The following is a 177,474-nucleotide window of genomic DNA, read 5'->3' on the forward strand; positions in this document are numbered from 1 at the left end:
ACCAGTGGTGATGCTTATGCCTCCATTGAGTTCAAGGTAACCGATAACAATGGGTTGGAGAGTTCTGTCCAGACGTTGACCATGAATGTCACGCCGGTCGCGGATGCGCCCACCATTACCCTGAACAATGAGGTCTACAGTGACCTGATGCTGGATACTGAGCTGGTGACTAACAATGAATTTACCAGCTCCTCTGACTGGACCATGACGGGTACGGTTGATACGACTTCAGGTTTCCTGAGGTTCAGTGCCGGGGACGGTCCGAATGATGGTGTGGCGGAACAGACAATTACGTTGCATCCGGACGTGAATTACAACCTGTCACTGGATTACCGGACGAGTGGTTTGACGGCACTGCAATCAGGGCTGGTGGAAGTGGTGGATGTCACGACCGGCGAGGTGATTGCCAGTCAACCATTTTTAACGCTCTCGGGCGACACAACCCAGACGTTGAACCTGGATTTCACCGGTGTATCTGCGGGCAATGCGACGCTGCGCATCTCCGATACGTCAATAATAACCGGCGGTGTGGATCTCTATATTGATACGATATCAATCCAGGCTGCCAGTGCAGAAAACAGCCACATTCCCACTGGTGAGGGTGTCTATGTCCAGGGAGACCAGGCAATAGAGGTTGATCTGGACGTGGCAACACCCGACAGTGACGGCTCGGAAACCCTGGCGGTTGAACTGACCGGTATTCCGACAGATATCGTCCTGACTGATGGCACCAATACCCTGACCTCAACCGGTGGGGCACTGGATGTGTCCGGATGGGATCTGGGTAGCCTGTCGATGACATCGCACCAAGGGGTTGATTTTGCGATGACCGTTACCGCCACCACTACGGAGACGGCAACCGGCGCAACGGCTGTGACGACCCAGGCGATTAATGTGCATTTTGACCAGGATCCCTTCATTGACGCGGCGCTCAATATTGTTGCTCCGGATGACCTGGTGACCCATACCGTGAGCGAAGCCTACCTGCTGGCCAATGCCAGTGATGCCCAGGGGGATACTCTCAGTGTGCAGGATGTCAGCATCAATGGCGTCAGTGCTCACCGGTATGATTTCCAGACCAGCTTCTCGGCAGGTACAGGCGGCAGTGTGGCGGTCAACGGCGATACGCTGACATTGACGTCTGGCGATGAAGAAAACGTGGTGCTCATTGATACCACCGGCGGTGGAACCCGCGGTACCGACCTGCATCTGGATTTCACGGTAGCGCCCACCGATGGCCATGCCACCCGCAATAATTTCATTGTCTTCGATTACGTGGATGCCAATAACTACAAGACGATTGGTAGCTATGATAGTGATGATTCACCCGAATGGATCGTAGAACAGTGGACTAATGGCACGAGTACGGTCTTGAACAGCTTTGATGAAAGCGCCGCAAGTTCCAATGTCAATGTAGATCGCCACTATGAAGTGGATATTGTTGATAACCGGGTCAGCCTGACGGTGGATGGTGTGGAGAAGATTGCGCATCAGTTCACTGAGAATATCAGTGACGGCGAACTGGGGGTGATGAACCGGGGGAATTCCGTTTCTACGTATACGATTAATGGCGCAGAGTGGGATACCTATCCTGATAATGTCCACACCGTGTATGACAACAATGATGGCACCTGGACGATCCGCACCGGTGATGACCTCAGTGGCGACCTGACCCTGGACTACAACGTCAGTGATGGCACCAATACAGCGGCTGCCACTGCAACCGTAGAAATAGACCACGCGGTGGATGCCAGCATCGAACTCTCTGATACTGCGGGTATCAATGATGATGTGCTGCCGGTGGAAACCACAGCAGCGGGGGCTACCCTGGCGGTTTCCAGCGTGAACGGTCAGGCTGTGGCCGCCTCCGGTACCACCAGTATTGACGGGGAGTTCGGCACCCTGGATATCGCCGCTGACGGCAGCTGGACCTACAACCTTGATCCCGCCTACGACGGCATGAATCTCGATGATGGCCTGGTCGCTCGCTGGACCTTTGATGAAGGGACCGGAACGACGGCGGCGGATACCGCGCCGGACAACGCTAACGTATCCAATGGCACCCTGGGATCGAATGCCAGCTTTATCGCGCAGGGGATTAGTGGTGGAGGGGTCCACACAGATGGCGGTAACAATGTTGTTGATATGGCCAACTCTGCTGACATCAATACCTATAGCAATAGCAGTATTCCACCAGGGCGAAGCATCAGCCTGTTTTTCAGGGTGGACGAAAACAATGATCTGTCGGGTACCCAGGTGTTGTACGAAGAAGGGGGTGGTGTAAATGGATTCGTGATCTACATTGACGATGGTTTGTTGTATGTCGGTGCCTGGAGTGAGGGCAGTAGCTGGAACGGCAACTGGATCAGCACGGATATTTCCACTGCTGGCGATGGCTGGCACAGTGTAGCCCTGACGCTGGACATGACCACTGACGGCGACACTGCACTTACCGGATACCTTGATGGCAATCAGTTTGCCAGCGGTTATGGTGAGTCCGTGATGGCACACAGTGGTGGTATTGGTTTCGGCGGGAAAAATAGCGCGACAAAACTCCATACCGGTGACAGTGGTAGTGACGGTTTGGGCTTTAATGGCGATATTGATGAAGCGCGGATCTACAACCGGGAGTTGTCGGCTGAGGAGGTTCGGGTTCTGGGGCAGACCGATCAGACAGAAACGTTTACCTATGAAGTCACCGCGGATGATGGCAGTTCCACGAGTGTGGCCACCCTGGATATTGATGTCTTACATGCGATGGATGCAACCGGCTCCCTGGAAGGAACAGCGGGTGGGGACACTCTGAATGGTACAGCATTCAGTGAACGGATCGACGGCATGGCTGGCGATGATACCCTGCTGGGGCTGGATGGGGATGACTTTATGGTCGGCGGTGCCGGCAATGATACCCTGACCGGCGGCGCGGGTTCCGATACCTTCGTCTGGATTGTCGGTGATGAAGGGACAGCCTCAAACATTGCGGTGGATACCATTACCGATTTCGACGCCAGTGTCAGTGGCGATGCCATCGACCTGAGCCAGCTGTTGTCCGGGGGAACACCGGAAACCATTGACCAGTTCCTGGATGTGGAGGTGGTCAATGGCAGCACCGAGATCAGCATTCATCCGACAGGCGAGGGTGGGGATGTAACCCAGATGATTGTTCTGCAGGATGTCGACCTCTCCAGCCTGGGGGATAACAACGCTATCCTCAATACACTCTTGCAGAACGGCAACCTGCATCTGGATGGGTAAAGCGGCTCAACGGCCGGTTTGTCAAAAAATGACAAACCGGCGGATGGGCTTCAGGCCGGGACTTCCTCCGGACTGCTCGCTTGAGTTGATACTTTTCTTGCTGCGGCGCGTTCGCGCTTTTTGCTGCGCCGGTACTCTATGGGCGTCAGCCCTGTCCAGCGTTTGAAGGCCCGGTAGAAGGTGCTGGGTTCGGAGAAACCGGTCAGGTAGACAATCTCGTCAATGGACTCATCGGTCCGCGCCAGTAAACGCCGGGCCAGGTTGCTGCGGTAATTGGCCAGCAGCTGGTTGAAACTGGTTTCCGCTTCCGCCAGTCGGCTGCGCAGGGTTCTGGCGGTGATATCCAGCCGTTCAGCAACAGACTCCAGGCTGACCTGGCCGGAGTCCAGCAGCTCCCCGATCACCCGGCTGACCGCCATGACCACGTCCTGCTTTTCCAGGCGCGCCATCTGTTCAGAGGCGACCTGTTCGTGGGCGCGCATGAGTTCCGGCTCGGCATGGAGGGACCGGTAATTCAGGACGGTGGGATCAAAGACCAGTTCATCCGTGTCACCCTCGAACGATACCGGGCAGCCAAATACCCGCTGGTATTCGCTGTCATCCCCGACACCGGCATGGGAGAAGGTGATGGCCAGCGGCTTGAACGTGCCATCCGTGACATGCTGGAAAAAACGGATCACACCCAGCATGATACTGTCGCTCAGGTGCCGGATGCTCATGGAGTCCCCGGTGGCCGGTGCAACGACAAGGGCGCAGCGATCCCCGGATTGTTCCAGCCGGCCACTGATGGCATCGCTCAGTAGCCGTTGGTAGCGCAGGGCGCGCTGCAGGCCTTCTTCAAAGGTGTGGCTGCTCAGGAACAGGTATTCCAGTACCTGCCCGCGGAACAGCGGGGTATGTTCCCCCAGGTGCAGGCCAATCAACGGATCCCCCGTGACGTCTTCGCAGGCCTGCCAGAAAAGGGTTTGTGCATGATGGGGGGTACGGGTGCGCTGGTCTGCGAGCAATTGTGCCGTGATATTACAGCGTCGGTAGATGGCGGAAGGATCTATTCCGGCATTCATGAATCCCAGGTGTGCCATCCGTACCAGGATTCCTGCGTCTTTTAATTCGCTCATGTTACTGCCCGGCTTCTGTTGTTATTCCGTCAGTCCATTGCGGCTGTTATTCGCAGCACCCTGGCTGTACGGGTTGTTATTGCCTGATCGTGCCGTGTCAATGTCGCTATCTTAGAGAGGATTGCCGGTGATGACAATCGGTTAAATCAGGCGTCATTGGCAATGCGGCGAGCAGCCGGTGGTGAATCAGCCAATGCGGCACCGTGGGGGAATGCAAGAATCAGGGAGTTATTAACCTCGACGTGCGGTTGACCATTATGCAGGCCGAAACCTTATCTTCCCTTCCTTCCCTGTGGCGACTCTATGCCGGTGCCGCGGTCAAACGGGGGCGTTCTGCGCCCGGGCAGTTGCCGGCGTTGTCCGTCAATGTGTCCGGTGTCCGGGTCGATCACGATCAGGCGCGGGCCTATAACCGGGTGTGCGGGTTTCAAAACCTGCCGGGGTTGTCGCCGACGTTTTTACATATCCTGGCTTTTCCGCTGCACATGCATTTGCTGGTGCATCACGCCATGCCGCTGGCACCCATGGGATTGGTGCATGTTCGCAACAGCATCCGGCAGATCCGTCCGATTGGTCCGGATGAGCTGTTATGGATTGACTGTGCCGTGGGTGAAACCCGCCAGGTGGGTGCAGGGCTGGAGTTCGATCTGACCACCCGTATCGAGGCCAGTGGCGAACGGGTGTGGGAGAGTGTCAGTACGAACCTGTCACGCATGCCCGGGAAGGGGAATGGCAAACCCAAAAAAGCGAGCGCCCCTGTGCCCGAACCTGACGAGACCTGGTCCTTGCCACCGAACCTGGGGCGCCGGTATGGGGCGGTTTCCGGGGATCGAAATCCCATCCATCTGTATCCTGTCACGTCCAGACTGTTTGGTTTCAGGCAGCCAATCGCCCATGGTATGTGGTCCAAGGCCCGCTGCCTGGCGGCATTGATGGATACGATTGGACAAAGGCCCTTTGCGGTTGATGTCCGTTTCAAAACCCCTGCCTTTTTGCCGTCGGATGTCCACTTCAGCCAGCAGTTGACCGGTGAGGGGGGCGCTTTTCAATTGTACTCGACAGCCGGAAAACCTCACCTGACAGGGGATGTTGCCTGGCTCTGACATTGTCTCACCGGGCTGTCCCGCTATAATCCCGCCCTTTTGGATTGGAATGCAGGCGATGCAGGAAACAGATCAGCACTGGATGCAGGAAGCCCTGCGCCTGGCACGGCTGGGAGCAGCCCTGAATGAGGTGCCGGTGGGGGCCATTGTGGTGCATGGTAATCGTATCGTCGGGCGTGGTTATAACAGCCCGATCAGCCGGGTGGACCCGGTTGCCCATGCCGAAATACAGGCCCTTCGGGATGCGGCGGTGAACCTCAGGAACTACCGGCTGGTGGACTGTGACCTCTACGTTACCCTGGAGCCCTGCACCATGTGTGCCGGTGCCATCGTCCACAGCCGGATTCGCCGTCTGGTGTATGGTGCCCGCGAACCCAAGGCCGGGGCGGTTGCCAGCCAGGCCCAGTTGCTGGACATGCCATGGCTGAATCACGCGGTAACGCTAACCGGCGGCATTCTGGAAGAGGCATGCTCACGGTTGCTGTCAGATTTTTTCCGGCGGCGTCGTCAGGAAAAGAAACAGGCTCGGCAGCAGATGCAGCAAACCTGCTGCTGAATTAGTCGGACTGCGCGAGCACCTGTGGTTGTTTCAGGTGTTGGTAGAACAGGCGGATATTTTCCACATAACGCACAGGCTCGGAGCCACGGGCATAGCCGTAGCGGGTCTGGCGATACCACCAGGATTGCTCCAGCAGGAGCAGATGGAGCCGCAGGTCGTCCCATTTGTCGGGATTGCCGCCGGCCTGCAGCGTCAGGTCCAGGGCATCATAGACGTGTCCCATGCCGACGTTATAGGCTGCCAGGGCTATCCAGGTGCGATCCGGTTCCCGGATGGTTCCGGGTAGCCGGTCGTAGATCCGGTTCAGGTACAGGGCCCCCCCCAGCAGACTCTGCTCGACATCAAGGCGATTGCGTACACCCACTTCCCTGGCTGTCGTCAGTGTCAGCATCATCATTCCCCTGACGCCGGTGGGAGAGCGGGCCCTGGGCGACCAGTGCGACTCCTGGTAGCTGATGGCAGCCAGCAGGCGCCAGTCGATCTGGTGTGATTCGCCAATGCGGCGAAACAATGCCTCATACCGTGGCAAACGTTGTGCAATATGGATGTTGATACTGGCACTTTCAGCCGCAGACAGGGTATCGGGAATCAGATTCAGGGGGGGATCAAGGAGCGGGGTTGCGAGGCTGTTTCCCAGGTAGTAAACCCAGCTTAGTTGTCGGTAGTAGCGATTACTGTCGCGACTGGTCAGTGGGGATCCGGTCTGCCGGTAGGCAGCCATGTCAGGCAGGGTGTCGTGGCAAATGATGCCGGCGTCGGGGGGGCTGTCGCACCCGATCAGGAGCATGACCCCGAGCAGCAGACGACACTGGCCGACGTGACGATGCCGGGTGATTACGGAAAGGAGGGGCATTCTCAGCAATGGGATGTGCGCTCCCTGTATGACGATGATCGGCCATTTCTCAGCCGTGTGTGGGCAGGCATGTGAACGAATGTCAGGCAATGGCATCCAAGAGAGTAAAACAGGGGGTTCGCTGGCTGGTTCAGCCAGACAGCTTTCTGTATTATACGCGCACCCTGAGTACCCGCGCAGACTATTTGCGGTTTACGGTGCTTACAACCTCTCCCGGATTTCGAGGGTTCGTCTGACCATGGAGATTTTACGCGGCAATCCCGCGCTTTCTTCTTTCCGTTCTGAGAGATTGCTGAAGGTGCTTCAGCAGCAGGTGACAGGCGTCACCGGTGTGTACGCGGACTTCATGCATTTTGCGCGACTGACCGCCCCGCTGACCAGCGAGGAGCAGGGCATCCTGCAACGGTTGCTGCGCTACGGTCCGGGCATTGAGGCCCGTGACCCTGTCGGACAACTCTTCCTCGTCGTGCCACGGCCCGGCACCATCTCCCCCTGGTCCAGCAAAGCGACCGATATTGCCCATAACTGCAGCCTTGGCCAGGTTCAGCGTCTGGAACGTGGCATTGCCTATTACGTCCAGATGGAAGGTGAGCCCGGTGCTGAAGCGCTGGACAGAATGGGGGATATCCTTCACGACCCGATGACCGAGACCGTACTCCACAGCCTGGAAGCGGCCGAATGCCTCTTCCGTGAAGCGGAGCCACGGCCGCTGGCCACGGTGCCGGTGATCGCTGAGGGACGGGCTGCACTGGAGGTGGCCAATACCGACCTGGGCCTGGCGCTTGCGGAAGATGAAATTGACTACCTGGTGGACAATTTCACCCGACTCCAGCGTGATCCCAGCGATGTTGAGTTGATGATGTTCGCCCAGGCCAACTCGGAACATTGCCGGCACAAGATCTTCAATGCTTCCTGGGACATTGACGGTGAAGCCCAGGAGAAATCCCTGTTTGGCATGATCCGTAATACCTGGGAGATGCATTCCGAGGGTGTGCTGTCTGCCTACAAGGACAACGCTGCTGTCATCACCGGCTCCCGGGCCGGCCGCTTTTTCCCCGATCCCGACTCCTGCGAATACGGCTTTCATGAGGAAGATGTTCATATCCTGATGAAAGTGGAAACCCACAACCATCCTACTGCCATTGCTCCCTATCCCGGCGCATCCACCGGTTCCGGTGGTGAGATCCGTGACGAAGGCGCAACCGGTCGTGGCGCCAAGCCCAAGGCTGGCCTGACCGGGTTCTCCGTTTCCAACCTGCGGATTCCGGGCTATGAGCAGCCCTGGGAAGGGGATTTCGGCAAGCCGGATCGTATTGTCTCCGCCCTGGATATCATGATTGAAGGCCCGCTGGGCGGCGCCGGGTTCAACAATGAATTCGGTCGTCCCAATCTCTGCGGTTATTTCCGGACCTATGAAGAGCAGGTCAACGGCCCGGCTGGCGAAGAAGTGCGTGGTTACCACAAGCCGATCATGATTGCCGGCGGTCTGGGCAATATTCGTGCTGACCATGTGCAGAAAGCCGATTTTGCGGCGGGTGCCAAACTGATTGTTCTGGGCGGCCCGGCCATGCAGATCGGTCTGGGCGGCGGTGCAGCCTCGTCCATGAGTACCGGTGAAGGCCAGGAAGACCTGGATTTCGCCTCTGTGCAGCGGGACAACCCCGAGATGGAGCGCCGTTGCCAGGAAGTCATCGACCGCTGCTGGCAGCTGGGCGACAAGAATCCGATTCGCTTTATCCACGATGTCGGCGCAGGCGGTCTGTCCAACGCCTTCCCTGAACTGGTAAGTGATGGTGGACGTGGCGGCGATTTCGAACTGCGCAATATTCCCAATGATGAACCGGGTATGTCCCCGCTGGCGGTCTGGTGCAACGAGTCCCAGGAGCGCTATGTTCTGGCGGTTGAACCGGAGGATATGGAACGCTTTGAAGTGATCTGCCGTCGGGAGCGCTGTCCGTACGCGGTAGTGGGTACAGCCACTGAAGAAGAACATCTGCGCCTGTCGGATAGCCATTTTGACAACAATCCGGTTGATCTGCCGCTAGAGATTCTGCTGGGCAAGGCGCCCCGTATGCACCGCTCAGTGGAACGCACCGACTTTGAGCGCAAGGCACTGAAGCTGGCCGGTATTGATCTGGCCGAGGCGACAGAGCGGGTACTGCGACTGCCGACCGTCGCTGGCAAGAGCTTCCTGATTACCATCGGTGACCGTTCCATCACCGGTCTGGTCAGTCGCGACCAGATGGTGGGGCCGTGGCAGGTGCCCGTGGCGGACTGTGCCGTCACTGCGACCAGTTTTGATGTCTACACCGGTGAAGCCATGTCCATGGGCGAGCGTACGCCGGTGGCCCTGCTGGATGGCCCCGCGTCCGGCCGGATGGCGATCGGTGAGGCGATCACCAATATTGCCAGTGCCAGGATTGGCAGCCTGTCCGATATTCGTTTGTCGGCCAACTGGATGTCTGCAGCGTCTCACCCCGGTGAAGGGGAGCGCCTGTATGATACGGTGAAAGCCGTCGGTATGGCGTTGTGTCCTGAGCTGGGTATCACCATTCCCGTGGGCAAGGACTCCATGTCCATGCGGACGGCCTGGAACGAGGATGGTACCGAGAAATCCGTTACCTCGCCGCTCTCCCTGATTATTTCCGCGTTCGCGCCGGTTCAGGATATTCGCAAGACGGTCACGCCGCAGCTGCGGACAGATCAGGGCGACACTGAACTGGTACTGATCGACCTGGGCCGTGGCCGGAACCGCCTGGGTGGTTCTGCGTTGGCACAGGTTTATCGTCAGTTGGGTGATGTGCCGGCGGACCTGGACAGCCCGGAAGACCTGAAAGCGTTCTTTAATGCGCTCCAGCAGTTGATGGATGAGCAAAAGATTGTTGCTTACCACGACCGTTCTGACGGCGGCCTGCTGGCTACGTTGCTGGAAATGGCCTTTGCCGGTCATACCGGTATCCGGGTGGAGTTGGATAAGCTCGCGGAAACCCAGTCTGACCTGCTGCCGGCCCTGTTCAACGAAGAGCTGGGTGCGGTGATACAGGTACGTCGCGAAGACAAGGGCTATGTGATGGACTGTCTGGCCGAGTTCGGTCTGTCAGGCTGTGTCCATAGCATCGGTACACTGGCGGATGAACAGAATATCGAGTTCGTCTTCCGTGGGCATGAGGTGTTGACCGGTAACCGGATTCGTTACCACCGCATCTGGTCAGAGACCAGCTACCGGATCCAGGCACTGCGTGATAATGCCGAGTGTGCCCGTCAGGAGTTTGATAACCTGCTCGATGACCGGGATCCCGGCCTGCACGCCGTGGTTGCCTGGGATCATAACCGGGATATCGCGGCGCCCTATATTGCCACGGGAGCCCGGCCCAGGATTGCCATCCTGCGCGAGCAGGGCGTCAACGGCCAGGTGGAGATGGCCGCCGCATTTGATCGTGCCGGTTTCGCTGCGGTTGATGTGCACATGAGTGACCTGATGAGCGGTGATCGCTCGCTGGCTGATTTCACGGGGCTGGCGGCGTGTGGCGGTTTCTCCTACGGGGATGTGCTCGGTGCGGGTGAGGGGTGGGCGAAGTCTATCCTGTTTAACAGCCGCACGCGTGAGCAGTTTGCCGCCTTCTTTGATCGCCGGGATACCTTCACACTGGGTGTCTGTAACGGTTGCCAGATGCTGTCCAACCTGCGAGAGCTGATTCCCGGTGCATCGTTGTGGCCGCATTTTGTCCGTAACCGCTCCGAGCAGTTTGAAGCGCGGGTGGCCATGGTGCAGATTGAGAAAAGCCCGTCGATCTTCCTGTCCGGTATGGTCGGTGACCGTCTGCCGATCGCCATTGCCCACGGTGAAGGGCATGCGGAGTTTGCCCATGCGGATGCCCTGCGTCGTGCCAGCGGCAGCGGGCTGGTGGCGCTGCGCTATGTCGATAACCACGGTACGGTGACGGAACGCTATCCGTTCAACCCGAATGGTTCTCCGGAGGGGATTACCGGCCTGACCACGGATGATGGCCGTGTCACTATCATGATGCCGCACCCTGAACGGGTATTCCGGGCTGTCCAGAACTCCTGGCACCCGGATGACTGGCAGGAAGATGGTCCCTGGATGCGGATGTTCCGTAATGCCAGGGTGTGGACACGCTGAGTCTGACACCTGTCTGAAAAACCCCGCGCAAGCGGGGTTTTTTTATGGCGTTCCCGGCAGGTGCAATCATACCGTCGGCACGAGTGGGTGATGGGGGTTGAGGCCGAATTGACCTGGTTCAGGTTGCTTGCCGGATTCGCTGGTTTTTCTTGTTCGGGCGATACTTTGTCTGTTTACTGCAGGGCGTTAGCCAGCAGCAGAATTGTGGTTGCAAGCGTGGCCAGTGAGATTGTCAGCAGGCAGCATTCCTTGACGGTCAGTCTGTCATCCATGAGATTTCCTTGGTCTTGCTCAGTTGGTTATGATTTGAGTGGCAAGAACCTTTTACGCATTGCGACACTGGTTGTTGTGGAACTTGCCCGTCTGTACAGGGAACGCGAATTATAGTCGGAGTGTGGGTTCTTCAACAATACGTAAACACAGTGTGTTTGGCTGGCTCAGGCTGCAACGTTCAGGGAGATGAAAGGGTGTATGGCGGAACGTATTTAGGTATTGGGATTGGTCTGCTGGTTTTATTGGGAGGGTGTATGCCTGACCTTACCGGCTACAGCTATAGTCGTGGAGAAGTCGCAGGTCAGGCATGGACTGATGTCGGTACTGTGGTGGCAGTAGAGGTTATCCGCAAACCTGCAGAATCATTCATGCCGCATGAAGAAGACAACAAGGCAGAGGCCCGTGCCGACAGCCGTCGGGTTGTCATGGCGGTTAAACTTGATACCGGTGCGAATATCACTGTTGAACAGAGGTTAGATCTGATGGATCCCATTCAAAAGGGGGACAGGGTAACCCTGGTCTCGGAAGGTGGTGTGACACGTGTTGTAACAGCAGCCCCCTTGATGAATCAGTCAGTCAACCATTAGACTCCAAGGTTTCTTGTTCCCGGTAACCACCATGAAAAAAGATACGCTGGTTGCAGTCGGTATTGTTGGCTGCATTGTGATTCTTGGCGGTCTGTGGCTCTGGCATGATCATGCCACGATGCAGTCGTTGCCTGCTGAGCCTGAGGCGTCGGCGACCTTTGATCCTGTACCCGTTTATACCGAGGATGACGTTGTTGATCCGCACAGTGATGCGGCGGATGTCACGCGCATTATTGTCAGTGATAGCCTCAAGGGGAGTGATGTGGATATTGACCAGGTGTTGTCTGACAAGGTGATTGTCAACGACAAGGTGGTGAATCTCCCTCATAAAGGTCATCAGTAAATCCATCAGGTTGAATGGCCTGATGTCATACGAGCAACTGTTTTATGAGCCTGTTAATTGAAGTGGATGGGCTGGCGACGATACTGAATGATGAATCGTTAAGGCTGATTGATACCCGTTTCTCACTGCAGGATACCAGCCTGGGAAAACAGCAGTATCTTGCCGGTCATATTCCCGGCGCCATTTATGCGGACCTGGAGCAGGATCTCTCCGGCACTATTGTCCCGGGCGTCACAGGCCGACATCCGTTGCCGGATCCGGCAGTTTTTTCAGGTTGGCTGCAATCGCTGGGCATCACTGAAACGACACGGGTTGTTATCTATGATGATGGCAGTCATGCCATGGCGGCGCGTTGCTGGTGGTTGCTGGAATGGGCGGGCCATTCACGGGTGAGTCTGTTGCATGGTGGCTTCAATGCATGGGTCGATGCGGGCTTGCCCGTCACACAAGAGATCAGGGCGCCTGATTGGAGTGACTACCGTTTTTCACCCTGTGATGAACGGATTGTGTCAGCGGATGAACTCCTGATGTTTTCAAGTCAGTTCTCAGCCCTGCTGGATGCACGAGGGAAAGAACGCTTTGCGGGTCGGGAAGAGCCGATTGATCCGGTGGCAGGACATATTCCGGGCGCAACCTGTATGCCTTTTACGGAAAACATGGATGAAAACGGTCGGTTCCTGTCACCTGACCTGTTGGCGGAGCGCTTCGGTGTTTTTTACCCGCAACCCGGTGCAGGTGAGGATGCCCTGCCAGTGTGTTATTGTGGCTCGGGCGTGACGGCCTGCCATAATATTCTGGCCATGCGTCTTGCCGGTTTGCCCTGGCCGAAGTTGTATCCGGGGTCCTGGAGTGAATGGATTACGGATGCATCCCGCCCTGTTGAAACCGGCGACTAGGTCAGCGCCGGCAGGGAACCAGGGAACGTATATCTTCCTCTTTTAGCAATTGCATGATCAGTTTGTCCTGGCTTTGTTCACCCTGAACCCGGAGCCTGACTTCATAATGATCCCGCTCAGGTTTGAATTCAGCGATGAAATTGCTGACTTCAAACCCGCCGCCCCGGCTGGTCGACAGGATTTTTTCCAGGCTGCCGGGGTTGTTGGCTGTGATCAGTTTAAGTTGAATGCTGGTCATGCTGTGTTTCCGTCGTCGTTGTGTGCCGCCAGTAATAAAAAACCCCCGGACCGGTTAGGTGCGGGGGTTTTTTGTGTCTGCTGCCTTCAGTCAAAAACGCTTCCCCGCCGGATGATCATGGTCATGATCCCGGTCATTTTAATCAGTTTAGTGGAAGTCGCTGTAAATGCTGTCAAGGTTAATTCACGCGTTTTTTGTCAAGGCGGCGTAAGTATAACACGCATATTTGTGTTGAAAACCCGTGAATGTATGCGTTTTATCTACGCGCTGATGATGGTCTGACTACACTGGCGGAGGGTGTTTTTCTGCGGAGATCTGCAATGCTGCGTGACAAGCACAACCTGGTTGATGATTTTCCCGAGTACCAGGAACGAATCCAGACCCTGAAAGAGACGGATGAAAACTTCAGGAACCTTGCCAGGGAATACCACGAGGTCGAGCACCAGGTGCGAGGTCTGGAAATGCAGAGTGTACCGACAACGGATGAAAATTATGAGGCGTTGAAAATGAAGCGGGTTCAGCTTAAAGATGCCATTTTCAATCAGTTGAATAAGGGGACGGGATGACGCAGGCTGAGATAGCCCTGATTCATGGTCCGATGGGTGTTATTCCGATTGTCTGATGGTATCGTTAGCTTCCACCTGGTATGTGCAGCAGGGGGCTTGTTTCTCTGCTGCATGGCGGATTACTCGCAGGATAAAGATCCATCCAGCAGGGGTTGAATGTCAGCGTTGTTGGTTTTGGTTTAGTCACATCGTGTTTTGCGGGCCAATCGTGTGTGCCAGGTTTATGTTGAATGACAACCCGGTATGGGGCAAAGAGAAACATGCAAGAGTGGAAGCCAGATAGCTGGAGACAGAAAACGGCCCTGCAGCAGCCGGAATACCGTGATCCCGGTAAAGTCAGGCAGGTAGAATCAGAATTAAGCCGTATGCCGCCACTGGTGTTCGCCGGTGAAGTGAGGGCATTGTATCAGCAGCTGGCCGACGTATCAGAAGGGCGTGCTTTCCTGCTTCAGGGCGGCGACTGCGCCGAGAGCTTTGCCGAATTCACGGCGGATAATATTCGTGACACCTTCAAGGTGCTGATGCAGATGGCCGTGGTGTTGACCTTTGGCGCCAGCTGTCCGGTCGTTAAAGTGGGGCGTTTGGCGGGTCAGTTTGCCAAGCCCCGTTCCCAGGGCACGGAATCCCGCGATGGTGTTGAATTGCCATCTTATCGCGGCGACATCATAAACAGTAATGAATTCACTGAGGCAGCCCGTGAACCCAATCCCGAGCGGCTGCTGGCGGCGTATCATCAATCCGCTTCAACGCTGAACCTGATTCGTGCTTTTGCGCAGGGTGGCCTTGCTTCGCTGGAGCAGGTGCACGAGTGGAACCTGAGTTTTGTCAAGGCAACGCCGCAGTCTGAGAAGTACCTGCGCCTGGCTGAGCGTATTGATGAAGCGCTGGCTTTTATGAAAGCCTGTGGGATTACCGGCGCCAATACGGCGGCGATCAGGGAAACCAGTTTTTATACGTCGCATGAAGCGCTGTTGTTGCCTTATGAACAGGCGCTGACCCGTCGTGACAGCCTGACCGGCGACTGGTATGACTGTTCTGCCCATATGCTCTGGATTGGTGACCGTACCCGCCAGCCGGACGGCGCCCATGTTGAGTTTATGCGTGGTATCCATAACCCGATAGGTATCAAGGCGGGTCCGACGACTGACCCTGATGAGCTGTTGCGTCTCCTGGATACGCTGAACCCCGACAACCAGCCAGGCCGTATTAACCTGATTGTGCGTATGGGGTCCGATAAAATAGGGGAATGCTTACCGCCGCTGATTCAGGCGATACAGCGAGAAGGACGCAAGGTGGTCTGGAGTTCAGACCCCATGCATGGCAATACCATCAAGGCTGCCAATGGTTACAAGACCCGGGAAGTGACCCGGGTGTTGCAGGAAGTGCGCCGGTTCTTTGCTGTTCATCGGGCGGAAGGAACCTATGCCGGCGGTGTTCATTTTGAAATGACCGGTCAGAATGTGACGGAGTGCGTGGGTGGTTCCCATTGTGTGACGGTTGAGGGGCTGGCTGATCGCTACCATACCCACTGTGATCCCAGGCTGAATGCCAGCCAGTCGTTGGAGATGGCATTCCTGATTGCAGAGACGTTGAAAGATTGCAGAAAGGATCATCTTGCTACGCAGGGGGATATGACTGCAGAGAAAGTGGTAGCTTGATGAGATAGTGTCCGGATACTTGCCTGTGGGGTGTCCGGCAGTTCTGGATGAGATAAATCTATGAATTTCAGGTAATAAAAAAGGGTTGCATCACTGCAACCCTTTTTCTGTCTGGTCGGTGTGAGAGGATTCGAACCTCCGACCCCTTCCTCCCGAAGTCGATGATCAATAAAAGATAAATATTTTTTTATCATTTCAATCTTTCTGCAAGCCCCGTAGTTGCTGGTTTTTGTTCACAATAGAAGATACTCGTCTGATTAAATCTTAAACTAAGGTACTGTATACTTATGAAGTAAATCCAATATAAAAATTCAAGATAGTCCCGGATTGGTCCCGATAATCGTATAAACTTTATGCATATTTGGTGATTCCTAGTCATTTTCTTCAAAGATGGTAGCGTAACGATTCAATTAGGCAATCATGCATTTCACTATAATTCATGCCAGTTAAATGAAGATGAATTTCAATATCTTTCATGTCATGGCAAACAATATAATCATGATTGACTAATGCCTGAAAATCATCATGATGGAATTCAATACGGTATATTGGAATTTCAATTCCAGTATTCATTAGTGATTCAAGATGATGTACATATTTGAATTGCATCATTGATTCACTTTGAGGTTTTAAATTTATAAATTCGTTTTCCTTTTCTATCCTGTAAATATCTGCCAATGCCATTATCTCCTAATAAGATAATGGCAGCTTATTCTGCTGCCATATTGATTTGAATGTACTGTTTTAATGATCCTGTCAGTTTGTGGCCAGGTAGCGTTAAGCCATTATTGCAGGAACTAAAAACTATTCGATTATACCACTCTGAACCCTGTAAGTGTTCAATGTAGATAGTACGTTTTGGATTAAGGGCGTACATGCTGTTGACGCAGCTAATTACATCACTCGGATACTTGTTCAAAATCTTGTCTGGGAAAGTATCTTTATGGACGAATAAAACAATGCTATGCAACTGGGTTTGAATCAGTTGTACACCAAAGTTTAAACGCGTAGGACACTCTGCTATCACTTCAATTTCTTCAAACATCATATTTCCCATCGGTGACGTAAATTGTTCGGAGATTGCTATATAAGATGTAATCATAACTATGGTCACGAGAAGAGATCATCCAGTCTCTAGTGCCGCACTTTCTACATTTTGTCGTCAAAATATACAGTTTGTCTTCTGCAAGGTAGCGGTAGACGGCCAGCATAGGGACGTCTAAAGGAGATTTTTGAAAGTGATTCTGGCAAATGTTTCCGCAACGGCATACAACGTCATTGCCTATATGAATGATTGGGTGTTCATTTAGTGCATCCAAGATTTTGATAATGCCTTTCATTATGTCAGGGTTGTCAGTGTATATCCGGTCATTTTTTTCAAGTGATCGACACAATGCTTCTTTGTCGATGGCATTACCGTCTAGAACCACGCACCACTTTTCATTATCCAGAGTAAAAGGATATTGCAGAAAGTGGTTTCCCATAACAATATGTGGGTAATACTTTATCACTTCTTACCCCCCTGCAATGCGGCATAACGCGCCTCATGGGATATATGGGCGTAACGATCCACCATGGCCACATCTTGCCATCCTTGTTGTGTCATGATGATATGTTTGTCAGTACCCTGGTTGATCATATCTGTTGCCCAGGTATGTCGTAAGTCATGCCAGCGAAAGGAGGCCGGAATGCCAGATCGTTTTTTAGCTGTCGTCCAGCGTCTGCGAAAATCGCCCCAGTATTTACCTTCAGCATTAGGGAAAACAATATCGCAACCTTCAATACGGCGAAACCATAGTTCCCTTAGTAAACTCTCAATTCTATCGGTCATGATAGTTTCAAGTCGTTTTTTGTTTTTTGTGCGGATGCGGCGGGATGCATGGTTTTTATTGTCAACTGCCTGATCACGTTCATATACGTAAACATATCCCGGAATTTTCACTGTTGATCCATCAGTTCTGGTTTTGGTCTGAGGCCATACGACACGATCCCAGGTCAGCCCTATCAGGTTTGAGCGGCGCCAGCCTATCAGGGCCGCGCCTTTGATAAGATAGGCAAAATGTTCATCAACATTATCCAGCAGATGCTTTATTTCATCTTCAGAAAGAAAGGCTATCCGACTGTTGCCTTTGCCAACGGAGGCCACCAGGTCAGATAAATCTTTGTCCAGCCAGCGCCATTCACGATAGCTTTTCTTCAGCATCCCTGTAATCAGATTCCGCCTTTTTATGAATGTTCCATTGCTAAATGCTTTGCGTCCTTTGGCTGCATCCAGACTCTGAATCAGCTGTCTGTCAGTCACTTCTTTTCTGCAAGCCGGTTTGTTGTCATTTACCGCAGTTGGTTGGTGATACCAGGTATAACGCCCACCTTCATCACGAAGATGATATAGACTTTTGTTGATATATGAGCGTTTAACCACTCGCCGTAGGTCTTCAAAATACAGGTTTGCTCCCCATACAATACCGCCCTCGTTAGCGTTCATGGGTAAATCTTCAAGCCAATACCACTTGTTGCGATATAGAAAAGGCCAGCGTAAAGAGGCTGTTTCGTCCAGGTCTGTCTGGTAGCTGTCTTTTCCAGGACTGACGCGCGTCAGGTATTCCACCATGGCATGACCAAATAAACGTTCCGGCGACTCACCCAGGTAACGCAGCTGGGCATTACGCAACCGGCCCTCATGAAAAACCTTGGCTTCATTCAGGCTGTCAAACGTCCTTTTAGCACGTTTTATACCCCATTTGGCATCCTGAAAATCATATTTATACTTTGTCCCTTCAGGTGTTTTGACCGCTTCCCATGGGTGTTTTTTTAATTTAGGCATGACGTCCTTTCCTCATGATCCTGTTCAGTAGCAGACTGACATTCTGCTGAGGAATAATATCTACCTGTTTTTCATTGTGTGGGGATGCTTTGTCTGCTGTATGTTCAACCAGGTTGTCATTCACAAAGGAATAAAGCCCCGCTTCTGATATGCGAATGCTTCCCCGGCGGGATGAGCTACCACCAAAGACATAATGTTGTAGTTTACCTGCATTGATCAGGTCATATACAAAGCGGTCACTCAGGTTTAACCGTTCAGCCACGTCCCGCACCGAAAGATGCGGAATTTCATCATTCTGCATTGTCATATCTACCCCGTTCTTCTCTGTATAAAAGGATTGAGAATCCTTTATAATGGGGATATAGTATCCCTAAATGGTGGTGATAGCAAATCGCCAAGACGAAAAAAAACGCCCTGAAGGCGTTTTTATGAATTACAGAGATAAAGGTTATGCAGTCCCTTTTTTTACGCTTTCCGCCAGGTTCCAACCGATATCGCATAAGGATTTTTTCATTTCTGGCGTCAAGTACCGCCAGAATCCAAGTTCGTCTGGCAGAAAGAAGTCCTCAACGTTGCATTCAAGTACTTCCGCTATACGGCGCAATGATTCGCCGGTATAGCCAAAGCCGCGTTCTATTCGCCCTACGCCGGTGTAATCCATGGGAGGATTGCATGCGTCAGCTACTTCTCGCTGCGTTAGTCCTTTTTCTTTGCGTATCTTCTGAATCCTTTGGCCAGGTGTTGCCATGAATACTACCCCGATTCGTATGTATATATGGGATCATATTATGCCATAAGAGAATTAAAAGTAACGGGTAATAGAAACCTATTTATGTTGAATGAAAAACGATAAGGAATCCCTAAAATGACTCAGACTACACTTCAGAAGCTCCTTTCAGACAAGGCTATTCCATTTCCGGTTATCTCAGAGGCAACCGGGGCGGAAATCAACAGTATTCACAAGTGGAAACGCGGTGTGAACTTTCCCCACAAGCAGCATGCTGACAAGCTCATTCGTCTGTTCAGGGAGAACGGTTATCGCCTGGATTACAACGGTATCTATGATCAGCTGGAAGTTGTGGCATGAAGCAGCCGGGAACCGTTGCCGTACTTCCGTCGCTGGATGGCATACCGGCAGAGTTGAAAGGCTATCCGCAATGGATCGTCTGGAAGCTGGAAACAAAGGCAGGTGGAAAACTTACTAAAGTACCGTATTCGCCTCGCAGTGGGATGCGGACAGGCACCCAGCTGAAAGACCGCCATACCTGGGGAATGATTGAGGATGCTGTCAATGCGTTCAGTCAGGGCGGTTATTCCGGTATTGGTTTTGTGTTCACGTCAGAAGACCCTTTTGTCGGTATTGATCTGGACCATTGCCAGGTGGATGGAAGCCCGAATGAATGGGCGGAGGAAATTATTACTCAGCTGGATAGCTATACAGAATCCAGCCCGAGCGGAACCGGCTATCACATTATTGTTAAAGGTAAGAAGCCTGGCCGTCGGTGCAAGCGTAGCCATGACGAGTCAGCCATAGAAATCTATGACAGGGGGCGTTACTTCACCATTACGGGAAAGTTTCCGGGGTGTGAAACGCGGTCCCTGATAAATACCAATCAAATGGGGCTGGAACAGGTTTATTATGATTACCTGGCGGATGCTGTTGAAGATGCACCGCCAGCCAGACCAACGCGAACAACGGATGTTGTCACCGATCTGGATTTACTGGCCAAGATCAAGGAGTCAAAAAACGCCCAGGATTTTATCCGCTTGTTTGGTGGCGATATGTCCGCCTATGACAATGACCATTCAAAAGCGGATTTTGCCCTATGCCAAAAGCTGGCGTTCTGGACGGATTGCAACCCGGAGCAGATAGACCGTCTGTTCAGGATGAGCCAGCTTATGCGCCCGAAGTGGGACGAAAAGCGGGGAGAGCAGACCTATTCCCAGCGTACCATTATCCGCGCTATCGACAGGACGACAGAAACCTATACACCCGGAAAGGGAAGGCCAGCTGCCAAAAAATCACGTCAGCCCCCTGAAAATGGGCAGATGGAAAGTGAAAAGGAAAATGTTGTCCAGTTTCCTGAAAAAAAGAAAAGTGGCGGTAAAAAGCTACGCAGCTGTCATATTTATGAAAGCGGGTTTACACCACCGGCCCCAAGATATAACCCTGATAATCCGCCATGGCCGGATACTGGCACTTATTACAAAATCAATCCGGTAACAGGGAACCTGCATGTTGGCGGAACAGCAGATGAGCCTGGTGAAATCATAGCGCAGGCGCCTATCTGGATTCATGCCGTTACCCAGGACATTTATCATTCCTGGGGAATCGTCATTAAATTTTACGATTATGACAGGCAGTTGATACAGGTTTGCTGTCAAACGGAATTGTTGTCAGATAGTAGCGGAACCATCGGCAAACTGTTACGCCGGAACGGCATGGCGTTAATATCCGGCAAAGAGAAAATGGTAAACCGTTATCTTGACCAGATGGCTAACTGGTGTCAGCGACGCGCCTGGGCAGCCAGTAAGCTGGGCTGGTTTGAGAAGACGAAACGCCCGGTTTTTGTCATGCCGGAAACCGTTGTTGGTATTCAGAAGGATGACCGGGAAGTATTTTATCAGCCCCAGCTTGAGCAGGACGTCAGAACGCTGCATAACAAAGGGACCCTGGAAAATTGGAAGCTGCATATTGCTGACAGGGCCAAAGGAAACCGTTTGATGATGCTGGCGATTATGGCGTCATTGTCTGCACCCCTTAATAAGCTGGCCAGTGTGGAAGCTGGCGGGTTTCACTTTTGCGGCGATACCACCAAGGGAAAAACAGCATGCCTTCAGGCTGGCGCCAGTGTATGGGGTAATGCTTCAGACCCACAGCACAATGCGGACCTGACCAGCATACACAAATGGTATTCCACGGTAAACGGCATGGAAGCATTCGCCCAGATGCATAACGATATTGTGATGTGTCTGGATGAAATTGGTGAAGCTGATCCCGCCCATGTTGGTAAGGCAATCTATCACCTGACGGGAGGAACGCCCAAAGGCCGAAGCCAGGAAACCGGCGGTGTCCGTAAACAGCCCACCTGGCACACTGTTATTTTATCGTCTGGCGAAAAAACGATAGAAGCCACCATGAAAGAAGCAGGCCAGCAGCAGAAAGGCGGTCAACGTCACAGGATGCCTGACATCCGTTGTGATGCATTGGAGAACGGTATTGTTGAAAACAGTTTTGGCATGGAGCCGGATAATTTTGTGCGCGAGTTCAAAATCAATTGCAGTAAGTATTATGGCGAGGCTGGCCCCCGTTTTGTCAATTGGCTGATACAGCAGATTGATATGAACGGCTATGAAAAGTTCTGTAATGACACCAAGTTACTGGTTGATGACACTGAGCAGAACCTTAAAAAAGATTTGGGCAAAGTAGGGGATGAAATTCGCCGGTTTTTGCGGCGGCTTGCTTGCGCTGGTATTGCCGCTTATTACGCGAAGCAGGCGGGTATCCTGGACTGGTCCCTTGATGAAGTTTACACGGTTTTGAATTTCATTCGGGATTTGTGGATGACTGAAATGGGGGATGATATTCGGGAGACTGACAGAGCCTTAGCGTATTTCAGGCAGCAATTAATATCGAAGTCCAGTTGCTTTATGGAGTTGGATAGTGAAAGGCGTCCGTTAGTGCTTCATGGTTTCCGTAATTACAGTTTTATTATGGTGTTACCTAGCGCCATGGATGAATTGTGTGGGCAGTTTTCCAAGCGTACCGTTATTGCGGAATTGATTAAGCGTAATTATTTGCAGCAATCGGAAGAAAAAGGAAAGGTCAGTAAGAAAACACCGCAGATAGTCAATACGCAGGAACGGCCACGCTGTTACTGGATTCATTCATTGTTCCTTGAAGATTAATTGTTAGGATTGAATTAAATGACAACTTCAATGTCAGTATTTAACCGTTATTGTTTGAATGCGGCGGCGCTGGTTTTATCTGGCGTTAGTATCACGTTCACCGTTTTATTATGGTCCAGCCTACCGGCAGAACGCTGGGCCGGAATTATGACCGGCATTGCCGGGTTTGCTTTGGAAGTCTGCAAGTTTGTATTGATACCCACCAGTTTTATTTTGCTGAAGCAGAAACGGTTTACTTTAGGATTCCTGTCATTGATATTCGGGAGTCTTTTATTTGTGGTGTCTATTGGCGCGTCAGTGGGGTTTCTTGAAAACAGTGAGCAGAAACAGCAGAAACAGTCTGCCGTATGGGTTCAACGGCAAGCAAGCATAACATCTATTGATGAGCAAATAGCAACACTGCAACAGAATGCGGATAACGATACCAGAAACGGTTTTCGAGCCAGGGCGCTGGAAACTATGGACCGCATAGATGCATTGCGGGAAGACAAGAAACAATTGATGAATGCGCCACAGCATTCAGGTTCCTCATTCGGCGCACTGGCAAGTATCACCGGGATGGATGGTCAGCATAACCGCGCCTGGGCATGGTTGATCCTGGCGCTGTTAATCGACGGATGCGCGGTTATTGCCTGGACGATCCTGACGGATGACACTTCAGATATGCCCGAAAACGGTACAGAAACGGTCAGAAACGTACCGGAGAGAAGCGGAATGATGGTTTCAGTCACCCGTACAGACAGTACAACAGAAACAACGTCAATCCAGTTTGAGCAGTTGGACAGGGAACAGTTTGAAACCATACGGAAACGATTGCTGGCGGGGAAATACGGTAACAATCCCAGTATCCGGGGAGTGATGAAAGCGGAAAGCATTGGTTATCCCAAGGCGGCGGAAGCATTCAGCATTTTGGAGGATGAGCAGCTGATTGTTAAAGCCGCTAAAGGTTATCGTTTAATTGAATAGGAGAGGGGCTATTATGCCCCTTGTATGGTGGTATTTATGTTTGTTGTTAATCAAGAGTTGTTTGATAAATTGTCCAGTCTTGATGATGAGACTATTAGTTGTGTAAAGAAGGTTAGTAATAGGACGCCAATGCCGTGTTTTCATATATATGGTAATAAGGATATGCGTTTGTTTATTGATGATAAAACTATCGTTGAACATGCTAAAAATATTTATAATTTAATTATGTCTATAAAAAGCAAAGATGATGATTTAATCAGGAGTGCTGTTGTTCAGTTGAAAATGACTATTGATAGTAATCCTGATTTAAAGACTTTTATGGAAAATTGTTAAGACCGGGGTGCTTCAAACGCATGTTAGGATGCGCGGGACTATTTCGGTAAACCGTATTCTATTCATCCCCACCCCGGCGTCACTATAGTATTGCGTTTGAGGCATTTGTCAATTGTGCTATACCTGTTCGGGCAGCATCTACATTTGCCTGACAGGCAAGTTGGAAGCGGGCCATATGGCCCGTTTTTTTATGGAGGGATATTTCTATGCGGTCAATCCTGTTATGCCTGCTGGCGCTACTGTCAGCCTGTCAGCACATGAAAGGAATGACGGCTTCCGATATTCGCGCCGCCATGGACAACTGCCAGGATAATAACCTTGATGTTCTACTCTATAAACGCCCGGATAATTCTGTGGTCACGATACGCTGCTATCCGAAATCTGAGCAGATCGGTAAGACGGTGACGCTGGTTCCCAGAATGCCAGCCAGTATGTTGAAATTTCTTTATGAAAAGCTGGATGCGCCACCGGAAGCATTAATGAAGTTTTCGAACTGATTTACATATCATCATAAGAATAATCACATTCTAAACAGGTTGTTCTATATATTGAATCACCGTTCATATAAAAGCTGATGTCAGCTTGAGAGCATGTTTCTTCATTGGGTGGAATGTTGGCATCTCTAATGCATTCCACTGTATGTTCAGTGACTTTGTCGCATGCCTCACAGAATTGTTTGGTAGTTCTCATGATTCATTAACCTTTGTTACATTGGTTGAATAGCGATTGCCAAATGGTTGATACATACGTTGCCTGATGTATTGCGTCATCTAATGCTTTATGTTTTACACCTTTGAACGGTAATTTATGTTTTGGATCAATGTCTAGAATTGATCTGCCAATTTCTACCATTGTTCTGACGTCGCGGTTATTCCAGTGTTTCCATGGTGCAGGCATCCCGCAAATATCAAAGGCACTTTTCAGAATGACATTATCGAAAGTTGCACCATTACCCCACACCTGGACGGTATCAATGATATCTAGCGGGATGAAGTTTTTAAAATCGTATAGGGCTGTTGTTAATTGTTCCCCTTCTTCAGTAAACAATGTTCTGGCATCGCTAGACTGGCGTAACCACCAGGCAACTGTAGCGGCATCCATTTCAAGGCCAGCATTTATGCTGGATTCAAGGGAGATTTTCCGGGAGAAAGTTTCACCGATCTTGCCGTTGCTGGGATCAAAGTAACATGCGCCAATTTCAACGATGGCAGCCATGTTTCCTTTTCCCATTGTTTCCAGATCAATCATTAAGTTATGCATACTTATAGTCTCATCTAAAAATGAATGATGCCTAGTTGCTTATTCCTAAAGCTGTTATTAATTCGTCAATAATGTTTTTTGCAATCGCGCTATCACACTTAAATATTTCTTTGCATGTGGCATTGCTGTCATCATTGAATAAGAAATCCACACCGTTGAGTTCATCAAGTGGTTTCATTGCACCGCACCAAGAGCATTTATAAAGTTGCTTTTGCTGTTGTTTCATAGTTTCACCGTTTTGTTATCAACTGATGCCCATGTCGTCTAACATCATTTCAGTGGTGTAATCGCCAGGTTTCTTTGCAAGTTCGCCATTCCATCCTGTCAGCATCAAGATAACTTCCCTTTCCCATGAGCCTGGCCGACGGACGCCAGTGGATAGTGAGTTACAAATGTCTGTTAAGAAGTTGGCCAGTAACGGGCTGAAATTTTTATTCTGCCTACACCAGCCGTCAGCTATATCGTTATCAGCTTCAAGGGTTTCTTCATGCCGCTTCAGGGAGTAGGCCAATGCTTCCAGTAATTTGTACGTTTCTGGATGCAGTGTTAGTTCGAGAGTAATGGGCTGTTCTTTCTGTTCCATGATCCGTTACCTAATGCAGAAGCGGGCATTAAGCCCGCTTTGTTAGTTTGCTGCCCTGTTTTGGTGGGCTGGTTCTGTTTGCAAAACATCCTCAGCCGCAAGCCATGTATCCCCGACCAGCACCCGTCTGATTACGCCAGCTTGTTTCTGGACGCCGCGAATCACACCGGCTGGGCATTCATGACCGATCATGGAAACCTGTTCATGCTCATCCGAGAAAAGTACGTTGGCCACTCTGGCCACTTGCTTGAGCAGGTTTTCCTTGTTGTCTCCGATAATTGTGTTCATTACACGGAGGTCTTTGTCGCTAACTGAAGACAGCATTTCTAGCGCGGTGATGCACTCACCAAGTACAGCCAGGTTCATGGGTAAAGCTCCTAACAAAACATTGAAGTAGGGGATTCGCAATCCCTTGATGCGGATACTAATAGCAATTGATTTGCAAGGCAAGAAAAAACGATTACAAATCCCTTTATGCAGGTGGTGTCCCCGCACCGGGGGGCATGGGGATAGGTTGTCCCCGTACCGATGATTAATTAAAGCATTGATAAATAAGGGATAAATATATATTTGTCCCCTTGTCCCCAATGCCCCCATAAATTTAACCCCTATATAAAGAGATACCATATATCAATGCCGATTATTGATTCCCAAACCACTCGCGCGTATAGGCTATTTATGAAGGGGACAAAGGGGACAGGGGGACAAAATGAACACAATAACTGGCGTAATCCCTTTATATGTTGAGTTTTCGTATGGGATTGCTTGTCTTATGGTTATTTTTCTATGGGGACAGAATGGGGTCATGATGGGGGCAGTCCAGAATTCAGGGGGGCAGAAGGTAGAAAACTGTATAACCGTCCGAATGTAGCTATGATATGTACATTGATGAGGCTGGCAGGCGCTGTCAGCCAGGTATTCAAGAGGTTTCAAAATGGCTGCGACCCACGGCGGCGCCCGGATGGGCGCCGGACGCCCGAAGGGCGGTGTCAGCCAGACGCGCCGCCTTATAACATCCGCTATAACACGCGGGCTGGCGGAAGCTGGCCGTCGGCGGTATCCCCAGTTGATCAGCAATAGCGACACGGAAGAAGCTGCGACACAGACAGCCGCCATGATTGTTTCCGATATGGTGGATGCCGGGCAGGGTAATGACGTCCTGAAATTACTTGTGACTACGGCTACCAAAGAGGCAACCGGGAACGATTCCGCCAGCACTGAAAACACCCTGGCGATGGCATTATCACGGTTGCCATCGGGTAGTTCAGTCCCGTTTCAGTCCCATGATGATGAGGCAGAAGCGGAAACCCGCGCCAGCACTGGCACAGAGGATGGGGGCGCACTTCCTGTACAATTAGAGGCGCTACCCAATGACACCAAAACAGGCACCTGGTTCAGCCCCCAACAATCGTTATTGAATGACGCCGATCCCGCCGGGCATCCTTCATCGTGCCCACCTGGCGAACCGGCAAGCGCGACAGATGCAAGCGGCGCGACCGCGCCAGCCCGGACGCCCGCCGCCGCGCCGCCCCCCTGCCCCCCCCCCTCCCCATCACCCCCATACTTATCAGATGGGCGCGGAAAATTTTGAAAAAATCCGATAGCCATGAACGTCCCCCAATTGGCAGTAGTACCCAATATCTGCCGACAAATGACACAAGATGAATCACTGGCCTGGTACTGGAAGGAAGGCGCAGGTGCATTGTTGTGTGGTTATAGTGAAACGGACCGGCCACTGGTGCATATGGGCTGGATGCTGGTTCGTTGGCGGTTGGATATCGTTTGTTTTGCCGTCGAAGCATTGCGGACAAAACTCACCCCCTATCAGGCCGCCATCCTGCTGGATATGTCAGATGCCCCCATAGAGTTGTATCAATTCTATGGTCAGGATGCGGACAAACCTAAACGACAATGTTTAATTCCATCCGGTCACGGATTAGGGAAAACCCGTTTGCTGGCTGTTGCCATCCTATGGATGTTAATCACGCGGATGTACAGTTTCACACTTTGCACTGGTCCCAGCGCCGCCCAGCTTACCGGACGACTATGGTCAGAGGTCAGGAAATTATATCGACGCTTGAAAACCTACTGGCCGGATATTGCCAGGGATTGGGAAATACAGGGAGAGAAGATTACCCACGTCAACCCGGATTATGGTGACTGGACCGCTGTTGCCAGGACCGCCCGCCCTGAAAAACCGGAAGCCCTGCAAGGCGCCCATGCACTGGATGAAGACGACGCAGATGGTCAACTGGCCGCCATATTCGGGGATGAGTTCATCCCCCAGGCAACCGGCGGCATATTGGTCATCATTGAGGAAGCAAGCGGGGTAGATGACAGCATACGCCAGACGCTTGAAGGCGCATTATCGGAAGAAGGCGCCAGACTGCTGGCCCCCGGAAACCCGACCCGCCCGGATGGCTGGTTTGCCAATGACCTGGAAAAAACCAACCGTTACGCAGTCCACAAACTGGACTGCCGGGATTCCGACCGAAGCCGCACCTATTCACTACCCTGGCGCGATACCGCCGGGAATATTCATCACCTGACCATAAACGGCTTTGTATCACCTACCTACTGGAACAATATTCTTGAGGAATGCGACGGGGATGAAGACGCAGATTATTTCCGAGTACGGGTAAAAGGAGAGGCGCCCAGAAGCGCCTTTGAAGCCTGCATTAAAACCCACTGGATAGAAGCGGCCCAGAACCGACAGTCAGACAACGACAGCCAATATCAACCCGTTGTCATAAGTCTTGATTTCGGTCTGACATCGGACAAGCATGGATTGGCCGTAATCCAGGGGTTCAACATGCTGGACGGACAGGAATGGTTATGCAAGCAAGACCCGGAACAGATCACCCTTGAAGCCGCACACAAAGGCATTGACGCCCAGAACCTGTTTAACGCCCGCTACATCATAGGCGACAGTAACGGAGTAGGGCGCGGTGCTATGGAATACCTGACCAGCTATTACCGACAGAACAATCCGTCAGTCAAGGTTATCCATTTCAATGCCGGTGCTGGCGCAATGGATCGCAAGCGATATTACCGCCGCCGGGATGAAATGTGGCACAAGTACGGACGGGAATGGCTCGCTAATCCGCGATGCAGTTTGTTGAACGTTCCCGGACTAAAGACCCAGCTGACAGCCCCCGGCTATCACGAAGACACCAGCAACCGGATATTCGTTGAATCCAAGAAAGATTTGAAAAAGAGGGGCATACCGTCCACCAACCTGGCCGATGCTTTGCTGCAAGCCCTGATGGTGCATATCCCGTCTGAACCCGTAGAGAAACAACCGAAAGAAACCAGCACACTGCCCGCTATTTTCGCCAAACACTTTAAACGACTGCGCCGCTACAGGGAAAACCGGAGTTACATTCAATGACCAACTACCATATGACCAGTTTTGAAACGACCGATGGTATCAACGTCAGCTATTGCTATACACGGCAAGCTGTTACGGATATGAAAAAAAACAAAATGCCGGATGAAGATCACCTGTTTGTCAGAAGTGCGAAAACCAATAGCAGCTTACAGCTGGAAGAAAACGACTTTGAGGTAGAAGCCATTGAAGATTTCAAATCCAAGATCAAAGAAGGGGTTTTGAAATGAAAATCACTGATGATACCTGGCGTAAACGCATCCAGAGCGCCCGCGCCCGGCGGGAACCTTTTGAATCCGTATGGCGCGAATATGCCCGGCTGCATTCGGAAAGCGAGACGGCGATCATGGTCAACAAAGGTGATACCCCGATAGAACTTCCGTCCGGCGATATCGTCAAACTGGGACTGGTTTTCCGCAATATTGAACAGACCATGGGCTACCTGGAAATGGACGATATCGGCATCACTGCCCGCGCCACCAGTTACACCCGACCACTGGATAACATAGACACCAATAACGAAGCAGTAGTTGAACAGGCGATATATGACAGCATGACAAACAGCGGGTTGACCGGCGGCCCGGAAAAAATTGACCGCATGAAGCTGGACGCCCTGCTAACCGGCCATGCCATTAATTTCAGTTGGTGGAAAGTGGTAGAAGAAGATGTCGAAACGGATTTCATCCCGGAACTGAAGGAAACCGATACCGGCACATTGGAACCGATCCTGGACAAAAACGGGGAACCGAAAGGCAAAACCATTTATGAAACCCTGCCTGTATGGGAAGGTATTTCCGATGAGCGAATCAGCCCACTGGATTTTCTGGTATCCAGTACCGCCAGCAGTATGGATGAATCCCATTGGCTTGGCTTTGAACGCATTGTCAGGCTCAAGGAGCTAAGGCAAGACCCGCGTTATGAGGATCGTTTACCGAAAAACCTGAAAGGCGGTACGTTTGTCGTCAAGACCCTGAATGGTGAACGCGGCCCCGGCGGTACAGATTTTTATATGGAAAAATCCATCCGGGTAATTACCGTCTGGGATCGTGCCAACCGTGAACTTCTGACGTTCATTGAAACTGATGATCACCAGGGCAAAAGCAATACTGAAGACAGCGCCGCATTCACCCGCATTAGCCAGGCGCCATTCCCTGTACGTTTTGATAATCCGGCAGACAGCCCCTTTGCTTTTTTCATACCGATCCCGGCGGCAGACCATCCTTTTGGTATCAGCCAGGTTGAACATATCCGCAATCCTGCACTGGAGTCAGATATTTTAAGAACCCGATTTGCTAACCAGACCGGCAAACAAAAACGTTTTCTGGCATACGATAAAAACAAGGTTGATCCTGATAGTGTGGACCAGGCATTGACCAGCAAAAACACGCTGGAAGCCATCGGGCTGGATGTGCAAGACGGCATGGACCTGTCACGATTATTCAAGGATATGCAAACCGGCAATCTGCCCGATACTATCCTGACGGCGGCGGCACAGGCTGAGGATACTGTCAGAAAAAACAGCGGTGTAGCGGAAACGCCTTTTGGCGGCACAGAAACCGCCACCGAATCCGAAAACCAGATGATGATAGGCCAGGCCCGCGTCAACCGGAAACGTAACAAGCTGTTTTCGTTCCTTCAAACCATTGCCCAGAATCACCTGGCGTTTTTACGCACTTTTGCCCCGTCCGGCTCACAAATACGCATTACCCTGGCCGATGGCGCCGACGCTGTTTTCAACTATGGCCGCGAAGCCTTCCAGGGAACCTTTAACCTGAAAGTGGAGCCGGGCGGCGGACCATCCGCAATCAGCCCGGTACGTCAGAAAATGCTGATAGAAGCCATATCCATTGTTGGCCAGAACATGGGACCGAAGGCCAGCCTTATGCTTTATCGTGAAGTATTGACCCAGCTGGATATCCGCAACGTCAACGGTATTCTACAGGCGGCGCGGGAACATTTACTCGGCGGTCCGCAACCCGGCCCCGGCGCCCCCGGACAGTTGCCAGGCATACCGGAACCCGGCGGCATTACGGATATGCAGCAATTGAGCAACGCCACCAACGTCATGCAGTAGGGACATGGTTATCAACCTGAAAGAACACGCCACGTTGATCCTGTTCTTGCTGCAATTCATCGTATTAACGCCATTGGCTTTCTACGTTTCCAGTTTTCTGCATGACTACCGGGAATTCAAGAAATATACACAAAGACGGCTTGAGCAATGCGCTACCTATGAGCAGTTGAACAGCCGCATAGAACCAATCTGGCAATTACTGATCGAGAAAGAGAAAAGTGACTGACAACAGCATGAAGACGACAGAACAAACCAGGGCGGAAATGCTGAGTGCCATTCAGCATCTTGAACGTCAAACGCGGTATATATGTGTCCAGTTAAGTCGTGATCCCGTTTTCAACCCCCGTTGTGTCGCTATCGGACGAACCAATTTACAACAGGGGCTGTTATGGCTGAAGGAATCCTTGTTTGCGAATGATGACCCGTTTGATCATACGCCACCATCCTAATTGCATAGGATACCTGTTTCAGTACATTGCCCCTGTACAGCGCCCATTAATCATTTGTCCATAGCAGGTTTTATGGCGTCCTGATTTTGGAATGATTGTGCCATGACAAACACCATTGATCACAGAACCTACACATTCGTCAGCGGTGTAAACCTTGCCGGATTTATCCCCTTGTAACGTCACAGGCCGGGATTTTCGGCTGCTGTTCATTTCCTGCTGAATACGCTGCTGGATGCATTGTTCAGCTTCAACACCCGAATAGGCAGCCTCACAGGCAGAGCGAATCATTGTCAGGTGTTTTTCGGCAGCCCATTGACCCATGGAATGGCATCCATAAACCGGACTGATAGCAACAGCCAGAATAAGCCAGCGCATAACAACTACCCCGAACTACGCATAACATCCGCGCACTTTACAGCCAGAATCACTTGTATACAAAGTCAACGCCTTGACTTACAGCAAAACCCCCATACATTTGGTGACATGAAATCTACAAATGATCTAAACTCCGAAAGTGTGGATTCTCTGGATTCCACGGCTACGCAGAACGACAGGGAAACGAAGACTTCCGCCCCGAATGATTCTCAGAACCCCGATCAATCAGGAGCGGAACCTTCCGAATCCGTCAGTCTGGCCGAACTGGTCAGCGCCGCCATGGACAAGGCGACTGGTAGCAATGACAGCTCACAAGGGGATGCTGAATCACCGGAAGGGCAAGCGCCCGCCGATCAGGGCGGGGACAGCACCCAACAGGCGGACAGCGACAGTAACGGCGGGGCAAGCGGCAACAGTGACAGCACCCTGAATGTCGATACACCTCCAGAGAACTGGCCGGAAGAACGGCGCGGCGACTTTGACAAGCTGCCCACCGAAGGACGCAAGCTGCTGCTGAATATCTATGGCGATATGGAGCGCGGTTTGCACGACAGTTTTCAAAAACTGGCAACTCAGCGTAAGGAGCTGGAAAACCGTTTTGGTTTAAGCGTTGACGACATGCAGACCCTGGCCAACCGAGTCAGGGAATTCCGGGACGATCCCGCCAGGGTGCTGGCGGAACTGGCGGATGAAGCTGGCATAGATATTTTTTTCAACAGGCCGGATGACGCCATCCCGGAGTTTGACACCCAGGAAGACATGCTGAAATGGCTGCGGGAAGACACCCAGCGACAGGCCCGGCAAACCGCCATGGACCAATTCAAGGCCCAGCGCGAGGAGCAGGGCAGGGCGGACACCCGCCGCAAGCTGGAACAGGAGTTTACCCAGTGTCATGAACAGCATCCCGATATGGTCAATCATCGGGAAGCCATCATCGAAAACATAGCCGCCTATAACCTGCCCGTTGAACAGGCGTATAAGCTGGCTACCTGGGAAGGCATGACGAAGCTGGTCAGCGACGCGCAACAGCTGAAGCAGGAACGGGACAAGGCTCAAGCCGAACTGGAGCGTTACCGCAAAACCCTGACCATGCCGCCGGGCAAAAGCGAAGGTTACACCGGCAAGTCTAACGGCCAGGGCGGTGATATGTTTGAAAACGCCTGGAACCGCGCCCAGCTGAAACGCCAGTCACAGTAATGGTGTAAACAATGGCAACCGTTGACGGGCATCCACGCCGCCATGACCTGCCGCTATTCGGCGGCACCCAGGATACCGAGGATATGTTCCTCGCCACAATGTCAGAACTGGATAAAGACATTGTGAACCAGCTGAAAGTTGATCACCCGTTATGGGAATACCTGCAAACCAATAACCTGATTAAATACCAGAGTGATATTTCCACGGATATCACCATCCCGCTACTGGACAAGCCCAACGCCACGGTCAAAGATTTCACCGGCTACGATGACGCCAACCTGACCCCTACGGACGCCACCAGTGAAGCCCGTTACCTATGGGGCCATATCGCTGGCACCCAGATGTACAACCGGGAAGAAATGGTAAAGAACTCGGGTAAAAGCCGTCTGCTGGACCTGATTGAAATCAAGACATTGCAGCTAAAGGAAAGTGTCAACAACCACTTTTCAGAAAAGCTGATGGGCGACCAGGACAGTGACGGACGATCCATCATGGGTATCAAACGGATTCTGACCGTTGATGTCGCATGTGGCGGAATTGATCCGACGAAAACCGGATTCACCTATTGGAATCCGCAAGTCGCCCTGAAGGATGAGGACGCAGAAACCAAATATTCACTGGCGGAAACGAATGATCTACGCGCCGGATTGCGTAAACTCCGCCGACTCTGCACCAAGAACAAAATGTCACCGGATGTTTTCTTTATGGGCGAGGATGTATGGGACGCCCATTGCCACTTTGTCGAAGGCAAAAGCCAGGTGCAGCTGACACCAGAGCAGGCCCAGAAGTTTGGCGGCTTTGAAATGCTGATAGATAACGGAAAAGTGTATATCTATGACGAGGAACTACCGGCAAAAACTGCCTGGGCATTGAACTTCAAGAATGGCGCGGTGCAGCTGCGGATTCACAAGGATACCAATTTCGCGTTCCAACCCTGGGAGAATACCAGCGGAAAAATTCAGACCAAGCACCGGCATTGTCTGTTATATGCAGCCACCGTCTGCCGGAAACGGAACCTGAATGGTTCTATTGAATTTTCGTAGTGTTTTTAGTCACTTTACGCTACGAAATTGGCCGTTATTTATCGGGTAAGTGAAGCACTGTTTCTACCCCGTAGTGCGGAGCGATTCAACGGCAGGCGCTACTACCCCCCCATGTAGCACCGTTTTTTCATAACAGGAACCGGCGGCATGATCGAACCCGACTACCCCAAGCCAGACCCGGACCGCCCGAAACGGATAGTGACAGACGTCATTAGTCTCCTGAAGCTCAACGACAACGAGCGCAACCGCACCATGGCCGCCGCCTGGCTCAAGCATGTACTGGTAAAGGCCCGCCAGACCAGCAAGTTGCCATGGTGGTTTCAGCGCCGACTGTTCTGCTGTCTGGCGTATCCGGGCCAGGATGTATTCGATTTACAGGGGGATAAACTGGAAGCCATCCTTGCCGTTTATTGCCCCATGAAGTTAAATCAGAAACCTGCCAGTTATATCATTGAACACCGGGCAGCCTCCGCCATGGATAACCTGGCCAATTGCGGCGAACCCGCCTGTTATGCCCAGCATGGAGGACGTTTGCATTTGTGGCCAGCGCCGGAAAAACCTTATCCTTGTCAGATAACCTATACCGCGCCAATTACGCCGGAATGCATCCCGTCCAGTTGGGAAACCATAGTGATAGACGGCATCATTGGCATGTATGGCCGACATTTTGATTCCAGTGGTCTGCTGGAAGACGCCGCCGCTTTTGTTGAGCGTTTCTATTCGGCATTGAAACAGGATCGTGATTGTAACAACCTGGATGTCATCAAGTGCGATAAAGATCCCGCATTGCCCGCCATGGCAGGTGACAGTATTTCCAGCGCCTGGCTACAGATAAACTCAAGCGCCTACGAATCGGAAATTATCCGCCCCGCTTACATAGATGAACCCGGCGCCATGCAAATCCGACCGGACAGGGATAATACCCACCTGGCGCAACACGGTACGCCATTCGCCCAGATTCCGGGGGAACGTCAGCCATGACAGATAAAAGCACTTTCCCCATAGACAAGGATGAAATGCTGGCTGCATTTGCCGATGGCCGGATACCCAGCGCCTATTACTGGCAATCACTGATCAATGGCATGTACAACACCGCCACGGATGTAGCGGACCTTGAACAGAAACACCAGGAAGTCATCCAGTATTACAACTACATACTGGAGATAAACGATACAATCACGGCCAACTATAACCAGGTCGAAATCTGGCATGGTGAAGTGGATGCCTGGCAACAAACAGTCAGCCAGAACACCGCCATTACCGAGGCCAACAAAAACGCCTCTGAAACCCTGAAAGCGGATACGGAAGCTGCCGCCGCCAGTGCCGCACAATCGGAACGCAATGCCGGACAACAGGCAACAACAGCCACGTCAGAAGCAACCAAGGCAACCAAGGCAAAAACCGATGCTGAAACTGCCGCCGCCAACGCCGCCGCCAGCCAGCGGGCATCGGCTGAATCGGCGGGGCAGTCATCGGCATCCGCCAAGACTGCCTCTACCGCATCCATCACAGCAAATCAGGCAAAGGATAGTGCCGAAACTGCCGCCGCAGACGCGCAAGCCAGTAAAATCAACGCCCAATCATCTGCCAGCGCAGCAAGCTCCAGCAAGGATGCAGCCAAAAATTCCGAAACCCGAGCCAGCAACGAAGCAGACCGTAGCAAGCTGGAAGCGGATCGTAGTCATGATGAAGCCGATCGTGCTGAACATGCAGCCAATAGTATTACGGATATACCTGATCAAACCGGCCACAAGGGACAGTTCCTGGCAACCGACGGCACCACAGCTGACTGGCAACCGATCCCGGAAGAATTGCCGTCACAGGCTGGTAATGCTGGCAAGGTATTATTCACCGATGGCGAGAATACCGGATGGCATGGGGTCAGTAATCCGAACCTGTTGATTAACGGGGATTTTAGTGTCTGGCAGCGTGGTATTACACGTTCAGATAATTCAGGTGATCATTATCTGGCGGACCGATGGAAAACATGGATGTCTGGCACCATGCAGACAGTTAGCCAGCAATCCTCTACAAATAATACACCTACAAGCTCAAACTATTATTTTCATGTTTCTGGAGGGGCTTCGGATTCAGTTATAGGTATATGCCAGCTCATAGAAAACGGTATAAAACGGCTTGCAGGCAGAACGCTTACTGTTAGTTTCAATATCTCGAATGGCGGATTTGGAATGGATTGTAGTTTGCGTGGAGGTTTTGGAGGAGAAAATTACTCTGTACTTTACGCCATTACACATATTCCGGGGAGAGAAAATTGGTTTCGACACTCGGTTACTTTCACTGCGCCTAATGCAAACTCAATACCTGATTCAAAAATTGGGATTTATCTTGTTATCGCTAATGGCGCAAACCCTTTTTCACTTTCAGATGTAAAACTAGAATATGGGTCTATCGCCACTCCTTTCATTTCTGATGATTCCGCGACGAACCTGTTGAAGTGTAATCGATATTATTACAGCAGGGAAATTAAAAATTATAGTTTAGCTATATGGGCAAATGGTACTGCATTTACAACTATACCCCATATCGTTACGATGCGAACCATCCCTTCTATCATGGCACTTAGCGGTGGGGATAATTGTTATGTTTTTCCTAATATTGGTACGTCATATACCAAAGGAATTACTTCGTATTCTTCTACCGATGAAAATTCATTTATGGTTAATACCGATACACATTCTGGCAAGTTAATTAATTTGAGCATATACGGTGTGTATGCTTTTGATGCCGAACTTTAAGGGGAAATTATGTACCAATTAACCGAGTCTGGCGTCCGGAGAATAGAAGACAACACTTTCATCCCTGAATGCGAAGACAATCGCGATTGGCAGGAATACCAACAATGGCTATCTGAAGGCAATACGCCACTACCCATGGACAATCCAGATAATTATTTAACCCTTGTTGTTAACAATGGCATTGCCCGCAAGCAACGCGAATTAAACCGGCTTGCAGATACTGATCCACAAGCCGCACTGAAACAACTGATAGCACAGACAGGCTGAACCAATGGCACGATATATCTATGACGCAAGCACGCCCATAGGCCAGATTCTGGCGGAAGGCATCAACAGCTGCAACGAAGCGGTTTACAAAATGGAACGCGCATCCAGGGCAGTGACTGAGATGGGCGACAATGCCCAGACCGAAATGGGCATAGTGCCAGAGGAATACGCCAATTTCCGCAATCGCCTGAATGACTTGAACAAGGCATTGCAGGGTGAACCGTTTACAACCCAGCTGCCACGATTTGACCAGGGCTGAACCATGCCAAAAGCACTTGATGAACTGGTCAGTAAACTGAAGTCACAGGGTTATGACAATGATTCCGCCTGGGCTATCGCCACAGCCCAACTGAAAAAGTCGGGCAAGCTGAAATCATCGTCATCCGGGAAAAAAGGCAACCCGGCCAGGAAAAAATCCCGTTGACCTATGTTTACCCTGACCTATACACCGGATGCCTTCAGGGAAAGCCTGAATTTCATCCCTGTCACCAATGACCGGCTGGAAACCCGTCCCGGCGCCATGCAGCTATTGGACGGCAATATCAACCGCGCCATAGGCTGGAATAACGCCGTTGTATTCCAGCGTTACGGACAGCTGACCATCTGGCATGTTCTGGAAAACGAATTTACCAATGTTGAACCCAGCACCCAGCTAAACGGGACGGTTTACCAGGCACTGACCGGCTATGGTGATCGCCAGGAACGCATGTACGTCGCCAGTGGCAAGGATGTTTTTTATATCTGGCGCAAGCCGACCGAGGAAGGGGAAACCCAATTGTATGAGGCGGTTTATTTTGAAAATGAAATTCTGAATGAGTCGGAAGAACCTTTTTCCTTGCCCCGCGCCCGCCAGGTTGTCACCTGGCGTTCCCGTTTATGGGCATCGGACGGCAGCCATATTATTTACCATACCGAGAACGACAAGCCCCATGCCTGGGACCCAATCAACGCCATGCAATTCCAGTCCGGCAAATTATCAGACGTTACCGCGCTATGCCCCCACGGCAATCAGCTGATAGTGGCGACACCGGGCAGTTTATGGACTGTTACCGGCACATCGAAATATAACTGGCAGCTACAACAGATTGTCACCGGCCATGGCGCAGTATCCGCCCAGGCATTGGCCAGCGACGGGAGCCGCCTGTTCTACCTGGATCGTTATGGTTTGTTTGAATTGGGCAACCCGAAACCCCTGTCAGCCCCCATTGAGAATATTTTTTATACCCCGGACAGCGGCGCCGAAATCCTGCTGGACCCTGGCGGCGAACTGCTATACCTGCTGATTGATAAACGATTGTTTGTCTATAACACCACAGTCAAAGACTGGGGCGAAATCGACGCCCGTCCGAAAGGGCTGGTGATTGTGGGCAATCGTGCAGGATGGTATGGCGAGAATGGTTTATGGCTGATGACTACCCGTTACGCCCCGGATACTGACCTGAAGGGAAACCGTACCAGAGTAACCGGTAAGCTACGCACCTGGCCAAGCCAGCCTAATCCCTTTGGTATGGCCAGCCTGAACCGGGTTTTCATGAGTCTGGAAGGCATGGAAAACAATACCATCGACTTCAGTGTGTATGCCGATGAGAACAGCCCTGCCGGTATATCGGACCAGTACCCGACATGGCGCACCGAACCGCGCAAGCTGCAAGTCGGCCCGGATACGTTGATTTATGAAAAATCAGAACGTGTAGCCGTTGAGGCGCCGGTCAATTTGTCAGATTACCAGTTTGAACAGGAAATCAGGACGGAAGGCTACCTGAAAATTCATACTGTCAAACCGGATTACTACTTTACCGAGAGGACATAGAACATGGCTGGTATTGTCCTGGACCCCGTAAACAGCGTAGAGGATATAGAACGCAATCTGAAACGGCTGAATGAGGCCATTGTCGCCATGCAAGGCGGCAGTATCGCCATGGAAAATATTGTGGGCTATGAAAATCTGGCAACCAAAGATGACCTGTCCGACGAAGTAAAAAGCCTGCAAGAGCGCCATGATTACCAGATAGGAGACTTATATTTATCGCTGGACAAGGAAAATCCGAAAGAAAAACTCGGTTATGGCGAATGGGAACTGGTAGCCAATGGTAAAACGCTGGTTGGTGTAGATACTAAATTCTTATCGGATGGCGCGATTGACCCCGATTATGAGGCTGATGAAGATTTTAAAGCCCCTGAAAAAAGTGGCGGCGCTAAAGAAGTTACATTGACCATTGAACAAATACCACCCCATTCCCATGAATGGGAAACGTATGCATATCGCCCCGATGGTAGTGGTGGATGGCAGGCATATTCACCAACAGCACAAGCCGGAAATATAACTGGAAATGCTACAAAAGAAACAGGCGGTGGAAAACCATTCAACAATATGCCCCCATACTACTGCACTTACATCTGGAGACGCACCGCATGAGCGAACAACTGCCGGAATTTTCCACTCGCCGGATAGATATCAGCATCCGCGCCAATACTCCGTTCATCATCGAACATGCCCTGAACCGGCTGGCCAATGGCTGGCTGATTGTGGATACTGACGCCCCGGTGACAGTCTGGCGTAGCGGCGAGAATACGACAGACCTGCTGGAACTCACCGCTGACAGTGACGCCAATATCGGGATAGTGATTTTGTAACCTGTACGTTTTAAGTGCCTATACAGGCATCGAATACATGCCCTCACTAATACGTTGTTTCAACAGATAACCTTCCAGCATCCAAATTTTCTCGCGGGCATTTTCTCTAGAGATTTTGCGCCCAAGTTCTTCATCGAAATTTTCAGGGCTGGCGCAAGCACTGTAGCCAATGGTAGTAAAACCGTTTTTAAGCGTCAGACAACACACTGTCAGGCAGGAGTCATCAAATACATGGTATTGCGCTTTGACAATAACATCATCAATCATGGCTGGCGAAAGACGCGGAGCCGTTAGCCCCTTTTCCTGTATTTCTTGTTCAATGGCTTGTTCATTCATTATCTGTACCTTGATTCGTCGATTTCTGCAAAAAGCACCGTATAAACTAGACTAAACATCGCAAAAAAAGGATACCATATCACCAGAGAGCGTTGTCTATGGCCACCCAGACTGCACAAGTCAAACCGGAACCCGAACCGGATTTTGCACCGGACCCGTCTGAATCCGTCCCAAAAAGTCCTGAATCTGAAAAGCAACCCCCCCGCATAGCAGACTTGACCGGCATAACCCCCATTTGCTGGCCGGGCAACGCCCCGGTATCCATCGCCACGCAATACTGCAACGTCCACAAACTGAACCTGGAGCCGGGCCAGTCCGGTTTGTTTTTGGCCACGCCCGATGGATTTGTGTTTGAACGTATTGATGTTCATGCGGTCCGCGCCGTCGAACATCCGCTGGAGATTCAGTTGCATCTTGGAGATGACACGGAACTCGGCACATTTTCCCTCAAGGGTGAAAAATCGGTCTGCAAGACGATCAGCAAGCTGAAGCCAGGCAGCCTGTTAAGCAAGATGAATATCTTTATCCGCAACCTGGGCAAGAAAAAACCGGAAGGCGGCGGACGCCTTGCCATTACCTTTCACGGCTACCTGATAGAACCCTGGCGTTAATATGAGACGTTACCGCCATGAGAAATCGTGCAGATGAAATTATCTACCTGATCCGAACCCATCCCGGCTATGGTTTCCGCAATGTTCCCGTCAATATCCTGATTCCGTTTATCCGTTATGAATGGGAGACGGAACGCTGGGTAATGATCACGGAGAAAAACGGCAGGATTCTGGGCTGGGTAAGCTGGTATCACTTTGACAAGCCCAGCTTGAAGAAAGTGAAGGATATCGGCCTGATTCAATGCTTCATGCAAAAAATCCCCCTCAAGCCAGGCCCGCATGTTTACCTGGCGAATTGCATTATCCAACAAGACGCCCCGCCGGACGTTTGCCGCAGACTCTACCAGATGGCCAGCAATGCAACCGCCGGATTCGCGGAAACCATTAACGCCCATATGTGTAACCGGCAAGACGGCCATTCCCGCTGGATGAGCCACCCGATACGACAGACAACCGCGAGGATGTACGCATGAGCATAGGCGGCGGCAGTAGCAGCAGTGAAAGCAGTAGCAGTAGTTCCAGCCGACCCACGACGCCGGGGGAATTGGAAGATTATTTTAACAAGCTGAATCAGATATCAGGCGGAAAACTGGGCAGCTGGGCAACCGGCGGTACACAGCAAACCCATTACAATCCATTGACGCAAGGCCAGCTTCAGGCATTGGGCGGCGCTGGCGCTACCCAGAAAGCCACCATTACCACCAACCTGGAAGACCAGATGAACCAGATCGGCGCTGACAGCAGCCTGACTTATGCCCAGAGACAGCGATCCGGTCAACTGGCCAACCAGGAAGCCACAAAGCAATTGAATGCCGTTGATAAGGAAGTCGAGGCGGCAATGTCAGCATTAGCCAGTCAGGAAGCCATGCGGCAATACCAGAGCCAGGCTGCCAATGCCCAACTGACACGGGAAGACCTGGCGTTACTGTCTCAAATATTCTTTGGCGGCAAAGGGCAATTCTCTGAATCATCATCCAGCAGTGGCAGCGACAGCTGGAATGCAAGTGTTGGATTAGGGTGAATAAATATGTTTTTTAACCTCAATCCCGGCAAACAAAATGTTACTGGTCAGCCTTCCGGCAATAACTGGTATCAAAATACTGCCCTGGGACAATTTGCCCAACAAAATCAGGACAAAGCGACCCAATGGTTTAACAACACGCCTATCGGCCAGGACATTGGCAAGCTAAGGGATTATGGCAGGGGACTGGTTAAACAGGGAGAAGACTGGTTTTTAAAAAACACTTTGCCAGGACAGGCGGTAAATGATTATCGGCAAGGCATACAACAATCTTTGCAGAGTGGGCTGGACCAGAGCCGCCAGCGATATATGACGGAACTGAATGGTATTTATGACAGTACGATGAAAAAACTGGGGCTAATGTAAATGGGCTTTATGAATGCTTTAGGCCGAACCGTTGGTGAATTGCGCTCCGGTTTGAGAATGCCCTACCAGGAAGATATAGCGCAGCTGGAACTGGAAAAATTACGCCAGGCAGCTGAGGAAGCCGCCGATCTGGTCATGAAGCGTTCCCAGGCGGAAAATCCACAAATCCCATTACGCAAACAGACCTGGACGCTTGGCGATGAGATCAAGCGTATCCAGGCATTCAAACGCGCCGGTATTGATCCAGATGCTTTAACAACGGGTAAAAAAACTCGTGCTGAAGCGGATATTGCGGAACGGCAGGCTAAAGCATTCAGCGAGGGAGTCAGCAAGATAACCAGCCCTTACGCACTGGCGGCACTGGGATTAGGCAAGGATGTTAAACCCATAGCGGAATCCGGCGGCGCTTTTTTCCGCCAGTATGATCCCGATAATTTCATGACCGGCCAGATGACACCGGAAAGCCAGGCCAAAATCGGGAAATACAAAGCGGAAACCGAAACAGAGCAGTTTGAAACCAAAAAAGCGCAGACAGACCTGGCCGATAAAATTATCCGGCTGGGAGTTGCCAAAAACTTTTTTGAAACGGCCACAGACCCGCTGTTATTAATGGATGCCGCCCAGGATAAAGCGGTATCTGATACCAAGGAAATCGAATATACCGGCAAGGATGGCAAGACACACCAAGGAATGATGACCCGGACACCATCCGGCGGTTATGTTGTGACCGATGTCACCAAAGGCGGCGAACCGGTCATTGTACCGGCGGGAACGTCGGATGACGCTACCTTACGAAAAGCTACTCTATTGGTTCAAAGTGGCAGGGCAAAGGATATGAAAGAAGCCCTGACCATCCTTACCAGCAAGCTGACGGAAACACCGGAACAGGCATGGTCAACGATAGTCAGGGGCAATGTTAAAAATCCATTCACAGGCGACCGCTATAGTCCTAATGAAATTATGACCAATGCCTTACAGCAATGGGCCATGGAACGCCCCGGCGAACCGCTGCCACCCAACATTATGGAAACAATCAATAACCTGGATTTAAAAGATAAAGAAAAGACAGTCTTATTAACTCAATTAGAAAAATACAATGCCATGGTAAAACAGCTGCCGCCGCCAACCCCGGCGCCAGCCGCTATGCCGTCGCCAACCCCCGCGCCATCCGTTATGCCGCCGCCAGCCCCCGCGCCATCCGTTATGCCGCCGCCAGCCCCCGCGCCATCCGTTATGCCGCCGCCAGCCCCCGCGCCAGCCGCTATGCCGTCGCCAGTCCCGGTGCCAGAACCAGCCATAACACTACGCAAACCAACGCCGGAAATCATGAACAGCGCATTGGCCGCCATTGATACAGGTTCTGATCCGCTGGAAATTCGCAACGCCCTGATACAGAGCGGTTACGACATGACGCCTCATAGTGTGATACAGGATGCCATTCTGGCCATAAACATGGGTGTTCCCAGGGAAGCCATTACCCAGCGCCTGACCAAACTGGGCTATGATCCCGCCGCGTTAGCGCAGCAAGGCGGCGCATGATGCAACAGCGCCAGCATGATCCCGCCAGATTATTCGACCGGCTGCAATACGACCAGAGCGACACGCCGCAAGGCCGGACGGTGATAGATCAGCTGAAGCAGCGCCCGGTACGCCCGCCGCCCCCGGTCAATGTTCCACCGATGGAACCGGCCCCGTCGGCAGCAAGTCAGGAACCGGCGCCGGAACCCGTTGGTGTGTTTTCGGATATGCTGGCGTCAGCACCGACACAGCCATCATCGCCACAGCCATCACCGCCCACTGAACCGACCCAACCCACTGGCGGGATTTTTTCGGATTTACTGGCTAATACGCAGGGACAACCGGAAGCCCCTAACCCTACACCGGAACCGACCGGCGGGGTATTCTCTGACCTGATACCGCAACAACCAACAACAGCACAGCCAGACTTATCCCGTTACATGCCCTGGGATCAGCCTGACATTCTGCCGGAACTGTCCGCCATCGATCCCCGCGCCATTACTGCCGGATTGATAGCCGAAGAATCCGACTACGAGCAGCAATTACAGAATCGTGCTTTAGCGGAAAAAGCCCGTTTCTATGAACGCCGCATGGCTGGCCCCAAGACACCATTACCGGAACCCAAACTGCCGGAACGGGATTTTGAGACATTAGTCAGCCATTACCGTAATGGCGTTAGTTATATCCGGCCCAATGAATACAGCAAGATTCTTAACGCCATTGAAGAAGGCAACAGCACACCGGAACAGGAAGGCCAGTTTACCCAATTCATAGAACCCGGTCTGGACGCCGACCAGAAACAGGAACTTAACATTGCCCGTCTGACACGGGACAAGTACCTGGAGAAACAAGCCCGTCTGGATGAATTTTATGCCGAACAGGAACCGCCGAAATCTGCCCTGGAATGGGAAGAACGCCGCCCACAGATAAAGACTACCGCCGCCGATGACGCCGTTCTGACAGCATTGATTAAAGGCGCATCTTTCAATTACCTGCTGGGACCGGATGAAGACCGGCTGAATTCAGATAACCCGGATATTGTCGCAGATGAACGCGCCAACCAGCTGATTATTCGTAAACAGGCAGAGAAATATCCCGGCTCAACCTTATGGGGCGGCATGATGGGAGCCATGGCCCCTGTCGGCGCAATGACCGGCGCACTCCGCACCGGAAGACTGGCATGGGCAGGCCGGGGATTACAGGCCGGACCGCCCACCGCGCAGACTGCCGGAATACTTGCCAGGGGAGGCGCACCCGCCACAACCGGCGGCATGATCGGCGAAAACCTGCTGACCGGCGCCGCTTATGATATTGCCAGCCGACCGGAAGGCAGCGAGAAAATGACTTCGCTGGAAAACCTGCAAGCCCGGCTGAATGTCACCGGATTCGGCGCGATGGCGGGAATACTGGGTGATCTGGCATTAGGCGGACTGGCAAAAGGTTATGACTTTGCCAAAGTCCGCGCGGATACCATCAAGAACAAACGCGCCCGCCAGGAACTGGATAGTTTCGCCACGCAAAACGGATTCAAAGATTTTGATGACATGGCGGAAAACGTCATGGAAATCGTTGATACCCCGGATGGCCCGGTTATGCGGTTGAAAAAATCCGTACTGGAAGGCGGCGCAGTCAGTCCCGAGCCATCACCGGCAGCCGCACCAACGCCACCGGTACGCCAGCCCGCTGACATTAACCAGTATCGGAAACTGATGGCGCAGCAAGCTGAACAGGCCAGGTTACTGACCACAAGACCGGAGACCGCCCATGCTAAGGAACCTGCCACCGCTACCCCCACAGGAACCGTTGAAACGGGAATTCCACCCACGCAACCGGAAGAAACGCCAGTCCCGCCCGCAGCTGGACGAACTGACACGATACCGGCTGAACCGCTTACTCCACAACGCCCGGCCCCGATAAGGGATGAACGATTAAGCAACCCGAACTATCAGGACCATTTACTACAGTACCCTGAATACCGGGATTACCTGGAGTCTGCCCTATGGGAAGCCAGGGAAGCACAAAAGCCGGTTACGAAAAAGAATCGTGTTACCAAACTGGTCGATGATGACGATACATTACTGACCGCCGCCATGAAGCTGGGAGGGATCGACAAAACCACCCTTGACGACACCATTGTTGAAAGCATAAACGCCCACCTGAGCAACAAGTTCAAATTCAACAAAACCATGCGGGCGACCGGCAAGGGCAGCACACTGGATGATATGGCCCGCAAACTGGGCGAACTGGGATATACAAAAGATGGCCGGGAAATGACAGCCAATGAACTGGCTGACGCCATCGACCAGGAGACACGCGGACGCCCGTATTTTTCGGACGCCATGGAAGATTTTTCCGCCCACTATGAACAGGGCAGCAATATCACGCCGAACAACGCCACCATTCCCGCGCTGGAGGCCGCGCTAAGGGGCGAGCCATTAACGCCAGCCTATCGGAAAGAAATGGCCAGGCTATTAGCGGATACGGAAGCGGACCCCAATTTCACGCAGCCCATTGATGTACAGTATGAACAGGCGGGCATGAGAACCGGCGAACCCTTGCCCCCAACCGGACCTGTCTATGATCCTGATATTTTTGATGTACTGGATTATCACCATGACCTGATAGCCAGGGACACCGGCATTGACCTGAAGACCCTGGACGCGGAAGACCTGGCTGATATCCGCGAAATGGAACGCCAGCTACAGTTGAAAGACGCTGAAACCTTCGAGCGTGAACTATATGATATAGCTGACGATAGTACAGAAAGTATCTTTGGTGGATTGATCTATGGGCACCCTGACCAAACAGCAAAAATTGCAAGTGGCGAAATACCTGAACAGCTTGCGCCGCGAAACCGGCAAGCCGATCTGGAAAGACGAACTGAAGCAGCAGAACCAGCAGGAACCGCAGAACCCGCAACAACCGGAAGGCCAGGCGCCGACATATCCGAATACCGGCGAATAATTGCCGATGAGCGGGAACGTGCCGCGCAGATTGCGCCACGTAAACCGGAACCTGCTACTTCAACAACCGCAGAAAAACCGCCAGACTTTGACCTTTCTACTCATACCGAAGCAGAACTGACAGCCCGCGCCAGGGAACAGGAAACCGCGCAACAGGCGCAGCAACGGGCAGAACAACAGGCCCGCGCCAAAGCAGAAGCTGACCGGGAAGTAGCGGGATTCGAGTTATCCGTTCAAGGCAGTGGCAGGCATGTTCCCGCCAGCCAGGGAGATTTGCTGGGAACCGGCAGAACCCGTCCCTCAAAACCGGAGCCAAAACCGGAAACGGCTAATGACCTGATAGACGTAAGCCCGGATGATATTGATTATGATCGTGCTTACAAAGCCTATGAACACACCAGCCATTCACCAAAGCAGAGAGCCGCCTACGAACAGGAAGAATATGTTCAGGTTATGCAGGATTTGGCGGATGAACTGGGCAAGCTGGCCACAACCCCAGAACAGCGAACCCTGTTAAAACAGGAACTGACGCAATATAAAGAAGGTTATCTGAAACGTAAACATGATTTACTGGATGCCAAAGCCCGAACAACCAGCCCGATGGTAACAGGCGGCGCTAATTACAATGTACGTCGGCAAGGCAAGCGCATGGATGCCGCTGACAAATTGCGGGATGACTTTCTTAACTGGCAGGAAAAAGAGAAACGCCGGATAAGAAAGGCGATACAGACACCACAGGCAGGCATGGCAAAAACTGTCAAGCCAAAAGAACCTGTAAGGGCAACCACGTTACCCGGGGAAATCGAACCCGCTTATGTTTTTGATGGCGGGCATATTGTCCGCAATACAGAAGCTGACCGTCTGCAAATCCTGTTTTATGACAAGCCGGATGCCGATCTGCGGGACCGGCTGAAAGAATCGGGATGGCGATGGAGTCCCACAAACAATACCTGGCAACGCAAGATTACCGGCAATGCGGAAGCATCCGCGCAACGTATTCTGAACGCCAGACCACCGGAAGCACCACCGCCAGAACCTGTTACGCCGAAGGCTGAAGTCAGACCGGAAACGCCAAAATCATCCGTTGAAGAAAATGATCAACGTTTGTTGAAGCTACTGGAAACGGATGACTATATAGGCAATGAACATTTGGCTGTAGGGCTAAACGACCGTAATAGCATGGATGAAATTTCCCCAGTCATACAACGCTTGTTTGGTATAGATGAGTCAGATGTTAGCCGGGCCATAGGGGATGCAAAAGAGATTAATGCTTATGGTGAACCTGTCATATTCACCATATCGGCTTTACGCAATGCGGCAGATTTTGCCAGACGGCAGCAAAAGCCTGTTACCTACAAAACGATTACCAACACACCGGACACCAGTAAGAAAGACCTGAAAGGCGGCCCCTACACTGTCAGCTATCACAATGCACTGGGTAACGCGCTGACCGCCGGGGAATTGAGCCTGGCGGATTTTCAGGCCGGTTTCCGCGCATTGATCGACAACAAGGATGAAATACTGGCCCGCCTGAACAAATACAAGAAAGCCAACCTGATAGGCATGGCGAACAAAATATATGTTTATGCCAGGGATGTTACCAAGGCGGATGTCGTAAATGATGTATGGGATCGGCTGTTACGCCGTTATGTGCTGGATAAGGAAGTGCCAGCCTTGCACCATGATCCCTTTGCCGATGCTGGCGCCGAATCCTCACTGGCGGCAGCCAAAGTCAAACGGGAAAAAGGCATCATAGATACGGTCAACAAACTGACCCAGCAAGACCTGGAAGATTACGCCGCGAAATTTGCCAAACGTCGCGCCGAACTGGACCAGATGAAAGCAGAACAGCAAACCAGGATGGAAACGCCTGAAACGCTGGATGATTATGAACTGATCGTAAAAAACAAGGGAGAAGGCGCACTGACCCAGGCGCAGAAAGCCGAGTATGAACGCTTGCAGGCAGAACGGGACTGGCAAGCCAGGGAACAGAAAGCCAAACAAACCAATGTAAAAGAAGGACTGAAAACCGAACAGGAAATCATCGTCAACCCCATTACCGAAGGAACACAGGAAAAGTCGGGTAAAACGATTTACAACGTCAATCTGAAAACCCGCCTGGGGAAAGAGAAATTCAAGGAAGCCGCCAACATGGCTAAAAGCATGAAGGGCGGTTACTGGAAAGGCAATTTCTACTTCAAAACCATGGAGGATGCCGAACAGTTTACCCATTGGCTGAAAGGGGAAACCATTGACCGATCCGGCCCCAAAATGGAGCAGGAAGCCGCGAAAGCAACCAGCCGCGCCGACAAGTTACGCGCCATGGCTGACAAGCTGGAGAAATCCGGCACTGATGAATTGAACGCCCCACGCACTACCAACACTGCCCGGCAAATGGATATGGCCAGCCACGCCAGGAGCAAAGCCAGCAAGCAGATACGTTTTGCCCAAACCTTGCGAAATATCGCCAACGGCATGGACGATGGTTCTGTAAAATTCCTGTCAAAGCTGAACAGCCAGACCCAGCTGGAATTACTGGAAAGCCTGCAACGCCGAAGTATTCCCGAAGACATGATAGAGTCCGATTACAACGGCTACAGCATGAGCCGCACCGTCAGGGATGGCATTACGCTGGATGATTATGTTGACCACATCCACTATCCCAAGGCCAGTTTGCACCGGGATTTTCTCAAGACGTTGATCACTGATATGAAGGGAAAGCGGGGCTATGCCGGAACCCGCAATGAACTGGAAACCCTTTACAGTATTGCCGTCCGCAATGACAAGCACCTGATAGACCTTTCCCCGGAACTGACTGACAGCGTAAGCGCATTCAACAAGAAATATGGTACTGATCCCGGCTGGCAATTTACGGATAACCTGGCGGATATCAAACGGCTGCAAAAGATGGGCATTACCAATGATGCCCAGCTACGTACCGCCATCCGGGAACTGGATGGTGTCAAAAGCCGGGAGGGTATAGAAACGTCGGCAGAACGGAAGCTGGACGATATGCGGATGAAGATCAAACGCAATGCCCGTAACTATAACGACTTTTTCCCAACGCCTGACCATGTAACCGCCAGGGTAATGGAACTGGCTGACGTCCAGCCCGGACACCGGACACTGGAACCGAATGCAGGCATGGGCCATATGGCGGGAAAATTGCGGGAACTGGCTGGCGCTGACCATGTAGATATGGTTGAAATATCGTCAGAACTGGCGGATTACCTGAAGCAGCTGGGCTATACCGTTGATCGGTCTGACTTCATGACGCTGGACAGACCGGATACCTATGACCGTATCGTAATGAATCCGCCGTTTTCAAAGAACCAGGACATTGACCACGTACAACACGCCTATTCCATGCTGAAACCTGGCGGACGGCTGACCGCGATTGTTTCCAATATGGCCGGTATCCGGTCCGACAGCAAGAACCGCGCTTTTTCCACCTGGCTGGATAATGTCGGCGCCCATGTAGAGGATGTGGAAGCCGGAGCGTTTAAATCCAGTTTCAACCCGACAGGTGTTAATACAAAATTTCTTGTGATCGACAAACCACTGGTGGAAGTGGAATCCGGCAGGCTGAGGGAACAGGCCGTCAACGCGGATGAATACCATATGATGGATGCCGAGCAGGCATTCCAGCACAGTAACCGATCTGCCGCCAAAGCCTACCGGGATCGTTTTGTTACGGATGTACAGGAAGTGTATGACGCTGCCGCAGCTAAAGCTGAAACCCCGGAACAGATAAATGCCCTGAATGATGCCATTGACCAGTACAAGAAAGATTACATGGCGGCAGAGATAGATTATTTTCGCGTCAGGGAGGGCGTAGCTTCACACCATATAGCTGGGCGTAATAAGTTCGATAGCAGACAGGCAGAACGCCGGGGGCGCGCGGATGATCTGGCCCATGACCGCATGACCAGCCGCATAGAATCCGCCAGGTACAAAGTTGAGCAAGCAGTCAGCGACGCCAGGACGCCAGAGCAAAAAACCAGAGACCTGGCCGGACAACAGCAGACAGCAAGGGAAACAGCCCGATTCAATCACCTGAAAGAAGTAGCCGGTTATATTGGCGAAATAGCTGATCATATTCGTAATAATCGTGTGGAATCCGCGAAAGATGCCCGCAAGTGGGCCATGCCAAAAGCCTATGAAGCTATACAACGGGGATTGAATGAAGACCGGGCATGGACCATAGATACCCTGAAAAAAATGGATGAACAGTTAAGTGATGTTGGCGGATTGCTCAAGGTAGCCGGTCCACGGTCAAAAATGGGGAAACTGTATAAGGAACTGAGTGCGGAAACCGTACAACCGGCAGCAAAAGAAACGACTACAGGTACAGTGTACGGTAATCCATTCTTTGCTTATCAGAAAATACTGGGACTGAACCCTATGGCCAGCCAGGCGGGCGGCGCACTTGGAGCCATTACCGCATCCGGCCCCGTCGATACGGAAGATGAAAAATGGTACACCCGTTTAATGATGGGCTATCTTGCCGGAAGCCTGGTGGGCGGAGGACTGCACAAGATATTGACCGGCAGCCGATTCAAGGTAAAAGGCGCGACAGTACTGGGCAAGGGCGACAGCTGGGGCGGCAGAACGCTGGACTGGCTTGGCAAACAATGGCGCAAAGTGCCGGGGATGAGTACCGGCGACCCGGATATTATTCCCCTGAAGAAACAGCAGGAGTTGATGAAACTGGTGATTGAACGCCAGGCAGAGAAGGCGGGTGAATATTTGCTGAAAAACTTTACCCCCAGCCAGCGGGCAAAAATGGCGGACCTGATAGAAATGCGCGGGATCGTCAAGGATGGCGGACTACTGCACCGCCAGGCGGAAGAACTGGACGAATTTATCAGTTATACCGCCAAGAAATTGCAGGAACTGGGCATGTTGTCAGAAGACATTGAACCCGGCGGATACCTGCACCGTTACTATGAAAAGGATTTAGGGCTGGGCAATATGCTGAAAGGGCTGACACCCAGGGGAAAAACCCTGTCAGGCAGCTGGAGCCGCCGCCGGGGAACCCAGGAAGTATTCGCGCAGGAATACCTGTCACAATCTGTACGGGATACGATGGAGCAGATTGATACCCTGAACAGTGAAGCCCAGGCGCTACGGAAAAAATCCGGGGATATGCTGGATTCCGATACTTCGGAACGACTGGCGGACATTAACAAGGAACTGAAGCAGCTGCAAAGTATAGAGTTTGTGGAATACCTGGCGCCACAGAACGGAAAGATTCAATCATTCTTTTTCGCCAAAGATGAAGTACCCCATATTCCCGGCATGGAAAAGCCGGGAACTGGCGCACCGGCAACCGCCAGCCAGCTGGCGGGCATGAAACGCGCACCGGGAGAAGCACCGCTAGTCGGCACGACAGGAAGCATGAGCAAAACGGATAGAGTATGGACCATCGACGGCAGGGAACCCGCTGGCGCCGCCATTCTCCACAGGGACTGGACCAAAGCCGAGCGGGAGAAATGGGGCGAGATCAATGACGCCGCTTATCGTATGGTGCGCGGACAGGCGGAAGTAGCGCACGATTTGAGCCTGGGCAATTTCTTCAAAACCGTTTATGACCGCTTCAATGGAACCAAAGTTTCAGACAAGGAAACTGCCGGATGGATACAAGTACCGGATACCACAATCGGTAAAGGCAGCCGGATGAAACGCTATGGCGCACTGGCGGGAAAATATGTCACCCAGGACGTATGGGACGCCATCCGCAATCATGGCCGTAATCCGTTGTTGACGCTGACGAATAACCATCCGGCGGTTAAGACCTACCTGAATGCGCTGGGAAAATGGAAGGCTTACAAGACTGTATACAACCCAGTCAGCCACATGAACAACGCTATCAGCAATCTGCAAATGTATTACCTGTCAGACAATGACAGAAAATACATTGGGGAAGCCGCTAAGGCGCTCTGGCAGAAAGACCGCAATGCTTTGTATCGTGAAGCGGAAGCCGCCGGGCTATTTGGCCAGGGATGGACCAGTACACTGGCGCAATCCGGAAATATCAGAGAGATAGACAACCTGTTGGAAAAATTGCGGACCCAGCCGGAAACAGAAGATTTTACCGAGTCCGTTGATCTGATCATGGAACTGAAACGGCATTTCATCGAATCCGGCGCCAGTATCAGAGAGGCAAAAGGGCCATGGGCAACCGGCGCTGCACTGGCTAAGGCCATCGGCAAGCCATTGGTCATGCCCCTGAAAAAACCGATCGACGCCGCCGCCAGTGCAGCAGAATCCGCCTATAGACTGGAAGAAGAACTGTTTAAGCTGGCAGTATTTGCCAGTGAGCGGGCCAAAGGCAAAAGCGGATTTGATGCGGTACGTGAGTCTGAAAAATACTTTTTCAACTACAACGATATGCCGGACACCATGAAAATGGTGCGAGATTTACCTATTGGCAGTCCGTTTATCAGTTACACCTATTTCGCCATACCGGCCATAGCCAGGACAATAGTCGAGAAACCCGAACGTATACTGGCCCTGATGGCCGGACTGGAAGCCTTCAACTATGCCGCCCAGGCAACCAATGGAGAATTGCAAGAGTCAGGTTACTGGGATCGTTATGCGGCAGAAAATGAGTTGGTCCCCAGCTGGATGCAGGGCAGAACGATGTGGGGCGGATTGAACAATGTATCCATCCCATTTGTGGAAAGTTACAAATTGAGCCTGGCAAATATGAATGTTGGCGGTAATCCGTTTGTTGGGCAGTCAGAACGCCCCGGAGCCTGGCCGGGTTTCCTGCAAGCCTGGGGGCCAGGCTGGGAAGGTTCCAACCCGATGATACGGCTGCTATCCGACATTACCCGTAATGAGGACTGGCGCGGGAACCCGATCTGGAAGGAAGCCGCGCCAACGTCGGAGAAAATCCGCAAGGCCACCAATTACATTTACCAGAACATTACTCCCAGCAATGTATTGATACCGGGAAGCTATCACCAGCAAAAAGTCCTGGAAGGGCTGGCCAACCAGGTACGTAAGGCGGAAGAAGAAGGTGAAGAACAGAATGTACTGGTAGAGTCCATTGTCGATCTGGCCAATACAACCAGTAACCTGCTGGGCGGCGGACAGTTTACCGGGCTGAACCGGGCAGAGAATGAAATCCTGACGCGGGATGCTCTGCTGGGTAGCCTGGGGCTGAAGTTGAGGCCCATGCATGTAGAACAATTCTATAAGTCAAAAGCCTGGGATATCCGTCAGGACATAGAGGCACAGAAAAAATATTTGCGCGGACAAGGCAGGCTGATGTACGAAAAACGGATCACCCCGGAACAGATGGAACGTTATGAACGCATTGCCAAAGACCGGATTGATGATCTGTCAGAGCAATTCAGAAGATTGAAAAAGGCTAAAAATGTCGTCAATCAGTAGTCGCTTTGTTTGTTTGACGCACCAAAATAAACTATTTTGAACGTCTATCAGGTGTAATAGACTATTGGCCAGCCAGCCAGCCAGCCAGCCAGCCAGCCAGCCAGCCAGCCAGCCAGCCAGCCATCAAAGTCTAGCTGAATAGGAAAAACCTATGAAAGTTAATAAAGATGGCGGGATTGTGTTGAGCAATGAGGAATTGATCGGATGCTGCGAAGTTCAAAACGATGCACTATCCGGCGAATATTCACCTTTCAAGCAACGCTTCATACTGGAAATGAATTACATAAAGACTGACAATCTTTACACAAAATTACTAGGTGAGAGTGACGAATCAACCAATGTAAAAAAGTTGATGCCAGGCGTTTAGCAAGAGTCCATAAGCACTCCCCCACCTATTTACCCGTAAGGGCTGTTATATTCAGCAGGACACCCGGCGCGGCGTGTTCCTGACCTGAATGGAATGGCTCCCATCTTATAGACCTTTGCTAGAGGCGTCAGATAGGAATGGGAGCCAGTTTATCAGAGCTGATAAACATTTGTCATATTATTCACTAATAACCCATCAATAAATTTTTTGTTGGGTGATGATGTTGAGAAGTTTGTGTGATGAGACTGAAAAGTTGCCTGAAAATGTCGCAAATTTGCCTGAAAAAAAATTTCAGTTGACAGATGCAGAAAAACCGGCGTTTGCCGGTTTTCTGGTGATGGTGAGTCCCATGCCTGAAGTTGGGAATCCTAAATCGTTAGTCCCATTTTGGTCCCGCCCTATTTTTTCGGTTTGGGCGATTCCGCTGGAACCCTTGATTTTGTTGGTCGGTGTGAGAGGATTCGAACCTCCGACCCCTTCCTCCCGAAGGAAGTGCGCTACCAGGCTGCGCTACACACCGTTTTTCACTCGGGGTGACCCCTGAATGCGGAGCGAATAGTACTTCCAGAGCGGAGGTGTTGCAAGCCCATTTCCCCGGCTATGTCAGTATATTTCGGTAAAAACGTACCTGTAGGTGTTGTTTGTTGAAAGGGGGTTGGTCAAAGCAATTCTGACAGGTGTTGAGCATGGCTTGTTTGTTTTAGAAAACAGGATGCCGACAAGTTAAGGCCGCTTCATGTATGACCTTGTCTACCACGGCTCAAGGGTATGGGAAATAATATAAATTTTATTAATCAAAGTTATCCGGCTTCAGTGGCATATGGCCAGAATGATAAATGTTGCGGGTGGTTTGTTTTATAGGTTTTATTTTAACGTTATCCGTCCGGTATCTATGGGATGAAAGCATCTGTACTACTTGTTGAGAGAGTGATCTATTCCCAGGCTGAGGTTGGGTCATCTTCAAGATGCTTTTAATGATGGATTGTTTTCTGATAGTCGTTACATCGACTTGCGCAGACAGTCGGTGGTGGTCTTTGGATTTTGCTGTCTATTAGTGAAAGGGAAGGTTTTATAGTGGGTTGAAGCAGGTTTTATTCGTAGCTGCCCGGTTACAGGGGTGTTCAGTTAAGTATTGTTAGATTGAGGCTGGAATCGAGTAAATCTCAATAATGTTCGGATTCACCTGATTGTTCCATGTTAAGCATAGACAGGTATTGTAAATAGATGACACCTTTACGCTGTAATCTATTTTCGCTGCGGTGGTCATTGAAGGCTGGGGTGCCGGGCCGGGACTACAGAAGCGACGCTATGTCATTGACGTTTGTATTCTCAAACAGTTATTAAGCCATTGATATAGCGATTTAATTGTTGGTGGAAATGATGTAAATGCTTTTATCAGGTTGAGAAACTGCCATCATGTGCCGTTTAAAAGTGTTTCGTCGGGTGAGTGGATATCTGACAGGTAAAAAGAGTGCCCATGAAGTGACGACAACATCATGGGCACATCAGGAGCAATTATTCTACGACACAGTCCAGACGTTTTTTGCCAGTACGCTCCAGGTAAGCAGCAAAGTCTGCAGGGATGCGACCAGCGTTGCTGCCTTCCCAGATAATTTCATTGCCTGCATCGCTCTCATAACGGAAAGTCATGCGTTGTACGTCACGACGCTTGCGGGTGGTTGACTTGCCTGCCAGTGCGTCGTTGAGGTCTTCCAGGCTGATGCTGTGATCTTTCATCAGCTGGATGACAGTTTGCAGTTGCTCCTGCTTTTCTTGCAGAACAGCAGCCTGCTGTTCAACTTCATCTTTCTTTTCTTCCAGGACTGCCTGGACTCTGGAGAGGACGTTCTCTACATCTTCGATGTGGACATTCTTGAACAGGGTGCGAAGCTTGGTTTTGGATTTGAGGACGGCGAGAGATTCTTCGAATATATTCATAGGTACGTTATCTTCGTAGTGATGTTGTGTATTTAACGGCTCACGCGAGCGCCATTGACCATTCGGAATTTCTGGCGCATCTCTTTTATGCAGACAGGTGATTAGCAGCGTTTGTGCATGCCATTGAAGTCATAACATGCTGCGCCATTCACCTCTCTGAACATGAACATCTTATGCGCAGAAGTTAAGTTTGCCAGAAAATTGAACGCTTGTAATCAATTCGGGTTTATTTACTATAAAATCCGCAACCGTTTTCGTTGCGGCACGTATTCATTCACGTATTATCCAGCCCATCTGCTCTACACTTGTCGCTTATTGAACGACGCGTAGTTGGCCAATAAATTCTCGATTGTCGCAGGTGCTTCCTGTCAATTTTCTTTGTTGTTTGCGATAGAGAGCCATTTCTGCGCCAACTGCTTCACGCAGTGTAACGCGACCCGCACGCTTGCCATTACTGTCAATGCGTATGGCGCCTTCTTTTAATGCTTCGAGATAACGTTCCTGTTCTACAAAATAGCGCAAAGCAATTTTTATTAACATGGGAGGCACCAGGTCTTTAGCGATCATCTCCTTGTGTATGCCAATCTTCAGGGGGGCCGGTTCAGAGATTCGAAATAAGTGCGGCCATACTTCCCTGACAATGCGCAGTGCTTCTGACTTGGGTATTTCGGCTTTTGAGCTGTCAGACAGCTTTTCAATATCTTGTTTCAGTGTCTCGCTAATGCGTGAGTCCATCGTCTTGTGTTCCGGTGATGGTGTCTTCTGCATGAAAACGTATTCTGTTCATTTCATTATGATGTGTGCAGCATAAACCAGACTGTTATGGACGACTAGAGCCGACCAGCTAAAACAGACATTTTTCTTTTGCCTGGATGACAGTGGTATACCATTGAGTCTGAGTTGCATTGATGCATGTCGTGATTTCGGCCTTTCAGTGGATGAAATACGATGTTTTATGGAACAATTTTCTGATTGGCTAAAATCATAAAGTAACCGTCGTTTAGGGGCGGGCTAAGGACAGCCTTAAGAACAGGTTAAATCATGCGTGTATGTCATGGATGTCGGAAATCGGTACGCGAGAATGCCATTTATGTGATGGGCCAATATTGGCATACGCATTGTTTTGTTTGTGCCGGGTGCGGCAAGTCACTTAAGTCAGACCGGTTTGTGGTATTTGGCGATAAGCCATGGCATCCGCACTGTTTGCGTTGTCCAGGCTGTAATAAGCCTGTCGTTGGCCAGTATATAGAGAAAGATAATACGCCCTGGCATGTAGCCTGTTTCCATCAGAAATTCACCCCTGCCTGTGCGGTCTGTGGTGACCCCTTGCAGGGGCGCTATTTAGAGGATTTCTGGGGCAATCGCTATTGTGTAAAACATCGAAACTATGACCGCTGCACCAGTTGTGGCCGTGTAGTCTGCGGGCCGCTGACCGGAGGAGGTATGCGTTTTCCGGATGGTCTGGTCATCTGCAACCTGTGTTGTGACAGTGGTATTGTCACGCAAGCGCGCGCTGAAATCTTGCTACAGGAAATGCGTCAGGCGTTGAGCCGGATAGGACTGAATCTTGCGAATGCCTCGACGCCTGTTCATTTGGCTGGGCGCGATGAATTGCACAGGTTCAGTCGTCACAAGCATCATCAAGAGCACCCGTTGCTGGGGCTTGCCCGCTGGCAGGTGACCCGCGCCAGTGGTCGGGTTGTAAATCGTTCCTTTCAGGACATTATTATCCAGCAGAACCTTCCGGAGCTGCATTTTAGAACGGTAGCCATTCATGAACTCTGCCATGCCTGGTTTTTTTATAATCAGTATGAAGGGCTCCCGCTAGAGGTTGAGGAGGGCATGTGTGTGTTGATGGAATATCTTTGGTTGCGACGTCAGAAAACCCGGGAAGCGACTTATTTTATCCGGCAGATTACGCAGTCACCTGATCCGGTATACGGCGATGGTTTCAGACAGGCCCGTCAGGCGCTGAAACGTTTGCCCATGAAAGTCCTGCTACAGTATCTGAAGGAGAAGCGCCGTTTCCCGGGCGCTATTGCCGCGTTTTTTTATCATTAACAGTGCTACTGGGCGAGAAGGAGAATGGCATGGATGCCAATGCTTTCGGTGATGAAATTATTACCGTCAGGCCGCAGGAAGCGACCGAAACCCTGCAGAAGTTGCCTTATTTTATTGGTATTTCCGAGCAGACTGCCGGGAGCAAGGGACTATCGCTCAGTTTTATCGTGATACCGCCGGGAGCTGTGTCTGAAGCCCATGAGCATGATGGTTATGAATCCGCCATCTATGTGCTGGAGGGCGAGGTAGAGACACGCTATGGCGAATACCTTGAAAAGCGGGTGATTAACCGGGCGGGTGATTTTATTTATATTCCTCCGGGGCTGACTCACCAGGCATTCAATATGAGTGAAACACAGCCTGCCCGTGCCCTGGTGGCCCGTAATGATGCCAATGATGTGGAAAAGGTGATCTTGAGTCAGCCGTCGGCCTGACTCTTGCTATTCGTTACCGTTGGTTCAGTTCTGATGGCATGTCGAGTGGGTATGAGGCAGAATCTGCCCACTGTTTTCACTGACCGTTCGGGGCTGTTATGGAACTATCGCTGTCTTTTCCAGAAACCCGTGTATTGGGCGCGTTGATTGAAAAAGCTATCACGACGCCGGACCAATACCCTCTCACGCTGAACAGCCTGACCAATGCCTGTAATCAGAAAAGTAATCGGGAGCCAGTGGTTTCCTACGAGGAATCCGAGATTCAGCAGGCGGCAGACAGTCTGATTGCCAAGCGACTGGTCACTGAGCAATCCGGATTTGGTAGCCGGGTCCAGAAGTACCAGCACCGTTTCTGTAATACTGAGTTTTCGAACCTCCGGTTTTCTGAGCAGGAACTGGGTATTCTCTGTGTTCTCTTTCTGCGTGGCGCCCAGACGCCGGGTGAATTACGCAGCAGAACTAATCGACTGTGTTCCTTTTCCGACGTGAAAGAGGTTGAAGCTGTTCTGGATAACCTGGCTGTCCGGGCAGACGGGCCTTTTGTCCGGAAATTGCCCCGTGAGGCGGGCAGGCGTGAGTCCCGTTATGTTCACTTGTTCAGTGATGAGCAGGAAGCGGTGGCAGATGTCTCTGGCAGTGGTGAGAACCCGGCAAGAGAGAGCCTGGAAATCCGGGTCGACGTCCTGGAAGAGCAGGTAAGACAGCTCCGGGCGCAGATTGCAGCCATGGCAGAGAAACTGTCTTTATAAACAAATGCTTGTAACCTGCCCGGGCTCTCAGGCGTTATCGTCCTCTTCGATCATGTCCAGGGCCATGCGCAGGCCCTGCTGGATACCCTCCAGGTAGATTTCCCTTTCCTCGTTAGGTATGGCTTCATCCCTGGAGGGTGGGGATTTCTTTTCTAGGTCGGCTTGCAGCTTCAGGTAACATTCCAGACGTTTTTCAATTCTGAATACGCTCTTTTGCGTGCTCATGGGCTGATCCCTTGGGTGTCTGAAAAGTGAATCGGCATGGTGTTGGGCAATTTTAGGAAAAAATGCCGATACTCTGGCTGTTTTGTTCTTTTGCCGGGCGCGTTAGTATCGAACCCGATGGAAATGATGCCAGCGCGTCATTGGTTAATTCCGTTATCACGTGGATATGTATGGCAGTGGTTAAGACCCGAACTTCAGGAAAGCAGGCTGTTTCACAGGAAACCCGGGATGAAGCGATGAAAATCGCTCGTGGCACCCAGCGTCCAGGTCAGGCCAAGGAACAGACACGCTTGATTGCCCAGGGAATTCAGAAGGGAATTGATCAATATAAGAAGCAGCAGAAAGCCAGGGCCCGTGAGTTTGATAAACAGCGCAAGAAAAACCCGTCTCGTCAGCCGGAAACCGTTGCAGTTCAAGAAATCAAAGAGGTGGTGACCTATCGCCAGCATCCACTCCCATGGGTATTGCTGGTTATGACATGGGTGGGGATTGCAGCTTATGCCGGGTTGTTATTGCAGGGATGATGCCGATTTTGGGCATAAAAAAAGCCGGACAAGCCGGCTTTTTTTTATGGGGTTGAACTATCGCTTAGTAGCGACGCTCGAAACCACCACGGTTGTTGTCGCGACGACCACCGTTGCCACCGGTACGCTCGGTAGCGAAGTTGACGCGCAGATCGCGACCGCCAACGTTCTGGCCGTTAGCAGCCAGGGCTGCTTCAGCGTCAGACGCGTCTACGAAGGATACGAAACCGAAACCACGAGAGCGGCCAGTTTCGCGATCCATGATGATTTTAACTTCCTGCAGTTCACCAAACTGACCGAAAACGGCTTCCAGGTCCTGCTCAGAGCTGGAAAATGCCAGGTTACCTACAAACAGTTTATTCTGTTGCATGTTGATTCATCTCCGATGACGTTATCACTACTACTTTACTGTTACCTTAAAAACATCGAACGCCACAAAGAGACTCTGCGTTTTCGGGCATCAGTTAAGGGATACTTAATTGAGTGGCGAGTCTAAACTGTTTTGTGTCTGGCGTACAATACATTAATCGTCAAATTCCGGAAAAGAGTGTAAGGAAATCTGCGCATTAATTGTGGGGTTTTACGGCGGATTTCCCTGTCTATGCAAGAATTAAACTCTTTTTGATTGAAGTGAATAAAATCAGGCCTCAGCGGGATATAAAGCCGGTTGAATAAACGGAATTAATGCCAGAATAAGTGCCTGTTCATAAACACTGCTACGGGTTAAGCGATGGTCAGTCAACAGCCCGATGGCGCCACCTTTCTGTTTAATATTGTGCTCATTGAACATGGCGTCCATGGCGTCTCCCAGCTCGGCGCCTTCAGCAATCCGTTGTAGCGCTTCGGGTGGTAGCGGCAGGCTGGCGGAACGGGCCTCGCCGCGCTGATCAGCGCTTTCGATCACCATCCAGGCAAAGGTCAGCGGGGCTTCAATACCGGCTTCCAGTCCAACCCAGAAATCGGCGTCGGGTTGTTGTTGGCGGGCATGTTTGACACGGTTACGTGCACCGGTCAGGGTTTCTTCGCCGGACAGGGGTTGATCGGCAACGCCACTATCGACGGTGATGCCTTCAAACATCATCTCTTCATGCGAAAAGACCCGGGTGAAGGCCTGTTGAACGGCATTGATTTTGGCCGGATTGGTAGAAGCAACAATTACCTTGCGCATAATTAACGGGCGATTTTCCTTTATATGATAGGTGGTCAGAGCCAGTCATTTAGCATGACGCCGATACTGAGACGGTTAACACTGGCGTTATAGTCGATCAGGCTCTCACCGTAGCCATTGAAATATTGCACATATCCCCTGATCCGCGGCGTTAGCGGGAAAGACCAGCCCAGCTCTACGGCGCCCTTGTTATCGCTACGCAGATTGTTTCTCACCATGACGCTGAGCTTGTGCACGCCGAGGGTGTAGAACATCTGAACATCGCCATAGCCGAGGTATTTCTCTATATCAGGATTGTCGTCCCCACGGGGATCATCCGGGGAGTCCTTACTGCTTTCGGGAATCCGCCACCAGGGGTTAACCGAGAAATAGAAGTCATCGTGTTCAAAGACAAAGTTGGCAAACAACCGGTTCCAGCTACGAGACAGGCTGCCGCTGCGGCCATTCGACTGGTGATTGATGCCGGTCTGAATCATGCTGAGCTTCAGGCCAAAGACATCGTAATCGGTATTGAAACTGAAGAATGCCTCGGGCTCATGGTTGGTTTCCCGGAACGGGCTGGAATGATCCTTGTTATAGGCCTGCCACCAGGAAACCCCGGTATAGGCAAAATACAGATCACCCTGTCCATTAAATAGGTCCTGGGCGACAGGCACCTTGAGGCTGAGCTGGAATTTGACCTCGGTACTGTCGAAATCATCTTCGCTGGCATCAAAGGGCTTGCTGTTCGGATTGTTGTTATAGGAAATCGGCAGGAAATAGTTTTGCCGATGAGGTGTCAGGACAAACAGCTTGTTCTGGGTGCGCTCCTCCTGCAGGACACGTTGCTCCAGCAGTGACTCTGTTTCCTTGTTGCTGGCCGCAGAAGTAATGTCTGAGCCGGCTGCCGTTGCGTCCAGATCGGGCAGGGTATCCAGCGTTTGTGGTCGGCAGCGAGCCTGAAGTTGTGCCACGGTTGTGTCCGGTGATGCCTCATGGAGGGCTTCCAGCAGACAGGCCTGATACGCCGATGCCCAGAGCGATTGAGGGATAAACGCAGACAAAAGACCTGCCGTCACGATGGCTGGCAATGAAGCCGGTTGGTGACAAGGAAAATCAGGCATACGGCTATGACCTCCTGAGGCTGTGTTATTGGGGGGTAATGGTATATTTCCCGCTGCCTTCCTGCTACGGAAAATGCCTGTTTTTATGGACATTTTGGGGAATTCTGAACGTTCGACCAAGACCTTGGTCTAATAGATTGCAGCGTATTTGGGCCGTATCGACGAAGGTCAAATGGTGATTGTTGACCATTTCGGTATCCTGATAATCAAGGAAAACCGGAAGGAGGTGACTGCCATGACATGCCATTGCAATCTGTATGTGATGAATAATACGGCTCCCTGTGTCAACCGGTTGATGAATACCGTTCAGGTTCAGCCGTTTCTGGAAGAGTTTCCCGGCTTTATGAGTGGCCGTGCCGTTCTGGCGATGGCACTTGCTGCGACCTTTGTGATCAATAGCCGCTTTTCTCGTAAAAAATACCGGGCAGTTGCTTTGAGTCGCCGGGTGTGCAGGCCCGGTGAGTCTGAAGCGCCATGGTTCAGGCGTAGAAAACCCTTCGAGGGAATGTCACTGAGATCACTGCTGTCTGGTTAACGGTCAGTGCCAGGGTCAAGGGCGAAATAGAGCTTGAGCAGTCTTAGCCGGACAGTCGTGTGGTGTCAGATAAAACTACCGGCCTGAGCCGGTAGTTTGTGGGTTTTTCACTGGCCTCTCTGGCGCATATACTCTTCCAGCTCACGTCTATGGCGATCCAGGTTTTGCCAGGCAGTATTACAGTCATCGTAAACGAAGTCTGAATTCCTGGCACCATATTCCCTGGTGCTATAAAGGCGTCCCACATACAGCCTTTTATTTTTGGCTATGTGATAGCAGGCTCTTGTTTCAGTTGCTGAGAAGTCTTCCGACGGGCTAACGCAGTGATGAAACTCAGAAATAATTTCGCCATCGACATTTTTTTCATTAACCGTACAAATTTTTAACGTTCTACTATCGGCAGTGCTGTTGACTGTCAAAGCGTAGTTACCATGGAAGTTCCGACTCCAACTGTCCTGACTGTTGCTTTTGATAACGTGAATGCGAGGCGCGAAAATCGGTTCATTTCGAGGTTTTACCAAGCGTACTGTCGAGGGGCCAATGTTGCCGGGTTCTTCCGGTTTCTGTACGTTGGTCTCGTCAACATTATCGGGTTCTTCCGATGGTTGTGAACCGGTATTGCATTTGATAGTGTTGCTACCTTGCTCTTTATCGTGGGAATAGCGACCCTTAATGAGTTGCTTGTCAGGGGTTACTAAATAGCAGGCGTCTTGATCGGATGGGGAGAAGTCATCTGACGGGATGACACAGTGGTAATAATCATGGACATTGTAATTATTAACCTGTCTTGTGCTTTTCACCGTACAGATTCTTTTCAGTCGACTGTCTGGCGTACTCCTGTCTGTGAGGACAGACATCATTATTTTTCCAGTATAAAAGTTGTGGTGCCAACCCTCATTTCGCGAATTTTTGTTTTCTTTTTCAAAGAAAATATTGGGTCTAAAATTCGGATCGCTTAAACTCCTGACGACGCGTACTGTCAGGGACTCATCATTGTTGGTTGCCGATGGTTGTGAACCGGTATTGCAGTTGATAGTGTGGCTACCTTGCTCTTTATCGTGGGAATAGCGACCCTTAATGAGTTGCTTGTCAGCAGTTACTAAATAGCAGGCGTCTTGATCGGATGGGGAGAAGTCATCTGACGGGATGACACAGTGGTGATAATCATAGACATTGTAATTATCAACCTGTCTTGTGCTTTTCACGGTGCAGATTCTTTTCAGTCGACTGTCTGGCGTACTCCTGTCTGTGAGGACAGACATCATTATTTTTCCAGTATAAAAGTTGTGGTGCCAACCCCCATTTCGCGAATTTTTGATTTCTTTTTCAAAGAAAATATGGGGTTTAAAATTCGGGTCGCTTAAACCCCTGACGACGCGAACTGTCAAAACACTATTATCTTCTGGTTTTTCTGCAACTTGAGGGGGATTGTTGCAGCCTTCAGACTTGCCTTCATGATTTCGAATCAGACGTGACTTTATTAATTTCAAGTCTTCAGTGATGAGATAGCAGGGATCTTTATCATTTTGGGTAAAGTCATTTGCAGGTTGGGCACATTGTCCATAGTCATAGACTGTAAGATTGCCAATCTTTTTCTTACCTTTTACGGTACAAATTCTTGTTACTTCATTGTCGGGTTTACTATCAACATCCATAACGGTTAATGTGATTTTTCCTGTATGAAAATTATGCAGCCATCCTCCCCTGGTTTGACTTACTTCAAATGTTGGTCGAAATGAATCATCCCTTACTGCCCTGGCAAGGTAAATGGTACCAAGAAATTGCGTGACAACAGGTGTTGGAGGCTCTGGTGGATTGACCGGCGGATTGGTCGGCGGATTGGTCGGCGGATTGGTCGGCGGATTGGTCGGCGGATTGACCGGCGGATTGACCGGCGGATTGGCCTGTGGATTAACCGGCGGATTGGCCGGCGGGTTGGCCTGTGGATTGACCGGCGGATTAACCGGCGGATTGACCGGTGGATTGACCGGTGGATTGACCGGTGGATTGACCGGTGGATTGACCGGCGGTGTAGGATAACTCGGGGGGGTTGATGGATCGACAGCGACAGTAATGCCAGTTAATTGGGGCGTAGTTTTCTGGCCTGGTGGCAAGGCTGGCGGCAAACTTGAAACATCCACTAGACAATCTGATTCACAGTCATTCCACACCATATCGCCTTCGACTAAATTACCAAGCAGCGAATAAACTTGTTGTTCTTTCCGATCCGGGAATGCCTCTTTCTTGAAATAAACATTAATCCGGTATTCATCAGGGCCAGTCTGAACGGTTTCAAGTTTTTCAGCGGCTACAGTATGTGTTGCTTGATAGCTACGTGATATTTCAGGCGGCATGTTACGCTTGGCTGCCACATGACGCTCAGCCATTATTTTGGCATCGTGAGCAAGGTTGGCGGCCTCTACAATGTTGGTTTTTTCGACGCTTGGCCGAAAATAATAGCTGGCAGCTAGAAATAGAATGCTTAATACGCATATGATCGTAAGGAGTTCCAGCGCGCTATGTCCTTTGAATCCCTTCATGCTTGTGCCTGTTTTGAATTTAGGAATTTTCATCTTAAAAATTATAGTTGCACCGAATGACGTGCTGTTATTAGAATGCCTTTTCTGGCATCGATGATGAAATAATATAAATATACTTTTTTATATAGCGAAGATGTTTTTTGTGTGGGTGCAGAATATATTTGTTTTAGTGCTAATTTATTGTCGCTTATTATTTAAGTTTTCTTTCTTTTGGTTAAAAATAAATCAAGTGGATTTAGATTTTCTCTCTGCTTGATTTGGCTTGTCTTTTTATGAACATTGTTTTGGAAACTGTCTCGGTTTCTTTCTATAAACAAGGTTATACGGTTATATAGGCTCGGACAGCTGCTTTCTCCATAGTCTTTCCTTGGTCACTGAGTACTATCTCACCTCTATCCAAAACAGCGAATCGATATGCCAGATCCCGGGCACACTCAAAAAACTGTTCAACGAGCAGAATCGCCATATTGCCCCGGTCCCTTAATAGTGCAATAGCTGTTTGAATATCCTTGATGGTTGAATGCCCTCTTTAGGCTCATCCAGAATCAGCAGTTCCGGTCTGCAGATCAGGTTTCTGTAACAGCAACATGCCGATTTCCTTCCGAATAAGGCTTATGGCCTCTTCAATACAGGTTTGCGGGTATGTTGGCTGGTACATTTGCACCAGTAATATTGTACTTTTTATAGCTTGAACTGTGGCCTGGAGAGCATTGGGTCGGGTGCTGTCTACGGGTATGAATCAGGGCATAATCAGGGGGAGTGGGCTGATGATGGCCGCTGACGGATTGTCTTTCCTGTAATGACGATAAATCTCAACACAGAAGCTGTCCATTGAATGGGTCGGCTTTTTATCGATCGAAGAAAGAGGGTATTGTCCTGGAATCTGCCGGTTATATGTGAGGTGATTACGTTATCTCCGAGGGTGGAGTGCTGATTCTGGCACATCAACAGGGCATGAAACCGTATAAATTCCCCCGTTTTTGATTGCAATAGCCCCCGTGTCATGGATATCATGTGCGCGAGTCTTGATAATTCGTGAGATAAATGAAACACGCAGAACTGGATTTTCGTTTTGTCAGACATCTTCTATCCAGCTTGAACGAAATCGGTCCTTATCAGTTTTATATTGATGCCCGGGATAAAAAGAGTTTCGAAATTAATCTCGCCGGATCGATTATTGTTGTTGAAGATGCTGAATCCGCTTTGATTTCCCTGATGTTCGCCACCAAGCGACTGGGGCTGGCTGATGATGTCAAACGCATCATGAATGGTTACCGAAACCGTCAGGGGCACTCGTTGTCACTTTCGGATATCAGTGGCCTGGAGCGCTTGTTGCGCATTGCGCAGGCTGGGGAACAGACTGAAACAGCCCCGGTATGGGAGCAGCCGCAGCAACGCCGCCGATCTCAGCATCATGGCAAGCGTCAGCCGTATCGTGGCAATAAGCCCGCGGAAGAGAAAAAGAGTAATCCGAAATTTAATGATGTCGATAAACAACTGGCCGATGCATTAAGCCAATTCGGTTAATGAAAATTAACATCGATTGTCAAAATCAATGCATTTGATTTTGAAAAGCCATTCTCCGGGGTAATCAAAGGCACACGTTTCTTTTTCGCCGGGCAGCTATATTTCAGGGTGAACCTTGATTGATTGCTGCAGGTGCGAAAGAATGCAATGGCCCGATGATTATAACCTATGGGGCAGTCTCAGTGAGCAGACCTTCTGGATAGGACAGATTGTTGCTGTCCTGTTGTTAATGGGGTTTTCCGGTTGGTACATCCATCGTCTGTTCGGAGCCCTTGAAAAGCGTTTTGCCCGCTCACGGGTGGGCTGGGACAGTGCCATGCTGCTGGCAGCCCGTTTGCCGGCCCGCTGGTTAATCTGGATTATCGGTATTACCTGGATACTTCAGATTATCAATCATGCCTGGCCGATCCCGTTGCTGGATGCAGTCAGAACATTCCGCCGAACTGTTGTGATTCTGTTGGTTGCCTGGTTTTTACTGAGTTTTGTCAAACAACTCAGGATCAGCGCCCCGGTGGATAGTCAGTTGGCCAGGAGCGGTGTGATTGAAGCCGGTGTTCGCATGGCGCAGCTGGCGATTGTTATTATCACCTTCTTAGTGATTCTCCAGACCCACGGTTACAGTATTGCCAGTATTCTTGCCTTTGGAGGTATTGGTGGTATTGCGATTGGTCTGGCTGCCAAAGATATGCTGGCCAATGTATTTGGCGGGTTGATGCTCCATCTGGATCGGCCTTTTCATATTGGAGAGCGTATTCGGTTTGTTAACGGTTCCATAGAAGGCGCCGTTGAGGCGATTGGCTGGCGCCAGACCCGGATTCGAACGCCTGACCGTAAGCCGGTATATGTTCCGAACTCACTGTTTACCAGTCATGCTGTTGAGAACTATTCGCGGATGGATAACCGGCGTATCCAGATTACAGTGGGTCTTCGTTACGATGACTTGAACAAGCTGGAAAGGATAGCCGCTGATATTGAGGACTATCTGAAAGAACATCCCGGTATTGATGATCGTAGAATTCTTCAGGTGACATTCAGTCAATATGGTGAGTCAACCATCGATTTACTCATCGACTGTTTTACCCGAACGATTGCATTGGTTGAATACCGTGCGATAAAACAGCAGATTTTGCTAAAAGCCGGACAACTGATTCACCAGGCAGGTGCTGATTTTGCCTTTCCTACGCGAACGATTGAGGGCTTTGTATCTGACAAGGCACTGCTTTCTGAAAAATAGAATCGGCAGGTTGTTATCTTTGAAATAAAATCGCCGCAGTTAACGCTGCGGCGATTTTATTATTGATCACTGCAAACTTTCGAGGAAAGTAACTGAAGGGGCAAAAAAGGCACAACCGGTCACTGCCTGGGTGTAGTTCATCAGGTGGTCGTAATGACCATGGCCGTCCGCGTGGATCATCTGCTCCAGCATCAGGTCAAACGGTCTTGGGCTTTTGCCATAGGCAATAAAGAACAGGCCGCATTCACTGCTGTCACCGTAGGGCAAACTGTGGCGCAGGATTTCCAGGCTCTTACCATTTTCCTTGATGCTGACCCGCTTGATATGGGCAGTCGGTGCTTTCTGCTCACTGGTGAACTCGATGTTATCGGTCTTGGTGCGACCGATGATCTGTTCCTGCTGCTCGACCGGTGTGGCTTCCCAGTCGCCCATGTTATGGATATAGCGCTGACAGTTGATATAGCTGCCGCAGGTAAATGCCTGGTCTTCATTGCCGACCAGTGCCACTTCCGCACGATCCTCCCCCTGGGGGTTTTCGGTGCCATCAACAAAGCCGGTCATATCCCGTGAATCCCGGTAGCGAAAACCGTGGACTTCTTCCTCAACCAATACGCTGTCGCCCAGCTCGCCCATGATCTGACGGCCCAGGTCAAAGTTGACATCCTTGCCCTCGGAACGGATATGCACGAGGATATCGCCCGGTGTGGACGGCGCCTGGCGCAGGCCGTGCTTATGGGCCTTGAACGGTGCCAGGTGTTCCGGGCGAGGGGTTTCAGGAAACAGGGTATCCCAGGCATGGGCGCCGAAGCTTACCGTGCTGACCAGCAGGCTGTCAGGCTGCTGCTGTGCCATCTCGGCAGTCATCGCGGGGATGGCCGCTACCGTGCGACGGATGGTCTCGATGCTGTCAGCATCATTGTTAATCAGCAGGGTGATGAAGGTAGCGTTGGTGTTGGCTTCCGGCAAAATGCCTGATTGGGGTGTTGTCATTCGCGCATCCGTAACGTTAAGAGACGAAAGTTCGATACTTTACCTGATTCCTCCGGTCATTGAATTGTCGCGGCTCAACAGGAGTTCAAAAAAGTGAAAAAAACAGACTGGATCTGGAATGGCGAGGCGGATGGCCAGTCACCGATCCTGATTCTTGCCCATGGTGCCGGCGCCGCGATGGACAGTGACTTTATGAATACCATGGCGGAACGTCTGGCCGGGCAGGGGATTTGTGTCGTCCGGTTTGAGTTTCCCTATATGCAGGAGCGTCGTAACACCGGGAAAAAACGACCGCCTGATCGCCAGCCGGTGCTGTTGCAGGCCTGGCGGGATGTGGTTGCCCGGGTCAGGGAAACGACGGGTGTCGAAAATGTCTTTATCGGTGGCAAGTCCATGGGCGGACGCATGGCAACGCTGCTGGCCGCAGAGGCGTCGGAAACAGGTTTATCCGGTGTCGTTTGCCTGGGTTACCCGTTTCATGCACCGGGCAAAATGGATAAACCGCGTATTGAACATTTGATGGCATTTCCCGTACCGCTTTGCATTATCCAGGGTGATCGCGACGCCATGGGTAATCGGGAAACGGTTGAGGGTTATGGGTTACCCCGTCAGCTGGATATTCAATGGCTGCCCGATGGGAACCACGACCTGAAACCACGCAAGGCGTCCGGCCATACCCATGATGAACACCTGGCAACAGCCGTGGAAAAGGTTGCCGAATTTATTCGAAGCCAGTAGTCTGGGGCGCCTTTTCTGGATGCTAAAACCGCTGTGCCTGACATGTCGCTGAATCATCTTCTGCTTTACTGCCGCCCGGGTTTCGAGTCTGACTGTGCGAATGAGATCCAGTCGGTCTCCGCCCGGCTGGGTGTTTATGGTTATGTGAAAACCCGTGAGAATGCCGGGTATGCCACCTTTATATCCCACGAGCCTGGCGGTGCCTTGCAGATTCAGAAGAAACAACGTTTCTCCGGACTGGTGTTTGCCCGGCAGTGGGTTGCGGCAGGTGAGATGATTGCGGATCTTCCAGTGAAGGATCGGGTGGGCGCGTTGACAGCGGCACTGGCTGATTTGCCACAATGCGGTGAAGTCCGTTTGGAGACGGCGGATACCAATGAAGCCAAGGAACTTTCGGTATTCTGTCGCAAGTTTGCCCATCCCCTGCGGCAGGGATTGCGCAAGGCGGGTCTGCTGACCAAGACAGAGGATCCCCGTAAACCCTGCCTGCATCTCTTTTTTATTGATTCCTGCAACCTCTATGCAGGGATCTCCCGACCCGGAAATAACAGTCCATGGCCCATGGGCATTCCACGGTTGAAGTTTCCGAAAGAGGCCCCCAGTCGTTCGACTCTGAAGCTGGAAGAAGCATTTCATGCTTTTGTACCACGGGACGAATGGGATACCCGTCTGGCGCCGAGTATGAAAGCTGTTGACCTGGGAGCGGCGCCCGGTGGCTGGACATGGCAGCTGGTCAATCGCCATATGTTTGTGACGGCAGTCGATAATGGCCCGATGAATCGTGATCTGATGGAATCCGGATTGGTCACCCATCTGCAGGAAGACGGCTTCCTGTTCGAGCCGGCCAAACCAGTTGACTGGATGGTCTGCGATATCGTCGATAAACCTTCGCGCACGGCTGGACGTATGGCTGATTGGCTGGTAAACGGTTGGTGTCGTGAAGCGATCTTTAACCTGAAGCTCCCCATGAAGCAGCGCTTTAGTGCGGTGGAAGCGGCAATTGACAAAATCCAGTCGCGCATGGCCGAGGCTGAGCGGCATTGTTTGCTTAATATCAAGCAGCTTTATCACGATCGTGAAGAAGTCACAGTACACGCAAAGTTAGAACTATGGTACTTGTACTATAGTTCTAACTTTATGATAATAAAGGCTTTGTTCTGTTTCTGATGATTGCGAAACTGTGATGGAGTCGTTATTGTGAGCGGAAAGTTAACAATAATAATAAGAACGGCAAGCAATCATCATGAAACCACAGAACGCGTTCCCTGCGATCTGGTTCCTTCTGCTATCTATGCACGCGGCGGTATTGCACGCGGGACTGGAGCCTGTTCAGGATGATGAACTGTCTGAGATTACCGGACAGGCGTTCATCAAGATGGAAACTGACCAGATTGGCAGCACGGAGTATACCCGGGTCAACCTCGGGGTCAGTGTTGCCACCCAGACCAATATCGATAAATTAACCCTCGGGCAGTATGACCGTGCCGGTGAAGTGGCCGGGTCTGCGGATATCGATATTGATCACTTCTCCCTTGGCACTGTCGACGACGATGGCAATGTAACACCTTTCTATATCAAGGATCCCTATCTCGAGTTTGCCTATGAAGGCGACAAAATGGTGGGTTTCCGTATTGGTTTCAATGAAGCCAAAGGGGATCTGGGCGGCACCATTAATACATTGACGGGTAATGTGCCGGTTTTGATCGAAGGTACGGCTGAACCCATCCTGGATAAAGCCAATTTAGGACAGAGAATCCTTCTGGGGCTGGCCGGTGTGACGGATAGTACCGTGTTGCGCGCCAATGCGCAGCTGGTGACTGAAAGTGGTGCAGCAGATCCTGTCAGGGCAACGCATGTGGGTATGGTCAATGGTCAGACACTGGAGCATGTCTCTGGCGGTGGCGGCGGCTGGACAGGGGCGCTGCTGAGCCTCTTTGGTTCCGATAACTGCGAAGTGACCGGTCTGGAAACCTGTTTTGCCCTGTCGGATTACAAGGCCCTTTATATTGGCGATGAAAATGTCGCCAACCCGACAGAGGCCCAGTTGCCGGACCTGGCTTCCATAGACGGCGCTGCCAAGGGAATGTTCATCTCGGTGCAGCTTGAGGACAACGTGAAATGGCGCGACCTGGAAGACCCAACCAAAACCATCAATACGGTGCTGGGCGCCTTCATGAATATCCCGGAAACCGATGGCGTGCCTTCCATCATTGTTGATTTCAACGAAGCGTTTAATGGAACGGCGGCCAAGGATACCTGTGCCGGTTCGGCCACGGTGGGATGCTAATGGACGACGGGATGTTCTCAATCATGAAAATGAAGCTGATACTGCCAGGATTGGCTGCTGCCCTGTTATGGCCGGTCCATGCCATGGCGGATGTGCAGCCACTGGACGACGATGACCTGGCGGCTGTGGATGCGAGGGGAATCGGGATTGCGCTGGAAGATTTTATCTACGATGCCTCCAGTGCCACGGTGACCATTACCGATATTGGCGGCACCGATAAGATTGAAGTGAAGGAACTCTATATCAAGGGGGCTGGCAGTGACCATGGGGCCAATGATGTGTCGGCCAATATTGGCTCACTGGATAACCCCATCAGCCTGGATGTTGAAAAGCTGGGGCCTTACCAGGCGCTGGCGCTGCGTTTTCCCGAGAGTACATTGCCATCATCGTCTGCGGATATCGGGGTGAAATACCAGTTCACGGTGGCGGGAGGACGGGTGGATACCCTCGATATTGACGCCACCGGTTTCACTATGGACGACAGCTCCCTGCGGTTATGGGGCGATGGTAATGAAACGATCGGGGATGCGCGTATCAAGGTGTCGGCACAGACGCTGGATATCAATACCTGCGATAACACGACTAACTGTCCTGACCAGGCGACCCGTGATAACCACACTGTCTACATCACCGGTATCCAGTCGGATCTGAACCTGGGGTACAGTGAGGTGCAGCCGGTTAACTTCAGCGTCACGCCGGATGGACAGTTCCAGGTCAGCGCCCCGCCCGTCGGTGAAGGCATCAACAAGGCGGTGAATGAAAACCGCTATAACCTGGATACGTCGTCCGCCGATTACCGTCAGCAGACCATTGACCGTTATTACCAGGAATTGCCCAAATCCAGTCTCACCATTGATAACCTGATGGCCGGCGGCAGTCGTCCTTCAGCGGGCGCGTTGCCGACCGGTGGCGTCAACCTCGGGTCTTCGTCCCTTGAAGGCATTCGTATCCAATACCTGCAGATGACATCCCATGACCTTCCCTGACTGGTTAAAGCCACTGCCTGGTGTAATGGCGATCATGGCAGCATTGCCATCCTATGCTGAAATGCTGCCACTGTCCGAAGACGCGCTTAGTGAACTGAATGCGCAGAGCGGACTGGCATTGTCGGGTTCCTTTGACCTGAATACTTCCGGCGGACCGCTTTGGGATGTTGAGCGTAATCCGGATGGCTCGGTCATCCTGGAAAATGGTGAAGCGAAATGCGCAGTGAACGACGGCCGTTGTGGCGCACGCTTTACCCTGCAGGCCACCGAGGATGGCGGCTGGTTTGTGCTGGATAACCTGAAAGGCGGCATTGAGTTCGGGGAATCCGTGCCCGGTGGCCAGCCGCTGGAAATTCGTGTCGAAGAACGTGATAACAATGCCGGTGAGACCCAATCGGTGATTGCCGTCAAAATGAGCAATGTGCTGCGGTACAGCGATCTGAATTTTACGGTGGCAACGGCCGATGGCCCGGATTCCACGGCGAACCAGGCCAATATTTTTTCGCTGCAGATTGATGGGGATGTGGTTGGCAGGGGCAATATCCTGATATTCCCAACCGATTAGTCATCAGCCTGAACGTTGAATCGAACAATAACAAAAGAACATGCAAGCATGACACAACGACAGGACGTGTTATTCACAGGATACATACTGTTGCTGCTGACTCTCGGCGGTATCCAACCCGTTTCGGCAGAACTCCGGGCGCTGGACGACGATGGCATGTCGGCGGTAACCGGGCAGTCGGGCATTACGATTGAGATCTCCCGGACGGATAGTGTGACATCTGCGCCAGCGGTCAGTATTGACCAGCTAACATGGAGCGCTGCTGATCAAGTAGCGGGCAGCAGCCTTTCACTGGATGGTATCACTGTCGACAAAGCCAGTGTGGCGGATCCTGATCTGAATACGGTGGTCAAGATTGATGTCACTGAAGAGACTGGGCTGAACATAGGGATTCGCCAAAACCATCGACGTTTGACGGTTGATGAGGTCAGGCTGGCTTCGTCGTATGAAGCTGGCCAATCCTATACCGGCAAAGGATTCGGCGGTTGGCAATTTGACTATGCCCTGAACGCCGATTTGGCACTTTCTGCGACAGGCCCTGGTCTTCGTTTGAAAGGCGGTCTGCAGTTCAACGATGGCACTGTGATTTACAGGGATACCGGGGGAGGTGAACTGCATCTGGAAGGCGTTGCCATGGCGCTTAATGCCAGAGGAAGTGATGCCGGGCTTGATTTTGTAGTGCTGGAAGATGGTGACGGTGATTTTATCCGTTTAACCATGAATGATCTGTATTCGACATTTTCGGTTGAGGGCCTCCGGCATACCACAAGTAGTGGCGCTGTCAGTGAAAGTATGGGTGCACTGTCCGGTGTATTTGGTTTGGCCGGTGCTCTGGATATACGACCCGGTGGTACTAACCCCGGTACGGGGATGACACTGGTGCCGGACTTAAGGATTAACTGTACCGCAGATTGCCTGAGTGCAGTGGATACCTCACATACGTATTACCTTTACTATTTTGACGGCGACAGCTCGGAAACATCCAACCCTTATCTTGGGCTGGCGGATTTTTATGGTCGGTTGGTTTCGCCCGGTATTACGCTGGATCTGGTCAAAGATCGTGTTTCAGGTAGTAAGGGTGATTATCTTCAACTCGGCTTTACCGGGATGGATGTCACATTTGGCGCTGACAATATTTACATTGGCAGCGATGCAACCAGCCTTGGTGAGATCTATGGCCAGACGCAGTTCGGCCCCAGCCTGTTGAAGCTGTATGCCGGCGGTGCGGATGGCACCAGTGGTGTCACCATGGACATGGACTGGACGCTTACCGACGGCAACATCCGTTATGCCGATGATGGCAATTATGTCTGGTTAACCGGTCTGACCGCTGACGTGCAGGGAACGGCGGCCGTGGATGTTGTGTCTGCTGCGGATGGTTACCTGGCGGATGGTATCCGGATTGGTCTTGATGATTTCCAGGGGGGGTACCAGTTCAAGGGATTATATGTTTCCGACCAGTCGGCGTTGCCTGATGAATCCGTGCTGAGCCAGGAACGACAGGGTGGTGTGGAATTGCTGTATGCCCTGGGATTGTACCAGGCGCTTTCGTTTTCAGAACTGGATGGTGCGCTCTACCTCAGCGGTGGCGGGGCCTCGGGCCAGGGTCTGACGATGAATTCTGATTTTGTCATCAATGGCGCGACCGGTGGCCTGTTGATTGATTATGACCGTGCAGGATGTGAGCAGGGGTGTGGTATCTGGTCTTCAGACGCCACGCTGGTCAGTCATGTACGTAATATGACGTTTGATGTGGAAGACCAGCCGACAGACGTCAATATGCAACTGCTGGATGAAAGTGGCCGGTTGTGGTCCCTGGCGCGCAAGGCGGTGGTGATGCGCAGCCTGAATTATGGCTACAAGGCGATTGGTAATGTCCATATTGGTCATGCGGCAGCACTGGGGGCTTCGACCAGTCTCGGGGGGCTGAGAATTGACAGCAATATCCGCTCAACCCTTGCCCTGGCCAGTGGGGGCGATCCCGCACGCGGCAACCAGGGCGTTACGGTGTTTCTGAAGAATGAATACCTGGCTGCAGACAGTAATGGGCAGAATGCCATCCGTTGGACAGCGGACAGTGGTGATGAGAACACCGCAGATGATGATCTTTATCTGGAGTTTGTTGGCCTGGAAACAGATCCGGACAATGTATCCGGTGATGGCTATGGTCTGCAGACAACATTGAACATTGACGTACAGAACAACAGCAGTGATCAGCTGGGGTTTGCTGTCAACGCCATGAGTCAGGCACAGCATCTGCGTCTTGACGGCATCAATGTCGGCGAGAACCCGATTATGCGTGAAGCCAATCTTTATAACATGCGAATACAGGCCAATATGATTGCGACGCCGGTAAACTAGGCAGGGCAATGACGTGTTCGTTTTTCAGAACCTGCCTGCATAAAAGACGGATTGCATATTGTCAGTGCTTCTTTAGTATGACGACGATAACACGCTGTTAACGGGTTTCGGGGGCTCCTTGAACGTCAGTTATCGTCGGGTCTGGCAATTTGCCTGGCCGGTCACCCTTTCCAATATTACGGTACCGATGCTGGGGCTGGTGGATTCCGCGGTCCTTGGGCATTTGCCGTCTACGACGTATCTTGGCGCTGTCGCCATTGGCGCCAGCCTGTTTACGTTTGTCTTCTGGGCATTCGGTTTTTTGCGGATGGGCACCACCGGGCTGGTGGCGAATGCGTCCGGTGAAGGCGATAGCCAGAGAGTCCGGGATATTCTGGTGCAGTCCCTGGTCTTGGCGGGTGGTATTGGTTTTATCCTGATACTGCTGGCGCGCCCGATTCTTTCTGTGGCGATTCCTTTTTACCAGCCGGGGCCGTTGATTACGCCTGAACTGGAAACCTATTTCCTGACGCGTTCTCTCTCTGCTCCGGCGGTGCTCGCCAATTATGCCATCCTGGGCTGGTTGCTGGGCGTTCAGATGGCACGGGCGCCGCTGATACTGCTGACCTTTGCCAATGCCATCAATATCGTGCTGGATCTGTTCCTGGTGTTGGGGCTGGGTATGAAAACGGGCGGTGTCGCTCTGGCGACGGTCGTCGCTGATTACAGCACGCTGATGCTGGGGCTTTACCTGGTTGCAGGGCAGTTAAAAACATTACCCGGTTGCTTCCGTTTCCGTGAGGTGATCCGTTTGGAGGCCATGCAGAGTTTGTTGCTGGTCAACCGGCAACTGTTCGTCAGAACGCTCTGCCTGTTGTTAACCTTTGCGACATTTACGGCATGGGGTTCCCGATTAGGGGGTGATACCCTGGCGGCCAACGCCCTGTTGCTGAATTTCCTGATGCTGATTTCCAATGCCCTGGATGGTTTTGCCTTTGCGGCGGAATCGCTGGTAGGGAGAGCCTGTGGTCAGCGCAACCGGTTGACGTTCCAGTCTGTGGTCAGGGCGACGGGTGTCTGTTCGGTCATCATGGCGTTTGGCTGTTTTTTGATATTTGTGCTGTTTGGGCAGAATATTCTGGGTCTGCTGACGGATATTGACGGACTTGATAAGATGGCCGCTGAATACCTCCCCTGGCTGATCGCCATGCCGCTGGTGGGCGTACTCTGCTTCTGGCTGGACGGTGTCTATATTGGTATGGGCAAGACCGGCCTGATGCAGAACCTGATGGTGTTGTCGACAGGACTGATCTTTATTCCGGCCTGGTACCTGACCCGTGAAGCCGGAAACCACGGTCTGTGGTTTGCCTTTACGTTGTTTATGGCGGCAAGGAGTGTCGGCATGGCGGCAGCGTTTGTCCCTGTATACCGGAACTACTGCCGCACACTGTCGGAGCCGGTCAGCGCTTAAGTACGGTGATTTTTTCATCGAAGACGAGCATGGGATCCAGTCTCGCCTGCAACGCCTTGCGGTGTTCGGATTTAAGCCATTGCCGCCAGGTATGCTCGTTGTCCCAGAGGCTGAAGGTGATCCGGTGGTTGGGGTTGTTACAGTCTTTCAGTGACTCGCAACCGAGAAAGCCCGGGGCTTTTTCGACCAGCGAGGTAGACTGCTGGAGTATGTCGTCGTAATGGGGGCCGAATCCTTCGGCGATGGTGCGATCAATAATGACTTTGATCATGAGCCGCTATCCCTGTTTCTGTACGGACTGATAACCTGTATTTTTATCTTAGTATGACCGGTTCATCTATGCACCGGTGTTTCATGATTGACTGCTCATCCAGTGTGTCGCGACACTGTGACCGTGTGATGACAGTGGCTGTTGATGGATACGAATGACTGAATCAAGCATTGCCCCGACTGACCTGGTGATTGACCATGTCCTGGATACCACCGGCCTGACCTGCCCTGAACCGGTCATGATGCTGCATGGCAAGGTACGGGATATGAGTGAAGGGGACGTGGTGGAAGTGATTGCCACCGATCCGTCAACCCAGCGGGATATTCCCAAGTTCTGCGCCTTCCTGTCCCATGAACTGATCAGCAATGAAGCGCGGGAGAAAACGTTTTACTATTACATCCGCAAGGGTGGCGGCGAATCCTGATCGTTACCATTCCCGGCTATAGGGCTTGAAGTCAAAGAGAGATTGCAGGGGGAAGGTGGGATGCAGCGTCCGGTTGTCAGTATTCAATACTGTTCTCAGTGCCAGTGGTTGTTGCGTTCCGCCTGGCTGGCCCAGGAGCTTCTGAGTACCTTTTCCACTGATCTTGGCGAAGTTCGCCTGGTTCCCGGAACTGGCGGCATTTTCCAGATTGATGTGGATGGCCAGGTGGTCTGGGAGCGTAAAGCCGATGGCGGTTTTCCCGAGGCTAAAATATTGAAGCAGCGGGTCAGGGATTGTGTGAATCCTGATCGGGATCTCGGACATAGTGATAAGTAACGGTTAGATAAAAAGATTCTCCTGCTTGTGGGAGAGTGCTGTTAGCTGATCACTTTAATCTTCCCCAACGTTTTGTCATTTCATTTGCAGATGTTTTCTCATCCTTTCTGATTCATTAAATGCGTGCTGTCCTAAAGCCTGACGAGTGCACTGCCAAGCGAAAGATTCCATTTCCTCAGGGTTATGCCGGGACTGGATACATAGCTGGCTGAGTGGCTTTCGCTCTTTTTTCTTTGAAATAATCCCAGACTTTTTCATGGAAAAAATAAGCAACGGTATTGCACGCTGGCTCAATCAAGGCAACCAGTCCACCGATAGCAAGGCTGCCGGTTAACAGGTAAACAATAGTAAAACCAATGGAAAAGTGAATTACGGCAAAAGTCAGCGTTTTAGTCATAAGTCCAATCTCGTTATTCAGGGATTGGTTAAATGATAGTCATTCTCAATTGCACGGTAAAGTTAATAGATTCAATTACGCTGATTATTGTCTCTGATGGGCTGGATCATCCAGCCCATACATCCTGTGTCGTCAGACCCAGCTGGATTTCTTTTTGGGTTTCAGTAAGGGACCAAACAGGCCAAGCAGAACACCGATCAACAATGTCAGCGCACCATAGAGGTACCAGCGCTGGTGAGTGCTGTCTGAAAGCTGCTGGTTTTCCACCTGCAGGGTGTTGAGCTGGGCTTTCAGTTGTTCATTATTTACGACCAGTGTTTTGTTGCGGCTGTCGATCTCCAGGCTGTTGGCGGAGACTTCCCGAATACGGGTGAGTTCCTGCTCAAGTTTGCGGATTTTCTGGGTGCTGCTGTTGAGCTTGTCCGTCAATTCCCGGTTGCTGGTTTCAAATGCGTTCAGCTTCTTACGGTAGTCGGTATTTTGTGATACCAGTTTGACGTTTTCTTTTTGTGCCCGTTCCAGTTGGTCTTTGGCAGGTTCTTCTTTCAGCAAATATTGCTCAGGGATATAGCCTTCGTTGCCGGAACGGGTACGAACCTTGAGGTACTCTTCACCGTTGTCGGCTTTGGCTTCTTCGAGCACTTCCAATGCTGTGCCGGTTTTCAGGCCGCGGTGGATAATCCTGTACTCATTACCCGGGCCTGCCCGCAGCGGTACGTACAGGGTATCGGAGATATAGCGGGTTTCGGCCTGAACGACGCTGGCGGTCATGATGGCCATTAAAAAAGGAATCAGTCTTTTCAAGGCTGTGCTCTCTATCGGGCTGCCAAAAGGTGGAACTATGACATAAATCCAAGCAGCAAAACCACAGCATGTCGACAGTGGTTTTACATGCCGCAGTTTGGTTGCTTAAGCGGTCAGGTGCCGGGTCTGCGGTTTACAAAACGACCTTGAACGGTTTTACGGTCACGTGTACGTATACGCCAGCTTCAATATATGGGTCAGCGTCAGCCCAGGCCTGTGCGGCTTCAAGGTTATCAAATTCAGCGATGACCAAACTGCCGGTGAAACCGGCATCGCCCGGATTCTCCGAATCAATGGCAGGGTGCGGTCCTGCCGTCAGCAGACGACCTTCAGCACGCAGGGTCTCCAGGCGGGCAAGGTGTGCGGGTCGTGCGCCCTGGCGCAGGGGCAGGCTGTTTTCAATATCTTCACTGATAATGGCGTAATACATCGTGTACTCCGGTAAACACGTGACAACTGATTTCGTTTTGTATGAAAGATCAGGCGTTGTGTCAGGTGGTTTTATCGCTTTCTTCCTGCTTGATATAACGAGCCAGGAAGAGAAACTGGATGATCACAAAGGCAAACGTGAGGCCGAGACTGCCGAATACCTTGAAATCCACCCAGATGGTTTCGAAGGTGAACGCCACGTAGAGGTTCGCCGCGCCGAGCAGGATGAAAAAGATGGCCCAGCTGGTATTAAGGCGTGTCCAGATAGCATCGGGCAGAGTCATGGCATGGTCCAGCATCCGTTGGATCAGTGGTTTCTGGCCAATGAACTGGCTGGCAAGGAACGCCACACCGAATATCCAGTTCACGATGGGGGCTTTCCATTTCAGGTAGGCCTCCTCATGAAACGCCAGGGTCAGAGAGCCAAACAGCAGTACAGCTACCAGTGTGATCAGCTGGCTCTTTTCCAGGCTTTTATGCTTCAGGTAGAGCAGGCCATAGATAATCACAGAGGCAACGATCAGTACCATCGTGGCACTGAAAATGCCGCCGAACTCAAATTCATGCCCCGCCAGGCTGACAGTCCGGGGATCAATCTTGTAAACAATGAAAAAAACCAGCAATGGCAGAAAATCGATAAACTGCTTCATAAGTGAATTGGCTCGTCCTGTTTCAGGTCTGATACCATGCACTGCTGCTACGTTGAACTGTAACGGCAAGGTTGGATCAAAAGATCTAGTTTACTGGGTGTCTTCGTCAGGATAAAGAACACAGATGTATAGTCGTGCTGACCTGCATTGTCATACTACTGCCTCGGATGGTGTCCTTTCACCGGGGCAGCTGCTGGCCCGCGCCCGGGAACAGGGGGTGGATCTGCTGGCAGTGACGGATCATGACACGGTAGCTGGCGTCCGGCATCTGTTATCCCGTGAAGAGGCGCATGGGTTGACATTGATTGCTGGTACGGAATTGTCCTGTGTGTGGGGTAATCAGGAAATTCATGTGGTCGGTCTGGGTTTTTTGCTATCTGAACCTGGCGTCGATGAGTGTCTGGCACGTCAGCATCAGGCCCGCTGGCAGCGTTGTGAGCGCATTGCCGAAAAGGTGGCAAAGCGGTTGTCACAGGTGACGGCAGAACAGTTGCTGACCGGCGCAATGACGTTGGCCAGAGAGACCCAGCTTGCAGCCAGTTCAGATTTTGTGCCAGGCCCGGATGAGCTGCAAATTGGTCGGCCTCATTTTGCCGACTGGTTGGTTCAGGAGGGTGTGGTGCCTCACCGTGAGGCGGCCTTCAAGAAGTATCTTGGTAATAAACATCTCGGTAACGCAAAATCTCACTGGCCTCACCTGTCAACGGTTGTGGACTGGATTCGCAGCTGGGGCGGTGTGCCGGTACTGGCGCATCCCGGCAAATACAAACTGACCGGGATGAAACTGCAGGCGCTCATCGAAGACTTTGCCAAAGCGGGCGGCCTTGCCATGGAAGTGGTGGGTTGTCTGCAGCCGTGGGGTGAGCGTGACAAGCTGGCGCAATTGTGCGGTAAATACCATTTGGCGGCCTCGCTGGGCAGTGACTTTCATGGTCCGTGGTCAGACCGGATCGAGTTGGGGCGACTGGGGCCTGTTCCTGAAAATTGTCAGCCGGTGTGGGAACTTTTTGATGACAGAGTCTTACCGGTTGCTTCGGGAGTTGGCTTATAATCGCCATTCTCCTTTCACAGATTGAAACCTTGCCGTGAGCCAGTTTTTTCAAATTCACTCAGAAAATCCCCAGGCGCGCCTGGTCCGTCAGGCGGTTGATATCGTTCGCGATGGCGGTGTGATTGTTTACCCTACGGATTCCGCCTATGCCCTGGGGTGTCGTATTGGTGAAAAAAAGGCGATTGAGCGTATTCGCCGTATCCGTCAGTTGTCAGACCGGCATAACTTCACCCTGGTCTGTCGTGACCTTTCCGAGTTGGCCACTTATGCCAAAGTGGAAAACAGCGCCTACCGTTTCCTGAAAAGCAAAACCCCCGGCGCCTGGACATTCATTCTGAAGGCTACCAGCCAGGTGCCAAGGCTGGTGTTGCATCCCAAGCGTCGCACCATTGGTATCCGGGTGCCTGACAGTGCAATTGCCCAGGCCCTGTTGGCAGAGCTGGGGGAACCGCTGGTCAGTAGCACGCTGATCCTGCCGGGGGATGACTATCCGCTGATAGATCCCTATGAGATTCGCCAGGTGCTGGAGCATCAGGTTGACCTGGTGATTGATGGCGGTTTCTGCGGTATGGAAGCAACCAGCGTCGTCAGCCTGGTTGAAGATGTCCCGGAGATTCTGCGTCATGGCAAGGAGGATACGACCGAGCTGGTGGACTGAGTTCTGTTCTGCGGCGTTCCGGCATATCCGGAACTTTCAAAACCGGATACACTCTCACGTTATTAGAACTGACTGAAAAATAAACGGACTTTCTGGAGAACCTTTTGAGCGCCACAGACCCCGGTTCGCGGGTATTATCAGGCATGCGGCCGACCGGACAGTTGCACCTCGGCCATTATCACGGTGTGTTGAAAAACTGGCTGACGCTTCAGCACCAGTATGACTGCTTCTTTTTTGTGGCGGACTGGCATGCCCTGACGACGCATTACGATAATCCCGGTGATATCGAGAGCCATGTGCTTGAAATGGTGGTGGACTGGCTGGCGGTTGGCATCAATCCGGGGCAGGCAACGTTGTTTGTTCAGTCAAAGGTGCCGGAACATGCCGAGTTGCACCTGCTGTTATCCATGATGACACCCTTGTCATGGCTGGAGCGTGTGCCCAGTTATAAAGACCAGCAGGAAAAGTTGCGAGAGCGGGATTTGTCGACCTATGGTTTCCTGGGATATCCGTTGCTGCAGAGTGCGGATATTCTGATATATCGCGCAGGCCTGGTGCCGGTAGGTGCCGACCAGGAAAGCCATGTGGAGATAACCCGGGAAATCGCCCGTCGGTTTAATCATCTTTATGGGCGTGAACCCGGTTTTGAAACCATTGCCGAGCAGGCGATTGGCAAGATGGGACGCAAGCAGGAAAAAATGTATCGCAACCTGCGCAAAGCGTACCTTGAAAACGGCGATCATGAGGCATTGGAAACCGCGCAGGCACTGTTGAAAGAACAGCAGAATATCACGTTGGGTGACCAGGAGCGCCTGCTGGGTTATCTTGAAGGAACCGGCAAGATGATTCTGCCTGAGGCGCATGCCCTGTTGACGCCCATGGCAAAGATGCCGGGGCTGGACGGTCAGAAAATGTCGAAGTCCCTGGGTAATACCATTGGTCTTCGCGATGACAGCGATACTGTGGCAGAAAAGATTCGTCGTATGCCAACTGATCCTGCCCGGGTTCGTCGCAATGATCCGGGTGAGCCGGAACATTGTCCGGTGTGGAATTTCCATAAGGCCTATTCTGATGAGAAGACCCGTGAATGGGTGCAGTCGGGTTGTCGTAATGCAGGGATCGGTTGTGTGGACTGCAAGCAACCGGTCATTGAACAGGTAATCAGTGAGGTTGAGCCGATTCGCCTGCGGATTGCGGATCTGGAAGACAACCTGGATGAAGTGCAGGGCATTATTGCTGAAGGCAATGAACGTGCGCGCGATGAAGCGCAGGATACCCTCAAGGATGTGCGCGAGGCTATGGGACTGGCTTACCGTTAGGATATGAGTATGGATGCGGAAACGATCGATCAATCGGCAACGCCGGGTGAACAGGTGAAGGCCAATGAACTTCCTGTGGAAACGGTGGAAGGTGCGCTTGAGCAAAGCGTACGCTTGGCCGTGTTCCGTGGTGAAGTACTCAGCAAGTTGCCGGATGATCTTTATATTCCGCCGGAAGCCCTCGAAGTTTTTCTGGAAGCCTTTGAGGGACCGCTGGATCTTCTGCTGTACCTGATCAAGCGAAACAACGTCGATATTCTTGAAATGCCGGTGGCAGAAATTACCCGGCAATATATGAGTTATGTAGAACTGATGCAGGCAAGCCAGTTTGAGCTGGCGGCAGAATACCTGGTGATGGCAGCGACGCTGGCAGAAATCAAATCCCGTATGTTGCTGCCTCGTCAAACCCAGGTGGATGACGAGGAAGAAGATCCCCGGGCAGAACTGATCCGCCGCTTGCAGGAATATGAACGCTTCAAGACTGCGGCAGAGGATCTGGACAGCATTCCGCGTCAGGGGCGGGATTTTTACCTGGCCAGTGCGGAGCCGCCCAGGCTGGAAACGCAGAAAGTGCATCCGGATGTGGATCTTCGTGAAGTACTGCTGGCGTTATCAGAAGTGCTTGGGCGTGCTGACCTGTTTGAAGATCATCATATTGAGCGTGAAGCACTTTCTACCCGTGAACGTATGGCGCAGGTTTTGAGCCGACTGAAATCGGATGGTTTTACCCCGTTTGTGGCCCTGTTCACCGTCTCGGAAGGGCGACTGGGTGTGGTTGTGACATTTCTGGCTATTATGGAATTAATAAAAGAATCTCTGGTCGAGCTGGTTCAGACCGAGCCCTTTGGTCCCATTCATGTCAAGGCACGCACGGAATGAGCAACGAAGAGCCATCGGTAAAACTGATTCTGGAAGGCGCCCTGCTGGCGGCGGGCAAACCGATGAACCTGGAGCAGCTTGCCCATTTGTTTGATGAGCATAAGCGTCCGGATAAACCCACCCTCAAGGCGGCGTTGGAAGCGATTGCTGCCGACTGCGAAGGGCGGGGGTTTGAACTGAAGGAAATTGCCAGTGGCTGGCGCTTCCAGGTGCGACAGGCGTTGAGTCCCTGGGTGGGACGGCTCTGGGAAGAAAAACCCCAGCGTTACACCCGGGCTATGCTGGAAACCCTGGCACTGGTTGCCTATCGGCAGCCGATCACCCGGGGCGAAATCGAAGACATCCGTGGCGTTAGTGTGAGTTCCAATATTATGCGCACCTTGCAGGAACGGGACTGGGTGCGTATTGTGGGCCACCGCGATGTGCCTGGCCGACCGGCGATGTTTGCCACTACCCGGCAGTTTTTGGATTACTTCAATCTGCAGAACCTCGACGAATTACCGCCGCTCAGCGAAATCCGGAACCTGGATGAAATGGCAGCGTCACTGGAAGGCGGTGCGGTGGAACTGCCAGAAGCGGCCCAGCAGGCATTGCAGGGGTTGGCTGAGGAAGAGAGTCGTGCCGAAGTCACTGGCGCTGAGCAGGAGAGTGCTTCAGGGTCGATGGTGGAAGTTGCCCAGCAGTTTCAGGAAGAGAGTGAGAAAAATGTTGAGCGCCTCTTTGCAGAGCTCGATGACCTTGAAACCGGCCTGAAAACCACCTTTACCGATTTTGATCCCCGTGATCATGATGAGGTTCATGATGCGGATGACGGGGGTGACACGGATGAAGCAGTCCATGTCGAGATAACCTATGATACACACGACGACGGTGATGGAATCCAGTCCTCTGATGACGCGCCAGAACAGGATGAAGAAGACTCTTCTGTCGCTGACCTGAAAGACTGACATCGAGTAACCTTAAAGAAAATTGACCGGGGTTTTCGGCCTGATGCCGGAACCCCGGTCTTGTTTTGATAGCAGTAATGATTATGACAGATACCAAAGAAATCGAGTCGCCTGTTGAAGGTGAGCGGTTGCAGAAGTTATTGGCCCGCCAGGGACTGGGTTCCCGGCGTGAAATCGAAGGCTGGATTGCGGATGGCCGTGTCACGGTCAATGGCGACAAGGCAACCCTGGGAGTCAGGGTGTCTGGTGCAGAAGATATCCGTGTAGATGGGCGCCAGGTTAAGTGCCAGACAACTAAAACGCGTCGTGTATTAGCCTATAACAAGCCGGAAGGGGAAGTCTGTACACGTCAGGGTACGGATAATCGTCCGACGGTGTTTGACCGTTTGCCCAAGCTGAAAGGTGAACGCTGGGTCAACGTTGGCCGGCTGGATATCAATACCTCCGGTTTGTTGCTGTTCACGACGGATGGAGAACTGGCTAACCGCCTGATGCACCCTTCCCACCAGATTGAGCGCGAATATGCGGTACGTGTATTCGGGGATATCACCCAGGAAAAGATCAGCAATATGTTCCGTGGGGTAGAGTTGGAAGACGGTCTGGCCCGATTCACCGATATTGTCGACAGTGGGGGCGAAGGCCGAAATCACTGGTTCCATGTCTGTCTGCTGGAAGGGCGTAACCGGGAAGTGCGCCGGTTGTGGGAATCCCAGGAGCTGGCGGTCAACCGATTGAAGCGGGTGCGTTATGGGAGTGTGATCATTCCGGATCACCTGCGCCAGGGGCAGTGGGCTGAACTCGACCAGGCGACAGTGGATGCGCTTGCGGCATTGGTAGGGTTGGAACCGGTACCCGTGAATATCAACAGCAGTCGCGAAGAGACTGTCCGGATGAAGCGTCTGCAGGGTAAGCGCATAGCGCCTGTGGCACGAAAGAAAAGCCGCAACCCCAGGGTGGCTTCAAACGTTCGTTAACCGCATTTCAAACAGCCATACTGTCGCATCAGTTTTACGACAGTATGGCCATGATCAATAACGGCAGGGGATCACGCGTAAGCGGTTGCCCGCATATCGAAAATCAGTTTCTCGGCCGCGCAGACAAAATCAAATCGTGCCTGGATGCAGGTTTCCAGGTCGGTCTGGGTGATGTGTGTGCTGATGGTGCAGGGATCGCTTTCAATGCTGTGTGCCAGTTCCTGCAGCTTGACCAGTCTGGCTTCCGCTTCCTGTTGACTGCCGGCTTTAATGGTCAGTTCCGTAACGGTATCTTCTTCCTGGATCAGGGTGCCGATGTCCATGCAGTTGCAGGCGGTAGTGTTTACTTCAGTCATGGTGTTTCCGGTCTATCACATTCAGGGAGGCAGTCTAGAGGGTCTGTTTTGGGTCAACACATGACCTGGGTCAACGAAACACCTTAAGACTGGTCAATTTTGTATCGTATTACATTTCCAGGGCGGGTCAGATTGGTAGAAATGGCTACGGTGTCCTGCAAAAACCGTTAGGCCTGCCAAATCAGGTTTCAGGTTTTGGGCAATGTTCAATATTGCTCGGAAGTGGCGTTTTCCAGGGCACCGTAAAGGTTTTTCCATTCCACCAGGGGATCACTGAAATCCTGTATCAGGTGGTCGGGCATCGCATCAAGACGCTCAAGCATATTGCGATATTCATCGTGAAAGTAACGGCAGACACTATTACTCATTGAGATGTTATGCAGGCAAAGGTTGCCGTAATCGTCTATTCGGTGGGCAGCCGCTGAATATTCAGCGTGATACTGGTAAGGGTACTCGGGGTTTTGGTCATCAGCATGAGTAACCAGCGGACTGACCAGTAATAAGGAGAGAAGCGTTTTCCAGAACATACATACATCCCTGTACAGCTACGCTTCCAGGCATGTTGAACAGCCAGGAAACAGATCATCAATCACTACATCAATCTTAGACCAGGCCAGCGTGCCTGTTCGCTGAGGTCAGTGGATGGATATAATCGAACAACACTTTTGGCAGAAACAGGTAACAGCGATTTTCAGGCTGTTTATAAAAGGTCAGATTGTTGACGGTGGCTTTGCTTTTTTGGGGAAGGGTTATCTGCCTCGAGGATGGATCTCAGCCACCGGCTGAGTCCAATGTTGTGTGGGTATAAGCCGCTTTGTGGGATCTGGTCTGTGAAGCGTTGATCGGTATGGGAGTACATTTGTATGAGTAGCTGTATGCGAGCGCAGTAAGACTGAGGCTGGAAAGGAAGGCGGGAATTTCGATGATGGCTAAAAGGCTTGCCAGTGCAGCCCCGCCGATGAGCGCTGCCATGCCAATGAAAGAGGATGCAAGCAGGAGTGATGTTACAGCGGCGACGATGGCGACTTTGTAGCCTGAGATACTGAAATGTTTGATGGTATCTTTCACAGCATATGAGAAACCCTGGAAACAACTTTTCTGACATGCCGACGGCATTTTGTACACGCCACGTGCAAAGCCTTCGGCCAAACCAAGCAGCAATCCTACCGGAGCCACCACAATACCCACAATAAAGCCGACAAAAAAACCGAGTACACCGAATATTTTGCCAGTATAGCTGCCTTTGCCACCGAGATTTTGCCCATATTCCAGCAGTAACTCAGCAGGTTCTGTTGCACGTTCGAATCCCTTCAAGGCGCCCAGGGAAATATTGAGTATTAAATGGACAACAGGGGTTGAAACAACCGCAACAGTCCGTCTAAAACAAGACCGATTGTTTCCTGTCGGCCCAGTTGTTGATTGTGGTTTCGGTGCTGGTTGGCTGACAGTGTTATTGGTAGGGGTTTGGGTTTTCATCACTATTCCCCCTGTTACTCTGGCTAACAATGTATAGGGCAATACCCATTTAGACTTTGATCATGGCTGGAAGTTCGATGAAGTGGCCAACGGTAAGAATGATTTTTTATGCATTGTTACTGTAAGGGGCTTTTAGCCCCTTGCAGTAAGTTCTATGGTTATTCAGACAAGAATGTTCATAACGAACATGGATAAAAACGCGTTAATCAGGCAGATAGCAAACAGGATCGGAAAACGGCGGGCATCGGTGCCGATGACGCCCAGAATCCGGCCGGCATACTGAATCAGGGAGCCCATCAGGTAGATCGCCGGTGCCAGAATGGCCAGATGAGTGCCGTTCAGGATGCCATCGGAAAACAGGCCGACCGCCACACCAATTCCGCCGCCCATGGACATAAAGGCGCCCATCAGCACGGTCGCTGCTTCACCAGGCAGTCCCACCAGGGCCATGACGGGGCCGAACAGGGCGCCCATCAGCTCCATGGCGCTGGTCACGTTCAGGGCCTTGATGATAACGAAAGCCATCATGATGTTGGGAATGGTGCTGGAGGTGGCGATACCCCAGCCCTTGCGCGCGCCTTCAACGAAGACGTCAGTAATCATCGGTTTCTTAGCCTGTTCAGCCATGAGCGACGTCTCCCTTAATATCGGTGTGATCAGTAGGTTGCTTCTTGTCTTCGGTCAGGGTGATGTACAAACGCATCAGGTTGGCGCCAACGACCTTGAAGACGAGCATGACCATGAAGCAGAGACCGATAGAGGCGGGTACTGCCAGTTCACCATTCGCGTCTGTCAGAGTGAACAGGATGGCGCCTGAGCTGAAGAAGTTGACGATCATTGCACCTGCCGAGAACTGGAAGGCTGTGAACACGTCGGCTTCTTTGGCGGTCAGGTCCTTGTTATCGATCAGGGACTTGGTCATGGACGCGCCGGCGTCGGTGCTCTGGAGGCTGGCGATCAGTGCCAGGCCGGTATTACCGGGAATGCCCATCAGCGGCTTGAGCAGCGGGGTCATCAGACGACGGGCGGCTTTCAGGGCGCCGTAATGCTCAAGGATGTTCACCATGGCCAGTGCGAACATGACTGTCGGTACGAGGCTCAGGGCAAACATGAAGCCATCCCGGGCCCCGCTGCCGCCTGCACCGCGGAAGGTGGAGCCGGCTGCGGTGACGACACCCTCAGCATTTTCAGAAACGCCGGACACCAGTTTGCCAAACGATCCGTTCAGGGTTGTGAAGTCGAAGACTCCCCACCACTCGTTGGATTTCATCAATCCGGAAAAGAAGACGACAGCGAATGCCAGTGCGACATAGCCGCCCCATGACACCTTGTCCTGAGAACCCTCAGTGTTACTCATTAACCATTACCCTGTGTAGATCAATACTGGTCAGCCGGGATATTCAAGAGGGAATATCGGCCTGGTACCTGCTGCACGGGCGAACCTTGGTCTCTGTCACTGCAGCCGGTCAGGCGGTCCAGGTGGGGAGGTGCATCGGATCGTCGGGCAACGGGGCAGGCTGGCTGCAGGCGGGAGATGATAGTAAGAAACATCAAAAATGCAGTTGACCTGCGTCAAAAACGGCCTCCACTTTTTTATATTGTTAGCGGGTTAGTCCACCTGCATTGGCATACTGGAAAATAAGTATCTCAATCGTTTTTTTTTGTTGAGTGTTTTATTGGTTTTCATCAATTGCTGAAAATGGGGGGTAACGATTTTTCGTATTCATGCAAATGCTTTAAGGGCTACAGTTTTTATGGTTGTGGTTCTGTATGAATGAGTAGGAGGTGGGCTTACGGTTTGAAATAATGTCGATATCCATTTTTTCTGTCTAAAGAAATAGCGTGTTTTTTGAAGGCAGTTGGTAGTGTTACCTGTGTTGGCACTGCAAAAAAACCTTCCATTTGGAGTATGGTGATATTGGTAGCCAACCAGACATCTATGATCGTATCGTTTTATATCGATTCCGGCTAGGTATAAGGTTGACCGAGAGTTTATATTCAGAGGGAATTATCAACGTGTTTTTTCATGTCCCGTGTAATAGACCTGGCAACAGGTACGCTAATGGCTGCGCTGATTAATAGAACTGTAACAGCACCCCAGCGAAGTAAATTTGCCTGCGATTGCAAGGATTCCAGATATTTAGTCATCTCTAAAGCTTTCATCATATTAAGATGTCCGGATCCGCACAACTTATGGTCACAAGGCGTATGGTCTTCATATAGTTTGATAAAGTCATCAAAGTATTTGTTTGTTTTCGCCTTCTGCTGTTGCATTTCAAGAAAGGATCTGGGAATGAAATGGTAGCTTGATTTTTTTAATATAGATCGAATCTGGTCAGGTTTTAGCGAATTATTTATTGACAACATTAATGCTGCGGCCATTGAAACGGTCGGAGCTGCTCCACTTGCCCCCATTTCAAGATGATGAAGTTTCGTAGTATTATCAGGATGCAGATATTGCCCGTCGGAATTAGCTCCTAAGTCGATACACCCTTTGTTTTGCAGGGCATTTCGAAAATTGCCTCTATCCAATCCCGCCACTGTAATAACTTCATTGGAACAGCGGAGGATAGTATAACTCTCTTCTTGATCATTCCCTCCAGAAGCTATTATTGTTACTCCCTGCTTATGAAGCATGCTTACGGTATCATATAGAGCACTAACGAGTGAATTATTCCCTTGAAAGCCAATAGATAGATTTATAACCTTGGCAGGATTTGGATTGATAGGAATGTTTTCAACCTTCAGTCCAGCAGCCCACTTCATCGCATCAATAGATTGTTTTAAAAAAATTCAAAATTCATTTCTTCATGTTTATTATTTTTACAATGGTCACTAAAAATTCTAATGGGCAAGATAGCTATCCTTTTATGGAGCTGGTCATGATTAGGTCCAGTATACGTTGCACCACAGAGTCGCCCCGTTACCGAAAGTCCATGGTAATCATTTACGTCAGATGGGTCATTGTCGTAGCCATTGCCATCATTGGCACATTCGGATTCAGCAATGAAATCATAGCCGGGTAGTATTGTATAAGGTTTAAGTAATTTATGGTCATGAATGCCACTGTCAAGAACGGCAACCACTACCTGTTCCTTTACAGGCAATTTTGACAACAGATCAACAATATCATTAATACTATTAAGCGTATCAGGTTCTTTAAGTTTATTGGCTGGCTTTTTCTCGGTCTTATTATCTGGGTTTGCAGAATTTTGGTTAGCTATATTTTCTTTTTTTAAAGTATTTTCAGCTGTTTCTTGACCATCTTTTATTAAAGGTGGTTGTTGTGGCTTTATTTCGTTTTCGATGCTCTTGTCATTGTTATCACTGAATAACTGAGCGATATCTTGAATCACTTCATCGGGGTCGTTGTTGCTCTGACTATTGCCATGGTGATGTTCATGATTGGCAGCCGATAGGCTTTGGTCATAGTTGTTTGTAAATAAATGCCTGATATCCTTCAAGGCATCCTCATCATAATTACATTGTTCATCCGGTAAATTATCGAAATCCAGCCAGCTACATTGCTTTTCGCAGACAAACTCAGGCTGTTCAGCAGGGTTATAGAATAAACAGGTATCGCTGTATGTGCTATTGGAAGGAAATGCTGAGACCAGGTTGCCCATAGAGGGATTAGCTACATCCCTGTTTGCATAAGGGGGAGGATTTACCTTTCCCAAACCTGACAGTAACCATCCCGTCCCCACCATCATCATTTTGGTCACCTGTCAGAGAGAAAAGCGGGTTTTCCTGCCAGCAGGTTTAATGCATTGAGCAGCAGTGCTGTTTATACTTTTGTCTGATAGATGTTGATTTGTAGGTTTTTTAATCACAGCTTGACACTCTTATATAGATTCAGGAGAAAAAAATAATGAAAGATGTGGTTTTCATTATGTGAATGACAACACGGGAAATTACCGAGTGCCTACTCTGCTCATAATTATTAGTCTCTTAAGTGATAAAAAAGTTCATTGGAACGCGTTTATTTTATAAGTTAATCAGTTATTGTTTGTTCCAGATAGGTTTAATGTCTCAAGCTTACTTTTGTCATGATTCATGCCAAGAAGTATTTATGAGGTGGATTCTGAATATGAGATTAATTTTGACTGATTACATATCTGTTGTTCAGGTTGCCTGTATTCAGTGTCCGGAAACTCAGGGAATTGTTAAAGATAAAGAACAGAAGGCAGTCGGCGCTGCAAAAAAACTTCCATTTACAGACTGGTGATAATGGTAGCCAACCTGACATCTATGATCGTATCGTTTTATATCGATTCCGGCTAGGTATAAGGTTGACCGAGAGTTTATGTTCAGAGGGAATTATCAACATGTTTGTTTCATGTCCCGTGTAATAGACCTGGCAACAGGTACGGTAATGGCTGCGCTGATTAATAGAACTGCAACAGCACCCCAGCGAAGCGAATTTGCCTGCGACTGCAGGGATTCCAGATATTTAGACATCTTTAACGCTTTCAATATATTGAGATTCCCGGATCCGCACAATTCATCGTCACAAAGCGCATGGTCTTCAAAGAGTTTTATCATGTGATCAAAATCTTTGTTGGTGTTCGCCTTCCGGCGTTGCTCCTCAAGGTAGGTTCTGGTAAGGAAACGGTCACTCGATTTTTTTAATAAATATCGAATATCCTCAGGTTTCAGCGCATTATTGATTGACAACATTAATGCAGCGGTCATTGAAACAGTTGGTGCTGCGCCACTTGACCCCATTTCAGGGTAATAATATTCCGTGGCATCATTCGGATGAACATACTTCCCCATGGAATTAGCCCCCAAGTCGATACATCCCATGTTTTGCCGGGCATTTCGAAAATGGCCTGTTTGCAATCCCGCCACTGTAATAACCTCATTGGAACAGCGGGGGACCGTATAACTCTCATCTTGAGCATTGCCTCCAGACGTTATTATCGTTACACCCCGATTATGAAGCATGCTTACGGTATCATATAGCGCATCAACGTAGGTTCCATTCCCTTTAAAAAAAACAGATAAATTGATAACCTTGGCAGGATTTGGATTGAGAGGAATATTTTCAACCTTCAGTCCAGCAGCCCACTTCATCGCATCAATATATTTTTTAACATACATTTCCTTATGGTTTTCTTTATTTTTATTCTTTTTACAAGGGCCGTCCGAAAGTCTTATGGGTAATATCGCTATCCTTTTATGAAGCTGGTCACGGTTAGGACCCGTATACGTTGCGCCACAGAGACGCCCTGTTACCGCCAGTCCATGGAAATCATTTACGTAAGTGGGGTCATTATCGTAGCCATCGCCATCATGGGCACATTCAGGTTCAGGGATGAAATCATAGCCGGGTAGTATTGTATAAGGTTTAAGTAATTTATGGTCATGAATGCCACTGTCAATAACGGCAACCACTACCTGTTCCTTTACAGGCAGTTTTGACAACAGGTCAACAGCATCATTAATACTATCAAGCGTATCAGGTTTTGTGATTTTATTGTCTGGCTCTTCCTCGGTCTTATTATCTGGGTTTACAGAATTCTGGTGAGATATATTTGCTCTGTTCAAAGCATTTTCTGCTGTTTCTTGATCATCCTTTATTAAAGGTGATTGTTGTGGGTTTATTTCGTGTTCGATGCTTTTGTCATTGTCATCACTGAATAGCTGAGCAATATCTTGAATAACTTCATCAGGGTCGTTATTGCTCTGACTATTGCCAAGGTGATGTTCATGATTGGTAGCCGATAAGTTTTCGTCATCGTTGTTTGTAAATAAATGTCCGATATCCTTCAAAGCATCTTCATCATAATTACATTTTCCATCTGGTAAGTGATCGAAATCCAGCCAGCTACATTCCTTTTCACAGACAAACTCAGGCTGGGCAGCTGGGTTGTAGAATAAACAAGTATCGCTGGACGTGCTATTGGAAGGAAATGCTGAGACCAGGTTGCCCATAGGGTGGTTAGCTACATCTCTTTTTTCATGTAGGGGGGAATTTACTTTTCCCAAACCGGACAGTAGCAATCCAGTGCCCACCATCATCATTTTGGTCACCCGCCAGAGGGAAAAGCGGGTTTTCCTGCCAGCAGGTTTAATGCATTGAGAGGCAGTACTGCTTATACTTTCGTCTAATTGAGGTTGATTTGCAGGTTTTGTAATCACAGCTTGACACTCTTATATATAGGTTCAGGAGTAAAAACATCATAATGAAAGGTGTTTTTTTCATTATGTGAATGGCAATGCAGAACGTTACAGGGTGCTCACTCCGCTCATAATTATTAGTCTCTTCAGTGATAAAAAAGTTCCTTGATTGGTATTTATTTTATAAGTTGTTTTGTCATTGTTTATTCTAGACAGGTTGAATTTCTGAGGTTTGCTTTTTTTTTTTTTTTTTTTTTTTTTTTTTTTTTTTTTTTTTTTTGAGTAGACCATGATTGTCGTTCTTTTTGTTTGTCTTAAGAGACAATAAACAGATACTGTCGTAAAAAATGAATTTGTGAGCATTGGATGTCAGGGGGTACTGACACTACTGCAAGACAAGCATTGCGATTATCGACCACTATAACGGTCGCCAGTCAGATATAAACGAAAGCGTAATATCTATAACATTAATGGATCTGATATCCGGAAAATTGGTTGAGTGTTTGATATACATCCTGCAACGGCATATAACAGTGTGTGCAGAGAAACATAGACCTCGAAGACGTTTCTACATGTCAATCGCCAGTCAAAATCAACGTTTGCGCTTGAGGTAAATGCAAATCCTCAACGACTCATATGCAAGGGTGTTAGCGTAGTATTTTCATGATGCGCTCCATCATGGTTCGTAATGCCGGAATGGTTCCCTGCTCTGTGAATTGAGTGGCTGCCAAAGGAATGGCCGTGTCTTTCTGAGCTGATTACCGAAAGAGGTGAATAACAGGCCAGTGAGAGGGTCATAAATTTGATGGAGGGCGATTTTGTGATTGCTGTTGTTATGTTTATTGACTTGGCAAACCCGCTGGATCAGGTTACAAAGGGTTTCCTTGAATTCGTGGCACTTGTTAACCAATCCGTACAGGACAAAAGGTTTATGACCAGCGAGCAGTCAGCACTCAAAAGCAATGTTCACCTGATGGGAGAATTGCTGGGCAATACCATCAAGGCACATTTGGGTGACGAGTTTCTTGACCAGATCGAACAGATCCGCCATTTGTCCAAGTCCGGCCGCGAAGGCAATGAGGCCGATCATGAAAAACTGGTGGCTTTGCTGAAAAACCTCGATGACAGCCAGCTGGTGCCCGTCACCCGGGCTTTTACCCAGTTTCTTAACCTTGCCAATATCGCGGAACAGTTTCACACCGTGTCGCGTGAGTGTGAGCAGGATGTTTGCGTTCCCGATACGCTGGATGACCTCTTTGTTCGCCTGAAAGCCCGTCAGTTTACGCCAGAACAGATCCGCGACAGCGTCGCCGCCATGACCATTGAACTGGTGCTCACGGCGCACCCCACGGAAGTGACTCGCAGAACCGTCATTCAGAAGCACTCTGAAATTACGGAGTGCCTGACGCAAATGGAGCATTCCGACCTGTTGCCGCGGGAGCGTGAGCGACTGGTCAATCGCCTTGAGCAGTTGATTGGTCAGATCTGGCATACCGAAGAAATTCGCAGTCATCGGCCGACGCCTGTTGATGAAGCCAAATGGGGATATGCCACGGTAGAGCACTCTCTCTGGCATGCGTTGCCGGAGTTCCTGCGGCAGCTGGATGAACGACTGCATCAATATACCGGCTATCATCTGCCACAGGACGCCATGCCGGTTCGGTTTGCTTCCTGGATGGGCGGCGATCGTGACGGGAACCCGAATGTCACGGCCGCGGTGACCCGTGAGGTGCTGTTTCTGAGCCGCTGGATGGCGGCAGACATGTTTCTCCGGGAGCTGCAGCCATTGATCAGTGAGCTGTCAATGGCGGAGTGCTCCCCGGACCTGAGTTACCAGGCCCGTGGCAGCCACGAACCTTATCGCCTGGTGCTGAAGGAATTACGGGAACGCCTCAAGGCGACACGCCGTTATTGCGAACAGAAACTAGCAGGGCGGGATGCGTCAGACGACGGTATCCTGGAGAGTGATGAAGCGTTAGTTGCACCCCTTCAGCTTTGTTATGACTCACTGTGCGACGTTGGGCTGTCTGTGATTGCCCGGGGTCCATTACTGGATCTCCTGCGCCGTGCCCGCTGTTTCGGACTGGGGCTGGTCAGGCTGGATATACGTCAGGAAGCCGCGCGTCATACGGGGGTTCTGTCTGAGCTGACCCAATACCTGGGGCTGGGGGATTATGCGCAATGGACTGAGCAGGAGCGTCAGGCGTTTCTGCTGGCAGAGCTGGACAACCGTCGTCCATTAATCCCCCTGGACTGGCAGCCTTCCGATGACGTACAGGAAGTGTTGGATACCTGTCGCGTGATTGCGACCCAGAAGCAGGAACGGTTGGGATCTTACGTGATCTCCATGGCCCGTGAACCTTCAGACGTTTTGTCCGTCATTCTGTTGCTGCGGGAAACCGGTTGCCGATTCAATATGCCGGTTGCACCGCTGTTTGAAACCCTGGCGGATCTTGAGCATGCCGAGACTGCCATGCAGACGCTGCTGTCATTGCCCTGGTACCGGGCCTATGCCGGCAATCGCCAGATGGTCATGATCGGATACTCCGATTCAGCCAAGGATGCCGGTCAGATGGCCGCTGCCTGGGCGCAATACCGGGCGATGGAAGGGTTAACGGCTATCTGTGAGAAAGCGGGCATTGGTCTGACACTGTTCCATGGTCGTGGTGGAACCGTAGGACGCGGCGGCGGTCCGGCTCATGCCGCGATCCTGTCCCAGCCCCCCGGCTCTGTCGCCGGTTACCTGCGGGTGACGGAGCAGGGGGAGATGATCCGGTTCAAGTTTGGTTTTCCGGCGATTGCGGTGCAGAGTCTCTCTCTCTACGCCAGTGCAACACTGGAAGCGACGCTGTTGCCGCCGCCTGCCCCCGAGCCTGCATGGCGTAAACTCATGGATCAGATGACCCAGGATTCCCTGGCGACTTACCGTGGCATTGTCCGGGAAGAGCCGGACTTTGTCCCTTATTTCCGTGCGGCGACACCGGAACAGGAACTGGGTAAGTTGCCACTGGGTAGTCGTCCTGCCAAACGTCGGCCGGACGGTGGTGTTGAAAGCCTGCGCGCCATTCCCTGGATCTTTGCCTGGACACAGTGTCGTCTCATGCTGCCCGCCTGGCTGGGGAGCGGCGTGGCATTGCGTCGGGCGATTGAGTCTGGCCATAAGGCAGTATTGGCCGAAATGATCCGGCAGTGGCCTTTTTTCCGGGCACGGCTCGAGCTGCTGGAAATGGTGTACCTGAAATCCGATGCGGAAACCGCGGAATATTATGAGCAATGCCTGGTGCCTGAAAATCTGCGCTCTCTGGGACAGAAACTTCGGCAGATGCTCGCTGATGCTGTTGCTGTGATGGTTGAACTCAAGGATGGTCACCCGTTTCTGGAGCAGGATCCCTGGGTGCGTCAGGCGATTGCATTGCGCAATCCGTATTCCGATCCGCTGCATGTGTTGCAGGCAGAGCTGCTGTACCGTGCGAGGCATCAGCCGGATTCTGTGAATCCATCCGTTGAACGGGCGCTGATGTTGACAATCGCAGGTATCGCGGCGGGAATGCGTAATACCGGATAATCAGCGATACAAAGGCATGCGATAAGCAACCTTCCAGGTTGCTTATCGCATTTGCCGTATCAGGCAGCTTTTGCCGCCCTGTGCGTATTCCAGAGTTTTTTCAGGTTTTTAACCGGTTCCGCCAATGGCTCATAACCGTTGCTGATACGCTCAAGGAAATCGACCATTCCTGAGATTTCGATGCCGGCCTCGGCGAAATGCTCAAAGGCCTGTGTTTCATCCTCTTTCCGGTGTCGTCCTGACAGACCTGCCAGTTTGAGGAAATAATTGATGGCAGATTTTTCATCTGAAGCGTCACCCTCATTGAGGAATTGGCCGTCCCCCCATACCCTGTAAGGATATTTTGCCGCGTGGATAAAGCATCCATCGTCTATCCCCGGCAGTGTGTCAACTCCTAGCGTTTCAGCTGCTGTTTCATACGCACTTTCCGCTGATGACGGCACAGCCTCCTCCGGCGGGATTGTTTTTTCCGTCTTCTGATCAATGTATTGTTTCACGTAGGCCATATCACTGATATCGCCAATAAACAGGGACCAGTGATGTTCTCCTGTACGTTTGAAGACAACCGCTTGATAAATGGGTTTTTGGTACTTGTGATTAAGTGGGTTCGTCCTTCCGCACATACACGATTTGGATTTAGCAAACAGTTTGGTATTAGGCCCCAGGAATACAGGTGCATTGCCGATATGGAAATCAGGAGAGTGGTTCCGACACCGCTCCAGGAAGTTGCCATCCCACTCAATGGTGTCGTATGAGTTATAGTCCAGGCAGGATGGCGTTGTGGCAGGAGTCACATCTTTTTCAATTTCCTGCTCTTTTTCCTGGGTGACGGTGACTTCAACTGTGGAGTCAGACAGGCCTTCTGTACGTGCTGCGCCCGTCAAGGTGTCAACATCTGTCGGCAGTACACGTTCCGGAGTACGTACGAAGTCCATGTAATGGGTATGAAGCGTCTCTATATCAAGCGTTTGCCTGAGCCCTCTGTGGTTACGCCTGAGACGTTCGAGAAGCGGGCGATATTCATCAAAAATACGCTCGGCCATTGCTTCCAGGCTAATGGTTTCCCGCTCACTACTGATCAAGTCCATCGGATCGATTTGTGTGGTAGGCACCATGAATTCCCTGGAGTCTTTAATCAGTCGCATGATGGTGCTTTGACTGAAACCATTATCGCGAAGGTAATCGATATAGATGATTCTTTCGATGCTGTTTCTCAGGTAGTTGTTCATTAACGGAATAGCCTGTTTGGTGATGCGCTGACTTTCTATTTTGGCCATATGCCCAATAAGCTCACCATAGCGGCATGGATGCCCATCAACTGTACGCTTCAGTAATTCTTCCTGCTCTTCCATATAGGCAAGTTCGACCGATTGGCCTTTGGTGAGTTGGCGCATTCTGCCTATTGCCTGGATACATAAAGGCAGATCGGTGGTGATATCGACCGTTACCACCGCATGTGCGTTCTGGTGCATCTTCTGGTCGGTGCCTTCTGCCTGGGCCTTTTTCATAATGACGGTCAGGTGTTCTGCCTTGATTCCGCAGTTTTCAAAAAGCACCAGGTTGCCTCCCTCTCGTTTTTTCACCCATGGAATACCCTTGGCATCAAATACCATAATGCCCCGGGTTTGCTGCATGGGGGTATTAAGCCAGCCGTTGCCTTGTTGATAGATTTCCCTGTGCAGGGATTCGGCAATCGTTGTATGGCTCAATGAGCGGAAGCAGTCGCCAGCATCAATGATGACCGTAGCCTTGCCTCGGTGTTGTCTTGCGATCGTCAGCAGGCGTTCTTGCTCGGTAGTCGTTTTGGGAATGCGTGAGGCAGGTGCATCCCACCGGCCTTGCAACAATTGGAGCAAGTTAGGTATGACAGCCTCTTTGGCCTCTATGGTTTCCAGCTCATTAGGTAGAACATTGGGATCGACCGTGCCTGATGCTGTGCGCAGATTCTTGAAGGCCGAGACGATATTAAAGGCTGAACTATTGACTTTTCGGGTGAACAGTTTCATTTCAGGAAGGATGACTTCGCAAATATACTCAAGTTTCAAATCCAGGTTTTCAGGCTGATTGAATACCTCGCAAACATGGTTGATTTGGACATCCGTCAGGCTGGTGGTGGCAATCTCGTCTTCAAGGTTGCCCCGGCGCTTCAATTCGTTGAAAAGTTCGATTTGCGGATGAACGACAACCTCCTCCGGGGGAAGTTCTTCTTCAAGAGTGGAAAGGTCAGCGCTCCACTTGCGCATCATATCCCGATCGATGGTTTTTTGCATGAATGCCTGGGCAGTCAAGATAATGTTCATTTCTGGTGAGGCAAATTCGGCTTTCGGGTTCGGAATACCATTAGTAAAGGGAATAACGCGTGTGGCGTCGTCGTTCAATCCATAGCTGTCGCCGATTTTCCTCGTCAAGGTATGTTCCATTGTGCGGAGCATGAGTCGAAGTGTGGCGTAAAGCTCTCTTTGGGGGTGCGTTTTCAGAATTCTGTCGAGAATCTCTCTGACATCAGGTTCTAAATTTCTCTGGCTGAGATCATTGTGCATGGCCCAGCGGATTAAAAGTTTGAGGTTTTCCGGATTAAATGGATATCCGTCTTTGGTCAATCTCGTGTTTATCAACTCTGTGAGTTCTGGCCCAATATCCTCAATGACAGGCAGAGTAAAATGGGGGACCAGGTGATCAGCCAATTTAGGCGCGACGCTTTCTTTATAATTTTCCCGTGTGATTAAGCTGTCTGAGCCCGTTTCTCCTGGCATGAAGTCGAGTTTGTATTCTTTACTCAGAACATCCAGAATCAAGGTGAAAAGGTGCTTGATCGCTTCACGTGTTGTGACCGGCTGTACTGCCTGAGTGCCCACTGCGTAATCATAGCTGTGATTGGGGTTGAAACAGGTCTTGGATTCGTCGATGATGCCGCGCCCGTTATCTTCAATATAGTGTTGTAATTCATCCAGCTTTTGCAGTGCTTCCAACAGCTCGCTTGTATCCTGATCACTCCGTTCTATCAAATGCAACAGTTCTTTACGTTCAAGGCTGATCACTGCATGCAATTCGTTCATCCTGCAAAGCACGATCTTTTTATCGCGATGTGCCGATTTCAGTCTCAACAGCATCCGGTCGATATAATCGGGATCACGAGCCAGGGTCCTTTCGAAATGAAATTCTACCAGCTCTGTGCTGAACGCCTTGCAGATCCCTTTCCGGAGTATTTCCTTTTGTTGTTCTATCAAATCTGATGGAACGACAAGGATAGGTAACTGACCGTCGAGTAATGCCTTATAACAGAGATAAGGCAATATGATGGTTGATTTACCGGAACCGGTGGGGATCTCCGCGTTGATTTTGTCTTTTGATTCCAGCTTTTGACAGGATTCAATCTGGTCTTTACGTACCCGTATATTTTGAATGTATTCAAACAGCAGGAATTCAAGCTGACTGTTGTTATCTGCGCAATGCCCTGAATAAGCCCTTTCCTGGTGAATCATGGTAACAAGTTGTTCTTGTGCTGTGATCGCAACGTCGGGAAGTGGGGCGCGGTCATCTGAGCTGGCAAGGAGAGCGGCCACTCTGTTCAATTGAGCCAATATGCGATTGGCATGCTGTTTTTCCGTTTCACAGAGCAAATACTCAATGCCCAGGTTAAATACCTCGATACATTCTTCATGGGGCCATTCAGGGTGCAATGCGGCCAGTTTTGTAGGATCGCCCTTGCCAATAATGGCAATCAGTGTTGAAAGCGGTATGGCGCCATTTGACTTGATGTGATGGCGGATAGCTGCGTCTGCGTTGGGTGCAGTCCTGAAATCAGCCAGTCTTTCTGTTAGTTGTTTACTGATACGGGTTGTTCGTTCATTCAGAGCGTTTAATCGATCGCCAATATTTGCTGTTAAATGTGCAATGTTTTCTTTGGCTGTGCGACATGTCTTACCCAGGTGGTATTCAGGCTGGGATTGCTGTTCTTCCAGTTGTTCAATGTGGGTGTCAAAGCCATCAAGGATGCGCTCGATACAAGACTGTGAACATTTATCCCCTTCGTTGGTCAGTGGTTCCATTTGTTCTCTGAGGCTGCGGACATCCCTGATTTGTTGTTCAACACGTCCCGTATGCAGGTTTTCATCTTCCTCAACAAGGAGGGTTTTCAAATCATCGGCTGAGTCATTGAGTAGACCCTCTACATCATTCCGCATGCCTTCAAACGTGGGCTGTGCGTCTTCCTCATTGCGTGATTTGACGTCAATCCCGGTATATTTAACTTCCTCACAGGGCGGAGGGTCCGTATGGTGTAAGCGGCATGGAAGCATAACGGGGAGATAGAGTGTGCTCTTGCTCAGTAACCGGCTTCTGCGATCAAATGTCTTGAGCCACACGCGAGAATGCAATCGCCAGCCATTTTGCCAATAGGCATTCCAGTAATACCAGGATAACTGCCCTTCAAGCGTTTGTTTATGAGGGTGAAACTCCTTTTCCCTCAGATAATTCTTCTCTCTTCTGGAAAGTCTCGGTGAGTATCTCCAGGCATGCTCAAGATCAGGATCCAGCGTGGCGTCATAATCAGCTGGTAGCCCAAACGCTTCAGGGCGTGGTGGATCACCAATACCGTCCCTGTTGTAGGCTTTAAAATAGGAAGGCCTTTCCATAACGAGTTGCAGAAAGAGCGTCAGTTGTTTGACTGAATCATCCTGGCTTTCAATATTAGCGAGAAATTGTTTGAGCTGTTGATGTTTTGGATGTCTGGTATTTCGGGCAATATTGTAATAATAAAGAAAATTACGAGTAAAAGGTTCATGCGCTGGTGATGCCATATTGTAAATTTGTACTGGATTGTTCTCATGCTGAACTATCAACTCATCTGTAACAATGCCATGGAACGGCAGTCTGAGGTTATGGTACCAGTCATGTTCAGTAGCATATGCGGCCTTTTTAGCACCACATCTTCGTTTACACTTTGAACCACGGGTCCAGTCAGGCATCAACCCAATGGTTTCTGTCCATTTCTCTAGTTCACTGTGAAGGGTAGGGTCCAGATATCGACAGCGTTCAATGATAATTCTTGGTATCAGGAAGCAGATACCCTCCTGATTTAGTGACGCCTCTCGATCCTTTATAGGGGCAGTCTGCTTTTTCGCATGATTTAGCATGGCTGTCATGAGAGTCGTTTCATCATCATGTGTAAGCATTCGGTCTTCATCCAGCATTTTGCGAATGCTCAGGTACTTTCTGAATAACTCCTTGATTGGTAGAGCGAGATCGCCCTTTTTCAAATGATGGGGATTGCAGTGGTGATAGGCTGCAGCGAGTTTGAGTAACAGTGTACATACAAATGGGTTTACTTCATTTTGTTTGTCTACTAACAAGTTTTTGATGTCATCACGTGTTGCTGTATTCAACAGATTTCCGCCTTGTGTCAAGCGGTTAATAATGTTCTGGCAAAGGTCAATATCATGAAAATTGAGCCTGTCTTGCCTCAGAATCAGCTCAATATATTTGGGCATTGACTCTATCCCGTCAGGATAACCGGTAACATTGCCTTTATTATCGGTATCGTAGCTGTAATACCCTGCGCTGTGTTTGATAATCTTTTTTCGCTGACATGGGTTATCCCGTGAGACAAGGTGCATACAATCGGCAGTGACATCCGTAATGATGTAGTCGGGATAATTGGTTGTATACCACTGCCCGTCGGTATCAACCTGGAACTGCCACTCTGAATTCAATGTATTTATTGCCAGAGGCTTATTACGATTGCTTGGGTCAGACCAAAGAAGTGAAACGTTTTCCTTGCCCTCCAATGTGGCAAAATCCGATAAATGGCTATAGTCAGAGGGTCTTTGTATTTGCATTGCAACAGGGTGTATGGTCTGCCTGCGGTTGGGTAGGCTTTCCCAACGCTGGAATTCACCTTGATCAGATCCCTGTAAATAAAAAGAACCGATAATGGATTGTTGAGTATTGTCTATCACAACAATGCGGTTATTTGCTTGTGGATCGTCGACATCACAACAGAAGGTGATTGTTGTCAGCAATTTATCACTGTTAGCATCGGTAAATGCATCTTTGAGTACAGAGGGGACTTTATAGGATGGTATGGTGAGAAAGCGATGTCCTTGTGCCGAGAATTCTATCTGTTCCATAACCTGGGCTTGAGATTGACTTTCGGTGCTCGCAGTTCCGAGTAATTGACTGTTCTGTGAAAGTAGAAAGTCAGATTCAAGCAGTCGCCAGCCCCAAATGGCATCATTAGCGCATTGGCCTATTTCGGCACTACGGTATTTCTGGACATAATTGTAAAAATTAATCTTCCATGTGTTATCGGTGAGGATTCGGTTTAATACCTTTAAAGCATTTGTTTTAAGTCTATGGGGACCTTCTGTGTGTAAATAAGGGTAGGTTGAGAGCAACACTAAAAGCGTATGATTATACTGCAAATGCTCTTTCTCAGTATCCAATGATTGCGGCAGTGTGTTTAACTCTTCACGCCAGACTTTTTCCAACAGTCTTTCAGCACTTGCAATGACGCTTGGTGAAAGCTGCGAATGTGGAGCGTTTCTCATGTGGTTGATCGCACCGGCCAGAATTCTTAGTGTTCTAAGTCTTGCTGTGTTGGTAAGCGATGAATAGTTACCGGTATATTGTTTCTTGGCTGGTCTTCTCTCATTAATTTTCATTTTTCTGAGAATTGGATCCATCATGTCAAGAAAGAGTGTTGCATCAGCATCACTTTGTATAACGAGATCAATAACAGCTTTCCTACCCTCAGAAGGATTGGGCAGTATTTCGCTGAACATCGTTGTCTCGAATAAGGATGCAAAGGTAGGGTGATGCATGAAATGTGCGTATTTATCCAGGAACGTGAGTGCTTGAAAGTGGCTCAGATCATTAACGTGTTGAAACTGCTCTCGATAGCTTGTGATAACTTCAGGTGGGATTTGTGCGAACAGTTCATCTTCCCGGTTTGTTTCGTGAGTCCACAGGGGGTGCTCCAATGCACCATCAGCACCTGCCAAAAAGGCATTCTGAGGTTGGCCTAATTGTTTCTCAATGATGTTTCTGGTTTCTTTTATCGCTTCCTTTTTGTCACCAATCCTTCGGCGGTCTCCCTCTCCGTAACCGGAAGAGAGATAATATTGTTCATCGGTTTCATTATGGGGTGGTTTGACATGTTTAAATCTGTAGGTTGCTTCAGTGTTATAAACGTATTCTGTTTTATGATGTCTCATTTGTCCCCAACGACAAGGCATATACATATTGTGCATTGCATTATGCAGATCCCGTAAACGGAAGAAACGATTCATCTCTTCAGGATAATCATATGTGTTAAAATCGTTATCAATGCTGTCGTGACTTGTATACTGTATGCTGCCACCATACGGAAGGCGGCTTATTTTTCCATCATATAATAATTTCATGATCCAGAAAGTTAATTCCGGGTCGTCTCTAATCGCCTCATAGTCGTTTTTTTCGTAATGATAAATAATCCTTCCTTTTCTTTCATCCGCTACTGATTTTTCACTCCGAAGATCCAGTATTTGCCTATAGGCTTCAAAGGTCATATTGGAAGGGTTTATTTTCGGCATGATGTGAGTACGAAGGATTTCCTCCAGATGTTTCTTAATCATGCTCTGGAAGATAATCATCTCCTTGTTGTAATCGGAGCCGTTAGACGAGTTTGAACCGAGTGCTTCAATATTTCCGATACCCCAATCGTTATATGGGACACCTTCGTAAACTAATTGCGCACGGCTTTTTACGTCTAATGGTCTGAGCAATAAATATTTTTTGTCGGGCTGACCGTTAGAGTCGAACATGGCATAGGTTTTGAGGGTTTGCAGGGCTTTCTCACGCTGTACCCTGTCTTCCACACAGAGCACAGGCTGTAATTTTTGTGTTTTCATACAGGCATCGTAAATGCCTGTGGCATAATGTTGTATTAACATAGCCCGGGATTCCTGATCACCTGATGCTTCACCAGGGTGAGCCTGATCATGCTGGTTTTGGAGTTTGACGATAATTGAGAACAATTTAAGCGCCAGAACCGAATCATGTGTTGAGGGTTCTTCTTCTGCAAGCGCCGAGTAAAAGCTGTGCTTGAAAAAATCAGTCAAAGTATTAATGAGTGTATCAATGAGTTCAGGATAAGCATCCTCTGCAATGTTCTCTGGATTCCAGCATGCATCAGAAGGATCAGGTAATTGTTCAATGCGGTGTTCGAGTATCTGTTGATTTGTCAGTTTGCCCAGTTTGTAAGCCAGGGGGCGATTCATAGCCACTCGAGCAGCATTGGAATGATCCCGAATAAAATCCACTACAGTATTATTACGATCACGTCTGTAGGTTGGCAAGTTGTCCCATTGAACAGGGACGTACGTCATCCTTCGGTGTGAAGAACCTGAACTGCGGTTAACCATGTGATCCCTGGCTGGACTTTCATTATTGGGATACTGCGCAGGTAAAGCGACTTCGGTTTCAATCGTTTCTGCGAACATTCTTGCACGTTTAATCACAAGCTCAGCCAGTTCGTTTTTAAGCATCTCTGGTATGCCAAGATCTTTATATTTATTGATGGTTCTCAACACTTTTTTGTAGAAGACACTGGCTTCGGGGATATTGGAAAGACTATTTTCAAGGAGGCTTTTTAAGGGTTCAGGAATCTCGTCAATAAGTTTATCAATACGGTGAACTATTTTGTGATACATCATTAACTTCGCAGTAGCCCTTTGGCGTGAGGGTAGATTTTCCTCCATCAAGGCCAGCAGGTTTGAGTTTTCACCGCTATTACAGGTATGTTCTTGACCTTCAAAGTCAATTGCGCCTGGCCACAAACTGATCATGTCACTATGGTTAATGCACGCTGTTCTAATGCTGCCATCAAGCAGCTGCTCCATAAAGGGGGATTCAGCCAGTTCTTTGTAATCAATGGAGCCAAAAACAATATTTTTGATTCTTTGGCGTTCTTCTTCTATTCGCCTTAAACGAAATATCAGGTCACGATCATTTCCACTATCAGTGCGAAGAATCAGTTCTCCTCGAATACTTGGTTTTCCTTGTGTATCTGTTTCCAGTTTTAATTGTAATATTTCACGACCATTGTTGATTGGGAGGAATACCTGATGGAATTCAGATAAATCTTCCTTTATTTTGGCTAACACATCCCTCTTCATCGGGTGATAATCGTCTTCTGCCGCATTTTTTAGTTTTGAAAACCATTGCTGATAATTACGCATGCGGCCAAGGTTGGCCTGAAATCTTTGTGCATGGGGATCAGTGTTGAGAGTGCCTGAATTAAGCGTCTCAATCATAAAGTCCAGAGTCGCGAGTGATTTATCTAATCCGCCAATCTGGGGGGGGAGCTGAAGGCTGAAACCAGATGATGCAATGAAGTCTGCAATGTAGTTGGCTAAATCCAGTGGGCCAGTTATTCCAAAACGACGTAATATTCTCGGAATATTGTCCAATTCGATTTGGGGGCGGATTAACCCACCCTCTTGAAGAAGCCGTATGGAGGCTTGCACCACTGAGGTTGCATGCTGCATTGCTTGCTGAACAAAGGGAGCAGTGTCTATTGGGCCTGCTATATTAAACTTTCTCAAGGTTTCTGGAATTTGATCAATGTTGACAGCATTCAATCCTGACTGTTGTATAGCATCTTTTATTCTCACGTCGTCAGGATTGAGTTGTAGGTTATCCATAAAATCTTGCCCTACATCGCCTGTCATAAGGTCCAGACCAGCCATCATACGCACAAGCTCTGCAGTCGGGCCGGTGGGTGGCTCATTGGAAATTGAAGCATGAAGCCTGTCGGTATCAGTAGTTTCGGGCTCAATATCGTGTAGTTCGTCGCACAGGTTGTTGAAGTCTGGCAAATCGACAGGTTCAAGTGCCGGAACATCGTCAGGGGCGACTTTTTCGACAAATTCTCTTTTTTTCTCGTAATTGGAAGGCAATAAACCACAGTTGTTGACATGATTGACTTGCAACTCAAAATGCTCATCACTATTGGTAATTATTCGACATCTCAACGCTATGGCGGCGATAACCCACCAGAATGCAGCACATAGGGTGGAAAACAGGTAGGCAAAAAAAGCCACTACCTGTCGGATACAGGAAACACGTCTTTTGGCAAAGGGTGCGGTTTCCAGTTCAACTTGTTTGGTCACTGCACCTGTAGTGGTTAAACCATCTGTTGACGTTAAGGGATCAGTGCCTGTTATTAATTCTGGTGTTGCCATAATTTACTTCTTCCGTTGAGCGTTATTTCCATTAAGGTGAAGCTGTTCAACCTTTGACGACTAGTAGTTAAGAGTCCCTGTTTGATTATTTGTTCCTTTAATCAGATGCTGGAAGTTTCCCTGGCAGGCTTAATAGAGTGCTTTGGAAAAGATTTGTGAGTGATGATTTCAATGAAGTTATTTCTACTAACAATGGCAGTGATATTGGCGAATTGATGATCAATTAAGGCCGGATTCTTTTCTTGAAAGCCTGCTGCGCACTGCGCCAGTGATTTAAATTTACCCGGATATGGATCTTGACAATAACGATTCCGGACACCATTTGGCCGATATTCCCTACCTTGTACTGCTCTTCAGTCCTGTGTATCGTTACCCCCTTTTGCAACGGTTATGTTGTAAGCCATTGAGTGGTTTTTGTCACTGAGGGTTCTGTTTGGGCAGAACGGGGGGTGAGGTGATAAAGCCGTACCGGTCACATCCGAGGAGCATTTTACATGCGTGTCATTCTTCTTGGCGCACCTGGCGCTGGCAAGGGGACTCAGGCCCAGTTCATCTGTGAGAAGTTCGGTATTCCCCAGATCTCCACGGGCGATATGCTGCGTGCTGCCATCAAGGCACAATCCCCGCTGGGGCTGAAAGTAAAGGCAGTGATGGATGCCGGTCAGCTGGTGTCCGATGACATCATCATTGACCTTGTCAAGGAACGTATCCAAGAGGATGACTGCGCCAGGGGTTTCCTGTTTGACGGTTTCCCCCGCACCATTCCCCAGGCTGAAGCACTGCGCGATGCCGGCGTGGCCATTGATAACGTGCTGGAAATTGCGGTGGAAGACGAAGAGATCGTCAAGCGTATGAGTGGTCGCCGTGTGCATCCGGGCAGCGGCCGTGTGTACCACGTGGTGTACAATCCGCCGAAAGAAGACGGTAAGGATGACGTTACCGGTGAACCGCTGATTCAGCGTGACGACGATAACGAAGAAACCGTTCGCAAGCGTCTTGCCGTGTATCATGAGCAAACCCTGCCGCTGGTTCGCTTCTACACCGAGATGGCAGCCTCCGGCGCCGACGCACCACGCTACTCCCGTGTAGAAGGTGTGGGCTCTGTGGAAGATATCACTGCAGCTGTTCTTTCCGCACTGCAGTCTTAATCATCTGTAAAAGGCTGGCCTGGCATTTTATGCGGCCAGCTTTTTTCTTTGCTGCTCAATAACCAACAAGTGCACTATTGTCGTTATCAACGCCAACCTGCCTGTTGTTGAATCCCTTATCGGCCTGATCGTTTTTTCAACGTATAATCCGCCGCAACTATTCCCGGAGTGAGTGTAATTATGCCCAGGATTCTGGCACTGGATACGGCCACGGAAGCCTGTTCCGTCGCCCTTTATCTGGATGGTGAAGTGCGCGAACACTTCGACATTCTGCCCCGCCAGCACAGCCAGCAGATACTGCCGATGATCGAGGCTATCCTGGCGGAGCACGGTCTGTCGATGATGGCGCTCGATGCCATTGCCTTTGGGCGTGGGCCGGGTGCGTTCACCGGGGTGCGTATTGCCACGGGTATTGCCCAGGGGCTGGCGTTTGCAGCCGATTTACCGGTGATTCCTGTATCCACCCTTGCCGCGCTGGCGCAGCTGGGTTTGCGTGAATATGGCGCCCAACAGGTGCTGGCGACGATTGATGCCCGTATGGATGAAATCTACCAGGCACTGTATCGCGCGGATAACGGCATCATGGTGTTGCAGGGGACTGAGCAGGTTTCTCCGCCTGAAGCGGTAGTTGTAGAAACGATGTCAGATAATCTGATGGGCGTAGGTTCAGGCTGGCATTACCGGGATCGAATCGCGGTGCCCGTCAGTCAGTGCTATCCCGATGAGTATCCCCATGCGGCGGATATTGCCCTGCTGGCCTCGGCTGCCTTTGCCCGTGGGGAAGGCGTCGCTGCAGAACAGGCGTTGCCGGTGTATCTGCGCGACAACGTGGCCAAAAAGAAACATGAACGCTGAGTGAGGGAGTCTTAGCTGTGGAAACACTGCATTTGATTGCCCTGGCGCTGATCCAGGGCCTGACGGAATTTTTGCCGATTTCCAGTTCCGCTCACCTGATTCTGCCCTCGCAGCTGTTGGGCTGGCCTGACCAGGGACTGGCGTTTGACGTGGCTGTCCACCTGGGCACGCTGCTGGCCGTGGTGGCTTATTTCCGGCAGGACCTGGTCCGGATGGTGGTCGACTGGAGCAAGAGCGTTACCGGTGGTCCATCGACCCAGAACAGCCGGATGGCCTGGTACCTGGTCTGGGCGACCTTTCCCGCCGTGGTCTTTGGCGGTTTCCTGAGCGTGACAGGGTTGGATGACGCCATGCGCTCCGCGACCCTGATTGCCGGTACGACACTGATCTTCGGCGCGTTGCTCGGCTGGGCGGATCGCAAGGGCAAACTGTCACAGCCCCTGGAGCAACTGACCCTGAAACAGGCGCTGATTATCGGCTTTGCCCAGGCCGTTGCCCTGATCCCGGGCACCTCCCGCTCGGGGATCACCCTGACCGCCGGCCTGTTGCTGGGATTGACCCGCGATGCGGCGGCCCGGTTCTCGTTCCTGCTCTCGATTCCCGTCATCGTGGCGGCCGGCAGCCTGAAAATCCTGCAGCTGGTGTCTGCACAGGTGCCCGTGGAATGGGGCATCCTGTTTGGCGGTATTGCCATTTCGGCGGTCAGCGCCTTCGTGTGTATTCATTATTTCCTGGCGTTCATCAACCGTATCGGTCTGATGCCGTTTGTCATTTACCGCCTGCTGCTGGGCGTTGTGTTGCTGGGTGTGCTCTGGCTATGAGTACCCTGAACCTGGCGGTGATGGCCTCACCGGTTGCCGGTATCCAGGCGCGGATGCACCATCTGGCCCATCAGCTCGGTTTACCGCTGGTGGGCGATCAGCCGCTGAAAACCCTGGATGGCTTTGATGCCGTGCTTTATGAAAATGAAGACGGCCTGGGCCTTCAGCTGACAGGCAAGGGCGCGCCCGGGCCGGTGAGGGTCGATTTTGTCGGTGGTTCCGCCGCCCATCGCCGCCGTTTTGGCGGCGGGAAAGGGCAGGATATCGCCAAGGCGGTTGGCCTGGCGGATGCCGGTAAACGACAACTTCATGTGCTGGACGCCACCGCCGGCCTGGGGCGCGATGCTTTTGTGCTGGCCTCCCTGGGATGCCGGATGACGTTGATCGAGCGTTCGGAAGTGGTACAGGCCCTGCTGGTCGATGGCTTGCGCCGAGGGGCGGATGACAGCGAGGTGGGCGCGATCGTCCGGAACATGACCCTGGCGCCGGGGGATGCGCTGGGCGTCATGGCCGCCATGGCGGAAAAGGAAACGGCTTACCGGCCGGATGTTGTCTACCTGGACCCGATGTTTCCCCACCGTCGCAAGGCGGCGGCGGTGAAAAAGGAGATGCGTTTATTCCAGGACCTCGTCGGCGAAGACCCCGATGCCGACGGTCTGCTGACGCAGGCGCTGGCCCTTGCCCGTTTCCGGGTGGTGGTGAAGCGCCCCAGGCTGGCGCCTGACCTTGCCGGCAAACGGCCCAATTACCGGCTTGAAGGGAAATCCGGGCGGTTTGATGTCTATACCCTCGCCAGTATCCGTCAGGCGGAGCCCGCCTGACGGGGCGTCAGCCCTGTTGGCGGTGAATCGTGTGGGTTCCTTTATTCATTTTCACTGATTGACGCGTAGTAGAGAGACAATGGCACGTACCGCGGCAGCAATGCACATCCTGGTTAAAACGGAAAAACAGGCCCTTGAGTTGCTCAAACAGCTGGAAAAGGGGAGCGATTTCAGCCTGTTGGCGAAAAAATACTCGATCTGTCCCTCCAAAAGACGGGGCGGTGACCTGGGTGAATTCCGTAAAGGGGATATGGTCGCTTCTTTTGAGAAAGCGGTGTTTTCCGGCGAACTGCTCAAGCCGATCGGCCCGGTGAAGACCCGTTTCGGGTTTCATATCATCAAGGTGCTGTATCGCAGTTGATTAAAACCCATTCCGTAGCAGGGATGCTGTGGAATAAAGCATCTTAAAGCGCCGGTCGAGTATTCATTGGCGCCCCCGGGTTATTCCGGGTTTTATTAAATCAAAATGTCATTTAATTAACACACTAAATAGCCAAACTTGTTTTTCATCTTTTTTAATATGTCGTTGTTGTCTTTTTTAAAAGGGATCAATGCGAATTCTATAAAAATGAATCGGCTAGGCTTTTAGGTAGTTGCGGAAAAGATTTATTCCGGCTGCACGATCACGGTTGCCGTGGTAACCGTTGATAGAGACAGGCTCAGTATGGCTAATCTCTTTCTTAATAACCTGAAATTAAAAAAACAGATTTTGTCATAAAGCCTTGTTTCTGTTGTCATGCCAGGGCTATTCCGGGGGGAAAGCGCCAGAGGTTCCCAGGCGGCCGGGCATGCAATGACGGGGAACCTGCCGGAACAGGAAACGTTTTTTAATGATCATTGCCGTTCGTTGGAAACATGGATGTCTCTTGAGGAGTGAAGTAATGAATTTCTGGAATCGCCTGGACTTTAAACGAAAACTGCTGATTGTATTGATTGCATCGGGGTTGATTCCGGCATTGACCATTGGCATCGTCAGCCTGACCATTACCTCGGGAGCCCTGCAGAAAAAAGCCTATGAGCAGCTTGAGGCGGTACGGACCATCAAGGCCAACCAGATCCAGAGCCTGATGCTGAAAAGCCGCAATGAGCTGCAAAGCCTGTCGGACAAGCTGGGACTCCAGATCGAAAGTGCCGGACTGGAACAGGCCCGCCGTCATTTCGAGGAAAACAGCATGGGACTGTTTTCCCGCTATATCGAACGCAACGGCTACTACGACCTGTTCCTGCTGGACCTGACCGGCTACTGTTTCTTCACCGTTGTCCATGAAAGCGATTACCAGACCAACCTGCTGACCGGCAAATACAAGGACAGCGGCCTGGGCGAGGCGGTCAGGATGGCGATCCGGACCGATGCCTTCTACATGTCGGACTTCTCCCCCTATGCGCCCAGCGCGGGTGAGCCGGCGGCGTTCATCGCCATGCCGGTCAAGGCCAAGGGTGAGACCGTGATGATTCTCGCCCTGCAGTTATCCATTGATGAAATCAACCATGTCATGACCGAGCGGACCGGCATGGGCGAGACCGGCGAAACCTACCTGGTTGGCCCTGACCAGCTGATGCGTTCGGATTCCTACCTGGACCCGGTGAACCACACGGTCCTGGCCTCGTTTGCCAACCCGGCCCTCGGCAAGGTCAATACTGACGCGTCCCGCGAGGCGCTGTCCGGGCAGAGTGGTTCAAAAATCGTGATTGACTATAACGGCAACCCGGTGCTGTCGGCCTACAGCCCGGTCAAGGTGGCGGACAACGTGACCTGGGCCATTTTCGCGGAAATTGACGAAGCCGAGGCGTTCCAGCCCGTCTACCAGGCGCAGTACACCATGCTGGGCCTGGGGCTGATCGCAATGATCCTGGTGATCTGCCTGGCGCTTTACCTGGCCGGGATGATAGCCCGCCCGATCAAGGCGATGGCGGACATGATGGTCTGCATCCAGAAGAGCGGCGACCTGTCCCGCCGGCTGGACGTGACCAGCGCCGATGAAACCGGGCAGGCCTGCCGCGCCTTCAACCGGATGCTGGAAGAACAGCAGAAAGCCATTGGCGAGGTTCACCAGGTGATGGCGGCGGTGACTTCCGGCGACTTCTCCGAGCGGGTGACCCTGGAAGTGTTCGGCGATTTCGCCACCCTTAAGGACACCACCAACCAGATGGCGGACAGCCTGGCCCAGATTGTTGACAACGTCCAGCAGTCCTGCGTGCAGCTGTCCAGTTCCTCGGTCAACATCAGCTCGACCACCAAGGAGCAGGCGGCTTCCGCGAAGGAGCAGGAAGCCACCACCAATGAAATCATGGGGACGTCCCAGCATATTGCGCAGACCTCCCGCGAGCTGGTCAACAACATGGACGAGGTGGCCCGCGCCGTGGACGACACCTCGGAACTGGCGGAACACGGCCATGAAGGCCTGACCCGGATGCGGGGTACGGTGGAACAGATGGTGTCCGCGTCCCAGAACATTTCCGACAAGCTGACCGTGCTCAATGAAAAGGCCGGCAATATCAACGCGGTGGTCACCACCATCAACAAGATTGCCGACCAGACCAACCTGCTGTCCGTGAACGCCGCCATCGAGGCCGACAAGGCCGGGGAATACGGCGTCGGCTTTAGCACGGTGGCCACGGAAATCCGCCGCCTGGCGGACCAGACCGCGGTGGCCACCTATGACATTGAGGAAATGGTCAAGGAGATGCAGGCGGCGGTGTCCGCCGGCGTCATGGGCATGGAGAAATTCTCCGACGAGATCCGCCAGGGCGTGGAAGACACCCGCCAGGTCGGGGACCAGCTGAGCCAGATCGTCGAGAAAGTACAGGCGCTGGCGCCGCACTTTGAGTCGGTGCACCAGGGCATGCGTTCCCAGTCCGACGGTGCCGAGCAGATCCAGGAAGCCCTGTCCCAGCTGGGGGAAACCATCCGCAACCTGAACGATTCCATGCGGATGTCCAACAGCGAGGTGGAAAAACTCAACGAGGAATCCGAACGCCTGCAGCAGTCCGTTGCGGCGTTCCATGTCGACAGTGATCACCGCTGATCCGGCGCGGGCCGGGGCGGTGTGACGGAGAACAGTCAGCTGAAGGTTTAATCATTAGTCAAGGAATGACGCAGTACGATGATTTACTTACGCTTTGAAATTGCCGGGCAGATCTACGCCCTGGCCAGTGACGCCATCGTCGAGGTAATTCCCTGCCTGCCGGTCAACGGCATGGCCCATACCTCGCCGGCGGTGGCCGGCACCCTCAACTACCGCGCCAGCCAGATACCGGTCATTGACCTGGCCATGCTGTTCAATGGCCAGGTCAGCGCCCGCTACACCAGCACCCGCATCATCGTGGCCCGGTACCGGGACATCGGCGACGGGATCCTGCACCTGGCGCTGATCGCGGAGCAGGCCACCGAAACCATCCGGCTCGATGACGCCGCCTTCGGCCCCCAGGTGATCAACAACGGCCATATTCCCTACTCGGGCGCCGCCACGCTCGATAGCGGGAAACTGATCTACCGGCTGGAAGTGAGCGATATCCTGCCGCCGGACCTGAAAGACCAGCTTTATCCGCAGCATCACCTGGATGAGGAGTCTGTGAACCATGTCGATTAACGCGCTGACCGGTCTGCTGCGGCAACACATTGGTCTTGACCCGGAATCCATAGGCCAGGACGCGATTGAGCAGAGTATCCGGCGGCGGATGAAACTGTCAGGACTGGCTAATCCTGGCCTGTACTACATGCAGGTCTTGGACAGCCCGAAGGAACTGACCGCCCTGGTCGATGAGATCACCGTGGGCGAGACCTGGTTTTTCCGGGAGTTCCGGGCCTTTTCCGTCCTCCAGGAAAAGGCGTTGAGTTGCCTGGCGAGACCTGCCGAGTCACGGTTTTTCAGGGTGGCGAGCATGCCCTGCAGCAGCGGGGAGGAACCCTATTCCATTGCCATGGCCCTCTTCGATGTGGGCCTGCAGGAAAGCCAGTGTCAGGTGGATGGCTTTGACATCAACACCGAAGCCATACAGAAAGCCCGCAGGGCGGAGTATGGCCGGGTGTCCTTCCGCGGCACCATGCCGGATTTTTCCAAACCCTATTTCAGTGAAAAGGGCGACGGCTTCAGCCTGAAGCAGGACGTGAAAAAGTGCGTCAGTTTTCACCACGCGAACCTGCTGGAACTGGCGGAGACCGTGGAGCCCCACCTGTATGACGTGATTTTCTGTCGCAACTTCCTGATTTACCTGGATGGCCCGAGCCGCCAGCGCATGGCGGAGGTGCTCCGGCACTGCCTGGCGGAAGACGGCATCCTGATGGTCGGCCATTGCGAGGCGCCGGGCATCGCCCAGCTGGGATTCCAGACCCTGGCCCGTGACCGGCGCTTTGCCTTTATCCGGGCCGCCCGGGATGGCCTGGTGGTCAGTAAGTCGTCCCTGTCAAAATCCCCGGCCCGCAAGAGCGGCCAGAAAGCCGTGGCGAAAACTGCCGCCGGGTCGGGACGGTCCATGTCACGGGCAGGCGAGCGGCCTGCGAAAGTGGCAAAAGCGCCGGCAGCGAGCGCCGGTACGTCAAAGCTGTCCCGGTCGGGTGCGGCGACGAAAACGCCTGCCCCGCCATCCTCGGCGCAAGCCCCGGCAAGCCTTGATGAACAGATTGACGCCATAGAAACCCTGGCGGACAGCGGCAAGCTTGACCTGGCCCGGGAGCGCTGCCGGCAGTTGCTGCGCCAGCATCCCGACAATGTCGACGTGCAGTTCCTGATGGGGGTGATCAGTGAGGCGAGCGGCGAATGGACATCGGCGTTTCAGTATTTTCGCCGGGTGCTTTACCTCCACCCGGAACACCATGAGGCGCTGTTGCACGGCGCCATGGTGTGCGAGCGGCAGGGCGAAATGGCCAAGGCGGAAAGCCTCCGGTCACGGTTGAGCCGCCTGATCAGTTAGCACGACCCGGCAGACCCCGGTGCGCCAGGGGGGAGAGCGCAGTACAAAGGAGTTGAACAATGGCGGAAGACGAGTCATCACCCGAATTGATCCAGACCGATGGGGATCCGCGGTCGTCCATTGACGCCTGCTGGCAGCGGATCGGTGTCTGGTCCACCAGTGGCGCGACCTGCCCGGAGCTGAAAAACGTCATCCACTGCCGCAACTGCCCGACCTACGTGCAGGCCGGCCGACACTGCCTGACCGGGCAGCCGCTGGCCTCGGCTGAAGAAATGCAGCAGTACAGCGAACTGTACCGGAAGACCAAGACCCTTGCGGACGCGGGCCTGCGGAAAGTGACCCTGTTCCGGTTGGGGGAGGAGTGGTTTGCCCTGGATACCGCCGTGGTCGTCAGCATTCTCAAGCCGGAGCCCTGCTGCTGGGTGCCGCACCGCAGCAGCCGGGGCATCCGGGGAATCGCCAACATTGATGGCGACGCCCTGGTGGTGGTTTCACTGGCCAAACTGCTCGGCATTGTCGCCGGAAAGGACAGTGACGGGGCCGCGCATGACGCGATCAGCAAGGCCTATCCCCGGATGCTGACGCTGGGTAAGTCCGACAGCAAACCCCTGGTGGTTGAAGTGGACGAGGTCTGGGGGCAGTCGCGCTACAGTGCCGACAAGGTGATGCCGCTGCCGTCCACCGTCAGCAAGGCGGTGCAGAAATACAGTATTGGACTGCTGGAACTGGATGGCACGCTGGTGGGCCTGCTGGACGCCAGCCTGTTGCTCTATGGCCTGGAACAGGCCATGAAATAATGGATTAGGGTTATGACAGACAAGGACGCCAACGAACAGGACAGCACCGGCAAGAACGCCACGGGCAACGCCACCTGCAAGCTGTTTCAGGCGGAGGTGGAAAAACTGGCCGAGCGGCTGCAGGCACTGCAACAGGGCGCCGGGATTGAAAAGGGCGAACTGGCAGAAAGCGCCGGGCAGGTAAGGACGGTGCGCGGCGGCGCCAAACTGGCCAAGATCAACCATGCTTCCGGGTTGCTGGACGCCATGCTGGCCTGGTGCGAACACTACTGTGAAAACTGGCGTGAGGATGCGCCGGAAGCGTGCAAACAGCAGCAGTCTGTCATCGGACAGCAAATTCCGGTGCTGTTAAAGGCCTGCGAGTGCCTGGGTTGTATTGCTGAAGAATCGGCAAGCCGGGGCAAAATCAGTGTTGACCTGATCCGTGAAGCCTCTGACCTCTGTACCGGTTTGTCGCCGAACAACACCGCCCCGGAAGGGGCGGTCCTCAAGAAGGCGGCTCCCGGGACACCCAAAGCTGCGGACAGCGCTGAATCTGCTCCCTCGCCGGAGCCGCAGGCGCAACTGGAAGCCCCTGCGCCGACGCCGGATGAACCGGAGTCCAGGGCGGAAGAAGCTGTCCCTGAACCAGAAAAATCGGAACCGACCCCAGCACCAGCACCCGCCGCGGCGCCTGTACCCGAAAAAGAAGTCACGCCCGCCATGCTGAAAATGCGGGATTTCTTCTGGAAAGAACTGGAAGAACGGGTTGAAGTCCTGACCCGGCACCTGCTGGAGCTGGAGCAGGGGCTCAGTTCCCCCCAGCGGCTGGAAACCATGATGCGCATGGCGCACACCATCAAGGGCGGAGCCCGCCTGGCCGACATCGATCCGGTCATGGAACTGGCGCACACCCTGGAAGATATTTTCGTCAGCGCCCAGAAACAGCAGATCACGATTAACAGCAACCATACCGATTTGCTGCTCAAGGGCGTGGACTGCATTGTTCACCTCTCGGAACAGGCAACCGGCAAGGGCGGTTATGACCCGGACTCCATCGCGCAGTACCAGTCGCTCAAGCAGGAACTGGCCAGGGTTCTGACCGATCCCGACAGTTTCAAGGGCAAGGAAAACAGCGGCGGCAGTGAGCATCAGCCTGTTGTCGGGGAAGAGGCCAGCGCACCGGCCGGGCCTGTCGCGGCTGACGGCGATGAAGCGGTCGCGGAACGGGTGATTCGTGTCAATGCTGAAAAACTGAACAAGGTTATCGGGCTGGCGGGGGAACTGTCGGTCGAGTCCCGCCAGCTGAAGAAATTCTGGCAGGAAAACATCAAGCTCAGGCGCAACGCCCGCTCCATGAACCAGGTGGTGGAAAAATGCGTGGCGCTGCTGAAAAGCTACCAGATTGACGAGAGCGACCGGCATTATCTTATCGAACTGATGCGGGAATCCTCGGCGATCGAAGCGGCCGTGAACCACAACTGCGAAGTGCTCGAGGATTACGAGCGCAAGACCACCGGACTGACCGACAAGCTGGTGCGCGAAACCCTGGCCCACCGGATGCGTCCGTTCAAGGAAGGTACCCAGGGGCTGCTGCGACTGGCGCGCACGGTGTCGCAAAAGCTGGGCAAGAAAGCACGGCTGGAAATCCGCGGCGAAAACACCCAGGTCGACCGGGATATCCTGGAGCGCCTGAACGTGCCGTTGACACACCTGATCCAGAACGCCATTGACCACGGGCTGGAAATGCCGGACGAGCGCCGTGACAGCGGCAAGCCCGAGGAAGGCCTGGTCACGGTGGAGGCGAGCCACAAGGCTGGCCTGCTGGTGGTGACGGTCAAGGATGACGGGAAGGGCGTGAACCGGGAACGGCTGCGGGCGTCCATCCTCAAGAAGAACATGGCCACAAGGGACATGGTGGCCAATATGTCCGACGCGGAACTGTACGAATTCCTGCTGCTGCCCAATTTCTCGCTGAAAGACAAGGTGACCACGGTCTCCGGTCGTGGCGTCGGCATGGACCTTATCCACGAGATGGTTCAGGAATTGCGGGGGCGTATCGTGATTCATTCGGAGGAAGGCAAGGGCTGTTGCTTCGAGCTGCTGTTGCCCCTGACCCTCTCCATGCTGCGCTGCGTCGTGGTGGAAGTCTCCGGTTTTTACTATGCCCTGCCGGTGGGTCCGCTGAACAAGGTGCTGACCTTCACGCCGGACGCGATCAATATCCTTGAGAACCGCCAGTATATCCGTGACAGCAGCGGCGTTCAGCTGGGCCTGGTCAATGCCCACCAGTTGCTGGAATTGCCGGAAAAAAATAATCCCTCCACCCGTCGGAAGGCCATTGTCCTGGGCCGGGGTTCCCACCAGTACGCCATGATGGTGGACGCGGTGATCGGGGAAACCACCCTGGTGGAACGGCCGATTGATCCGCGCATGGGCAAGATCAAGGACATCAGTTCCGCCGCGTTCCTCGATGATGGCACGCCCATCCTGATCCTGGATGCGGACGACCTGGTGATTTCCATCGAACGGCTGGTGGCCGGCGGGCGCGTCGACAAGTGTGACAGCGCCGCCTCCGCCGATGAGCGGGCGGCCTCCGCGAAACGGGTGCTGGTGGTGGATGACTCCATGACCGTCCGGGAGCTGGAGCGGAGCCTGCTGGAAGACAAGGGCTACCGGGTCGATATCGCCGTTGACGGCGCCGACGGCTGGAACGCCGTGCGCATGAACGAGTATGACCTGGTGATTTCCGATATCGACATGCCGCGCATGGACGGGTTCGAGTTTATCTCCCATATTCGCAGCGAGCATCACCTGCAGCACCTGCCGGTGATCATCATTTCCTACAAGGACCGGGAATCTGACCGGAAGCGGGGCATGGAAGTGGGGGCGGACCATTATCTCACCAAGGGCAGTTTCATGGATGAAACCTTTATCCAGACGGTCCATGACCTGATTGGCACGGCCCAGGATGGGGACGCCGGTAACAGCGGGGATGGCATAAGCCCATGAAAATTGGCGTGGTGGAACCGAAACTGGCGGAGCGCAGGCGCCTGGTCGCGCTGGTCGGGGATAAGCTCGGCTGGCAGGTGCTCTGGCAGGTCAGCAATGGCCCGGCGGCGGCGCGGCACTGCATGTACACGAAGCCGGACCTGGTGCTGATGGCGCTGACCCTGCCGGGGGATGAGGACGGCATGTCGGCCACCCGCGACATCATGCGGGAGACCCCCTGCGCCATTGTCATCATCACCCGCGCCGAACACCGTAACGCCGGGTTGTTCAAGGCGCTGTCCGCCGGGGCGCTGGACGCGGTGGAAATGCCTTCTGACCAGCCTGACAGCATTGCCCGTTTTCTCAGCCGTATGCAGTCGATCAGGACACTTATCCTGGACCACGCGAAGGCGAATACAGAAGAAAGCAAAGCTGAAACGCCAGTGCCTGAGCTGGCAGGAAACCGCAAAAGCGGGCGGGAACCGGGCCTGCTGATCGCGATTGGCTGCTCAACGGGCGGTCCCGGCGCGCTGGTGGAGTTGCTGGCGGAGTTGCCGGAGAAACTGCCCGCGGCGGTGGTGATTGTCCAGCACGTGGACGAGGAGTACGCCAGCGGCATGGCCGAGTGGCTGGACTCCCAGGTGGCCATGCCCACCCGGATTATCGAGGGCGGCGAGTTCCCTGAGGCCGGCACTGTGCTGCTGGCGAAAACCAATGACCACCTGGTCATGGATGCCGCGGGGCGGCTGTCCTACACCCCTGAACCGGTTGAAAACCCTTATCGGCCATCGGTGGATGAATTCTTCTGTAGCGCCGCGCAGTACTGGCGCAAGCAGATGGTGGCGGTCCTGCTGACTGGCATGGGGCGCGACGGCGGCAGGGGATTGCTGGCGCTGCGGCGGCTTGGCCATCACACCTTTGCCCAGGACGAAGCCAGTTGCGCGGTCTATGGCATGCCGCAGGATGCGGTTCGCCGCGGTGCTGCCGATGAAATAATGATACCTCAGGATATTGGCCGACGGTTACGGATGATAAGCGCGTCCCACCAGGGCAACGGGAACACGCGGGGAGGAAGAGGCCTGTGATGACAGATGACAACTCGACCAGCAACCTGGTTGATACACAGGACCACTGCCTGGTGTTGTTGATAGATGATGACCCCATGGTGGCGGAAGCCCTGCGCCTGATGGTGGAGGGGGCGGATGACCTGCGCATGCATTATTGCGCCGACGCCAGCACGGCCCTGGACGTGGCCGAGCAGCTGAAGCCGACGGTCATCCTGCTGGACATGGTGATGCCCGATATTGATGGCCTGACATTGCTGCGCTATCTCCGGGTCAACGAAGCGACGAAGTCGGTGCCGGTGGTGGCGTTGTCCATGAAAGATGACGCCAAGCTCAAAGCGGATATTTTCAGCGCCGGCGGCAATGATTACCTGATCAAACTCCCGGAATCCATCGAATTGCTGGCAAGAATCCGTTATCACTCGCAGTGTTATATCCGCTTGCTGCAGCGCGACGAGGCGTTCAGGGCCCTGGACATCAGCCAGCGCAAGCTGGCGGCCAGCAATATCAAGCTCCAGCAGCTGGCCAGCATGGACGGGCTGACCGGTATTCCTAACCGCCGCACGTTCCAGGAAACCATTGATACAGAGTGGGAACGGGCGACCCGGGATGGCGGCCCCTTGTCTCTGATCATGATCGATATCGATTTTTTCAAGAAGTGTAATGACCATTATGGCCATCAGCACGGCGACGAAGTGCTGCGTCGGGTGGCCAAGGCATTGGCCGGCTGCATGAAGCGTCCGGCGGATATGGTTGCCCGTTATGGCGGAGAAGAATTTGCAGTACTGCTGCCTGGGACAGATCTGGAAGGGGCTGCCAATATGGGAGAGCAGCTGCGCAGCACGGTTGAAGGGTTGCAGCTGGAGAATGCCAAGTCGCAGGTGTGTGACTGGGTCACCATCAGCCTTGGTGTTGCCAGTTGTATTCCAGTGCCGGGCGAAATTGAAACAGAACTGCTGATTAAACGGGCTGATGAAGCCCTGTATGAAGCCAAGGAGCAGGGCCGAAACCGTGTTATCCAGGCGTCTGAATCGGCTGAGGGGAACAGTGCATCGTCATGATGTCGGGGGCGCACATGAGTAGTCGCAGTTATCGTTATCGGGTGCTGCTGGTCGATGACAATCCTAAACCGGTTGAGACGTTGCGTAACCTGCTGACATCCCGGGGATATGGGTGTGAAGTGGCCCTGACCTGGCGGGATGCACTGGCACAGGTGAAACGGCAGGTATTTGACCTGGTGGTGAGTAGTTATCGATTAAAGGACAAGACTGGTGTCATGCTGATTCAGGAAATGCAGGGACTCAAGCCAGGGTTGGCAGGATTGGTACTCAGTAATTTCAGTGATATGAAAGCGGTTGCGCATGATACCCGGCAATCGGATTCCATACAGTTTATGACACGCCCTTATCTGGACGATAAACTGCTGAAGACCGCTGAGGATGCGATCAGGGCCTCCAAACAACAGAAGATGGCGAAATTCGAAAAGTCAGATAATGATTATCTTCTGGATCACAAGGTCTATAGTCACAGTGCGATCAGTGATCTTGAGCGAGTCTATCCTGGTATTACGCAAGGCGTCTGGGATGAATCCATTGACAAGATCAAGTGGCGGCGTCACAGGCGCTAACGCCTCGGCCGCCACATGAAAAACGCAGGTTAGCTGCCCGCGTGGGTCACCTGAAGAATACTGTGGCGGATCTCACTGGGCAGCACCCGACGGGCATCACGTGCAACCACGGCAATCTCCTCACCAAACTCCAGCTTGTTATCCGCATTAATGCGAACAACGCCATTGGTTTGCAATTCCTCGATAAAATGCCGGAACAGTGTTTTATCAAAGAATTCCGGTGCATTGAGGCCGTGAATGATGGACAGGCGCTGCGCCATATCCCGGCTTTGGCCTTCCAGGGATTCCGCATCCACTTCACCGGAACCGTTGCGCAGCATCAGGCTGATCACAACATAGAATCGCTCCAGTGCCTGCTGGATCGGACGCGACAGGATGGTCAGCGTAATGAATCCGGTGCTGCCGGATTCGGGACGCCGTAGCCGAGTGCCGTCAATGGTCAGCAGGCCAGCTTCTGCCATGGCGGACAACCAGCGTTTAACAATGTCGTCAAGCGCTTCAATATCCCATTGAAGGAACAGCTCGGATTTCAGGTAGGGATACAGAATCCGACAGAAATTGATGACTTCCTGCTGCTCAATAGCGTGGCTGTTGGCAAACATCCGGCTGATCAGCGAGGGGATGGCAAACAGGTGCAGGATATTGTTGCGGTAATAGGTCATCAGGACCGCATTGCGGTCATCCATACGGATGATATCGCCCAGGCTGTCGGTCTGCCGGTAAACCATTTTCATGGCTTCGACATAGCGGATCATTTCCTGGCCGGACATGCTGGTAGGCTGGGTGGTATGGCTGTTGTAGGGAACCTTGGCGAGCAGTTCCTGACAGGCCTCCAGCTGGATCACCAGTTCTTCTTTACCCAACGCGTGGCGAGGTGAACTCAGAAGCACCATGGCGACCAGGTTGACCGGGTTGATGGCTGCTGCGCTGTTGATTCGGCTGGCAATCAGGGTGCCGAGCTGATTGGTGGTATCCCACAGCCAGGCAGGGCGGGGATTGTCACCGTACTCCTGTTCTTGCCAGGCCGGTTGGGTCTGGTTAAGGAACTGGTCGAGCAGGATGGGTTCACCAAAGTTGACATAGGCGTGGCCGAAGCTGTTTTTCAGGCCGGCGACGGTGCGAATAATGTCCAGTGGTGATTCTTTTTTCTTCGCCTTGCCATGCAGTTCACCCAGGTAGGTGTTCACTTCCAGCAGTTTTTCATAACCGACATAGACAGGGATAAAGGCAATCGGCTTACGGCTGTTACGCAGGAAGCTGCGCAGGGTAATGGACAGCATGCCGGTCTTGGGGCGCAGGGTGCGTCCGGTCCGTGAGCGGCCACCTTCGACAAAGTATTCCGTCGGAAAACCCCGGGTGAAGAGTGTGTGCAGGTATTCGTGGAAAACCGCGGTATAGAGCGGGTTGTCCTTGAAGCTGCGGCGCATGAAGAATGCCCCGCAACGGCGCAGCAGGGAGCCGACCAGCGGCATGTTCAGGTTAATGCCTGCGGCAATATGCGGTGGCTGCAAACCCTTGTGATACAGCACATAGGACAACAGCAGGTAGTCGATGTGGCTGCGGTGGCAGGGCACATAAACCAGTTCATGGCTGCCCGCCAGTTCACGGACGGGTTCGATGTGATTGACGTCCACACCGTTGTAGATCTTGTTCCAGAACCAGGTCAGCAGGATGTCCAGGAACCGGATGGCGGAATGGCTGAAGTCGGAGACAATCTCGCGGGCGTAATCCCGGGCCTTGGACTCGGCTTTCTCAAGGGGAATATTGCGGGTTTGTGCCTGTTCGGTAATGGCTTTGCGAACACTATCAGACCTGATGATACTGTTGACCAGGGTGCGCCGGTGGGAGAGGTCCGGCCCCAATACGGAAGCGCGTGTCTGGCGGAAGTGAACACGGAGAATACGACCGATCTTGCGAAGTGTCCGGTTATGGTCTTGCCCTTCGTCAACGATCTCACGCAGTGACAACGCCGGGCTGAAGTTCACCAGGGTCTGGCGGCCATGCATCAGGATTGCCAGGAATTTGCGGAACCGGCTGCCAACGTTGTAGTTCCAGGCAAACAGCAACTTCAGCGGGGAATCTTCCTTTTCCGGCGCACGGCCCCAGAAAACGCTGACGGGTACAATCTGCACATCCTGCTCCTGGTTGGCTTCAACCGCATTAACCAGTCGCACCAGCCGGTCAGAGTGGTACATCCGCTCCCGCGTCAGAAACAGGCCTTCCGGACGGGCAAGGAAAAAATAGGCGTGCTTTTCACTGATCGCCTGGCCTGTCAGTGGCGCGTAAGGTCGGGGCAGGCCGGCTTTCTGGCACTCGCGGTCCAGCACCAGCAGGTCAGACAAAGAACGGCTTTGCAGGACGTAAATGATCGGTTTTTCGGCGTCCAGGCCGAGCGAATCAAAGGTGTTGTTCTGTACCCGGGTCCTGACCCAGAAAAACATAAGCCGTCGCAGCAGGTTGAACAGGAAACGGCTGAGTTGGATCGGTTTATCCATAAAAGTCTGCAGATTCGGTGACATGGTGGTGAAACTGGCTGTAAAGCTCCGAAAGCCCGGGTCCATGCCTGCACCATCATCGTGCAGGCTCAAGGGGCGTTATTCTATCACCGGGCAGGGACGCCAGACAGCCGTTTAGTGGTTTATGCCCACTCGATCAGGCGCTCTTCACCGTTTTCGGCGATCTGCCACCATTCATCCATGTTGGCGCTTTCTTCCTGCCAGAAGGCGCCGTTACAGCGGATCTGGCAGTTCAGCGCCGTATGGCAGGCACGGGCACAGTCGACATCACTTTCCCAGGGGGTGTCCGGTGAATTGAACCAGATGCTGGTCCAGGCCTTGCCGGCGGCATCTTCCACAACGGTGACGGGGATCGTCCGGCCATTGAACGTCAGGTTCAGCGAATGGCTGCGTCCCTGTTGCGTCACATCCGACAGGTCGTCGGCACAGGTCTCCAGCCAGGAAAGGATGGCGTCGATCGGCGTGCGCTTGACGTAAATTTCAATATCGGGCTGCTGCATGGTCTGTGTCTCTGTGGGCTGGTCGGCGGAAGGCCGGTGTGCAAGCCGGGCTACGGTGTCAGTTGAAGGATGTAGCGCTTGATCTCGGCCGTGCACTGGAGCTGGTGCAATGTATCCAGTCGCTGGCGCTGGGCGGCGCTAATATGCCAGTTATGGGGCGTCATGGCTAGCAGATCGCTGATCTCAGCTGCGCTGTTGAGGCAAAAATCCGCCTGAATGGTGTGTTCGCTGATAATGCTGAATGTTTCCGGCATGCTGTTCAGGACTTTGCCGGCCGGGTAGCTTCGTACCTCTTCATAGATTGCTTCGCGCAGTGACATCAGGTGATTGGCCCCAGGCGCCAGGATGATCAGATGGCCGCCAGGTTTGAGCGCCCGCGTAAATGTCTTCCAGTTAATCCGGGAAAAGATGCTGACCACCAGATCGGTGCTGTTATCCGCCAGTGGCAGGTCAGCCACACTGCCAATCAGCCAGTGAATGGCACGGCTGCGCCGGCAGCAGGCCCGTATGGCGGGCTTTGAGATATCCAGCGCATACAAGTCGGCATTGGGCAGGGCGGTTTTCAGCTGGTGAGTGTAATAGCCTTCGCCACAGCCGGCATCCAGGATGACGGGCGCCTGCCTATCAGTGAGCAGTTGCGTCGCGGCGTGTGCGACTGCATCACTGACTGGCTGATAATGGCCTGCGTCCAGGAACCGGGTGCGGGCGTCCACCATCTCCTGGTTGTCACCGGGCTGTCGGCTCTTCATCTTATGGCTCAGCAGCAGGTTCAGGTAGCCTTGGCGGGCGAAATCGAAACGGTGCCGGGAGGCGCACTCCATACCCTTGCCCGAAAGCGTCAGGGAATCACGGCAAACAGGGCAACAGAGAATGTCCGTGGGCATTACAGGGGGGGATGCTGGTGTCATCGGCGGGCAACTGCAGGCTGGTAAGGGTAACGGACAGCGTCCTGTTACCGGATGGATGAATAAAGGGCGATGGCATCTTATCAGAAATACAGATCTTTTGCCTGCGATCCTTGTGGATGTTTGATCATCTGCGAAGGAACGCCCACAGACAGGGCCATTGATATGACCTGCAGCAAGAGAACATGCACAGTGTCAAAACATTGCTGACCGTATGTCGATACCCGGATTATTTGTCAGGATGATGGGATGCCCTTGCGGGCAGAGGCAGTTGGGAAAGTCTGTCCTGTTGAAGATCGGCGATACGCTTTGGATGAGCCCGTGCATCGAATTCAGTTGTTAACAGGGCACAGGATACAGTGACCAGGACCTCTTCTGGCCAGGAATACTGTTGTCTCCTCATGTAGGAAACAATGCTATGGATTGCTGACACCGATCCATCACTGGCATCCTGAGCTTTGTGAACCACCTCTTGTTTTATTGCCCGGATTGGCCTGGAACCAGGTTGGAGATTCAATAGTGATTCGATAATAGCCGAGATATTCTTATTTATAATGGTTTCTCTTTCAGGCGGAGTGTACTTTTGTAAATGCTTGAAATAATCCGTGGCATCATATTCTTTATATTCTTCCGGCATGATAGTGCGTAAGGTTCCCCCTTTTAATGCTATTTCTATCATTGTCATACCGTATGACCAGTAGTCTGATTTGCAGTTGTATAGTTTTCCTTGAAATGCTTCCGGTGCCATAAAGAATAATGAGCCGCTTAACATCTCACGTTTTGCACCATGGGTTTTTGATAGTCCAAAATCACAGAGTTTCCATCGGCGATCATATCCTCTTAATATATTGGTTGATTTGACATCGCGGTGTACAATGAATTTTGTGCGCAAAAAGGATAAACCCAATCCTATGTCGCGAATACACAGCCGCGCTTCATATTCTGTTAGATCGTGTTGATGTTCCGCGAGAAAGTGTTTTAAATCGATAGAACACAGTTCGAGTAATAATATTGTTTTCATTTTGTAAGAGCATGACGCCAGTAGTTTGATAATGTTGGTATGACTTTGTAGTTGTTTTAATGTTTTTTCTTCATCAATTATTTGCCTGTTTTCACTGTGGATTTTTGATTCTTTGAATGCTCCCCTGAATACTTCTGCTGCCTTTTCTCCCGCTTTCCTTTCTGAGCTGTAACGCCTGTAAAACAGAATCCCTGAAAATTCTCCTTGAGTCTGTGGTGTTATTGCATAGTCGACAGCTTGTTTTTGTTGACTTGGCGGTTTCGAGTATTGCTGTTGTCTGTAATCATCATAATCGGCAAATGTCTGTTTAATATCTATTTCATCGCCATAGATAATCTGGATGTCAGTAACACGCGATGATTTTGCACCGCCGATGGAAAGCTGCGTCATTTGGGACTCCATATCCTTTAATTCCTGTGCGCTCGCAGGTTGAGCTGCAGACGCATGAGATGAGGCAGGTGACGCTTTTGGTGGAATATTCATAGAGTCACTTTGTGTAAGATGTTGTTCCGCAATGGCTAATCAATAAGAAAAACACAGGCTAATAAATCGTTCATCAGCCATCTCGTTAGAGTGGTTTAGTGGTGGAAGGTTTATTTACTGCGGAATTTTGTCTTTATGGTTGACTATAAGGACAGAAGATCCAGAGATCGGTTGGTTCAGTATTGAGTGGCGGGTAAAAGGTGTCAGACCTGCCGGGGGCATAGATGTCCCCGGCGCTGTTAATTTTTCTATTGTTTATTGTCAGGTTAATAGATTGACCATGATCTGTTCATAGATATTACTGAGAATATCCAGATCATCGGCTTTTACACACTCATTGATCTGATGAATAGTCGCATTGCAGGGACCGAGTTCAACCACCTGGGTGCCGGTAGGCGCAATGTAACGGCCATCGGAAGTGCCGCCCGTGGTCAGTAGCTGGGTTTCCATGCCAGTGATATCGCGGATAGCAGCGACTGTGGCATCAATTAATGGCCCTTCGGAAGTTAGGAACGGTTGGCCGAACAGTGTCCAGTTCAGGTCATATTCCAGATTATGTTTTTTCAGGGTTTCCTCAGTGCGTTCCCTGAGTTGCTGGTCGGTTTGCTCTGTCGAAAAGCGGAAGTTAAACATCACGTCCAGTTCGCCAGGAATGACATTGCCGGCGCCGGTGCCGGCATGAATATTGGAAATCTGGAAACTGGTGGCCGGGAAAAATTCGTTACCTTCATCCCAGGCGGTTTCAGTCAACTCTGTCAGTGCCGGTGTAGCCCGGTGAACAGGGTTATCGGCAAGGTGTGGATAGGCGACATGGCCCTGATGCCCTTTGACAGTGAGTTCACCCGTCAGTGAGCCACGTCGTCCATTTTTTACGACATCTCCCGTTTTTTCCGTACTGGAAGGCTCGCCGACAATGCACCAGTCAATTTTTTCGTTGCGGCTTTCGAGCATTGCCATGACTCTCTGGGTGCCATTAACGGCCGGGCCTTCCTCGTCGCTGGTGATCAACAGGGCAATGGAACCTTTATGGCCGGGATGCCTGGCGAGGAAGCGCTCAATAGCTGTGATCATGGCCGCCAGGCTACCTTTCATATCGGCTGCACCGCGACCATACAGGTAACCGTCTTTGAATGTCGGGGTAAAGGGCGGGGAATCCCAGCGATCCTCAGGGCCTGTGGGCACAACATCGGTATGGCCGGCAAACGCCAGCACCGGTCCACGGTTACCACGGCGTAACCAGATATTATCCACGTCGCCATAGCGCAGTCGCTCAATCATAAAGCCAAGCGGGGCAAGACGGTCGGCCAGCAGATCCTGGCAGCCAGCGTCGTCCGGTGTGACTGAGGGGCGCGAAATCAGGTCACAGGCGAGTGTGACTGTGGGCGAATGTGACTCCATTGATGCTTCCGGTAAAACTGTTGTCATTATTAAAGAGACGCTATCTTAGCAGAATGTATCCGTCGTAGGTGTTGTCATTCCTTTCAAGCAGGTCAGGCGGGCAAACCAAACGACGGCTGCCAGCCACACATTGTTATTCTGTTTTGTCCCGATACTCACACAGATCTTCAATAATGCAGGAGCCGCACTGGGGCTTTCGGGCCTTGCAGACGTAACGGCCATGGAGAATCAGCCAGTGATGCGCATCAATCAGGAATTCCCTGGGTACCAGTCGTAGCAAACGCTTTTCGACTTCCAGCACATTCTTGCCCGGGGCGATACCGGTGCGGTTGGAAACCCTGAAAATATGGGTGTCCACCGCCATGGCCGGCTGACCAAAGGCGGTATTAAGGATGACATTGGCGGTTTTTCGGCCAACGCCTGGGAGTGCTTCCAGGTCTTCCCGGTTATCCGGTACGACACTGTTATGTTTGTCGATCAGCATCCGGCAGGTTTTGATGACATTCTCTGCCTTGCTGTTAAACAGGCCGATGGTTTTTATGTATTCCTTCAGGCCGTCAACGCCGAGGGCGTAGATGGCTTCCGGCGTATTTGCCACGGGATAGAGTTTACGGGTCGCCTTGTTAACGCCAACGTCGGTGGCCTGGGCCGACAGGATTACCGCGATCAGCAGTTCAAACGGCGTCGTGTATTCCAGCTCGGTGGTAGGATGCGGATTATTCTCACGTAGACGTTCAAAGATCAGTCTGCGTTTTTCCTTGTTCATTTATGATGCCCTGGATTCTCATCAAACGGCGGCATCATAGCATGACAGGCAGTGGAATGTGGGGACTGTCGACGGTAGTCAGTTGTACTGACAACACAAGTCCCGGCTGGATCAACCAGCCGGGTTTGGCAGGGCTTAGAAGAAGCCGAGCGGGGAGCTATCGTAGCTGACCAGCATGTTCTTGGTCTGCTGGTAGTGATCCAGGATCATCCGGTGGGTTTCACGACCAACACCCGATTGCTTGTAACCGCCAAAGGCAGCATGTGCCGGGTAGAGGTGGTAGCAGTTGATCCAGACACGACCTGCTTCAATACCACGACCCATGCGCTGTGCACGGTTCATGTCGCGGGTCCAGACACCGGCGCCAAGACCAAACTGGGTATCGTTGGCAATAGCCAGTGCTTCCTGCTCATCCTTGAAGGTGGCAACGGACAACACAGGACCGAAGATCTCTTCCTGGAAGATCCGCATGCCGTTGTTACCCTTCAGGATGGTCGGCTGGACGTAGTAGCCGTTGGCCAGTGCGCCGTCCAGTTGTGCGCGGTCACCGCCCAGCAGGCAGGTGGCGCCTTCTTCCTGACCGATCTTCATGTAGCCAAGGATCTTGTCCAGCTGGTTCTGGCTGGCCTGGGCGCCGATCATGGTGTCGGTATCCAGCGGGTTGCCCATTTTGATCTGGCGGGCGCGTTCCAGCACCTTTTCCATGAATTCGTCGTACATGGATTCCTGCACCAGTGCGCGGGACGGACAGCTGCAGATCTCACCCTGGTTCAGGAACGCCATCAGCATGCCTTCGACAGCCTTGCTGATATAGTCCTCTTCCTGCTGGAGGATATCCGCGAAGAAGACGTTCGGTGATTTGCCGCCCAGCTCAACGGTGCAGGGAATAATGGATTCCGCCGCACAGTGCATCATGTGGGAACCGACCGGCGTGGAGCCGGTAAAGGCCAGCTTGGCGATACGCTTGCTGGTGGCCAGCACTTCACCGGCTTCACCACCGAAACCGCTGACCACGTTGACCACGCCGGCGGGCAGCAGGTCGGCGATCAGGTCGATCAGCATCAGGATGGAGGCCGGGGTCTGGCTGGCGGGCTTCATGACCACACAGCAGCCTGCGGCCAGGGCCGGCGCCAGTTTCCAGGCTGCCATCAGCAGCGGGAAGTTCCAGGGAATGATCTGGCCGACAACGCCGATCGGCTCATGGAAATGGTAGGAAGTGGTATTGGCGTCGATTTCGCCAATGGTACCTTCCTGGGCGCGGATGCAGCCGGCGAAATAACGGAAATGGTCAACCACCAGGGGCAGGTCGGCGTTCAGGGTTTCACGGATCGGTTTGCCGTTTTCCCAGGTTTCGGCGACGGCCAGCATTTCCAGATTCTGCTCAAGACGGTCGGCAATGCGCAGCAGGATGTTGGAACGTTCGGTGGTGGAGGTCTTGGCCCAGCTGGCGCGGGCCTTGTGGGCGTGGTCCAGTGCCAGCTCGACGTCGGCGGCGCTGGAACGGGCAACTTCACAAATGTGCTCGCCGGTCAGTGGCGAGTGGTTGGTGAAGTAGCGGCCTTCGAGCGGTGCGACCCACTCGCCCCCGATGAAGTTGTCGTAGCGGGGCTTGAAGTGAGCCAGTGCGCCTTCATGGCCGGGTTGTACGTAGATCATGAACCTTGGTTCTCCGATGCTGTACGGATTGTGTTGTGGTTATCACCCGTTGTGGCGATGTCTACCAGGATCCAATGATGGTACGAAAGTAGCACGTATGTAATTAGGCATTTGTCGCATATTTGTGGAAAAGGGCGAAGCTTGATGCTTTGGGGACTCGGCTGACAGTGAAAGGCTGTTTGTGTTAGTGCTGATGAATCTAACGATATTCAGAGGGTTTTGGGGTGTTTGTGTTTTTCACCCAACAGTGAAAAGCCTGTCTATGGTGATAATTTTTTGAATTGTTATCGTATCTGACCTTTTGCTTACAGCTTCGTATGTTTTTTTGTGTTTAGTTACAGGGTGCTACTTGGCTTATTACGTAATGACTAAAAGGGAATTAACAGGGTTATGGCGGCAGCAGTTAATCCGCAGGCACCGGCCCAACAGAGACAACTGCAACCACCTCGACAAGCGAATTGTCTGGTCAGGTGCTACAGGGCCATAGGTCGATGTATTGCCCATTGCTTTCAGGTACTGTGGGACAACCTGTGCTGTTGCATCCCATGCGGCCATCGACAGATACAAAGACAACCCAATGTGCAGCCATGGGTCATCCCTGGTGGTAACAGGCTCGGACGCAGGCCGCCAGTCAATATGGGCAGTCAGCCGGGCAGCCCGGCTGTTTCACCCCTTCCTTCGCTTCCTGCCGTACCTCAACAGCCAGCAGTCAGCAATCGCCAAATTGCAGATATTATCAATGCAAGTTGGGCTGTTGCATCTGATGATGTGGTTGCTGATCTTGCCCGGGCTGTTCTGCTACAACGGCCAAACCGGCTTTCGATTGAGCAGGCTGGTGGAATATTAGGGCGGGATCTGGAGCAGGATGATTTGCCTGAAGCCATCAGGACCAGGGGTAATGGCCTGCTGGCAGCAATAGCAGGTGAAGACACGGATCAGGCTCGACAGCAGGCATTTCAATATCTGCAAAGCTGTGTAACAAATCCACTCAATGTGCACCAGCGACGTCGGCACTCTTTGCCAACAAACCGTTTGACGGGGCATATGCAGCAGCCTGAAGCCATGGACCCGACAGCAGGGGTTCCAGAAGTCGGTGGAGCGCATCATGGGGAGCACAGGTCTGCCGAGAGTGCGGGGCCTGTGGCGGGTATGGAACAAGGCGGTGTGGGAGAACAGAGAGAAAGAAGTGCTGAAAGCGGGGAGGATGACGAACCACTGGAGGGTGCCGTAGGTTATACAGCACCAGGAACACAGCAGCAAGGGTTGAGGTCTTTATTAGACGCTTATGCTGCCAGTCCCATCGGGCGTTCAGCGGATTTCACCGGAATACAGCATACGACGCATTCTATGCAGGAAATGCTTCAGGGTGACATACCGTTTATTGATATTGCTTTGGCCGCTATACGGGGAGAGCGAGGTCTGCGGGATGTTCAGCGCCTGTTATTTCGTGAGGGGATTCGTGATGGCATTAATAGCCCGGCATATGATGGGGTGCTTGGCCAGATTCCTCATAATGCACGGCAATATTTTGATGCTATTGTCAGGCAGTCAATGGCGCGTGATGTTGATGAAACCGCACTGATAGCCAATGGGTATGCTTATTTGGAGGCGTGTAACCGTCAGGATCAGCCTGGTGATGCTGTAGCACGAAGAGGTATCCGGGAGGAGGACGGGGGCCATCAATCAAGGTTGCCTGAGCACAGGGAAGGGCTGGTTGATACAGAAGCAGGCGATCACCATGTTTTGCCTGAAGAAGATGCTGAACGTCATTTCTTCGCTATGCCTTATGGGGGCTATCAGGCTGAACCTGGCCCCTTACCCCCGGTTCGGGACTATGGCGGTGCACGTCCAAGAACGAGACCTGTACCCACGGTAGCTGAGGCTCGAAATGACAGTCTTAGCCCACCTCATTCCCTGGTCATGCAAAATGCTCAACGCGGCCGAAGAGGGTCATCACCTGAACTCACGTTGAGTAGTCGTTCATCGTCTGATTTTGACCGTGACTTGTACCGCTCAATCAGACATGTGGCCCGAACGCCTGCCGGTGAACTCGTGAGGCGTAATCAGGGGCGTGATCGCGCCGCAATAGCAGGTGCTTCGTTGGAGATTTATCCGTCACCTGGTGATGCAACCAGTGAGCCTGCAGGGGTGCAGCTTGCTCGATTGCTGGTGGATGAGCGATGGAGAGAGGCCCGGGATTTGTGTCGGGATGAGAGGCATCAACGCGAAGCAGGCTTTCAGTGGCTTCGAACCTTTGTTCTCCGTGATCAAATGGATCTTGCCCGGGCTCATGGGTTTGTACTTCTTCGAAATCAGCGTGTTTCTGCAGACCGGGATATCCACAGGGATCAAGGTGCTGCCGGTATCCATGATGAAAACACGGCAGGAGAAGACATCAGAAATCGCCCTGTATTGGGTGAGCTGTTGATCAATCAGAACGCTGACCGCATTACTGCCCCAGGCAATGAAACGCTATTAGCCAGTTTGGTGCCATCCTACCGGGTTATGCGACCTGATGTGTTTTCAGCGAATCAGCAGCAGGAATTTCAGTATTCATTAGCGCAGGGACTGCGTTCTATAAGAACGACGGGGATGCTTCCCGTCGAAATCGGGGGGCGTGCTTCTGCAGAAGCACTGGAGCCGCCAGCTGAGAACGCAGGGCGCGAATCAGGCGCTGACAGTATTACTGTTCAAAGGCCGGAATCAGACATGTTACCCGCCGGTGCAACCTGTCTTATTTGTGGGGATTGTGCAGCCATTTTACTGCCTTGCTGTAGTACCGAGGATAACCTCAGGTATTTTTGTAGAACGTGTTTGAATAATAATTTCAGCGCGAGACTGGAGCCTGAACATTATGCTGACTGGGCTAACAATAATAAAACGGTCAAGTGCATGAGTTGTCAGGCACTAGGCAATAGTACAGGGCGTCTAAGTGTTGAACACTATGGTTATTTGCTGAATGAGAACATTGCGACGCAATTAGTTCAGTTTTATTTCAGATGGATCAATAAGCATGAAGGCGAACGGGATGTACGCTGTCCTGAGTGTAACACCGTGGGTATTGCTCCAAGAGGAATTGACACGTTTGTCTGCGTCAACAATGAAGGGCATCGCGGTGGTGGTGCGAGGGATGTCTGTACCAGGTGTAGCCTTATAAAAAATGCCAATCACGAATGCCCAGCCAGTCCGGAACAGCTCTGCCGTCACAAAATCGGCGAGTTGAGACGGGCGATAGATCGACCGGATGAATACCGGCTTTGTCCAAACCCGGATTGCGATATCACCATTGAGAAAGACCAGGGGTGCAATCATATGCAATGTAGAAAGTGTGGACAGCATTTCTGCTGGAACTGCCTGCGCTCATGGACGGATTGTTTTAATAATCCAGAGGCTGAACGTCAACGGGATTTTTTTAGCTGTCGCTCAGAATCCGTGGATATTGCGAGAATCGCAATGCGTGATCAATATCGGGAGAGGTTGTATGCACAGCTTCATGAATATCGAAGGTTGGTCGGTGAAGATTATGCCGTTGACCCTTCGGAAGATAAAGTGGCGAAATTCAGAGTATATACCAGCCAGGATGCAACAACCGTTCGGTATATGAGATTACCTTCCTCCGCCAAGATGATTCGGGACTTTTTGGCGAGAAATGCTTAAGCCTTGACTGACCGCCTCATTGTTAGGCGATCAGTAGCACGCTTTTTTCTCTTCATTGGGACAGTCTATTGTATTGTACCTGTAACGCGTACTCGCTTACTCCCGGCCTGTGGTTTTTGCTGTCTTGCCAAGGTATAGGCGTCAATCCTTGTATCCAGAATGTTTTTGAATGCAATCAGAAAACCCATGAAAACGAATGCGCCGGGCGGCAGAATTGCAAACAGGAATTTCTTGTAATCGGGTATGATCGTCATTTGCCAGTTCTCAGCAACCGGCCCAAACAGCAGGTGCATATTGGCAAAGAGCGTGCCCTGTCCTACCAGTTCCCGTAAGCCGCCCAGTAAGACCAGCACCAGCGTAAAACCGGTACCCATCATGAAGCCGTCCAACGCTGCCGGTGCGATAGCGTGTTTTGATGCGTAGGCATCTGCACGGCCAAGAATGATGCAGTTGGTCACAATCAGCGGGATAAAGATGCCCAGTATTTTGTACAGTTCATAGGTGTACGCCTGCATCAGCAGCTCAACGCAGGTGGTCAGTGAGGCAATCACCATCACGAAAACGGGCAGGCGGATTGCTTCAGTCATCTGTCGTCTGAACAGGGAGACTGCGATGTTGGAAAACGTCAGAACTGCAATCGTCGCGATGCCAAGGCCCAGTGCGTTCACGACACTGTTGGAGACACCGAGCAACGGGCACAGCCCCAGTAGCTGCACCAGTGCCGGGTTGTTTTTCCACAGGCCTTCCAGGGCGATATGGCGTGGATCAGTGCTGGCCATGGGGTGACTCCTTCAGGCGTTGAAGCCCGTTGGTAAACAGTGCGCTATGGTATTGCTCAAAATAGTCCAGGCTGCGGCGTACGGCGGCAACAACCGCTCGCGGGGTGATGGTTGCACCGGTAAATTGATCAAATTCACCACCATCCTTGCGTACGGCCCAGCCTTCCCCGGCAGGATTATTTATAGACTTGCCATTGAAGCCCAGGATCCAGTCGGAGATGCGGGTGTCAATGCCATCGCCCAGTCCGGGGGTTTCCTTGTGGGTAATGACTCGAACGCCGGATATCCGACCGTCGGCGTAAATACCGACCAGCAGGGCAATGCGGCCACTGTAACCGTCTGGTGCGACCACCGGCAGGATGATGGCCGTTGGTTTGTCCTTCAGGAACGCGACGTAGGCTTCAGGGGGCTGAACATAAGGGCCAAGGCGCTCAGGTTCCGGCAGTTTGACGCGGGTATCCAGCAGACTGTTGTCAAATGCTTTCGGTGGCAGTACTTCGTGCAGCGCCTTTTCTTCGCTGGCGCGCACCTGGTTGGCAATCTGGTCACGTGTCGCGTACCAGGTCAAGGCTACGAGGCCCGTGGTCAATACCGCAAATAGTCCAAGGGTTAGACTGTTTTTACTGATGGTTCGAAAGAGTGCCGTCATGGTTATTCAGACTTTGCCAGCCCCCGTTTCGGTTTTTTGTGTCCGTAAGTACGGGGCTGGGTGTAGTAGTCAATGGTGGGCGCCGCCATGTTCATCAGCAGCGTGGCAAAGGCGACACCGTCAGGGTAGCCGCCCCAGGCGCGGATGATGTACGTGATCAACCCAACGCCTAAGCCGAAAATAAAGCGTCCCCTGGCGGAGGTGGCGCCGCTGACAGGGTCGGTAATGATAAAAAAGGCGCCCAGCATGGTAGCCCCGGAAAACAGGTGGAACCAGGGGGAGCCGTTGGATTCAGAGCCGGAACCGCCCCAGAACACCAGGGACATGACGAACAGGCCAGCCAGCATGCCCAGCGGTGCATGCCAGGTGATGACTTTCCGGTACAGCAGGACAAGGCCGCCGACAAGGAAAGCCAGGTTAACCCAAAACCAGCCGATGCTGCTCATGCCCGTCAGTTGTGGTGTGCTTTCCCACAGTTCCGTCATCGTCAATGAGCGGTTTTCCCGGACAACGTCCAGGGCGGTGGCCAGTGTCCAGCCGTCAACCGCCACGGGACTGTTGTCCGGTGTGAAAATCGCGCGGAATGCTTCGCCTGAACCGGTAATGGCAGGATGGCCTTCAATACCCACAGGGGGAGCCCAGCTCGTCATCTCCTGGGGAAAGGAAATCAGCAGCAGTACATAGCCCAGCATGGCGGGATTGAAGGGGTTATAACCCATGCCACCGTAAAGTTGCTTACCGATTGCGATGGCAAACACCGTTCCGGTCAGGGTAAGCCACCAGGGGGAGAAGGGGGGCAGGGCCAGTCCCAGCAGCAGGGCAGTTACCAGGGCAGAGCCGTCTTTCAAGTAGAACGACAGTGGACGTTTGCGAAGGGCAAGTATTGCCGCTTCTGTCACCAGGGCAACCAGTGAGCACCAGGCAACATTGATCAATGTGCCCCAGCCAAAGAAAAAGGTCAGGGCAAACAGGCCGGGCAGGCTTGCAGCCAGTACCCATTGCATGACCCTGGGCGTCTGGTTGGCGCCGAGGGTATGGGGTGACGTTTGTCGTATCAGCGCCATAATTATTCCTTCGGCAGTTCGTTCGTGGATGCCTTTTGCGCGGCTTCCTGCTCAAGACAGGCTGACAGTGCTGCATCCGCCTGTTGTGCCTCGGCCTCTGCCGTCTTCAGTGCCTGTTCCAGGGCTGCTGTCTCATCATCGGAAGCATTCTCCAGCGCACGCCGGGCTTTCTTGACCTTGGCCCAGGCCATGGCGCTCTCGATTTTGTGCTTCTTGGCGGCATCACTCAACGGGGCGCGTTTTGGCTTGGCAGGCTTCTCCTCAACAGGAGACGTTGTCTCGCTGGTGGCAGGTTGAGCCAGTGCCTGTTCACGTTCGGCCAGTATCTGGCGACAGTGTTCGACTTTCAGCTTAAGCGCTTCAGTCTGATCATTGTCAATTTCCAGTGCTTCCGCCAGGGAACGCTCGGCCTTGCGGAGTTCGGCGCGGGCCATAGCCAGTTCAATCTTCAGCTTCTTCTGATCGTCACTAAGGGGCGGTTTGGACGCTTTCTCTGCAGGTGGTTGTGCGTCTGAAGTAGCTGCCGACTCATTGGTGTCTCCCGCACGATCAAAATCCTGCTGCAGTTGTGCCTGTTGTTCACGCAGGCGATCAATATCTGCACGAAGTTTAGCGGTTGTTTCCGACTCGCTGTCGTCCAGCTGAGCGAGGGTTCGCTCGGTTTTCTTCAGTTGGGCATTGATCATCGAGAGCTGTATCTTCAGCTCTTTCTGCTTAGGGTTCAGTGTTGGACGCGCCTTGCGTACAGGCTCGCTCGCGGGTTGTCCGGCAGCCGCCTGCTTGCGCGCTTTTGCCCGTTCAATCGCGGCCTGGATAGCATCCTGTTTACCCGCATCCATTGTGGTTTCAGACGGTTTGGCCGGAGCTGATTTCTCGGCTTCCCGTGCTGCCTTGAGCTGGGCGGCGCGCTCAGCGTTGGCTTTGCGTTTCGCTTCCTTTTCTGCCGCTACACGTTCCAGACGCTGTTGACGGTTTTCAAAGCGGCGCTTGGATTGTTCGGCCTTTTCGTGTTTTGCCTGCTGTAACCGGATCTGGTCCTTGCCGGCACGGAAATACTGTACCAGCGGAATCGTGCTGGGGCAGACATAGGAACAAGCGCCACACTCTATGCAGTCAAACAGGTTATGGTGTTGAAGCTGGTCGTTATTGGCGGCTTTTGCATGCCAGTAGAGTTGTTGTGGCAACAGGGAAACCGGACAGGCGACGGCACAGTCGCCGCAGCGAATGCAGGCGCGGGCGGGGGGCGCTGCCGGGAACTCCCCGGCCGTACCGGCAATCAGGCAGTTGGTGGTTTTGATGACCGGGATATCGGTACTGTCCAGGGTGAATCCCATCATGGGGCCGCCCAGGATCAGGTTGTTCATCTCGTTCTGCCTGAGACCGGCAAAGGCCAATAGATCCTTTGCCGGGGTGCCGATGCGTGCTTCAACGTTTTGCGGCTGTGCCAATGCATCCCCTGTCAGGGTGGTGATGCGCGAGATCAATGGCCTGCCCAGGATGACGGCGTCATGGATCGCGGCGATCGTTCCGGTGTTGTAGCAGAGAATGCCGATATCGACCGAGCGCGCATCGCTGGGAACTTCCTGTCCTGTCAGCAGGTAAATCAGTCGTTGTGCGTCTCCGGACGGGTATTTGGTCGGTACCGTAACCACCTGGTAAGCGCGATCCCGGCAGGCACGTTCCATCGCTCTGGCGGCCTCGGGCTTATTGTCTTCAATACCAATGAGAACCTGCTCCGGATGCAGCAGGTGGCAGAGGATATCAATACCGCTGACAATGCGATCGGCATGTTCACGCATCAGCATGTCATCAGCGGTGATGTAAGGTTCACACTCGGCGCCGTTGACGACCAGGGTATGAATCTTGTCTTCATTCCGGGACGCCATCTTGACGGCAGCAGGGAAACCGGCGCCACCCAGGCCGACGATGCCGGCGTCGTAGATGCGTCTAACCAGCGCCTGATGATCTATCGTCGTATAGTCCGGTTCCGGAAAGAGTTCGCACCAGCGGTCCTCACCATCACTGGCCAGCACGATACAGGTTTCGGTCAGCCCGGAGGGATGGGGCACTTTACGGGATTCAATGGCCGTGATGGTGCCAGAAGTCGGTGCATGTACCGGCGCGCTGACAAAACCGCTGGCACGGGCCAGCAACTGCCCTTTCAATACACAGTCACCGACCTTGACCAGCGCCTGGGCCGGTGAGCCGGAATGCTGGTTCAAGGGCAACACATACTCTGCAGACAGCGGAGGTGTAGCGATGGCTGTCCGGGTTGATTGCTGCTTGTTTTCCGGTGGGTGAACACCACCCGGGAATTCGTGAATAGTGATCAGGTTACTCATGCAGCCTGATCCCCCGGTCCGGACGCGGGCCGGCGGTCAGTGGCGATCAGTTGTTCCGGTGGAACGGGCAGGCTCCATGCCCAGCTTTTTGTTGTCACTTCAAGCGGTACCATATCGATACAGTCTACAGGGCAGGGCTCGACACAGAGGTCACACCCGGTGCACTCATTGACGATAACTGTGTGCATTTGCTTCGCGGCGCCAAGGATCGCATCCACGGGGCAGGCTTGGATGCACTTGGTGCAGCCGATACACTCGTCTTCCCGGATGTAGGCGACCATGGGTGGTTTTTCGGTGCCGTGTTCGCCATCCAGGGGAACAGCTTCGACATCCAGCAGGTCTGCCAGTGCGTTGATGGTGCTTTGACCACCCGGTGGGCAACGGTTAATCGCCTCGCCGTTGGCAATAGCTTCCGCATAGGGGCGGCAGCCGGGATGACCACACTGGCCACACTGGGTTTGCGGTAGCAGTTCGTTGATCTGGTCGACGATCGGGTCGCCTTCCACCTTGAATTTTTCTGAGGCGAACCCTAACAGGGCGCCAAAAACCAGGGTCAGAACCAGCAGGGCGAGAATCGCGGTAATGATGATATCCAACAACGCCCCCTTACAGCTTGATCAGGCCGGTAAAGCCCATGAAGGCCAGGGACATCAGGCCGGCGGTAATCATACCGATGGCTGCGCCGCGGAAGGGAACCGGTACATCAGCCACGGCGATCCGTTCACGCATGGCGGCAAACAAAACCAGTACCAGTGAGAAACCGATGGCTGCACCGAAACCGTAGGTGGCCGAATCCACAAAACTGCTGTGCATACGGTTGCTGTTCAGCAGGGCGACACCGAGCACGGCGCAGTTACTGGTGATCAACGGCAGGAACACGCCCAGCACCCGGTAGAGGAGCGGACTGACCTTTCGTACCACCATCTCGGTAAATTGAACGACAACGGCAATCACCAAAATGAACGACAGTGTCTTGAGGAACTCCAGTCCCAGCGGAATCAGGATGTATTCGTAGGTGATGTAGCTGCAGATGGACGCCAGGGTGAGCACAAAGGTGGTCGCCATGGACATACCCATGGCTGTTTCCAGCTTGTTGGAAACCCCCATAAACGGACACAGCCCGAGAAACTGCACAAGGACAAAGTTGTTGACCAGTATTGCGCTTAACAGGATAAGCGACAGCTGGGTCAGGGTTTCGGTCATGACTCTCACCGATAGCTGCAAGGCAGCCGGTATCTTACCGGGCTGCGACAAGCACTGTTTACCTTCACGTCGCAGGAACTGACGACGCGGCTCCTGGTAACAGTGCACTTTATTATATGGCGACCCGCGCCTGAGGCGGTCTATTATCCGGCAGGGCGTTATTCCATACAATAGCGGTTGGTTATCTGATCAAGCATATTTGGTTATATACTTATGGGTGTTGCGGGTTACACTGCCAAGGTTGAACTGTCTATAGGCAGATGATTTTCCAGCCGCGAAATTATAAGGTTTTGAATGAAAAACACCAGTGGTCGGTAGGCTTGCCCGTTGTACAAGTGAGCAGGTTGTTACGAAACGCTGCTGGAAATGGGGTGCAGTGCTTTTAACTCTTCAATAACTTGCGTGAAAACGCGCTCAAATTTCTCAGCTATCACCTTGTTTTCCTCGTTATAACTGATCGTCGAGCGAAACGCATTATTATCAGGGTAGTAGGCAATTCCGAGTCCATTGTCTTCTACGGGGCCAAACAGGAAGCGCTGGATAGACGGAGATACCACGCAGGACGTTGACAGAGTATTGGTAGTGATCAAAGCCTTGAACAAGGGATTTTCAAACAGTCCGGGCTGTTCAGAAATACCGAGTTCCTTGCCAAATTTTTCCCAGATTTTCCTTAGTGCGAACAGGTGTCGGACAATCCCCTTACATGTTTTGCAGGCTGCAATTTTTTGACTGTGTTTTTCTGCGGCTTTTTTAAGCAGTTTTTGTTTTTGTTCGAGGGTTGTGTGCGGATCCTTTAATCCATTAGCCAGAGCTATCGCTTCGGGTGACCAGCTTCGCAGGCATTCTGTACGGCCCAAATGAAGGTGACGCATGGCGACCGCTTCATAGGTTGGCACCATGGATTTCCAGACACGCCAGGCCGCTACCTGGATGGCTACCTGGTAAAAAGAATCCGGGCTGATTTTGTAATGCTCTTTCAGGGAGCTGCGTCCAATGCCAGGGATGTTTGTTTCCTTAAGATGTGTCTTTTGGATGTTTTCTTTAAAACGTGAACGTTGTGTTTCAATCGTTTCCTTGAGTGACGGATTAATATCCCAGTCCAACTTCTGCGGGGTGGGTTCCAGGTCGCCTTCGTCCGGTGTTTTAGTACTGAGGTTTTCGTTGATGCGATTGAAAAGAGGGATGTGAGCATCAGCATCAGCCGGTGTGTGTTCAAGGACGGCGCCGATTGTGCCATTGGTTTGCATGGTAAGCTGCACCGTTTTGTCAAACCAGCGATCGTTGCCATTCCCAGCCAAAAGTTGGCGGGCGGCAGGGTCGGGATTGTCATCCTGTGCATTGGCTGCCTGATCCCTGTCAAGACAGACGCAGCAGAAGGCGTTGTCAACCTGTTGCATAAGGCGAACATTTTTGTCGCTGCCCTGAAGAAGCTGCGTCTGAAGTGTGGCACATGTGTCTCGATCTACAGCGGTCAGAGGTGTCAGGTCAACCGTTGACCGAGTGGGCATCTTAGTCTGCAGTAAGGCCAGCTGTTTGGCCAGGTGAGAGCGCTTGATTCGATTGCCGTTTTTGTCGGCAATTTGCAGGGTGTGCATATGGCCACCGGATAGCACGAGAATATGTTGCTCTTTATTGCCTGGGGCTACCTCTTGTGTGCAATGTTTCAGAAAGTCCTTGCCCTTGGCTGGTTTACGATTGTTGAATAACCTGAAAACCTGATCCATGCAAACAGGATGCTGTTTCTTGTCGCGTGTCGTGTACGTGTCCTGCGGCAGCGTTTCCGTTTGAATCAGGTCATGGTGTTCATAAGCCGCGAGTATTACATCAGCCAATTGTTCATGGGCTGGTTTGCTACGCCATGTGCTTTTGTCGAATTCGACGGCAAAGCTGACATTGATGGGGGTCGCATCTCTTGTCGTGAGATACATTTCATCCCAGAAAGGTTTCAACCATCCATCCGGTTGCCTGGACTGGTCCAGCAGTTTTTTCTGAAGCGCCTCGGCATACGTTTGTGTGAAATCGTCCCGATCTTTTTTGAAGATTGGCAGCTGTTTTTTCAGCTGTGAATCAATTGCTGTGACTTCGTCAGCCATCGTGTCCAGTTCCCTGAACGTATCGTCCAGATCCGGCACACCCCAGAGTGGAGGTGTCTTGTATTCAACCTTGGTGATCTTGCGAGCCCCTGATGACGTGTCTGGCGCCAATGATCCGGCTGAGGCTACCGGTGAAAACCCCGGTGTTTTTTCAGGGTGTGTTGTTTTGGCCTGGTGCGAATCTGCTTGATATTCACTGCGTGGGATGCTTGATTGTCCAATTTCCATGGCGATGCTATCTACCTGTTTGTTCCGATATAAGAGATGACAGCTGAGAGTCGCGGAAGTTCTGACAATGTTGACAGGCCGGGTAAGGCTATTATCTACGCAAAATGAGTGTCTTTATCGTTGTGGTTTACGTAAAGACAGTGTTTTTGTCCGTCCCAGCAGGAAAGTATCGAAATCGTCGGCAAGAAACAGCGTGCCGGTAAAAAAGCGTTTCGCTTCCTGTTCGACTTCGTTAAGGGATCGGCTATTGCGGGTAGTCGCGCCTTTGATGGTCTGATACCGGGGGCTGAAATGCGTCAGGATCAGGTTGGGCAGAGACGTGTCGGCACAGGTTTGCGCCACCTTTGCGGCCGTGCTGTGTTGTATTTTGACCGCCAGCTGTTGGTAGACCTCTTCGGTGTAAGTGGCTTCATGTACCAGAAGATCGCAATCCTTCAGGTACGACGCCAGCCGTTTTGGGTCTTCGTTATCGCCTGCAATGATCACGATTCGACCGGGTGTGTCAGGCAGGCAGTAACTGGCGCCTGATACGGTTCTGCCATCATCCAGTGTGAGGGTTTCCCTGTTCTTTAATCGGCCGAAGAGTGGCCCTTCCGGTATGCCGTCAGCAATCGCCAGTGATTTATCAAATGCACCCGGGAAGTCAGGTTCCTGAATGTGAAACGCAAAGCTGGTGATGTTGTGCTTCAGGGGAATAGCGGTAATGGTGTGGTTTTGCCAGCTTTGCACGCCGCCGTCATCGGATAGTTCGATAATCTCAAGCGGAAAATCCAGTGTCAGTTGAGAGTGGAGCATGACGGCTTCAAGCATCGCTTTCAGGCCTTTGGGACCAATGATCGTTAATGCCTGATACTCAGGCGAGAGCGTCGTCATGGCGCGGCTGGCCAGTAACCCGGGCAGACCATAACAATGGTCACCATGCAGGTGCGTAATCAGTATCAGCCCCAGTCGTGCGACGGACAGCGGGCATCGCAGCAGGCGGTGCTGGGTACCTTCACCGCAGTCAACCAGTATCCACTGACGTACCTGCTCCGGTTGCAGGGCCAGCGCAGTCACATTACGGTGCCGGGTCGGTACGCCGGCGGAAGTACCCAGGAATGTCAGTTCCATGAAGGGTCGGTTATCCAGAAAAAATGTAATAGTGGTGATCTTACACTGACAGCTTGGCGAGCGTCGTCAGCCGTGTCTGAGTTATAAGAAAACCTTATCAGATAATTAATTTTAATTTATTAGCAGTGATGCCTCTTCAGGCATATCTTTCATTTCAACCAACCCATTGGATGAAATGAGGAACGTAACCATGAACAAGAACCTGATTGGTCTTGAAGTGACTCAAAGTGCCAGCATCGCTGAACAGCTGAACCGTCTGCTGGCCAGCTACCAGGTGTTGTATATGAACAGCCGCGGCTATCACTGGAACATCCGGGGCGGAAACTTCTTCCAGCTGCATCAGAAGTTCGAAGAGATTTATACCGATCTGCAGAACAAGGTGGATGAGCTTGCCGAGCGTATCGTGACCCTGGGGCATACACCTGAGCACAGCTTCACCGGTTACCTGGAGCACAGTGAGATTGCCGAGCATACTAATGTGACGGATGGTAAGGCCTGTGTCAGTAACCTGGTGGATAGTTTCAGCAAGGTATTGGTCAAGCAGCGTGAAATCATGTCCATGGCCAGTGACGCCGGTGATGAGGGTACAGTAGCGCAGATGTCCGACTATATTCGTGAGCAGGAAAAACTGCTGTGGATGCTGAATGCTTATCTGCAATAGCGTGTTACTGATGAATAAAAAGCCCGCTTGCCTTTATGGTCAGCGGGCTTTTTATTATGAGCATATTGTCAGGCAGTAACTCTTTCGGCCCTGGAGAAAACCTGGTTGATGGCGACAGCGGATAAAATCACAGCCAACGCAATCCAGGTGGTACCCGGCAAGATTTCATGATTAATGGTTGCTCCCAGCAGTACACCAAAGAGAGGAACCAGGTAGTTACTGAAGGACGCAAAGACCGGTCCTGCCCGCTGAATCAGCACCATGTACAGGAAGTAAACGACACCAGCACACATCAGGCCCAGGTAAACAACGGCTGTAAGGCTTTCAGTACTGGGCGACAGGGTGGTGGGTGGCACAATGATGCTGGCAATCACCAGCAGCTGTGATGCCGCAGCAACCAGGACATTCCGTGCGACCATCAAAGGGTGGCTCCCTTCAATACGCTTGAGCATCAGTAGTGCAATCGCAAAACTGCCCGAGGCGGCAACGATGGCCAGTGCACCGATCAATGAACCGTTGCTGCTGCCAGCGATCAGCTGCGGATAAAACAGCAGCAGCAGGCCGGCAAAGCCAACCACGACACTGGTAATGCCTGTCAGTGTGATACGTGCACCGGCAACCAGCAGGGGCGCCAGCAGAATGGTAAAGAAGGGAATGGTGCCCATCAGGATGGCGGCAACGGCGGTATCCATATACTGCTGTCCCCAGGCCACAAGGACAAAGGGCAGGGTTGCTTCAAGGAAACCCACCAGGTGATACATTTTCCAGTTGCTTTTTTCGCTCTTGAGGTTGAGCAGGCGGCAGACCAGCAGCAGGGTCAGGCAGCCAACCAGTGCCCGGCCGGCACCGACCCAGACAGCCGGCAGGTCAGCCACAGCCATCTGTTGGAACAGGAACTGAGAGCCCCAGATCATGCCAATACCCAGCAGAAACAACAGATTCTTAAACATAACATTTATCCATACGCATTCTGCGCGCGATGATAGTGCGCCTGTAATAATGAATAAAATGAATACTCGGCATTGTGATATGCTTGATTTCGATAGCATTGTTTGCCCGAGAAGTACCTGCCATGACCTCCCTGTTTCATCGCTTCGACCTTAACCTGTTGCGGATTTTAGACCTGCTGATGCGCGAACGCAGTGTCAGCCGGGTGGCGCGGCAATTGCACCTGTCCCAATCAACCATCAGTCATTCACTGGCCAGGCTTCGGGAAGGGCTGGGCGACCCATTGTTTGTCTCAACCCGCAGTGGCATGTTGCCGACGCCGCGGGCGCAGGCCATGGCGCAGCAGATTCGTGAGTCCATGCAGCTGTTGGAACAGAGTCTGGAACGTGAGCCGGATTTTGAGCCGGAAACCAGTCAGCGGGTATTTCGGATTGCGGCGGGCAGTTACTTTGAACTGATCATCCTGCCATCATTATTAACACGGCTGGCTGCGGTGGCGCCGGGTGTTCGGCTGGATGTATCAGAAATGTCGGCCAGTGATTACGAGCATGAGCTGGAGCGGCATCATGTGGATCTGGTCATTGGCTTTGAGCAGCCTGTGCATTTGTCAGACAAATTGTCCAGTTGCCCCTTTCTGACAGAGCAGCTGGAAATCCTGTCTGCCAGCCAATTAGCGAAATCGGAAGATGAACTGTCACTGGAGCATCTCCGTGAACGGGCCTTTATCTACCCATCCCCCTGGGGGCATAGCCAGGTCATCATGGACGACTGGTGTCGACAGCGAGGTATTGAGCGTAACGTAGGCATTCGAGTACCGGGATTTATTGCCGTACCCCCCTTGTTACAGGCTGGCGACTGGTTGGTCGCCTTACCGGCTGCCGTTGCCCGCTATTTTGCCCGATACTATGGCTTTCATGCCCACACCTTACCGGATAACCCGCCCTGGTTTCGTCATATTATTGCCTGGCATCCCGTGCAGGCTGGCGACAAAGGGTTGCAATGGTTGCGGACTCAGTTGCTGACGGTGGCAGAGGATCTGGCAATGACGGTGAGTTAATCAGTCTTTATTTTCGAATTAATAGAAAGTTGTGTCAGATATTGTGTGATTTTAAATAGAAAAAAACGATAGATAATAGAAAGTGTGACATCCAATACGACCCTCAATGAACCGAGTCAGGGAGCTACAACGATGAAACTGCTGCAGATTAACGCCGGGATTTTTGGTCAGGACTCCCAGTCCACACAGCTGGCTGACCACTTTGTCAGCGAATGGCAGGCCCGTAACCCGGAGGGGGAAGTGGTTATCCGGGATTTTGCGGAGGAGCCCGTGCCACATCTGGATGGTTTCCGTTTCGGTGCCTTCCTTGCAGCGCCAGACCAGCGGACGCCGGAACAGGATGCCGTTGTCGCTTATTCAGACCAGTTGATAGAGGAAATCCGCCAGGCAGACACGCTGGTGATTGGATTGCCCATGTATAACTTCAACGTGCCATCGACTCTGAAAGCCTGGTTTGATCATATCGCCCGTGCCGGTGTCACCTTCAAGTACACTGAAACTGGTCCGGTCGGCCTGCTGGACAGTGCTACCAAGGTACGAATCGTGGCAGCCCGTGGCGGGATGTACCAGGGGACGCCGAAAGATACCCAGACAGATTATGTGCGTATGTTTCTTGGTTTCCTGGGACTCACTGATGTGGAATTTGTTTATGCGGAAGGTTTGAGTATGGGCGGTGACAGTAAGGAAGAAGCCCTACAGAATGCAAGGGCACAAATTGCGAACATGCTCTGATTGATTAACAACAGTTATCTACTCCAATGTGTTGACAGCAATGCTGTTGAAGGCTTTAACGCAGGCTACCCCCGTCCTGCGTTTTTTTTGGAATGGATAAACTGTTGTGAATACCTGTTTATTTTTTTTCAGCGAAAATTCAGTTTTGTCATTACTGCCTCAAATATTGCTAACAACCGTGTTTGTAAATAGCGCAACAGGGGTGATTCCTTAAAACGTTGTGAACTTAATTTGATCGGCAGAAGTCATAACTCTCGGTGAAACACTGTTTATTTATTCAGATTCAGGAATTGGCCTGTCATCCATGAGTCAGTTTTTACATTTGGATTTTATTAGGCAGAGTGTTTTGGCTCGCTCAATACAACAGGAGTAGTCGAGTATGTTTCCAGTAAATCGGGGTGGCTATAATCAAAGACAAGGGGGCTATCATCCTAATCAGTCATTGGCTCCAGACCCTGGAGGCAGGAGGGATCAACCTTCTCACGATAACGGTATATATCAACAGCAAGCTGCCTCTTATCCCCATGCTGTACAACCCCGCCCAAGTATTGAACCACTACTCCTGCCATTAATGATGGGTCAAAGGACAAGTACGCCGCAGATGCCTTTGACGCAAAGGCAGTCCGCGCCATTCACGCCTCGTGGTAGTTCAGGGTCTATTCTTGGTCAGCACCCGCAGTTACAGGCAATGCACCTTAGGTCGTCTATTTCCCCGGTCCAGCAGCCCGCCAATGTAGGGCAAAGGCTTCATGGTTTGCTGCAACCAGGTCACCATCAGGCTTTAAGGGCGCAGTTTATGCCTTCACAACAATATGTCGGTTATCCTTTAGCGCAGCCTGGGGAGGATCCAGCTTTGCATCCGCACCAGGCCCGGGAACCTTCAGGGAGAACAAGGGCCAGAGCCCCGCGCGGTAGGAAAAAGTCTGCCGCGCCTTCATCAGGACAAGCCCAGCAACCCGTTCGCTTACCACGAATCTATCGACACAGGACAGAACAGGTTTCCAGTCCGTATGGATTTTATGAAGAAAGCCACGTTGAGACATTTCAAGGTTATGGTGATCCATCAGATGTCTTGGCAGGAGCCGGTTTAGCAATGCATCAATCGGCAAGCAGTGCTCATAGCAGCTTTTCTTTTCAGCCAATACCTGAACAGCTGGCTGGCAGAGAAAAGCTGCAAGCTTCTTCTACTGACACATCATTTATCCCAGAGGTTCCCATAACGACCAGCGAAAGAGGGGAAGTGTCGTTTTCCCCGGAAATCAAAAAAGCCAGGATAGTAACTACTGAAGCCGTAGATACCCACTCTCCAATCGCAGCTGGTGTTTCAGTTGAGCTGCAGCCTGTTACAGAACGTCAAGAGATAATAAACTCGGCGTGTGAAATTGCCAGATCTCAAGTAATGACTGAATTTGGAAGGGTTCAGTTATATTATAGAATTCCGGTAAAAGAATCACTCACGGCCTTCATGAAGATGATGTCGGAGGAAATGCTATCGTCGCCAGTTGTGAGTCGGTCAGCGACTGTCAGCGGATTACCTACTGGCACAACTGAAAAGAGCGATACTGGTTATCAATCAGGCATACAATCGCAATTAGATGAAAGCGCAGGGTTGCCTCTGGAGAAAAGCGTCAGCCCGACACAGCATGAAGAAGCTGCATCAATTAAGGAGGCTGTCAGCCCAAATATTTCTTCTGCTATTGAACCAACGTCGCACGAATATCATCGGTCATCGTCTTATACGTCGGGAGAATGGGGTGACGATGATCAAAAAAAACCTATTAAAAAGAGAACGGTTCAAAAAATGAAGAAGATGTCTGAACCGGAAGCTGGTTCGTCTTTACCCCAATGCCAAACCGCGACAGAACGATCGGAACCGCTAATAATACAACCATCCGAAACAACAAGCTTGCCTGGCACTGGTATTACTCAAGAACTTTCCGAGCTTAAGTTAAGAGCGAGAGCGTTTTTAGAAGTGGGAACGCGTGCTAAGCAAGATGAATCGATGATGCAGTCTGAACAAGGCATTGTCGAAGAAGAACCAGATACTGCCACGGCAGATGAGGGTAAACCTAAAAAAGGAAAGGGTAAAAGAGGAAAGGGTAAAAGAGGAAAGGGTAAAAAAGGCTCCCAAAAAAAACAAACCTCACAACCTTCAACGTTGCGGGTGGAGCAAGAGCAAGTCCGGGGGGAGCAAACTCGGGTACCAATTTTAAGACTGCGTCGTGACCCTGTAGCAGATACATTAGAAAAAAACAAAGACAGGCATTCCCCCAGGCAAGAGGAGCAGGCCAGTGTTTCAGGAACAACAGGTGATTCTACACAAAGTCCAAAGTTGAGAGCGCTTTTGGCTAGTTCGGAGGCACCAGTCAGAGAGCCCGAACAACCATCTTTTCTAACTCAAATAGAAGCAAGTGCTGGTGGTTCGGGGCGCGAGGGGCAGGAGCAACCTGTTGCGGGTTTATCCCATGAAGCGCCACAGCATCTTTCAGGAGCAGGTATGGGGGGAGCGGAAACTCAACCATCGGAAACTGCTATGGATATATTGGCGCGGGCATGTGCAATAAGCGATGTGCCGGTTTCTTCAGAAAGTCGTCCCGGTAGTGGCGCGTCGTATGCTGAAGAGGAGAAATAAGCAGCGAAATTAAGTTTTCTATGCTTGATGATTATCAATCAGCATGTCGTTACATTAATGCTGAGTACTTATATGACATTAGTTAGTGACTTTCTGGCGCCAAAAATAAACTTAACATTTGAATGTATAAATGCGGATAACAGGCAAATAACGAGGAGGTCATATCACGCAGCACGTTTGAGGTTTTTCAATGGTGTAGATACCCTTATTTATCCGCCATCATTATCGCAGATGCTTCCTGTAAAATCCTGTATAATGCACCATAATTCACTTGCAAAGTACCCTGAACATTATGTCCAAGTTTTTTTACAAAGGTAGCCGCGTCAATATGCCGGACAACCGCGGCACCGGATACACCTCCAAAAAAGTGGTTCGCGTAGGCACAGAGACCAGTCCGGCCAAAGTCTCCGTTCAGACTGAAGAGCGTGAGGAAGAGTTACTGGCACTCGCCAAAGCTCACAATGTCGTGGTTGATATCGTTGTATCTGAGGAAGAACCAGAGGATACCCGTCAGCTTGACGCCCTGCTGAACACGGCAACCACCCAGGTCAACGAGAAGCTGCCCTCGCGTAACGATCCTTGCCTGTGCGACAGCGGGAAAAAGTATAAGAAGTGCTGCGGCGCCTGAGTCAGGCTGTCCGTTTCGCTCAATTGCTGTAGAAGTTCAAATCTGAACTTCTACAGACCAATACCTGATATTGACTTTCTGGCAGTCGCTCTCCCGCCTCGTTGTAACCTATTCTGCTTTCTGGCGTTGGTTGATAACTTTTAAATAATTCATGAATAGAGTTTTCAATAATTAATAAAAATCTGGATTAATTATCGATTTGATAAAGATGCGTCTTCTATGCTGGTTTTATTGATTCAATATTCTTTTCTGAATACAGATGAAGCTCGATCAGCCTGAATGGTATTCAGGATCATATTTTATTAGCGGTCGCACAGATGCTCTGCTGCATTTTTAAGAGATTGAACAAGATAATAAATCAAAGGGAGGTCTAATTAGCGATTAGCCTCCCATAGACGTTATCTCTGAATTACATCACCCGCATGCCTGGCTCGGCGCCATCGTGAGGCTCAAGGATCCACAGGTCAGCGCCACCAGGGCCGGCAGCCAGTACCATGCCTTCGCTCATGCCAAACTTCATTTTTCGTGGCTTCAGGTTGGCTACCATAACCGTATGTTTCCCAACCAGGGCTTCCGGGCTGTAAGCGGCTTTGATACCAGCAAAGACATTGCGAGTCTCGCCGCCGATATCCAGGGTGAGCTGGATCAATTTGTCTGCGCCTTCCACCTGTTCGGCATTGACGATTTTGGCAATGCGCAGGTCCACCTTGGCAAAATCACCAAACTCGATCTGTTCGGCAATGGGCTCTTCTTTCAGCCACTTGCCGGCGTTATCTTCGACGGTTTCGTCTGTGGGCGCTTCGGTCTTGGCGTCGGCCATTTTTAAAGCCTCCTTACTGGCGTCAATCATCCCGTTGACACGGTCGCTTTCAACGCGGGTCATCAACGGTTTGAACTTGTTGATCTTATGGTTCAGCAGCAGGGTCTGGCTGTCATCCCAGTTCAGTTCTCCGCACTGCAGGAAGGCTTCGGCATTTTCTGCCATCGCCGGGAGTACTGGCTTGAGGTAGATCAGCAGCAGGCGGAACAGGTTGATGCCCGCGGTGCTGATGTCGTGCAGTTCCTGATCTTTGCCTTCTTCCTTGGCGATGACCCAGGGCTTGACCTCGTCAATCCAGGCATTGGCCTGGTCAGCCAGCGCCATGACTTCACGCATGGCCTTGCCGAATTCCCGGTTTTCATAGTGCTCGGCGATGGTTTCACTGGCCGCCATGAAGGCTTGGGTCAGTTCCGGAGCCGCGTCGTTGGCGGACAGCATGCCGTCAAAGCGCTTGTGGATGAAGCCGGCGTTACGGCTGGCGATATTGACCACCTTGCCGACCAGGTCACTGTTCACCCGCTGGACAAAGTCTTCCAGGTTCAGGTCCAGGTCATCAATCCGGCTGGAGAGTTTGGCGGCGTAGTAATAACGCAGGTATTCCGGATTCAGGTGATCCAGGTAGGTCCGCGCCGTGATGAAGGTGCCGCGGGACTTGGACATTTTCTCGCCATTCACCGTCAGGTAGCCATGCACGCTGACCTTGGTCGGGGTGCGGTAGTTGGCGCCGGTCAGCATGGCGGGCCAGAACAGGCAGTGGAAGTTGACGATGTCCTTGCCGATGAAGTGGTGCACTTCACAATCACTGTTGACGTTCCAGTATTCGTCGAAATCCAGGTCGTCACGACGGTTGCACAGGTTCTGGAAGCTGGCCATGTAGCCGATCGGGGCATCCAGCCAGACGTAGAAGTATTTGCCGGGTGCGTCAGGAATCTCGAAACCGAAGTAGGGGGCATCGCGGGAGATGTCCCAGTCCTGCAGGCCAGCGTCCAGCCACTCGGCCAGTTTGTTGGCAATTTCGGGCCCGATGGTGCCGCTGCGGGTCCAGTCTTTCAGGAAATCCTGAAAATCGGTCAGTTTGAAGAAAAAGTGTTCGGATTCCTTGTCGACCGGTTTGGCGCCTGAAATCGTGGAAAAGGCGTTTTTCAGTTCGGCCGGCGTGTAGGTGGCGCCGCATTTCTCACAGTTGTCGCCGTACTGGTCCGGTGCGCCACACTTGGGGCATTCACCCTTGATGTAGCGATCCGCCAGGAACATCTGTTTTTCAGGGTCGTAGGCCTGGATGATGTTACGGGTGGCGATATGACCCTTGTCGCGCAGCGCCTTGTAAATGGACTCGGACAGTACCCGGTTCTCGTCGGAATGGGTGCTGTAGTAGTTATCGAATTCGATGTGGAATTCGCCAAAATCCCGGATACGCTCCCTGTTGATCAGTGCAACGGATTCTTCCGGTGTCATGCCCTGCTTTTCGGCATGCAGGCTGATGGCGGTGCCATGGGCGTCATCGGCACAGACGTAGGTGCAGGTGTGACCACGCTGCTTCTGGAAACGCGCCCAGATATCGGTCTGAATGTACTCCACCAGGTGGCCCATATGCAGCGGACCGTTGGCATAAGGCAGGGCACTGGTGACAAGAATTTTGCGTTTTTGACGTTGATCAGACATGGGAACTCAGCGTGTCTCCGGTCATCGGTGGGCGCACCAGGCGCAAAGCCGCCATTATATGCCGCAGCGAGCAGGCACGGAAACCGTTGTTAGCCGTAAAGCCGGTTTCCGTGTGACATCGGTGAGTCGATCGTTGACATTATGTCAGCTGGAGGATTACCTCAGCGGAATTTCCAGGTGTTCCCGAACCGATGACTCGTCACCCCAGTCTGTCAGCATTGGGAGCAGGGGTGCCGGTTAAACGAACAAGCGTGTCAGTGTCGCTTACCATAGCAGAAGCTCAAGATGCTCGCGCACGGATGCCGAATCACCCCAGTTACCGCTCATGGGTAGCCACGGGCCAACGCTCATGCGGCCATCGACAACGGAAAAATCCACCGCGATATGACAGATAGTCCTGTCGAGATAAAACGTTGCCGGGACGCGAAAATAGTCTGTGGTTGAGGCATGGCGTACACGCCCAACCCCCTGGAACCTGAACGGGTAATCGATGGCAGGTTCTCCTTCTTTGGCGACCTCAGCCGGTGCCTGTGCGATCACGTTGCCGAACGCGTCATAGCCGTTAATGCCATGGACTTTAAGGTACGTAGGGCCGCCATCCCACAGGAACCGGTAATGGTATACACCTGCAGTAAAGCGATAATAATTGGAGCCATCGTGTTCAACGCGAATGGTGACATGGTCTGCCGAGGTTTCCTGGGTGGGTGGCAGGGCCAGCAGGTGGGGGGATTGTAATTGGATGAATACGATCAGTATTGTTGCTCTCAGCCAGTCTGAATAATCCTTCATCAATATCCCTGTGTCCCGTGGTTGAGGATTGTCCGGTGAAGAGTGCCTTTACGTAGAACGCCATCCATATGACATTAGACACGATGCCCCCTTAAAGGTTCCTGCCATATATCCCATGGAAGACAATGCTTCAAAAGCATTACGTGTGGGGGCGAAAGTCCGGGGGAATGCCCTCGTCGGGAAAATACTATGGCGCTGGGCTCATCCTGCACAGTAAACTTACCGTTTAGAGTTAAAGTAACAGTCAAGGCGGCCGGGAGTGTTGCCAGGGGTTATGGTTTACTGATGTCAAAGGGCTACAAGGCACCGGGCCGCAGGGCCTATGAGCAGGACAAACCGCTGTTCCAGATCATGGATGAGGCCGGTGATGACTCGCCGACGCATCCGGTGTTTGCTGAGAACCGCGAAGTAAGAGAGGGCGCCCGGGTGCAACCCCTGCCGGAAGACTTTGAGCCTGACTCAAGGTATATTCAGTTCCTGCAGCTGCACCACGGCATTCCGCCGGAATTTACCCTCGCCCAGTTGCCGGATTTCAAGCTGTACTGGCTGGAGACGGGCGAAGCCCGCAAAGCCTGGCAGAACCGTTTCAAGAACCATGTCATTTACCAGTGGAGGCGTCAGCAGAGTGAAGGAGGCCGGGAAAGTCATCGATCAACAGCTGAAAAGCTCACTGACACGAGCTGGTCAGACGCGTACCGAATCGACCTCGACGAAGACTGAGTCAACAGTTCGTCCGGGGCGCGAGCATGAGTACGCCATCAATACCCTGTTCACCCTGCTGGAGGACGCGTTTCCGCTGAAATTCCGGCGGGCGTTCCCCACGGCGGAAGACCAGGCGCGGGCCAAAAGCGTCTGGCTGCAATCGCTCAGGGAGTTCAGTCCACGCCGCATCCTCCGGGCTGCCAAGAAAGCCATTGATAACACCCGTTTCTTCCCCGATCTCGCGGATATCCGGGAGTTGTGCAAACTGCGTTTCGATGAGTACGGGCTGAAGGAACCGCTGCAGGCGTATTACGAGGCCTGCAATGCACCTTCCCAGACCCGGGATTACGGCTGGTCACACCTGGCGGTTTACCTGGCCGCGCGGGAGACGGGCTGGTTTATGGTGCGTGGTGAACCCCAGGAGATTGTTTTCCCGGTTTTTGAACGTAATTACGAGATTCTTTGTAACCGGGTTCTGGATGGGGAAGACCTGGAAGCGGGCATTACCCGCGCCCTGGAAAATACGCAGAATCGCTCCCGTTCGGAGCAGGCGGAAGAAGCTGCCCTGAAGCAACAGCAAAGCCTGATGAAAGAGCAGGGGATCGATCCGAAAGGCGGGCGTGCGGCGTTCCTGTCCATGAAGGAACAATTGAACAAAAGCTGAATGGTGAGGGAATCCTCTCCGGCTCAATACGGGAATAGGTATGTCGGAAGTCATCAACAAAACTATGATTGAGCAGGTGCTGCGACAGTACCATGACCCCTACCTGGGGATGGACCTGGTCGCAGCCGGTTGTGTCCGCGATATCACGATGGATGGCGGACAGGTCCGTGTGGATCTTTTCATGGGGTATCCCTGTGATGGGCTTTCGGCGGGTATTACCCGGATTCTTCAGGATTACCTGGAAGACCTGCCCGGTGTGACGTCGGCAGAGGTGAGCCTTGCCTGGCATGTGGAAGCCATGCCAACCCAGGGGGACCTGCCTGCGATGTCGGGGATTCGTAATATTATTGCCGTGGCTTCCGGTAAGGGGGGCGTTGGCAAGTCGACCACGACCGCCAATCTTGCCCTGGCGCTGGCAGCGGAAGGCGCCCGTGTGGGTGTGCTGGATGCCGACATCTATGGTCCCAGCCAGGGATTGATGTTTGGTATCGCCGACGGGCTGCGGCCGGATGTCATCACCGAAGGCGAACAGCAGTTCTTTCTTCCCATTGAAGCCCATGGCGTTCAGGTGATGTCCATGGCGTTCCTGGTGACGGAAAATACACCGATGGTCTGGCGTGGTCCGATGGTCAGCGGTGCCCTGCAACAGCTATTGACCCAGACACGCTGGGATAATCTGGATTACCTGATCGTCGACATGCCGCCGGGGACGGGAGATATCCAGCTGACCCTGGCGCAACGGGTGCCGGTGGCGGGCAGTGTAATCGTCACCACCCCACAGGACCTGGCGCTGCTGGATGCCCGCAAAGGCATCGAGATGTTCCGCAAGGTGGATGTACCGGTACTGGGGGTTGTGGAAAACATGGCGACCCATACCTGTACGAACTGCGGTCATACGGAACACCTGTTTGGCGAGGGCGGCGGCACGACCCTGGCCGACGAATATGATACCGAGCTGCTGGCCTCCCTGCCGTTGACCCTGCGCATTCGTGAACAGGCTGACGGTGGCAACCCTTCCGTGGTTGCCGAACCCGACGGTGAGATTGCCATGATCTACCGTGAGCTGGCCCGTCGAATGGCAGCAAGACTTTCTGTCAGAAACCGTCAGGCGCCGGCAGCGCCGACCATCAGCATCAGTGATGATTAAGGAATTGTGAATCATGCGGCTATGTGATCGTGACATAGAAGCCTGTCTGGACAACGGCCGGATCGTGATTGAGCCTCGGCCGGCACCGGATCGTATCTCCGGTATCAGTGTGGACCTGACGCTTGGAAACAGTTTCCGGGTTTTTAATGACCATGCGGCTCCCTATGTGGATCTCAGTGGTTCACGGGAGCAGATTGACCAGACCCTGAACTCCATTATGAGTAAGGAAATTGTCCTGGGCGAGAAAGAAGCGTTTTTCCTGCACCCCGGTGAGTTGGCGCTTGCGGTAACCCGGGAGTCAGTGGCGTTGCCCGATGACCTGGTGGGTTGGCTGGATGGCCGTTCCTCGCTGGCGCGGTTAGGCCTGATGGTCCATGTGACGGCACACCGGATTGATCCGGGCTGGAGTGGCCAGATCGTGCTGGAGTTTGTCAATGGCGGCAAATTGCCGATTGCCCTGCGTCCGGGCATGACCATTGGCGCCATCAATTTTGAAACCATGACCGGTGCCGCTGACAAGCCTTATAACAAGCGCAAAAATGCTAAATACCGTGATCAACACAGTGCGATAGCTAGCCGGATCGGCGAAGATTCGTCTGTTTAGCGGGCTGGCATCAGTCAGGCTGCTGAATGTGCAGCCTGACTAGCCATGATCACTTCGGGAACCTCTTCGTTTTGTCCTCTGTCGTTATTACCGTAAGTCCACAAACCATCAATCAATGATGCCAGTCGCGGCTATCAAAAGCTGGATTATACCTGGCGAACAATTATCGGTGGCTGTTGGGATGCTGCCAATCTGCCATCCCCGGAAACGTCGGGCGTGTGCCCTGTTTCCTTTGCGCTTATCGATCCATTTGACGCTAAAGCGGGTCAATACCATACTCTTTGCGCGGTTAAACCAACCCGGCACGTGATGTCAGTCTGTTGATATGGGTCAATAATAGCTTTGGCGGAAGTGCAATACTGAGGCTGCAAGCAGCGAAGAATAAGATCAATCGCAAGTGGGGCGTGCCTTTACGCAGTCAGTAGCAGGCCGGCACTTTTTGTTCGCAAGCTGCGAATCCCTGGACTTCAGGAGGCTAACGATGCTTTCGCTTGATTCTCTTGGTACGGACACAGCCGGCAAGACAACAGATGACGACTGGCGGCAACTGACCGCTGCTGATGTGATGACCCGTGACGTTCGCACGGTTCCCCTTGACTGGTCCGTAGACCGGCTTTCACGCTTTCTGACCGATAATGCGATTTCCGGTGCGCCGGTGGTGGATGAGGCGGGTCGTCTCACCGGTGTCGTGACACTGACAGACATTGTTCGCCAGACCGGTTCCGGTCTGCTGGATCTTGCGCAAAGGGATGACAGTTTTTACCAGGGGCTGTTGGACCGGGAACTGTCAGACGAAGAACAACGAGCCTTCCACGAGGCGGTCGATGACGGTGTTATGATCTCGGATATAATGACACCTGTCGTTTATAGCGTGGCTCCCGAAACGCTGATGACCGAAATGGTGGACGCCATGATCCGTGGTCATATCCATCGGGTACTGGTCACCCGCGATCGCCAGGTGGTGGGTATCGTGACTGCCCTTGACCTGCTTCGTATTATTACCCGGTACTAACGTCCCTTGGGGGATGATCTGGATCAAGATCATCCCCGATAATGTCCCTTTCAGCACAATACCTCACAAAACTTAACCTAACTCAATAATTCTGCACTTTCAGGTCGCTATGATGCGATCAGTGATCAGGGCGCCAGGTCAAAGACAATGGCGTTTCCTGCAGAAAAACCGGTCTTAGGCTGCCTGATCCGGGCAATGATAACCCAACACACGAAACAGACAGGGTTACTGCATCTGTCCGGTATTGCTACGGGATTAAGGTGTTACGGATGCTGGAAAATTTCGGAACGTATCTGAAGCGGAGACGACGGGATAGTGGCTTGACCCAGGATCGGCTGGCGTTGGCGCTTTCTTGTCACTCCTTGGCATTGGGTGGGATTGACTCGGTGACCATTAGTCGCTGGGAACGGGGAACCACCGAACCAACCCTGGAACGACAACGGCATGTCATCCATTTTTTCCGTGATGATGCGGATCAGGTACTGCCATTTCGTTCTGCACGGCCAAACCTGCTGAGTCCCGAGCAGTCCGTGGGGTATCTCATCCGACATTACCTCAATTCTCCCAAGCTTGGCAGCAAGGTGGGTACGTTCCCGGAAAAGGAAAACCGCAAGTATGAAGTCCGTCATTTATCCGGTAATGATGTGGATGACCCGTTCATTGAATTGATTCTCGATTACGATCATTCCATTTATGAGGCAGGCCTGCCGGTCAGTCATGAGCTGCTGCATGGATGGATTGGACACAGTAATGTGCTGAGCGTGGTCAGTACCAAGTTCAGCCATTATTTTGGTCACTTGATTGCACTGCCACTGGCTGAAGATATTTACTGGCGCTTAATCCATGGAGAGATGGAAGAAGCGGAGATTCGTAACAGTGATATTGTGCCGCCGGAAGAGCCTCATGGCTTGTATATTTACTCCCTGTATGGCGCCAGTAAGATTGCCGCAGCCCTGCTGTTGATTGAGATGGCCCACTATGCCGGTAAATACCTGGAGTCGATTCGTCATATTGGCGGTTTATGTGCCACCAGTGATGGTGCACGCCTGGCGCGGTCTTTCCATTTGCAGCCGGGGCATGTCGGGCCTGAGGTGGGGCATGGCCCCGTGCGTTACCAGGGGCGAGAAGTACAGTATCTGACCTATACAGCACCACTGGCTTCTATTTTGAAAGATGCGGGTTTGCGCCGGATATTGCCGCTGCACTAAATGGTCAGTTGCTCAGGATATCCTGTCTGTCAGAGGGGGAGTGGCAGGCAGGCTATCAGATAAATGTCTGTGATAATTCTTTTGAGTGAAACAGGCGGTCTTCCGCGTCTTTTGCGACTTGGCGGGGAAGTAATTTTACGAATAGTGCCGCCTCTTTTGAATAATCGATCTCCGCAGAATGAGGCTCTTCTTGATCTTCCTGCTTAAAAAAGGCGGATTGCATAAGGATTGAAATACAGCCACTCAATGCCTCTCGAACTTTAGGAACTTGATAGTTTAAATGGCTCAGGGGTAGTTCAATGGGGTCAGGTATCCAGCTATTATCTGACATAATGGATTTTCCTGATAAAAACATCACGGGTACTACATGAGTGAGTTGCTTTTCTTCGTATTCGCGCATGCTGTCCTGTATTTCGGATAGGATGAGACCCGATGCATGATGGGTAAATAGTAGGGAGAGTGATTTTTCATTAGGTTGAACCATTCCCTGTTCACTAATAAAAGGGATTGCTTCCTGAGTAATGGACAGGTTCTCATCGATATAAAATCCAGTATGGGTTTTCCTGATGTCAGACGCAGTCACCATAAATCCGTGTTTTAGCAGGTCTTCCATATCTTCATCATGCATCGCTTGATAAAGCGTAATAGGATCCTTGTATATACCGTTTTGATCTGTGATCTGTGCTATTGAAAAATACGAAAAACTTCTGGCTGCAAACCTGGCATGATGACGTAGGAATATGCTCAAGGTAGCTTCTTCAGTGGCTGCCAAAGCGGCGAATCTTTGTTTGTTGTATAAGTATGCCGCAATAAAGTCTTTATTTTCTGACATGATGAGTCCTGTTTTTGTTGTTTGGCGATGCTCAGACTCTTTTTGAAGATGCGGGAAGTGAAACCGGTTTCCATACAGCAGACTGCGTAGTGCATTATCATTCTGTTTTTTTAGTAAGGTATCAAGAAAGTGTATAATTTCATTTGACCAGATTTCTTTATGTGCGATTGGTGCACTGTTATCAGCTAGTTCTCCTTTTTCTTGTAATATATCCATCCATAATGCATTTTCTTTATCCTGAAGACGCTTAAGTACTTCACTGTCACGTTCCCTTCCCTGATGAAAATGTGTGTTGATCAATGCTAATCGTTTCTTTGCGCCTGCGATGTCGATTGGATCATAATTCTCTCGCTGGGTAATGACTGTTAATATCCCGGCTAAAATGATCAGCTGATTAAGTTCCCACTTATCACAATCATAATATTCACAATAGCCCGGGAGTTGTCCAAAAGCCTGTTCCCATGTTCTGAGTCGATGTGCAATATACATATGTCGCACCAGGTCAGAGATATGCGCAAGAGCACCGCCATTAGACTTCATCTCTCTATCCAGAATCAGTGCAACACGTCGTCGCATTAGATAACCTGCGGTCCTGTTTTCTTTGTCTGGTGAGCCTGTGACATATTCGTGCAAGAAATCCGAAAGTACTATTTCCTGAGGAATAACAGAGGTATCGATATCACAAATCTGTCGAGTGTTGTCAGAAGAGATATTTCCGACGTTTTTGCCTGTTAAACTGGCAGTAGTCAAACGCATGGCCGTGTTCAGTATTTGGTTGGGTCGGGAGACAATAACTACGGTGTTAATTTTAGGTAAGACATTCTGAGCAGTGGCAGATGAAAATCGGTAGTAATTTCTTTCCACATATCGACTCGGACTGTTGGGCGGTTGCAGAGCAATAAAAACACATTCGCCATTAGGCTGTTCGTTTTGCAGGTTTAATGCTGAAACGCTTCTATGATCAAAGCAGGAGGCTAAATGCTCCATTTCTTCTTGAGTGTTATAAGTTTTTTGAAAAGCACGATCTATTTTTCTTAAATAAGATGAAATTTCAGTTGAATCCATGTTTCTAAGTTCTTTATCCTTGTGATGCACCACTTTAGTGGGTCATGCTTTTAAAAGAAAGCACTGTTTAAATGTTAAGGTTTTTTAATTTTTCCATTGGGGAATCTTTGTTCAGGGGTTAGACAAAAGGGAATTGAATAAATTCCAAGTGCGATGACAATATCGTTTATTTTTTGCTCAGGTGAAATGTATGGACTTCCTCATTCTATATATTTTTTAAGGTTTTTATGGGCATAATTACAAGTCAATGTTTTAGGGCGATTAATGTATCGTCGATACAGGTATGAAATAATACTGTGTTATATGGTGTCATGACGGCAGGAGTGATTCATTCCATTATGTTTATCGAATGAATCACTTCATACACTGGTTTAGACGTTACGCGCTATTTTTCTGTTTCGACATCTGACAGACCCGGCTCAGAATGCCGCGCAACATATTCATTTCTTCCGATTCCGGTCGTGCCCGGTTAAACAGCCGACGCAGTTTGGTCATCGCATTACCGGGATGTTGCCGGATGATGAAATTGACATCATACAACGCCTCTTCCAGGTGCTGATAAAATTGCTCCATGGCGCGGGCATCAGGGTAAGTGGCCATTTCATCATCCAGCGTATCGGCCCCTGGGGCCATCAGCGCGTCGAAGCTCTGGCGAATTTCATAGCATAGAATCTGTACGGCAGAGGCTACATTGAGCACCGGATAGTCAGGATTGCCCGGGATGCAGACGTGGTAGTTACACTGCTGTAATTCCTCATTCGTCATGCCCATGGTTTCCTGGCCAAACACCAGGGCGACCGGGTTGTCAGTCGCTTCCTGCACGACCTGCCGGCCACAGTCCCGGGGGGACAGCATGGGCCATGAGAACGAACGGTTACGGGCGGATGTACCGATGACGAGGGAGCAATCCGCAATGGCGTCAGCCAGGGTGTCGACTACCGTGACCTGGTCGATCAGGTCAGCGGCGCCCGCGGCCATGGTTTCGGCATCCGGGTGGGGCCAGTGCTGCGGGCTGACCAGGGTAAGACGGCTCAGCCCCATGGTCTTCATGGCGCGCAGGGCGGATCCGATATTTCCCGGGTGCCAGGTACGGATCATGACGATTCGGATATTGTCCAACATGGTGAGGGGCGTTCTTGTCTGAAAACGGCCTATTATCAGCGATCCCGCCAGGACTTTGGAAGTGTTGGTACTACGGGTTGGCTCGCATAACACGCCGGTCATTGAAATCGCTAACGCTGGCCGTTACCTCTACGCTCAAGGCTGCTAGAATCCGCATCCGTTTTTCCGGTGCCGCCTTGGGGCACATTCCTGAACATCCGGTTTCACGCAGGCCTGAACCCGGTTACAGAGTGAAATAGCGCAGTAAGCATGAATAAAACCACCGAACGTGAGGTTTATCGCTGGTTACGCAGCCAGAAACCGGCCGCCGGGCGCTGGCTTGGCAGTGTCATGGCATTGGGTATTGGTAATGGTTTGATGATCATCGCCCAGGCGTGGCTGTTAGCCTCGGTTGTCCATAGCCTGGTGATGGAAGGGCAGGACACGATGGCAATACTGCCCTACCTGGGCGGTTTCCTGTTGGCAAGCCTGGTCCGGGCCGGTTGTCTGCTGGGGCGGGAACAGGCAGGGTTCCGTGCCGGTCAGGCGGTACGTCAGCAGGTGCGTCGCCTGCTGCTTGACCGGATGGGGCAACTCGGGCCTGCGGCTGTCGGGCAGCGTCCGGCCGGTGAATGGCTGACGCTGCTGCTGGAACAGGTGGAAGAATTGCAGGATTTCTTTGCCCGCTACCTGCCACAGATGACCCTGTCGGTGGTGATACCCCTGTTGATCCTGTCCGTGGCGTTGCCGCAGAACTGGGCGGTCGCGCTGATTTTCCTGGGCACGGCGCCGCTGATACCGTTGTTTATGATCCTGGTGGGTATCAAGGCGGCGGATGCCAATCGCCGGAATTTCCAGGCGCTATCCAGGTTAAGCAGTCACTTCCTGGATCGGCTGCAGGGATTGGCAACGTTGCGGCTGTTTTTCCGGAGCCGTCAGGAAAAGGCGATGGTCGAGTCAGCGGCTGAAGCGTTCCGGGTCAAGACCATGCAGGTGCTGCGGCTGGCGTTTCTCTCATCGACAGTGCTGGAATTTTTTGCCTCTGTCTCCATTGCGCTGACAGCCCTGTACCTGGGCATGAGTTACCTCGGTTACCTGGATTTCGGCCACTGGGGTACTGATCTGACATTGTTTACCGGTCTGTTCCTGTTATTGCTGGCGCCAGAGTTTTACCAGCCCCTGAGGGAACTTGGTACCTTCTACCATGCCCGCGCCCAGGCAATCGGGGCGGGTGACCGTTTGATGCATTTCCTCAAGGAACCCGTGCCGGAACGGCCCGAGGGGGGGAGGAATTGTCCTGCGCAGTCGGCGGCTGAAATAGTTTGTGAAGGGCTTACGGTGCGAGCGCCCGGCAGTGAGAAACTGTTACTGGACCAGTTGTCCTTCACGGTGGCGCCCGGTGAGCGACTGGCCGTGGTGGGTGTATCCGGTGCCGGTAAAAGCACCTTGTTAAATGTTCTGCTGGGTTTTCTCGACTACCAGGGCAGTCTGCGAATCAACGGGATTGAACTGCGGGAACTTAATCCTGCCCACTGGCGGCAACAGCTGACCTGGCTGGGACAGAATCCTCTGCTGGTGTGTGGTTCTGTCCGGGAAAATATCCGGCTGGGGCGCAATGAACTGTCGGATGAGGATATCCATACGGCCCTGCAGCTGGCCCATGCGGATGAGGTGGTAACCCATCTGGAGCAGGGTCTGGATACACAATTGGGTGAAGCAGCCAGCCGATTGTCAGTCGGGCAGGCCCAGCGGGTTGCCCTTGCCCGCGCCGTCGCCCGTCCCGCCCAGCTGGTGTTGCTGGATGAACCCACCGCCAGCCTGGATCATATCAGTGAACAGCTGGTGGATGACGGTATCCAGCGCTACAGCACCGGCAAAACCGTGGTGATGGTGACGCATCGGCCGACCCAGGTGCAGGGAGCTGACCGGGTGCTGGTGCTGGACGACGGCAAGTTAGTGGCATGTGGCGATGCACAAACGCTGCGTAACCAGGCGGGACCCTTTGCCAGACTCTGGCAGACCTGGGAGCAGGAACTGGATGACCAGCAGACAGCGGTCACCTCAGCAACAAATGGAGTGACAGAGCATGCGTGAGTTGCTGCCTTTTCTGAAACTGTATCGCCATCACAGTCTGCAAATGGGGTTGGGCATTCTCCTGGCCCTCGTGACACTGGTCGCCAGTGTTGGCCTGTTGGCTTTGTCCGGCTGGTTTATTACCGCGACCGCGATTGCGGGCCTGACACTGGCAACGGCCCAGGCCTTCAACTTTTTTACGCCTGGCGCCGGCGTGCGCGGGTTTTCCATCGTGCGCACGGCAGGCCGTTATTTTGAGCGGGTGGTCAGCCATGATGCCACATTCAAATTGCTGGCACGCCTCCGTGTCTGGTTCTATGGCTGTGTTGAACCCCTGGCGCCGGCGGGACTGCGACGGTTCCGGCAGGCCGACCTGCTCAACCGTATGGTGGCGGATATTGATGCGCTGGATAATCTCTACCTGCGACTCCTGACGCCATTGGTTTGTGCGGTGCTTGGCGTTGTCGGGTTGATTGTGCTGGCAGGTCTGTTTTCACCAGCGGCCATGGCGCCATTGGCGACCGTGTTGTTGCCCGCACTCATACTGTTGCCCGTATTGTTTTACCGGTTGGGTAACCGGGCCGGACAGGCGGTGACAGAAGCCAAAGGGCAGCTACGGACCCGACTGCATGATTACGTCGCGGGTCAGGCTGAGTTGCTGATTTTCGGGGCAGAATCGGCATACCGTGCCACTGTAGAGGAAGAGGAAAAACAATTGATCCGCCAGCAGTCCATCCTTGCCCGGGTGAACGGGTTTGCCATGGGATTGGTGACCCTGTTGGCCGGCGCGACCCTGGTCTGGCTGCTGTGGGTCACTGCGGAAGAAGTGAGTGCCGGTGTATTGGCCGGTCCCATCATGGCGATGCTGGCCCTGGCAACACTGGCGGCTTTTGAAGCGATTATGCCGTTGCCCGGCGCATTCCAGGTGTTGGGGCAGGTACGTCGGTCGGCTGCGCGTTTGATCGAAGTCACCGGGCAGACACCTCAGGTCAGTTTTCCTGTCGACAGCCGCGAGAGGCCAGTGTTGACGGGGAATGGGGTGGATGTTGACGTAACCGGGCTGCGCTTCCGTTACCCGGGCACAGCCGGTGAGCCGGTACTGGATGGATTTGACCTGCATGTGAGGGCAGGTGAGCGTATTGCGATTACCGGGCACACCGGTTGTGGCAAATCCACATTCCTGCAGCTGTTGAGCCGTGACTGGAATCCGGATGCCGGTAGCATTGCCGTTGGTGGATGCGCTATCGAGTCCCTGAGTGAGGAATCCCTGCGCAATGTTATGGCAGTCATGCCTCAGCGCATTCATGTTTTCAGCGCCAGCCTTCGGGACAATCTTCGTATCGCCAGTGATCAGGCGAGCGATGAACAGTTGCTGGACGTGTTGAACAGGGTAGGGCTGGATCGTCTGACCGGTGGCGAAGCGGGTCTGCTTGATCTCTGGCTTGGACAGGGTGGCGTCCCCCTGTCGGGTGGGGAGCAACGGCGGCTGGGACTGGCACGGGTTCTGTTGTGCGACCGTCCCCTGATCGTACTGGATGAACCCACTGAAGGGCTGGATCCGGCTACCGAGGATACGATCCTTCGGGTGCTGGATGACGCCTGCCGAGGTAAAACACTCCTGATGGTGACGCATCGAAAAGCACCGCTGGCGCTGGCAGACAGGATCGTTGCCCTGCCATAAAGCGTCCGGCAACAAACGGGTATCGAATCTGCCAAATCGAGTGGGCAATATAACCTGCCGTGGTTACGACAGGTTATTCAAACGCAAACCTAAAACCGTTTGAGTGACAGCAACAGGGTGACCGGTACCAGCGCCGCGGCGCCCAGGATACCCGGCAGAGAGACCGCCCAGTGATGCCAGCTGAAGGTCAGTCCGCCAGTGAAACCATACACGAGCAGTTGCAGTGCGATGACAACGACGACTGAGTAGATGCGCGCACTGGTGCCTAACGCAAACAACAGCGCCAGCGCGGTTGCGAGGGAGATCACAATCCAGGGCAGGGTGATGGTCAACAGTCCGGAGAGGAATATGCCTGTGTCCCTGTGCAGCCAGTCTGGCAGAAGATCGGCAATGGCAAACTGCCGGGCAAACGACAGCGCGGGTTCCAGCAGGGGTAACAGGGCTAACGCAAAGAAGAACGAGAGATAGGTTTTTTTGATTATCAGCCGCATGGTGGCATCCCTGTCCGATAGCCAGATAATAATATGCGCTTCAGGACAGGGTGTACATCCATGGAGATCTCCATGTCATTGTTTAGTCAGCTTTATTCTCCGGTAAAAATCTCCGAAACCATGCAGCGCGCACTGCCACCCGCGACGGTTTCCAACGTATCCAGTGGTGCTGAAACCAGTGTGCCGTAGCTCTCCAGTGAGGCACGCTGTACCGGTGTCAGGTGATCGCGGGCCTGTTGTGACAGCAGTATCAGGGGAGCACCACTCTGGCTGCGGAGTTCCAGCAGGTTACCCACCATATAGCTGACTTGGGCCGGTGTAATGAAAATCAGCATTTTGTCCCCGAGTTGTTCGATGACCTGCTCACGTTCCTCTGCATTGGGAATACATTGTTCGCACAGCACGGCAAAGTGAGTGCCGATGCTCATGATGACATTGGTGTGATAAATCGTCTGCCCATATTGATCAACGGCATGGAAAAACACCGGCCGGAAACCGGCTTTGCTGACAAAGGTCTCTGCCAATGGACGGCTGGTACGTGGGGATAACGCAGCAAATGCCTGTTTGTTTAGCCGGTCAAGCACCAGGCTGCCGGTACCTTCCAGTGCTTCGCCCGGCGAAGCCTCTTGGCGCAGGTCGTGTTGGTCCGCCAGCGTAATGTTGGCATCGGCGAGCCGTTGTTGCAGCGCCTGCAGGCGCACTTCGTTCTGGCGGCTGGGTGTTAACATTGGAAAGACATAGAGTTCGGTTGTGTTGTGTGCTGCAGGAAAGGTCAGAAACCAGTTGTTGGGGAAAGTCGATTCGGGTGTGGAAATATCATCCCGGCTGGGCATCGTGAGTACCCTGACGCCGTGCGTTTCCAGCGCCAGACGAAGTCCGGCAAACTCTGTCAGTGCATTCTGGCGGATTACCTCGGCAGCCTGATTTGACTTATTCTGGAAATGGTTTGTGACGGCGGTTTCGGGGTTAAAGCCGAAGTGGTCGGGTGAAATCATGACCACGGTATCTGTAGTCTGACTGGTGTTGGCGCTACACATCATTGTCGCCAGCGTACAGAGCAGGAACAGGGACAGGAGGCGACAGGGCGTTCGCCTGAGGGTGGGTATCGGAGGGGTGACAGCCGTATTCATACCTGGGATCCTCACAATGATCCTGTTATGGAGCCATCAATATAGATGGGCACGGCAGGGGTGCCACTGACCAAATGGTTAGTAGCACCAGGCGGGCTGTTAAGGGCGAAATGCTGTCAGAAAGCGTCGGCAGACTGCACGAGGTTGACCCGGGTTGAGAGGGCATGCAGGGCGATGTTATGCAGCATTTCATCGACAGTGGTACAACAATCCGTCAGTACGGAAACGGCATATTGCTCTGCCATCCCGGACAGGGCCGTAAATGTCACGCAGTTTTGCGTCATCATCCCGCAGATCAGTAATTTCTCGATGGGGTAGGCCGACAGCTCGGTTTGAAGCCTGGTGTCCACAAAGGCGTCCGCATAGTGTTTTGTAATGATCGGGGCATCCGGTGCGACCGCCAGCAGGCGCGGATGCAGTGCTGCGCCTTCGGTGTCAGCATTGAAAAAGGGGGCAAGCCCCAGGCCAGGATCGGCAATGTGCTGAATCAGAAAGACCGGTATTTCATGGTTATGCGCCTTGTTGATGACGGACACAATGTTATCCAGCACATTGTCTGTGTTCCATTGCGGGTACTTACCGCCGGGAAAGTAATCGTTTTGTATATCAATCACCAGCAGGGCTTTGGCATTGCTCATGGCATGTTCACCGATGTGTAGCAGGCGTGAAATGAGAAAGTACGTTCAGAATTCGTCTACCCGATACTATGCTGTGATCATTTAATGGTCGATTTTTCCACGCAGGTTTTTGGTATTACTCCGCTGTTTCTTGCTGTCGAGGCGTTTCTTACGGGCCGACAGGCTGGGGCGAGTAGCAATGCGCTTTTTTCGAAACACCGCGACGGAGCGGATCAGCTCGCGTAACCGTTCCAGGGCATCGGCCCTGTTTTTCTCCTGACTGCGGTATTGTTGGGCCTTGATGACAATAATACCGTCAGAGGAAATACGCTGATCCTTCAGTACCAGCAGTCGCTGCTTGTAGAAATCCGGCAGAGCGGATGCACGGATATCAAAGCGCAGGTGAATAGCCGTAGAGACCTTGTTGACATTCTGGCCACCGGAACCCTGGGCGCGGATAGCATTGATTTCAATATCGCTGCCTGGCAGGGCGACGTTTGAAGAGATCTGGAGCATGTGAAAGGGTTAAACCTGCACTGGATGAGTTGACGTGTACCCGGCGGTGTTTTTCCGAGTATTTCGGATTGTATTAGAGCATGCTGACGGTTTGAATCAAAATCGTCACACAGACCGTTGAACAAGATTAAAGAATCATTGTCAGATATTACAGGAGGTATCAAATATTATGAATATGTCGAACATTGTTTCCAAGCCCATTCCGGCACCATGCGTAACAACAGCAGAGCCAGAGCATATGGAAAGTGAAAGTAATGTACTTCGCAAATTTGAAAAATGTGAAACCTTTGCAAAAATGCTTTACGATTCACCAAAAAATGGTTATAGCACTACTGTTGAAAATGCAGATTTATCAAGGTTTAATCGTGAAGTAGATCAACTTAATTATACAGGAGAAATTAGTGTTTCTTCTGCAAGTTTACTGATTCCAAATCATACGCAGTCAGTTTTTAGAGATATTGGGTTTATATTGGATGGAAATAAATGCACTTTGCTTGGTGCATATTCAAAAGATGTTTTTTGTATGCAAGTTGATATAAAAGATCGTAAGTGCGTTTGGTGTGATGTTTTTCACACTTTTGTTGTTGATGATAAGGGTAGGCAGAAAACAAAAGAAACCAATAAGTATATAGCCCCTCTGGCAAATGATGAAAACACAATAGGCATACAATGTAATTGGAAGCAAAGATTAATCGATAGAAAAAAGATGGAAGAAATAACTTTTAATAATGAAGTGGAAAAAATAAATTTTCATAATGAAGTGGTAATAAGCTACGATACTTCTTGCATATTGGGCATACTGGTCAGTGGAGAAAGATATAAAAATAACCAAATTCCGTTAGAAAGTGTTAAAGAAGATGCAGTTCAGGTTAGGGAATCTTTTTCTGAGAGAAATTTGTCAGTCTTTTATTTAGACACATTATCCGGCAGCTTATCCAGGCTGGAGGTATGATAAGTCGCTGGAACAGCTTTCATATATTAACCTACTCTAAAACGTACGATAGTACGGCTTAACGGGTGCTATATTTCCAGTACTGCTGTTATCACGAGCCTGACGTGGTGAAGAAGACTGCTAACCCCATCACTGATAGCGCCATTATTGATACTTTAAAGTGTGCCATGCACAACGGGTCTCTGCCTTGCGTAAGAGAACGTGTCCATGCGGTATTTCTCAGTTCGAAAGGATACTCACTGGCCCAGATAGCTGCTGTTTTGATATGTTCGGTCAGGAATATATGATTTCATTTGTCTGACTACTTATATGGACAGGTAACTATTGTTGGTCGCAGGTATGCAATCTCCCAAATTATTAAGTGCATGTCATCAACCTTTATCTGAATTATCAGAAGATTCGGTGCATCCTTGTAATGAAGATAAAACTGTAGCATTGATGCGGGGGCGATATGTAAAAAAATATCTGATTGGCGAAGGTGCATTTGGCAAAGTTTTTCTTGCTGAAAGAGCAGGGTCGGGTGGAGATCCTGAATGTGTTGCTTTGAAAGAAGCAGAATATTATGGTGAAGTTGAAATTGAGACGCTTAAAATTCTGAACCCTCATTGCAATATAGTAACAATGCTGGATTACTCTATTGCAGAGATACATACTATTGTTCTTGAGTTGGCAGACTGTTCATTATCAAGGCTTATTGGGCTATGGGGGCGGGAAAAGATACAGTTAAACTCGAAACAGATCAATTTTATTATGGCTGAATTGTTTAGGGGCTACATTCATATAAGTCAAAAAGGAAGGATCAGGAATGCAGATATTTCAGATGTAAACGTTCTTTATTTCTCTATTCAAGACAGACTTAAAATTTCAGATTTTGGTATTGAATGGGGGGCGAATCAACAAAAGAGTATTGGAAAACTATTAAAGTGCTTGGTCAGGAGGAACGCTCATAATTGTACGCGAATTTCAGATGAATCTATTGGTCGGAAGGATTACATATGCTGTAATGAAGCATCTGCCATAAATTATGAGAAATGGTTTGACGATAAACAGTCAAAAATCATAAAAGAGCTTTTGGTATCTGACCTCGATTTAAGTCAGCTGAAACTTTATCTAAAAGATTTAGAGTTGAACATGAAAGTTCTGCCTAAGCCCGCTAAATTAGCCCGTAATTGAAATAGTGTTATTAAGAGTAAGGCTTTTTGTGCTTGATTATGTGTCACTAGATAGTTGGCAGAAATAACAATGCTGTTCTAGTTTCGTAAAATAATTTGAAAAATTTTTGTCTATACAAATACAGGTGAAAGATAATTCAGGAGGTGTTATATGAAATCAGGTGTTAACTTACCCATTTTTGGAAAAATTCAACTTCAAACAAATGTTACTGATTCAGGTAAAAACAAAGCATCAATACAATTTAGAAATGAATTTTTGGGTGGCTTAACTGGTGTATTGGGTTCATTACTTGTTAAAAAGCATCTTCCGCGGAGAGCTAAGCTGGCTGCTGCTGTATTACTACCGCCAATAGGTGCGATTTGTTTAAAGTCTCTCTGTGATCGAGAGGTTACTCATGTCGTAAAGTTTCAGTATTTTACAAGAAGTGATATTCCGGACTCTAAATAATTCATAACACAGTATTCAATCTTGATTTTAAGAAGGTTTGAGGTTTATTGCGCCACATAGCCCCCTATGCCAACATAGTTTTCGCCTCTTTTAACCGGCTCACAACGTTAAGAGTTTTGAATCAAAAGAGGTGACATCTATCCTGCCACAGCGGGGTGATCAAGTTGGGCGGGATAAACGACTCCTCTATACGTTTCGATTGTTTTCATTGATTTTCACTTCAATTGTTATACAAATAACGACTACATCATGCGACACTGAAGACGGCCGCAGGCATGGACTGTTATGCAATTGTTATAGCAACCGCTTGCAATAAATTACACTCCATACGACTGTTTTGTAGAAATCATGATTTTATCACTTTCAAAAATCTATCTGTTTGTTCTAACTCCGGAAAATGCCCACAATCATCCCAGATAATAATTTCAGCATTTGGGATTACATCCTTTAAAGATTGTTCATCTGTATAACGATGAGAGAAATCCTTTTTCCCCCAAATCATTAATGTAGGCACCTTGCATCCTAGTAGATCTTCTTCATTCATTGCAATAAGACCCTGAACAACACTCGCTAAGCAGTTACAACAGTTCTGTTTGATTCTTTTTTCTGATAATTCACTCCAGGTTACTAGATGCGGAGAGTTTTTCGGGAGAGCAATCTTAAACCATATTTTGGGGATCTTAAGACGTTGAGCATAAACAGCAAGTTGGCCGATAAAAGGTATTTTTACTGGACTGGGAACTGAAGCGTTTAGCCATGGTCTCATACCCTCGTATCCTGGTGTTTGCAGTAAGACCAGCTTCCTAAGAAACTGAGGGTACTTCTTGACAAAATAGATTCCATAGAATCCATTTCCACATGATAACGATAAAGTAATATCATTTAATGATAAATGGTCAATAAGGCTCTTCAGTGTATTGGCGGCACTATCAAAAGAATGGTCATACCCATTTATTGGATAAGATTCACCAAATCCTGGCATATCTAGTATAACCACCCTCCAATCCTTTGCTGCTCTCACAATATAATCATCAAAATGCTCTAAAAAGCACGGGCCATCGGGCGCTGTTAGTAATATTGGTTTATTGCCGCCAGAATCAAAAAAGCGAATGTTTGCTGCTTCTGTCTTAAGAAATGAAAATTTATGTGATTTTTGTGGGGAAAGTTTTCGGTACAAATATTCATCAAGTTTTTAGGCATTCACTGTGCTTATCCTTTGTTATTAAGCTAAAAGGTATATGACGCTAAGTTTTGGGGCCGGGCAGCGAAGGTGAAAAGCCCCGAAGTGGAAAAAAAATTAGCCTGGTTATGTGAGTGTTAGATTGTTTGCTATTTATGACTTTTGATTATTAGTGAAATAATGTCAGCACCGATTTAAAATGTCCACTTTCCACCGGTTGGATTTGACCTCCCGATTAACCCCTTCATGGCCGATATTTCTCCTGTTGATACCAGGCAGGGAGCAGCGCCATGATCAGTCGAGAGGACTTTTTTATGATCCACCAGTTACGACAGCAAGGCTGCTATCTGGCTGACATCGCCAGCAAGGTCGACTGTTCCGTCAAAACGGTTCAACGCAAACTCAAGCAAGACCAGCCCCCACCTATCCGCAAACGAACCATCCACAAACCCGGCAAGCTGGATCCGTTCAAGGCCACCATTGATTCAATGCTGGCCAGCAATATCTGGAATGCCGTGGTGATTCTCGACCGCATTGTAGCCATGGGCTACACCGGCAAAATCTCCATTCTCCGCGACTACATCAAGCCGAAACGGGCCCTGCGCCAGAGCAGGGCCACGGTGCGCTATGAGACAGAACCGGGACGTCAGCTGCAACACGACTGGGGCGAGCTGATGGCTGAGGTCGCCGGAGAACAGCGAAAGGTCTATATCTCCGTCAACACCCTGGGCTATTCCCGCCGTTGCTTTGTCTGGGCTGCCTTCAGCAATGATGCCGCGCACACCTATGAAAGCCTGGTGCAGAGCTTCAACTGGTTTGGCGGTGTCCCTGCCGAAGTGCTGGTTGATAACCAGAAAGCGGCAGTGCTCAAACATCCGGGCAATGGCCGGGTGACCTTCAACGACGGTTTCCTGATGCTGGCCCACCATTACCAGTTCAAGCCCCGTGCCTGCAAACCCTACCGACCCCAGACCAAGGGCAAGACCGAACGGATGGTGCATTACGTCAAGGACAACTTCTTCCCCCGTCATGCCGGTTTCGAAAGCCTTGCCCATCTCAACCGGTTACTGGTCCAGTGGATGGGAGAAGTAGCGGATGAACGCATCCACGGCACGGTGAAAGAGAGGGTGCTGAATCGCTTTGCGCGGGAGAAATCCTGCCTCAAGCCCCTGCCAGCCCTCGGCTTTGATACCAGCTATCGGCAACAGCGACGGGTGCCTTCGGACGCCTATATCAATGTCCGCACCAACCGATACAGCGTGCCTGACCGTTTGACCGGCCAAGCCGTCAGTATCCGCATCGGACTGGATAACACCCTGCGGGTTTATGATGATCAGGATCAGCTGGCCGCGTCCCATGTGCTCAGCGACAGCAGTCACCAGTGGATACTGGAACCCACCCACCACCGGGCGATGTATGAGGCCGTTAAAGTGGAAACCCGAGACCTCAGCCGTTATGCGGAGGTGGCCTGATGGATAACCTGCAAGCATTGATGACCCGACTGAAGCTGGAGTATCTGCCAGACGCCCTGGATACCCTGTGCGAGCAGGCCAGCAAACACGAGCTGAACTACCGGGAATTCCTGGAAACTGTGTTCTCGGCGGAATGGGCAGGCCGTCACCAGAAGGGACTGGAAGGACGGATCAAGCAGGCGCGGCTTCCCTGGCTCCAAACCCTGGAGCAGTTCGATTTCAGTTTCCAGCCTTCCATTGATCGAAAAGTGGTGCGGGAACTGGCAGGACTGGGCTTCGTGGAACGGGCTGAGAATGTGGTGCTGCTGGGGCCACCAGGCGTAGGCAAGACCCACCTGGCCATCGCCTTGGCGGTCAAGGCTGCCGAAGCGGGACACCGGGTGCTGTTCATGAGTCTGGACCGGCTGATGGCCACCCTGAAAAAGGCGCAGCAGGAGAACCGGCTGGAACGCCAGATGCAGCTGCTGACCTGCCCCAGGCTGCTGGTGCTGGATGAAATCGGCTACCTGCCACTGGAGCCCGAGGAAGCCAGCCTGTTCTTCCGGCTGATAACACGACGTTATGAGAAAGGCAGCGTCATCCTCACCTCCAACAAGGGCTTCATCGACTGGGGCGAAGTGTTTGGCGACCAGGCCATTGCCACCGCCATCCTGGACCGGTTGCTGCACCACTCCACTACGTTGAACATCAAGGGTGAAAGTTACCGGTTGAAAGAGAAGCGGAGATCGGGGCTGTTGAAAGCACCGGCAGTCACTTCAGACGGGTGATCGCTACAGGCCGGTTCAGGGGGCAGAATCCGTTTTTAACGTTTGTTCCGGTGTTTTTTGGATTGCACAGATACCCGGTAATGACGTCTGCCCCCTGAAACCGCAGTATGGCTGACTGTCCGGTTATCGCTGCTGACAGGTCAGCCGGACTGCCCCTTCGGTTAGTGATAACCGGTCTATCATCCCATACTGTCTGTGCAATATCAGGAACTGATAATGGTAATGGAAGGGGTGCTGCCGACTGTCCCTGACATTGCCACAAAGATATACAGATAATCCCACTTAACCATGCCATGGATAGACTACCTTTACCTCTCTCAGAACAGCCACCACCCACAGCCACCGGAGAAAAGGTAGCATCACCTAGCCTTGGCATTTATTCCCTTGACGATCCTGAACTCAGTTTGTTTCCCGACTTGAGTGATGTTCTTCCGGTACAATCTCAAGAAACAACTGTTCAGGATCGTTCTGTCAGGCCACACCTGTCTGAAAGCCCCCCATCTCAGGGAGGCGCTGCTGTTGAACCTCACGTCAGTGATCCTGCATTACCCGGAACATCAGGCGGTCTAACCCATGAGATTCCAGGCTTAAGACCTGATCTTTTCAAATCGACTAACTCTGAACCAGAACCTTCCGACACCAACAGTGATAGTGAAGGATGCGGATCTGTTTCGACTAACAGTGGAAATACGGCTAAATCTCAAAAAAGGCCATTGAGTAAAAGCTCAGATACTGCTTCGGTATTCCGGAAGCAGGCAAAAATAGAGTCATCCACTATTAGCGAAAATAGAGT

155 protein-coding genes and 1 tRNA gene are annotated in these 177,474 nt (G+C 51.7%); 93 read left to right on the forward strand and 63 right to left on the reverse strand.

Annotation, left to right across the window (positions count from 1 at the left end; all coding sequences use genetic code 11):
* Positions 1-3,255: type I secretion C-terminal target domain-containing protein (locus tag AC27K1_RS15220; protein WP_487151671.1), on the forward strand; the 3,255-nt coding region annotated here is incomplete at its 5' end.
* A gap of 50 nt (positions 3,256-3,305) precedes the next feature.
* On the opposite strand, the gene AC27K1_RS15225 is transcribed toward AC27K1_RS15220, so the two are convergent.
* Positions 3,306-4,373, reverse strand: coding sequence for an AraC family transcriptional regulator ligand-binding domain-containing protein (locus AC27K1_RS15225; protein ID WP_487151672.1), 1,068 nt, complete (start codon positions 4,371-4,373; stop codon positions 3,306-3,308).
* Between the two features lie 242 nt (positions 4,374-4,615).
* Here AC27K1_RS15225 and AC27K1_RS15230 point away from each other — a divergent pair, with 242 nt between their 5' ends.
* Complete coding sequence (locus tag AC27K1_RS15230) at positions 4,616-5,476, forward strand: MaoC family dehydratase (protein WP_487151673.1); 861 nt, start codon at positions 4,616-4,618, stop codon at positions 5,474-5,476.
* 58 nt (positions 5,477-5,534) lie between these two features.
* A complete protein-coding gene (gene tadA / locus AC27K1_RS15235; RefSeq protein ID WP_487151674.1) occupies positions 5,535-6,032 on the forward strand; it encodes a tRNA adenosine(34) deaminase TadA in 498 nt (165 codons plus the stop codon).
* A gap of 1 nt (position 6,033) precedes the next feature.
* On the opposite strand, the gene AC27K1_RS15240 is transcribed toward tadA, so the two are convergent.
* Positions 6,034-6,756, reverse strand: coding sequence for a transglycosylase SLT domain-containing protein (locus tag AC27K1_RS15240; protein WP_487151675.1), 723 nt, complete (start codon positions 6,754-6,756; stop codon positions 6,034-6,036).
* Between the two features lie 15 nt (positions 6,757-6,771).
* On the opposite strand from AC27K1_RS15240, the gene AC27K1_RS15245 reads away from it, so the two are divergent.
* The 5 genes from AC27K1_RS15245 (at position 6,772) to AC27K1_RS15265 (ending at position 13,128) form a co-directional block, all read left to right on the forward strand.
* Entirely contained in the window at positions 6,772-6,963 is a 192-nt protein-coding gene (locus AC27K1_RS15245) for a hypothetical protein (protein ID WP_487151676.1), read from the forward strand.
* Positions 6,964-7,126: 163 nt separating this feature from the next.
* Positions 7,127-11,029 (forward strand): phosphoribosylformylglycinamidine synthase, encoded by a 3,903-nt coding sequence (gene purL, locus AC27K1_RS15250; protein ID WP_487151677.1) that lies wholly within the window; start codon positions 7,127-7,129, stop codon positions 11,027-11,029.
* 527 nt (positions 11,030-11,556) lie between these two features.
* Entirely contained in the window at positions 11,557-11,889 is a 333-nt protein-coding gene (locus AC27K1_RS15255) for a hypothetical protein (RefSeq protein ID WP_487151678.1), read from the forward strand.
* 31 nt (positions 11,890-11,920) lie between these two features.
* The gene (locus AC27K1_RS15260; protein WP_487151679.1) at positions 11,921-12,232 is read left to right on the forward strand and encodes a hypothetical protein; all 312 of its coding nucleotides are present in this window, start codon (positions 11,921-11,923) and stop codon (positions 12,230-12,232) included.
* 44 nt (positions 12,233-12,276) lie between these two features.
* Positions 12,277-13,128 (forward strand): sulfurtransferase, encoded by an 852-nt coding sequence (locus AC27K1_RS15265; RefSeq protein WP_487151680.1) that lies wholly within the window; start codon positions 12,277-12,279, stop codon positions 13,126-13,128.
* 1 nt (position 13,129) lies between these two features.
* On the opposite strand, the gene AC27K1_RS15270 is transcribed toward AC27K1_RS15265, so the two are convergent.
* On the reverse strand, positions 13,130-13,366 hold the full coding sequence (locus AC27K1_RS15270) for an ACT domain-containing protein (RefSeq protein WP_487151681.1): 237 nt from the start codon (positions 13,364-13,366) through the stop codon (positions 13,130-13,132).
* Between the two features lie 320 nt (positions 13,367-13,686).
* Here AC27K1_RS15270 and AC27K1_RS15275 point away from each other — a divergent pair, with 320 nt between their 5' ends.
* On the forward strand, positions 13,687-13,932 hold the full coding sequence (locus AC27K1_RS15275) for an HP1242/YdcH family protein (protein ID WP_487151682.1): 246 nt from the start codon (positions 13,687-13,689) through the stop codon (positions 13,930-13,932).
* A 260-nt stretch (positions 13,933-14,192) separates the two neighbouring features.
* Positions 14,193-15,590 (forward strand): class II 3-deoxy-7-phosphoheptulonate synthase, encoded by a 1,398-nt coding sequence (locus AC27K1_RS15280; RefSeq protein ID WP_487151683.1) that lies wholly within the window; start codon positions 14,193-14,195, stop codon positions 15,588-15,590.
* 384 nt (positions 15,591-15,974) lie between these two features.
* On the opposite strand, the gene AC27K1_RS15285 is transcribed toward AC27K1_RS15280, so the two are convergent.
* The 5 genes from AC27K1_RS15285 to AC27K1_RS15305 all read right to left on the reverse strand — a co-directional run bounded on the left by AC27K1_RS15285 (position 15,975) and on the right by AC27K1_RS15305 (position 19,162).
* Positions 15,975-16,274, reverse strand: a complete 300-nt coding sequence (locus tag AC27K1_RS15285; RefSeq protein WP_487151684.1) for a hypothetical protein — start codon at positions 16,272-16,274, stop codon at positions 15,975-15,977.
* A 25-nt stretch (positions 16,275-16,299) separates the two neighbouring features.
* Positions 16,300-16,704 (reverse strand): hypothetical protein, encoded by a 405-nt coding sequence (locus AC27K1_RS15290; RefSeq protein WP_487151685.1) that lies wholly within the window; start codon positions 16,702-16,704, stop codon positions 16,300-16,302.
* Between the two features lie 393 nt (positions 16,705-17,097).
* Positions 17,098-18,414 (reverse strand): tyrosine-type recombinase/integrase, encoded by a 1,317-nt coding sequence (locus AC27K1_RS15295; RefSeq protein ID WP_487151686.1) that lies wholly within the window; start codon positions 18,412-18,414, stop codon positions 17,098-17,100.
* Positions 18,407-18,721, reverse strand: a complete 315-nt coding sequence (locus tag AC27K1_RS15300) for a helix-turn-helix domain-containing protein (RefSeq protein WP_487151687.1) — start codon at positions 18,719-18,721, stop codon at positions 18,407-18,409. Before AC27K1_RS15300 ends, AC27K1_RS15295 begins: the two co-directional genes overlap by 8 nt.
* Positions 18,722-18,862: 141 nt before the next feature.
* Positions 18,863-19,162, reverse strand: coding sequence for a helix-turn-helix domain-containing protein (locus tag AC27K1_RS15305; protein ID WP_487151688.1), 300 nt, complete (start codon positions 19,160-19,162; stop codon positions 18,863-18,865).
* 117 nt (positions 19,163-19,279) lie between these two features.
* Here AC27K1_RS15305 and AC27K1_RS15310 point away from each other — a divergent pair, with 117 nt between their 5' ends.
* The 5 genes from AC27K1_RS15310 to AC27K1_RS15330 all read left to right on the forward strand — a co-directional run bounded on the left by AC27K1_RS15310 (position 19,280) and on the right by AC27K1_RS15330 (position 24,119).
* The gene (locus tag AC27K1_RS15310; RefSeq protein WP_487151689.1) at positions 19,280-19,501 is read left to right on the forward strand and encodes a hypothetical protein; all 222 of its coding nucleotides are present in this window, start codon (positions 19,280-19,282) and stop codon (positions 19,499-19,501) included.
* On the forward strand, positions 19,498-22,323 hold the full coding sequence (locus AC27K1_RS15315) for a phage NrS-1 polymerase family protein (RefSeq protein WP_487151690.1): 2,826 nt from the start codon (positions 19,498-19,500) through the stop codon (positions 22,321-22,323). The genes AC27K1_RS15310 and AC27K1_RS15315 overlap by 4 nt, the downstream gene beginning before the upstream one ends.
* A gap of 18 nt (positions 22,324-22,341) precedes the next feature.
* Positions 22,342-23,289 carry a hypothetical protein gene (locus AC27K1_RS15320; RefSeq protein ID WP_487151691.1) on the forward strand — a complete coding sequence of 316 codons (948 nt, stop codon included), beginning with the start codon at positions 22,342-22,344 and terminating at the stop codon, positions 23,287-23,289.
* Positions 23,290-23,325: 36 nt separating this feature from the next.
* Positions 23,326-23,622 (forward strand): hypothetical protein, encoded by a 297-nt coding sequence (locus AC27K1_RS15325; protein ID WP_487151692.1) that lies wholly within the window; start codon positions 23,326-23,328, stop codon positions 23,620-23,622.
* Positions 23,623-23,828: 206 nt separating this feature from the next.
* The gene (locus AC27K1_RS15330; protein ID WP_487151693.1) at positions 23,829-24,119 is read left to right on the forward strand and encodes a hypothetical protein; all 291 of its coding nucleotides are present in this window, start codon (positions 23,829-23,831) and stop codon (positions 24,117-24,119) included.
* Between the two features lie 199 nt (positions 24,120-24,318).
* Here AC27K1_RS15330 and AC27K1_RS15335 read toward each other — a convergent pair whose 3' ends face one another.
* The 4 genes from AC27K1_RS15335 to AC27K1_RS15350 are packed head-to-tail and all read right to left on the reverse strand — an operon-like array spanning position 24,319 to position 25,831.
* On the reverse strand, positions 24,319-24,870 hold the full coding sequence (locus AC27K1_RS15335) for a 3'-5' exonuclease (RefSeq protein WP_487151694.1): 552 nt from the start codon (positions 24,868-24,870) through the stop codon (positions 24,319-24,321).
* A 43-nt stretch (positions 24,871-24,913) separates the two neighbouring features.
* A complete protein-coding gene (locus tag AC27K1_RS15340; protein ID WP_487151695.1) occupies positions 24,914-25,108 on the reverse strand; it encodes a hypothetical protein in 195 nt (64 codons plus the stop codon).
* Between the two features lie 18 nt (positions 25,109-25,126).
* Complete coding sequence (locus AC27K1_RS15345; protein WP_487151696.1) at positions 25,127-25,465, reverse strand: hypothetical protein; 339 nt, start codon at positions 25,463-25,465, stop codon at positions 25,127-25,129.
* A 42-nt stretch (positions 25,466-25,507) separates the two neighbouring features.
* On the reverse strand, positions 25,508-25,831 hold the full coding sequence (locus AC27K1_RS15350) for a hypothetical protein (RefSeq protein WP_487151697.1): 324 nt from the start codon (positions 25,829-25,831) through the stop codon (positions 25,508-25,510).
* Positions 25,832-26,399: 568 nt separating this feature from the next.
* Here AC27K1_RS15350 and AC27K1_RS15355 point away from each other — a divergent pair.
* From AC27K1_RS15355 to AC27K1_RS15375, 5 genes are read left to right on the forward strand one after another with little or no spacing between them, the layout of a single operon-like run.
* Positions 26,400-27,056 carry a hypothetical protein gene (locus tag AC27K1_RS15355; RefSeq protein ID WP_487151698.1) on the forward strand — a complete coding sequence of 219 codons (657 nt, stop codon included), beginning with the start codon at positions 26,400-26,402 and terminating at the stop codon, positions 27,054-27,056.
* Positions 27,057-27,116: 60 nt separating this feature from the next.
* Positions 27,117-28,856, forward strand: coding sequence for a hypothetical protein (locus AC27K1_RS15360; RefSeq protein WP_487151699.1), 1,740 nt, complete (start codon positions 27,117-27,119; stop codon positions 28,854-28,856).
* Positions 28,853-29,083: a hypothetical protein gene (locus AC27K1_RS15365; RefSeq protein ID WP_487151700.1), complete on the forward strand. Its 231-nt coding sequence runs from the start codon at positions 28,853-28,855 to the stop codon at positions 29,081-29,083. Before AC27K1_RS15360 ends, AC27K1_RS15365 begins: the two co-directional genes overlap by 4 nt.
* Complete coding sequence (locus tag AC27K1_RS15370; RefSeq protein ID WP_487151701.1) at positions 29,080-30,927, forward strand: hypothetical protein; 1,848 nt, start codon at positions 29,080-29,082, stop codon at positions 30,925-30,927. Before AC27K1_RS15365 ends, AC27K1_RS15370 begins: the two co-directional genes overlap by 4 nt.
* A 4-nt stretch (positions 30,928-30,931) precedes the next feature.
* The gene (locus AC27K1_RS15375; protein ID WP_487151702.1) at positions 30,932-31,153 is read left to right on the forward strand and encodes a hypothetical protein; all 222 of its coding nucleotides are present in this window, start codon (positions 30,932-30,934) and stop codon (positions 31,151-31,153) included.
* 241 nt (positions 31,154-31,394) lie between these two features.
* Here AC27K1_RS15375 and AC27K1_RS15380 read toward each other — a convergent pair whose 3' ends face one another.
* On the reverse strand, positions 31,395-31,751 hold the full coding sequence (locus tag AC27K1_RS15380) for a hypothetical protein (protein ID WP_487151703.1): 357 nt from the start codon (positions 31,749-31,751) through the stop codon (positions 31,395-31,397).
* A 108-nt stretch (positions 31,752-31,859) separates the two neighbouring features.
* On the opposite strand from AC27K1_RS15380, the gene AC27K1_RS15385 reads away from it, so the two are divergent.
* The 10 genes from AC27K1_RS15385 to AC27K1_RS15430 all read left to right on the forward strand — a co-directional run bounded on the left by AC27K1_RS15385 (position 31,860) and on the right by AC27K1_RS15430 (position 39,648).
* Complete coding sequence (locus AC27K1_RS15385) at positions 31,860-32,948, forward strand: hypothetical protein (RefSeq protein WP_487151704.1); 1,089 nt, start codon at positions 31,860-31,862, stop codon at positions 32,946-32,948.
* A gap of 11 nt (positions 32,949-32,959) precedes the next feature.
* Positions 32,960-33,991 (forward strand): phage major capsid protein, encoded by a 1,032-nt coding sequence (locus AC27K1_RS15390; RefSeq protein ID WP_487151705.1) that lies wholly within the window; start codon positions 32,960-32,962, stop codon positions 33,989-33,991.
* A gap of 147 nt (positions 33,992-34,138) precedes the next feature.
* On the forward strand, positions 34,139-34,972 hold the full coding sequence (locus tag AC27K1_RS15395; protein ID WP_487151706.1) for a hypothetical protein: 834 nt from the start codon (positions 34,139-34,141) through the stop codon (positions 34,970-34,972).
* Positions 34,969-36,747: a hypothetical protein gene (locus tag AC27K1_RS15400; RefSeq protein WP_487151707.1), complete on the forward strand. Its 1,779-nt coding sequence runs from the start codon at positions 34,969-34,971 to the stop codon at positions 36,745-36,747. The genes AC27K1_RS15395 and AC27K1_RS15400 overlap by 4 nt, the downstream gene beginning before the upstream one ends.
* A 9-nt stretch (positions 36,748-36,756) precedes the next feature.
* The gene (locus tag AC27K1_RS15405; protein ID WP_487151708.1) at positions 36,757-37,014 is read left to right on the forward strand and encodes a hypothetical protein; all 258 of its coding nucleotides are present in this window, start codon (positions 36,757-36,759) and stop codon (positions 37,012-37,014) included.
* Between the two features lie 4 nt (positions 37,015-37,018).
* The gene (locus tag AC27K1_RS15410; RefSeq protein WP_487151709.1) at positions 37,019-37,273 is read left to right on the forward strand and encodes a hypothetical protein; all 255 of its coding nucleotides are present in this window, start codon (positions 37,019-37,021) and stop codon (positions 37,271-37,273) included.
* 3 nt (positions 37,274-37,276) lie between these two features.
* Positions 37,277-37,438, forward strand: a complete 162-nt coding sequence (locus AC27K1_RS15415) for a hypothetical protein (protein WP_487151710.1) — start codon at positions 37,277-37,279, stop codon at positions 37,436-37,438.
* Positions 37,439-37,441: 3 nt separating this feature from the next.
* A complete protein-coding gene (locus tag AC27K1_RS15420) occupies positions 37,442-38,824 on the forward strand; it encodes a hypothetical protein (RefSeq protein ID WP_487151711.1) in 1,383 nt (460 codons plus the stop codon).
* A gap of 3 nt (positions 38,825-38,827) precedes the next feature.
* The gene (locus tag AC27K1_RS15425) at positions 38,828-39,430 is read left to right on the forward strand and encodes a phage baseplate protein (protein WP_487151712.1); all 603 of its coding nucleotides are present in this window, start codon (positions 38,828-38,830) and stop codon (positions 39,428-39,430) included.
* The gene (locus tag AC27K1_RS15430) at positions 39,427-39,648 is read left to right on the forward strand and encodes a hypothetical protein (RefSeq protein WP_487151713.1); all 222 of its coding nucleotides are present in this window, start codon (positions 39,427-39,429) and stop codon (positions 39,646-39,648) included. The genes AC27K1_RS15425 and AC27K1_RS15430 overlap by 4 nt, the downstream gene beginning before the upstream one ends.
* Before the next feature lie 18 nt (positions 39,649-39,666).
* On the opposite strand, the gene AC27K1_RS15435 is transcribed toward AC27K1_RS15430, so the two are convergent.
* A complete protein-coding gene (locus tag AC27K1_RS15435) occupies positions 39,667-39,984 on the reverse strand; it encodes a Gp49 family protein (protein ID WP_487151714.1) in 318 nt (105 codons plus the stop codon).
* Positions 39,985-40,082: 98 nt separating this feature from the next.
* On the opposite strand from AC27K1_RS15435, the gene AC27K1_RS15440 reads away from it, so the two are divergent.
* The 7 genes from AC27K1_RS15440 to AC27K1_RS15470 all read left to right on the forward strand — a co-directional run bounded on the left by AC27K1_RS15440 (position 40,083) and on the right by AC27K1_RS15470 (position 54,234).
* Positions 40,083-40,595, forward strand: a complete 513-nt coding sequence (locus tag AC27K1_RS15440) for a hypothetical protein (protein ID WP_487151715.1) — start codon at positions 40,083-40,085, stop codon at positions 40,593-40,595.
* A gap of 17 nt (positions 40,596-40,612) precedes the next feature.
* A complete protein-coding gene (locus AC27K1_RS15445) occupies positions 40,613-41,068 on the forward strand; it encodes a hypothetical protein (RefSeq protein ID WP_487151716.1) in 456 nt (151 codons plus the stop codon).
* Positions 41,065-41,616, forward strand: coding sequence for a hypothetical protein (locus AC27K1_RS15450; RefSeq protein WP_487151717.1), 552 nt, complete (start codon positions 41,065-41,067; stop codon positions 41,614-41,616). Before AC27K1_RS15445 ends, AC27K1_RS15450 begins: the two co-directional genes overlap by 4 nt.
* A gap of 6 nt (positions 41,617-41,622) precedes the next feature.
* Positions 41,623-41,982, forward strand: coding sequence for a hypothetical protein (locus AC27K1_RS15455; RefSeq protein ID WP_487151718.1), 360 nt, complete (start codon positions 41,623-41,625; stop codon positions 41,980-41,982).
* 9 nt (positions 41,983-41,991) lie between these two features.
* A complete protein-coding gene (locus tag AC27K1_RS15460; protein ID WP_487151719.1) occupies positions 41,992-43,521 on the forward strand; it encodes a hypothetical protein in 1,530 nt (509 codons plus the stop codon).
* Positions 43,518-53,867 carry a DNA methyltransferase family protein gene (locus AC27K1_RS15465; protein ID WP_487151720.1) on the forward strand — a complete coding sequence of 3,450 codons (10,350 nt, stop codon included), beginning with the start codon at positions 43,518-43,520 and terminating at the stop codon, positions 53,865-53,867. The genes AC27K1_RS15460 and AC27K1_RS15465 overlap by 4 nt, the downstream gene beginning before the upstream one ends.
* 151 nt (positions 53,868-54,018) lie before the next feature.
* The gene (locus AC27K1_RS15470) at positions 54,019-54,234 is read left to right on the forward strand and encodes a hypothetical protein (protein ID WP_487151721.1); all 216 of its coding nucleotides are present in this window, start codon (positions 54,019-54,021) and stop codon (positions 54,232-54,234) included.
* Between the two features lie 443 nt (positions 54,235-54,677).
* On the opposite strand, the gene AC27K1_RS15475 is transcribed toward AC27K1_RS15470, so the two are convergent.
* The 3 genes from AC27K1_RS15475 to AC27K1_RS15485 form a co-directional block, all read right to left on the reverse strand.
* Positions 54,678-54,754, reverse strand: a tRNA-Pro gene (locus AC27K1_RS15475).
* A gap of 995 nt (positions 54,755-55,749) precedes the next feature.
* Entirely contained in the window at positions 55,750-56,172 is a 423-nt protein-coding gene (locus AC27K1_RS15480; protein ID WP_487151722.1) for an H-NS family histone-like protein, read from the reverse strand.
* Positions 56,173-56,484: 312 nt separating this feature from the next.
* Positions 56,485-56,940 carry a ProQ/FINO family protein gene (locus tag AC27K1_RS15485; RefSeq protein ID WP_487151723.1) on the reverse strand — a complete coding sequence of 152 codons (456 nt, stop codon included), beginning with the start codon at positions 56,938-56,940 and terminating at the stop codon, positions 56,485-56,487.
* Between the two features lie 273 nt (positions 56,941-57,213).
* Here AC27K1_RS15485 and AC27K1_RS15490 point away from each other — a divergent pair, with 273 nt between their 5' ends.
* The 3 genes from AC27K1_RS15490 to AC27K1_RS15500 all read left to right on the forward strand — a co-directional run bounded on the left by AC27K1_RS15490 (position 57,214) and on the right by AC27K1_RS15500 (position 59,416).
* Positions 57,214-58,233, forward strand: coding sequence for a protein DA1 (locus tag AC27K1_RS15490; protein ID WP_487151724.1), 1,020 nt, complete (start codon positions 57,214-57,216; stop codon positions 58,231-58,233).
* Between the two features lie 29 nt (positions 58,234-58,262).
* Positions 58,263-58,667: a cupin domain-containing protein gene (locus AC27K1_RS15495; RefSeq protein WP_487151725.1), complete on the forward strand. Its 405-nt coding sequence runs from the start codon at positions 58,263-58,265 to the stop codon at positions 58,665-58,667.
* A 98-nt stretch (positions 58,668-58,765) separates the two neighbouring features.
* Complete coding sequence (locus tag AC27K1_RS15500) at positions 58,766-59,416, forward strand: YceH family protein (RefSeq protein WP_487151726.1); 651 nt, start codon at positions 58,766-58,768, stop codon at positions 59,414-59,416.
* 27 nt (positions 59,417-59,443) lie between these two features.
* On the opposite strand, the gene AC27K1_RS15505 is transcribed toward AC27K1_RS15500, so the two are convergent.
* Complete coding sequence (locus tag AC27K1_RS15505) at positions 59,444-59,641, reverse strand: hypothetical protein (protein ID WP_487151727.1); 198 nt, start codon at positions 59,639-59,641, stop codon at positions 59,444-59,446.
* A gap of 170 nt (positions 59,642-59,811) precedes the next feature.
* On the opposite strand from AC27K1_RS15505, the gene AC27K1_RS15510 reads away from it, so the two are divergent.
* A complete protein-coding gene (locus tag AC27K1_RS15510) occupies positions 59,812-60,165 on the forward strand; it encodes a DUF2956 domain-containing protein (protein ID WP_487151728.1) in 354 nt (117 codons plus the stop codon).
* Between the two features lie 64 nt (positions 60,166-60,229).
* Here AC27K1_RS15510 and AC27K1_RS15515 read toward each other — a convergent pair whose 3' ends face one another.
* The 3 genes from AC27K1_RS15515 to AC27K1_RS15525 all read right to left on the reverse strand — a co-directional run bounded on the left by AC27K1_RS15515 (position 60,230) and on the right by AC27K1_RS15525 (position 62,436).
* Entirely contained in the window at positions 60,230-60,535 is a 306-nt protein-coding gene (locus tag AC27K1_RS15515) for an RNA recognition motif domain-containing protein (RefSeq protein ID WP_345199551.1), read from the reverse strand.
* Positions 60,536-60,805: 270 nt separating this feature from the next.
* Positions 60,806-61,333: an inosine/xanthosine triphosphatase gene (gene yjjX, locus AC27K1_RS15520; protein ID WP_487151729.1), complete on the reverse strand. Its 528-nt coding sequence runs from the start codon at positions 61,331-61,333 to the stop codon at positions 60,806-60,808.
* A 35-nt stretch (positions 61,334-61,368) separates the two neighbouring features.
* Positions 61,369-62,436 carry a phospholipase A gene (locus AC27K1_RS15525; RefSeq protein WP_487151730.1) on the reverse strand — a complete coding sequence of 356 codons (1,068 nt, stop codon included), beginning with the start codon at positions 62,434-62,436 and terminating at the stop codon, positions 61,369-61,371.
* 235 nt (positions 62,437-62,671) lie between these two features.
* On the opposite strand from AC27K1_RS15525, the gene AC27K1_RS15530 reads away from it, so the two are divergent.
* A complete protein-coding gene (locus tag AC27K1_RS15530) occupies positions 62,672-62,971 on the forward strand; it encodes a hypothetical protein (protein ID WP_487151731.1) in 300 nt (99 codons plus the stop codon).
* Positions 62,972-63,078: 107 nt separating this feature from the next.
* On the opposite strand, the gene AC27K1_RS15535 is transcribed toward AC27K1_RS15530, so the two are convergent.
* Entirely contained in the window at positions 63,079-65,511 is a 2,433-nt protein-coding gene (locus AC27K1_RS15535) for a pilus assembly FimT family protein (protein WP_487151732.1), read from the reverse strand.
* A gap of 1,044 nt (positions 65,512-66,555) precedes the next feature.
* On the opposite strand from AC27K1_RS15535, the gene AC27K1_RS15540 reads away from it, so the two are divergent.
* Entirely contained in the window at positions 66,556-67,038 is a 483-nt protein-coding gene (locus tag AC27K1_RS15540) for a hypothetical protein (protein WP_487151733.1), read from the forward strand.
* Positions 67,039-67,180: 142 nt separating this feature from the next.
* Positions 67,181-68,272, forward strand: coding sequence for a mechanosensitive ion channel family protein (locus tag AC27K1_RS15545; RefSeq protein WP_487151734.1), 1,092 nt, complete (start codon positions 67,181-67,183; stop codon positions 68,270-68,272).
* A 66-nt stretch (positions 68,273-68,338) separates the two neighbouring features.
* Here the strand turns inward: AC27K1_RS15545 and AC27K1_RS15550 are convergent, their stop codons facing one another.
* A complete protein-coding gene (locus AC27K1_RS15550) occupies positions 68,339-69,262 on the reverse strand; it encodes a Dyp-type peroxidase (protein WP_487151735.1) in 924 nt (307 codons plus the stop codon).
* Between the two features lie 93 nt (positions 69,263-69,355).
* Here AC27K1_RS15550 and AC27K1_RS15555 point away from each other — a divergent pair, with 93 nt between their 5' ends.
* From AC27K1_RS15555 to AC27K1_RS15585, 7 genes are all read left to right on the forward strand, one after another.
* The gene (locus AC27K1_RS15555; protein WP_487151736.1) at positions 69,356-70,000 is read left to right on the forward strand and encodes an alpha/beta fold hydrolase; all 645 of its coding nucleotides are present in this window, start codon (positions 69,356-69,358) and stop codon (positions 69,998-70,000) included.
* A 42-nt stretch (positions 70,001-70,042) separates the two neighbouring features.
* Entirely contained in the window at positions 70,043-71,167 is a 1,125-nt protein-coding gene (rlmM, locus tag AC27K1_RS15560) for a 23S rRNA (cytidine(2498)-2'-O)-methyltransferase RlmM (RefSeq protein ID WP_487151737.1), read from the forward strand.
* Positions 71,168-71,243: 76 nt separating this feature from the next.
* Positions 71,244-72,287: a hypothetical protein gene (locus AC27K1_RS15565; RefSeq protein ID WP_487151738.1), complete on the forward strand. Its 1,044-nt coding sequence runs from the start codon at positions 71,244-71,246 to the stop codon at positions 72,285-72,287.
* 23 nt (positions 72,288-72,310) lie between these two features.
* Positions 72,311-73,273, forward strand: coding sequence for a hypothetical protein (locus AC27K1_RS15570; protein ID WP_487151739.1), 963 nt, complete (start codon positions 72,311-72,313; stop codon positions 73,271-73,273).
* Positions 73,260-73,838 (forward strand): hypothetical protein, encoded by a 579-nt coding sequence (locus tag AC27K1_RS15575; RefSeq protein WP_487151740.1) that lies wholly within the window; start codon positions 73,260-73,262, stop codon positions 73,836-73,838. Before AC27K1_RS15570 ends, AC27K1_RS15575 begins: the two co-directional genes overlap by 14 nt.
* A 48-nt stretch (positions 73,839-73,886) precedes the next feature.
* Positions 73,887-76,199, forward strand: a complete 2,313-nt coding sequence (locus AC27K1_RS15580; protein ID WP_487151741.1) for a DUF6160 family protein — start codon at positions 73,887-73,889, stop codon at positions 76,197-76,199.
* Between the two features lie 118 nt (positions 76,200-76,317).
* A complete protein-coding gene (locus AC27K1_RS15585) occupies positions 76,318-77,649 on the forward strand; it encodes an MATE family efflux transporter (protein WP_487151742.1) in 1,332 nt (443 codons plus the stop codon).
* On the opposite strand, the gene AC27K1_RS15590 is transcribed toward AC27K1_RS15585, so the two are convergent.
* Positions 77,639-77,920 (reverse strand): antibiotic biosynthesis monooxygenase family protein, encoded by a 282-nt coding sequence (locus AC27K1_RS15590; RefSeq protein WP_487151743.1) that lies wholly within the window; start codon positions 77,918-77,920, stop codon positions 77,639-77,641. The two genes, AC27K1_RS15585 and AC27K1_RS15590, sit on opposite strands and share 11 nt — an antisense overlap.
* Positions 77,921-78,074: 154 nt before the next feature.
* On the opposite strand from AC27K1_RS15590, the gene tusA reads away from it, so the two are divergent.
* Positions 78,075-78,344, forward strand: coding sequence for a sulfurtransferase TusA (gene tusA / locus AC27K1_RS15595; protein WP_487151744.1), 270 nt, complete (start codon positions 78,075-78,077; stop codon positions 78,342-78,344).
* Between the two features lie 60 nt (positions 78,345-78,404).
* A complete protein-coding gene (locus tag AC27K1_RS15600; RefSeq protein WP_487151745.1) occupies positions 78,405-78,680 on the forward strand; it encodes an Rdx family protein in 276 nt (91 codons plus the stop codon).
* Positions 78,681-78,861: 181 nt separating this feature from the next.
* Here the strand turns inward: AC27K1_RS15600 and AC27K1_RS15605 are convergent, their stop codons facing one another.
* From AC27K1_RS15605 to AC27K1_RS15620, 4 genes are all read right to left on the reverse strand, one after another.
* The gene (locus AC27K1_RS15605) at positions 78,862-79,077 is read right to left on the reverse strand and encodes a DUF2061 domain-containing protein (protein WP_487151746.1); all 216 of its coding nucleotides are present in this window, start codon (positions 79,075-79,077) and stop codon (positions 78,862-78,864) included.
* Between the two features lie 132 nt (positions 79,078-79,209).
* Positions 79,210-79,881 carry a TIGR04211 family SH3 domain-containing protein gene (locus AC27K1_RS15610; protein ID WP_487151747.1) on the reverse strand — a complete coding sequence of 224 codons (672 nt, stop codon included), beginning with the start codon at positions 79,879-79,881 and terminating at the stop codon, positions 79,210-79,212.
* Positions 79,882-80,014: 133 nt separating this feature from the next.
* Entirely contained in the window at positions 80,015-80,311 is a 297-nt protein-coding gene (locus AC27K1_RS15615) for a YciI family protein (RefSeq protein ID WP_487151748.1), read from the reverse strand.
* 61 nt (positions 80,312-80,372) lie between these two features.
* Entirely contained in the window at positions 80,373-80,960 is a 588-nt protein-coding gene (locus AC27K1_RS15620) for a septation protein A (protein WP_487151749.1), read from the reverse strand.
* 124 nt (positions 80,961-81,084) lie between these two features.
* On the opposite strand from AC27K1_RS15620, the gene AC27K1_RS15625 reads away from it, so the two are divergent.
* The 6 genes from AC27K1_RS15625 (at position 81,085) to rluB (ending at position 86,788) form a co-directional block, all read left to right on the forward strand.
* Positions 81,085-82,011, forward strand: a complete 927-nt coding sequence (locus AC27K1_RS15625; RefSeq protein WP_487151750.1) for a PHP domain-containing protein — start codon at positions 81,085-81,087, stop codon at positions 82,009-82,011.
* Between the two features lie 34 nt (positions 82,012-82,045).
* A complete protein-coding gene (locus AC27K1_RS15630; RefSeq protein WP_487151751.1) occupies positions 82,046-82,669 on the forward strand; it encodes an L-threonylcarbamoyladenylate synthase in 624 nt (207 codons plus the stop codon).
* Between the two features lie 104 nt (positions 82,670-82,773).
* Positions 82,774-83,988 (forward strand): tryptophan--tRNA ligase, encoded by a 1,215-nt coding sequence (locus tag AC27K1_RS15635; RefSeq protein ID WP_487151752.1) that lies wholly within the window; start codon positions 82,774-82,776, stop codon positions 83,986-83,988.
* Between the two features lie 9 nt (positions 83,989-83,997).
* Positions 83,998-84,867, forward strand: a complete 870-nt coding sequence (locus AC27K1_RS15640) for a segregation and condensation protein A (RefSeq protein WP_487151753.1) — start codon at positions 83,998-84,000, stop codon at positions 84,865-84,867.
* The gene (gene scpB, locus AC27K1_RS15645; RefSeq protein WP_487151754.1) at positions 84,864-85,814 is read left to right on the forward strand and encodes an SMC-Scp complex subunit ScpB; all 951 of its coding nucleotides are present in this window, start codon (positions 84,864-84,866) and stop codon (positions 85,812-85,814) included. Before AC27K1_RS15640 ends, scpB begins: the two co-directional genes overlap by 4 nt.
* 83 nt (positions 85,815-85,897) lie before the next feature.
* A complete protein-coding gene (gene rluB / locus AC27K1_RS15650) occupies positions 85,898-86,788 on the forward strand; it encodes a 23S rRNA pseudouridine(2605) synthase RluB (protein WP_487151755.1) in 891 nt (296 codons plus the stop codon).
* A 71-nt stretch (positions 86,789-86,859) separates the two neighbouring features.
* On the opposite strand, the gene AC27K1_RS15655 is transcribed toward rluB, so the two are convergent.
* The 8 genes from AC27K1_RS15655 to AC27K1_RS15690 all read right to left on the reverse strand — a co-directional run bounded on the left by AC27K1_RS15655 (position 86,860) and on the right by AC27K1_RS15690 (position 94,767).
* Positions 86,860-87,144: a DUF406 family protein gene (locus AC27K1_RS15655; protein ID WP_487151756.1), complete on the reverse strand. Its 285-nt coding sequence runs from the start codon at positions 87,142-87,144 to the stop codon at positions 86,860-86,862.
* A gap of 206 nt (positions 87,145-87,350) precedes the next feature.
* Positions 87,351-87,671 (reverse strand): hypothetical protein, encoded by a 321-nt coding sequence (locus AC27K1_RS15660; protein ID WP_487151757.1) that lies wholly within the window; start codon positions 87,669-87,671, stop codon positions 87,351-87,353.
* Between the two features lie 244 nt (positions 87,672-87,915).
* A complete protein-coding gene (locus AC27K1_RS15665) occupies positions 87,916-88,620 on the reverse strand; it encodes a hypothetical protein (RefSeq protein ID WP_487151758.1) in 705 nt (234 codons plus the stop codon).
* A gap of 162 nt (positions 88,621-88,782) precedes the next feature.
* The gene (locus AC27K1_RS15670; RefSeq protein WP_487151759.1) at positions 88,783-89,247 is read right to left on the reverse strand and encodes a YjiG family protein; all 465 of its coding nucleotides are present in this window, start codon (positions 89,245-89,247) and stop codon (positions 88,783-88,785) included.
* Entirely contained in the window at positions 89,240-89,977 is a 738-nt protein-coding gene (locus AC27K1_RS15675; protein WP_487151760.1) for a nucleoside recognition domain-containing protein, read from the reverse strand. Before AC27K1_RS15675 ends, AC27K1_RS15670 begins: the two co-directional genes overlap by 8 nt.
* A gap of 641 nt (positions 89,978-90,618) precedes the next feature.
* The gene (locus tag AC27K1_RS15680; RefSeq protein ID WP_487151761.1) at positions 90,619-91,386 is read right to left on the reverse strand and encodes a S8 family serine peptidase; all 768 of its coding nucleotides are present in this window, start codon (positions 91,384-91,386) and stop codon (positions 90,619-90,621) included.
* A gap of 17 nt (positions 91,387-91,403) precedes the next feature.
* Positions 91,404-92,336, reverse strand: a complete 933-nt coding sequence (locus AC27K1_RS15685; RefSeq protein ID WP_487151762.1) for a S8 family serine peptidase — start codon at positions 92,334-92,336, stop codon at positions 91,404-91,406.
* 607 nt (positions 92,337-92,943) lie between these two features.
* Entirely contained in the window at positions 92,944-94,767 is a 1,824-nt protein-coding gene (locus AC27K1_RS15690; RefSeq protein WP_487151763.1) for a S8 family serine peptidase, read from the reverse strand.
* Positions 94,768-95,677: 910 nt separating this feature from the next.
* Here AC27K1_RS15690 and ppc point away from each other — a divergent pair.
* Positions 95,678-98,311: a phosphoenolpyruvate carboxylase gene (gene ppc, locus AC27K1_RS15695; protein WP_487151764.1), complete on the forward strand. Its 2,634-nt coding sequence runs from the start codon at positions 95,678-95,680 to the stop codon at positions 98,309-98,311.
* Between the two features lie 59 nt (positions 98,312-98,370).
* Here ppc and AC27K1_RS15700 read toward each other — a convergent pair whose 3' ends face one another.
* Positions 98,371-108,534, reverse strand: coding sequence for a DUF3638 domain-containing protein (locus AC27K1_RS15700; protein ID WP_487151765.1), 10,164 nt, complete (start codon positions 108,532-108,534; stop codon positions 98,371-98,373).
* Positions 108,535-109,028: 494 nt separating this feature from the next.
* On the opposite strand from AC27K1_RS15700, the gene adk reads away from it, so the two are divergent.
* The 13 genes from adk (at position 109,029) to AC27K1_RS15765 (ending at position 123,548) form a co-directional block, all read left to right on the forward strand.
* The gene (gene adk, locus AC27K1_RS15705; protein ID WP_487151766.1) at positions 109,029-109,682 is read left to right on the forward strand and encodes an adenylate kinase; all 654 of its coding nucleotides are present in this window, start codon (positions 109,029-109,031) and stop codon (positions 109,680-109,682) included.
* A 180-nt stretch (positions 109,683-109,862) separates the two neighbouring features.
* On the forward strand, positions 109,863-110,537 hold the full coding sequence (tsaB, locus tag AC27K1_RS15710) for a tRNA (adenosine(37)-N6)-threonylcarbamoyltransferase complex dimerization subunit type 1 TsaB (protein WP_487151767.1): 675 nt from the start codon (positions 109,863-109,865) through the stop codon (positions 110,535-110,537).
* Between the two features lie 17 nt (positions 110,538-110,554).
* A complete protein-coding gene (locus AC27K1_RS15715) occupies positions 110,555-111,358 on the forward strand; it encodes an undecaprenyl-diphosphate phosphatase (RefSeq protein ID WP_487151768.1) in 804 nt (267 codons plus the stop codon).
* On the forward strand, positions 111,355-112,179 hold the full coding sequence (locus tag AC27K1_RS15720) for a class I SAM-dependent methyltransferase (RefSeq protein ID WP_487151769.1): 825 nt from the start codon (positions 111,355-111,357) through the stop codon (positions 112,177-112,179). Before AC27K1_RS15715 ends, AC27K1_RS15720 begins: the two co-directional genes overlap by 4 nt.
* A gap of 79 nt (positions 112,180-112,258) precedes the next feature.
* Positions 112,259-112,540, forward strand: a complete 282-nt coding sequence (ppiC, locus tag AC27K1_RS15725; RefSeq protein ID WP_487151770.1) for a peptidylprolyl isomerase PpiC — start codon at positions 112,259-112,261, stop codon at positions 112,538-112,540.
* 505 nt (positions 112,541-113,045) lie between these two features.
* Positions 113,046-115,205, forward strand: a complete 2,160-nt coding sequence (locus AC27K1_RS15730; RefSeq protein WP_487151771.1) for a methyl-accepting chemotaxis protein — start codon at positions 113,046-113,048, stop codon at positions 115,203-115,205.
* Between the two features lie 78 nt (positions 115,206-115,283).
* Entirely contained in the window at positions 115,284-115,769 is a 486-nt protein-coding gene (locus AC27K1_RS15735; protein ID WP_487151772.1) for a chemotaxis protein CheW, read from the forward strand.
* A complete protein-coding gene (locus tag AC27K1_RS15740; protein WP_487151773.1) occupies positions 115,759-117,090 on the forward strand; it encodes a CheR family methyltransferase in 1,332 nt (443 codons plus the stop codon). The genes AC27K1_RS15735 and AC27K1_RS15740 overlap by 11 nt, the downstream gene beginning before the upstream one ends.
* Before the next feature lie 59 nt (positions 117,091-117,149).
* Positions 117,150-117,887, forward strand: a complete 738-nt coding sequence (locus tag AC27K1_RS15745) for a chemotaxis protein CheW (RefSeq protein ID WP_487151774.1) — start codon at positions 117,150-117,152, stop codon at positions 117,885-117,887.
* Positions 117,888-117,899: 12 nt separating this feature from the next.
* Entirely contained in the window at positions 117,900-120,878 is a 2,979-nt protein-coding gene (locus tag AC27K1_RS15750; protein WP_487151775.1) for a response regulator, read from the forward strand.
* Positions 120,875-121,942, forward strand: coding sequence for a chemotaxis-specific protein-glutamate methyltransferase CheB (gene cheB / locus AC27K1_RS15755; RefSeq protein WP_487151776.1), 1,068 nt, complete (start codon positions 120,875-120,877; stop codon positions 121,940-121,942). The genes AC27K1_RS15750 and cheB overlap by 4 nt, the downstream gene beginning before the upstream one ends.
* A complete protein-coding gene (locus tag AC27K1_RS15760) occupies positions 121,942-122,982 on the forward strand; it encodes a diguanylate cyclase (RefSeq protein WP_487151777.1) in 1,041 nt (346 codons plus the stop codon). Before cheB ends, AC27K1_RS15760 begins: the two co-directional genes overlap by 1 nt.
* Before the next feature lie 14 nt (positions 122,983-122,996).
* Entirely contained in the window at positions 122,997-123,548 is a 552-nt protein-coding gene (locus tag AC27K1_RS15765; protein WP_487151778.1) for a response regulator, read from the forward strand.
* A gap of 29 nt (positions 123,549-123,577) precedes the next feature.
* Here the strand turns inward: AC27K1_RS15765 and plsB are convergent, their stop codons facing one another.
* The 7 genes from plsB to exaC all read right to left on the reverse strand — a co-directional run bounded on the left by plsB (position 123,578) and on the right by exaC (position 132,793).
* A complete protein-coding gene (plsB, locus tag AC27K1_RS15770) occupies positions 123,578-126,043 on the reverse strand; it encodes a glycerol-3-phosphate 1-O-acyltransferase PlsB (protein WP_487151779.1) in 2,466 nt (821 codons plus the stop codon).
* 143 nt (positions 126,044-126,186) lie between these two features.
* Positions 126,187-126,564, reverse strand: a complete 378-nt coding sequence (locus AC27K1_RS15775) for a hypothetical protein (RefSeq protein WP_487151780.1) — start codon at positions 126,562-126,564, stop codon at positions 126,187-126,189.
* Between the two features lie 50 nt (positions 126,565-126,614).
* On the reverse strand, positions 126,615-127,448 hold the full coding sequence (locus AC27K1_RS15780) for a methyltransferase domain-containing protein (RefSeq protein WP_487151781.1): 834 nt from the start codon (positions 127,446-127,448) through the stop codon (positions 126,615-126,617).
* A 250-nt stretch (positions 127,449-127,698) separates the two neighbouring features.
* Positions 127,699-128,973, reverse strand: a complete 1,275-nt coding sequence (locus AC27K1_RS15785; protein ID WP_487151782.1) for a protein kinase domain-containing protein — start codon at positions 128,971-128,973, stop codon at positions 127,699-127,701.
* A 261-nt stretch (positions 128,974-129,234) separates the two neighbouring features.
* The gene (gene dapE / locus AC27K1_RS15790; protein ID WP_487151783.1) at positions 129,235-130,371 is read right to left on the reverse strand and encodes a succinyl-diaminopimelate desuccinylase; all 1,137 of its coding nucleotides are present in this window, start codon (positions 130,369-130,371) and stop codon (positions 129,235-129,237) included.
* Positions 130,372-130,504: 133 nt separating this feature from the next.
* Entirely contained in the window at positions 130,505-131,137 is a 633-nt protein-coding gene (nth, locus tag AC27K1_RS15795; RefSeq protein ID WP_487151784.1) for an endonuclease III, read from the reverse strand.
* Between the two features lie 135 nt (positions 131,138-131,272).
* Positions 131,273-132,793 (reverse strand): acetaldehyde dehydrogenase ExaC, encoded by a 1,521-nt coding sequence (exaC, locus tag AC27K1_RS15800; protein ID WP_487151785.1) that lies wholly within the window; start codon positions 132,791-132,793, stop codon positions 131,273-131,275.
* A gap of 768 nt (positions 132,794-133,561) precedes the next feature.
* Here exaC and AC27K1_RS15805 point away from each other — a divergent pair.
* Positions 133,562-136,450 (forward strand): RBR family RING finger protein, encoded by a 2,889-nt coding sequence (locus tag AC27K1_RS15805; RefSeq protein WP_487151786.1) that lies wholly within the window; start codon positions 133,562-133,564, stop codon positions 136,448-136,450.
* Between the two features lie 65 nt (positions 136,451-136,515).
* Here AC27K1_RS15805 and AC27K1_RS15810 read toward each other — a convergent pair whose 3' ends face one another.
* The 8 genes from AC27K1_RS15810 to AC27K1_RS15845 all read right to left on the reverse strand — a co-directional run bounded on the left by AC27K1_RS15810 (position 136,516) and on the right by AC27K1_RS15845 (position 145,918).
* A complete protein-coding gene (locus tag AC27K1_RS15810) occupies positions 136,516-137,229 on the reverse strand; it encodes an electron transport complex subunit E (RefSeq protein WP_487151787.1) in 714 nt (237 codons plus the stop codon).
* The gene (gene rsxG, locus AC27K1_RS15815; protein WP_487151788.1) at positions 137,216-137,878 is read right to left on the reverse strand and encodes an electron transport complex subunit RsxG; all 663 of its coding nucleotides are present in this window, start codon (positions 137,876-137,878) and stop codon (positions 137,216-137,218) included. Before rsxG ends, AC27K1_RS15810 begins: the two co-directional genes overlap by 14 nt.
* 2 nt (positions 137,879-137,880) lie before the next feature.
* Entirely contained in the window at positions 137,881-138,942 is a 1,062-nt protein-coding gene (gene rsxD / locus AC27K1_RS15820) for an electron transport complex subunit RsxD (RefSeq protein ID WP_487151789.1), read from the reverse strand.
* A 2-nt stretch (positions 138,943-138,944) separates the two neighbouring features.
* A complete protein-coding gene (gene rsxC, locus AC27K1_RS15825) occupies positions 138,945-141,284 on the reverse strand; it encodes an electron transport complex subunit RsxC (RefSeq protein ID WP_487151790.1) in 2,340 nt (779 codons plus the stop codon).
* Positions 141,281-141,880, reverse strand: a complete 600-nt coding sequence (rsxB, locus tag AC27K1_RS15830; RefSeq protein ID WP_487151791.1) for an electron transport complex subunit RsxB — start codon at positions 141,878-141,880, stop codon at positions 141,281-141,283. The genes rsxC and rsxB overlap by 4 nt, the downstream gene beginning before the upstream one ends.
* Positions 141,881-141,890: 10 nt before the next feature.
* Positions 141,891-142,475, reverse strand: coding sequence for an electron transport complex subunit RsxA (gene rsxA, locus AC27K1_RS15835; RefSeq protein ID WP_487151824.1), 585 nt, complete (start codon positions 142,473-142,475; stop codon positions 141,891-141,893).
* 359 nt (positions 142,476-142,834) lie between these two features.
* The gene (locus AC27K1_RS15840) at positions 142,835-144,808 is read right to left on the reverse strand and encodes a choline/carnitine O-acyltransferase (RefSeq protein ID WP_487151792.1); all 1,974 of its coding nucleotides are present in this window, start codon (positions 144,806-144,808) and stop codon (positions 142,835-142,837) included.
* A gap of 114 nt (positions 144,809-144,922) precedes the next feature.
* Positions 144,923-145,918 carry an MBL fold metallo-hydrolase gene (locus tag AC27K1_RS15845; RefSeq protein WP_487151793.1) on the reverse strand — a complete coding sequence of 332 codons (996 nt, stop codon included), beginning with the start codon at positions 145,916-145,918 and terminating at the stop codon, positions 144,923-144,925.
* A gap of 190 nt (positions 145,919-146,108) precedes the next feature.
* Between AC27K1_RS15845 and AC27K1_RS15850 the strand changes: the two genes are divergently transcribed.
* Positions 146,109-146,579, forward strand: coding sequence for a Dps family protein (locus AC27K1_RS15850; protein ID WP_487151794.1), 471 nt, complete (start codon positions 146,109-146,111; stop codon positions 146,577-146,579).
* A gap of 68 nt (positions 146,580-146,647) precedes the next feature.
* On the opposite strand, the gene AC27K1_RS15855 is transcribed toward AC27K1_RS15850, so the two are convergent.
* Positions 146,648-147,529 carry a DMT family transporter gene (locus AC27K1_RS15855; RefSeq protein WP_487151795.1) on the reverse strand — a complete coding sequence of 294 codons (882 nt, stop codon included), beginning with the start codon at positions 147,527-147,529 and terminating at the stop codon, positions 146,648-146,650.
* 122 nt (positions 147,530-147,651) lie between these two features.
* Between AC27K1_RS15855 and AC27K1_RS15860 the strand changes: the two genes are divergently transcribed.
* Positions 147,652-148,584, forward strand: a complete 933-nt coding sequence (locus tag AC27K1_RS15860; RefSeq protein ID WP_487151796.1) for a LysR family transcriptional regulator — start codon at positions 147,652-147,654, stop codon at positions 148,582-148,584.
* Positions 148,585-148,716: 132 nt separating this feature from the next.
* Positions 148,717-149,316, forward strand: a complete 600-nt coding sequence (locus tag AC27K1_RS15865) for an FMN-dependent NADH-azoreductase (protein WP_487151797.1) — start codon at positions 148,717-148,719, stop codon at positions 149,314-149,316.
* A 794-nt stretch (positions 149,317-150,110) separates the two neighbouring features.
* Here AC27K1_RS15865 and AC27K1_RS15870 read toward each other — a convergent pair.
* Positions 150,111-150,380, reverse strand: coding sequence for a hypothetical protein (locus tag AC27K1_RS15870; RefSeq protein WP_487151798.1), 270 nt, complete (start codon positions 150,378-150,380; stop codon positions 150,111-150,113).
* Positions 150,381-150,409: 29 nt separating this feature from the next.
* Between AC27K1_RS15870 and AC27K1_RS15875 the strand changes: the two genes are divergently transcribed.
* A complete protein-coding gene (locus AC27K1_RS15875; protein ID WP_487151799.1) occupies positions 150,410-151,948 on the forward strand; it encodes a hypothetical protein in 1,539 nt (512 codons plus the stop codon).
* A gap of 292 nt (positions 151,949-152,240) precedes the next feature.
* Positions 152,241-152,576 (forward strand): PBPRA1643 family SWIM/SEC-C metal-binding motif protein, encoded by a 336-nt coding sequence (locus AC27K1_RS15880; RefSeq protein WP_487151800.1) that lies wholly within the window; start codon positions 152,241-152,243, stop codon positions 152,574-152,576.
* A 409-nt stretch (positions 152,577-152,985) separates the two neighbouring features.
* On the opposite strand, the gene metG is transcribed toward AC27K1_RS15880, so the two are convergent.
* The gene (gene metG, locus AC27K1_RS15885; RefSeq protein ID WP_487151801.1) at positions 152,986-155,058 is read right to left on the reverse strand and encodes a methionine--tRNA ligase; all 2,073 of its coding nucleotides are present in this window, start codon (positions 155,056-155,058) and stop codon (positions 152,986-152,988) included.
* 264 nt (positions 155,059-155,322) lie between these two features.
* Positions 155,323-155,847: a hypothetical protein gene (locus AC27K1_RS15890; RefSeq protein ID WP_487151802.1), complete on the reverse strand. Its 525-nt coding sequence runs from the start codon at positions 155,845-155,847 to the stop codon at positions 155,323-155,325.
* A gap of 285 nt (positions 155,848-156,132) precedes the next feature.
* Here AC27K1_RS15890 and AC27K1_RS15895 point away from each other — a divergent pair, with 285 nt between their 5' ends.
* The 6 genes from AC27K1_RS15895 to AC27K1_RS15920 all read left to right on the forward strand — a co-directional run bounded on the left by AC27K1_RS15895 (position 156,133) and on the right by AC27K1_RS15920 (position 161,184).
* The gene (locus tag AC27K1_RS15895) at positions 156,133-156,567 is read left to right on the forward strand and encodes a DnaT-like ssDNA-binding domain-containing protein (protein ID WP_487151803.1); all 435 of its coding nucleotides are present in this window, start codon (positions 156,133-156,135) and stop codon (positions 156,565-156,567) included.
* Positions 156,473-157,213 (forward strand): replication protein P, encoded by a 741-nt coding sequence (locus AC27K1_RS15900; RefSeq protein WP_487151804.1) that lies wholly within the window; start codon positions 156,473-156,475, stop codon positions 157,211-157,213. Before AC27K1_RS15895 ends, AC27K1_RS15900 begins: the two co-directional genes overlap by 95 nt.
* 40 nt (positions 157,214-157,253) lie before the next feature.
* Positions 157,254-158,360, forward strand: a complete 1,107-nt coding sequence (gene apbC / locus AC27K1_RS15905) for an iron-sulfur cluster carrier protein ApbC (protein WP_487151805.1) — start codon at positions 157,254-157,256, stop codon at positions 158,358-158,360.
* A gap of 13 nt (positions 158,361-158,373) precedes the next feature.
* Positions 158,374-158,964, forward strand: a complete 591-nt coding sequence (gene dcd, locus AC27K1_RS15910; RefSeq protein ID WP_487151806.1) for a dCTP deaminase — start codon at positions 158,374-158,376, stop codon at positions 158,962-158,964.
* Positions 158,965-159,445: 481 nt separating this feature from the next.
* The gene (locus tag AC27K1_RS15915) at positions 159,446-159,976 is read left to right on the forward strand and encodes a CBS domain-containing protein (RefSeq protein WP_487151807.1); all 531 of its coding nucleotides are present in this window, start codon (positions 159,446-159,448) and stop codon (positions 159,974-159,976) included.
* A 269-nt stretch (positions 159,977-160,245) separates the two neighbouring features.
* Positions 160,246-161,184: a helix-turn-helix domain-containing protein gene (locus AC27K1_RS15920; RefSeq protein WP_487151808.1), complete on the forward strand. Its 939-nt coding sequence runs from the start codon at positions 160,246-160,248 to the stop codon at positions 161,182-161,184.
* A gap of 55 nt (positions 161,185-161,239) precedes the next feature.
* Here the strand turns inward: AC27K1_RS15920 and AC27K1_RS15925 are convergent, their stop codons facing one another.
* The gene (locus AC27K1_RS15925; protein WP_487151809.1) at positions 161,240-163,081 is read right to left on the reverse strand and encodes a hypothetical protein; all 1,842 of its coding nucleotides are present in this window, start codon (positions 163,079-163,081) and stop codon (positions 161,240-161,242) included.
* 378 nt (positions 163,082-163,459) lie between these two features.
* The gene (trmJ, locus tag AC27K1_RS15930; protein ID WP_487151810.1) at positions 163,460-164,203 is read right to left on the reverse strand and encodes a tRNA (cytosine(32)/uridine(32)-2'-O)-methyltransferase TrmJ; all 744 of its coding nucleotides are present in this window, start codon (positions 164,201-164,203) and stop codon (positions 163,460-163,462) included.
* A 249-nt stretch (positions 164,204-164,452) separates the two neighbouring features.
* Here trmJ and cydD point away from each other — a divergent pair, with 249 nt between their 5' ends.
* Both cydD and cydC read left to right on the forward strand, forming a co-directional pair.
* Positions 164,453-166,276 carry a heme ABC transporter permease/ATP-binding protein CydD gene (cydD, locus tag AC27K1_RS15935; RefSeq protein ID WP_487151811.1) on the forward strand — a complete coding sequence of 608 codons (1,824 nt, stop codon included), beginning with the start codon at positions 164,453-164,455 and terminating at the stop codon, positions 166,274-166,276.
* Positions 166,269-167,936: a heme ABC transporter ATP-binding protein/permease CydC gene (cydC, locus tag AC27K1_RS15940; protein ID WP_487151812.1), complete on the forward strand. Its 1,668-nt coding sequence runs from the start codon at positions 166,269-166,271 to the stop codon at positions 167,934-167,936. Before cydD ends, cydC begins: the two co-directional genes overlap by 8 nt.
* An 89-nt stretch (positions 167,937-168,025) precedes the next feature.
* On the opposite strand, the gene AC27K1_RS15945 is transcribed toward cydC, so the two are convergent.
* The 4 genes from AC27K1_RS15945 to arfB all read right to left on the reverse strand — a co-directional run bounded on the left by AC27K1_RS15945 (position 168,026) and on the right by arfB (position 170,690).
* Positions 168,026-168,427, reverse strand: coding sequence for a hypothetical protein (locus tag AC27K1_RS15945; protein WP_487151813.1), 402 nt, complete (start codon positions 168,425-168,427; stop codon positions 168,026-168,028).
* Between the two features lie 92 nt (positions 168,428-168,519).
* Positions 168,520-169,557: an arginine deiminase-related protein gene (locus tag AC27K1_RS15950; protein WP_487151814.1), complete on the reverse strand. Its 1,038-nt coding sequence runs from the start codon at positions 169,555-169,557 to the stop codon at positions 168,520-168,522.
* A 116-nt stretch (positions 169,558-169,673) separates the two neighbouring features.
* Complete coding sequence (locus AC27K1_RS15955; RefSeq protein ID WP_487151815.1) at positions 169,674-170,195, reverse strand: cysteine hydrolase family protein; 522 nt, start codon at positions 170,193-170,195, stop codon at positions 169,674-169,676.
* An 81-nt stretch (positions 170,196-170,276) separates the two neighbouring features.
* Positions 170,277-170,690 (reverse strand): alternative ribosome rescue aminoacyl-tRNA hydrolase ArfB, encoded by a 414-nt coding sequence (arfB, locus tag AC27K1_RS15960; protein ID WP_487151816.1) that lies wholly within the window; start codon positions 170,688-170,690, stop codon positions 170,277-170,279.
* Between the two features lie 169 nt (positions 170,691-170,859).
* Here arfB and AC27K1_RS15965 point away from each other — a divergent pair, with 169 nt between their 5' ends.
* From AC27K1_RS15965 to AC27K1_RS15975, 3 genes are all read left to right on the forward strand, one after another.
* Positions 170,860-171,642 (forward strand): hypothetical protein, encoded by a 783-nt coding sequence (locus tag AC27K1_RS15965; protein WP_487151817.1) that lies wholly within the window; start codon positions 170,860-170,862, stop codon positions 171,640-171,642.
* A gap of 339 nt (positions 171,643-171,981) precedes the next feature.
* Positions 171,982-172,815, forward strand: coding sequence for a protein kinase domain-containing protein (locus AC27K1_RS15970; RefSeq protein WP_487151818.1), 834 nt, complete (start codon positions 171,982-171,984; stop codon positions 172,813-172,815).
* Positions 172,816-172,965: 150 nt separating this feature from the next.
* A complete protein-coding gene (locus tag AC27K1_RS15975) occupies positions 172,966-173,262 on the forward strand; it encodes a hypothetical protein (protein ID WP_487151819.1) in 297 nt (98 codons plus the stop codon).
* Positions 173,263-173,608: 346 nt separating this feature from the next.
* Here the strand turns inward: AC27K1_RS15975 and AC27K1_RS15980 are convergent, their stop codons facing one another.
* Positions 173,609-174,439, reverse strand: a complete 831-nt coding sequence (locus AC27K1_RS15980; RefSeq protein ID WP_487151820.1) for an alpha/beta fold hydrolase — start codon at positions 174,437-174,439, stop codon at positions 173,609-173,611.
* 293 nt (positions 174,440-174,732) lie between these two features.
* Here AC27K1_RS15980 and istA point away from each other — a divergent pair, with 293 nt between their 5' ends.
* The 3 genes from istA to AC27K1_RS15995 form a co-directional block, all read left to right on the forward strand.
* Positions 174,733-175,914 carry an IS21 family transposase gene (istA, locus tag AC27K1_RS15985; protein ID WP_487151821.1) on the forward strand — a complete coding sequence of 394 codons (1,182 nt, stop codon included), beginning with the start codon at positions 174,733-174,735 and terminating at the stop codon, positions 175,912-175,914.
* Positions 175,914-176,681 carry an IS21-like element helper ATPase IstB gene (istB, locus tag AC27K1_RS15990; protein WP_487151822.1) on the forward strand — a complete coding sequence of 256 codons (768 nt, stop codon included), beginning with the start codon at positions 175,914-175,916 and terminating at the stop codon, positions 176,679-176,681. The genes istA and istB overlap by 1 nt, the downstream gene beginning before the upstream one ends.
* A 293-nt stretch (positions 176,682-176,974) precedes the next feature.
* Positions 176,975-177,474: hypothetical protein (locus tag AC27K1_RS15995; RefSeq protein ID WP_487151823.1), on the forward strand; the 500-nt coding region annotated here is incomplete at its 3' end.

Source organism: Kistimonas ophiarachnellae (assembly GCF_057552235.1).

Coding starts and splice junctions, on each gene's coding strand:
- AC27K1_RS15580 (WP_487151741.1), top strand. CDS start 73,887: ATGACACAACGACAGGACGTGTTATTCACAGGATACATACTGTTGCTG.
- AC27K1_RS15330 (WP_487151693.1), top strand. CDS start 23,829: ATGCGGTCAATCCTGTTATGCCTGCTGGCGCTACTGTCAGCCTGTCAG.
- AC27K1_RS15400 (WP_487151707.1), top strand. CDS start 34,969: ATGACAGATAAAAGCACTTTCCCCATAGACAAGGATGAAATGCTGGCT.
- AC27K1_RS15855 (WP_487151795.1), bottom strand. CDS start 147,529: ATGTTTAAGAATCTGTTGTTTCTGCTGGGTATTGGCATGATCTGGGGC.
- dcd (WP_487151806.1), top strand. CDS start 158,374: ATGCGGCTATGTGATCGTGACATAGAAGCCTGTCTGGACAACGGCCGG.
- AC27K1_RS15385 (WP_487151704.1), top strand. CDS start 31,860: ATGAAATCTACAAATGATCTAAACTCCGAAAGTGTGGATTCTCTGGAT.
- AC27K1_RS15270 (WP_487151681.1), bottom strand. CDS start 13,366: ATGACCAGCATTCAACTTAAACTGATCACAGCCAACAACCCCGGCAGC.
- metG (WP_487151801.1), bottom strand. CDS start 155,058: ATGTCTGATCAACGTCAAAAACGCAAAATTCTTGTCACCAGTGCCCTG.
- AC27K1_RS15545 (WP_487151734.1), top strand. CDS start 67,181: ATGCAATGGCCCGATGATTATAACCTATGGGGCAGTCTCAGTGAGCAG.
- scpB (WP_487151754.1), top strand. CDS start 84,864: ATGAGCAACGAAGAGCCATCGGTAAAACTGATTCTGGAAGGCGCCCTG.
- AC27K1_RS15760 (WP_487151777.1), top strand. CDS start 121,942: ATGACAGATGACAACTCGACCAGCAACCTGGTTGATACACAGGACCAC.
- AC27K1_RS15370 (WP_487151701.1), top strand. CDS start 29,080: ATGAAAATCACTGATGATACCTGGCGTAAACGCATCCAGAGCGCCCGC.
- AC27K1_RS15920 (WP_487151808.1), top strand. CDS start 160,246: ATGCTGGAAAATTTCGGAACGTATCTGAAGCGGAGACGACGGGATAGT.
- AC27K1_RS15950 (WP_487151814.1), bottom strand. CDS start 169,557: ATGAATACGGCTGTCACCCCTCCGATACCCACCCTCAGGCGAACGCCC.
- cydD (WP_487151811.1), top strand. CDS start 164,453: ATGAATAAAACCACCGAACGTGAGGTTTATCGCTGGTTACGCAGCCAG.
- AC27K1_RS15785 (WP_487151782.1), bottom strand. CDS start 128,973: ATGAATATTCCACCAAAAGCGTCACCTGCCTCATCTCATGCGTCTGCA.
- AC27K1_RS15265 (WP_487151680.1), top strand. CDS start 12,277: ATGAGCCTGTTAATTGAAGTGGATGGGCTGGCGACGATACTGAATGAT.
- AC27K1_RS15455 (WP_487151718.1), top strand. CDS start 41,623: ATGTTTTTTAACCTCAATCCCGGCAAACAAAATGTTACTGGTCAGCCT.
- AC27K1_RS15395 (WP_487151706.1), top strand. CDS start 34,139: ATGATCGAACCCGACTACCCCAAGCCAGACCCGGACCGCCCGAAACGG.
- AC27K1_RS15765 (WP_487151778.1), top strand. CDS start 122,997: ATGAGTAGTCGCAGTTATCGTTATCGGGTGCTGCTGGTCGATGACAAT.
- AC27K1_RS15875 (WP_487151799.1), top strand. CDS start 150,410: ATGCATCAATCGGCAAGCAGTGCTCATAGCAGCTTTTCTTTTCAGCCA.
- AC27K1_RS15675 (WP_487151760.1), bottom strand. CDS start 89,977: ATGAGTAACACTGAGGGTTCTCAGGACAAGGTGTCATGGGGCGGCTAT.
- AC27K1_RS15615 (WP_487151748.1), bottom strand. CDS start 80,311: ATGTATTACGCCATTATCAGTGAAGATATTGAAAACAGCCTGCCCCTG.
- exaC (WP_487151785.1), bottom strand. CDS start 132,793: ATGATCTACGTACAACCCGGCCATGAAGGCGCACTGGCTCACTTCAAG.
- AC27K1_RS15375 (WP_487151702.1), top strand. CDS start 30,932: ATGGTTATCAACCTGAAAGAACACGCCACGTTGATCCTGTTCTTGCTG.
- AC27K1_RS15480 (WP_487151722.1), bottom strand. CDS start 56,172: ATGAATATATTCGAAGAATCTCTCGCCGTCCTCAAATCCAAAACCAAG.
- AC27K1_RS15565 (WP_487151738.1), top strand. CDS start 71,244: ATGAAACCACAGAACGCGTTCCCTGCGATCTGGTTCCTTCTGCTATCT.
- cheB (WP_487151776.1), top strand. CDS start 120,875: ATGAAAATTGGCGTGGTGGAACCGAAACTGGCGGAGCGCAGGCGCCTG.
- AC27K1_RS15450 (WP_487151717.1), top strand. CDS start 41,065: ATGAGCATAGGCGGCGGCAGTAGCAGCAGTGAAAGCAGTAGCAGTAGT.
- apbC (WP_487151805.1), top strand. CDS start 157,254: ATGTCGGAAGTCATCAACAAAACTATGATTGAGCAGGTGCTGCGACAG.
- adk (WP_487151766.1), top strand. CDS start 109,029: ATGCGTGTCATTCTTCTTGGCGCACCTGGCGCTGGCAAGGGGACTCAG.
- AC27K1_RS15945 (WP_487151813.1), bottom strand. CDS start 168,427: ATGCGGCTGATAATCAAAAAAACCTATCTCTCGTTCTTCTTTGCGTTA.
- ppc (WP_487151764.1), top strand. CDS start 95,678: ATGACCAGCGAGCAGTCAGCACTCAAAAGCAATGTTCACCTGATGGGA.
- AC27K1_RS15340 (WP_487151695.1), bottom strand. CDS start 25,108: ATGAAACAACAGCAAAAGCAACTTTATAAATGCTCTTGGTGCGGTGCA.
- AC27K1_RS15275 (WP_487151682.1), top strand. CDS start 13,687: ATGCTGCGTGACAAGCACAACCTGGTTGATGATTTTCCCGAGTACCAG.
- rlmM (WP_487151737.1), top strand. CDS start 70,043: ATGTCGCTGAATCATCTTCTGCTTTACTGCCGCCCGGGTTTCGAGTCT.
- dapE (WP_487151783.1), bottom strand. CDS start 130,371: ATGGAGTCACATTCGCCCACAGTCACACTCGCCTGTGACCTGATTTCG.
- AC27K1_RS15870 (WP_487151798.1), bottom strand. CDS start 150,380: ATGGATCACCATAACCTTGAAATGTCTCAACGTGGCTTTCTTCATAAA.
- AC27K1_RS15285 (WP_487151684.1), bottom strand. CDS start 16,274: ATGGCATTGGCAGATATTTACAGGATAGAAAAGGAAAACGAATTTATA.
- AC27K1_RS15445 (WP_487151716.1), top strand. CDS start 40,613: ATGAGAAATCGTGCAGATGAAATTATCTACCTGATCCGAACCCATCCC.
- AC27K1_RS15605 (WP_487151746.1), bottom strand. CDS start 79,077: ATGACTAAAACGCTGACTTTTGCCGTAATTCACTTTTCCATTGGTTTT.
- AC27K1_RS15655 (WP_487151756.1), bottom strand. CDS start 87,144: ATGACTGAAGTAAACACTACCGCCTGCAACTGCATGGACATCGGCACC.
- AC27K1_RS15810 (WP_487151787.1), bottom strand. CDS start 137,229: ATGGCCAGCACTGATCCACGCCATATCGCCCTGGAAGGCCTGTGGAAA.
- AC27K1_RS15485 (WP_487151723.1), bottom strand. CDS start 56,940: ATGCAGAAGACACCATCACCGGAACACAAGACGATGGACTCACGCATT.
- AC27K1_RS15420 (WP_487151711.1), top strand. CDS start 37,442: ATGTTTACCCTGACCTATACACCGGATGCCTTCAGGGAAAGCCTGAAT.
- AC27K1_RS15525 (WP_487151730.1), bottom strand. CDS start 62,436: ATGCCTGATTTTCCTTGTCACCAACCGGCTTCATTGCCAGCCATCGTG.
- AC27K1_RS15740 (WP_487151773.1), top strand. CDS start 115,759: ATGTCGATTAACGCGCTGACCGGTCTGCTGCGGCAACACATTGGTCTT.
- AC27K1_RS15260 (WP_487151679.1), top strand. CDS start 11,921: ATGAAAAAAGATACGCTGGTTGCAGTCGGTATTGTTGGCTGCATTGTG.
- AC27K1_RS15530 (WP_487151731.1), top strand. CDS start 62,672: ATGACATGCCATTGCAATCTGTATGTGATGAATAATACGGCTCCCTGT.
- AC27K1_RS15295 (WP_487151686.1), bottom strand. CDS start 18,414: ATGCCTAAATTAAAAAAACACCCATGGGAAGCGGTCAAAACACCTGAA.
- AC27K1_RS15410 (WP_487151709.1), top strand. CDS start 37,019: ATGGCACGATATATCTATGACGCAAGCACGCCCATAGGCCAGATTCTG.
- AC27K1_RS15355 (WP_487151698.1), top strand. CDS start 26,400: ATGGCTGCGACCCACGGCGGCGCCCGGATGGGCGCCGGACGCCCGAAG.
- plsB (WP_487151779.1), bottom strand. CDS start 126,043: ATGGATAAACCGATCCAACTCAGCCGTTTCCTGTTCAACCTGCTGCGA.
- AC27K1_RS15310 (WP_487151689.1), top strand. CDS start 19,280: ATGACTCAGACTACACTTCAGAAGCTCCTTTCAGACAAGGCTATTCCA.
- AC27K1_RS15975 (WP_487151819.1), top strand. CDS start 172,966: ATGAAATCAGGTGTTAACTTACCCATTTTTGGAAAAATTCAACTTCAA.
- tusA (WP_487151744.1), top strand. CDS start 78,075: ATGACTGAATCAAGCATTGCCCCGACTGACCTGGTGATTGACCATGTC.
- AC27K1_RS15890 (WP_487151802.1), bottom strand. CDS start 155,847: ATGAAGGATTATTCAGACTGGCTGAGAGCAACAATACTGATCGTATTC.
- AC27K1_RS15925 (WP_487151809.1), bottom strand. CDS start 163,081: ATGGATTCAACTGAAATTTCATCTTATTTAAGAAAAATAGATCGTGCT.
- AC27K1_RS15380 (WP_487151703.1), bottom strand. CDS start 31,751: ATGCGCTGGCTTATTCTGGCTGTTGCTATCAGTCCGGTTTATGGATGC.
- AC27K1_RS15360 (WP_487151699.1), top strand. CDS start 27,117: ATGACACAAGATGAATCACTGGCCTGGTACTGGAAGGAAGGCGCAGGT.
- AC27K1_RS15365 (WP_487151700.1), top strand. CDS start 28,853: ATGACCAACTACCATATGACCAGTTTTGAAACGACCGATGGTATCAAC.
- AC27K1_RS15350 (WP_487151697.1), bottom strand. CDS start 25,831: ATGAACCTGGCTGTACTTGGTGAGTGCATCACCGCGCTAGAAATGCTG.
- arfB (WP_487151816.1), bottom strand. CDS start 170,690: ATGCTCCAGATCTCTTCAAACGTCGCCCTGCCAGGCAGCGATATTGAA.
- AC27K1_RS15775 (WP_487151780.1), bottom strand. CDS start 126,564: ATGCAGCAGCCCGATATTGAAATTTACGTCAAGCGCACGCCGATCGAC.
- AC27K1_RS15850 (WP_487151794.1), top strand. CDS start 146,109: ATGAACAAGAACCTGATTGGTCTTGAAGTGACTCAAAGTGCCAGCATC.
- rsxD (WP_487151789.1), bottom strand. CDS start 138,942: ATGGCGCTGATACGACAAACGTCACCCCATACCCTCGGCGCCAACCAG.
- AC27K1_RS15500 (WP_487151726.1), top strand. CDS start 58,766: ATGGAACTATCGCTGTCTTTTCCAGAAACCCGTGTATTGGGCGCGTTG.
- AC27K1_RS15845 (WP_487151793.1), bottom strand. CDS start 145,918: ATGGAACTGACATTCCTGGGTACTTCCGCCGGCGTACCGACCCGGCAC.
- AC27K1_RS15670 (WP_487151759.1), bottom strand. CDS start 89,247: ATGGCTGAACAGGCTAAGAAACCGATGATTACTGACGTCTTCGTTGAA.
- AC27K1_RS15570 (WP_487151739.1), top strand. CDS start 72,311: ATGAAAATGAAGCTGATACTGCCAGGATTGGCTGCTGCCCTGTTATGG.
- AC27K1_RS15435 (WP_487151714.1), bottom strand. CDS start 39,984: ATGAATGAACAAGCCATTGAACAAGAAATACAGGAAAAGGGGCTAACG.
- AC27K1_RS15515 (WP_345199551.1), bottom strand. CDS start 60,535: ATGCAACAGAATAAACTGTTTGTAGGTAACCTGGCATTTTCCAGCTCT.
- AC27K1_RS15305 (WP_487151688.1), bottom strand. CDS start 19,162: ATGGCAACACCTGGCCAAAGGATTCAGAAGATACGCAAAGAAAAAGGA.
- AC27K1_RS15225 (WP_487151672.1), bottom strand. CDS start 4,373: ATGAGCGAATTAAAAGACGCAGGAATCCTGGTACGGATGGCACACCTG.
- AC27K1_RS15970 (WP_487151818.1), top strand. CDS start 171,982: ATGCAATCTCCCAAATTATTAAGTGCATGTCATCAACCTTTATCTGAA.
- AC27K1_RS15540 (WP_487151733.1), top strand. CDS start 66,556: ATGAAACACGCAGAACTGGATTTTCGTTTTGTCAGACATCTTCTATCC.
- AC27K1_RS15415 (WP_487151710.1), top strand. CDS start 37,277: ATGCCAAAAGCACTTGATGAACTGGTCAGTAAACTGAAGTCACAGGGT.
- AC27K1_RS15680 (WP_487151761.1), bottom strand. CDS start 91,386: ATGAAGTGGGCTGCTGGACTGAAGGTTGAAAACATTCCTATCAATCCA.
- cydC (WP_487151812.1), top strand. CDS start 166,269: ATGCGTGAGTTGCTGCCTTTTCTGAAACTGTATCGCCATCACAGTCTG.
- AC27K1_RS15240 (WP_487151675.1), bottom strand. CDS start 6,756: ATGGCTGCCTACCGGCAGACCGGATCCCCACTGACCAGTCGCGACAGT.
- AC27K1_RS15535 (WP_487151732.1), bottom strand. CDS start 65,511: ATGAAGGGATTCAAAGGACATAGCGCGCTGGAACTCCTTACGATCATA.
- AC27K1_RS15620 (WP_487151749.1), bottom strand. CDS start 80,960: ATGAAGCAGTTTATCGATTTTCTGCCATTGCTGGTTTTTTTCATTGTT.
- AC27K1_RS15280 (WP_487151683.1), top strand. CDS start 14,193: ATGCAAGAGTGGAAGCCAGATAGCTGGAGACAGAAAACGGCCCTGCAG.
- AC27K1_RS15430 (WP_487151713.1), top strand. CDS start 39,427: ATGAGCGAACAACTGCCGGAATTTTCCACTCGCCGGATAGATATCAGC.
- AC27K1_RS15735 (WP_487151772.1), top strand. CDS start 115,284: ATGATTTACTTACGCTTTGAAATTGCCGGGCAGATCTACGCCCTGGCC.
- rsxG (WP_487151788.1), bottom strand. CDS start 137,878: ATGACGGCACTCTTTCGAACCATCAGTAAAAACAGTCTAACCCTTGGA.
- AC27K1_RS15320 (WP_487151691.1), top strand. CDS start 22,342: ATGACAACTTCAATGTCAGTATTTAACCGTTATTGTTTGAATGCGGCG.
- AC27K1_RS15440 (WP_487151715.1), top strand. CDS start 40,083: ATGGCCACCCAGACTGCACAAGTCAAACCGGAACCCGAACCGGATTTT.
- istA (WP_487151821.1), top strand. CDS start 174,733: ATGATCAGTCGAGAGGACTTTTTTATGATCCACCAGTTACGACAGCAA.
- AC27K1_RS15840 (WP_487151792.1), bottom strand. CDS start 144,808: ATGGAAATTGGACAATCAAGCATCCCACGCAGTGAATATCAAGCAGAT.
- AC27K1_RS15460 (WP_487151719.1), top strand. CDS start 41,992: ATGAATGCTTTAGGCCGAACCGTTGGTGAATTGCGCTCCGGTTTGAGA.
- AC27K1_RS15640 (WP_487151753.1), top strand. CDS start 83,998: ATGGATGCGGAAACGATCGATCAATCGGCAACGCCGGGTGAACAGGTG.
- AC27K1_RS15550 (WP_487151735.1), bottom strand. CDS start 69,262: ATGACAACACCCCAATCAGGCATTTTGCCGGAAGCCAACACCAACGCT.
- AC27K1_RS15575 (WP_487151740.1), top strand. CDS start 73,260: ATGACCTTCCCTGACTGGTTAAAGCCACTGCCTGGTGTAATGGCGATC.
- tadA (WP_487151674.1), top strand. CDS start 5,535: ATGCAGGAAACAGATCAGCACTGGATGCAGGAAGCCCTGCGCCTGGCA.
- AC27K1_RS15495 (WP_487151725.1), top strand. CDS start 58,263: ATGGATGCCAATGCTTTCGGTGATGAAATTATTACCGTCAGGCCGCAG.
- istB (WP_487151822.1), top strand. CDS start 175,914: ATGGATAACCTGCAAGCATTGATGACCCGACTGAAGCTGGAGTATCTG.
- AC27K1_RS15390 (WP_487151705.1), top strand. CDS start 32,960: ATGGCAACCGTTGACGGGCATCCACGCCGCCATGACCTGCCGCTATTC.
- AC27K1_RS15405 (WP_487151708.1), top strand. CDS start 36,757: ATGTACCAATTAACCGAGTCTGGCGTCCGGAGAATAGAAGACAACACT.
- AC27K1_RS15465 (WP_487151720.1), top strand. CDS start 43,518: ATGATGCAACAGCGCCAGCATGATCCCGCCAGATTATTCGACCGGCTG.
- rsxC (WP_487151790.1), bottom strand. CDS start 141,284: ATGAGTAACCTGATCACTATTCACGAATTCCCGGGTGGTGTTCACCCA.
- AC27K1_RS15745 (WP_487151774.1), top strand. CDS start 117,150: ATGGCGGAAGACGAGTCATCACCCGAATTGATCCAGACCGATGGGGAT.
- AC27K1_RS15685 (WP_487151762.1), bottom strand. CDS start 92,336: ATGATGATGGTGGGGACGGGATGGTTACTGTCAGGTTTGGGAAAGGTA.
- AC27K1_RS15720 (WP_487151769.1), top strand. CDS start 111,355: ATGAGTACCCTGAACCTGGCGGTGATGGCCTCACCGGTTGCCGGTATC.
- AC27K1_RS15345 (WP_487151696.1), bottom strand. CDS start 25,465: ATGGAACAGAAAGAACAGCCCATTACTCTCGAACTAACACTGCATCCA.
- tsaB (WP_487151767.1), top strand. CDS start 109,863: ATGCCCAGGATTCTGGCACTGGATACGGCCACGGAAGCCTGTTCCGTC.
- trmJ (WP_487151810.1), bottom strand. CDS start 164,203: ATGTTGGACAATATCCGAATCGTCATGATCCGTACCTGGCACCCGGGA.
- AC27K1_RS15625 (WP_487151750.1), top strand. CDS start 81,085: ATGTATAGTCGTGCTGACCTGCATTGTCATACTACTGCCTCGGATGGT.
- purL (WP_487151677.1), top strand. CDS start 7,127: ATGGAGATTTTACGCGGCAATCCCGCGCTTTCTTCTTTCCGTTCTGAG.
- AC27K1_RS15860 (WP_487151796.1), top strand. CDS start 147,652: ATGACCTCCCTGTTTCATCGCTTCGACCTTAACCTGTTGCGGATTTTA.
- AC27K1_RS15955 (WP_487151815.1), bottom strand. CDS start 170,195: ATGAGCAATGCCAAAGCCCTGCTGGTGATTGATATACAAAACGATTAC.
- AC27K1_RS15915 (WP_487151807.1), top strand. CDS start 159,446: ATGCTTTCGCTTGATTCTCTTGGTACGGACACAGCCGGCAAGACAACA.
- AC27K1_RS15750 (WP_487151775.1), top strand. CDS start 117,900: ATGACAGACAAGGACGCCAACGAACAGGACAGCACCGGCAAGAACGCC.
- AC27K1_RS15700 (WP_487151765.1), bottom strand. CDS start 108,534: ATGGCAACACCAGAATTAATAACAGGCACTGATCCCTTAACGTCAACA.
- ppiC (WP_487151770.1), top strand. CDS start 112,259: ATGGCACGTACCGCGGCAGCAATGCACATCCTGGTTAAAACGGAAAAA.
- AC27K1_RS15965 (WP_487151817.1), top strand. CDS start 170,860: ATGAATATGTCGAACATTGTTTCCAAGCCCATTCCGGCACCATGCGTA.
- AC27K1_RS15780 (WP_487151781.1), bottom strand. CDS start 127,448: ATGCCCACGGACATTCTCTGTTGCCCTGTTTGCCGTGATTCCCTGACG.
- AC27K1_RS15425 (WP_487151712.1), top strand. CDS start 38,828: ATGGCTGGTATTGTCCTGGACCCCGTAAACAGCGTAGAGGATATAGAA.
- AC27K1_RS15660 (WP_487151757.1), bottom strand. CDS start 87,671: ATGTTCTGGAAAACGCTTCTCTCCTTATTACTGGTCAGTCCGCTGGTT.
- AC27K1_RS15510 (WP_487151728.1), top strand. CDS start 59,812: ATGGCAGTGGTTAAGACCCGAACTTCAGGAAAGCAGGCTGTTTCACAG.
- rluB (WP_487151755.1), top strand. CDS start 85,898: ATGACAGATACCAAAGAAATCGAGTCGCCTGTTGAAGGTGAGCGGTTG.
- AC27K1_RS15255 (WP_487151678.1), top strand. CDS start 11,557: ATGCCTGACCTTACCGGCTACAGCTATAGTCGTGGAGAAGTCGCAGGT.
- AC27K1_RS15300 (WP_487151687.1), bottom strand. CDS start 18,721: ATGACAATGCAGAATGATGAAATTCCGCATCTTTCGGTGCGGGACGTG.
- AC27K1_RS15325 (WP_487151692.1), top strand. CDS start 23,326: ATGTTTGTTGTTAATCAAGAGTTGTTTGATAAATTGTCCAGTCTTGAT.
- AC27K1_RS15895 (WP_487151803.1), top strand. CDS start 156,133: ATGTCAAAGGGCTACAAGGCACCGGGCCGCAGGGCCTATGAGCAGGAC.
- AC27K1_RS15470 (WP_487151721.1), top strand. CDS start 54,019: ATGAAAGTTAATAAAGATGGCGGGATTGTGTTGAGCAATGAGGAATTG.
- AC27K1_RS15665 (WP_487151758.1), bottom strand. CDS start 88,620: ATGAAAACCCAAACCCCTACCAATAACACTGTCAGCCAACCAGCACCG.
- yjjX (WP_487151729.1), bottom strand. CDS start 61,333: ATGCGCAAGGTAATTGTTGCTTCTACCAATCCGGCCAAAATCAATGCC.
- AC27K1_RS15490 (WP_487151724.1), top strand. CDS start 57,214: ATGCGTGTATGTCATGGATGTCGGAAATCGGTACGCGAGAATGCCATT.
- AC27K1_RS15505 (WP_487151727.1), bottom strand. CDS start 59,641: ATGAGCACGCAAAAGAGCGTATTCAGAATTGAAAAACGTCTGGAATGT.
- AC27K1_RS15335 (WP_487151694.1), bottom strand. CDS start 24,870: ATGATTGATCTGGAAACAATGGGAAAAGGAAACATGGCTGCCATCGTT.
- nth (WP_487151784.1), bottom strand. CDS start 131,137: ATGAACAAGGAAAAACGCAGACTGATCTTTGAACGTCTACGTGAGAAT.
- AC27K1_RS15600 (WP_487151745.1), top strand. CDS start 78,405: ATGCAGCGTCCGGTTGTCAGTATTCAATACTGTTCTCAGTGCCAGTGG.
- AC27K1_RS15315 (WP_487151690.1), top strand. CDS start 19,498: ATGAAGCAGCCGGGAACCGTTGCCGTACTTCCGTCGCTGGATGGCATA.
- AC27K1_RS15865 (WP_487151797.1), top strand. CDS start 148,717: ATGAAACTGCTGCAGATTAACGCCGGGATTTTTGGTCAGGACTCCCAG.
- AC27K1_RS15590 (WP_487151743.1), bottom strand. CDS start 77,920: ATGATCAAAGTCATTATTGATCGCACCATCGCCGAAGGATTCGGCCCC.
- AC27K1_RS15880 (WP_487151800.1), top strand. CDS start 152,241: ATGTCCAAGTTTTTTTACAAAGGTAGCCGCGTCAATATGCCGGACAAC.